We start from the raw sequence: 230686 nt of genomic DNA, 5'->3' as shown, positions 1-230686 counted from the left end.
CACGGCTTGCTGACTCATTGGCGTGTCCTCGGGACAGTTGATGACGGTGAGAGAGGTAGAGCAGCAAGCGTGCCAGCCTCGATAGCCCGGTTTTATTGAGGCTTCAGGTGATCGGGATGCATGACGGGAGGGTGATTTGTTGTGTGCGTGTTGGCTGGGCAACAGTTGAGCAGTCGGTGGCCGGGCCTTATGGGTCGCCGCAACACCCGGAAATGAGTAACATGACTACCCTCCCCGCAGCCCAGCTCTGCAACCTGCCGAATAAGCCGATTCCATGCCTTTCGAACTCAGCGTTGACCTCACTACCCTGGCCGTTCTGGCCCTTGTCGCTTTCATTGCCGGATTCATCGACGCCATCGCCGGCGGTGGCGGTCTGCTGACCACGCCTGCGTTGCTCACCGCCGGTCTGCCGCCGCACCTGGTACTGGGCACCAACAAGTTGAGTTCGACCTTCGGCTCGGCCACCGCCAGTTTCACCTTCTACCGGCGCAAGCTGTTTCACCCACGGCAGTGGATGCACGCCATCGTCGGCACGCTGGTCGGCGCACTGACCGGCGCCATCGTCGCCCACTATCTGCCAGCCGAGTGGCTGAACAAGATGTTGCCGGTGATCGTCTTCGCCTGTGGCCTGTACCTGTTGTTTGGCGGTACGCCGAAAGCGCCGCTGGACAGCGATGCACCGATCAAGAAAAAGTGGCAATCGACCCAGGGCTTCAGCCTCGGTTTCTACGACGGCGTGGCCGGCCCCGGCACTGGCGCCTTCTGGACCGTCAGCAGCCTGCTGCTGTACCCGATCGATCTGGTCAAGGCCAGCGGCGTGGCGCGCAGCATGAACTTCGTCAGCAACATTGCGGCGCTGTCGGTGTTCGTGTTTTCCGGGCAGGTGGACTGGATCATCGGCCTGAGCATGGGCCTGTCGGTGATGGTCGGCGCGTTCTTCGGGGCGCGCACCGCGATCAGCGGCGGCGCCAAGTTCATTCGTCCGGTGTTCATCACCGTGGTGCTGGGGTTGACCGTGCGTCTAGCCTGGCAGCACTGGTTCAGCGTGGCCTAAGCGCCGCGCCACGTAGACGTCGATCAGGTAACGGGCAATCGATTTTGACGCCGGCAACGGCGGCAGATCGTGCACGTTGAACCACTGGGCGTCTTCGATCTCGTCTTCCTGACAGACAATTTCGCCGCCGGCGTATTCGGCATGGAAACCCAGCATCATCGAGTGCGGGAACGGCCAGCACTGGCTGCCCAGGTACTGGATGTTCTTCACTTCGATGCTGACTTCTTCGCGCACTTCGCGAATCAGGCAATCCTCGGCTGACTCCCCAGGCTCCGCAAACCCCGCCAGCGTGCTGTAGACCCCGGTGACGAAACGCGGTGAGCGCGCCAGCAGCACTTCATCGCCACGAGTCACCAGCACGATCATGCTCGGCGAAATACGCGGATAACTGCGCAGATCGCACGGTTGGCAATACATCGCCCGCTCCCGTGGCACTTGAGTCATGGCCTGACCGCAATTGCCGCAGAAACGGTGTTCACGGGCCCACGTCCCGATCTGCGCCGCATAACCCAACACTTTGTAAATCGTGTGATCGCCGTCGAGCATGAACGCCCGCAAGCCTTTCCAGTTGCAGCCCGGCAACTCGCTGGTGCTGCGCAGTTCCAGCAGGTAGACCGGCTCGCCATCGAGATGGCCGATGCCATGCTCGGCGAGGATCGACAAGTCCTGGCGCTTGAGCCATTCCCGGGGGAACAGCACGCCGTTGTCATCGAACAGAAAACCCTCGGGGCTGCGCGCGACGGCCCAGCCGCCCGGTTGATCGGTGTCCAGTACTGCGGTGGTCCAGCGAGATGTCATGGTTTCTCAATCCAGAAATTCGGGTTTCTGTTTGCTCATGTGGGCGGCCATGGCCACGCGCAAGTCGGTGGATTGCAACATGGCGGCGTTCCAGGTGGCAACGTACTCCAGACCATCGTCGATACGGTGGTCGCGCATGTAGCTGATCATTTCCTTGGTGCCGGTGACCGCGATCGGCGACTTGCCGGCGATGTCCCGGGCAATGTCCATCACGCCTTCGATCAGGCTGTCCTTGTCGCTGTAGACGCGGTTGACCAGCCCGATGCTGCGCGCCTCTTCGGCGCCAAAGGTGCGACCGGTGTAAGCCAGCTCACGCAGCATGCCGTCACCGATGATCCGTGGCAACCGTTGCAAAGTGCCTACGTCAGCCGCCATGCCGATATCGATTTCTTTAATAGAGAATTGCGCATCTTCGGCGGCGTAGCGCATGTCACAGGCCGCGATCAGGTCGATGGCGCCGCCCAGGCAATAACCCTGAATCGCCGCGAGCACTGGTTTGCGGCAGTTGTCGACGGCATTGAACGAGGCTTGCAGGGTCAGGATCTTTTTGCGCAGCAGGCGCGCGTTGCGGCCGACGTCCTTGCCCAGCTCATTGGCCACGCCGGCCAGCATCATCAGGTCGATGCCCGAGGAAAAGTGTTTGCCGGCACCGCTGAGCACCACCACCCGCACTTCGTCGGTGTCGTCGATCCACTGGAACACCTCGACGATTTCGCTCCAGAACGCGGCGTTCATCGAGTTGATCTTTTCCGGACGGTTGATCTGCACATGGGCGATGTTGTCGGCCAGTTCGACGCTGAAGGCGGTGTATTGAGTCATGGCAGAAATCCTTTACCGGTCTGAAAATGAGGCCTGAACTATATCAAGGCCTCAGAACGGCGGTTCGGCCAAATGCAGGACTCTAGCCGCCCTTCACCGCCACGAACGCGGCAGTCTCGTAAGGCACGGTCATCACATCCCGGCCCCGCAGCTCGGGATCGGACGCGACCAACGCCCGCAGCTGCTCATCGATCCGGGCTCTCTCTGCATCCGGCAGCGCCGCGATGAAACTGGTGGAACGCACCCGGTTGAAAATCACATCCTCCGGCGAGCCGGTATGACCATGGTGAAAATGCTGGGCCTGCAACGGCCCGAACGCCGGGTGCGGAAACACCTTGCGCCAGGCGCCGGTGTAGTAGCGCGGCGTGTCACCTTCCTGAGCATTGACGATGGCATCGAGCTTCGGCGCCCAGCCGACCTTGGTGTCGCGCAGGTTCCATATCAGCCCGAGCTTGCCGCCGGGCTTGAGCACCCGGGCGATTTCGTCCAGTGCCTCGGTGCTGGCGAACCAGTGAAAGGCCTGGGCGCAGACCACGGCGTCCACCGAGGCATCGGGCAATGGCAAATCGGTCGCCATGGCGCTGACGGCCAGTACTTCCGGCCAGTTGGCAGACAGTTTTTCCAGCATCTGCGCCACCGGCTCCACGGCAATCACCTGGGCACCGGTCGCCACCAGCCGTCCGGTGAACTTGCCGGTGCCGGCGCCGAGGTCGATAACAGTCTTGTGGCCATCCAGGTCCAGTGTTGTCGTCAGCCATTCGGTGACCGCCGGCGGATAGTCCGGCCGGCCTTTGATGTACGTGTCGGCCGCGGTCTTGTAACCGGCGGCAGCCGAGTGGTGAACCTGATCTTTCATGGCGCGACTCCCAATGTGGAACGGCGGATCGACGACAGACGTCAGGAGCATAGCGCTCGGGTTTGCGCTTTCCTTGAATGGCACCTGACAAAGCAATGAATAAAACTTCACCTTGCGGTGTTCAACATCAGACATGACCCACTATGGAGCCTTGCCCATGACTTTCCGTTCCGTTATGTTCGCCGCCCCGTTACTGATGGCCACGATGTTGTCCAGCCCTTTGGCCCTGGCCCACGGTGATGAAGACGAGCCGGTGCAGAAACCCAACTGCCCGAAAGGCCAGGTGCTCGACAGCAAGACGCAGAAATGCGTCAGACAGACCAGCAGCCTGGTGCCGGACGCCGACCGCACCGACTACGCCTATCGTCTGGCCAAGGACGGTCGCTATGAAGAAGCCCTCGCCTTGCTCGACACCCTGAAACAGCCGAACACCGCCAAGGCGCTCAACTATCGCGGTTATGCCACGCGCAAGCTGGGCCGAACCGACGAAGGCATCGGTTATTACCTGCAATCGGTCAAGCTTGATCCGCAGTACGCGCAAGTCCGCGAATACCTGGGCGAGGCCTATGTCATCAAGGGGCGCGTCGATCTGGCGCAGGAACAGTTGCAGCATATCCAGAAGATTTGCGGCACAACCTGCGAGGAATACCGGGACCTGGCCGAAGCCATCAACGATTCATCGAAAACCTGACACGACACGCGGAGGCGAACATTTTCAGCGATCAGGCATTCAGAGCCGAACTCGGACAACACCTGGCGCGCCTGTGGCGCTACGGCTTGCTGCTGTCGCGCAATCGCCACGTGGCCGAGGATCTGGTGCAAGCCACTTGCGTGCGGGCGCTTGAACGTTCAGGCCAGTACGTGGCCGGCACGCGCATGGATCGCTGGCTGCTGAGCATTCTGCATTCGATCTGGCTCAATGAAGTGCGCGCCCGCCGGGTGCGCCAGGGCCAGGGTGTGGTGGACGCCGACAGCCAACTGACGTTCGACGGCGAATACGCTGCGCAGACTCACGTGATGGCGGCGCAGGTGATCCGCCGCGTCGATGCGCTGCCGGAAACCCAGCGCGAAACGGTGTATCTCACCTACGTCGAAGGCCTGTCCTATCGCGAAGTCGCCGAGATCCTGCAAGTGCCGATCGGCACGGTCATGAGTCGCCTCGCCACCGCACGCCTGAAACTGGCCGAATACCCGCCGCTGCAAGCGGTACCGAACACCCCCGCAGGAGACCGGCAATGAATACGCCTTCGGACGAGCAACTGGTGGCGTATCTGGACGATGAACTGGACCGCGAACAACGCAGCCAGCTCGACAACCTCATCGCCGATGATCCGCTGCTCAATCTTCGGGTGCAGTGGCTGAGCCGCAGCAACCTGCCCTATCTCGACGCCTACGACGAACTGGCCCGACAGGCACCGCTTGATCGCCTGCAAGCCCGGCTGGATGCCGCGCCCTCCCCGCAGCGACCCGGTTTCAGCCGGCGCTGGTTTATCGGCGCGGCGGCAGCGGGCATGGTGCTCGCGGGTGTCGCGGCCGACCGTCTGTTCCTTGGCTGGCAAGCGCAACAATCGCACAACTGGCGCGAGCTGGTGGGCGATTATATGGCGCTGTACGTACCGCAGACCCTTGAACATCTGGCCACCGACGAAGCCTCCGAGCTGGCGCAGTTGCGAACCGTCGATGCCCGGTTGGGCCTGAGCCTGTCGCCGGCGAAACTGAAACTGCCCGGTGCACAGTTCAAGCGCGCGCAACTGCTCGAATACGACGGGGTGCCGATTGCACAGATGACCTGGCTCGACGCCACCCATGGCCCGCTGGCGCTGTGCGTCACGCGCTCCAACAGCGGCAGCCAGCCGCTGGCCCATGAACGCCGGCACGGGATGAACGTGGTGTACTGGACCGAACGCGAACACGCGTGGATGCTGATCGGACATAACCCGGCCACCGAGCTGGAAGGTCTGGCAAAAATGTTTAAAGAGCGGCTGAGCACATGAGCCAGCCAGTCACTATGCTTGGCGAGTGATTATCCAGGGAGGAACCCTTACATGGCGATTTCACCGCGTACTGCATTGCTGGTCATCGACGTCCAGAACGACTTCACTCCCGGCGGCCAACTGGCCGTGCCCGAGGGTGACCAGATCGTCCTGCTGATCAACCGTCTCGCCGAGCAGTTCAAGCAAGTGGTCATTGCTCAGGACTGGCACCCGGCGGGTCATGCTTCATTTGCGTCAAGCCATCCCGGCCGTCAGCCCTACGACGTGATTCAACTGCCGTACGGCGAACAGACACTCTGGCCGGATCACTGCATTCAGGGCACACACGGTGCCGAGTTTCACTCGGGTCTCAACCTGCCTCACGCGCAACTGATCATCCGCAAGGGCTGCAACCCGGACATCGACAGTTATTCGGCGTTTCTGGAAGCGGACCGTGCCACCACCACAGGACTGGCGGGTTATCTCAAGGAGCGCGGTGTCGACACGGTGTACATGGTCGGGCTGGCGCTGGATTTCTGCGTGATGTTCTCCGCGCTGGATGCGCGGGCGGCGGGGTTCAATACGTTTGTGGTGCTGGACGCCTGTCGGGCGATCGATATGAATGGATCACTGGCGTCGGCGATCGAGCGGATGCAAGTGGCCGGGGTTGGATTGATCCAGTCCACTGAACTGCTCTGACTGCGGCTATATGATCGTTCCCACGCTCCGCGTGGGAATGCATACCGTGACGCTCCGCGTCACAGTGGACGCAGAGCGTCCATGGCGGCATTCCCACGCAGAGCGTGGGAACGATCATCAGCGATCATCCGGTCGGGGTTGGTAGCCAAAGCCTGAACCGCGCTCCGCCCAACGGCGAACCTTCCACCGTCAACGTTCCGCCCTGCGCTTCCAGCGCCCGACGGCTGATCGCCAGTCCCAGACCAAACCCGCCAGTGGCTCGATCCCGGCTGCGGTCCAATCGATAGAACGGCTCGAAAATCCGCTCCCGCTCGTCTTCCGGGATACCGATGCCATCGTCATCCACCCAGATCTCACAGCCTTTCGGGCAGACCTGCACGCCGATCTGAATGCGCTTTTCGCAGTAACGCATGGCGTTGCGCAGCAGGTTTTGAATTGCTCGAGCCGTCAGGCGCGGGTCGAGGGAGAAGCGTTCCAGTTGGTTGTGCAGTAGCACATCGATGACGATTTCCGGGGACTCCAGCTCCTCGTCGACGCTGCCCAGAATACTGTCGATGAACTCGTCCAGCGCCACCTCGACCTGTTCCGGCAGACGCGCCGGGTTTTGCAGGCGGCTGTAGGACAGCAACTCCAGCACCAGTTCATCGAGTTCACGAATGTGCGCGACCAGACCTTGCAGGCGTTCGCGGCTGGCTTGCGGCAAATCATCGGACAACGCCAGCGCCAGGCCAAAATCCAGACGGGTCAGCGGCGTACGCAATTCATGGGACACCGCATTGAGCAAGTCACGCTGCTGGTTGAGCAGGTTTTCGATGTCGCCAGCCATGGTGTCGAACACCGTGGCCAGGCTGCCGATGTTCGAACTTGAGCCGATTTGCGTACGTTCGCTCAAATGGCCTTTACCGAAACGTTCGGCAGTGCCCTTGAGGCGTTCGAGATCGCGCCAGTGCGGCCGCAGCCACAGCAACAGACACGCCAGCAGGCTCGCGCCGATCAGGACGTTGATGCTCCAGTACAGCAAGTTCACGTCCATCGGGTCCGGCGGCACCACCATTTGCACGGCCACCTGGTCGTTCAGCGGCGTCACCGCCAGCGTGCGCCAGCCCCAGTCGCCGATGCGCACCACGTTTTCGCCACGACGCAGGCGTTCCTGCTCGATCGGGGTGAAATCGGCGTTATCGATGCGGGCGAGGACGATGTGCAGCGGCTGGAAATCCTTGTCCATCGACGCCGCGACCGCTGGCCATTGATCCTGCGGCGCTGCGTGAAACTGCTTGGTGATCAGCGATTGCAGGCCACGGGAATAGTCGAGGTTGTAGGTGACGAACCGATCCCTGAACGCCATCACCACCAGATCCGGCACCAGATAGATCGCCGCGCTGTAGGAAACGATCGTCACCAGATAGAGGCGAAACAGGATTCTGAACATCGACTCAGCATTCCCACTCGGAACGGCTGAACAGATAACCCTTGCCCCACACGGTCTTGATCTTGCGCGCTTCGCCCGCGTGGTCGTCGAACTTGCGTCGCAGTTTGGAAATCGCCACATCCACCGAGCGGTCGGTGCCGTTGAACTCTATGCCGCGCAGGCGTTGCAGGATCTGGTCGCGGCTCAGCACTTCACCGGCGTGACGGGCCAGCACCACCAGCAGGTTGTATTCGCCGCTGGACAGCTCGACCGGTTGTTCGCGCCAGGTCACAGTGCGCTCCGACAGGTCGATGCACAGGTTGCCCATCAGGATGCGGTCGTTGGCGGTCATCGGTTCGCCGAGGCTGCTGCGGCGCAACAAGGTGCGTACCCGCGCCAGCAAAACCCTTGGCTCGCAGGGTTTGGTGACGTAATCGTCGGCGCCCATTTCCAGGCCCAGTACCTGATCGTGGCTGTCGTCGCGGGCCGTGAGCATCAGGATCGGCAGCGTTGCCGAGTCGGCGCGCAGCAATCGACAGACCTGCAAACCGTCGAGGCCCGGCAGCATCAGGTCGAGAATCACCAGGTCCGGCGGATTGAGCCGCGCCCGTTCGCGCACATGGTCGCCACGACCGATCACGCTGACGGAGTAACCGTTGCGTTCCAGGTAGCTGGAAATCAGTTCGGCGAGGGCGGTGTCGTCTTCGACCAGGAGGATGTTGGGCATTGAGGTGATCCAGAGCGAGCGATGGCGACGGTCATGTCGCAATAAATTTCAAGGCGTAAAGGATATACGCCCTCACTCGTCCCTGAGCAAAACCCTTACACAATTTCACACAGCACCTACAAAGCTTCACCGCTACCTTCGGTGCCTGCCCGTAGGATGCGCACATCAATATTGGGGGTTGTACATGTCGAAGAATCTGCTGGCCGGGCTCGGCCTGATCGCATTGGCGCTGACGCTGAGTGCCTGTGGTAAATCCTCAAGCACTGAGGAACAGGCGCCACCGGCCACCGTGCGGGTCGAAACCCTTGAGGCACGCCCCCTGTCGATCAGCAGCGAACTGAGCGGGCGCATTGCCGCGCCGCGCATTGCCGAAGTCCGCGCCCGGGTGGCCGGTGTCGTGCTGCAACGCACCTACCGCGAAGGCAGCGACGTGAAAAAGGGCGACGTGCTGTTCCGCATCGATCCGGCGCCATTCAAGGCTGACCTGGACAGCGCCGAAGCTGCCCTGCGCAAAGCCGAAGCCAATGCGTTCCAGGCAAAACTGCAGGAACAGCGCTACGCCCAGTTGATCGATGACAAGGCCATCAGCGCTCAGGACTACGACAACGCCCGCGCCAACGCCCGGCAGACCGCCGCCGACGTCGCCGCCAACAAGGCTGCCGTGGAACGAGCGAAGCTGAACCTCGGTTACGCCACCGTCACCGCGCCGATTTCCGGCCGCGTCGGCCGTGCGCTGGTGACCGAAGGCGCACTGGTCGGCCAGAACGAAACCACGCCCATGGCGCTGATCCAGCAACTGAATCCGATCCACGCCGACCTCACCCAGTCGACCCGTGAATTGAATGAGCTGCGCCGTGCCTTCCGTTCCGGCCAGTTGCAACAGGTCGGGCAGGATCAGGTCAAGGCCACGCTGATCCAGGACGACGGCAGCCTCTATCCGTTGCCGGGCAAGTTGCTGTTCAGCGATATCACGGTCGATCCGGGCACCGGTCAGATTATTTTGCGCAGCGAGTTTCCCAACCCGGATCTCGATCTGCTGCCCGGCAGCTACGTTCGTGTGCGTCTGGAGCAAGGCGTGATTCAACACGGCCTCACCGTTCCCCAGCGCGCAGTACAACGTGACAGCGCCGGTGTAGCGCAGGTCCTGACCGTCGACGATCAGATGCGCGTGGCCCAGCAGCCAGTGCAGCTCGGCGCGGTGCAGAACGACCGCTGGATCGTCACCGGTGGCCTCAAGCCTGGCGACCGCATTGTCATCGAAGGCCTGCAACACGCCCGTCCGGGCGAAGTGGTGCAGATCGACGACACCCCTCTTCCACTTGCCCAGACCTCTGGTCAGTAAGCAGGACGCTCTTCTATGCCGCAGTTCTTTATCGACCGCCCGGTGTTCGCCTGGGTCGTCGCGTTGTTCATCCTGTTGGCCGGTGCGCTGGCCATCCCGCAATTGCCGGTGGCGCAGTACCCCGACGTCGCGCCGCCGCAGATCGAAATCTATGCCGTGTACCCGGGTGCCTCGGCGCAGACCGTCGACGAGAGCGTGGTCAGCCTGATCGAGGAAGAGCTCAACGGCGCCGATCACCTGCTGTATTTCGAATCGCAGAGCAGCCTCGGCAGCGCCACGATCAAAGCCACGTTCCAGCCGGGCACCAACCCGGAACTGGCGCAGGTTGATGTGCAGAACCGCCTCAAGGTGGTCGAGTCGCGTCTGCCGCAAGCGGTCAACCAGCAAGGCTTGCAGGTGGAGAAAGTCTCCGCCGGTTTCCTGCTGCTGATCACCCTGACTTCCAGCGACGGCAAACTCGACGACGTAGCGCTCAGCGATTACCTGGCGCGCAACGTGATGAACGAGATCAAGCGCATCGACGGCGTCGGTAAAGCCCAGTTGTATGGCGCCGAACGGGCGATGCGGATCTGGGTTGATCCGCAGAAGCTGATCGGTTTCAACCTGACGCCGGCCGACGTCAACGCCGCCATCGTCGCGCAGAACGCTCAAGTATCGGCGGGCAGCATTGGCGATCTGCCAAACCCGAGCACCCAGGAAATCACCGCGACAATTCTGGTCAAGGGTCAATTGTCGACGCCGGAAGAATTTGCCGACATCGTGCTCAAGGCCAATCCGGACGGTTCCACCGTGCGCATCAAGGATGTGGCGCGGGTCGAGATCGGCAGCCAGGAATACCAGTTTGGCACCCGTCTGAACGGCAAGCCGTCCACCGCCGTCGGCGTGCAACTGGCGCCGGGCGCCAACGCCCTCAGCACCGCGACCTTGATCCGGGCGAAGATGGATGAACTGTCGCGCTACTTCCCGGCGGGCGTGGAATACAAGATTCCCTACGACACTTCGCCGTTCGTGAAGGTCTCGATCACCAAAGTGGTCTACACCCTCGGCGAAGCCATGCTGCTGGTGTTCGCGGTGATGTTCCTGTTCCTGCAGAACATCCGCTACACGCTGATCCCGACGCTGGTGGTGCCAGTGGCGCTGATGGGCACCTTCGCGACGATGCTGGCGCTGGGTTTCTCGATCAACGTGCTGACCATGTTCGGCATGGTGTTGGCCATTGGCATTCTGGTGGACGACGCCATCGTAGTGGTGGAGAACGTCGAACGGATCATGGCCACCGAAGGCCTGTCACCGAAAGAGGCGACGCGCAAGGCGATGACCCAGATCACCGGCGCGATCATCGGCATCACGCTGGTGCTGGTGGCGGTGTTCATTCCGATGGCGTTCATGCAGGGTTCGGTGGGCGTCATCTATCGCCAGTTCTCGCTGTCGATGGCCACCTCGATTCTGTTCTCGGCATTCCTCGCCCTGACCTTGACCCCGGCCTTGTGCGCAACCTTGCTCAAGCCGATTGCCAAGGGCGAACATCACGAGAAAACCGGGTTCTTCGGCTGGTTCAACCGCCGCTTCGAGCAACTGACCGATCGCTATCAGGGCTGGGTCGGTTACGCACTGAAACGCACCGGTCGTTATCTGCTGATTTACGTTGTGCTGCTGGTGGGTCTGGGCCTGTGCTTCGCGCGCCTGCCCTCCTCGTTCCTGCCGGTCGAGGATCAGGGTTACACCATCACCGACATTCAACTGCCACCCGGTGCGAGCAAGAACCGCACGGTGCAGGTGGTCGAGCAGATCGAAGCGCACAACGCCGGCGAACCGGGTGTCGGCGACAGCACCGTGATCCTCGGCTTCAGTTTCTCCGGCAGCGGGCAGAACGCTGCGCTGGCGTTCACCACGCTCAAGGACTGGTCGCAGCGTGGTCAAGACGACTCGGCGAGCTCGATTGCCGACCGCGCCAACATTGCCCTCAGCCAGATCAAGGACGCCGTGGCCTTCGCCGTGCTGCCGCCACCCGTGGATGGCCTTGGCACGTCCAGCGGCTTCGAGTTTCGCTTGCAGGATCGCGGTGGCCTTGGTCATGCGACCTTGATGGAGGCGCGCACCCAGCTGCTGGCCGCCGCCGAGAAAAGCCCGATCCTGATGAACGTGCGTGAAAGCGCGCTGGCCGAAGCACCGCAAGTGCAACTGGAAGTGGACCGCAAGCAGGCCAATGCCCTGGGAGTTTCGTTCGCTGACGTCGGCAACGTGCTGTCCACTGCCATCGGTTCCTCGTACGTCAACGACTTCCCCAATCAGGGGCGGATGCAACGCGTGGTCGTTCAGGCTGAAGGCGATCGCCGCAGTCAGGTCGATGACCTGCTGAGAATGCACGTGCGCAACGACGCCGGAAAAATGGTGCCGCTGTCGGCGTTCGTGAGAGCCACATGGACTCAAGGCCCCGCGCAGCTGACCCGCTACAACGGCTACCCGGCGATCTCGATTTCCGGCGAGCCGAAACCCGGCCACAGCACCGGCGAAGCCATGGCGGAAATCGAACGGCTCGTTGCCCAAGGCCCGAAAGGTCTGGGCCAGGAATGGACCGGTCTGTCGTTGCAGGAACGTTTGTCCGGCAGTCAGGCGCCGATTCTGCTGGGTCTGTCGCTGTTGATCGTGTTCCTGTGCCTGGCGGCGTTGTATGAGAGCTGGTCGATTCCGACTTCCGTGCTGCTCGTTGTGCCGCTCGGTGTACTCGGCGCGGTGCTGGCAGTGACCCTGCGCGGGATGCCCAACGATGTTTTCTTCAAGGTCGGCCTGATCACCATCATCGGCCTGTCGGCGAAAAACGCGATCCTGATCATCGAGTTTGCCAAGAGTCTGTATGACGAAGGTCACGATCTGATTGATGCCACGTTGCAAGCCGCTCGCCTGCGGTTGCGGCCGATTGTCATGACGTCGCTGGCGTTCATTCTGGGTGTGGTGCCGCTGGCGATTGCCACGGGCGCGAGTTCGGCAAGTCAGCAGGCGATTGGTACCGGGGTGATTGGCGGGATGATTACGGCCACTTTGGCGGTGATATTTGTGCCGGTGTTCTTCGTTGTCGTGATCAAGCTTGTGCGCAGGTTTGCCAAGCCTGATTGATTGTCCGCTCCCCGCGCGGTGGCCAGAGGTCGCCGCGCTGGGCTAAGGTGTCTGAACCACCCTGGCCCATCGAGTCCCCATGCGCTTCCTCGCCCGAACCCACCCTCGCCTCTCCGCCGCCGCCCTGTTCGGCCTTGCCGTCGGCCTGCTGGTACCCGCCGATTCCGTCATCAGTAAAATCCTCATCGGCTGGAATGCCGGGGTCTGGACTTATCTGGCGCTGATGCTCTGGCTTACTGCCCGATCCAAGGCGCCGGACGTCAAGCAGATCGCCGTCATCGAAGACGAAAACGCCGGGCTGGTGCTGTTCGTGGTGTGTATCGCGGCGCTGGCCAGCCTGGCGGCCATCACGATTGAACTGGCCGGCAGCAAGGACCTGGAAACCACCCGCAAACTGCTGCACTACGGCTTTACCGCACTGACGGTCATCGGCTCATGGCTGCTGATCGGGGTGATTTTCTGCGTGCACTACGCCCGGCTGTTTTACACCTGGGACGGCAAGGAGCCGGCGCTGCGCTTTGCCGAAGGCCTGACCACGCCCAACTATTGGGACTTTCTGTACTTCTCGTTCACCATCGGTGTGGCTGTGCAGACGGCGGATGTGGGCGTTGCGACCCGTGAGATCCGCAAGATCGTGTTGGCGCAGTCGTTGATCGGATTTGTGTTCAATACGGCGATTCTGGGGTTTTCGATCAATATTGCTGCCGGGTTGTTTGGCTAAAAGCTGTTTGTACCCATCGCAGGTCAACGGGCAACCCTCATTAAACAATCACATAAAAAGCGTGCTGTACACCTGTCAACTCTGACAGTTTACAGAGCCGTCTACTTGGCATCTGATGGGCTATCCCGCCTGCTGTTTCAAATGGCGAGATATCACTTGTCATGACAGCGGAGACTGTATCAATGAACGCATTAGCGAAAGTGGCACAACAATCTGTGATGGTGGGAACATGCACGGGAACAATCAACGGTACCGAGCCTTTTGATGCGGGCCTGGTGGTGCTTTCAAAAGCAACTTATCCCCTGCCGCACGGCGAAGCACACGTCATGCAGGCCACTCAGCGAGGGCCGGCACCGGATTTCAAGACAAAGGAACTGAAAGTTTCATTTTCCGTGGACAAACCGTGTAACTCTTATGGACTGTTCCCTGATGCCTACACTGTCCGAGTGATTTACGTGGATAGTTCGGATAGCGACAAACCGATTGCCTATACACAGCGCCAAGGTGTCGCGAAAGTTGCTTTCCACTCACAGCAATCGGTTTTTTGCGGCGAGGTCGCCGTCACACTTGAAAACCTGGATGAGGACACCCCAAAAACGGTCAATCTGAAATTCAAATTCAAGGCTATGCCTACGCCACCACAGAGACGAATTCATCGCCGTCCTTCGTCAGGTAAAACACCTCGTATTGAGCCTGGCTCTCAGTCTGGTTCTGAATCTTGCTCGTGCTCTTGCTGAACGATCAGCAGCCATCAGCTTGTTAAAACGAAAGGGAGGCCGAGGCCTCCCTTTCATATAGGCTGACACCTCTCAGCTGTCGTCAAAACGCGTATCGCAGGCCAAGTGTCAATCCAGCCGGTTGACGGAAGTTCTTGCCGTCACTGTATTCATAGTCCGCATGCATCTGCAGCTTGTCCGTCACAGAAGCGGCGACACCCGCCCCGAACATTCCGCGTGCCCCTGAGAGGTCATTCTTGAATACATTGTTGTTGACCTTCACTTCATTGTTCCTGGCGAACTCATATGCACCGCCAACCCGAACGTAAGGCTGAACCTCAAAGTCATTGTTCAGCTTGAAGTTGCGACCCGCAGTCACGCCTGCTTCTCCCAACAAAGATCGTGCACGTCCACCATCGGCCTGCAGGTCGTTGTCCAGTGAAAAGCTTTTGCCTTGAATCACCACCGCCGACCACTTTGTGAACGGTTCAATGAAGTAGCCGTCGTCAAATTTGATATGTCGACCGAACTCCACCGATCCGCCTACGCCCGTATTGTCGTAGTCGCCTTTGGCGCGGGAGCCATCGCTCAAACCAACCTTGGCATCGTTGTTGAAACGGTTCACTTTCAGGACCGCATCCACGTAGTAGCCACTTTTCGGCGCCATCCAGATCGCGTATGCGCCGCCGTAGACACTCTTGACGTTGCCAGAGGTGCCAGCATCCAGATTCAGATCCGAGTCACTTTGGCCGCCCATGATCCCGACGACCCAATCCTCTGCCAGTGCAGCATCGGTACCGAGGGTGAATCCACGTTGAGTTTGCTTATAGCCCACACCTGAACCGTCGGCAATTTGAAACTTGTTGCCATAGGCAATTCCCCACGCCCCTGACCGACCCGGGTTGTAACGCAATTCGCCCATCCGGGTTCGCAGTGATTTCAACTCGCCATACCAGGTTGGCAACGGAGTATTGAACAATGCCATGACTGACCGCGCTGCCGGGCTGACGGTGCGTGTACTTGGATCAAGAATCCAGTCATTGCCACTCTTGGCCAAGGCATAGGAGTAAGCCCCTTGGTCGGTCACATTTCCCGTCAACGAAAACTCGGCGGTTCCGCCATTTGTTTTGACAACGGTCACGGGCTGACCGGCAGCCGGCTCGGTGCCACTGCTGGAGATGAGCAATTGGTGAGAACCGCTGGCCGTCCCTGTGACGTTCAACACATCGGTCTGACCGGTCGCCAGATTGGTTGCCATAATGAGCCGGCCGTTGCCCGACAGATCGGTAACGTTCAACTGATAGAACGCATCATCTGCTCCAAACCTCACCGAACCGCCATTGAGCGCGAGCTTTCCGACCTGGCTGTTATCCACGAGCACCCACTGCGAGGTGTCATTGATCGTTGCGCTGGCAACGTTTTCGAGACGGCCGGTCAAGGTGGAGTTGTTCTGCAACGTCAGTCCGGTCGTGCTGCCGGCTTCTGTCACGATGTTGCCCTTCAACGTGCTGCTGTTGACGGTCATCGAGACATCCGCCCCACCCTTGACCTCGAGCAGCGTGTCATTGCTTGCGAGCAATCTCGAATTGTTCAGTGTCAAGGTGGCGGTCGATGTACCGGCGTTGTCGAAATCCACCACGATGGCGGAACCGTTTTTGCCCTGTACGGTGGTGTTGTCCAGATTCAAGGTTGCCGGTGCAACGCCGGTCAGATCCAGATCAATGAAGACACCGTTTTGACCGCCGGTAATCGTGCTGTTTTTAGCGACGCCGTTGGCGCTTTGCAGCCAGAGGCCATATCCCGTGGCGGCGGTGCCTTCCAGTGTCGAGTCGGTGATATTGACCAGACTGTGGGAGGTTGCGAAAGCACCGGCATCGACGCCCTTGATATCGCTGTTGTTCGTAACATTGACCGTCGAACCGTCTTGCGTGCCAAAGAAACGCAAGACCGACAAGCCGAAGGCATCTCCGCTGACCGTGCTGTTGTTGACGTTGCCCAGACTCGAAACAAGCTGCAACCCCGACTGCCCCGCCGTGCCTGTGACAGTGGCGCCGTTCAGGCTCACCGTCGAGTTGTTCGAGGCACTGATCCCCTGGGTGCTGCTTCCGGCATTGACATTCACTGCCGAGTTATCGGCACTGATCGTCAGTGTCTGGGCATTATTGACATTCAATGTAGCGTTCTGACTGAGAAACCAGCTTTCAATGGCATCCCCTGTGTTGACCGTCGCGGTTCCCCCCACCACAGGTGCAGCGCTGGCAAAAGGAGAAATCACCAACAAAGGCAAGCACAGATTTTTGATTGGAAATTGATGGAGTGAACGAAAGTGCATAAAGGCCACCTGCTTCGAGAAAGGATCGAGCACTACGAGACGTCGTCATCTCGTTTTTGAAGGGGCGCAAGACTATCGAGCAACTACGTTTTTTTATGTAGGACTTATCCTTTTTTCGAAGGCGATAAATCGCCCCGCATAAACGGCCAGATCTCGTTGAAATATCAAACGCTCAGGGGGCATGAAATCGAATTCATACCCCCCAAAAACGTTTGAACATTCGATCAAGGAAGCGGATTGGCGACTTCGCAATAGTCGCCATTGTTATCCTCCAGGAATACAAAGTGGACGGCAGAATCCGACTCTGGCACAACGCTTGAAATGGTATAGGTCAGTTTTCCATATCCATTCGATACGGGTTTCAGGTGGGTCATATAATCACCAATCAAGAATTCCATACCCGCCACGGGTGCAGGCGTTGGAACTACGAGAGGGACCGATACTTGGGTTCCTGTAATCGGGTCGTTCGCGCTTGAGTCAGTGAAGCCTCCCCATGTCAGCGTTACCGTGCGCCCACTTACCATTGAAGGACTGAAAGGCACTACGACTTTCAAATTCCGTCGATTGGTACCATCTCCTGGCGGTATGAAGTTCAGTGTCGGACAGGAGATACTGTCAAAGACAAGACCGTCGACCACGGCTTTAGGCAAGTCGACTTTGGTGATGTTGACATCTACATCTTCTTCCAATGAAGAAACCGGGTTGCGGCCCTGCACCTCGAAGAGTGTCCATTTTATCTTGATGGTCCCGTTCGGTTTCAACTCGATGAGATCCCATGGGACTTCGGCCATCTTGATATCCTTGCCTTCATCCCCCGGCGACAAGTAATAATCGGGAGTCAGCGCTACACCGTCATAAAAAACCCTGACAAATTGGCCGGATGCTGCTGGAGGTGTGGGTAACAACTCGACAAAGATATCCGCTTTCTTGCCGTGGTCGTTATCGTCAAGAATATTGTCAATACCTTGAGAGGACACCAGCCGCGGCTTTTTAAAATTCCGATTGACGGGGTCGGGTTCGCCGGGATTCGGGCCGCCGGGTTGGTAGATATTGACGTTGAAAGACGTACTGTGTGTTGCAATGGGCGTCAGGACCCCTTTTCGAAACATCTCATATCTAAACGTTGTTGGAACATCGACGTCCGTCACGCCGTATTCAGCCTTGATGTCTAGATACTTCACGTCAAAAACCAATAATGTGTTGGTGCCAACAAGTTGTTCAGGCCTTATCTCGGTATTCCCCCAATAAGCCCTGATGGAGTCAGTCGGTGTGCTGGGGAGTGGCACTGTAACTTCGCCAGTTACCCCGGTGACGCAGTCTGCAACGTCAATCAGGTCGTCCCCTCCTGTTCCATCTGCCAACGGCACAACAGGTTCCAGCGCCACAGGTGGGGCCAGACGTTCGACGGTACGCTGCTCGGGTTTGGAGCGAAGGCTGATGTTGCCTGCCAGGTCCTTGAATATGATGGTTATTGTATTCAATCCTTCTTTGAGGTCCTGAAGAATGCCAAGCGGGATATTGATGATGCCGGTCGCAGGTATCGCTACGTTTGACATGACTGGCGTGGCATACGCCGGATCAGACGGATTGCCAAAGTAGATGTCGCAAACGTCTGTCGGGTCATAGTTGGCAGCCAGGGTGATCGTGATGTCGATACCGTTTTGGTGTTGCCCCAGATAGGTATCGTCAATCTTCTGGGAAGGTGGCAGGTCCGTGGGGAAAGATATCGCCGGCGGCGACAGGTTGGATGCAGGGGTCTTGATTCGGTAGGGGGCTGTCCGGTCGATGCGGTATTCAGTGATGGCCTCCGGGTTTGGATTGGTCCCACGGGCAAAGAGGATATACACCAGTTTATATACCGTAGGTAGCTCTGGGGTCGGCAGCTCCTTGAGTTCCGCACGTGGAATGGTGAAGGGCATCGGCCATTGACGATTGACAATCGGGCCCAAATTCAAACCTGTGACGAGTGGTATTGGTGTCGGGTTGTTTTCTACACGCAGAAATATACTCAATTTATCATTTCGGTTTGGATCATTCGGGTCGTCATATTCGAAAGGTGGCTTGGGAATTGTAAAGGCCAAATCCGCATTAAGTTTCTCAACACGAATGCGCCCATCACCGGGAATCTGACCGTCAATCGTGGCGCCATCCAGTAAAACAGTGCCACCGCTTTGCAGCGAAACTTTTTTGGTCAATGCCGTATTTGTCACTTTGGTGTTCATGCCATGATCTCCATTTCTCATACATAAAAGCACCTCGTCCAGCTCGCCGCGAAAGTCGGTGCATAGGGGTGAAACTTCGTTCCAATACAATCAAGGGCCGCATGGTTGATTTGAACCTGCCGGGTATCGATCAATCTTGACCACGCCATCCAGCGAAGAGCCAATCAACTTCGAGCCACGATAAATTGAGTACCTGGCCATAGCCGATGCGTTTTTTTCCATGGGTTCTATGTGAGGCACATACGGTTCAACCGTGACAGAGAAACCCAGGGCGATTTCCTGATTGGTCAATATTGGTTTGTCGATTTTTTTATAGGTCCCCGGAATAACCGTTCCGCTGGCATTCGGACTTAAATAACCAAACCACTCGACGGTGCAAGTATCCCCAATCTTGCTAAACGTTGGCAGTGGGGGAACTTTAACTTCCACACCGAACCATATCGCTGGCTGGGTATAACAATTAAATTCCCCCCAAATATTTGCCTTGGGGAAACCTGGCCGCACGAGATCCACGGGAACCGGTGTGTGGTCAATGGTCAAGGGCCGAGGTAGAGACGGGTGTGGGTTATTCAAATAGTTAAGCGTATCGTATAAAAGGACTACATCACCGTCATTGACTAAATACTCAGACCCGATGTGAATAATGATCTCGGGCAAGGTAATCGGTGTTGTGTACTGAGTTGTAGATTTGAATTCTTCGATGCCATTTCGAGTAAGCCGGACGTTCAGCGTGTCCTTTTGACCGTTAGGCGACTGTTGTGGCCAGACTGGAATAACGACATTCATACCGTTCTTCAAAAGATCAGACGGGATCAAAACATCGTTATCGGACATTCCTTCTATTTTTGGAGCGTCGTAAACCAGAATATTGTTGTTGGACATGGTCATTTCCCATCGATTGCCAAGCCTGCGCTGGAATCAATTAGGCGCCAGTTCTCGGTATCGGCCTACTGTCAGATCTGACAGGTAAAACTACCGCCTGTCAGATTTTTCCGATCATTCACTGAATATCCCGGTTGACGTAGCGTGGCTGATGAGGTTTCCTGAAACCGGTTTCACGACGTATAAAAACAAGGTCCATCCACATGAACGACTTCTCCGCCGCCCAGCGCAGCCGCGTGACCATGCTCGACGTCGCCGAACACGCTGGCGTGTCCAAGGCCAGCGTCTCGCGCTTCATCGGCGATGACCGTGCCCTGCTCTCCGATGCCATTGCCCAGCGCATCGAGCTGTCCATTGCCGAACTTGGCTATCGCCCCAATCAGATGGCCCGTGGTTTGAAACGCGGCCGCACCCGCCTGATCGGCATGCTGGTGGCCGATATCCGCAACCCTTATTCGATTGCCGTGATGCACGGGGTGGAAACCGCTTGCCGGCGGCACGGCTACAGCCTGGTGGTGTGCAACACCGACCGCGATGACGAGCAGGAACGCCAGCACCTGGCGCTGCTGCGCTCGTACAACATCGAAGGGCTGATCGTGAACACTCTCGGTCATCACCGGGATGAACTGGATGAGTTGAAGCGGGAAATGCCGCTGGTGCTGGTGGATCGCAAGGTCGACGGGCTCGACAGCGACATGGTCGGGCTGAACAACCCGCGGGCCATCGAAATGGCGCTGGAGCATCTTCAGCAGCGTGGCTATCGCGATGTACTGCTGGTGACTGAACCCTATGACGGCACCAGTTCGCGGATCGAGCGGGTCAGCAGTTTTCAGCAACAGATCGGCCAGCGCCAACGCATGAACGGCGCGGTGCTGGAAACCGGTTCGAGCCTTGCGAACGATCTTCAAACCTTTTTGAACACACCTGATTCAGGCCCGAAATCCCTGTTCTGTGCCAATGGCGTGGCGGCGCTGGCCTGCACGTTGGCCTTGCGCGAGATTGGCTGCCGGTTGTTCGAGGATGTCGGGGTGATCGCGCTGGATGATCTGGATTGGTATCCGTTGGTGGGCAGCGGGATTACTGCCCTCGCCCAGCCTACAGAGGAGATTGGTGCGCGGGCGTTTGAGTGTTTGCTCAAGCGTTTGCGTGGGGATGATGAACTGGCGCGTGTGATGGATTTTTCGCCGGTGTTGATTGAGCGCGGTTCGACCCGTGGATTCTGTGGTGACTGACACGGCCTCTTCGACTTGCCCGCGAAGAGGCCCGAAAGAGCACCGCACAACTTGCTGATTTTTTTTGAACAAAAATGAAACCGGTTTCAGAGGTAGATAACAATGAATAAACCTGCCGTTTCCATCAGCCTGTCCAGCTACGGCGCCGACCTGGTTCGCCGTCGCGGCCAAGGCTCGTTCATCGAGGTGCTGGCCGCATCCGGCGCCAATCGCATCGAATGGCGCGAAGAGCTGCTGACCAACGAAGTCCCGGAACAACTCTCCACCGGTGCGCAAGTTCAAGGCCTGCAAAGCATCTATTCCTCGCCCACCGAACTGTGGCTGGCCGGCCAGTCACGCCCCAATCCCGAACTCATCACCGCGCTGCAAAACGCCGAAGCGTTCGGTTCGAAGTGGCTGAAAGTGTCGCTGGGCTTCTTCACCGACAACAACGATCTGCAGACGCTGGCGCAAATCCTTGCGCAAAGTCCGGTGCAACTACTGGTGGAGAACGATCAGACCTTGCATGGCGGTCGCATCGAACCGTTCCAGCGCTTCTTCGCCGCCGTCGAGCAACACAACCTGCCGATCAAAATGACCTTCGATATCGGCAACTGGCAGTGGCAAGACCAGTCCGCCAGCAGCGCCGCACGGTTGTTGGGCCGTCACGTCGGCTATGTGCATTGCAAAGCCGTGGCCCGCCGTGCCGACGGCAAACTGGTAGCGGTGCCTCCGGCCGCCACTGACCTGCATCTGTGGGAACAACTGCTGCGGCATATGGCCCAAGGGGTCATGCGCGCCGTCGAATACCCGTTGCAGGGCGATGACCTGGTGCAACTCACTACCGAACACGTCGCCGCCCTCGCCCGCCTCGGCCAGTCCCGCCTGGAGCCAGCTCATGCCTGAGATCGATATTCTGTCGTTCGGCGAAACCATGGCCATGTTTGTCGCCGAACAGAGCGGCGATCTGGCATTCGTCGACCAGTTCCACAGGCGGATTGCCGGGGCCGACAGCAATGTGGCCATCGGCTTGTCACGACTGGGTTTCAACGTTGCGTGGCTGAGTCGGGTCGGCGCCGATTCACTAGGCCGCTTCGTGGTCGAAACCCTGCACCGGGAAGGTCTGGATTGCAGCCACGTTGAAGTCGATCCAGCACACCCGACCGGTTTCCAGCTCAAGTCGCGCAACGATGACGGCAGCGATCCGACGGTCGAGTATTTCCGTCGAGGTTCGGCAGCCAGTCATCTGTCGCCGCAGTCGATCAGCCCGACGCTGTTAAGCGCCCGGCATCTGCACGCCACCGGCATTCCACCGGCGCTGTCCGCATCGGCACGGGAAATGTCCCATGAACTGATGACCCGCATGCGCAACGCCGGGCGCAGCGTGTCGTTCGACCCGAACCTGCGCCCGAGCCTGTGGGCCAATGAGCGGGAGATGATCAGCGAGATCAACCGTCTCGCCACCCTCGCCCACTGGGTGTTGCCGGGGTTGAGCGAAGGTCGCTTGCTGACCGGATTTGATGATCCGGCAGACATCGCCGCGTTTTATCTGGATCAGGGTGCCGAGGCCGTGGCGATCAAGCTCGGGCCGCAGGGTGCGTATTACCGCACGCATCTGGATCAGGGTTTTGTAGCCGGTGTGCCGGTTGAAACCGTGGTCGATACGGTCGGCGCCGGGGATGGATTTGCGGTGGGGATGATCAGTGCCCTGCTGGAGCACCTGAGTTTTCCCGAAGCCGTCAGACGCGCCAACTGGATTGGCAGCCGGGCGGTGCAGAGCCGTGGCGACATGGAGGGTTTGCCGACCCGATCCGAACTCACCGCTGATCGTTCCCACGCTCCTGCGTGGGAATGCAGCCCGTGACGCTCTGCGTCACATGGGACGCAGAGCGTCCCCGGAGGCGTTCCCACGCAGAGCGTGGGAACGAGCAAGCAATAAACCATTGAACCTGCTGCGACAAAAACAACAAGCTCAGGAGCAAGACCATGAAAACCGCAACCCTCGCCACCCGCCGCTGGTGGTACATCATGCCGATCGTGTTCATCACCTACAGCCTGGCGTACCTCGACCGCGCCAATTACGGTTTCGCCGCCGCGTCCGGAATGGCTGCCGACCTGATGATCACCCCGGGCCTGTCCTCGCTGCTCGGCGCGCTGTTCTTCCTCGGTTACTTTTTCTTCCAGGTGCCCGGCGCGATCTACGCGCAAAAGCACAGCGTGAAGAAACTGATCTTCGTCAGCCTGATCCTCTGGGGCGGGCTCGCCACGTTGACCGGCGTGGTCTCCAATGCCTATTGGCTGATCGTCATCCGCTTCATGCTCGGCGTGGTCGAAGCGGCGGTGATGCCGGCGATGCTGGTGTACCTGTGCCACTGGTTCACCCGCGCCGAACGCTCCCGGGCCAATACCTTCCTGATCCTCGGCAACCCGGTAACCATGCTGTGGATGTCGGTGGTTTCGGGGTACCTGGTGCAGCATTTCAGCTGGCGCTGGATGTTCATCATCGAAGGGTTGCCGGCGGTGCTTTGGGCATTCATCTGGTGGAAACTCGCCGATGATCGTCCGGCTCAGGCCAAGTGGCTGAGCGACCGGGAAAAGCACGATCTGGAAAGCGCTCTCGCCGCCGAACAGGTCGGGATCAAAGCGGTGAAGAACTACGCCGAAGCCTTCCGCTCGCCAAAGGTGATCATCCTGGCGCTGCAATTCTTCTGCTGGAGCATCGGCGTCTACGGCTTTGTGTTGTGGCTGCCGTCGATCCTCAAGGCCGGCGCGCAGATGGACATGATCGAGGCCGGCTGGCTGTCGGCATTGCCGTATCTGGCGGCAGTGATCGGCATGCTGCTGGTGTCGTGGGGCTCGGACAAGCTGCAAAAGCGCAAACGCTTTGTCTGGCCGCCGCTGCTGATTGCCTCGGTGGCGTTCTACGGCTCCTACGCTTTGGGCGCGGAGCATTTCTGGTGGTCATACACGCTGCTGGTGATTGCCGGCGCCTGCATGTACGCGCCCTACGGGCCGTTCTTCGCCATCGTGCCGGAGATCCTGCCAGCCAACGTTGCCGGTGGTGCCATGGCGCTGATCAACAGCATGGGCGCCCTCGGTTCGTTTGGCGGCTCGTATCTGGTCGGCTACCTGAACAGCTCCACCGGTTCGCCCGGCGCTTCGTACCTGTTGATGAGCGGCGCGCTGATGCTCTCGGTGGTACTGACGATTTTCCTCAAGCCCGGCGCCAGCGACCGGGTGACGGCCAAGCGAGTCGCACCGCGTCCGCTGCCGGCCCACTCCTGAATTGATAGAGAGATCACTGCGATGAAAAAGCAGGTTGTGTTGTACAAGAAACTTTCGCCTTCTCTGATGGCGCGTCTGCAAGAACAGGTTGATGTAACGCTGATCGACAGCCTCGACGCGGATGGTCTGATGAAACTGCGTGACGCCCTGCCCGCCGCCCACGGTCTGCTTGGCGCCAGCCTGAAACTGGACGCAGCGCTGCTCGATCTGGCGCCGCAGCTTGAAGCGATTTCCAGCGTCTCGGTGGGTGTCGACAACTACGACATCGACTACCTGAGCCGGCGCCGGATCCTGCTGACCAACACCCCGGACGTCCTCACCGAAACCACCGCCGACACCGGTTTCGCGCTGATCCTGGCCACCGCCCGGCGGGTGGTGGAACTGGCGAACATGGTGCGCGGCGGTCACTGGCATCGCAGCATCGGCCCGGCGCATTTCGGTACCGATGTGCACGGCAAGATGCTGGGCATCATCGGCATGGGTCGGATCGGCGAGGCGTTGGCGCAGCGTGGGCATTTCGGATTTGGCATGCCGGTGATCTATCACAGTCAGTCGCGCAAACCGGCGGTTGAAGCGCGGTTCGATGCGCAGTACCGCAGCCTGGAGGATCTGTTGCAGCAGGCGGACTTCATCTGCCTGACATTGCCGCTGACTGCGCAGACTGAAGGCTTGATCGGCGCCGAACAGTTCGCGTTGATGCGCCCGGAAAGCATCTTCATCAACATCTCCCGGGGCAAGGTGGTGGACGAAGCCGCGATGATCGAAGCGTTGCGGCATAACCGGATTCGCGCGGCGGGGCTGGATGTGTTTGAACGCGAGCCGCTGAATCACGATTCGCCGTTATTGCAGTTGAACAACGTCGTGGCAACGCCGCACATGGGGTCGGCGACCCACGAAACGCGCGAAGCCATGGCGCGGTGTGCGGTGGAGAATCTGTTGGCGGTGCTGGCGGGAGAAAGGCCCGCCAACCTGGTGAATCCCCTCCCTTGATTGATCGTTCCCACGCTCCGCGTGGGAATGCAGCCCGGGACGCTCCGCGTCCCTTCCAGAGCTGGAACGCAGAGCGTCCCTTGAGGCATTCCCACGCAGAGCGTGGGAACGATCAGGAGTAAACCTCAGGGAACGATCAGCGTAAGCGGTCAGGCGCTGCGCACTTGCAAAAGTTGCGCAGCGCACAAGGCAATCCTTGAACACGCATCCGCCAGTTTCACCCGATCCACCACCAGCCCGATGCGAATATGCCCCGCCGCACTCGGCCCGAACGCCTCACCGGCCAGCACAGAAACCCCATACCCCTCCAGTAATTGCTCGGCAAAGTCCTGCGCGCCGATCCCGGTCTGGCGCACATCGACCATCACGAACATCCCGCCATCCGGTTTGATCGGGTACAACCCCGGACAGCCGCGCAACCGTTCGCACACCAGATCCCGGCGCAAACGGTATTCCTCGCGCATCTGCGTCACTTCAGGCAGATCTTTCTCCAGCGCCACTTGCGCCGCTTTCTGCACAAAGTCCGGCAGACCGAACAGCATGCTCAGCGACAGATTCACCAGATGTTCGGCCAAGGGTTTCGGTCCGATCATCCAGCCTATGCGCCACCCGGTCATGGCGTGGGATTTGGACAGGCTGTTGATGGTCGCCGTGCGCTCGGCCATGCCCGGCAGGCTCGCCGGGCTGACGTGTTCACCTTCGTATAACAATTCGCTGTAGACCTCATCGCTGATCAGCCACAGGTCATGACGAATGCACAGCGCCGCCAGCTCCTGCCAGATCAACAGCGACAGACTGGCGCCGGAAGGGTTGTTGGGACTGTTGAGCAGCATGGCTCGGGTCCTGGGGGTGATCCGCGCCGAAACATCCGCCGGGTCGACTCGAAAGCCGTTTTCCGGACGAACCGGCACTGGCACCACGGTCGCGCCGCAAGCGCCAAACACGCCTTCGTAGGTGACATACATGGGTTCGGCGACGATGACTTCATCGCCCGGATCGAGCAGACACTGCGCCACCGAATACACCGCGCATTGCGCGCCGGGCAGCACGATCACATGGTCGGCATCGACATCCTGGCCGCTGCGTCGCCGATGGCGCTCGGCAATCCGCTTGCGCAGCTCCAGCCGGCCACGCACTTCGGAATAATGGGTATCGCCTGCCAACAGGCTGTCGATGGCGCCGTGGATGATCGGTAGCGGCGTATCGAAATCCGGATCACCCACAGACAGCAGCAAGACATCAATGCCCCCGGCGCGCAGCTCCAGCGCTCGGTCGTGAATCCGCCAGGCCGCTGCTCCCTCCCCGGCGATTCGTTGGGTCAAGGCTGAATAGCGCATGTACGTCTCCTGATTGCGCGGTCTCCAGCCTTCACCCTAGGTCAAATCACAAACCGCGCCACCATCGCATTCAAATCCACCGCCAGGCGCGACAGTTCGTGAGTCGCGGCGCTGGTCTGGTTGGCGCCGGCGGCCGATTGGGTGGCCAGGTCGCGGATGTTGACCAGGTTGCGGTCGACTTCACGGGACACCTGCGCCTGCTCTTCCGAGGCACTGGCGATCACCAGGTTGCGCTCGTTGATCTGGTTGATCGACTGGGTGATCTGCTCCAGCGCGACGCCGGCAGCGCGGGCCATTTCCAGGGTGGACTGGGTGCGTTGGTTGCTCTGTTGCATCGACTCGACCGCTTCGCCGGTGCCGTTCTGGATGCCGGCGACCATTTTTTCGATTTCCTGGGTCGATTGCGCGGTGCGATGAGCCAGTGCGCGAACTTCGTCCGCTACCACGGCGAAACCGCGTCCGGCTTCACCGGCACGGGCTGCTTCGATGGCGGCGTTGAGCGCCAGCAGGTTGGTCTGTTCGGCGATGGCGCGAATCACGTCCAGCACCTTGCCGATGTCGCGGCCCTGAGCCGCCAGGCCTTCGATCATTTGCGCGGTGTTCTGCACGTCGTGGGTCATGGTCTGGATCGCATCGACGGTTTTCACCACCTGATCGCGACCTTCGCGGGCGGCGTGGGTCGACTGGTTCGACGCTTCGGAGGTCGACACCGCGTTGCGTGCGACCTCTTCCACCGCTGCGGTCATTTCGTTGACGGCGGTGGCGGCCTGTTCGATTTCGTCGTTCTGCTGTTGCAGGCCACGGGACGCTTCTTCGGTCACGGCGCTGAGCTCTTCGGCAGCGGCGCCCAGTTGCGTGGCGGAACCGGCAATCTGTTCGATGGTTTTACGCAGGTTGGCCTGCATCGCGGCCAGGGCTTCGAGCAGACGCGCCGGTTCGTCCTTGCCGTCGATTTCGATGGTTTTGGTCAGGTTGCCGCCAGCAATGGTTTGCGCAGCAGCGACGGCGCGGTTCAACGGGGTGACGATGCTGCGGGTCAGCAACCAGGCCAACAGCACCGTGGCAAATGCTGCGAAGACCGCCACGATGACAATGCCGGTGATCGCGCTGTCGTAGTGTTCACCGGCCTGTATGGACGCGTCCTTGGCACCGGCGGCATTGATCGCAATCAGTTTGTTGAGCTGCTCGCCCATCTGGTCGGTGCCGTCCTTGATCTTCGTGTTGATCAGGGTGCGCATGTCCTCGACCTTGTCCTGACGCGACAAGTCCATCATCTGGTTCTGGGCTTGCAGGTAGTTGTCCAGGGTCGTCGCGAAAGCCTGGTATTGCGCGCGCTCTTCACTCTCGGCCGGCAATGCGGCGTAGGCGGCCTGAGCGCTGCGTACCTTGTCCACCAGCACGCCGATGCGAGTCTGTGCTTCTTGCAGGCCGGCAGCGTCACGGTTGACCAGAATGCGGAACGACAGGATCCGCAGGCGCAAGACGTTTTCCGTCACCACGCCAAGGTAAGCGACGCTGGGCAACTGATTGGTCTGCATTTCGACAGAGGCCTGGCGAATGACCGACATACGGTTGACGGCGAACACGCCGAGCACGATCACCAGCAGGGCAATAAAGGCAAAACCGAGGAAGGCACGGGGCGCGATATTCAGATTACGCAAGGACATAGGAAGGCTCTCGGAAAGTCGAAGCTAAGAGCATCCATGCCGTAATCACTGGCCCGCGAGGGCGGGCTTCAGTCCGGCGTCACTGTTTGTGGAAGTCTTGTGCGCGCCTGATCTTTATATCGGCCAGGCTTGAGGAATTTTGCAGGTAAAGAACAAATATTTTTCAAATTATTGCGAGTGTTTCGCTATTGAAACACCCGACGTTTTAGATGATGGGTGACAGGTCAGTCCGGAGTCGCCATGCGCCAGACGCGGGCAATGTCCGTAGCGCGCTCGCGCAGCAGACGCGGTGCTTCGGCGCAGGCTTGTTCGAGGGTCATCGGGCCGCTGGTGACGGCGAATGCGGCGTCGATGCCGTGACCGTAGAGTTCTTGATAGCCCTCGCCGAGGGTGCCGGCAATGACGATCACGGGGACGCCGTGTTGCTTGGCGATCCGCGCGACGCCAAACGGGGTTTTGCCGCGCAAGGTCTGCGCGTCGAAGCGCCCTTCCCCGGTGATCACCAGATCTGCGCCTTTCACTGCATCGGCCAGCCCGACCAATTCGGCGACCACTTCAACCCCGGCCTGGAACCGCGCGCCGAGAAACGCTTTGGCTGCAAAACCCAGTCCGCCCGCTGCACCGCTGCCCGGCTCATCACGAACGTCTTTATCCAACGCTTGCGCGCAGAGTTCGGCGAAGTGACCGAGGGCCTGATCCAGTTGCTGCACTTGCGCGGGTGATGCGCCTTTCTGCGGGCCGAAGATCGCCGAGGCGCCGTGGGGGCCGCATAGCGGATTGTTGACGTCGGCGGCGATGTCGAAACGGACTTGCGCCAGACGCGGGTCCAGTTCGTTGAGGTCCAGCTTGGCGAGTTGCGCCAGCGCGAGGCCGCCCGGCACCAGTGATTGCCCTTGAGCGTCCAGCAACTTCACGCCCAGCGCCTGCATTGCACCAGCGCCGCCGTCATTCGTGGCGCTGCCGCCGATGGCGAGGATCACCCGTTGTGCGCCTGCATCCAGCGCTGCGCGGATCAATTCGCCCGTGCCGAAGGTACTGCTGATGCACGCATCGCGTTGCCCCGGCGGCACCAGTTGCAGACCACTGGCCTCGGCCATTTCGATGATCGCGGTGTGGTTATGCGGCAACCAGCCCCACGCCGCTTCGACCGCCGCACCCAACGGACCACGCACGCGGGTGCGGCGCAGTTCACCTTCACACGCGGCGAGAATCGACTCCACCGTGCCTTCGCCACCGTCGGCCATCGGGCATTTGACCAGCGTCGCCTGCGGCCAGACCTGCGCCAGACCCAGCGCAATGGCTTCTGCAACGCCTTGGGCACTCAGGCTGTCCTTGAACGAATCGGGGGCGATGACGATTTTCATGCGAATTCTCCAGTTCCAATGCCCCTCATGCTGCCAGTCGCCTTGCGCGTTGACGCCTGTCCGCTGCACAAGTTGGATAGGCGTTTATTGTTCATTTCGACAAATCGTCAGTCTGCGGCAGCAATTGCACACCCAGATACAACGCCAGCATCCCGTCGAGCCTCAGCGGATCGACCCCGCTCAACTCGGCAATTCGCTCCATCCGATAGCGCAGGCTGTTGCGGTGAATCCCCAACGCATCCGCGCAAGCCTGGCTCTGCCCGTCGTGATCGCACCAACTGCGCAGGGTCGCGAGCAACTGGCCGTTGTTGTCCTTGGCGATGACCTTGCGCAACGGTTTGAGCAGTTCATCCAGCGCATCATCGTTGCGATGGCGCCAGAGCATGACCGGCAAGCGATAGCGATTGAGAGTCAGCAGCCGTGAACGTGGCAGCACTTCGCGGCCATAGGCGAGCAAGTCGCCGACCCGCCGATAGCAACGGCGTAACCCGGCCAGCCCATCGGCCTGCCCACCGACGGCGATGCGCAGGATGTTCCAGCCCAGGCCATCGAGTTTTTCCAGCAAACGATCATGCTCGACGTTCTGACTCGCTGGCCGGCACCACAGCAGTGACGACTTCGCGGAACTCACGCACCAGCTGTCCGGATAGCGCGTCATCAACCAGGCACTCAGCGCCTCGACGGTCTGCCCCGGCCCATGCTCCAGACCCAATTCAAACAGATAGGGCACCCGCGTCAGTTGCGGTTTCAGCCCGAGTTGCTGAGCTTCATCGACCAAACGCGGCGAGTCCCCTGCTTCGCTCAACAGCAACGCGAGCAAGTCATCGCAGCGTTGCCGCCGCCACTGCTGCTCGGATTGCTGATTGCGCTGGCCGACCAGCATTTCAGCCGTCATGCGCACCAGTTCGGCGTAAGTGCGCAATTGCTCCGGCTCACCGGTGATCCCGAGCACACCGATCAAACGCTGATCGAGCAGCAGCGGCAGATTGATCCCCGGCTGCACACCTTTCAAATGCACGGCGGTCTGCGCGTCGATCTCCACTACTCGCCCGTTGGCCAGCACCAGTTGCGCACCTTCGTGACGGGTGTTGATCCGCTCCGGCTCGCCACTGCCGAGGATCAGCCCCTGGCTGTCCATGACGTTGACGTTGTACGGCAAAATGGCCATGGCCCGGTCGACGATGTCCTGGGCGAGGTCGTGATCGAGTTCGAACATAAGGGCTGGGATCCTTGAAAACAGGCGCGGACGGTTGTTCACCCGCACAGGGTCTGGCGGCAAACCCTGTGCTCAGGCACAAAGACAATCCGGCCAAAGGTGGCCGAGACTCTCAGGGCGATCAACGTTACCCTTTGCATCGCAAAAAATCATAATAAAGAGAGAGCCGCCATGTCGCAGAGCGCCGCTGCCGCCCAGACCATCGATGACGATAAAAATGCCGTCTACAAACGCATCACCCTGCGTTTGATCCCCTTCATCTTCATCTGCTACCTGTTCAACTACCTCGACCGGGTCAACGTTGGATTCGCCAAACTGCAGATGCTTGACGCGCTGAAATTCAGCGAAACCGTGTACGGCCTTGGTGCCGGTATCTTCTTCATCGGCTACGTGCTGTGCGGCGTACCGAGCAACCTGGCCCTGACCAAATTCGGCCCACGGCGCTGGATTGCGCTGATGATGATCACCTGGGGCACGCTGTCGACCTGCCTGCTGTTCGTCACCACGCCGACCGAGTTTTACACCTTGCGCCTGTTCACTGGCGCCGCCGAAGCCGGGTTCTTCCCGGGCGTGGTGCTCTATCTCTCGCAGTGGTTCCCGACCTTTCGCCGTGGCCGGATCATGGCGCTGTTCATGTCGGCGATCCCGGTGTCGGGCCTGCTCGGCAGTCCGTTCTCCGGCTGGATCCTGAATCACTTCGCTGCGGGCCAGGGCGGTTTGGCTGGCTGGCAGTGGATGTTCCTGCTGCAAGGCATTCCGACCGTGATACTGGGCGCACTCGCCTACTTCCTGCTCAGCGATAACTTCGCCAACGCCAAATGGCTGACCCCTCACGAGCGTTCGGTGCTGGAAGCCGATCAGGCAGAAGACCTGGCGAACAAACCGAAAACCACTTCCGATTCGCTGATCGCCGTGTTCAAGAACCCGGCGATCTGGGCGTTTGGCCTGATCTACTTCTGCATCCAGAGCGGCGTGTACGCGATCAACTTCTGGCTGCCGTCGATCATCAAGAACCTCGGCTTCAGTGACAACCTGGTGATTGGCTGGTTGAGTGCGATTCCGTATCTGCTGGCGGCGGTGTTCATGCTGGTGGTCGGGCGTTCGGCGGACTTGCGCAAAGAACGTCGCTGGCACTTGGTGGTGCCGATGTTGATGGGCGCTGTCGGCCTGCTGATCGCGGTGAACTTCGCGGCGAATCCGACGATTGCGATCCTCGGTTTGACCATTGCGACCATGGGTGCGTTGACTGGGTTGCCGATGTTCTGGCCGGTGCCGACTGCCATGCTGAGCGCGGGTGCTGCGGCGGGTGGGTTGGCGTTGATCAACTCGATGGGGCAGATGGCCGGGTTCCTCAGCCCTTATCTGGTGGGTTGGGTCAAGGACAGCACCGGGTCGACGGATGCGGCGCTTTATCTGCTGGCGGGTGTGATTGTTGGCGGGAGTTTGCTGGCGTTGCGGATGACGCGGACGTTGCGGGCTTAAGCCTTGGCGGAATACAGAAACGGCCCTCTTCAGGGCCGTTTTCTATTCTGGGTGTATGATTTCTGTTTTGCGGTGTCGCTGCAAACGTCACCCCCTCACCCCAGCCCTCTCCCCCAGGGGGGCGAGGGGGAAAGGGAGCCGATTTGTGTGTTTTTCTAAGCCTGAGTTCGACTCGATGTTTCAGGTCTATGCATTTCGTAAGAACACCTCGGTCAGTCCCCTCTCCCTCCGGGAGAGGGTTAGGGTGAGGGCGCTTTTGATTTTCAGCTTTCTACTTCCAGATTATCCAGCGCCCGATTCACCGCCAGTTCACTCAGCATGATCAGTTGCGCAATCCCCAGCAGCACATGCCGATGCGAACCGTCCACCAGCCCGGCGAAGTCGGTGGCCATGGTCTTGGCCGAAGTCAGGGTTTCGCAGGCGTCGGCCAGCAGTTCTTCGCTGTCGATGCCGGGGGCGATGAGGTAGCGGGTGTTGGGCTTGAGCAGCGGTTTTCTGGGGAGCAGCGGATTGAGGTAGTGATCGAGCGCGCGTTCGGCGGCTTCGTGGAATTTCTTTGAATCGAGGGTTTCGTAGGGCGAGGTGGTGTCGACTTCGGGTGGGTTGGGTGTTGGTTTGATCATAAGTGAATCTCCAGATACAAGATTGGAGCCATCACCTTCGCTACCAAACGATTGGGTGGCGGCCATACGAAGGTTGGTAGACCGGTGATCTGGCAAACCGGCGCGCCCGAAGACGCCCTACGCATGGCCACCATAAAAACAGAAAAAACTCTGAATATAGGTGCGCTATGCGCCAGATTAAAACCGGGCTACCAAACCCGATCGCTGTTCTTTTCAGCGACGGGACAACGATAAAACCCGGCCCTTAAGCGCACAAGCCGGCGGATTCTGGCTTAGTCGTAGGCAACGGCGCAAGGTTGTGTAGCCTGGGGTGCGTGTCTGAACGTGTCCTTTAAACGCCACGATTAAACGCTCACAAGATCCCCGTTTTCGCATCCAGTTCCAGCACCAACCCGCCCGGCATCTGCACAAAAATCTGCCAGATCCCATCCTCCGGCACCTGCGCCACCTGATACGGCAACCCACTGCCTTGCACCCGCTTCAAAATCACCGCTGCATCTTCATCGGTACGAAACGCAATATGACTCAAAGCAGTCTCGCCCGGCGCAGGCTGCTCAATCACATGCACCAGCGCCTGCCCATCCTGATACAACCAGCGTCCGGGAAACGGAAACGGTGGCCGACGCCCCGGCGTCAATCCCAATAACCCGCCGAAAGCGTCCTGCAGCGTCTGCCCGTCAGCGGTGTTGAAGGCGAGATGATCGAATGTCCACGTCATGTCTGTCTCCTGCGGTTATTCAGGATTCCAGTATCTGCGCTTGCCAATCCCGGAAAAATCCCGCAAAACGCCAAGGATCTTTAAAGGATTTTTACCAATGAGCTCGATTCTGGATCTTGAGATCTTCGTCCGCACCGCCGACTCCGGCAGCATTTCCGCCGCCGCCCGGGCGCTTGAGCTGACGCCGGCCGCCGCCAGCATCGCCTTGAAACGCCTGGAAACCCGCCTCGGCATCCGCCTCTTCGCCCGCTCGACCCGCAGCATGCGCCTGACCGAAGAAGGCCGGCGCTATCTGGAAAGCGTGCGTCTGGCGCTTGCCACCCTGGCCGAGGGCGAGCAGGCGCTGAAGCAGCAGACCGAAGGCCTGAGCGGCGTGCTGCAACTGGCGGCGCCGTCGGACTTCGGGCGCAACGTGCTGCTGCCGTGGCTGGACGATTTCAAGCGCGAGCACCCGCACATTCAACTGCAATTGCTGCTCAACGACCGACATGCGGACCTGTTTCGCGAGACAGTGGATGTGGCGCTGCGCTTTGGCGTGCCGAGTGATTCGACGCTGGTGGCGTTACCGATTCTGCCTGAGCATCGTCGTGTCGCCTGCGCCAGTCCTGCCTATCTGAAGCGCCACGGTACACCGCAAAATCCTGCCGAATTGAGCGAGCACAGCGCCCTGCTCTACCTGCGCAACGGTCGTCCCTATAACACCTGGCGCTTCCATCGCGACGACGAAACGGTTGAGGTCGAAGTACGCGGCGACTACCTCAGCGACGACGGCGAAGTCGCCCGCCGCTGGGCGCTCGCCGGGCACGGCATCGCCTACAAGGCCTGGCTCGACGTCGCCGAAGACGTGCGTGCCGGGCGGCTGCTGACGCTGTTCGATGACTGGCTCGGCGAGAGCGTGCCGTTTAATCTGCTGTGCCCGCACCGGGTGCAGGTGTCGGAACGGGTCAAGGTGTTGCAGGCGTTTTTGCGCGAGCGTTGCGAGGCATTGCGCCGATAAATTCACTTTGCCGCGCCGGATGCTTCTGGTATTTGATGGAAGCTTTCCCACCGACAAAAGGATTTCGGCATGAGCTATCGCACACTGGGTCACTCGGGGTTGCAGGTGTCCACCCTCACCCTCGGCACGATGATGTTCGGCGAACAGACCAGCGCGGAAGAGTCGCTGCGCATCATCGACAAGGCGTGGGATCAAGGCATCAATTTCATCGACACCGCGGACGTCTACACCAACGGCCGCTCGGAAGAGATCGTCGGCGAAGCCATCGCCCGTCATCGGCATGAATGGGTGCTGGCGACCAAGGTCGGTTTCGGCCCGGTGGACGGTGTGCCGAACCGCAGCGGTTTGAGCCGCAAGCACATCTTCAATGGTCTGGAGGCCAGCCTGACCCGGCTCGGCACCGACTACCTCGACATCTATTACCTGCACCGCGAAGACCACAACACGCCACTGGAAGTGACGATCTCGGCGATTGGCGATCTGATTCGCCAGGGCAAGATCCGTTATTGGGGCCTGTCGAACTATCGCGGCTGGCGGATTGCCGAGGTGATTCGCGTGGCGGACAAACTGGGCGTCGATCGCCCGGTGATCAGCCAGCCGCTGTACAACATCGTCAACCGTCAGGCCGAAACCGAACAGATCACCGCCGCCCAGACTTATGGCCTCGGCGTCGTGCCTTACAGCCCGCTGGCCCGTGGCGTGCTCAGCGGCAAGTACGCACCGGACGTGACCCCGGACGCCAACAGCCGTGCCGGGCGCCAGGACAAACGGATTCTGGAAACCGAATGGCGGGTGGAATCGTTGCGCATTGCCCAGCAGATTCAGCAATACACCCAGGAGCGCGGGGTCGGGATTGTCGAGTTTGCGATTGCCTGGGTGCTGAACAACGGCGCGGTGACGTCGGCGATTGTCGGGCCGCGTACTGAAGAACAGTGGGACGCGTACACCAAGGCGCAGGCGGTGAAGATTACGGCGCAGGATGAGGCGTTTATCGACTCGCTGGTGACGCCGGGGCACGCGTCTACGCCGGGGTTCAATGATGTGAGCCATTTTGTGTCGGGCCGGAAACCGCGCCAGGCTTGAGATCGCTGCCCTCATCGGAACGCCGCCCGCCTAGCCCTCTCCCGGAGGGAGAGGGAACCGATTGGGGAACATTGAAGCTAAGCTTTTGCCTGAAGCTTTCGTGGTGAATCCATAATCGACTGGCCTTTTCAGGTCGACAGATTTCTTAAGACACCTCGGTCGGCTCCCTCTCCCTCCGGGAGAGGGCTGGGGTGAGGGAGCTTTTGATTGTTGGAAATATTGATCACTCGGCCAATATTCAGCACAAAAACCACGTATCCTGCGCGCCCCGTTTCACCATCACCCCCGCGAGGACAGTTTGTCTAAAGGCATTGCTCTATCGGTGACAGCATCGACGCTGTTTGCCGTCATGTATTACTACACCTCGTTGCTCACTCCGTTGAGCGGCGTGGAAATCTTCGGTTGGCGGATGCTGCTGACCGTGCCCTGCATGACCGTGTTCATGTTGTTGTCCGGCGAATGGCGGCGCGTGCTCGAGTTGCTGCGCCGGGTCCCAGCGCTGCCGAAGTTGATCGGTGGCCTGATCGTTTCGGCTGCGTTGCTGGGTGTGCAGTTGTGGTTGTTCATGTGGGCGCCGCTCAATGGCTACAGCCTCGATGTATCGCTGGGCTACTTCCTGCTGCCGTTGGCCATGGTGCTGACCGGGCGCATCGCTTATGGCGAAAGCCTGTCGTACCTGCAAAAAGTCGCGGTGTTTTTTGCCAGCCTCGGGGTGTTGAACGAGTTGTATCAGGTCGGCGGGTTTTCCTGGGCGACGCTGGTGGTGGTCGTCGGTTACCCGTTGTATTTCGTGCTGCGCAAATACCTCAAGACCGACAACCTCGGCGGCTTGTGGGTCGACATGACGCTGATGCTGCCGGTGGCGTACTGGTTTGTACGCGGCGGCGAACAGGGTTTTGGCGTGTTCGATCAGTATCCGGCGCTGGCGTGGCTGATTCCGCTGCTCGGTCTGATCAGTGCGTCGGCGCTGGTGGTGTACATCATCGCCAGCCGCTTGTTGCCGTTCAGCCTGTTTGGTTTGTTGAGTTACGTGGAGCCAGTGCTGCTGCTCGGTGTGGCACTGCTGCTCGGCGAGAGCATCAAACCCGGTGAATGGCTGACCTACATCCCGATCTGGCTGGCGGTGGTGGTGCTGGTGTTTGAAGGGTTCAAGCATCTGATGCGCCAGCGGCGCCCGTAAGACGCGCAATAAAAAGCCCGGCCTGCAACATTGCAGGCCGGGCTTTTTTACATCTGCAGATTACTCGGTGGCGAGTACGCCACGACGCACCTGGTCACGCTCGATCGATTCGAACAGTGCCTTGAAGTTGCCTTCGCCGAAGCCATCGTCGCCTTTGCGCTGGATGAATTCGAAGAACACCGGGCCCATCAGGGTTTCCGAGAAGATTTGCAGCAGCAGACGCTTGTCTTCCTTATCCGACGCACCATCCAGCAGGATGCCGCGCGATTGCAGCTGATCGACCGGCTCGCCGTGGTTCGGCAGGCGGCCTTCGAGCATTTCGTAGTAGGTGTCCGGCGGCGCGGTCATGAAGCGCATGCCGATCTTCTTCAACTGATCCCAGGTCTTGACCAGGTCGTCGGTGAGGAACGCCACGTGCTGGATGCCTTCGCCGTTGAACTGCATCAGGAACTCTTCGATCTGCCCGGCGCCCTTCGACGATTCTTCGTTGAGCGGGATGCGGATCATGCCGTCCGGCGCAGTCATCGCTTTCGAGGTCAGGCCGGTGTATTCGCCCTTGATGTCGAAGTAACGGATCTCGCGGAAGTTGAACAGTTTCTCGTAGAAGTTTGCCCAGTAGGCCATGCGACCGCGATACACGTTGTGGGTCAGGTGATCGATGATCTTCAGGCCGGCACCGACCGGGTTGCGGTCAACACCTTCGATGAACACGAAGTCGATGTCATAGATCGAGCTGCCTTCGCCGAAACGGTCGATCAGGTACAGCGGCGCACCGCCAATGCCTTTGATCGCCGGCAGGTTCAACTCCATCGGACCGGTTTCGATGTGGATCGGCTGAGCGCCGAGTTCCAGAGCGCGTTTGTAGGCTTTTTGCGAATCCTTGACCCGGAACGCCATGCCACACACGGACGGGCCGTGTTCAGCCGCGAAGTACGAAGCAACGCTGTGGGGTTCGTTGTTGAGGATCAGGTTGATCGCGCCCTGGCGATACAGGTGCACGTTCTTGGAACGGTGGGTCGCGACCTTGGTGAAGCCCATGATCTCGAAGATCGGCTCCAGGGTGCCAGGAGTCGGCGATGCGAACTCGATGAACTCGAAGCCCATCAGGCCCATTGGGTTTTCGTATAAATCTGCCATGGTTGGCGCCTCATCATTCTTATCAATTAACCAGAGTTATTTGTCAGTAATGCTGAGACCGGTGGGTGGCGCACAGGAGATGCCACGCACACTGCGGGCGAGGAAGTCACCGTAGATCAGTTGAAACCCGAATATCTTCATTGTCGACCCAAGGCTCTTGCGGGCGAGGCTTCTGCTGCCAGAAGACGATTATTATTGTATGCGTAACCCGATTCTACACAGCGTAAATAGGGTTGTCTGCCCTCTCTATAAAATCCGCTTTTTTCGGCCCGGTGCAAGGGGTTTGTTGCACAGCCAGATGCCCGCCAGAATCAGCACGCCGCCAAGGCACATCGGCATCGTCAGTTGCTCGCCCAGCAGGATTGCACCAGCCAGCACGGCGGTCAGCGGGTTGAGCGCAATGAATACGCCGGAGCGGGTCGCGCCAATTTTGCGGATGCCATCGTAATAGCCAATGTAGGCCAGCGCCGAGCCCAGCACCCCGAGATAGATCAGGCTCAGCCATTGCGTCATCCCCAGACTGGCCACCGCCGCCCCGCTCACTTCGCCGCGAACGGTAGCCAGCGTCCAGAGCATCAGCGTGCCGAGCAGAATCGAAAAGGTCACCGTCTGCAATGGGCCGATGCTCTGGTTGAGACGGCGGGAGAACAGCGAATAAACACCCCAACTCAACACGCAGCCAAGAATCAGCAGGTCGCCGATCCAGGCGTCTGGCGTTGCGGCCAGCAATTGCGGATTGCGGCTGACGATCACTACACCCGCACCAGCGATGCAAACCAGGATGCCAATGACTTTCAATCGACTCAGGCGCTCCTTGAACAGCAGCCATGACGCCAGGCCAATCACCGCCGGATTTAACGCAACAATCAGCGAAGCCCGCGATGCATTGATGTATTGCAAGCCGTAAAAGAAGCACAGGTTGTAAAAGAAAATTCCGAAGAACCCCAGCGATGCCAGTTGCAGCCATTGCCCCGCCGTCGGCCGTGCGAAGGGAATCCGCGCCAGCCACAAAAATCCAAGCAGCGCGACGCTGGCCAGCAAGAACCGAAGACTGGCAGCGAAGATCGGACTCAGACTGCCGGCCAGAAACCGCCCGGCCACCCAGGTCCCGCCCCAGATCATGCTGACCATGGCGAGGTTCAGATAGACCGACATGTCCGAGGCGACCGGACGAATGGATTCATGACTGTTCATAACACTCCCGACGATGAAACTGACGAATGACGTATCATTCGACTGATTCAACATCATCGTAAAATGAGTCTTTACTCATGACCCTGACCCAACTCGAGATCTTTTCGCTGGTGGCCGAGCTACGCGGCTTCACCCTCGCCGCTCATCGCCTGGGGATTTCACAGTCGGCGGTGTCCCACGCCTTGAAGTCGCTGGAGCAGGAACTGGGCGTCGAATTGCTGCGCCGGCATCAATCGCACGTGGAGCTCAGCGACATTGGCGAACAATTGCTGTTGCGCGCACGGGCCATGCTCGGGCTGGCCAACACATTACGTCAGGAAGCCGCCGATGCGCGGGGCATGAAACGCGGCACGTTGCGTATCGGTTCGTTCGGCCCGACGTCATCGATCAGGTTGCTGCCGAGCATTCTTCGGCATTACCGCGAGGCGCATCCGGGCATCGAGGTGCACATCGACGAAGGGCCGGATCGGCAAGTGGTCCAGTGGCTTGAGGAGCGGCGGATCGATATCGGTTTCGTGGTCCTGCCTGAAGATCGATTCGACACGTTTGCCCTGGTGGAAGATCAGATGGTCGCCCTGCTCCCTCTCGATCATCCGCTGGCGACTCGTGATGCGTTGACCCTGAAGGCGCTGTGCAACGACCCGTTCGTGCTGACCGAGGCAGGTTCCTCGGAGTTGGTGTCGCGGATGTTCAACGCAGCAAAGTTGAGCCCGAATATCCGCTACCGCTGCTCGCAGTTGCTGAGCACCCTCGACACCGTGGGCCGAGGTGATGCCATTACGGTCGTGGCCGAGGGTTCTCTGCCGGTTGAGGCGGATCCGCGCTACGTGAAGCGACCGCTGTCACCCACCGTGCAACGACAAGTCGGTCTGGCCGTGCTTGACCAACGTCAGGCTTCACCCGCCGCCCTGGCCTTTATCCAGCTGGCGACACGACTGGATTACCGATGAGCGGCACAAGCGCCATCGGCCATCTATCATGGGCACAGAGCAAACGCTTTCCGGAAGGTGCTCCGTTGCCCCGTCTGCAATCGAGAATCCCATTTCATCGCGACAGGATGCGCCCATGCCGCTGACCGCCCGGCCCCGCCGCAAACGCAGCACCCGAATCATCGTGACACTGCTTTGTGGCGCGCTTCCGATCATCATCGGCAGCGTCATTCTCCACATGCAGGCCGAACGCACACTCCAGCAGAGCTCCCGGGAAACCGCCAACGAAGCCCTGCGCCAATTCGAACTGATGCTCGACAACACCGCCCAGGCCGCGCGTGATTTGCTGCCGCTGGCAGGCCAGACGTGCGAGAACGTCAAACTGGCCTTGCGCGAACAGGTGACCCGCCGCCCGTTCGTTCGCTCGACCAACCTGGTGTGGGACAACAACCTCTACTGCAGTTCGCTGTTCGGCGACTTCAAAGAAGCGGTCAATCCCGGCGATTATGCCCAGGGCAAGTTGTGGCTCATGAGCGGCAACCCGGTCACGCCTGACACCGCGCTGCTGGTGTATCGGCTGAGCGACGGTCGTGGTGGCGCACTGACCACGCTGGACGGTTATCACTTGAGCAATATTCTGCGGCTGATCGGACGGCAGACATTGCTGTTGCTGCAAGTGGGCAACACCTGGCTTTCCGCCGACGGCAAAGTGCACCAAGGCCCCCTGCCCGAGTTGCCGGTTGCGCAAAGTACCTTGAACTCATCGCACTACGCTTTCACGGTGTCGGCCGGTTTCCCTGAAGGTGAAACCTGGCGGTACATGAGCAACGAATACCCGCCGTTGTTCAGCCTGCTGATGTTTTTTGGCGCGGTGTCCGGCGCGATCGGCTACAGCATGCAAAGACGCTCTACGTCGCCGAGTCACGAAATGCTTCGCGCACTGGAAGCGGGGGAATTCATTCCGTACTTTCAACCGGTAGTGCATGGCGACAGCAAACAATGGTCAGGCACTGAAGTGTTGATGCGCTGGAAACATCCCAAAGAAGGCCTGGTGCGTCCGGACCTGTTCATACCGTTTGCCGAACACTCCGGGCTGATCGTGCCGATGACCCGTTCATTGATGCAACAGACCGCCGTTGCACTCGGGCCGCTGTCGTCTTCCTTTGTGGCGCCTTTTCACATCGGCATCAACATTACGGCCAGTCACTGCCAGGATCTGGAGTTGCTGGAAGATTGCCGCGAGTTTCTGGCGGCCTTCGCCCCCGGCAGCATCAGTCTGGTGCTGGAGTTGACCGAGCGCGAGTTGATCGAGCCCACCGACATCACCCATCAACTGTTTGCACAACTGCGCGCCATGGGCGTGAAGATCGCCATCGACGACTTCGGCACCGGTCATTCGAGCCTGGGTTACTTGAGAACATTCAATGTCGACTTCCTGAAGATCGACCAGACATTTGTCGCCATGATTGATAAGGACGCCCTGTCCCGCCACATTCTGGACAGCATCATCGAACTGTCCGACAAACTGGACCTTGGCACGGTAGCCGAAGGCGTGGAAACACAGACCCAGGCAGATTACCTGACCGCGCACCACGTCAACTTTCTGCAAGGCTATCTGTTTGGCAAACCGATGCCGGCCGCAGACTTCATCGATGCATTAACTCACCATTAACTAAACGCGATAAAACCGGCGGGCTCAGAGCGATCGCACCAAATTGATACAAGACATCGCTGTTTTTACATAAAGAAAAAGTCATGATTTACTCTTGACGCATTAACTACTACAATTTTTCTTACCTGTTGCTAGATTGGCAGGTGAGCCACTATCACCGAGTCGCTTCAAGGCTCTTGGCTTATAGCTTTGTTTGCGGTTGGTATCAGCCAAACACACTATTGGAGTAAAGATATTGTCCAGACTCGCTGAATTTCGCGCAGCCGAAAAGGCCCTTCAAGAACAGCTCAAGCAGCTGGAGTCGCTGAAGAACGATGCCGGGCTCAAGAAAGAAATCGAATTCGAAGAAAAGCTCCAGGGGCTGATGAAAACCTACGGCAAGGGCCTGCGCGACATCATCGCCATCCTCGATCCGAATCCGGCAAAATCCGGCCTGCAACAGGCCGCGGCACCTAAAACCCGCCGCGCTCGCGTGGTCAAGGTCTATCAGAACCCGCACACCGGCGAGCTGATCGAGACCAAGGGCGGCAACCATCGCGGGCTGAAGGCCTGGAAGGAACAATACGGTGCAGCCACCGTTGATTCCTGGTTGCGCGGTTAATCCCTCGCAAACATAAAAGCCCTGCATTTGCAGGGCTTTTTTTTGGACGATATCTAACAAATGCAACAATTTCTTGTTGCGAAAGTTGAGAGCCAAACACCGTCTTGCACTGGAACTATGCTTCCGGATGTTGCGTCATTGCCGGGCAATCAACTTTGTATTTAATCACTTCAGGTATCTAACACCCCACGGACCACCGAACAGCTGACTAAAATTTCAAGCTGTTTCTCGCCGCCACTATTTCATCCGCACTGGCCTTGTAAACCTCGGCCTGCCCGGCATAGGAAAGTACATAGGCTTTGTCTGCCTCTACTGCGGCAACCAATGTTTGTGACAGCACATGACGGCCGTTTTCGGTGACGGTGCAAGTGGTCTCAAGGGCCGCCAATGAACCGAGCGTGCTTGCATGAACCTTGTTGCAAACGCTCTGATAGCCGCCCTGGAAAAAGTCTTTCTGTACCGACTTGCGCATCTCCAGCAACACGCCTTGCAAATTGACCTGATGACCCGTTTCCACACGCGTCATCGTCAACTCCATCACCATGACCTGATTGCCATCGGCATCAGTCTTCACCGCCCGCTGACGGGAAACCTCCGGTGTGGTTTCGGGCAGCGCTTCGACTTGCCAGCCGGCGGGCCAGGTAATGCTCGGCGCCTCAGCGCAGGCCGCAGCCGCGATGAGGGACAAGCCGAAGAAAACGAACAGCGATTTGAACGGTCGGATCATTACCAGAGGCACTCGCGGATTGAGCCGTAAAGTCTGAGGCCCGCCCGCCTGCAGGGCAAGCCCGCGCTTTCGGTTTGGCGATGCCGCAAGGCATGCGTATCATTGCGCCCATTCACTCGCCCCAATTTGTTACGGAGGGCTCATGAGCCTGCAAGAACTGAACACTTTCCCTGGCGTGACCGCCACCCCGGACAGCGCAACCCGCAATTTCGTCTTCAACCACACCATGCTGCGCGTGAAGGACATCACCAAGTCGCTGGATTTCTACACCCGCGTACTGGGCTTCTCGCTGGTGGAAAAACGTGACTTCCCGGAAGCGGAATTCAGCCTGTACTTCCTCGCGCTGGTCGACAAATCGCAGATCCCGGCCGACGCCGCTGCGCGCACCGAGTGGATGAAGTCGATTCCCGGCATCCTCGAGCTGACCCATAACCACGGCACTGAAAACGACGCGAACTTCGCCTACCACAATGGCAACACCGATCCGCGCGGTTTTGGCCACATCTGCATTTCGGTGCCGGACATCGTCGCCGCCTGCGCACGTTTCGAAGAACTGGGCTGCGACTTCCAGAAGCGCCTGACCGATGGCCGCATGAAAAGCCTGGCGTTCATCAAGGACCCGGATGGCTACTGGGTCGAGATCATTCAGCCGGCGCCGCTGTAAGCGCTGAAACCTCTTTCCTTGGGGAGAGGACGTTGAAGAAATAAAAAACCCCATCATCGCTGATGGGGTTTTTCTTTTTCAGGCCCGGGATTTACGCCGGCGCTGAAGTGCGGATCAGGTGATCGAAGGCGCTGAGGGAAGCCTTGGCGCCCTCGCCTACCGCAATCACGATCTGCTTGTACGGCACGGTGGTCACGTCACCGGCAGCGAAGATGCCGGGGATCGAGGTTTCACCACGGTTGTCGACGATGATCTCGCCACGCGGCGACAGCTCGATGGTGCCTTTGAGCCAATCGGTGTTAGGCAGCAGACCGATCTGCACGAAGATCCCTTCCAGCTCGACAGTGCGCAGCTCGTCACTGTTGCGATCCTTGTAACGCAGGCCGTTGACCTTCTGCCCGTCGCCGGTGACTTCAGTGGTCAACGCACTGGTGATCACGGTGACGTTCGGCAGGCTGTGCAGCTTGCGTTGCAAGACCGCGTCGGCACGCAGTTGTACGTCGAACTCAAGCAAGGTTACGTGGGACACGATACCGGCCAGGTCGATGGCCGCCTCGACGCCGGAGTTACCGCCGCCAATCACCGCCACACGCTTGCCTTTGAACAGCGGACCGTCGCAGTGCGGGCAGTACGCCACGCCTTTGTTGCGGTATTCCTGCTCGCCCGGCACGTTCATTTCTCGCCACCGCGCACCGGTCGCCAGAATCACGCTCTTGGCTTTGAGGGTTGCGCCGCTGGCAAAGCGAACCTCGTGCAACTCACCGTTCTTGCCCGGGATCAGCTTGTCGGCACGCTGCAGGTTCATGATGTCGACGTCGTACTGCTTGACGTGTTCTTCCAGCGCGGTCGCCAGTTTCGGGCCTTCGGTTTCCTGCACGGAAATGAAGTTCTCGATGGCCATGGTGTCCAGCACCTGACCGCCGAAACGCTCGGCCGCAACGCCGGTACGAATACCTTTACGTGCCGCATAGATTGCCGCCGAAGCACCGGCCGGGCCACCGCCGACGACCAACACATCAAAAGCCTGCTTGGCGCTGATTTTCTCGGCCTGACGCTCGATGGCGCCAGTGTCGAGTTTGGCGAGGATTTCTTCCAGGCCCATGCGGCCCTGGCCGAAGTTTTCGCCGTTCAGGTAAATGCTCGGCACAGCCATGATCTTGCGATCGTTGACTTCGTCCTGGAACAGCGCGCCGTCGATGGCGACGTGGCGGATGTTCGGGTTCAGCACGGCCATCAGGTTCAGCGCCTGAACCACGTCCGGGCAGTTCTGGCAGGACAGCGAGAAGTAAGTCTCGAAGTTGAACTCGCCCTTGAGCGAGCGGATCTGTTCGATCACTTCGACACTGGCCTTCGAAGGGTGGCCACCGACTTGCAGCAGGGCCAGCACCAGCGAAGTGAATTCATGGCCCATCGGGATGCCGGCGAAACGCAGGCTGATGTCGGCACCCGGGCGGTTGATCGAGAACGACGGTTTGCGTGCATCGTCGCCGCTGTCGATCAAAGTAATCTGGTGCGAAAGACTGGCAACGTCTTTCAGCAGGTCGAGCATTTCACGGGATTTCGCACCGTCATCGAGAGAAGCAACGATCTCGATCGGCTGGGTGACCCGTTCCAGGTACGATTTCAACTGGGCTTTAAGATTGGCGTCCAACATACGGGCGATCTCCTGACTTTATTTGAGGCGAAAAAAAGCCCGAGCGAATCTCGCCCGGGCTTTTCTATTGGGCGGTGCAGCTTACTTAGGTAGGTGCGGAGTTCCGCCCTGCGTTGCGTGTCACAGACTTAGATCTTGCCGACCAGGTCCAGGGACGGAGCCAGAGTGGCCTCGCCTTCTTTCCACTTGGCTGGGCAAACTTCGCCTGGGTGAGCAGCGACGTACTGAGCAGCCTTGATTTTGCGCAGCAGCTCGGAAGCGTCACGGCCAACGCCGCCATCGTTCAGTTCAACGATTTTGATCTGGCCTTCAGGGTTGATCACGAAGGTGCCACGGTCAGCCAGACCAGCTTCTTCGATCAGCACGTCGAAGTTGCGGGAGATGACGTGGGTCGGGTCGCCGATCATGGTGTATTCGATTTTGCCGATGGCTGGCGAAGTGTTGTGCCAGGCAGCGTGGGCAAAGTGGGTGTCGGTCGAAACGCTGTAGATTTCTACGCCCAGTTTCTGGAAGGCAGCGTAGTTGTCGGCCAGGTCTTCCAGCTCGGTTGGGCAAACGAAGGTGAAGTCGGCTGGGTAGAAGAACACTACGGACCATTTGCCTTTCAGGTCAGCGTCCGAGACTTGTACGAAGTCGCCGTTTTTGAACGCGGTAGCTTTGAACGGTTTTACTTGGCTGTTGATGATAGGCATTGATGACTCTCCGTCAGGGTTGTGAATTCGATGGGTGAATCCTACCCACTCACTCGACGGATGGCTCATTGGCAAACCTGATGCTGCTGATTTGTTTTCGCTATTAGCGGACTGTATTAATAGAAGAAAACGATATCTACGACGACAACGGCTTATCCGTAATCCGGGCCATCCCGTGAAAGGGGCTCGCTTCAACATAGCGCATGGCGGACTTCATATCCTTCCAGCCCACGTAACTCATCAACGACTTGAGATCCCAGCCGCTTTGATGGGCCCAGGTGGCAAAGCCACGGCGCAACGAGTGGCTGGTGTAGCGCTCGGCGGAGATCCCGGCGCGTTCCAGGGCCTGTCGCAGCAGCGGAATCACGCTGTTAGCGTGCAAGCCCTCCTCGCTCAGGTTGCCCCAGCGATCGACAGCGCGAAACACCGGGCCGCGTACGAGCGCCGCTTCGGTGATCCAGTCGATGTAAGCCTGCACCGGGCACAGCTTCAGCAACGCCGGGGCCTGATAGGTCTGACCGAGGTTTTCCCGGTCGCCCTTGCTGCGCGGCAGGTACAGGGTGATGCCGCTGCCGGCGTGGGCCTGCACATGCTCGATCTGCACCCGGCACAACTCGTCACTGCGAAAGCCCCGCCAGAACCCCAGAAGAATCAACGCGCGATCCCGACATGCTCTGAGTAGCAACGGCCGGTCCTGTTGTTCTCGGGCCTCTTTCATTTCCTGTTCAAGCCAGGCCACGGTCTGTTCAAGATCACGCAGTTGCAACGGCTCGGCCTGTTTTTCCTGCGCGGGATGCAGCGCACGGATGCCCTTGAAGACTTTGCGCACCACCGGCGTCTTGGTCGGATCGGCGAACCCCTGACTGTTGTGCCACTGCGCGAGCGCGGACAAGCGCAACTTCAGCGTGTTGACCGACAGCACGCCCGCATGAGCCACCAGATACCGCGCGACGCTGTCAGCCGTCGCGGGCAGGAACCCGCCCCATACCGTTTCGAAATGCTCGACGGCCGCACGATAACTGCGGCGGGTGTTGTCACGGGTGGCGGCTTGCAGATAGCGATCGATATCACTCATGGGCTTATTTCTCGCAGATGTACTGATTTGAAGATTGAAAAGCGGATTCTGGCGCTTCACACGGGGTAATACCAGTATATCCCGCCCGTTCATCTTGAAACATTTAACTTTATTTTCAGCATGGTACACTGCGTACTTTGGTGGCATGTACCACAGTACGTAATCGTAGGAGCACATATGGCCCGTGGCGGCGTTAACAAAGCAGTAGTCCAGATCGCGCGCTCAGCGATCCTCGCCCGTGGCGAACACCCAAGCATCGACGCAGTACGCATCGAGCTGGGCAACACCGGATCGAAAACCACTATTCATCGCTATCTGAAGGAGCTGGATGACGGCAGCGAACCGACTGACCCTTCGGCAGAACCCATCGATGACGAGCTGCTAGCGCTCGTCACGCGCCTGGCGCAACGTCTGAAAGAACAGGCGCAGGAGCCGATTGACCAGGCTCGCGAACAGTACGAGCAGCAACGCCAGGCATTGGAAGCAGAGCTGAATCAGCTCCGCCAGAACCATGCGCAACTGGAGCAAAAGCACGACATCCAGGGCGCTGCATTGGCCAGGGAATCCGAAGCGTTGAGCGACACTCGCTCGATGCTGCAAACCGAACAGACACGCAATGCCGGCCTGAATCAGGCGCTGGCAGATTTCGAATTACGCTTGCAGGACAAGGACGAGCAGATCCGCTCGCTGGAAGAAAAGCACCTGCACGCTCGCGACGCACTTGAGCACTACCGCAATGCCGTCAAGGAGCAGCGCGAACAGGAACAGAGCCGTCACGAAAGTCAGGTTCAGCAGTTGCAGATGGAGTTGCGTCAGGCGCAGCAAAGCGCACTGGTGCGCCAGGATGAAATCACTCAATTGCACCGCGACAACGAACGCTTGCTGACCGAAAACCGCGGCACACTGCGGGAACTGAGCCTGCTGCAGGATCAGCTCAAACACAGCAATCAGCGTCAAGATCAACTGCTGGAGCAAGCGACGCGTGTCGACAGCGAACGCACCCTCCTCCAGGAACGTTTGCGCGTGGCATTGCTGGACAGCCAGACACTCAAGCAGAGCGTCGACGAGCAGACCCAGCTCAACCAGTCACTGGAAAAGCAACTGACCCAGGCTCAGGACTGTTTGCGCCTGGCCACTACCGCTGCGGCAGCGCCAGACGCAAAAACTTCAAAGGACGATTAAGCGCCGACCGGCGTGCGCATGGTGACAAACTCTTCGGCCGCCGTCGGGTGCACCCCGATGGTGTCGTCGAAGTCACGCTTGGTTGCGCCAGCCTTCAGAGCAATCGCCAGGCCCTGCACGATCTCGCCGGCATCCGGCCCGACCATGTGACAGCCAAGCACCTTGTCGGTTTTGCCATCGACCACCAGCTTCATCAGCGTGCGCTCCTGGCATTCGGTCAGGGTCAGTTTCATCGGGCGGAAACGGCTTTCGTAGATCACCACGTCGTGCCCCGCCTTCCGCGCCTCTTCTTCAGTCAAGCCGACGGTGCCGATATTCGGCAGGCTGAACACCGCTGTCGGGATCATCTTGTAATCCACCGGGCGGTATTGCTCTGGCTTGAACAGACGTCGCGCCACCGCCATGCCTTCAGCCAGCGCCACCGGCGTCAGTTGTACGCGACCGATGACATCGCCCAGCGCAAGAATTGACGGCTCGGTGGTCTGGTATTGCTCATCGACCTTGATAAAGCCCTTCTCATCCAGCTGCACCTCGGTATTTTCCAGCCCGAGATTGTCCAGCATCGGACGCCGACCGGTGGCGTAGAACACGCAGTCCGCTTCCAGTACACGACCATCTTTGAGGGTCGCCTTCAGGCTGCCATCCGCTTGCTTGTCGACCCGCTCGATGTCGGCATTGAACTGCAGATTCATGCCGCGCTTGGTCAACTCTTCCTGCAGATGCTTGCGCACCGAGCCGTCGAAGCCGCGCAGGAACAGATCACCGCGATACAGCAACGTGGTCTCCGCACCCAGACCATGAAAGATTCCGGCAAATTCGACCGCAATGTAACCGCCGCCGACGACCAGGACACGCTTGGGCAGCTCTTTCAGGAAAAACGCCTGATTGGAGCTGATGGCATGCTCATGCCCCGGGATTTCCGGAATCTGGGGCCAGCCGCCCGTGGCGATCAGAATATTTTTCGCGGTGAAACGCTCACCATTGACCTCGACCTCATGCGGGCCAACGATCTTCGCGTGCGCTTCGTGCAGGGTCACACCACTGTTGACCAGCAGATTGCGATAAATGCCGTTCAGGCGATTGATCTCGCGATCCTTGTTGGCGATCAGGGTCGCCCAATTGAAATTCGCCTCGCCCAGGCTCCAGCCGAAACCGGACGACTGTTCAAAGTCTTCGGCGAAATGCGCGCCGTACACCAGCAGTTTTTTCGGCACACAGCCGACATTGACGCAGGTGCCACCCAGATAACGGCTCTCGGCCACCGCCACTTTTGCACCGAAACCGGCAGCAAAACGCGCAGCCCGCACACCGCCGGAACCGGCACCAATCACATAAAGGTCAAAATCGTAGGCCATTTCTATCTCCTCGGCAGGCGATCAGCATACCCGGCGGCGTCCGCTGGGCAAGCACTCCTGCCGATATAGGGGCGAAAAATGAAAAAGCCACCCGAAGGTGGCTTTTTCGTACAGACAGATCAGACGCTATCAGTAGGCCTTGCCAGTCTTGTAGAAGTTTTCGAAGCAGAAGTTGGTTGCCTCGATGTAACCCTCGGCACCACCGCAGTCGAAACGCTTGCCCTTGAACTTGTAGGCCATTACGCAGCCGTTCTGGGCTTGCTTCATCAGGGCGTCGGTGATCTGGATTTCACCACCCTTGCCTGGCTCGGTCTGTTCGATCAGGTCGAAGATGTCCGGGGTCAGGATGTAACGACCAATGATCGCCAGGTTGGACGGCGCATCTTCCGGCTTTGGCTTCTCGACCATGCTGTGTACGCGGTAGATGTCGTCGCGGATCATCTCGCCGGCAATGACGCCGTACTTGCTGGTTTCTGCCGGATCGACTTCCTGGATGGCGATGATCGAGCAGCGGAACTGCTTGTACAGCTTGACCATCTGGGTCAGTACGCCGTCGCCTTCGAGGTTGACGCACAGGTCGTCCGCCAGCACCACGGCAAACGGCTCATCGCCGATCAGCGGACGACCGGTCAGGATCGCATGACCCAAGCCTTTCATTTCAGTCTGACGGGTGTAGGAGAACGAGCACTCGTCCAACAGCTTGCGGATACCGACCAGGTATTTCTCTTTGTCGGTGCCCTTGATCTGGTTTTCCAGCTCATAGCTGATGTCGAAGTGGTCTTCCAGGGCACGCTTGCCACGGCCGGTCACGATGGAGATCTCAGTCAGACCAGCATCCAGAGCTTCTTCGACGCCGTACTGGATCAGTGGCTTGTTTACCACCGGCAGCATTTCTTTGGGCATGGCTTTAGTCGCTGGAAGGAAGCGAGTACCGTAACCGGCTGCTGGGAACAAGCATTTCTTGATCATATAAGTCCTTGAAAGGGCTGTGTGTACGAGTTTCGGCGCAGTCTAATCAGGCGGCGTGCACCTTACAATGCCCCGCACTGGCTAACCGATGTCAACATAGAGAAATATTCTGGCGGATAGTTCAATCCGCACGCAGAAGCTGCGCATTCAGCGTAGCCCAAAGATTCAGGAACACCGCATCGACCCGCGCCCGTTTGCCCGTTTCCCGTTATCATGACGCCTTTGAACCAGCCAACGAGGCCGCTAGATGTCCGCAGCAAAAATCATCAACGGGTACACCGTCGCCAAGGCAAAAGATGGCCAGTGGCATATCACCGCCGCCAACGGCGAAGATGTGTCCGGTCCATTGCCCACTGAAGCGATGGCGATTGAGGTAGCCGCGGTGCTTGATTACACGCCTCCTGCACCGAAGCGTCGCGGCAAGGATCAGGACTGATCAGCTGTAACGCATCCAGAGCCCTGCCATAGTGCGGGGCTTTTTTTGAACATGAAGATGTGGCCAATCGCTATAACCTTTTCATGCTGGCGCTGTCATAGCGTCTAGCCCTCTCCTTCCGAAGACGACATCGCCATGAACACCCGTACGCTGCACAGCATGCTGCCCCTGTTAGCACTTCTGGCCCTGGCCGGCTGCGCCAGCTCTCAACCCACTTATCTGGACAACGGCGAACAAGGGTTGAGTATCGATTGCTCCGGCGAGGCCAACTCCTGGGCAACCTGTTATGAAAAGGCTGACGCCTCCTGCGCCGGCACCGGCTATCGCATCGTCGGAACCGATGGCACACCGGCGTCCAAGGAAAGCGACAAAACGCTGGGTATCGATGTCGGCAACTACAAGAACCGTAGTGTCGTGGTGGTCTGCAAGTAAGTTCTACATGTGAATTTCGGCGAACTTGATCCCTAGCCCGCGAACGACCTCAATCAGGTCATCCAGACGGCCAAACGATTCGACTTCGTCGTTTTCATCCACCAGAAAATAACTGCGCCCGGCGCTCTTCTTGAAAAACACGATCCATTCACCCGAATTCGCCGGGTTCTGAATCACATGGGTGGCCGCGATCAGCCCCTCTTTATGGCGCTCGCGCACCTGTTCTCGCTTCATGCACATCTCCAGAAATGACAATGCCGCCCAGGCGTGACCTGGACGGCATCAATACCGATGACTGACAGTTTATCAGCCGGAAATGCACACCGTGGCGGCATTGCGCACATCCCTTGGACGTATCGGCACGTTGGACATGCGCTCGTGCAACTTGATGCTGCTGCCGCCGGAGCGGTCCTCAATGTCAAACACCGCTGCCGGGCCGGACGACAACTTCCCTGGCACGATCACCCGAACCCCGTCCTTGTGCGGCTCCATTTGCAGGGCCCCGCGGCTTTGCGCCAGCTTGTCGGCCAGACACTGTGCGTACTCGTGGGGTTTCTTGCCGGAAATGACGCTCATGGTCGGCAGTGTTTCATTGATTTCCGAAACACTTGCGCAACCACCCATCGCCAATGCCAACGGCACAAAGACCACACCCCACTTCATACAGAATCTCCTATAAAGACCCTCGGACAGCGTGAATGCCGTTTTTCTCCGAGGCTCATTGCATTTAACGCACATGAAATCGCGAATAACTGTTTTTAATTGTCAAAGCGGCGCCCGACGGCCGGATAATAACCTGTCCGGGCTGATAAACTGCGCCAATCGACCCTGCTATCGTTTTGATTTTGTAGAAAAAGCCCTTCTGGAGGCGCCCATGAAATTTATTCACCAGCGCGAGCACCTCAACGAAGACGACATCGTCGTCATCCAGTGCTCACAAACCTGCAACATCCGTCTGATGAACGACGCCAACTTCCGCAGCTTCAAGAACGGCGGCCGTCATACCTATCACGGCGGCGCGTTCGACACCTTTCCGGCCCGCATTACCGCGCCGAGCACCGGGTTCTGGAACATCACCATCGACACCGTCAACCGCCGTGCGATCAGCGTGACCCGCAAGCCGACCCTGACGCACTCGATCAAGATCATCCGTCGCTCCAGCTCGAAACTCAGCTGATCGGCTCCCTTAACGCAATCAGGTAAGCATGACCGTGGCCCAAACGACCAAATACGTCATCAAGTACAAACTGAACGGCGAACGCCGCTTCGAATTCGCCCAGCTGGAAAACGGCACGCCGGAAGAAGCCAAGGCTGCGCTGAATGCCCTGCACGGCCAAAGCGAAGACGTGATCAGCGACATCAGCGTCAGCAAGGCGTTGTAAGACGCGGGTGACAATTCGACCGCAAGCGCCGGAGTGTTCCGGCCTGGCGGGCTGCCTAGACTGATCACCTGGACGCAAGCCAAGGAATCAGTATGCCGATGTCACCCGACTCTCCCCTCGACGCGCTCGACTGGGTCGCACTGGAACAACAGCTGGATCAGGATGGTTGCGCCATCATCCGTTCGCTGTTGCGCCCGCAAACCTGTGATCGCCTGAGTGCGCTATACCCGCAAAACGAACCGTTCCGCTCACAGGTGATCATGGCCCGCCACGGTTTCGGTCGCGGCGAATACAAGTATCTGCGCTACCCGTTGCCTGCATTGGTGGAGCGCCTGCGCAATGCGCTTTATCCGCGCCTTGTTCCCCTGGCCAATCGCTGGCATGAACGAATGGGCTTGCCGCAACGCTTTCCACCCCTGCACAGCGAGTTTCTTGCACGCTGTCATGCCGCCGGTCAACTGCGGCCTACCCCGCTCTTGCTGCAATACGGCCCACAGGACTACAACTGTTTGCATCAGGACCTGTACGGCGAACATGTCTTCCCGCTGCAAGTCGCGATTCTTCTGTCAGAACCTGGCGAGGATTTCAGCGGCGGTGAGTTTGTCCTGACCGAACAACGCCCGAGAATGCAGTCTCGCCCACTGGTGATGGACCTGAAGAAAGGCGACGCGCTGATCTTTGCCGTCAACCAACGCCCGGTCAAAGGCGTGCGCGGCGACTATCGGGTCACCATGCGCCACGGTGTCAGCCGCCTGCACAGCGGAAAACGGCATACTCTGGGCATCATTTTTCACGACGCTACTTGACCATCATGCACACCCACTTCGATCTGTTCGCCGACACCGAATCCGAGCAGCCCCGACGCGCTGAGCAGATCGGCGAACAATCCTGGGTGCTGCGCGGCTTCGCCCTTCCCCGTATCGAACAATTATTGCCGGCTCTGAAATCGGTCATCGAACGCGCCCCGTTGCGGCACATGATGACGCCCGGCGGCTTCAGCATGTCAGTGGCCACCAGCAGTTGCGGAGCGCTTGGCTGGATCACCGACCGCAGCGGTTACCGTTACTCGGTCGATGACCCTCTCAGCCACCAGCCTTGGCCGGAGATGCCCGAAGTCTTTCGCGACCTGGCGCAGACAGCGGCGAAGCAAGTCGGATTTTCCGATTTCATACCGGACTCCTGCCTGATCAACCGCTATGTCCCCGGCGCGAAAATGTCTTTGCATCAGGACAAGGACGAACATTCCTACACCGCACCGATCGTTTCTCTGTCATTGGGTTTGCCCGCCATGTTCCTTTTCGGTGGTTTCGCCCGCAGCGACAGGAGCCAGCGCATTCCACTGCTGCACGGCGACATGGTGATCTGGGGTGGCGTTGATCGGCTGCGCTACCACGGCGTCCTGCCGATCAAGTACGGCCGGCATCCGCAGTTGGGCGAACAGCGTTTCAACCTGACGTTTCGCACCGCCGGATAACCGCGCAAAGTTTGACCGCAAGGGCCGGAGTGTTACGGTTGGCGGCACTGGTTAACCTGAAATTCAACAGGTCAACGGACTCTCCATCATGAAAACGCTTTCGACCCCGCTGAACATTGAAGACGATCCACGCTGGTCCGCCGTCGTCGCCCGCGACCCACGGGCGGACGGTCAATTTGTCTACGCAGTGAAAACCACTGGCATCTATTGCCGTCCTAGCAGCCTGGCGCGTTTGCCTAAGCCGCAGAATGTCGAATTCTTCGACACCGCCGAAGAGGCCGAAGCAGCGGGTTATCGCCCCAGCAAACGGGCGAGCAAGGATCAAAGCGACGTGGCCGCACAACATGCCGCAACGGTAGCCGCTGCGTGCCGACAGATCGAAACCGCGGAAACCCTGCCAGCGCTCAACGAACTGGCGGATGCCGCCGGCCTGAGCTCATTCCATTTCCATCGGGTATTCAAAGCCGCCACCGGCCTGACGCCCAAGGGTTACGCCGCGGCGCACCGCTCACGCAGAGTGCGGCAACGGTTGGCGGATGGCGACTCGGTGACCGACGCGTTGTACGACGCCGGCTTCAACTCCAACAGCCGTTTCTATGAAGCCGCTGACCAGTTGCTGGGCATGAAGCCCGGCGACTTCCGGGCCGCCGGGCAAAACAACGACATTCGTTTTGCGGTCGGCCAATGCTCGCTCGGCGCCATTCTGGTGGCACAGAGTGATCGAGGAATTTGCGCGATTCTGTTGGGGGACGATCCCCATCAACTGGTCTGCGACCTGCAGGATCAGTTTCGCCGGGCCAACCTGATCGGAGCCGACGCCGAGTTCGAACAACTGATCGCCCACGTCGTCGGCTTCATCGAAGCACCGGCCATCGGTCTCGATCTGCCACTGGATGTACGGGGCACCGCGTTTCAGGAACGGGTCTGGCAGGCGCTGCGCGAAATACCGGTTGGCAGCACCGCCAGTTATGCCGACATCGCCCAGCGCATCGGCTCGCCAAAAGCGGTTCGGGCCGTGGCTCAGGCCTGCGGTGCCAACAGCCTTGCGGTGGCGATCCCTTGCCATCGCGTGGTCCGCAGCGACGGCAACCTTTCGGGCTATCGCTGGGGCGTGGAGCGCAAGCGTGAGTTGTTGTCCCGGGAAACGCAGCCTTAGCGGATGCCGATGTAAATCGACACTGACTCGGGGCCGAAATAAGCCTCGAAGTCAGTGGCATAACGTCGCTGAATCTGCGGATTGGCTTCGAAGTGCTTCCAGATCCGGCCCCAAGTGGCAATGACCGCATCGGGCAATGCGCCATGTCCCTGGAACACCAGATACTCGCCGCTTTCGATCCGAATGGTTTCGAAATCCGTCTGCGGATTGACGACGGCAACACCCGCCGTCACATCGAATGCCCCCGAAGCATCCGATTCATAGGCCGAGTACACCCCGTAAATCGGCGACTCGGTCAGCTTGCCGGGAATGGCCTCCGCCAGGTTCTTGCCGAAGAATTGCCCCCACATCGGGCCGATTTTCGCGGTCTCGGCCTTGTGTTCTGCGGCGTTGGTGGTGCGAACGCGCAAGCCTGAAACCGTGAACGACTCAACGTGCTGTTGTTGTAGATCCATCGAAGTGCCACTCCCTTTTTTTGAAGTGCGGCCCGGCAGGTCCGCGATGGCGCTTAATGTGTCAGCGATTGACGTCCACGACAACCCGTCCGCGCAGCTGCCCGGCGAGCAACTTTGGGGCCGCTTCGATGGCTTCGCTGAGACCGATTTCGTGGCTGATCAGCGGCAACAGGGAAAAATCCAGATCCTTGGCCAGACGTTCCCACGCCTCGATTCGACGCGCTTTGGGCTGGGTCACGCTGTTGATTCCGGCCAGCGTCACACCACGCAAGATGAAAGGCGCCACCGACGCCGGGAAATCCATGCCCTGAGCCAGACCGCATGCCGCGACAGTACCTTCGGCGCGGGTGCTGGCGCAGGCGTTGGCCAATGTGTGGCTGCCGACCGAATCGATGACCGCTGCCCAACGTTCCTTCGCCAGTGGCTTGCCGGGCTCGGACAAGGTCGCACGATCAATGATTTCGCTGGCGCCCAATTGCTGCAGATATTCATGCTCCGACACCCGCCCGGTGGACGCCACCACGCGATAGCCAAGCTTGTGCAACAAGGCGATTGCAAAGCTGCCGACCCCACCATTGGCACCCGTGACCAATACTTCGCCCTGCTCCGGCGTCACGCCATTACGCTCCAGCGCCATGATGCACAGCATCGCCGTGTAGCCCGCCGTGCCAATGGCCATGGCTTGCGCGGCGGAAAACGCCTTGGGCAGTGGAATCAGCCAGTCGCCGTTAAGCCGCGCTTTCTGGGCCAGACCGCCCCAGTGATTTTCACCCACGCCCCAACCATTGAGCAGCACCTGATCGCCGACCTTATAGTCGGGATGCGAACTGACCTCGACCGTACCGGCCAGATCGATCCCCGGCACCATCGGAAATTTGCGCACCACCGGGCTGCTGCCGGTAATCGCCAGCCCGTCCTTGAAGTTGAGCGTGCTGTACGCGACTTGCACCGTCACATCGCCTTCAGGCAACTGCTGCTCGTCGATTTTCTGCAAGCTGGCGCGATAACCGCTGTCGTCTTTGTCGATCAGAATGCCGTTGAACATGATTGCCTCTCAGGAAATGAATTCAGGATCTCGTGGCATTCAAATAGCACACTGCAACATTTTGCCCCACTCGACCTTCCGCCAATCGCTGAAACCGCCGGATGATTCCGGATCGGCCGGCTATGCTCTTTCGACGGCTTCCACTTATCCCCGAGAAGCCCTTGTCGATGGAGCTGACAATGTCCCGCGCCCGCCCTTTTCTTGCCTGGCTGATGCTCTGTCTGTTGGCATTCAATACCGCTTGGGCGGCGCCTGCGGCCAAGACGGCAGACGCCACTGCCGTTGAGCCGACATGGCCGCAAGTCATCACCAGCGGCAAGTCAAAACTCACCGTGTATCAGCCGCAGCTCGACAGCTGGGACGGCTACACCTTGCAGGCCCGCGCCGCCGTAGAAGCAACCGATGCTGCCGGCAAGTCGACTTATGGCATCGTCCAGTTCAGCGCTCACACGCTGGTCGACAAGGCCACTCGCTGGGTCATGCTCGACCAATACAAAATCATCAAGGCTGATTTCCCTGCAGACGCCAGCCAGGCAGGGATGTGGATCACGACACTGCAAAACGATGCGGCCAAGCGCAAGAAAACCATTTCACTCGATCAATTGGAAGCTGCCGTTGGCGTACTGACCGCCGAACAGAAAGCCGACACCGCGCCCCTGGAAAACACGCCACCGACCATCCTCAGCTCGGACGTGCCGGCCTTGCTTGTCTATATCGACGGTGAGGCTGCGTATCGCCAGGTCGACGGCACCGGATTGCAACGGGTGATCAACACCCGCCCTCTGCTGCTCAAGGACGCCCAGGGCAAACATTATCTGCATGTGTTCGATGGCTGGATGGTTGCCGATCAATTGTCGGGGCCCTACGCCCTGCTCTCATCGCCTCCAGCGGATCTGGAGAAAGCCAAGAAAGCGGCGATCGAGAGCCGGCAGGTGGATCTGCTCACCGGGCAAAGCGATCCGAAGGACAAAGTACCGAGTCTGGCCAAACCGCCGCAGCCGAAGATCTTCGTGGCCACGACCCCGACCGAACTGATCGTCACCGACGGCGCGCCACAGTGGCAGCCGATCCAGGGAACGCAATTGCTGTATGTCAGCAACACCACCGGGCACATCTTCAAGGAAATCGGCGACCAGAACAGTTATGTGCTGATCTCCGGTCGCTGGTTCCGCGCCGGTGACATGAACGGCCCGTGGACATTTACCCCGGCGGACAAACTGCCAGCAGACTTCGCCAACATCCCCGACGACAGTCCGAAAGAAAACGTCAAAGCCTCGGTCGCGGGCACGTCTCAATCCAAGGAAGCAGCCATTGCCGCCACCATTCCGCAGACGTCGGCAATCAAGAAAAGCGCGGTAAAAATGACGGCGCCACAATTTGACGGTGAGCCTCAACTCAAAGCCATCAGCGGGACCCCGCTTCAATATGTGATCAACAGCGCCACGCCGATCATTCGGGTCGACAACGACAGTTGGTACGCCGTGGAGAACGGCATCTGGTTCATCGCCACGGCAGTGACCGGGCCATGGACCGTCGCCAGCTCAGTGCCAGCGGTGATTTATTCGATACCGCCGAACTCGCCGATGCACTACCTCACTTACGTCAAAGTCTATGAGTCCAGTGGTGACACGGTCGTCGTCGGCTATACCCCGGGCTACCAGGGATCGACGCTGGATCCGGCGACCGGTGTTGTGGTCTACGGCACCGGCTATCCGTACACGCCATGGGTTGGCAGCGTCTGGTACGGACCGCCGGTGACTTACGGCTTTGGCGTCGCCATTCGCTACACGCCGTGGACTGGCTGGACCTTCGGCTTCGGGTTCGGCTGGAGCTGGGGCGGCAGCACTGCCGCCATGGGTTGGGGATGGGGCGCCTATCCATGGTGGGGCAATTACGGATGGGGTTACGCGTGGGGGCCGCACCTGTATCCGGCGCCGCTGGCCTGGGGCGGCGCAGCCTACGGCTATCACGGCGGCGCCGTGGCCTGGGGCCCGGGCGGCTGGGCCGGTACTACCGGCAACATCTACCGGCAATGGGGTGATCGGGCGACCGTCAGCCGCTATGGCGCAGGCTACAACGCCTGGACCGGCAACCGCTGGGCTGGCCAGGTCGGTTCCTCCTACAACTCACGGACCGGGATTGCGACCGCCGGCCAGCGTGGGGCGGTACACAATGTCTACACCGGCAACTATGCAGCCGGCCGCAGCGGTGAAGTGGTCGGACCGAACGGAGGTGCAATCGCCGGGGGCCGGGTGACGGCAGGCAACGCTCGCAATGGCACTCAGGTAACGGCCAATCGTGGCGCCGTTTACAACCCGAACACCGGCAATACCACGCAATACGGCGGGATTCACGGACGCAACAGCGGCGCCGCGCGGGTTGGCGACAATGTTTACGCCGGGCATGACGGCAACGTCTACAAGAAAACCGATGATGGCTGGCAGTCGATGGTCAAGGGGGGCGCAACCCGCGCACCGGCCAACAACAATGCTCAGTTACAGAACCTCAATCGCGACTCCGCGGCGCGTAACGTTGGCAATCAGCGTCTGAACAACTTCCACAACTCTTCGCAGTTCATGAACCATTCATTCGGCGGAGGAGGCGGTGGTGGACTTCATCGACGCTGACCCGAATCCCGCGAGGCTACAAATCTCGGCTGGCCCTGCACCCGGTTTTGCTGGTAAAAAAACCGGCTTCAGCTTCCCTGCCCTGCTTTGTCCTTCGGAGTCTTTTCCATGAACCAATGGCCAGATACGCGCATTCTTGACCTGCTCGGTATCGAATTGCCGATCATCCAGGGCCCGATGGCCGGTGCCACCAACTCGTCGATGGTCATTGCCGTGTGCAACGCGGGCGGTTTGGGATCAATGCCGGCAGCGATGTTGAGCATCGAGCAATTGCGCGAAGAACTGAAGGCCATCCGCCAGGGCACTGACAAACCTTTCAACGTCAACTTCTTCTGCCACCAGCCACCGGCCGCCGATGAACAGCGGGCGCGGGACTGGAAGAATCTGCTGGAGCCCTACTACCGCGAACTGGGTGCCGACTTCGATGCGCCGACGCCGGTATCCAACCGAGCGCCGTTTGATGGGGCGGCTTGCGAAGTGCTGGAAGAGTTTCGCCCTGAGGTGGTGAGTTTCCACTTCGGCCTGCCGGAAAAGTCCCTGCTGAACCGGGTCAAGGCCACCGGTGCGAAAATCCTGTCTTCGGCAACCAACGTCGATGAAGCCATCTGGCTGGAACAGAACGGTTGCGATGCAATCATCGCCATGGGCTACGAAGCCGGAGGCCATCGGGGCATGTTCCTCAGCGATGACCTGAGCAGCCAGGTCGGAACCTTTGCCCTCGTTCCGCAAATCGTCGACGCGGTCAAAGTGCCGGTGATTGCTGCCGGTGCGATCGCCGATGCGCGAGGCGTTGCAGCGGCGTTCATGCTCGGAGCATCTGCTGCTCAGGTCGGAACGGCTTATCTGTTTACACCAGAGGCCAAAGTCAGTGCCTCTCATCACAAGGCGCTGCGCACGGCGAAAGACAGTGAGACCGCTATCACCAACCTGTTCACCGGACGTCCGGCACGGGGAATTCTGAATCGAGTGATGCGTGAAGTGGGGCCAATGTCGGACAAAGCGCCGGCGTTTCCCTTGGCCGGCGGTGCCCTGATGCCATTGCGCGCCAAGGATGAGGCTGACTTCAGCAATCTCTGGGCCGGTCAGGCGTTTACGTTGGGCAAGGAGTTGAGCAGTGCTGAATTGACTCGCCAACTCGCCGAAGGAGCGCTCGCGAAACTGGCTCGGTAAAAAAGCACGGCAGACTGAGGGATTTCATGCCCTCACCTGCCTGCCTGAAACCAGCACTTTCCGTTTAGAGGCATTTCGCTATATATTCAGCTATATAGCGATTCACCCCCTCGCATCGGCGCAGTCTACCCCTCCAACAATAACTGCCCACTGCACTTGCCAACAACGGAGCTGTTACATGACCATTCGTGCCTCACGTTTTGCCCCTGCCCTGCTCGCGGTATTCGCCATCGGCGCCGCTCAGGCTGACGAAGTGCAAGTCGCCGTCGCGGCCAACTTCACTGCACCGATCCAGGCGATCGCCGCCGATTTCGAAAAAGACACCGGGCACAAACTGGTCGCGGCCTATGGCGCCACCGGACAGTTCTACACCCAGATCAAGAACGGCGCGCCGTTCGAAGTGTTCCTCTCGGCTGACGACACCACCCCTGAGAAACTGGAAAAAGAAGGCGACACCGTCAAGGGCTCGCGCTTCACCTACGCCATCGGCACGCTGGCGCTATGGTCGGCCAAAGAAGGTTACGTCGACGCCAAAGGCGACGTTCTGAAGAAAAACGAATACCAACACCTTTCCATCGCCAACCCGAAAGCTGCGCCTTACGGCCTGGCTGCCACCCAGGTGCTGGAAAAGCTGAAATTGACTGATGCAAACAAAGCCAAAATCGTCGAAGGCCAGAACATCACTCAGGCTTATCAGTTCGTTTCCACCGGCAACGCTGAACTGGGCTTCGTTGCCCTCTCGCAGATCTACAAGGACGGCAAGGTCAGCAGCGGCTCGGCCTGGATCGTTCCGGCGAGCATGCACGACCCGATCAAACAGGACGCCGTCATCCTGAACAAAGGCAAAGACAACGCCGCCGCCAAGGCGCTGGTTGAATACCTCAAAGGCCCAAAAGCCGCTGCGGTGATCAAGTCCTACGGTTATCAGCTGTAAATGTCGCTGACGAGTGCCGATTTCGCGGCGATCTGGCTGACCCTGAAACTGGCGTCCCTGACCACCGCGATCCTGCTGGTCATCGGCACTCCGATTGCCCTGTGGCTGTCGCGCAGCCAATCCTGGTTGCGCGGCCCCATCGGGGCAATTGTCGCCCTGCCTCTGGTACTGCCGCCGACCGTCATCGGTTTTTATCTGTTGCTCGCGCTCGGGCCCAATGGCTTTCTTGGGCATTTCACCCAGTGGCTGGGGCTCGGCACACTGACGTTCAGTTTCACCGGACTGGTCATCGGCTCGGTGCTCTATTCCATGCCCTTTGTGGTGCAGCCGTTGCAAAACGCTTTTTCCGCCATCGGCACTCGCCCCCTGGAAGTGGCCGCCACCTTGCGCGCCAATCCATGGGACACTTTTTTCAGCGTCATCCTGCCGCTCGCACGTCCCGGTTTCATTACGGCGGCGATCCTGGGTTTCGCCCATACCGTCGGCGAATTCGGCGTTGTACTGATGATCGGCGGCAATATTCCCGACAAGACCCGGGTGGTCTCGGTACAAATCTACGACCACGTCGAAGCCATGGAATACTCACAAGCACATTGGCTCGCCGGTGCGATGCTGGTGTTTTCGTTTCTGGTGTTGCTGGCGCTCTATTCCAGCCGCAAGTCGCGCGCAGGCTGGAGTTGATCGATGATTGAAGCACGCTTGAAACTCGCTTACTCCGGCTTCGGCCTGGATGTTGACCTGCACCTGCCCGGTCGTGGCGTGACCGCATTGTTCGGACAATCAGGCTCAGGCAAGACCACCTGCCTGCGTTGCATTGCCGGACTGGAACGGGCTTCGCACGCCTTTGTGCAAATCAACGACGAAATCTGGCAGGACAGCGAGAAAGGCATTTTCGTCCCGCCGCACAAACGTGCGCTCGGCTATGTCTTTCAGGAAGCGAGCCTGTTTCCTCACCTCTCGGTACTGGCCAACCTGCAATTCGGCCTCAAACGGATTGCCAGGAATCAACGCCGGGTCGACATGGCACAGGCCACCGAACTGTTGGGAATCGGCCATTTACTGGAGCGTCATCCGCAGCATTTATCCGGTGGTGAACGTCAGCGCGTCGGCATCGCCCGGGCGCTCTTGACCAGTCCGAAACTGTTGCTGATGGACGAGCCGCTCGCGGCCCTCGACAGTCAGCGCAAAAGCGAAATCCTGCCTTACCTGCAACGGCTGCACGACGAACTCGATATCCCGGTTCTGTATGTCAGTCATGCCCAGGACGAAGTCGCGCGCCTGGCCGACCACCTGGTGCTGCTCGACAACGGCAAAGCGCTGGCCAGCGGTCCGATCGGCGAAACCCTCGCTCGCCTGGATCTGCCACTGGCAATGGGCGATGACGCCGGAGTGGTGATCGAGGGGCAGGTTATCTCCTACGATCACAACTACCAATTGCTCTGCCTGCAATTGCCCGACACGTTACTGAGCATTCGCGTGACCCACTCCCCCATGGAAGTCGGTCAGACGCTGCGCTGCAAAGTGCAGGCTCGCGATATCAGCCTGACCCTGCAAAACACTGAGCACAGCAGCATCCTCAATCGCCTGCCGGTCACGGTGGCCAGCGAAATGCCTGCCGACAATGCCGCTCATGTGCTGATCCGCCTTGATGCGGGCGGCACGCCTCTGCTGGCAAGAATCACCCGGTATTCGCGGGATCAGTTGGGCGTGCATGCGGGTCAACAATTGTGGGCGCAGATCAAGGCTGTCGCGGTTCTGGCTTGAATCGGTCGGCACGACTGCCATGGCATGCGGTCAATCGCTGTAACAGCCTGATTGCCGCCAAGGATTCCCGCCATGCCCGATACCGCGCTGACCGATGTGTTGCCTTCGGACCTGCATTACGTCGATGACACCCAGCCCGGGCTCACCCGCAAAAATCTGCGCGGCAAGTTCTGCTACTTCGACACAGCTGGTCAGCGCATCAGTGATCCTGACGAAATCAAACGCATCAACGCGCTGGCCGTGCCGCCGGCTTACACCGATGTCTGGATCTGCGCAGACCCTCGCGGCCACCTGCAAGCCACCGGTCGCGATGCTCGCGGGCGCAAACAGTACCGTTATCACCCGCGCTGGCGCGAGGTCCGTGATGCCGACAAATACTCGCGACTGCGCGAGTTCGGCATCGCGCTGCCGAAGTTGCGCAAACAACTGGAAACACTGTTGGCGGCGCCAGGGTTCAGTCGCGACAAAGTCATGGCCACGGTGATCACTTTGCTCGATGCCACGCTGATCCGCGTCGGCAATACCCAATACGCGCGGGACAACCGGTCGTACGGGCTGACCACCCTGCGCAGCCGGCATGTCGAGGTCAACGGCAGCGCGATCCTGTTCCAGTTTCGCGGCAAAAGCGGTGTCGAACATCAGATCACGGTAAAGGACCGACGCCTGGCGCGGATCATCAAGCGCTGCCTGGAAATCCCGGGGCAGAATCTGTTCCAGTATCTGGATGAACATGGCGAGCGGCACACCGTCAGCTCTTCAGACGTCAACACCTACCTGCAAACCCTGACCGGTGCGGACTTCACCGCCAAGGACTACCGGACCTGGGCCGGCAGCGCCCTCGCCCTGGCAGTGTTGCGGGAGTTGCAATGGGAGTCGGAAACCGAAGCCAGGCGGCATGTGGTGGAGATGGTCAAGGGTGTGGCGCGGCAACTGGGCAACACGCCGGCGGTGTGCCGTAAATGTTATATCCACCCGGCCGTGGTGGAGCATTTCATGCTGGGCGCGCTGGCCGAGCTGCCAAAACCTCGGGTGCGCAAGGGGCTGCGCGCCGAGGAAGTTGCACTGGCCATGTTCCTGGAACGGATGACCACCCTGACCTGAGCGTCTGCAACCGACGAACTGACCTGTCTATTTTTTGCACGATTTGTCAGGCCTTCTATAGTTGATCTGACACGAATCAACTGCGGTGACGCCATGGAAGACATTTTCGTCGTGAAGCGTTGCAACAAGATCATCATTCACGGTCGCCGCGCCGGAGAAAGTCTCCATGAACCTGCCGAAGCCACCGGTTGGTACCGCATCAGTGACACGCGTACCGGCGGCTTCATCGGGGATGGCTACGATCTGGAAGAGGACGCCCGGCGAGAATGCCTGCGGCTTAACGCCGCCAGCTCGCGGGTGACGGTCAGCGAGTCTTCGGGCTGATAGCTGTCATTTACGGGTCTATACTCAAACCAGCTGAAGGAGCAGCGCCCCAACGGCAGAGAGCTCGCGCTTCGCGGGCTTTTTGCTGCCACAGAGCGGTTTGTTGAACGGAGGTGTTCCATGTCCGAAAGAGAGTCCATCACCACTCTCCTCACCTTGCTCGATGCCCGGGAGGCACGCCTCGCCGCGGCCTGCAAAGAGATCGCCGACTGGGTCGATCATCAAGGCGGGCACCCGACCGCGCTGCGCATTCGCGATCGTTTGAACGACATCGAAAAGGATGCTCCGCTGATTCGCAGCACCCTGTCGTCGCTCAAACCTGTAGACCGGCCGCTGCCACGCTTCAGGTGATTCGCTGATTGGCGCAATGCTGCAAAAAAGAACGTCCTTGGTGGTGAGAGGTCAAACCCTCTACACGTCACCAAGGAGGCGTCTCATGGTCATTCACTTCAAAGTCGACGGGCATCTGGCCTGTGGTCACAAGGGCAACAACCTCAGTGCCAGCCCCGAGCTCAATCGCGTCAAATGCCGCAGCTGCCGCAACACAGATGCTTATAAAAACGCACGCAAAGACCAACGTAATGCTGCGCGCCGGCTCTCTCGCCATGCAAAAGCAACGCACCATGCATCCAGTTGGCGCTCGGAGTGGATCGAGCGACTGACCGCGATGGCTGGCCTTCAGCGCTTGCCGAGAGGATTTGCCGGGCAGGCGTTTGTCTGAGCACGAAAAAATGGGCCGGTTCAGTCGGCCCTTTTCAGTAAGTGACAACAAACTACCCCAGCAGTGAGAAACTAGAGAAGTCAGCGGGCTGAAGTGATTGCGCGGACTCAGTGAGATATGAGTCATATGGTCGCCGAGCGCGCGGAGCTGATATTTCATCCGGGCCTGGTACGGCAGTTCGGCATAAGTCCGCAACTGCTCGACTTCCCAGACCAAGCGCCCCCAAAAAAATCAGCCTTTGAAATCTTGGAAAAAGAAGAGGTCAAGGTCAGACTTACTCAGCTTTCGTGTCTTTATATACTTTCATCGCATATGCACCACCCGCCAGTGTTGCTCCCAAACCGACTAACGACCCACCTATCAGCTCGGCAATATTTAGTTCAACACTAATATCAACAGAATCTGCAAGCAACACTCTATAAATAGCAGAACACAAAAGCAGAAGAACAATAATAGCAGGCAATAAATACAAAAATGCCAAAAACCTATCCTCAGGAGTCAAACTCCACCAGCCTGCCCAATTTAATTTATATTTTCCGGAAGCCTTAGCAGTAGAATCCAAATCCAGCAGTTTTTTAAGACTTTCATCTATGCTATCAAGCCTACCCTCAACATTAGCCAACCTGTTCTCCTGCAATAATACTTTTTCTGAATCCCTTCGACACCCTTCAGCCACTTTCTCCTCGGCCACCCCGCCTTGAATGCGGACAACTTCCAACTTAAGCTTTTCTTTCAGGCAATCCACCACCAAAGAAAGCTCTTTATAGTTTTCATTGTATTTACTCTCCAGAAGGGTGTACCTGACATGGTCCCGCCCATCACGCTTAAGCAAGTCCACCTCAATCTTAAGGCGCGCCAACGACACTACTTTCTCATTTAGACTAACTTCTTCATCCATTTTCACACTCCAGTAATTGATCCAACTCAATGATTCTAGACCACGCCAGCGCCTCAACAGACATTTATAAGATAAATTCTTCTGCAAACGCCCACTGAAGTGCAGCCCTACCTTTCAAAATCAACCGCCGCATCGATAAAGACGAAGACATCTTAATAAATCATCCCCGATCTGCATTGTGCAACATTGTCTCCCCTGGGTAGACGTCCGCGCTCTGCCAATCCAGCCAAAACAAGCCATTCCAGACCAGCTAATCCGAACAACTGGATAAGGCCTTTAGCAAAATCAGTAATAACTCCTATAGCAACTATGTCCAGCACCGCTCTGCCGCCCAGTCTATAGATTCAATGCAAGTGTTATTTTTGCAAGCGAGATTTCTCAAGCCTGCCTGTCAACAGTTGCACATTTTTTGGGGGCTTTATCCTGGCCTTTAAATAATCTGACGCTGTGCCTCGAGAGTCGGGGAGTCAGAAAAGCGGTACAGACCTGTCCCAATCATCTTGATAAGGAAAGTCCTATGGCCCGTGCACCAAGATCCAAGTCGTCCATCCCGAAAAAAACACAGAACACGTCTAAACCGCTCTGCCAAAATCTACCCCGAACTGCGCGACAACTTTCCCCCTCCGTGACTGTAGACCCGCGCAGGAAAGCTGCCATTCTGGCGACATTCACCAAATGGGCTAACGGAACGGTTCTTCACTATTGTTTTTTTAACAAAGGATCTCGCTATGCGGTTCCGAAAGCTCAGGCGGATGCGATACGTGATGCATTCAAGACTTGGAAAGCGGTCGGCATAGGTCTTGAGTTCATGGAGGTTGGTCAACTGAGTGAAGCCGAAGTCCGAATTGGCTATTCGACCGCCGACGGGGTTTCTGCCTCTGCAGTCGGTCGCGACCTCCTGAATGTGCCGCTCACCGAGCCAACAACTGTGTATGGATGGGACCTCACAACACCCTACGGACGTGGAACCGCACTTCATGAGCTCGGGCATGTGCTCGGCATGGAACATGAACATCAAAACCCTTTTGCGGGAATCAAATGGCATGAGCAGGCGGTTTATGACTCATTAGGAGGCCCTCCAAACAATTGGGACCGTGCAACTACGTATCACAACATATTGGAAAAATTGACGCCGCAGCAAGTCAATGGTTCAACGTGGGACCCTGACTCAATCATGGAGTACGAGTTCGATTCAGGTCTAATCGACGAACCGCAACAATACGACATCAGCGGGCTTACTCCTCCGGGCGTGCTTTCGAATGGAGATAAGGAGTGGACTCGCAAGTGGTACCCACCATTGACGGGAAAACTGAAACAACTTGCCCATGCAGAGCCAGTAACCGTTGCGCTCGCCGCCGGAAAACAGATTGACTACACCATCGAACCTACAGAATCCAGAAGTTACCGTATCGAAACGAAGGGCGCCTCCGATTCGCTGCTTGTTTTGTTCGAAGAAATTAAAGGAGACCCACGATACTTAGCGGGAGACGATGATAGCGGCGAGGATCGAAACTCAACGATCACCTACAAACTCTTCAAAGGGCGAAAATACATTGTTAGAGTTCGCCTGTATTACCCTGGACTATCGGGAAAATTGACGCTGATGTATCTTTAAAGATATTCCATCGGGCCAAAAGTACCGTCCTTGATGCTTACAACGAACGGCGAACCAGATGCGGATAAGTGCAATAGATTCGCAGTCAAGCAGAGATCGAGGATGGTACTCATGATGCCGACTCTCCAAAACCATAGAAACTGTTGCGATTGCGGACATAACTGTCGAAGTGCGCTCTGGACTCTAGCCAGTAAGCCCTCATCGGCTCCAAGTTCCCACTTAAAGAAGCGACAGCCGCGGATACCGCCGCCGCGCCCTGCTGAAGCGCTGTCGTGATGCCACTTGAGGAAAGCGGGTCCACCGTCTGCAACGCATCACCGCAAGCTAACCAGTATGTCCCACCGGGGACGTCCAGCAGGGATGTGGACGCATTGGCCGCGCTTACGCCCGAGGCAAGCCACATGTCCTCATCTGACATCAGCGAGCGGATCTGGTAAGGAACTCGCTCCATGATTTTAGCCTCGGTCACCCGACCTGCAAGGCGGCCGTTGGTGTAGAAACACACATGTGCCTGGCCGGGTGAATCCGAGACAGCGAATACCCAACCATCCGCGACTGAAAACGTATGGACAACTCCCTCGGGCAAGCCATGAACCGGCCCCCTCACGCCGTAGGCGACAAGGTGGTCGAACGTCCGACGGCCGACACCTAATTTGCGCGCAAGCACTGCTGCTCGACCCGATGCATCGATCGCGAAACTGGCGTCAAGCACGAGCTCTTGCACTGGTCCGGTGAACTGAAGTTGCAGCCCCTGTCTCGTCGGGAGTACGCGATACAGTTCGTCGGCCTCGACGAAGGTAACCCCCTCTTCCGTCGCGCAAGCCCGCAACGCCCGCAACAGCTGCACCCTGCCCAGCATTATGTTTTTCGGAATACCGGGAGGGGGCGCACGACTCAGCATGGGAGACTCACCCCAGCGTGAGATGTACTCGCGAACTGGCGGTAGCTGGAGCTGACGGGCGTCGAGGCCGCAGTCGTGCAGTGCCCGCACGCCCTCCAGACTCAGGCACTCTGGCGCATCAAAGGCTCGTTCCCGGCCGGCTACAACAGTCACTGCAACGCCCAAATGGCGTGCCCGCAGTGCAGCCGAGAGTCCCGCAAAACCCGCCCCGACAATCAGTAGCATAGGACCATCAGTGCACGGCACCCATGCCGTGGGTGTGTATGTACAACCTCGGCCCCAGAGTCTTGAGCGGCGCAGCCACTTTGCCAAGAGCCCCTTCGTCAGGGATGGGACAGCCCGCAATCACCCACTCAATCACGATCTGTCGGCCGATGCGATTGTTAATGCGGGGGAAGCGGCGGTCGAGCGCCTTACCCATCGGCTTGTCGCCTCGAAGCATGTCCGCAACGAGTGGGCTAGCCGACGGGTCACCCGGGATGACCCACGTACCGACGAGCTTGCGCATCAGCTCCCGCATATCGTCGCCTTCGAAGAGTTTTGCGATGCTCGGACTACCATTCCCATCCGCGAGGTAGCGCGTATGTGCATGAACGCCTTCAGCGATCGACTTCATCTCGTATAGCAGGGCCTCCATCGCTTCGCCTTTTTCGAAGTAGCGTTTGGCGGTCCGTGTATCCCCTTCCCGCCCCAACCATTCAATCCAGTCGCGCCAGATTGCGAGATCTTCGACATTGAAAACCTGGTACATCGGCCCATTAAATGTGGTGAGGTGCTGCAGAAACTGGCTGGCGTCCGGCTGCCCCGCCACGAGCCATTTCGACTGAGCGAGCACGCTGCGAAACAGCTCCGGATCGTCGAAAAGGTCATTGATCCGGTATTGGCCGATACGATGCTGCATGTGGTTCTGTGAACCATAGGTCGCTTTGCGCATGATCATCTCGTCAAGTCGGGCAGCCGCGCTCCCCGTTCGGCGACGAGAGACGCCAAGGTCATCGCCGAACATGTCATTTCCGGCTACAGCAAATGCCACGTATCCGCGCCAGATGCGTTTCCATTGTGCCTGAACGGCCGCATCGCCGCCGTCGTGGCTAACATCGTCGAGGTAAAGCATGACTGCGTCCCGGGCCTTGGCACCGTGACCGTTGGAGGCATTGTCGATACCCACGTGCATCTGCCAGAAGTGACTGTCGATGCCCAGGTAGTCACGCCGCTTGATACTCGGTACTAAGCTAAGCACCTCCCACTCCAGAAACAGCGTCATACCCAGTAGCTCAGGCAGGAAGCGATCGGCATGCTGGGAGATGGCCAGTTGGAACACCGCCCCCGCGAACATGGATTCGTGGAACTGCGGGTCATTCGCATATTCGCGAGCAGCTAAGGGGTAGGTTTCGATACCGACGCTTCGCATTAGGCTCGTATAGAGATTGCCATGGTGCAAGGCGGGGTTGCCATTACCGATCTCGTCGCTCCAGACTTCGAACAGGAGTGCGCGAACCTTGTCCCCTGCCCCCGCAGCGGAAATATTGCGCAACCACACACCGTCGCTCTGATTGAACGGCCCCCTGTCCCGAAGTACCTGAAGTTCCGTATCGCGGTTTTGCGTGCGAGCCAGCCAGTAGATATCAGTGTTCTGTGCCCGAAACCGCATTATCTCGTATACCTCGTCCAGCTTCGCCTGGAACGTCTCCTTACTGTACTCAACGAATGTCTCCGGGTGGCTCTCGTCCAAGATACCCGTCTGATCGATAACAGATTGCGCGTAGTCGAGGAACTTGTTCGCCATGTCCAGCGCGCTGGAGACGAAATCCTGATGATTGTGGATGTTCATCAGCCAGTAAAAGCAGTCTCGCAAGCTCGCACCATGAAATTTATCGCGCCCCGTTTCTACGTGCACCACTAACGAGCTGCCATCACGCAAGACCTGGTGACGCTTTTCAACAAAGCCGAGGTCCTTCCACGCCGTCACCATTGCATTGTCGCCGTTGGTTCCAGTGTGGGTGAGATACATGGCATCAAATACCGCGTCCCTGAACTCCACCAGGGCATACTGCCAATATTCGAGACTGTCGCGAAGCACCTCGCCTCGTTGCCGCTTATCGACTTCATCTGTGGACCAGGGAAAGCTATTCAGTGTCTGCCTGAAGGACACGGCGGTCGCAGGGCTTGTGGTCGAGTCACCGCATTCACTGCGCACTGCACAAGCCTTGAAATAGTCCTGCAGGCTGCCCTGTGCATATTCGGAGTACGACTGCACAATCGCTTCCAGGCTCGCAGCGACTTTATTCTTTGTACTCTGCGCTGCGTCACTCCACACGGCGTGAAGGTCCGCAAGCGAATCGATTGCATAGGCGCGCACGAGTACAGGGTGATCCTTGCGGATATCCTTGATCGTCAGAACCGCCTCCGGCTGCGGTAGCCGAGGCAAAAAGCATCTACCTGCAAATCGGTCGCAGGCTTCCTGCAACAAGTACATTTGCCGCCACGGATTGACCCCATCTTCGAGGGTAGCACCGCTGAGAATCGCTTTCGCCCAGATCGTTGCGACCTTGTCCAAGTAACTAAAGCAGCTCTCGCCTTCCTTGGGTTCCGGAAGCATTTGTGAGAGTAGGAACGCACCGGGTGGCCGAGGTTGCGACGTGCCGACGCCACGATCCCACCGTTGGCGCTCACCAAGCATTCTCTCCAGCGCACTCGCAAGGTCGGCCGTATCAGCACGCGTAAACTCCTGGAATACTTTTTTGAAAGTATCCTCATGGATTACGTCGTCTGGTCGTTGCGCTGGCCACCAGTTTTGCTGACATTCAAAAAAATCCGCCTGCCATGGCAGCGCCATATATTTGCTGATGTCTCCCGCTTCGAGCACGCGGTCATCGAATCGGAAAGCCTCACAGTAGAGCCGGCTTTCGCGAACAATCGAGGTGATCTCGATACCGGGAAAGAAGGCGCCCCCGCAGCAGCCTTCGAGCACAGCCCTAGTCAGTAGCTCCGGTTCTGAATCATCGGGAAGACAGTTGCCCTCCTCGTCTTGCGATTCGTCCTTGCAGATGTAGACAGCTGCCGTACCTTCAGCTGTGGTGGTAGCGTGCCCGGCGGCCCATGCCTGCAGACGCCTCGTCTGCAAATAGGTCAGGGAAAGCCACGTTCCCGACTCACCATCGCTGCGCGTTCCTTCGTCGCCGGACAGGGGCGGCATATAGAGGCTGGTGGCCATACGGGCAGCAGCCTCCATCTCTTCGTCGCTGGGTATGTGGATGCCTGGACGACGATAAGAAGGCTTGCGCAACACCTTCATCACCGCTTCACCAATCATCGAGAGCCCTTTACCGGACGTTGCCTTCTCGAATTGCTCGAAGTCGTATGACTCACCGCGAAGGATGTCGCCAGGCCGGCCCTGACCGTGCCCCCTAAGCCCGAGCTTGCTTACCCACCGGTATCCCCCCATGCGGTCAAATATCGGCCATACATCCTTTCGAAGATCAGGCCGGTCCGGGTCCCGCAAGCGTGGGGTGGTCTTGTTGCACAGCCTGGGGTGGTCGTGTGCCACTTCCTCCATCACGTCGAACAACGTCACCAAGTCGCGAGTGTCTGGCGCGAAATCAGGCGGAGTGACAACTACCCAACTTGCGCCCTGAACCTCCACCGAATGGCGCGCCCCATCTTCTGCGCAAAGCACCACTTTGGCCCTGACAGGCCCGTCCGCGGTATCGTCGTGCCAGGAATCATTGTTCGCATAGTGAGTAATCCAGGCCTCGTAGGGATCGTCAAGAGCCCTGCCGTGTGCATCAACCGGTGCGGAAACACCGTGACCGCCCATTACAACGAGGCACCCCTGCTCATCTGTAGCAAGTTCTCCAAGATAAACATCGTGATTGTGGCGGAACTTGCCGATGAAACTCAGATTCTGCTTGTCGGGCTGATGTCGCCGGTTACTGCCACAAACAGAACGCTCCGGACTATGAATTTCGAACTCTTTGGCGTGCGCCATACTGGCCACCCACTTGCGCCCACAAGGTCCTCCCTCGACGAGCGCCATTAATCCCGACCCGGAGTCGTCGTCGCCATCAAGTTCGCAGTTGCGCAGCCTCAGCTTGCGACCCAAGTTATTCTCTGGCCATCCGACAGCCTCGAAGGCCGAAAGCGCACCGTGAGCTCCCGAGAAGTTGAACCACGCCGCCTTCTTGTTGGCGAGCTCGACGCTCCAGGTGATTTCCACACCTTCGCCGCACAGCTCCCCCAGCGACCGTCCCGCACTGTCGAAGGCATAGATATGAAACTTCGCGGCTTGCCGGCGTATGGCTCCAGACGCGTCCTTATAACTGAAAGGTGTACCTGAAGGCATACCAAAAATATGGGGCTCGCCACCAGGTTTCTCCGGAGCAATGAAAACGCCGTCGGCGGCCATGCTGTTGCCTACGCGCGCGATGCCCACAGGGGGATAGATCTTGCAGTACGCGATTTGATCGTGAAGGATTGGCATAAAACCTCCATCATGAACGAGATGACAGCAGCTACGGCAGAGCGTTGCTGGACGGATGATGTGGTGAGTTCGACACTGTAGGCATCGGGGTCAGTACAAACATCGACCAGACTATTCCGGTGCCTTTATCGGGATTCAATGGCGCCATGTCGGCACACAATCTGTTAAATGGCAGCTGGAACTCATCCCCAACGGCAGAGAATGCAAGGTGATCAATTAGGATACGAACTCCCTCAGGATCGTCGGGCGCCGCGCAAAAGTGACTGCGGATAGGCCAAGGCTGATGTCGCCTCTGCCGATAATCTGCATGTCGCTCCATTCGCGCGGCGTAGAAAAGCCGAACGGGTCGCGCTATCAGTCGACAGGACGCTCCAGATTGCCGACGCGGGGAGGCAAACTGCTGGGCTCCAAGCAAATTCAACAGAGAAACTGCGCACGCATTCGCCAGCGCCACCAAAGCGATAAAACGTGATGTCCTTTTCATGCCTCCACCTTTTATCGCACACCGTGTGATCTTCCTGATTGCAGGCTAGTTAGCTGTCTGTAGCGTAGTCTGTCATGAACCAATCCAACTGATATTTGATTCAGGCCCTGCATCCACGTAGAAGACAGTAGTACACCTGTAAACATTTTTCCTTTTCGAGATCAGACACTCGACTCCGCTGAGCAAAACTTTCCAGGCGTAGCAAGCAACCTTACGACCAGGAGCCACTCCATCACCTAATCTGCCATGAGTGTTCGTGATGCACGAGCGCGGTGTGCTCTGCGCTCGCACTATAGAAGATACCCCCTTGTTACAAGTGAGCCCTGACGTCAAAAGCAAGACCAACTGGCAGCAATGCACTTCCACCACTGCAATTGGCACGAACTCCAGACGCTTCTTCAGGTGGCCATTGAATGGCTTGCGAGCAACTCCCCATTCCACGTGGCGTGGCTAATTAGAGTTCCGCAGGGGAAGACGGAGGCCAAGCGAAATATCGAAGCCAGGGGCGAACTGGCAGCATCATGCAGAACAAGGATCAATTTAGGAATATTACTGCAGTAGTAACCGAGTCGTACGTTCGGAATCGCCGGAGTAAAGAGATCATGCCCACGAAGTGAATTGCGGACCAATGTCAAAATTGCGACCCAGAAACAAACAAGGGTTTGCATCAGCTTTCGCCCGCAAACCCTTGATTCAAGATGGTGCCCGAAGCCGGAATCGAACCGGCACGCCCTTACGAGCGGGGGATTTTAAGTCCCATGCGTCTACCAGTTTCGCCATTCGGGCGGTAGCGCGGTACTGCGTTGCCCTGATGCCGGTTCACAATCCTGACAGATTGCTGCCCGTACAGCAGAGGGGGAAATATATACATCACTTCCCCGTGAAGCAAGTTGGCAAAGGCCGTTTTAAAGACTAAATCTTTCAGCACGATGCAATAAAAAAAGCTCCGTAAATCATGGATCTACGGAGCTTATTTATAGTGGAGGCCGAGGTCGGAATCGAACCGGCGTAGGTGGATTTGCAATCCACTGCATAACCATTTTGCTACTCGGCCTCAAAAACATTTGCTGTCAGTAGCGCAACAACAAACGCTGTAAAACTTGGAGCGGGAAACGAGACTCGAACTCGCGACCCCGACCTTGGCAAGGTCGTGCTCTACCAACTGAGCTATTCCCGCTTGGTGTGGCGCATTCTATAGAAATCAGAAGCGCCGTCAACCCCTTGATTCAAAAAAGTTTTATTTCTTTTCAACATCGGTCTTCAGATGCGGCCAGGCAGCCCGAAGGTATTGAACCATCGACCACAAGGTCAGGCCTGCAGAAACCATCAGCAACGTGTAACCGATGAAAACCCAGAAGCTGAAAACCTTGGGGTTGGCCAGAAGGATCACCAGTGCAAGCATTTGCGCAGCGGTTTTCCATTTGCCCAGGTTCGATACAGCCACATGAGCCCGCGCACCAAGTTCGGCCATCCACTCACGCAACGCCGAAACGACGATCTCGCGACCGATGATGACGGCCGCCGGCAACGTGAGCCACAGGTTGCCGTGTTCCTGCACCAGCAACACCAGTGCAACAGCAACCATCAGTTTGTCAGCGACAGGATCCAGAAACGCTCCAAACGGAGTGCTTTGCTCCAGGCGTCGCGCCAGATAACCATCCAGCCAGTCCGTTGCCGCTGCGAAGGCAAAGACCGAACTTGAGGCCAGATAACTCCACTGGTAAGGCAGATAGAACAGCAAAATGAAGATCGGGATGAGCAGGACACGGAGAACGGTAATCAGATTAGGGATATTCATCGGCACAACTGGCTACGAGGTGAATGGGCATTCTACTCACTATGCAGGTTTGCATAAATCGACTCTGCTAGCTTTTTGCTGATCCCCGGCGCTTTGGCGATCTCTTCGATGCTTGCACGAGACAGCTCCTGCAATCCACCAAAATGTTTCAACAAGTCCCTGCGCCGAGTCGGCCCCACGCCTGCCACGCCTTCCAGCGTCGACGTACGACGGGTTTTGCCACGGCGCGCACGGTGTCCAGTGATCGCAAAGCGGTGAGCTTCGTCACGAATCTGCTGAATCAGGTGCAACGCCGGAGAGTCGCCACGCAACGTGAATTCGTGCGCGGCATCATTCAGATACAAAGTCTCGAACCCAGCCTTGCGCGTCGCACCTTTCGCTACACCCAGCAGGATCAGGTCCGGCACGGCCAGTTCGTTGAGCACATCGCGCGCCATCGACAACTGCCCTTTGCCGCCGTCCACCAACAGAATGTCCGGCAACTTGCCCTCACCGTCCTTCAGCTTGCTGAAGCGCCGGGTCAACGCCTGGTGCATGGCGGCATAATCATCACCCGCCGTCACGCCTTCGATGTTGTATCGGCGGTAATCCGATTTGATCGGCCCTTCTGGCCCGAATACCACACAGGACGCGACGGTTGCTTCGCCGCTGGAATGACTGATGTCGTAGCACTCCAGACGCTGTGGTGGCTCGTCCAGTTTCAGCACCTCGGCCAATGCTTCGAAACGGGCCGCAACGTGCTGACGATTGGCCAGCCTCGCACCCAGCGCCTGTTCGGCATTGGTCACGGCGAGCTGTTGCCAGCGCGCCCTCGTACCGCGAACCCGATGACTGATGGACAGTTCGCGCCCGCGCAGCTCCTGGATCGCTTCGATCAATGTGGGAAAGTCTTCATGAACGACGTTGACGATCAGTTCACTTGGCAGATCCCGCTCGGGGCTGCTGATGAAATACTGGCCAAGAAACGCAGCCATGACTTCGGCAACGTCTTCCTCGATCCCGACCTGCGGGAAAAAGTTCTTGCTGCCCAGAACCCGCCCTCCCCGCACGCTGATTAAATGCACGCAGGCGCCACCGGGGTTGACGAAGGCTGCGATCACATCGATATCGCCAGTCCCGCCTTCCATGCTCTGCTGATCCTGAACCCGACGCAGCAATGCAATCTGATCGCGCAGTTCGGCAGCGCGCTCGAACTCGAGGTTGATTGCAGCCTCTTCCATCGCAGTGGACAGTTCGTTGGTCAACGCATGGCTGCGCCCCTCGAGGAACATCACCGAGTGCCGCACGTCTTCGGCGTAAACCTCAGGCTCGACCAGCCCGACACAGGGAGCCTTGCAGCGTTTGATCTGGTACTGCAGGCACGGACGCGTCCGGTTCTTGTAGTAGCTGTCTTCGCACTGACGTACAAAGAATGTCTTCTGCAGAAGGCTGAGGCTTTCGCGAATTGCCCCTGCACTCGGATAAGGCCCGAAGTACTTGCCCTTGGCCTTCTTGGCACCGCGATGAATGCTCAGGCGAGGGAATTGTCCGTCAGACAGAAACACATACGGATAAGACTTGTCGTCGCGCAACAGGATGTTGTACGGCGGCCGCCACTCCTTGATCAGCGTTTGCTCAAGCAGCAGGGCTTCGGTTTCGTTAGCGGTAATGGTCGTTTCGACCTGGGCGATTCGCCCAACCAGCGCGGCGGTTTTAGGTGCCAGTCCGGTTTTTCGAAAGTAACTGGCCAGGCGCTTCTTCAGATTCTTGGCCTTGCCGACGTACAACAGACGCGCATCGCTGTCGAACATGCGGTAAACGCCGGGGCGCCCGCTGACAGTCGACAGGAAGGCGCCGGAATCGAATGTTTCAGTCATGGTCAGAGGCTGGCATCAACCATGCCGTGACGAACTGCCAGAAGCGTCAGCTCGACATCACTGCTGATCGAAAGCTTCTCGAAAATGCGATAACGGTAGGTGTTTACGGTTTTTGGCGACAGGCACAATTTGTCGGAAATGATCTGCACCTTCTGGCACCCGACAATCATCAAGGCAATCTGGATTTCTCGCTCCGACAAGGCATCGAACGGAGAATCGTTGGTTGGCTGGAAGGACTTGATCGCCAGTTGCTGGGCAATCTGCGGACTGATGTAGCGCTGACCGGCAAAGACCAGGCGGATGGCCTGTACCATTTCCGGCAATCCAGCACCCTTGGTCAGGTAACCCGCGGCTCCCGCCTGCAGCAATCGGGTAGGAAACGGATCTTCTTCGCACACGGTGACTGCAACCACCTTGATGTCCGGATGGCTGCGCAACAGTTTGCGCGTGGCTTCCAGGCCGCCGATGCCAGGCATCTTGACGTCCATCAGCACCACGTCTGGCTTCAGCTCACGGGCCTTGATAAGGGATTCTTCCCCGGACTCGGCCTGGCCAACCACTTGCAGGCCATCGATATCGGCCAGCATCCGTGTAATGCCCGTACGAACGAGATCATGGTCATCGACCACTAGCACCCTAATCAAGCAGACACCTCGCGATATGGTCTTATTGGGATGCCGGACACCTTAGCAAAAAGTGCCAGACAGACCTAGCGGCAAGCAGCATATAAAAAGTTTCAATTCATCATTCAGGGCTTGCCGGCCGTGCGTTTCAGAGCACACGTGTACTGAATTCGAGATGCATCCTCAGGAAACACTCGTCCTCGCCCTGCACAACCATTCCCTTTCTGCGATACAGGTTTTGCGCCGGATTGTTCTTGAACACTGTCAGACGCAATGCCGGGCGACGTTCAAGGTGCGCAATTGCAACAACCTGATCGATCGCCCAGGAACCTGCACCTTGTCCCTGAAATCCCCCGCAGACCTGTAACTCGCGAATGTACAACGCTCGGGCATCACGACTGAGGCTGAAATAACCTACTGGCCTGCCTTCGCATTCGATCATCCAGTTTTCGCGCCCGGCCCAGGCGATATCGAAAGCTTCGTCCTGCCACAGCAGATCGTAGCTGATGTAATAGCGGAGCATATTCTGGCAAGTGATTTCTCGCGTAAACGACAGGTCATCGGGCGTCGCCGGTCGCAAATGAAACCTTGTTTGCACATCCACCACCTTCATGCCTTGCACTCCCCTGATGCCAACCTCGACGCGACTCAACCTTGAACCGCTGAAAACGGCAGAGTGTGTCATAGCTTGCCGAAGGCTCAACCGATAGAGGACGTCTTGTACCTTCAATAGCATTTTCTGATTGCTGACGCGCATCAGGCTCTAGTAAGCTCGGCGCATTCATCGGAGACACATCATGTTCAACGCCCTTGCACAGCTTCTTGCCACCAGCGCCCAGCGCTCGGTTGCGGCTGCGCGCGTGAACAACATTTGCGCTCCAGCCAGCTTTTATTTTGGGTATTGGTTTAGCCACTGGCGCGCCTGATACTCACACGGCGCCCATATAGACGGGTCGCCTACCAGAGAATTCTCAACCCCCGGTCGGCCTCCCGACCGGGGGTTTTGTTTTTTCAGGCCCTGAACTTTCAGCGACACACCAGACATTTGAGGAATCACGACATGAACTACGCCACTTATTACCGCTACGACAGTTTTACCGCCTGGCGATTTAGCAGCCTCCGCTCGGGACAGCCTGCCGCCTCCGATCGGTCACCCACAGGTGGCAAGCCAACACATGTAGCCAATACGGCCAACTGTCGAACACCCCAATAGGGCCGAGTCGGCGGGAAAGACCCGCGACCAGCCCAGGAAGACCGAATATGAACTCGTCCGTTTCTGCTCTGCCACTGTCCACCCTGAACCCGGCCAACGAAGCATTGACCCTGCGTCTGCCCAGTTCGCTGCAACTCAAGCAGCAATTGCCCCTGAGCAATGCCTTGAACCAGCAGGTTGCCAATCACCGCCAGGCCATCCGCGCCATTCTCAACGGCGAAGACCACCGTTTGCTGGTCGTTGTCGGCCCTTGCTCCATTCACGATCCCGAATCAGCGCTCGAATACGCCGAAAAACTTGCCCGACTGGCCAACGACGTCAGTCAGGAAATGCTGCTCGTGATGCGTGCCTACGTCGAAAAACCCCGCACCACCGTCGGCTGGAAAGGTCTCGCTTACGATCCCCATCTGGACGGCAGCGACGACATGGCCGCCGGCCTGACGTTGTCACGCGAACTGATGCTGGAAATGATCCGCCTCGGCCTGCCTGTTGCCACCGAACTTCTGCAACCCATGGCTGCTGGCTACTTCGACGACCTGCTCAGTTGGGTTGCCATCGGTGCGCGAACAACCGAATCACAGATTCATCGCGAGATGGCCAGCGGACTCAGCATGCCAGTCGGCTTCAAGAACGGCACCGATGGCGGCGTATCCATTGCCGTCGACGCAATGCGCTCAGCGGCTCATCCACATCGTCATTTCGGCGTAGACAGCCAGGGCCATCCGGCAATCATTCCGACTTCGGGCAACCCGGACACGCACCTGGTCCTGCGCGGCGGCCATCACGGGCCGAACTACGACCGCGCCAGCGTTTCCCGAATCCATACCGAACTGAGCCGCCTGAAAATCCCGAGCCGGATCATGGTCGATTGCAGTCACGCCAACAGCGGCAAGGACCCTCTGCGTCAGCCGGAAGTATTCAACGATGTGCTGGAACAACGCCTGCAAGGCGATCGCTCACTGGTCGGCATGATGATCGAGTCGCACCTGTTCGAAGGATGCCAGCCTCTGAGCGAGTCGTTGCGTTACGGCGTTTCCGTGACCGATGGCTGCCTGGGCTTCAGCGCCACGGAACACCTGCTGCTCAATGCAGCCGACCGCCTTCGGACACAACCTCTGCCTTGATTGCAAAAGCAGCCTTCCGTAGCAGATACGCGCGGAAGGCTGTTTGATCATTCCTGTACGTGCAACAAGACACCCTCGGAAACCTGGCTGACATCGTCCAGTCGCTCGACGGAATAAGACACACGCACGACCGTATTGATGTGTTCACGCCAGAATCGATGGGGAACGATAAAGACGATTGGCTCAACTTCCATCCCGCTGCTGATTTCCCGATCATCACGATGAAAGAAGAACTCTCCATCGCACTTGAGATAAACCAGCTCTCCAACCTCCAGTTGCGCATTGCTGATCACCACACTGACACCGTCAATGGTGTCCTTTACGTCGAGTATCCTGCCTTCCGCCTCCAACACTTGTGGCGCGGTCAGTTCGCCCCGCACCAGCGGAGCAATGTTGACTCGCGTAACCCCTGACTCACGAATCGCACCACTTTTCTGTTCTATGCAGTACTGAACTACCACCTCTCCACCCAGGTGCGGGGCGATGAATTGTGGGTCGACACCGAATACCAGCGGCTCTCCAACAGCAAAGGATTCGACGATCAGACAGTCCCGAAAGGACGCGTGTTCTACGGGACCTTGCCAGATCAACGCCACCCGGTCTCCCGCTGCCATTCCGGCGTAAGGCTGCAGGGTGACCGTAGTTCCATCGATGACGCGCGCAGGCTCAAGATTCCCTCCGACAGCATCGTCAATGATGGCCGGCAGCAGACTGTAACGAACATCTCCGACATCCAGTCGTTCTCGAGCGGAGGTCACCGGCATCGGCCTTGAAGCGCTGGTCAATGTCCAGAAGACCTCCAGTGAACCGCCGTCCAATGCCGCGATGTGAGGGCTTCTGACGACAAATACAATTTCCTTTCCCAACTGGGCTACGCTGACGAATCGAACGCCTTCGTTTCGGTACGGCATGCCCTCGATATCAAGACCGTGCCAGCTCAATACCACCCTGTCGCCGCAAGCCATATCGGGATAAGGCGCAATCCGCACGACGACCTTGTTCCGCGAGGGATCAAGAACCGCATCCTCCACAGCGTCGAGGGTGACTGCGGGCAGTGAGTCAACCGGCTCATGACTGCAAGACTGCCCGGATGACTCGATCATTGTTGCGACCAAAGCGTTGCCTTGCGTTGCTTCCTGCGCGTTCTGCGTATTCATTCGTAGCTCCATTCCCTGGAAATACCCTGCAGCTGGCTTGCTGCGTCGAAGAGCCTCTATTCAAGCCGCTTCATCAACAATTTAATGTCGTCCGTTCGCTGTGCAGAACGCGGGCAAGTGCATCACATGAAGTAGGCAACGGCAGGAAAAACACATGGGGCAACGCAGGAGATGTCCAAACATTCCGATCTGGACTTCAAACATCAGGGAAGTTTCGTTCAGGTGCTGATCCAGTTTCCGGTGCTGAACCGGGACTCTTCATACATCGTGAGCTCCACGGCTGTTTTAGAGTGGCACCGTGTAAATATCGATGAAGTTCTGCGATCAAGGATGAAAAATGCAACGAAATACCACAACTCTTTATCCCATCCTGCTGGTGCACGGTCTGTTCGGATTCGAGCGGATCGGCCCTTTTGAGCTGTTCCACGACGTCAAACAGGCGCTGAAGGCCGTCGGCGTACAGGTGTTCGTGCCGCACCTCTCAGCCATTCATGACAATGAAGTACGAGGCAAACAACTGCTCGGGCAGATTGATTCTGTGCTCAGAGGCACAGGTGCGAGCAAAGTCAACCTGATCGGTCATAGTCAGGGCGCATTGGCGGCTCGCTATGCCGCAGCGGTTGCCCCGCAAAGAGTTGCTTCCGTGACTTCGGTCAGTGGACCGAACCACGGCTCGGAGCTCGCGGATTTCTTGCGCAAGGCACTGATTCCCGGAAGGTTGCCAGAGAGCGTCGCGCAGAATGTGGCCACGCTGTTTTCCGACCTTCTATGCCTGCTCGGTGGAACCACAGCCCTGCCGAAAAATGCGCTGGCCGCATTGAATGCACTGACGACCGTAGGGGTCGGGGATTTCAATGACAAATATCCGCAAGCCCTGCCAGAGAGCTGGGGCGCGCAGGGAGCCGAACGGGTCAATGGTGTCCGCTACTATTCCTGGAGCGGCGTCGTGCCGGAAATGAATCTGCAAACATTCGATCCTGTTCATGGCATTTGCCGGGCGCTGTCGCAGTACTTCATCACCGAGCCCGGCCAGAACGACGGGTTTGTTGGCCGCTACAGCTCTCATCTGGGCACCGTGATACGTTCCGACTACCCATTTGATCACTTGCGCAGCTTGCGTCGAGCCTCCGGTGAGCCAGCCGGCTCAGCCGATTCGATCCAGTTGTACGTCGAGCACGCCTTGCGCCTGCAGGCAGCTAATCTCTGAGAGCCGGCCTCAGACAGCCGAACGGAACTTTGCCGAGAAATCGGCCACTGAATCCGGTAGGCTCCACCCTTTACTGATTTGATTGGAGATTTTTCCCATGGCTAAAGCCACCGCCCGCCACATCCTGGTTTCCAGCGAAGACAAGTGCAACGAACTCAAGGCCCAGATCGAAGCCGGCGCCGATTTCGCTGAAGTCGCCAAAGCCAACTCCACCTGCCCGTCCAGCCGTCAGGGCGGTGATCTGGGCTCGTTCGGCCCGGGCCAGATGGTCAAGGAATTCGATACCGTGGTTTTCAGCGCCCCGATCAATGTCGTCCAGGGCCCGGTCAAGACCCAGTTCGGTTATCACCTGCTCGAAGTCACCAGCCGCCAGGACTGATCCTTCGTCCGCTGAGCTGTGTAACGGCCCGCCAGATGGCGGGCCGTTGTGTTTTGGTTACACCACGCGACTGGCGAACAGCGCTGCGCTCGCGTACAAATTGCGCTTATCGATTACCCGGCTCTAAGGCTGACAATGCGACTGGCTTTCTCCACTTTGATGTTCACTGCCGTGGCTCTGCTGATGAGCGCCGCCGGTGTGAGCGCTGCACCGCAGCATGCATTGACCGTTTACGGCGAACCGGCAAAGTATCCGGCCAATTTCAGTCACTTCGACTACACCAATCCGCAGGCCCCCAAGGGCGGAACGATGCGCCGCTCGGCGATCGAAATCGGTCACTTCGACCATGTCCTGCCCTACATCGACAAAGGCATCGGCGTCACCCAGATCGATGGCCTGCTGTATTCCCCGCTGGCCCAGCGCTCGATGGACGAGCCCTACACCGTCTACGGACTGGTGGCACAAAAGATGGAGCGTTCCGAGGACGGTCTGTCCCTGCGCTTCTTCATCAACCCCAAGGCTCGCTTCGCCGACGGCAAACCGATCACCGCCGAAGACGTGCGCTACACCTACGATTTGCTGATGACCCAGGGCAGCCTGCGCTATCGCACCCAGTTCGCCGACGTCAAAGGCGTCGAAGTCGAGGCGCCGCTCACCGTGCGCTTCGATTTCAAGAGTAATGAAAACCGCACCCTGCCGCTGGATATCGCAACCCTGCCGGTGTTTCCCGAGCACTGGTGGAAGACTCGGGATTTTGCTGGCGGTGGCGGCTATGAACCTCCGCTGGGCAGCGGCCCGTACCGAGTCGGAAAAGTCGACTCCGGACGCAGTATCACCTTCGAGCGCAATGGCGACTGGTGGGGCAAGGACTTGCCGGTCAGCCGCGGGCTCTACAATTTCGATCACTTCAGCATCGAGTACTTCGGCGACACCGATGTCGCCCGCCAGGTGTTGCGCGGCGGCGCCTACGACTACAACCGCGAATTTTCCGCTACCGGCTACTCGATCGGCTACGACAGCCCGGCCCTGAGCGACGGGCGCCTGCAGAAGGCTCACCTGGCAACCGAGGCGCCGCAATCAGCCCAGGGCTTCGTGTTCAACCTGCAAAAACCGATGTTCCAGGACCGCCGCGTACGTCAGGCCCTGGCCATGCTCTGGGACTTCGAATGGAGCAACCGGCAGATGATGCGCAACATGTACATCCGCCAGCAGAGTTACTTTTCCAACAGCGCCCTCGCTGCCAGTGAACTGCCGGACGCTGCCGAACTGAAGATCCTTGAACCACTGCGCGGACAAATCCCCGACGAGGTATTCACGAAGGTCTTCGAGGCGCCGAAAACCGACGGCAGCGGACTGATCCGTGACAAGCAGCTTCAGGCACTCGAACTGCTTGAACAGGCGGGCTGGAAACCCGACGGCGACCAATTGGTCAACGCGCAGGGCGAGCCGCTGAGCTTCACCTTCCTGGTCAGCCAGAACGGCATGGACCGACTGCTGCTGCCCTACAAGCGCACGTTGAAACAGATCGGCATCAATCTCGATATCCGCCGCATCGACTCCTCGCAATACGTCAACCGGCTGATGAGCCGCGATTACGACATGATTGTCACGGGCTACCCGGTCACCACCTCACCCGGTGGGGAACTGCTCAACTACTTCGGGTCCGCTTCGGCCAACGATCCTGGCGCCAACAACTACATGGTGCTGAAAAACCCGGCAGTCGACACCTTGATCAACGGCCTGATCCGCGCCTCGACCCAGTCGGACATGCTGCATTACGCCCATGCGCTGGACCGGGTGCTGCAATGGAACTACTACTGGATCCCCAATTATTACCCGCCCGGCACCTCGACCGTCTGGTGGAACCGCTTCGGCATCCCGACCGTGCAGGCGAGCAATGACGAAGCGATCGAGAGCTGGTGGGAAATCAGCAGCACGCCGCTGACCAACCAGCAGATGACGGCCGAGAAGATCAGCCGTGGCAGACCCGGAGGGCCGCACTGATGTGGGCTTACATACTGCGGCGTCTGCTGCTGATCATCCCGACCCTGGTGATCATTCTGCTGGTCAACTTCGTGATCATCCAGGCCGCCCCGGGCGGTCCGGTGGAACAGGCCATCGCTCATTTGCAAGGCATCGGTGGCGCCAATGTCGGCGGTGGTGCAAGCGAAACCATGAGCAGCACCTCCCGCGCCAGCCGGGGCCTTGATCCGCAGCTGATCAAGGACATCGAAAAACAGTACGGCTTCGACAAACCGGCCCATGAACGCCTGTGGCTGATGCTCAAGAACTATGCGCAGCTGGATTTCGGCAAGAGCTTCTTCCGGGGCGCCACGGTCACCGACCTGATCCTGCAGAAAATGCCGGTGACCATTTCCCTTGGGTTGTGGGCGACGCTGATCACCTATCTGGTGTCGATCCCGCTGGGCATTCGCAAAGCCGTGCACCACGGCAGTCATTTCGATATCTGGAGCAGTACGGCGATCATCATCGGTTACGCGATGCCGGCGTTTCTATTCGCGATGTTTCTGATCGTTGTGTTTGCCGGCGGTACGTCGCTGAACTGGTTTCCGGTGCGCGGGCTTGTTTCGGACAACTTCGAGTCGCTGTCGACGCTGGGCAAGGTTGCCGACTACTTCTGGCACCTTGTTCTGCCGGTCACTGCACTGGTGATTGGTGGCTTCGCGACCCTGACCATCCTCACCAAGAACTCGTTCCTCAATGAAATCACCCGTCAGTACGTGGTCACCGCTCGCGCCAAAGGCCTGAGCGAACGCCGGGTGCTGTATGGCCATGTGTTTCGCAACGCGATGTTGCTGGTGGTGTCGGGCATCCCCCAGGCGTTCATCAGTGTGTTCTTCGCCGGCTCGTTGCTGATCGAGGTGATTTTCTCCCTCGACGGCCTTGGGCGCATGAGCTACGAAGCGGCCGTATCCCGCGACTATCCGGTGGTGTTTGGTTCGCTGTTCATCTTCACCCTGTTCGGCCTCCTGATAAAACTGATCGGCGACCTGTGCTACACGCTGGTCGATCCGCGCATCGACTTCGCCGCGAGGAATGCCTGATGTTCAAGCTCTCGCCTCTGGGCCGTCGCCGTTTCGAACGCTTCAAGAAAAACCGTCGGGGCTGGTGGTCGCTGTGGTTGTTCATTGGTCTGTTCGTGATCAGCCTCGGTGGCGAACTGATCGCCAACGACAAACCGCTGGTCGTCAGCTATCAGGGCCAGTGGTATTTCCCGGTGTTCAAGCGCCACACCGAACAGGAATTTGGCGGCCAGTTGCCGTTCCAGGCCGATTACCGCAGCGACTACGTCCAGAATCTGATCCGCAAGGACGGTGGCTGGTTGCTGTTTCCGCCGATCCCGTTCAGTGATGACACACCGAACTACGACCTCAACAAACCGGCGCCGAGCCCACCGACTTCGGTCAACTGGCTGGGCACCGACGATCAGGCGCGGGACGTGCTGGCACGGGTGATTTTCGGCGCGCGAGTGTCGATCCTGTTCGCGCTGATGCTGACCTTTGTCAGCGCCCTGATCGGCATCGCGGCCGGCGCCCTGCAAGGCTATTACGGCGGCTGGATCGACTTGCTCGGTCAGCGCCTGCTCGAAGTCTGGTCGGGGCTGCCGGTGCTGTACCTGCTGATCATTCTGTCGGGGTTTGTCGAGCCGAACTTCTGGTGGCTGCTGGGGATCATGGCACTGTTTTCATGGCTGGCGCTGGTGGATGTGGTGCGGGCCGAATTCCTGCGCGGGCGCAACCTCGAATACGTCAAGGCTGCGCGGGCGCTGGGCCTGACCGACCGCAAGGTGATCTTCCGGCACATCCTGCCCAATGCGATGAATGCCACGTTGAGCTACCTGCCGTTCATTCTGACCGGGGCGATTTCCACCCTGACCGCGCTGGATTTCCTGGGTTTCGGCATGCCCGCCGGCAGTGCGTCGCTGGGCGAGTTGATCGGCCAGGGCAAACAGAACCTGCAAGCACCGTGGCTGGGATTGACGGCGTTTTTCACCCTCGCGTTGATTCTGTCCTTGCTGGTATTCATCGGCGAAGCGTTGCGCGATGCCTTTGACCCGCGCTCATGAACGGATCCTTGAAATGTCTGACAACCTGATCGAAATCCGTGACCTCAGCGTCGCCTTCAATGGCCAGACCGTGGTGCGCAATCTGTGCCTGGACATCCGCCCCGGCGAGTGTCTGGCACTGGTCGGCGAGTCAGGGTCGGGCAAATCGGTGACAGCCCACTCGATCCTGCAACTGCTCCCGGACAGCGAAGCCCAGACCACCGGCAGCATTCGCTATCGCGGCCAGGAGCTGGTGGGAGCTGATCCCAAGACCTTGCGTGACTTGCGGGGCAACCGCATCGCGATGATCTTCCAGGAGCCGATGACCTCGCTCAACCCGCTGCACACCATCGAAAAGCAGATTGGCGAAACCCTGCTGCTGCACCGAGGCCTGGGCGGCAAAGAGGCGCAGAAACGCATTCTCGAACTACTCGAACTGGTTGGCATCCAGAAACCGAAAGAACGGTTGAAGGCTTACCCCCACCAATTGTCCGGCGGCCAGCGACAACGCGTCATGATCGCCATGGCCCTGGCCTGCGAACCGGAACTGTTGATCGCCGACGAGCCGACCACGGCCCTCGACGTCACCGTGCAGCGCAAGATTCTGGTGCTGCTCAAATCCCTGCAACAACGGCTTGGGATGTCGCTGCTGCTGATCAGCCACGATCTCAATCTGGTGCGCAGCATCGCCCAGCGGGTGTGCGTGATGAAGGCCGGGGAAATCGTCGAGCAGGCACCGTGCGAAACCCTGTTTACAGAGCCGAAACACCCCTATAGCTGCGTGTTGCTCAATGCTGAACCTGAGGGTGAAGCGCTTCCCCGGGATGAACGGGAAAACGTGCTGGAAGTTGAAGATCTGCGGGTCGACTTCGCGGTCGGCGGCGGGCTGTTCCAGCGCAAGCAATACCTGCGTGCCGTTGACGGTATCAGCCTGAACATCCAGCGTGGCAAAACGTTGGGCATCGTCGGTGAATCCGGCTCGGGCAAGTCAACGCTGGGTCAGGCAATCCTGCGCTTACTCGATTCCGAAGGCAGCATCCGCTTTCAGGGCCAGTCCCTCGATGACCTGAACCAGAAGCAAATGCGCCCATGGCGCCGGCAGATGCAGGTAGTGTTTCAAGACCCCTTCGGCAGCCTCAGCCCGCGCATGTCGGTGGCACAGATCATCAGCGAAGGGCTGGAGGTACACTGCCAGTCCACCGCCGATGAGTGCGACGCCCAGGTGATTCGGGTGCTCAAGGAAGTCGGCCTCGACCCCGACAGCCGTCATCGCTACCCCCACGAATTTTCCGGTGGCCAGCGTCAGCGCATCGCCATTGCCCGGGCACTGGTGCTCAAACCGGCGCTGATCCTGCTCGACGAGCCGACTTCGGCGCTGGATCGCACCGTGCAGAAACAAGTGGTCGCCCTGCTCCGCCAGCTTCAGGAAAAACATGGCCTGACCTACCTGTTCATCAGCCACGACCTGGCGGTGGTACGCGCCCTGGCCCACGACATGATCGTGATCAAGGACGGAAAAGTGGTCGAACGCGGCGCCAGTCACGACGTGTTCGACTCGCCGCAGCATCCCTATACCAAAGAGCTGTTGGCGGCGGCGCATCCGGGATAGGCATAATCGCGCCACCTGACTTCCGCCAATGGACGCCGCCATGAACACCACTGAAAGCCTCAAGGATTACCAACGGGTTCGCACGCTGGCGATCCGTTCGTTGTTCGAGATCATCGAGCAATCCAGTGAAGGCACGGTGATTGTCGACCGCGACGCGAACATCGTCTGGATGAACGAGCGCTATGCCCGGCGCTTCGGGCTCGACTCAGCGGCCGGCGCCATCGGCAAGCCTTGTGAAAGCGTGATTCCGGGCAGTCTGCTGCGCGAAGTGGTGCGCACCGGGCGGCCGATTCTGCTGGACATGCAGGACACGCCGAAAGAACCGCTGGTGGTGATGCGCCTGCCGATCCATGACGACGCCGGATCGGTGATCGGCGCCATCGGCTTCGCCCTGTTCGATGAACTGCGCAGCCTGTCGCCGATGCTCAAGCGCTACCTGAGCATGCAGGAAGAACTGGCCTCGACCCGCTCGTTGCTGCGCGCCCGGCAGACCAAATACAACTTCGCCCACTTCATCGGCACCAGCGCGGCCAGCCTGGAGGTCAAGCGCCGTGCCCGCCGCAGCGCGAGTGCGGAGTCGCCGGTTCTGCTGCTGGGCGAGACCGGCAGCGGCAAGGAGTTGCTGGCCCAGGCGATCCACGGCGCTTCGCCCCGGGCGCATAAGGCCTTCGTCAGCATCAACAGTGCGGCGATTCCCGAAGCGCTGCTCGAAGCCGAGTTCTTCGGCACCGCGCCCGGCGCCTTCACCGGTGCCGATCGCAAGGGCCGCACCGGCAAGTTGCAGATTGCTCAGGGCGGGACGCTGTTTCTCGACGAAATCGGCGACATGCCGCTGCCACTGCAAAGCAAGTTGTTGCGGGTGCTTCAAGAAAAAGAATTCGAACCCGTAGGTTCCAACGACGTGATCCAGAGCGATGTGCGGGTGATTGCCGCGACGTCGACGGATCTGGAGGCGGCGATCAAGCGCGGCGAGTTCCGCGCCGACTTGTACTACCGGCTCAATGTGCTGCCGATTCAGGTGCCGCCACTGCGTGAACGGCTGGACGATTTGCCAGCCCTAAGTGAAGCGATTCTTGAAGAGCTGCGCAGCCAGCATGAACTCAATCGCGAAGCCCTGGAGCTGCTGGGGCAGCACGCCTGGCCGGGGAACATTCGCGAATTGCGCAACGTGCTGGAACGAGCAGCGTTGCTCAGTGATGACTTGATGCTGACGGCGAGCGACATTCGCGCGGCGATTGGTACGTTTACGCCGGTCGAGCGAGCATCGACGTCAGTGTCAGAGCCAACAGGCAACGAGACCTTCAGCCAGGCTCGGGAGCGTTTTGACCGGCAGTTGATTCAATCGACCCTCGCGCAATGCGGGGGCAAGGTGATTGAAGCGGCTGAGCGATTGGGGCTTGGGCGTTCGACGCTGTACAAGAAGATGATTGCGCTGGGGATTGCAGAGTCTCAATAAAGAGACACGAATCTCCATAAAGGGACAAGATCGAAAACTTCGCGAGCAGGCCCACTCCCAAAGGGAAAAACGTCCGACTGTGAGAGCAGGCTTGCCCGCGAAATCACCCGCCCAGACATAAAAGTCTCAAAACAGAGACAAAATATTCAAAATCGATAACTGAAATCAAATTAAATCCATATATTTCAACAGCTTAACCATCTGGCACAGTTCTCGCTAAAGCCCCTCCCCACACCCGTTTCACCCACAAAAATAACAATCGAAGGAGCACACCATGAGTGTGATCATCGCCTTGGCAGCCCTCGCGCTGCTGATGCTCGCGGCCTACCATGGCTACAGCGTTATCCTTTTTGCCCCGATCGCCGCCCTCGGCGCCGTCCTGCTCACCGACCCGTCCGCCGTCGCCCCAGCCTTCACCGGGGTGTTCATGGAGAAAATGGTCGGCTTCATCAAACTCTACTTTCCCGTCTTCCTGCTCGGCGCCGTGTTCGGCAAGCTGATCGAGCTGTCGGGTTTCTCCCGTTCGATTGTTGCGGCAGCCATTCGCTTGCTCGGCACCCGCCAGGCGATGCTGGTGATCGTGCTGGTCTGCGCCCTGCTCACCTACGGCGGCGTGTCGCTGTTCGTGGTGGTGTTTGCGGTCTATCCGTTCGCAGCGGAAATGTTCCGCCAGAGCAACATTCCCAAGCGCCTGATCCCGGCGACCATCGCCCTCGGCGCGTTCTCGTTCACCATGGACGCCCTGCCCGGCACACCGCAGATCCAGAACATCATTCCCAGCACCTTCTTCAACACCACCGCGTGGGCGGCGCCCTGGTTGGGCCTGATCGGCACGATTTTCGTGTTCTGCGCCGGCATGCTGTTCTTGCAGCGTCAACGCAACAAGGCTCAGCACGCCGGCGAAGGCTATGGCACCGAACTGCGCAATGAACCGGAAACTGCCGAAGATCTGAAACTGCCAAACCCCTGGCTGGCGCTGTCGCCACTGCTGGCGGTGGGCATCATGAACCTGCTGTTCACCCAGTGGATTCCGCAGTGGTACGGCAAGACCCACAGCCTCGCGCTGCCGGGCATGGCCGCGCCGGTGACCACCGAAATCGCCAAACTCACGGCGATCTGGGCAGTACAGGCAGCTTTGCTGGTGGGCATCCTGATGGTGTTGGCGTTCGGTTTTCAGGCGATTCGCAGCAAGCTTGCCGAAGGCAGCAAAAGCGCGGTCAGCGGTGCACTGCTGGCGGCGATGAACACCGCGTCGGAATACGGTTTCGGTGCGGTCATCGCCTCGTTGCCGGGTTTTCTGGTGCTGGCCGACTGGCTCAAAAGCATTCCCAATCCGCTGGTCAACGAAGCGATCACCGTGACCCTGCTGGCCGGTATCACCGGTTCCGCCTCGGGTGGCATGAGCATCGCCCTGGCAGCGATGTCCGAACAGTTCATCAGCGCCGCCCACGCCGCCAACATTCCGCTCGAAGTGCTGCACCGCGTGGCCGCCATGGCCAGCGGTGGCATGGACACCCTGCCGCACAATGGCGCGGTAATCACGTTGCTGGCGGTCACCGGCCTGACCCACCGTGAGGCCTACAAAGACATTTTCTGTATTACGCTGATCAAGACCCTGGCGGTTTTTGTGGTAATCGGCACTTTCTACGCCACTGGCATTGTGTGAGGTATTCATGACGACTCTTTCTGGCAAGACCGCACTGGTCACCGGCTCCACCAGCGGCATCGGACTGGGCATTGCGCTGACGCTGGCCAAGGCCGGCGCCAACCTGATCCTCAACGGCTTTGGCGATGCTTCGAAGGTGATTGCCGAAGTCGAGCAGTTCGGCGGCAAGGTCGGCCATCACCCGGCAGACGTCAGCAGCCCTGAACAGATCGCCGACATGATCGCCTACGCCGAGCGCGAGTTCGGTGGCGTGGACATTCTGGTCAACAACGCCGGCATCCAGCACGTCGCGGCGGTTGAAGAGTTTCCGGTAGAGCGTTGGGACTCGATCATCGCCATCAACCTGTCGTCGGTGTTTCACAGCACCCGCCTGAGCCTGCCGGGCATGCGCGACAAGGGCTGGGGACGGATCGTCAACATTGCCTCGGTACACGGTCTGGTGGGCTCCACCGGTAAGGCCGCGTATGTAGCGGCCAAGCATGGCGTGATCGGCCTGACCAAGGTGGTCGGCCTGGAAACCGCCGCCAGCAATGTCACTTGCAACGCCATCTGTCCGGGCTGGGTACTGACGCCTCTGGTGCAGAAACAGATCGATGATCGAGCGGCCAAAGGTGTCGACCCGCAGCAGGCGCAGCACGACCTGCTCGCCGAGAAACAGCCGTCGCTGGAGTTCGTCACCCCTGCGCATCTGGGTGAACTGGTGCTGTTTTTGTGCAGCGAGGCCGGCAGTCAGGTGCGTGGTGCGGCGTGGAATATCGATGGCGGGTGGCTCGCGCAGTAAACGTTCAACTGAACGCTCCCACATTGCAGTGGGAGCTTTCTGACAAACAATAAGAGGCAAACCATGTCCGACATCCTCTGGCAGCCCGATGCCAAACGCATTGCCCGGTCCCGCATGGACGGCTTCCGGCGCTTTATCAATCAGCGCCATCATCTGCACCTCGACGACTACCCTGCCTTGCACCAATGGTCCATCGACCAGCGCGAAGCCTTCTGGCAAGCAATCGTGGACTTCTTCGGTATCAGTTTTCACACCCAGCCCGATGCCGTTTTGCGTGAGGGCCTGCAGATGCCGGGCGCCGAATGGTTTCCCGGCGCCACCCTGAACTTCGCCGAACACCTGTTGAGCAGGCGCGACGATGCCATCGCCGTAATCGCTATCGGGGAAAACGGCCAGCGTGAACTGTTGACCTGGGCCGAACTGGCCCAGCAAGTCGCCGGGTTCCAGGCCAGCCTGCAAGCGGCCGGTGTCGTGCTCGGCGACCGGGTCGCGGCGTGCATGCCCAACACCTGGCAAACCCTGGTGGCGATGCTGGCGACCACCAGTCTCGGCGCGATCTGGTCATGTTCCTCACCGGACTTTGGCACCCACGGCGTAATCGACCGCTTTGGTCAGATCGAGCCGAAAGTGCTGATCACCTGCGCCGGCTACCGTTACGCCGGCAAAGAGATCGACCAGACCGTCAAGATCAACGAAATCCTCGAACAGCTGCCGACCTTGCAGCAGTTGATCATCGTGCCGTACGCACGCCCTCACGCCCATGCCACGGATTACCGGACGCCCGCCAACGTCACGTTGTGGGACGACTTCTATGAACCGGGCGATGAGCCGCAGTTCGTCCCGGTGCCATTCGCCCATCCGCTGTATGTGCTGTATTCCAGCGGCACTACCGGCGTGCCGAAGTGCATCGTCCACAGCACGGGCGGCGTACTGCTGCAACACGCCAAGGAGCACGGGTTGCATGTCGATCTGGGGCCCGGCGACCGTTTGTTCTACTACACCACCTGCGGCTGGATGATGTGGAACTGGCTGGTGTCCGCACTGGCGGTCGGCAGCGCAGTGGTGCTGTATGACGGCTCACCGTTTTATCCGGACAACCAGCGATTGCTGGAGCTGCTTGATGACGAACAAGTCAGCGTGTTCGGCACCAGCCCGAAATTCCTTGCGACCCTGGAAAGCAGTGGCATCAAGCCGCAAGAAAGCCATGACCTGAGTCACCTGAAAACCTTGCTCTGCACCGGTTCCGCGTTGTCGCCGCAGAGTTACGACTTCGTCTATCGCGACTTCAAACCCGACGTTTGCCTGTCCTCGATGTCCGGTGGTACGGACATCGTGTCCTGCTTCGTCAACGGCAACCCGGTGTCAGCGGTACGCCGGGGCGAGATCATGGGCAAGAGCCTGGCCATGGCGGTCGAAGTGTGGAACGACGCCGGGCAACCGGTGATCGGCGAAAAAGGCGAACTGGTGTGTACCCGGCCATTCCCCGCCATGCCGATCGGACTCTGGAACGATCCCGATGGCGAGAAACTGCGCAAATCCTATTTCAGCCAGTTCCCCGGCGTCTGGGCCCAGGGTGACTACGCCGAACAGTTGCCTCACGGCGGAATGCTGATCCACGGTCGCTCCGATGCCGTGCTCAACCCCGGCGGTGTGCGCATCGGCACAGCGGAAATCTACCGTCAGGTGGAAAAAATCCCCGAGGTGCTGGACAGCGTCGCCATCGGCCAACAGTGGCAGGACGACGTGCGAGTGGTGCTGTTCGTGCGTCTCAAGGAGGGCGTAACGCTGGATGAGGCGCTGCAACAGCAGATCCGCCAGGTGATTCGCGCCAACACCACACCGCGCCATGTACCGGCGAAGATCGTCGCGGTCACGGACATTCCACGCACCATCAGCGGCAAAGTGGTGGAACTGGCCGTGCGCAATGTGGTGCACGGTGAACCGGTGAAAAACACCGATGCGCTAGCCAATCCTGAAGCGCTTGAGCAGTTTCGGGATCGACCGGAACTGAAACACTGAAACAGCGCCCCCGTCTCAGGGGCGCTGTTGTGTAATGAGGCGGATTATTCAGGTCGGTTCAGGGTCAGCACCACCGGTTCGGTAATCGCACCGGTGCGACGGGTGGCGAGACACTGCTCAACGGTGTAAAGGTTGCGCTCGAATTCGAGTTTGTCGGTGTAATACTGATCGAGCAACGAGATGACCAAAGCCAGTGAGTCAGCGTTTTCAACGGCCTTCGTTGTCGGGTGGTATTGCGTCGAGGTGCCGCCCTCATCCATCGCAAGTTTGCCGCTGGCAAGATTGAGCAGCGACGCAACGTCCAACATCTGGTCAGTGCTGCGGCTCTTTGCGGTATCGCTGGCGTAGCTGACATCCTCAGTCTGCGCTGCGCCATGCAGCATCTCGTGAATCAGGTCATCCGCCACCACATCATGGTTGTAACCGTGGCCGATGAAATGAGCGTTCAGATTGCGCGTGTAGATTTCCATGAACATCACGTTAGCCCGCTCGCCTGGGACGGCGGTAACCCATTGCTGGTACAGCTGAGGATTGAAGGCCGCAAGATTACCGTTGTCCTTGTACGGATCAAGAATCAGATTGCTCAGGGAAAAGCCGGCGAAATCGGTACGAATCAGCTTCAGGTATTTCAACAACCGGTCTTTGACATCCGAGCTGTTGCTGCCCAAAAACGCTTTGAGTATGAAGTCGCAGTCTTTGGCAAAGCCGCGATCACTCAAAGCCTTGATTGCCTCTTCAATCTTGGCCTTGGCTTTCGGCAAGCTTTTTTCAATGACGGCACGGGTGTAACTGATCGGCAATGTTTTATGGAAAAGATTCACTCTGAACGGAGCATCGACAGTAAAACTGTTCAGCTTTGGTCCCCAGGCTTTGCCGCTACGATCAAGTGCATACCAGTAAAAGTCTTTGCGCGCAGCCACTACCGTCAACGTTTCTGCACCGGATGCTTTCGGGCGCCAGTTGCCTTGCCCGGCAATGAGCTGGGTGCCGGCATCGACAAACTCCCCAGACTTGTTGGCGCCTTTGATATGCCTCATCTGCGATTTGGCCAGTGCAATGATTTCCTGGGTCTGCCGACTTAAACGCATCCCGCCCTTATAGACCAGTCTGCCTGTGCCACGCACGATTGAAGGCAGGTCATCCAAAGGATTAAAGATGGAAATCCCGGTGGCAATTGCCAGTTTGGCAAGGTGTCCCAGCTTGATGGACAGAGTAGTAGCCTTTGACACGATCGACGCTGTTTTACTGGCAACACCCGCAACGGTGCCCACCAGTGCAATGGCATCCATGGCGCAACCATAGACGCCGTCGATAATTCGGTTGTGTTCCCCGGAAGTCAGATCCTGTATGCACTTTTTGAACGGTACGACGAGATCCACAATGTACGTTGCGACCGCCTCTCCTCTGGCTCGCTCTCGCTCAAGCTCCGTAGGTGAGGTGGCGCTTTTTTTCAGTTGTTCGAATGTCATCAAGGGGTGACGGAGTACGATGAGCGCCGAGATCTGTTCAATCCTGGGATCAGAGAAGTTCTGAAATTCACTGTGCTTCGGAGTCGTAGGTGTGGCCGGTGCGGGCAATGCAATCAACTTGTCGATAATCGCTTCGCTGCTGGTCACACGAAAATCGTTCACCACGCCTTCGATATAACACTTGCGGTTGATGGGCAGACGCTCCTTGGGTGTTACTGCCCCCTCGTATTTCAAGTCACCCTTGAAATCCGCTCGTGCCGGTAAGTTGAGTTTTCCGCTTTGAACGATGAATTTTCCCAGATCATCATTGCGATGAATTTCGCCGCTCAAGGTAAACAGCTCAAAGCACGTGAGTTTGCCGCGATGGGAGGCGCACATGATAATGCCGAAACGCCCAGTGACTGCATCTTTGTCCCCTTGAGTCTCCCAGTTCGCTCTAAAGACGTGCCCGTCCCCTAGCGGGACCGTACGGGTCTGCAACGCCGTGTCTCGTACGGTAAAAAACGTCAACTCTGCGCGCAGCACGTTTTGGAGATCGAAATAGGACATACGCGACAGCGCCAGTTTGAGCGTAGTAGCCAGTGCTGCATTCAACTCATTCAGATAGCTGCGCAATTGCCGATTGAATTCGAGGTTGTTATCAGTCAACCACAGCAAGTCCGGATAACGGTTATAAATACTCACGACCGATGGATCGTGAAGCGCAGGCTTTTTATTTCCAGAGATCTGGGACAGCAAATCGGGCGCATTGCTGTCCGGAAAAACGGCACGGAAATCCCATTCCCGTTTTGCGAGATCGCCGGACATATGCAAGTCGATCATCGACATGATAGTCGGCGAAGCCCCAAGTCCCGGTCGCTGATTGAGCAACGGTTTTTCCAGAAAGTCGCAGCTTGGGGCTGCACGCTCCAGCGCGGACCTGGCGATGGCTCTGCGATCAGGTAGTGGCGTGGAATAGGCGTGGCTGACCTGAGAGAAATTCGCTACATACTGCTGATAGGCCGCAGTAGCCCGTTGTGTCGTCGTTTTTTCGTCCTGTTTGAATTCGACTTCAGTGATGATCGCGTTGATCAACGCCCAGTCCACGATCGGGTCGATCAATGCCAGCGTATGCACATCGGCCAGCGCCTGGCTGACCGGTTCCAGCTGCGCGTACGCCATGACCTGCGCATAAGTCATCACCCGCGCGGCGCCTTGAACGACCGCTTCAACCAAAGCGACACCCCGACAGAAAGCCACCCACTCGAGCGACCCGATCGCGATCGATGTCGGAACCTGCCTGACAATGAATTCGGGGGCGATCTGTGCCAGGCACAAGTGAATCGCCAGAGGTGCTGCGTCGTGGCTGACCCATTGATTGGTCACCATATGATCGCGCAGCCCCTCCAGAACTACAGATGCAGGCCTGCCAAGATGGCGTGGCGAGTACATTTCATAGCTGCCTACAGACTTTCTGTTCTGCTGCTTGCCAATAAATGGATTGATATCCAGCAACATGGCAGTTGCCAACAGCTGGCCAAGTTGTGAATCAGAGATCGTCTCTCCTGCTTGCGATCCGAACCAGCCGAGGCGCTGCAAGCATGAAAGAGCCCAACTTTTCGAAGTCGCATGACCGATTAACTGCTTTAATAAGACAGCTGCGTTGTCATGTACTGCGATCCCTGACCGGGAACCAGCCATCAGATTGCTCAACAGTTTGGTGTCACGGGGCATTTGTTGTCCCGTGATATTTCTCATTGCCAGGCACTGCTCGGCGGACAAAGTAATGAGTGCCGAGTCATCCGCAACAAGCTGCCCCCAATAATTACCGAGACTGTCGATTTCGGGAAACTCAAACTCAAAATATTCAATCAGATTCTTCAGTTGCGCCACCGTATCTGGCACATCAAAACCATGAAATCCCAGCCATTGCTCTACTGTTATTTCATCGTCTGTCCATACGTACCCCCCCGCCTCTTTGGCGATATCAGTGATTAGCGACAACACACTGTGATCAAACCCCAGTCCCTTAATACTGCTGTGTTCCTTGAAATCTATCCAGCCATCCTCGGCGGACACTTCCACTTTCCCGGATTGCGTCACGCAAATCGACGGACTGTCGCTCCCCGTCAAACCCAGCATATAGCTACACATGGCAACCGTACGGGTCAGATTGATCAGGAGCATTTGTCCAGGTGCATGGATGTCATACAAGGACGAGTTCTTCTTCAACTCGATCTGATAGTCCCATCCCAGAATAATCTGTTTTTCAGGGTAGTTCGCAAGACACGATTTCAGTTCGGCCAATACCAGATTGCGCTCTAAAGCATCTGCATCCAGGCGCTGTTGCATGCTCGCACCAACTGCATACTTGAAGAACTTCCCTTTCATTTCAAAACTCATAACTTCCCCATCAGTAAATAAACGTGCCTGTTTGGCCGGCGCGATATTACTTTCACCGAACAAACTTTCCAGCCGTTATTTATGAGGCAAAATTTCAAGCCATATAAAGCACAGTCAAACTACGCCTTAGTCCACCAACCCCCATTCACCAGCACTTGAGCCGGATACATCTCCCGGGCGCGCAAGTTTCAGTTTCAGTTTCAAATTATTAATTGAGTCAGCATGCTTTAGTGCTTCCTGTGCACTCAGGACACCCTCAGCCACCAACTTGTAAAGTGCGTCATCAAAGGTTTGCATGCCCAGTTCCCCGGACTTTTCCATGATCACTTTCAACTCCCCCAGCTCATTGCGACGAATGAGGTCGGCAATGGTGGGCGTCCCCAACATGACTTCAACTGCCGCCCGTCGCTGGCCATCAAGCGTGCGCACCAGACGTTGGGAAACGAAGGCCTTCAAATGATTGCCTAGACTGTGGAGCAATTGCGGGCGGCGCTCTTCGGGGAAGAAATTGATGATCCGGTCCAGCGCCTGATTGGCGTTGTTGGCGTGCAATGTCGACAGCACCAGATGCCCGGTTTCGGCGAAGGCCAGCGCATGTTCCATAGTCTCCCGATCACGGATCTCACCGATCAGCACCACGTCCGGTGCCTGACGCAGGGTGTTTTTCAGCGCCGCGTGAAAACTGCGGGTATCGACCCCGACTTCTCGCTGGTTGATGATCGATTTCTTGTGGCGATGGATGTATTCCACCGGGTCTTCAATGGTGATGATGTGCCCGCTGCTGTGGCGATTGCGATGATCGATCAGCGCGGCGAGCGAAGTAGACTTCCCGGAGTCGGTAGCGCCGACAAACAGGATAAGCCCCTGCTTGAGCATCACCGTTTCGAGCAGTACCGGCGGCAGCTTCAGGTCTTCGAATCGGGGGATGTCGAGTTTGACGTTACGGATCACGATCGACACGTCATTGCGCTGTTTGAAGATGTTGACCCGGAAACGACCGATCCCGGTTCGGGAAATCGCCAGGTTCATTTCCAGATCCCGGTCGAACTCCCGGCGCTGCTCGGCGTCCATCAGGGAGGCGGCGACAGTCGCCACTTCGCCGGGCTTGAACGGCTGCTCGCTCAACGGTGTCAGCACGCCATCGAACCGCGCACTGGGTGGCGCCCCCGTGGACAGGAACAGATCTGAACCGTGGCGGCTGGCCAGTTGTTTGAGCAGTGCGTCGATTTCCATGGCAAAAAGCACCTGCGAAGCTTTCAATGAACTTAAGACCGTGCGTCGTGACGCGACGGGCCTTACAGCGTCTACCGCACTAGGATAGTAGACGCCGCCTCACCGACCGACGCTCAGGACCCTTTGATGAACGCTGTACCGCACACCGATGACGCCCAGGCATTGATTGCCCGCACCGACTGGAGCCGCAGCCCGCTCGGCAGCGCCGACAATTGGCCACAGAGCCTGCGCACCGCGGTGGACATCGTGATTCACTCGCCGATGCCGATGCTGCTCTTGTGGGGCCCGCAGCTTACCCAGATCTATAACAACGGCTTTGCGCTGCTGGCCGGCAGCAAGCATCCACACGCTTTCGGACAACCGGCGCACCAGATATGGCCGGAACTTCGAGACTTTACCGACCCGATTTACAGCGCCGTCCTACAAGGCCAGGTGCGAACCTACAGCGAACGGCGCTTTACCCTGCAACGGGACGGCCAGGATTCCGACTTCTGGCTGGACCTGACCTACAGCCCGATTCGTGACGAAAGCGCGCAAGTGGCCGGCATTCTGGTCACCGCCATCGAAACCAACGAACGCCGACGCATCGCCCTGGAACTGCAGCAACGTTCCGAAGACAGCCTCAAGGCCCAGCGCGAAAGCGAAGAGCGCCTGCAACTGGCGCTGGCAGCTACCGACGCGGTTGGCACCTGGGACTGGGACATTGGAGAAGATCGCTTCATCGCCGATGCCCATTTCGCCCAATTGCACGGTGTCGACCCGGTTCGGGCCAGTCAGTTGCCCATCAGTGAATACCTGCACGGCGTGCACCCGGAAGACCGCGCGCTGATCGCCCGCAGCATCAAGCACTGCATCACCCATGGCACCGAATACGCCGAGGAATATCGTCTGTTGCAGACCAATGGCGAGGTGCGCTGGGTATTTGCCCGCGGACGTTGCTACAAGGATCACCACGGACGGCCGATGCGTTTTCTCGGCGCGGCGCTGGACCTGACCGAGCGCAAACACACCGAACAGGCACTGCGGCAAAGCCAGACCGAGCTGCAACTGATCATCAACGCAATGCCGATCCTGATCAGCTACGTCGACCGCGAAGAACGCTTTCGCCTGAACAATGCTGCGTACCTGGACTGGTACGGGCTGACGCCGCAAGAGCTGTACGGACGCACAATCCGCGAAGTGATCGGCGAAGAATCCTACTTTCTGCGTGCCCCCTACATCGCCGAAGCACTGGCAGGCCGCCCTTGCTCGTTCAGCCTGTACACACCCCATCGCGATGGCAGCCAGCGCCACGCCTTGATGAACTACCTGCCACGCCACGGCCCGGATGGTGCGGTGAACGGTTTTTACATCTTCGTGATCGACGAGACAGAACGTAAAAAGACCGAAGAGGCCTTGCGCAACCTCAATGAAACCCTTGAGGAACGCGTGAGTGCGCGCACCGAGCAACTGGCCCAGGCCAACCAGCGTCTGCAGAACGAAATGTTCGAACGTGAACGCGCCGAAGACGCCCTGCGTCACGCACAGAAAATGGAAGCGGTCGGTCAGCTCACCGGCGGCATCGCCCATGACTTCAACAACATGCTGACCGGAATCATCGGCAGCCTCGACCTGATGCAGCGCTATATCGCCAGTGGCCGTACTGATGAAATCGGTCGATTCACCGATGCCGCAGTGTCCTCGGCCAATCGCGCCGCGGCGTTGACCCACCGCTTGCTGGCGTTCTCGCGGCGCCAGTCGCTGGATCGCAAGACCTTGAACGTCAACGAGCTGATCCACTCCCTGGAAGACCTGATCCGCCGCACCAAGGGCGATCCGATCGAACTGACCTTGCGCCTGGCCGACAGTGTCTGGCCCGTCAGCACCGATGTCAGCCAATTGGAAAACGCCCTGCTCAACCTGGTGATCAACGCCCGCGACGCCATGCCGGACGGCGGTGAACTGCTGATCGAGACCGCCAATGTTTATCTCGACGGTAACGACATCACCACGCTGGAACCGGTCAAGGCCGGTGATTACCTGATGCTTGCAGTGAGCGACAACGGCACCGGCATGACGCCGTCGGTGCGTTCGAAGGCGTTCGACCCATTCTTCACCACCAAACCGATCGGCCAGGGCACGGGGCTCGGGTTATCGATGATTTATGGTTTTGCCCAACAAACCGGCGGGCACGTCAGCCTCGACAGCCTGCCGGGCCAGGGCACCTGTGTGCGCCTGTACTTGCCGCGTTTGTATGCGCTGGAACCGGAGCGGCCGGTGATCGAAACGACGACCGAGGCCCCCGCCGCCGCCACCGGCGAAACCGTGGTGGTGGTCGAGGACGATCCGGCGGTGCGCATGCTGGTCATGGACCTGCTCAAGGAATTGGGTTACCGCGCCCATGAGGCCGAAGACGCCAAAAGTGCCTTGCCGCTGCTGGAAACCGACCTGCGTGTTGACCTGCTGGTGACCGACGTCGGGCTGCCGGGCATGAACGGCCGGCAACTGGCGGAGATCGCCCGCCAGCATCGTCCGGGGCTCAAAGTACTGTTCATGACCGGTTATGCGCAGAAAGCCGCCGAGCGTCAGGGTTTCCTGGAGGACGGCATGGACATGGTGGCCAAGCCGTTTTCCATTGAACTGCTGGCCGGCAAGATCCGCACGATGATCAGCCAAAACCCGTGACTTGAGGCATAATCCGCGCCCCGCCGTCACCCCGCTACAGGTATTGCACGATGAAAGCCCAAGCCCGCCACATTCTGGTGAAAACCGCCGAAGAGGCTGAAAAACTCAAACAACGCATCGCCAACGGTGAAGCGTTCGATGTACTGGCGAAGAAATTCTCGACCTGCCCGTCCGGCAAGCGCGGCGGCGATCTGGGTGAAGTGCGGCCGGGGCAGATGGTCGACGTGATCGACGCGGTGATCTTCAAGAAGCCGCTGCGCACGGTGCACGGGCCGATCAAGAGCAAGTTCGGCTATCACCTGGTGCAGGTGTTTTTCCGCGATTGATCCGGTGCCCTGAAGGCGCGGCTGTCGGCAGCGCCTTCAAAGATCGGATTCATTCTTTGGGGATCAGTGCGCCAGGCACCTGAATCACCCGACTGGCCAACCGGTGCCCAGCCTCCGCCGCCTGCGCAGGGCTTGCGCCCGACAAGCGACTGGCCAGATACGCCGCACTGAACGAATCCCCCGCCGCCGTGGTGTCCACTACCTTCTCGACCTTCTGCGCCGGCACTTCGAACGCTTCCCCGTCACAACGAATCAGGCACGCCTCGGCGCCACGCTTGAGCACTACCTCCGGCGTACCGATCTGCGCGTACGCTTCAAACACCGCATCACAGTCCTCGAAATGGAACAGCGCCTGCTCGTCGTCCACCGTCAGCAACGCCAGATCAACATGGGGCAGCACGCTGCGATACGCCGCCCGCGCCTCTTCTACCGAGGCCCACAGCCGTGGCCGGTAATTGTTGTCGAAGACGATCCGCGCATCGCGCTGGCGGGCTTCGATCAAGGTCTGAATCAGCTTTTCCCGCCCCTGTGCGCCAAGCACCGCCAGCGTGATACCGCTGAAATACAGCACGTCGTAGTCCGGCAACGCCGCGAGAATCGGCGCGGCGGCCGGGGTCGTGAAACAGTCGCGTACAGCGGCCTCGTTGCGCCAGTACAGAAAACGCCGTTCGCCGGCGGCATCAGTCTGGATGCAATACAGCCCCGGCAAACGACCGGGCAAGCGCTGGACCAGATCCAGACCAATGTTTTCAGCGGCCCAACTGCGGCACATGGCGTCACTGAATCTGTCGTCACCCAGCGCCGTAACGTAATCGACCTGCGCCTTGTCGCCCATGGCGCGGGACAGATACACCGCCGTGTTCAGCGTGTCGCCGCCGAAGCTCTGTTGCAGGCTGCCATCAGCACGTTGCTGAAGTTCGATCATGCATTCGCCGATCAGGGCGATGCGCGGGGTGTTCGGACCCAAGGGACTGAGCGTGTTCATCAGAAACAGGTTTCCATGGTTTCGATCACCGACAACTGCTCATCCACCAGCAGCCCTACGCGCCACTTGTCGAAGGTCAGGCACGGGTGCGAAGTGCCGAAGGAAATGATGTCGCCAACGCGCAGTTCCACCTCCGGCGCCACGGTCATGAAGGCGTGCTGGTCCATCACCGCCGTCACCTTGCAGGCACCGACATCGTCGCCTACAGCCGGCAGCACGCCAGCCTTGTAACGCAGCAACGGCACCGGCATCCCGGCATCGAACGCCACGTCACGCTTGCCCAGGGCAATCACCGCGAACCCCGGCTCCGGCATCGACTGCACGTGGGCCCAGACTTCCAGCGCCGGGCGCAGGCCTTCATGCAGGTCGCTGCGACGGTCGAGCACGCAGCACTGCGCCTCTTTATAAATGCCATGGTCGTGAGCCACGTAACTGCCGGGACGCAACACGCTGAGGAAACGCCCGCCTGCGCTCTGCGCTTCGAACGACTCGGCGATCAGGTCGTACCACGCCGAACCCGATGCGGTGATGATCGGCTTGGCGATGGCGAACGCGCCGCTGTCCTGCAACTGCACCGCCAGGCGCACCAGCGAGGCGGCGAACTCACGAATGCCGGTGACGGCGTGATCGCCGTGGATCACGCCCTCGTAACCCTCGATACCGGTCAGGGCCAGCGCCGGTTGCGCGCCGATGGCCTTGGCCAGTTCGATGACTTCCTGTTCGCTGCGGCAACCACAACGGCCGCCGACCACGCCGTACTCGATCATCACGTTCAGGCGCACGCCACGCGACGCGAAGTAAGCGCCCAGATCGGCGACGTTGTCCGGGTGATCGACCATGCAATAGAAGTCGAAGGTCGAATCGGCCGCCAACAGATCGGCGATCAACGCCATGTTCGGCGTACCGACCAGTTGGTTGGCCATCAACACCCGGCGCACGCCGTGGGCGTATGCGGCGCGGGTCTGGGTGGCGCTGGCCAGCGTAATGCCCCAGGCGCCGGCGTCGAGCTGACGGCGAAACAGCGCCGGGGTCATGCTGGTCTTGCCATGGGGCGCGAGTTCGGCGCCGCTGTCGCTGACGAATGTCTGCATCCAGCGGATGTTGTGTTCCAGCGCTTCACGGTGCAGCACCAGCGCCGGCAGGCTGATGTCACGCACCAGTTGCGCGCCGACGGCGGCATCGCCCTTTTCCACGGCAGCAGTGTTGTTGGCAGTCGTCATGGTCGATCTCCTCACAGTCGCGCCCGCAGGCAGGCGCGGTTATTCGTTGATTCGTCGGGCGAGGCTGTTGGCGCTCTCGATCAAGACCCGGCAATAGTCGTTGTAATTGGTCTTGGCATCGGCGCGCGGGGCGACGATGCACAGGGTGCAGATGGCCACGCCTTGAGGGTCTTTGACCGGGGCGGCGAAGCAGTGGGTAAAGGTGTCGGCGACACTGTCGAAGGAGAAGAAACCGTCGATGCCGGCCTGACGGATTTCCTTGAGAAATATCTCCATCGGCAGTCGTTCGCCACCCGGCAGGATAAAGTCGTCGGGGTCGATCAGGTCGCTGATCTGCTGGTCACTCAAGTGCGCCAGCAGCAAGCGTCCGGACGCCGTCCACGGGATTGGCGCGTTCTCGCCGATATCGGAGGAAATGCGGAAATGCCGCTCGCCCTCCTTCATCAGCGCCACCGTGTATTTGCGCCCGTTGAGCAGGCACATCTGCGCGGTTTCCCGGGTCTGGCTGACGATCTCCTGCAACGCGTGATCGGCTTCGCGACTGAGGTCGAAATGACGCAGATGCGCCTGGCCGAGGAAGTACAGCTGACGACCGAGATAGACATGACCGTCCTTGCCCACCGGTTCGAGAATCCGCCGTTCGAGCAACGAGGCCACCAGTTCGTAGACCGTGGATTTCGGGCTGCCGATGCCGTTGGCGATGTCGTTCGGGCGCAGTGGCTGGCCGATCTCCTTGAGGAAATCGAGGATATCGAACGCCCGGTCCAGACCGCGTGCCCGGCGCTTGATGGTGTCTTCGGTCATTTCTGTTGTTCCCATAAAAGATGCCGGGATGGTAACTGGCCCTTGGCGTTGTGTCAGTTGGATCGCAGCCCTCACCCCCCGCCCTCTCCCGGAGGGAGAGGGAGCCTGACCGTATCGATACATGACTAGCTGCCAAACGCCGGACTCTGCATCGATAGAGATCAGTCCCCTCTCCTGGGGGAGAGGGCTAGGGTGAGGGGGCTACGGCCTCAGCGACGCCACATCTCTCAAGCCTTCTTCTTGTACGCAATGCAGTCGATCTCGACCTTGCAGTCGACCATCATGCTTGCCTGCACACAGGCCCTGGCCGGTGCGTGTTCGGGCTTGAAATACTCGCCGAAGACCTTGTTGAAACTGGTGAAATCCCGCGGATCGTCCAGCCACACCCCGGCACGTACCACGTCTTCCAGGCCGTAACCGGCCTCTTCAAGAATCGCGATCAGGTTCTTCATGGTCTGGTGCGTCTGCTCGACGATGCCGCCCACAATGATCTCGCCATCTACCGCCGGCACCTGCCCGGAAACGTGCAGCCAGCCATCGGCCTCGACTGCGCGGGCGAATGGACGAGGCTGGCCGCCAGCGGCGGTGCTGCCGGTGCCGTAACGAGTAATGCTCATGGATGTGTCTCCTGATTGAAAAAGTGAAAAGTCAGAACCGCGTGCTTTTGAGAAATTCAGCCAGCCGCGGCGATTGCGGACGCTCGAACAGCTCCTTGGGAGGCCCCTGCTCTTCGATGCGCCCCTGATTCATGAACACGATCTTGTCCGAGACCTCGAACGCAAAACGCATTTCGTGGGTCACCAGCAACATGGTCATGCCGTCCTCGGCCAGGCCCTTGATCACGTTCAGCACTTCGCCGACCAGTTCCGGGTCGAGGGCCGAGGTGACTTCGTCGAACAGCATCAGGCTAGGGTTCATCGCAATCGCCCGGGCAATCGCCACGCGCTGTTGCTGACCGCCGGACAACTGGCCGGGAAAGTGATTGCGCCGCTCCAGCAGGCCGACCCGCTCCAGCCATTTCTCGGCCAGCACCACGGCTTCGTCCTTGTGCATCTTTTTGACTTTGAGCAAGCCGAGGGTGACGTTCTGCAGCGCAGTGAGGTGCGGGAACAGGTTGAACTGCTGGAACGCCATGCCGGTCATCGCCCGATGGCGCGCGATGACTTTTTCCGGGTGGCGCACGCGTTTGCCATTGAGTTCGTCATAACCGATGGATTCGCCGTCGAGCAGGATCTGCCCGCCCTGGAACTCCTCCAGCATGTTCACGCAACGCAGCAGCGTGGTCTTGCCCGAGCCGCTGGAGCCGATCAGCGTCACCACGTTGCCGCGCTGCATGCTCAGGTCGACACCCTTGAGCACTTCGACCGCGCCGTATTGTTTGTGCAGGCCACGGATATCCAGCAGGGGCTGGCCATTCTGGACGTTGGAAACTTGAGCTTGAGTCATGGCAAGGCCACCCGCTTTTCAATGTGCCGGCCGAGTAATTCGATGCCGTAGTTGATGACGAAGAACAGAAAACCGGCGAACAGGTAAAACTCCAGGGTCATGAACGTCCGGGCGATGATCTGCTGGGTGCTGAGCAACAGCTCCGCCACGCCGATCACCGACAGCAAGGTCGAGGCCTTGACGATTTCCGTGGACGAGTTGACCCAGGTCGGCAGGATCTGCCGCAGTGCCTGGGGCAACAGCACGTAGCCAAGGGACTGATAGAACGTCAGGCCGATGGCCTTGCCCGCTTCCATCTGCCCGCGTGGCAATGCCTGCAACGCACCGCGCACGATCTCGGCAACGTGGGAGCCGCAAAACAGCGTCAGACCCAAGGCACCCGCCTGAAACGCGCTGATCTGCCAACCGAGCGCCGGCGCCATGTAGAAGCAAGCCAGTACCAGCACAAACACCGGTGTGCCGCGAATCAGGTCGACATAAAAGCGGAACGGCGCGCGCATCCAGAACTTGCCGTAGGTCAGCACCAGCCCGGCGAATACGCCGATGACCGTGCCGAACAGAATCGCCAGCGCCGACACTTGCACACTGGTCAGAAAGCCTTGCCACAAGGCTTCGCGGGCAATCCACAACTCATGCAACCAACTGGGGGATTCGTACATCGCAGCCTCCTATCGGCGGATCGCCAGACGCTGCTCGAGGTAACGCAGCAGCATGGCAATGAGGTAACAGGCCGCGACATACAACGCCGTGGTCACCAGCCAGGTTTCGATCACCCGGTAGCTCTCGACGTTGATCTTGCGCGCGTAGTAGGTCAGCTCCGGCACCGCAATCGCGGCGGCCAGCGAGGTGTCCTTGAACAGCGAAATGAAGTTGTTCGACAGCGCCGGCAGCACGTTGCGCAACATCACCGGCACGGTGACATAGGCCTTCACCTGCCACTCGCCCAGGCCGATGGCCAGTCCCGCTTCGCGCTGACCCTTGGGGATGCTCAACAAGCCGCCCCGGAACACTTCGGTCAGGTACGCCCCGGCATATAACGACAGGGTGATGATGAACGACGGGATCTTGTCCAGCCGGATCCCCAGGCTCGGCAACGCAAAGTAGATCAACAGAATCAACACCAGAATCGGCGTGTTACGGATCACCGTGACATACACCGATGCCAGCACCCGCAAGGCGCGATGCTTCGACAGCAAGGCAAACGCCATCAGCAGGCCGATCACGCAGCCGATGGCGATCGACACCAGCGCCAGCTCAAGCCCCAGACCGAGCCCCGCCAGCAAGGTGTCGAAATCGCGCCACACGGCGGCAAAGTTCAACTGATAGTTCATGGTTGGCAGTACCTTGAGCGGGGCGCATCAGGGCGCCCCACTCTCACGGGATCATTTGAATTCGACAGGGAAACCGATAGCGGGCGATGGCAGATCAACGCCGAACCATTGCTTGAACGATGCCGCGTAGGTCGGGAATTCAACACCGGTCATGGCTTCATGCAAGGTGGTGTTGACGAAGTTCAGCCAGTCCTGATCGCCACGTTTGACGGCGCAGGCGTAGGTCTGCGGGCTCCAGGCGTATGTCGGGCTGCGATAGCGGCCAGGGTTCTGGACCATCAGGTATTTGACTGAAGACTGGTCGGTAGCAGCGGCATCGGCGCGACCGGAGTTCACGGCCTGATACATCAGATCGACGCTGTCGTACTGATCGACCTTGGCCTTGGGCAGCGCCTGGTGCACCAATTCCTCGGCGTACACGTTCTGCAGCACGGCCACAGTCACGCTGTCGCCAGCGGCTTGCAGGTCTTCGATTTCCTTGTACTTGCTGTTGTTCGGCAGCAGCAGGCCGACGCCTTCGCGGTAATACGGCAGGGTGAACGCCACTTGCTGCGCACGGCTGGCGGTGACGGTGATGAACTGGCAGCTCATGTCGACCTTGTCGGTCAGCAGGTTGGGAATCCGCGCATCGGACGACTGCACCACGAACTCGACCTTGCTCGGATCATTGAACAGACCCTTGGCCACCATCCGGGCGATGTCGATATCAAAGCCCTGCAACTTGCCGTCCGCGCCCTGGAAGTGCCACGGCGCGTTGGTGCTGCCGGTCCCCACGATCAGTTTTCCACGGGCCAGGACGCTGTCGAGCTTGCTGTCGGCCGCCTGGGCCATACCCATGACAGCGGACGAAGCCGCGAGAACAAAAACACACGCTTTGAACAAGGAAAGTCGGCGATGCATGGCAAGCACTCCAGAGGATTGTTTATTCCGCTATACCGGAACACGGTTTGTTACTACGGAATGAACAGCAGAAAGTGTGCCACAGGAATCGCCAGGAATCCGCAACGGATTGAAATGCGTTCTGAATCAAAGGGATGCGAAAAGTGTTCGGGACGGTGTTACGCGCAGTGACAGAAAGGCCGCGCTACTGTTGGCTACACACGACGGGTACTCGGGCCACATATCGGTGCGCGGCGCACAAAAAATTGCGCTCGGCACCTGTCAACTCTGACAGTTGCGACAGCGACCGCCGCTCCTTTAACGTCGTGACGTCTTGTGCATCGAATAAAGGAGGCTCCGATGACGACGCCGACTCGATATTCAGCGTTGCCCCCGACGTACCGGAAGGTCTTGAAAGCCAGGCGCCTTGTCGTCCTGTACTTCTTCAACGAGCACTGCGGTGCCTGCGTGTTCTCCGGCCCCGTTTTTCTCGAAGTCGCCAAGCCCTTCCGGCCCTGGATGGATATCTTCATGCTCAATACCGCACTGTCGTGCCGACATCCTGATGTCACGGGTACGCCGACGGTGTTGTTCTACAAGGAAGGCGTACTGCTCAAAAAACTGAAAGGCATCGGTACGGATGAATCACTCCTGCAAGACTTCACCCAGTTCCTCGGCAAAACCAGACACCCCGCCGCGCCGCGCAAATCGCCCCATGACCTGAGCTGGCTTCGCCACACCCTGCGTACCCTCTGCACCATCCCCCGCGCAAAACGATGGAACTTTTCCTGAAAGTGCCACCTAAGAGCCATCAGATATGGCACTTTCGTTCCAATTGATCTGTAACAACTAGCCTCAAGGCCGGATTGGACAAGCTCCCATCCGGCTGCTTTTCTTTATTTCTCAGAAAGAGATAGGTGCTGCTGGCTATCCGGCCACGGCCTTGCTTCGTCCCAGGAGGGGTCAATGTCCTTTAACGTCATGATGGTTTTCGGTACTCGCCCGGAGGCCATCAAAATGGCCCCGCTGGCTCGAGTTCTGCGTCAGTGGCCCGACATCAAACTCAACATCTGCTCGACCGGCCAGCATCGGGAGATGCTCAAACAGGTACTCGACGCGTTCGAACTGACGGTCGATGAAGACCTGCAAGTGATGACCCAGGGCCAGACGCTCAACGGTCTGTCGCAACATCTGCTTGCACAACTCGACCAGGCCTACGAACGGGTCAAACCGGACATCGTGCTGGTACACGGCGACACCACCACCAGCTTCATCGCCGCCCTCGCCGCGTTCAATCGCCAGCTGCCCATCGGCCACGTCGAGGCCGGTTTGCGCACCGGCAACCTGCGCGCGCCCTGGCCTGAAGAAGCCAACCGACGTCTGACCGGCGTGATCGCCGACCTGCACTTCCCGCCCACCGGCAAAGCCGAAGCGAATCTGCTGCGTGAAGGCGTGCCGCAGGACAACATCGAAATCACCGGCAATACCGTCATCGATGCGCTGCTGTGGATGCGCACGAAGCAGCAACAGAGCAACTGGCGCCCGGCTGCCGATTCACCTCTGGCGGTGCTCGACGACAGCCGTCGCATGGTGTTGATCACGGGCCATCGCCGGGAAAACCTTGGCGACGGTTTCCAGAACATCTGCCAGGCCCTGGCCGATCTCGCCCTGCGTTACCCGGACGTGCAATTCGTCTACCCGGTTCACCTCAATCCGCAGGTGCAGAGCGCGGTGTACGGCATGCTCGCCGACAAACCCAACATCTATCTGGTCGCCCCTCAGGATTACCCGAACTTCGTCTGGCTGATGGGCCGCGCGCACTTCATCCTGACCGACTCCGGCGGCGTCCAGGAGGAAGCGCCGGCCATCGGCAAGCCGCTGCTGGTATTGCGTGACGTCACCGAACGCCCCTCCGTGCTTGAGGGCGGCACCGTGCTGCTGGTGGGCACCGACACCGCAAAGATCGTCAAGGAAGCCAGCCAGTTGCTCGATGACGAAGCGACCTACAAACGCATGAGCCGCGTCCACAGCCCATACGGTGACGGTCACGCCAGCGAGCGTATCGCCAAACGCCTCCACGCCTGGCTGAGCGCACGCTCGACGGCGGGTAACGGGGTATGAGCCTGGGCTGGGTCGATTTTTTTGCGTATGTGCTGTTTGGTCTGAAGTATGTGGCGATCCTCCTCGCCCTGCTGATGTTCATCCTCGGACTCGATGACCTGTTCATCGATCTGGTGTATTGGAGCCGCAAGTTAATTCGGCGCTGGCGGATCTACGAGAAATTCAAGCGCGCTGACGAGGAACGCCTGTATTCGATTCCCGAGAAGCCGCTGGCGATCATGGTGCCGGCGTGGAACGAAGTCGGCGTGGTCGGCGAGATGGCGCGGCTGGCTGCCTCGACCATCGATTATGAGAACTATCAGATTTTCGTCGGCACCTACCCCAACGACGCCGAAACCCAGGCCGACGTCGATGCGGTCTGCCAGCACTACCCCAACGTGCACAAAGTGGTCTGCGCCCGCCCGGGTCCGACTAGCAAGGCCGACTGCCTGAACAACATCATCGATGCGATCCTGCGTTTCGAGAGCGAAGCGAAAATCCAGTTCGCCGGTTTCATCCTGCACGATGCCGAAGACGTGATTTCGCCGATGGAGTTGCGCCTCTACAACTACCTGCTGCCGAACAAGGACCTGATCCAGATTCCGGTCTACCCCTACGCACCGGAATGGAAAGGCTTCACCGCCGGGCACTACGTCGATGAGTTCGCCGAGAACCACGGCAAGGACGTCATCGTCCGCGAAGCCCTCACCGGCCAGGTGCCCAGCGCCGGCGTCGGCACCTGCTTCAGCCGTAAAGCCATCAGCGCGCTGCTGGAAGACGGCGACGGTATCGCCTTCGATGTGCAGAGTCTCACCGAAGACTACGACATCGGTTTCCGCCTCAAGCAGAAAGGCATGAAATGCATCTTCGCCCGCTATTCGGTCAGCGATCCGAAACTGGCGCTGGAGCAACCGTGGGTGTTCGGGATGAATCGTGAGTTCTCCCAAGTGATCTGCGTACGCGAGCACTTTCCCCGCGACTTGCAACACGCAATCCGGCAGAAGTCGCGGTGGATCGTCGGCATCGTATTTCAAGGCACCAAGAACCTCGGCTGGAGTCGCAAGGGTCTGCTCAATTACTTCCTGTGGCGTGACCGTCGCGGGTTGATCGCCTACCTGCTGAGCTTTCTGGTCAACCTGCTGTTCCTGGTGCTGCTGGCGATGTGGGCCATCACGGTGATTGCCCCAGAGTCATGGCGCTATCCCTCGATCCTCGCCGACAGCTCGTTGCTGTCGGTGCTGCTGTGGCTCAACGGTTTGATGCTGTTCAACCGCCTGTTCCAGCGTGGCTGGTTTGTCACTCGCTACTACGGGCTGGTCGAAGGTCTGTTGTCGGCGCCGCGCATGATGTGGAGCAACTTCGTCAACTTCTTCGCCAACCTGCGCGCCCTGCGCCAGGTGATGGAGATGGGCGACTCACGGCGTGTGGCCTGGGACAAGACCACCCACGAATTCCCGGCACTGACCAAGGCACAACGCACCCCACTCGGCCATCGATTGGTGGAAAAAGGCCTGCTGACCGAAGAACAACTGGAAGCGGCGATCACCAGTCCGGTACGTCGTCGACTGGGTCGCGAACTGCTGCTGCGTGAGTACATCGACAGCACTCAGCTGGTTCAAACACTTGCCGAACAGCTTGACCTGGAGTGGGCGCCACTCAACCCGTTCAAGCTCGACAAGCGCCTGATCGATGCCGTGCCACGCCGGGTCGCATCGCACTACGGCGTACTGCCGGTGGCCGAAGAAGGCGACACCCTGATTCTGGCCTCTGAAGGCCCGGTCAGCCAGGTCTCGCTCGGCGCGATCAGCCGTCAATTGAAACGCCCGGTGCGTAGCCGTCTGGCACCGCAGGGCCGCGTTACGCTGGGGATTCGTTACTGGTACGCCAGCCCCCGCCAGAATGAGGAAGTGCGTCATATGCTCGAAGTACTTGAGCGCCATCAGGACGATGAAGCCTTGCTGGAGCGGGTCAGCCGCCATCAGGTGCTGCTGGGCAATCTGCTGCAGGTTCGCGGTATGGTGCCGCCAACCTTGTTCAATCAGGCGTTGATCGATTTCGATGCCGAAAACATGTCACTCGGGGAGCATCTGATTTCCCGCGGCATGATCACCCAGGAAGTCCTGGAACAAGCCCTCGCCGATCAGGCCAGCGAACAGCAAGCCGCCTACCGCATTGTCCGGGAGGTCGCATGAAGCCTGTGCATCGTCACACCTTGCTGATGGGCAGCCTGCTGCTGGGCCTGAGCACTGCGTATCCGCTACAGGCTGCGCCGCTGAGCGATTTCGAACAGTTCCGCAGCTATCCCTACATGGACCGCAGTTACCGCGAAGCGAAAAAGGGCAACTGGAAAGAAGTCGAACGACTGATGCGCCACTTGCTGGAAAAGGTCCCGAAAAACGACGAGGCCCGGGCGCTGCTGGTTGAGTCGCTGGCCAAACAACGCCGCTACAAGGACGCCATGCAGGCGCTGCCGGACAACAGCGACGCCCTCCTCGACCTGCGCCTGACCTGGATCGAACAGGATCCACCCACCAGCACTCAGGTTGAAAGCTGGATGGCTACCAGCAGCCTGAATGATCGCGTGCGCCTGTGGCAGGCCTACAGTCTGAGTCTCGCCAAGTTCGGCGGCGCGGCCAAGGCCCACGACTGGCTCGCACAACTGTCGCCCAAGGGCGATGACAATATCCTGCGTCTGGCGCGGGCCAACTGGTCGGAGCAATTGCGCGACTGGAGCGGCACCATCGATCAGCTCGCACCGCTCGCTGCCCGCAAACAGCTGGACGCCGAAGGCTGGCAACGTCTGGCCAATGCTTATGTACAGCGCCTCGACGAAAAACCGCTGCAACAACTGCTGCAACAGGCACCGACTCCGGAGGCTGCACGCAAGATCCGTCTGGCAATGGTCGACCGCGCCATTGCCATGGGCCACGAGCAACAGGCACAACGCTGGATTCAGTCGTTGCCGGACTCCGATCTGGCCGATCCCACGCAACGTCAGCGCCTGTGGGAGCTGGCACGCAAGACCGAAGATGTGCCGACCGTGCAGCGTTTGAGCAACGATCTGCAACGGCCGTGCCTGGAGACCGCTGAATGGTTGTCACGCCAGGACCCGGAAGCAGCGCTCAAGCAATTTCGTGGTTGCACGCCTGACGACGACCCGCAAACCTGGCTGATACTCGCCCAACGCCTGCAAGCCACCGACCTGCTGCAGACCACCCGACTGCCGCAGCCGTGGGACAGTCGCCGTCAGGAGCAACTGCTGAATGTCTGGCAGGATCAGGGGCGCAGCGACAAGGTCGATGCCTGGCTGGCCGGCCAGACGCAAACACCTGAAATCGTCAAACGTCGCGCAGAACTGTCGCAACGCATGGGCCGCATGACCGAAGCGCAGACCTTGTGGGAGCTTCACTACCGGCAGACCGGCAGCCTGAATTCGCTGAATCAGGCCACCTATCTGGCGGTAAACAATGGCGATCGCGCACAGGCGCAACAGTTACTGGAAACCGCTTTCGACCGTCATCAAGGGCGCTTGCCGGCCACTGCACTGCAACGTCTGGCCGGGCTTTATGCAGCTTCGAAAACCACAACACCGGAACAACAACGGCGAATGGCTTCGTTGCTCACCCATGTGGATGGTGCCACCCGTGGTCAGTTACTCGCGCAACTGGCAGAAAACGGTCAGTGCGATGCCGTTCAGCATGCCATCGGCAACCACCCGCAGGTCGCCGGCGATTACCGGGCACTGGGGCGTTGCGCGATGCCGGATCGGCCGGGCGAGGCTGTCGTCTATTACCAGCAAGCGGAAAAACTCGGCGACCGCGGCAGTCGTCTGCCGTTGGCGTACGCCCTGGAAGCCGCCGGTGATTCGGCTGGCGCACTGGCCATCTGGCGCAGCCTCCCGGCAGCGGAACTGAGCGACAACGCGCGCCTCACCGCGAGCCGCAGCGCGCTGAATGCCGGTGACAGCCAGACAGCCGAACGCTACTGGCAGCAAAGCACCACCCGCGGCGCCAACGAATGGGCCCTCGGCGCGGCAATCGCCGACGCTCGTGGCGATCATGTCCAGGCACTTGAACGTCAGCGTAAAGCCTTGCAACAAGCACCGGACGCCGGGCATTTCTACGCGGCGTCGGTCACTGCGCAAAAGGCCGGCGACCTGCCACAAAGTACAGCATGGCTGGCCGAGGCAGTACGCCGCGACCCGAACAACCCACGTTATCGCGCCGACTACGGCATGCGTCTGGCCGGTGCCGAAACCCGCGAGGAACGCGCCACCGCAATCCCCTATCTGCAACAGGCCACCCGTGATTTCCCCGAGGATTATCGACTGGGTGAAACCCTGGCCTGGCGTTATGACGAAGCGGAAGACAGCGCCTCTGCCCGCAAGGAACTGCGTCGGGTGATTGATCTGGAACAGAACCCGGTGGCTGTCGACGACGAGGACGGCAGCATGGAAGCGCGCCGTTACCGTCAGCGCCGCGCCCATGAAACCCTCTCCCGCCGCGACAGCCGGACGATTGCCAGCACCTGGTCACCGGCCGGGGTATCGACGAATGACTTCGTGCGACCGGACGAGAGCAAAGGTTCGCGCCGCCGCGCCGACTCGCAAAACGTGCAACTGGCGATGTGGGACCACGCCCTCGGCGACGAACCGAGCCGCGCCGGCAGCACGCTGTCGGTGTACGGTCGGGTGCTGCTCGGTGGCCAGGGTCGCTCCAGTTACGCTGAATCCCTCGCTGCCGGTGTCGGCCTGCGCTACAAACCGTGGGGCACGCAGAACATCAACTTCTACGGTGAGATCTACAAACAGAGCCAGTTCAACGATGACGACAACCACAGCCTGAGCCTCGGCCAGATGCTGGTGCCGGAAAAGTTGCTGGATCAGGTCAACGATCACCGCCAGGACGGCCACACCACCACCGACTATCTGCTGCGCGCGACTGCCTCGTTCCTCGATCAGGGCAAGTACCGCAACGACTGGCGCGTCGATGAAAACGATTGGGATGAGCGTTTCCTCTACCTCGACGCCGCCTGGTGGACCAAGGCCGGCGATCATCAATGGCTGTCGCGGTTCCAGCAGGGGCATGCCTGGAAGCTGCCAAACAGTGGCGCCCAGACAATCATGCCTTACGGCTTCCTCGAATTTGCCAGCCAGGACCCGAGCAACGATTGGCGCCAGGATCTGCGCACCGGCGTGGGTCTGCGCTGGCAGTGGTGGTACGACGAAGATCGCTACAACGCCTACCGGTCGAAACTGACGGTACGCACCGAATATCAACAGTCCCTGGGCGGCAATCTGTATGAAGGCGGCAACGGTGTGCTGCTGGGCGTGGAGTGGAATTTCTGATGGCTCGATGGATGTTGTTTTTCTGCCTGCTGATGGGCGCCACGCTCGCACGGGCCGATGAGCGGGTGTTCTATCAGCCGCTGAATGTCGATGCCGGCCTGACCCAGGCGCAATGGCAGAAAGTCTGGCAGGACACCGCCAGACAAGGCACGCGAACGGTGATCGTGCAGTGGACCGCGTATGGCGACTCGGACTTCGGTGGTGCCAATGGCTGGCTCGCCAACAGCCTGAAACTTGCCGAACAACAAGGTCTGCAACTGGTGCTCGGGCTGTCGATGGACCCGGCGTATTACAAGCGCATCGACGAACTGGACAGCACCGGCCTCGGTGCCTACTGGCAGGCGCAACTGGGTCAATCGCTGGCGCAACAACAGAAGTTGCGCCAGGAATGGAAACTGCCGGTCAGCGGTTGGTATCTACCGCTGGAGCTGGATGACTTGCACTTTCTGGCGGCCGATCGACGGGCAACGCTCCAGCGTCAGCTGAAGGATTTCGCGGCAAAACTGGATGCACCGCTGCATGTCAGCGCCTTCAGTGCCGGCAAGCTTGCTCCGACAGTCAACGCCCAATGGCTGGGGGATCTTACAGCGGCCGGTGCGCACGTCTGGTGGCAGGACGGCGCTGGCACCGGGCGCCTGCCAGTGCTGGTGCGCAGCGGTTATGCCAGTGCACTGCCCTGCTCCGTCGGAATCGTGCGTGAAGCGTTCCGCCAGGTCAGTCGCGAAGGTGAGCCGTTCCGCGCGGAGCCGGCAACCCCTGATGCCACCTCGACCGGTTGCCATCAAAATGCAGTGTTTTCCCTGCGCTATCGACCGTGGGGACAGGTGATTCTCGACAACCAGCGCAAGCATCCGGGCAGCAATGTACAAAACCATTGAAGACGAAGTCCTGAAACGAACCGCGCCCGCCGAGCTGTGGGACGAGTTCATCCAGCATGAGTTCGAGCGGCTGCATTCGTTCTGCCTGCTGATCTATCTGGCCAGCATGGGCATCTGGCTGGCCTTCGACCTGATCGTCAGTTTCCTCGGCGATCAGGGCTTCACCTGGCGTTCGATGATCTTCATCGCCGCGTTTGCGGTGCTTGCCGTGGTGCTGATGTTCACGCGCAAGGCCCGCCACTTCGACTGGCTGAACCTGACCTTCGTGTTCGTCATCACCTTGGGCATACGTCTGGTGATCGACGGCCTGCCGCCGACGTTTCATGGCATCTGGCTGGTACTTGCCGCCGCCACCACGCTCTATAGCGCCTCCGTGCTGCCGCTGAGTCGCTGGTCGTTCTTCGGTGCGCAGGTCATCACCTGGCTGATACTCAACCCGTTCATGGGCACCGGTATCGGCCTGCTGGAACTCAAAGGGGTGATGACCATCTGCTACAGCGTGTTTCTCTGTGCGCTGACGATCTACACGTTCCTCAAACTGCGCGAGACCAAGCTCTACAACTACATCATGTCCAAGCTGTTGCTGGATCAGGCCTACAACGACACCCTGACTGAAATCCCCAACCGCCGCTCGTTCATGACCCGCGCCGAAAAGAGCCTGCAATCGGTGCCCCGCGAGCAGGACCATTACCTGGCGATGATCGACATCGACAACTTCAAGAAAGTGAATGATGTGCACGGCCACGACATCGGCGATGAAGTGCTCAAGCGGATCGCGGCAGACATCAAAGCGGTGATGGCACCGTTCGAGTACGCGCGACTGGGTGGCGAGGAGTTTGCGATTTATCTGGCCGGCGTACGCCGCGACGACGTCGAGGCATTGGCCGGTGAGTTGTGCCGGGTGGTGCGTGAGCAAACCACCCGGTACCCGGTGACCATCAGCATCGGCGTGGCCCGGGTCGAGGATGGTGACACCCTCAACCAGGCCCTGATCAAGGCTGATGAAGCGTTGTATGAGTCAAAGCACACCGGCAAAGACCGGTATACCTTTCATCAGTGAGGCCGTCAGGCCTCACGCACCAGCAACACCCGCGTCACCCGTCGCTCCTCGACCGCCATCACGGTCATGCCCCAACCGTCGTGTACCAGACGATCACCCTTCATCGGCAACCGATCCAGCAGACTCATCACCAACCCGGCGAGGGTCTGGTAATCCTCGGTTGGCTCGGCGGTGAAGCCGGTGCGCTGACGAATACGTGTCAGGTTCAAAGCGCCGTTCACCACAAACCCGCCCTGCTCCTCGACCACGTCCGGGCCAGCGATTTCGCTGGCGTCCGGCAACTCGCCAGCGATCGATTCGAGAATGTCGGTCATGGTCAGCACGCCGACAAAATCACCGAACTCGTTTACTACAAACGCAATATGGGTCGATGCTGCACGCATCTGCTCCAATGCATTGAGGATCGAATAGCTGTCGAGCAGGTTCAGCGTCTTGCGCGCCAGGTGTTCGAGGTTTGGCTCGTTGCCGGCCAGATACTCCTTCAGCAGTTCCTTCTTGTGAACGAAGCCCAAGGGTTCATCCACCGCGCCGTTGCGAATCAGCGGCAGGCGCGAGTAGGAGGAATGCATCAATCGCGTGCGAATTGCCCCTGCGTCATCCGCGAGGTCAATGTGATCGACATCGGCGCGCACGGTCATCAGGGTGCGGATCGGCCGTTCAGCCAGTTGCAGCACGCCGCTGATCATCACTCGCTCACGTCGGTCGAACAGCTCTGCACTTGGCGCCTCGCCATTGTCCAGCAAGTCGGAGATCTCCTCGCCCACCTCTTCCACCGCCAGTTTGCGACCGCCCAACAAACGCATCACCGCGTGGGCCGTACGCTCACGCATCGGGCGCAAACCCTGCATCGAGCGCTTGCGACGAGCACGGGCGATCTGGTTGAACACCTCGATCAGGATCGAGAAACCAATCGCGGCGTACAGATAACCTTTCGGGATGTGGAAGCCCAGGCCTTCGGCGGTCAGGGCGAAACCGATCATCATCAGGAAGCCCAGACAGAGCATGATCACCGTCGGGTGGGCGTTGACGAAGCGGGTCAACGGTTTGCTGGCAATGATCATGACACCAATGGACACGATCACCGCGATCATCATCACCGCCAGTTCGTCGACCATGCCCACGGCAGTAATCACCGCATCGAGGGAGAACACCGCATCGAGTACGACAATCTGCGCCACGATCGGCCAGAACAACGCATAAGCCGTGTTGGTCGAACGCTCGCCGATATGGCCTTCCAGCCGTTCGTGCAACTCCATGGTCGCCTTGAACAACAGGAACACACCACCGAACAGCATGATCAGGTCGCGGCCGGAGAAACTCTTGCCGAACACTTCGAACAATGGTGCCGTGAGGGTGACCAGCCAGGAAATACTCGCCAGCAGGCCAAGACGCATGATCAGCGCCAGGCTCAAACCGATGATTCGCGCACGGTCGCGCTGATGCGGCGGCAGTTTGTCCGCCAGAATCGCGATGAACACCAGGTTATCGATACCGAGTACCAGTTCCAGCACGATCAGTGTCAACAAGCCCAGCCATGCCGTGGGATCCGCTAACCATTCCATAATCTGTCTCTATCTCTCTTCAGTGAATTCAGGCTGCCGGACACGGCAAAGTGCGGCGCGAAAGCTCGAAGGCTGCGCCATCAACGATAGTCGGGAGTCGGAAGACTGGATGCTGCGAGTGCGTCAAGACCGCGCCATGGCGCGAAGGGAACGTGGTTCTTTGAATCGAACTGGGAGGCTCCGAGAGGGTGTTCATGCAAATCCTGAATGAAAAAAGGCCTTGAAGCGTACAGGCTCAGATGACTTTTCCTACAGCTGGAAATCATTTCAAAATCTGTACGCCTTCGCCGTCGCTTCAGGATTCCGGGTAGATCGAGGCCAGCACCCGTTCGGCATTTGCGCCGCAACTCATGCCTTCCGGCTTCGATTGAATGCTGTCGATCACCTCCAGCAGCCGCGCCTTGCTCTGGGCCAGATGCTGTTGCATGACTTCGATCTGCTCGACCTTGCGCGTCAGGCCTTCCACCAGTTCATCGTGCTTGAACTCTCCGGTTCCGGCAGCCGGCAGCAACTGCTTGAGTTCTTCAAGGGAAAACCCGGCCTGCTGGGCGCAGCGAATGATATTGAGGGTCTGCAGCACTTGCGGCGGGTAACGCCGATAACCATTGCCCAGCCTTTCCACTTTGGGAATCAGGCCCTGGGCTTCGTAGAAACGAATACTCGAAGCGCTCAGCCCGCTCTGTTGCGCCAATTCACCAATTTTCATTCCAACCTCGAATTGCCTGCTTGACATTAAAGTTAACTTTAAGCTTAGCCTCTCTCCATCACTGATGAGGAGTCAAGCAATGTCGCCCTTCCAGATTTTGAATCTGCCCAACGGCCAGACCGTCGGCAACCGTATCGCCAAAGCCGCCATGGAAGAAAATCTCGCGGATCGTGACCAGGCACCGTCCCGTGAATTGTTCCGCCTGTACCAGGCCTGGGCCGACGGCGGTGCCGGGCTGCTGCTGACCGGTAACGTGATGATCGACCGCCGTGCGATGACCGGCCCCGGCGGCGTGGTGCTGGAAGACGAACGGCATCTGGACCGTTTCCGCCAATGGGCCGAAATCGCCCGCAGTGGCGGCGCGCAGGTCTGGGTGCAGCTCAACCATCCCGGTCGCCAGACCTTCGCCAATATGGGCCAGCAAGCGCTGGCGCCGTCAGCGGTGGCCCTGGACATGGGTTCGTTCTCGAAACTGTTCGCCGAGCCCAAACCGATGACCGAGGACGACATCGAGGATGTGATTCAACGTTTTGCCAAGAGCGCAGCACTCGCCGAGAAAGCCGGATTCACCGGCATACAGATCCACGCCGCCCACGGTTATCTACTCAGCCAGTTTCTTTCGCCGCTGACCAATCGTCGTACCGATCGCTGGGGTGGTTCGCTGGAAAACCGTGCACGCCTGCTGCTGTCGGTGATCGAGGCTGTGCGTCAGGCGGTGTCGCCACAGTTTTGCGTGGCAGTGAAGCTCAATTCGGCGGACTTCCAGCGCGGCGGTTTCGACACAGACGACGCCCGTCAGGTGATCGAATGGCTCAACGAACAGCCGATCGACCTGCTGGAACTCTCCGGCGGCAGCTACGAAGCGCCGGCGATGCAAGGCGAAGCCCGCGACGGGCGCACTCTGGCCCGTGAGGCATTCTTTCTGGAGATGGCCAGCGAACTGGCCAGCGTGGCGCGCATGCCGGTGATGGTCACCGGTGGCATCCGCCGCCTGCCAGTCGTCGAACAAGTGCTCGACAGCGGCCTCGCCATGGCCGGCATCGCCACGGCGATGGCCATTGAGCCGAACCTGGTCAAACACTGGCGCGAAGGCCGCCACAGTCAGCCGCAACTGCCACCGATCCGCTGGAAACGCAAACCGCTGGCGGCGCTGGCGAACATGGCCGTGGTGCGCTTCCAGATGGTGCGCCTGAGCCGGGGTCGCAAGCCGCATCCGGAAGTGTCGGCACTCTGGGCGCTGATTCGCGACCGCTTGTACCTCAGTCGCCGCACCCGGCAGTACCGTCAGGCGACACACGCTTTGCGCTGATGAGTGAAAGGCGCGTCAGGGATCGATGCGCTCCTCAACCGACAAATGAATAGCGTTGGACAATGCTGATGTATTTTTTCAACTTGCGTCTGATGTCGGTTTTACTTTCTTCTTCCGGACCGTAGTACAGCGCCAGAATATCACTCAGACGGTCCAGCTCAGATCTATCTTCATCTTTAGCTCTTTGGGTTGCCATGCCCCTTAAACTCTCCATGGTGAAAGGAAGCCCATCGTCCTTGATTGACTGTAACTTGGAAAAGCTCAGTGGTGCTCCCATCGCAATCGCCAATAGCGTCAACAGTAGTTTGTAATCTCCTCGCCCCAGCACGTTGAGCTCAGTACTGTTGAAGCTGACCTTGATCAAACGGTAAACATTCAGGAAACGCAAGGCACGCCTCGGTGAAGTTCCAATGTAAGGCGCAAGTCTCTGCAAAGCATCGGTTTCGCCCCTCGAAATTTTCAGCGTTCTGGTTGCGGTATCTTGTACAAAAACCACCTCAACCCCTGGAGCAACCTTCCCTTTTCCGCCAGAAGCCCTTTTCGCGGTAGCACGTTTTATACGGTCAAGTTGACTGCGTAAAAACTGTTCACTCGTTGCACCGTCCATTGGACGCACCCAGTACGGAATCTGAAAAATCTTTTCCAGATAATCTGACACGGACGCCGTCTGCTGCTGCCCACGGCCTTCTGTCATCAAGCTCGGATAATGACTGAGCAAGGCCTTGCGCACCCAACGAACATCCACAGCTACCATGACAACGAACAATGGAAAAGTCAGCAGCAGGTGGACGGCCTGCAAGACGTCAACAACCTTTTCAGGCGGGCAACGATCCAGGTCATCAATGTACAACGCGATGCGTTTGAAAGATCGAACCTTGTCGGGTGAATGTTTGGAAGCTGCTCGTAACTTCGTCACATCTTCAGCTTCCAGCAAGCTCTGATTGGCAGCGAGAAAGGCATCCATTTTCAGTATGAACGCCTCTCGCTCCGCTTCGACCGACTCACGAAGACTGCCCGCCTCTGCGACATTGAAGGCCAACTCTTCAAAGTCTTTGCGCACAGTGGCGATCAGACTCAAATGTTGTGCGTAATCCCCGTCGGTCGCTCGAGCCCGCACAAACTTCTTCAATCGGCCGGCGCCTGTACCTTGAGAATAATCATGGGCCGCGAGTGCCAGGCGAGCGCTGGTCGTCTGAACCAACGCCTTCGCTTCATCGACACTCGCATTGACTTTGGCCAGTTCCTCTTGAGCGGCCTTGAAGGCATTTTCCTGTTGAGTAAGCTGCGTTTTGATTGCCTCGTCCAATGCGCCTTTGGCAGTTTGCAAATCGGTCAGCGCCGATCGGACCGTCTTCAAGATCCAACGCAATCGCGCGGTCACGGCGGTCACCGTCACACTCAACAGCACAAAATCCTTTTGCAGTTCCCCCAGGTCTGGAAGCTTGGCGGAGAGTAGATCCATCCCCTCTTTTGCGAGCCAGGGAAGCGCCAATACGAAAATGACAAACACTGAGACGTTGAACCAGCTCAGCAGTTGGAACTTGTACCCGCTCGCCAGCAGTTGTCCCCTCCTGACCTCGCTCTGCAACGCGCTGGAAACCTGTTGAAACTCCCTGGCACTCTTGGCCACCGCATCGATGCCAAGTACCTCGGCCGCAGCTTTAAAGTCAGACACGGTCTGGGTCGGCTTGTTGTCCTCCGTTTTTCCGAGAACCTTCGTCACCGCGTCAAAGTAAACAGAAGGAGAAGATGCGGTTCTTGCCTGCACCGCTTCCAACTCCTTCTGAGCCAGAAGAAGCTGCTCCGAGGCGACCCTCTGTTCGTGTCGACGACGAACCAGCTCTTGAGCCGCCTCCAGGGTCAACATCCGTGAAGTCGACAAATGCTCAAGCAAGGGATCAGAGGCTTGAGGATTGTGTTTGTCATACCACCGGTCCAGTTCTGTGAACAAATGGCTCACCAGACTGGCCCACAAGTTCGTCTCCACGTAATGCCAGGCATTGAAGCGAATTTGTACGACGTCGGTATGAAACGCCTCAGACCCGGATTCCGGCGCTTCAATACTGGGTTTTCCTCGACACAGACGCTCGATGTGTTGGTAGATCAAGCGCATGAAAAATGACTTGCCACTGCCCCAGTCACCGAACAGGCCTATCGCCAGAGGTGGAATGAAGTCCTTGGCCACTGCCAGTCGCGCAAAGGCTTTCGCTTCTTCATTGGCACCGAGGCGATCATCCAGGTCGGCTGCCCAAGGGTCATCGTTTTGTGTAATCGCAATGGACGTAAAAACCGAGCTGGCCGTTTTATTGTCCGGGCCCGGATCAAAGTACGGGACCGTTTCCTCCTTCGGCGGTTCTGACTTCGTTGAATCCGACGGGTAAGGCTCTGATGCAGCATCGGTCTGGCCATTACTGGCTTCTGGTGATTGGCGTGCCGATTGCTGCCGTTTATCCGGCGCCTGCGAGGTCTGAGAGGCTGAAATAGATTTCCGTTTGTCTGTGCCATCGTCTGCATTTTCCATCACGCGCTCCAGTTCATGAACCCGCTTGAAAAGACCTCGACCGCAAGGTTGCAACCGATGCGGCCTTATTCGTCAGCGCCCGGCAAACCGCAGACGAGACAGCTGGCGCAAATCCCCTTCGACGTAATAGTCGTTGGTCCAGCTGTCATCCGCCGCCAGCGGCTGCACCTGCTTCAGCGCCAGTTTTTTCGCGAAATAGCGGAAGCGGTAATGCTCGTAGAACCGCAACAGTTCCAGGCCATAACGGTCCGCCAATTCGGTGTCGCCGCGAATGATCAGGAAGTTCTCGTCGTTGCCGTTGCTGGCCGCTGCGCTGAGATTGTGGCTGCCGCTGATGATGGTCGGGTTGTCACTGGTGAAGTCGGTGACGATCGCTTTGGTGTGCACCAGCAGGTTGCCCTTCTGGCCTTTCATGTTCTCTTTCAACCAGCCTTCCAGCCCGGTGTTGAGCAGCGCAGTGGCAGCGAACTCGGCCGTACGGTCGGCGTGGAATCCGGTGATGCGACTCACGGTGTTCTGCAGGCCGTAACGCAGGATGTCGTCGTGGGGCTGTCCGAGCAGTGCGTTGAGAATCGCGTCTGGCAAGGTAAATGCCGTGACGAATAGCACGTCCTTCTTCGCCGCATTGATGATGTCGACGAACGCCCGCAGATCGGCACCGCCACTGCGCGGCGAGAACCCGGCAAACAGCGGTTGCGCCGGGTTCATGGGGTTGTGCTGGGTGATCCAGTCGCGGGTGGCACCGACATCCGCCGGCGTCGCCCAGACCTGCTCGAACGTCTGCAGATAGCTGGCTGCGATGGCCGTGTCGTCCAGCACATGCACCACGTTGGCCTGACGATACACGCCGTTGGCGGTGAAATTGGTGCTGCCGCACAGCACGGCCTGCGGCTGCCGCTCACCACCGGCGATGTGGCTGAGAACGATGAACTTGTCATGGAAAATATCGTGGGTTACCCGGCCGCGCTTGCTGGTGTCCGGTAATTTGGCGAGGCTGGCCTCGTTCATCGTGGTGTCTTCGTCACCGGGCTTGGCGTGATACAGCACCCGCACCTGCACACCGCGATCGAATGCGGCGTTCACCGTGTCGATGATGGCTTGCAGTTGATACTCGTAGATCGCGATGTCCAGTGCCCATTGCCCGTCGACGGCGCGCTCGATAAACCCTTGCAAGCGCCCGAGCAGGCCGTTTTCCAGCCATTGTCGAGCGGCGTCTGGCCAGGCTTCGATAGGCATGTCTTTGTTGGCGCTGATCTGTGCGTCGAGATCGGGAAACTTGCGCTGGAATGCCTGGCTGGCGGCCACGGCGCGGTTAAAGATCACGCTCTGGTTGGCCGGGTGACCGTCATCCGAGGTAATGCTCAGTTCCAGCGACTCCCCCAGCACCGGCGCGTCGGCAGTGCCATAGGCCAAGTGCACGCGGTAGTGCATGGTTGTGCCGGGATAGACCGCGTAATCGGCCCAGCGAAATTTCTGCAGGGGCGCGATGTCACTCGGTGTGGCGTGAAACTGCGGGAAGGTGTGAGCCTTGCCGGGAAAAGTCAGGCTGTTGAACAGGAACTGCCAGGGTTTGTCGCCCTGCTGCTTCTCGATGGCAAACCCCAGCAGGCCTTTGCGGCGGGGTTCGGCGAGGTCCATCGCCAGCAGCACGCCGTTGGTGCCGGCGTAAGCCTTTACGCGAAAATCGTCCTGAGAATTGGCAACCAGTACGCGCATGATTCACTCCTTGTGAGATGGGCTGGTTGCAGCATAGACCTCAGATCGACGATAGATCGTCAATATGACGGTAATCCGCTTCCAGTGCAGTCGCCAACTGCCTGGCCCGGCCCAACCGGATCGGCCCGCGTTCGATATCGATCAGCAGGCCCGGACAAGCCAGCACCGGCAACCCTGACCATTCTTTCAAGCGTCCATCGGTGAGCACCAACAGACGCTGTTGCTCGGCGGGGAATCGCTTGCGACGCACGGTCAGCCAGTGTTCAGCCTCAGTCAGCGCCGCCAGCAATGGCGTGCCACCGCCCGCGCCCAAATCCTCGAGCCACGCACGCAATCCGCTGGAAGCTTTCAAACCCTGCACCTGCCATTTCGGCGCTGCGCCGCTGGCGGTCAGCAAGGCGAGACGCGCCCGTTGTCGGTAGGCGTCATCGAACAATTGCGCGAGCACACCCTTGGCATCGCTCAACGCTTGATGACGACGGGTCGAGGCCGAGGCGTCGACGATCACCAGCCACAGTTCATGAGGCGTACGGGTGCGTAGTTGAAACAGCAGATCCGAGCGCACTTTCGGCCGGCCATTGAGCAATGTGCCCGGCCAGTTCACCGAGCCACTGCGAGCAGCATGACGTTTGCCTTGCCGGCCATTGTCCAGACGTCCGGCACGGGGTCTGGCATTCGCCCCCGCGTCGGATCGGGGGCGAATGCCTAAGGCTTTTTTGGCCAGACAGGTACTTCGCGACGCGTGCCGGTGGCAAGGGCCGGCGCCGGCATTTCACCCCACTGCCCCTGCCCTTCACTCGGCGCCGTCTGGGTGCCGGACGGCGATTGCGCTGGAGGCTGCGCATGGGATGAGGACTGTTCGCGGCGGCGATGACGCAGTGCAAATTCAGCCACGGCATCGATGTCCTGCTCGGCGATGCCTTCGGCGCCACGCCACGCCGCATGAGCCCGCGCCGCACGCAGCCAGACCAGATCGGCACGCAGGCCATCGACACCGGCCGCAAAGCAACGCTCGGTGATCCGCGCCAACGCTTCATCATCGAGGGGAATATTCGCCAAGGCATTGCGGGCGTTTTCACAGCGCTCACGCAGGGCTTGTTGCTCGGCTTCCCACTGCCCGCAGAAGGCCTGCGGATCGCTGTCGAAATCCAGTCGCCGGCGAATGATCTGTCCGCGCTCGGCCGGTGCCGTTTGACCGCTAAGGGCGACGTTGAGACCAAAGCGATCGAGCAGTTGCGGGCGCAACTCGCCCTCTTCCGGGTTCATCGTGCCAATCAATACAAACTTCGCCGAATGACGATGGGAAATGCCGTCGCGCTCGATCAGGTTGGTGCCGCTGGCGGCCACATCGAGCAGCAGGTCCACCAGATGATCCGGCAACAGGTTCACTTCATCGACATACAGTACGCCGCCGTCAGCCTTGGCCAACACACCGGGAGAAAACTGCGCGCGACCGTCGCTGAGTGCCGCATCCAGATCGAGGGTGCCGACCAGCCGTTCCTCAGTCGCACCCAATGGCAAGGTGACGAACTGACCGCTGGCCAGCAGATCCGCCAGACCCCGGGCCAGGGTCGACTTGGCCATGCCGCGTGGGCCTTCGATCAGCACGCCGCCGATCTTCGGGTCGATGGCGGTCAGGTACAGCGCCAGCTTCAGATCGTCGGCGCCGACCACCGCAGAGAGCGGAAAATGTGGGGTATCGGTCATGTTCAGCTCTCTTCTTCTATATCCAACAACAGGTTTTCCAGCGCTTCGCGGTACGCGCCCGGCTCCTGCCACATCCCGCGCTGCTGCGCTTCGAGCATGCGCTCGGTCATGTCGCGCAGCGCGTGGGGATTATGCTCGCGCACGAACTCGCGGGTCGCCGGGTCCAGCAGATAGGCGTCGGCCAGCAACGCGTACTGGTGATCGTCGATCAGTTGGGTGGTGGCATCGAAGGCAAACAGGTTGTCGATGGTTGCCGCCAGTTCGAACGCGCCTTTATAGCCGTGGCGTTTGACGCCGTCGATCCATTTCGGATTCGCCGCCCGGGAACGGATCACCCGGTTCAGCTCTTCTTTCAGGGTGCGGATCTTCGGCAAATCCGGCTGACTGTGATCGCCGTGATAACTGGCCGCCGCTTCGCCGCGCAGGGTTTCGACGGCCGCGAGCATGCCGCCCTGGAACTGGTAGTAGTCGTTGGAATCGAGCAAGTCATGCTCGCGGTTGTCCTGGTTTTGCAGCACGGCCTGCACCTGGCTCAGGCGCTGGACGAATTGCTCGCGGGCGGCGGTGCCTTCATCGGAACCGCCATAGGCGTAGGCGCCCCAGTTCAGGTAGACCTCGGCCAGATCTTCGCGGCTCTGCCACAGGCGACCGTCAATGGCGCCCTGCACGCCCGCGCCATAAGCGCCGGGTTTGGCACCGAAAATCCGCCAGCCGGCCTGACGCCGGGCAGCCTCTTCGTCCAGCCCTGACTGCCGCAAGGCCTCGCGTTCGGCACGCACTTTGGCGGCGAGCGGATTGAGGTCATCCGGTTCGTCCAGCTCCGCCACGGCTTGCACGGCAGCGTCGAACAAACGAATCAGATTGGCGAACGCGTCGCGGAAAAATCCAGAGACCCGCAGCGTGACATCGACCCGAGGCCGGTCGAGCAGGCTCAGCGGCAGAATCTCAAAGTCATCGACGCGCTGACTGCCCGTCGCCCACACAGGACGCACGCCCATCAGCGCCATGGCCTGGGCGATGTCGTCACCGCCGGTGCGCATGGTCGCCGTGCCCCAGACCGACAAACCGAGCTGGCGTAGATGGTCGCCGTGATCCTGCAAGTGCCGCTCAAGAATCAGGGTGGCCGACTGGAAGCCAATCCGCCAGGCAGTGGTGGTCGGCAGGTTGCGCACGTCCACCGAATAGAAATTGCGCCCGGTGGGCAATACATCGAGGCGACCGCGACTCGGTGCACCGCTTGGGCCTGCCGGGACAAAGCGACCGCTCAGAGCGTCGAGCAGACCGCGCATTTCGGCCGGGCCGCAGGCGTCCAGGCGTGGAGCGATCACTTCGCGCAGGGCACTGACGATCGCCTGCACATCTGACCAGCCAGAAGCGTCCAGTTGCGCCACATCACCCGCCAGTGACTGCTCGATCAATTGCGCCGCGAACAGCTCAAGGCGTTCACGGGTATCCCCCGCCGTACGCCAGATTTCATCGCTGACCGACATTAGTTCCTTTGGACGCGGGCCAGCCCAGGGCTCAGCAAGCACGCAATCCAGCGGATCGAAACCCAGTTGAAACGCCTTCGCCAATGCCCGCAACAGGCTCGACTGAGCACCTTTGCCATCGCCACGGGGAATCCGCAGCAGCGCCAGCAAGGTGTCGATGCGCAGCCGTCCGCTCGGCGACTCGCCAAAAATGTGCAGGCCATCGCGAATCTGCGATTCCTTCAGATCACACAGATAAGTGTCCAGACGCGGCAGCCAGATCGCCGCATCAGCGTCGCTGTCGAGGGCTTTGTCGAGTTGCAGTTCGCGATCGATCTGCGTGTCCCGCATCAGTTGCAGAATGTCACGCTGCAACTCCCGGGCGCGGCGTGGATCGAGCAATTGCGCTTCGTAATACTCGTCGGCCAGCAATTCGAGATTGCGCAACGGGCCGTAGGTTTCGGCGCGGGTCAGCGGCGGCATCAAATGGTCGATGATCACGGCCTGGGTGCGACGCTTGGCCTGGGCGCCCTCTCCCGGGTCGTTGACGATGAACGGATAGACATTCGGCAGTGGCCCGAGCAGCGCGTCCGGCCAGCAGTTCTCCGACAGACCCACGCCTTTGCCCGGCAGCCATTCGAGATTGCCGTGCTTGCCGACATGGATCACGCCGTGAGCGCCGTAGGTCTGGCGCAGCCAGAAATAGAACGCGAGGTACGCGTGCGGCGGCACCAGATCCGGATCGTGATACACCGCGCTCGGGTCGACCTGATATCCCCGCGCCGGCTGAATACCGACGAAGGTCAGGCCAAACCGCAAGCCGGCGATCATCATCCGCCCGTCACGGCACATCGGATCGTGTTGCGGCGAACCCCAACGTTCCAGCACAGCCGCGCGATTGGCTTCGGGCAGTGCATTGAACATCGTCAGGTAATCGTTCATCGCCAGGCTTTGCTGGCACGGGCGCTGATCCAGAGTATCGAGGTCGTTGCTGACGCCACCGAGCAATTGCCGGATCAGTTCGGTTCCGCTGTCCGGCAATTCGGCCGGCAGCGGATAACCTTCTGCTTGCAATGCCCGCAGGATATTCAGCGCAGCGGCCGGCGTGTCGAGGCCGACGCCGTTGCCGATGCGCCCGTCACGGGTCGGGTAGTTGGCGAGGATTAGCGCGATACGTTTTTCAGCGTTCGGCACCCGCGCCAGATCGACCCAGCGCCGCGCCAGTTCGGCCACAAAATCCATGCGCTCGGGTTGGGCCCGATAACACACGACATCGGACTGACTGCGCTCGCTGCGCCACGCCAGATCCTTGAAGCTGATCGGTCGGCTGATAATCCTACCGTCCAGCTCCGGCAATGCGATGTGCATCGCCAGATCCCGAGGGCCGAGGCCCTGCTCGCTCTCGCGCCAACCGGGCTCGTTGTCCTGGGCGCAGATCGCCTGGATCACCGGAATGTTGCGACGGAACGGCCGCAGATGTGGCGCTTCCGGGCTGGACTGGGCGAAACCGGTGGTGTTCAAAATCACCCCAGCCTCGACCTCATCCAGCCAGTCCTCGACCACCGACAGGCAACCGGGCTCTTTCAAACTGGCAACGGCGATCGGCAGCGGATTGAGTCCGGCAGCCTGCAACCGTTGGCAGAACACGTCGATAAACGCCGTGTTGGCCGCTTGCAAATGCGAGCGATAAAACAACACCGCCGCGACCGGTTGACCGGGCAGCCAATCGGTTTGCCAGTCGCTCAGTGCGGCGGTGTTTTTGTTTGGGTGGTAAATCGCCGTGCGCGGCAGCGTTTGCGGCTTGCCCCACACGTAATCCCGCGCCAGCCAGCGATTGGCCAGACAGCGGAAGAAGTCCAGCGCATTGCCCATGCCGCCCTGACGCAGGAACTGCCAGAGCCGGTCACGATCCTCGGCGCCCACGGTGCTCAAGTCGCTGAGCTCCGGGTCGGGACGGTCATCGCCCGGCACCAGAATCACCTGCACGCCACGCTCGGACAACTCGACCAGCCGCTCGACGCCATAACGCCAATAAGCGATGCCGCCATGCAGCGAAATCAGAATGACCTTGGCGTGGCGCAGCACTTCGTCAACGTAGAGGTCGACCGACGCATGGTTCTGCACCTGCATCGGGTTGGCCAGCCGCACGCTCGGGTAATCTTCGGGCAGCTGCTGCGCGGCTTCGGCGAGCAGCGCAAGGCTGGAGTCGCCGCTGCACAGGATCACCAGCTCGGCGGGGGTTTGTCCTAGATCGGCAATGTTGTCATCCGACACGAAACCGCCGGGCTGGGTCCTGAGCAGGTGCATGGCTTAAACGCTGAGCGCGGCGCGCAATTGCGCTTCGAGCTTGGCCGCGTCCAGTTCCTGGCCGATCAACACCAGACGCGTCACACGTGCCTCATCGGCGCCCCATTGACGGTCGAAATGCTTGTCGAAACGCGTGCCCACGCCCTGGATCAGCAAGCGCATCGGCTTGTTCGGGATCGCCGCGAAGCCTTTGACCCGCAGGATGCCGTGCTGAACCACCAGTTGCGTCAGCGCATCGAGCAACAGGCTTTCGTCGGCTTGCGGCAGTTCGATGGAGATCGAATCGAAAGCATCGTGATCGTGGTCGTCATGATCGTCATCGCCTTCACCGTGGTGGTGATCGTGATGGCTGTGGCGGCTGTCGATGTGCTCTTCGGACCCGGCACCCAGACCAATCAGCACGTCCAGCGGCAGACGACCGTTGCTGGCTTCGATGATTTTCACCGCTGGCGGCAGCTCTTCGGCGACTTCCAGGCGTACGCGAGCGAGGTCTTCAGGGCTGGTCTGGTCGGCCTTGTTGAGGATTACCAGGTCGGCGCTGGCCAGTTGGTCGGCGAACAGTTCGTGCAGTGGTGATTCGTGGTCCAGGTTCGGGTCGAGTTTGCGCTGGGCATCGACCTGATCCGGGAACGCGGCGAAGGTGCCGGCGGCCACGGCCGGGCTGTCGACCACGGTGATCACCGCGTCAACGGTGCAGGCGCTGCGGATTTCCGGCCACTGGAAGGCTTGCACCAGCGGTTTTGGCAGAGCCAGGCCCGAAGTTTCGATGAGGATGTGGTCGAGGTCACCGCGACGGGCCACCAGTTCGCGCATCACCGGGAAGAACTCTTCCTGAACCGTGCAGCACAGGCAGCCGTTGGCCAGTTCGTAGACGCGGCCGGTGGCTTCTTCTTCGGTGCAGCCGATGGTGCACTGCTTGAGGATTTCACCGTCGATGCCCAGCTCGCCAAACTCGTTGACGATCACCGCGATACGGCGGCCCTGAGCGTTGTCGAGCATGTGCCGCAGCAAGGTGGTTTTGCCCGAGCCGAGGAAGCCGGTGACGATGGTGACGGGGAGTTTGGCCAGTGTTTTCATCGGATGCCCTTTGGCAAGGTGGCGGGCATACGGGACGAGACCGGCAACACGGGTGCGTGCCTGGAGAGTTCGCCACCGGATCACCCCGCCCGGTTGAAAGTGAGAATCTGTGACGAGGCAGGTCTCCTGGCTGACGGTGTTCAGGCTTTGGGCCCGGTATTCGCTGCGCCTTCCCGCTGGCGCTTTGCAAAGCGTTGGCAGTGGCGTGGCAGCGAACAGCACCGTTCACAGTTGCGGGGGCAGCCGCGGCTTGGACCGCGTTCCCTTCTTAGCTTCGGCGTGGGCCGAAGAACCTCGAAAGCGCAAGGCTACGCAGGGTGTGGGGATGGGTCAATGGTTCGTGGAGTTTGGGAACGAGAGCATATCCGTTGCTTCGGGTGCTGCCGCTGGCGGTTTCGCTCTTACAGCGACTCACTTTTCCAAACGCCGAAAAGTAAGCAAAAGGCTTTTGCCCCGGCGTACGGCACTTCGCTGAGGCTCAGTGTTCCCTCGCTACGGTGTCCATCAGGGGGCATCGCCTACGGTTTGCTTCGCTGCACCTCCTCTCGATGTATGCGGCTTCGCCGCACGGCGCTGCGCGCCTACCCCCTGATGAACACCTCCGCTCGGCCTGCCGAAGGGGCAAAAAATCAAAAGCCAAAGCCAGAGCAAAGCCCGATCAAGAGCCCCCTCACCACTCACCACTCACCACGATGAGCGTTAGCTCGAGTAAAGCTTTTGATCTCAAGGCCCGTCGGCAGGCTGAGTGGAGGGATTGATCCGGGGGTGGGAGCGCAGCGACCGTGCGGCGCAGCCGCATGCATCGAGAGGAGGTGCAGCGAAGCAAACCGTAGGCGATGCCCCCGGATCAATCCCGGAGCGAAGGAACCCGAGCCACAGCGAGGGCCGAACGTCAGGGCATAGACCTTTTGGTTACTTTTGGGGCGTTTGCCAAAAGTGACCCGCCGTAAGGGCGGAACCCTAAGTGGCCATAACCGCAGCAACGGATATGCCCACAAAAACGGATATGCCCACAAAATTGACTAAATTCCCCAACCCATGGTCTCCTACACAACTTGTTACGGGTGCCCTGCAAAGGGTGAAACGGGAAACCGGTGAATCATGTGCTTTACTCTAAAGCCATGTCAGTCCGGTGCTGCCCCCGCAACGGTAAGCGAGCGAAGCGTCAGATCCACTGTGCCCAAGGGCATGGGAAGGTGACGCTTGCAGGTCGGCAGACAGCCACCCCTCGTGAGCCCGGAGACCGGCCCGCAACACACAGTACGCATCTTGCGTCACTGAACATAACAAACCCGCGGTGGGCGGGCGCTGTTCGAACCTCTGCGTGCCCGACTCGCAGGGGTTTTCATGCGCACCGTTCACCCGCTGACACTCCAGAGGGAAGCGCCATGTCGATCATCAGCAGCACCGGCAGCAACACGGACAAAATCTCCAGCACCACCACCCTGAGCCAACGCCTGACCGCTGCGATCTTCGCGTCGATCCTGGGTGCCAGCCTGGTCTATTTCGCCGGTTTCTCGCACATCGAAGCGGTTCACAACGCCGCTCACGATACCCGCCACAGCGCCGCGTTCCCGTGCCACTGAGACCTGACGACATGATCAAGCGTATTGCGCAGACCGCAGGTTTCACCGGCCTTCTGGCCGCCCTGCTCCTGACGTTGCTGCAAAGCTTCTGGGTGTCGCCGCTGATTCTTCAGGCAGAGACCTTCGAGAAAGCCGAGCCGGTTGCCGCCGTTCACGAACACGCTGCCGGCACCGCCGCCCACACCCACGATGCCGAAGCCTGGGAGCCGGAAGACGGCTGGCAGCGCGTGCTTTCCACTACCGGCGGCAATCTGGTCGTGGCTGTGGGTTTTGCCCTGATGCTGGCCGGTCTGTACACCCTGCGTGCGCCGACCAAAACCTCGCAAGGCTTACTCTGGGGTTTGGCCGGTTATGCGACTTTCGTGCTCGCTCCAACCCTTGGCCTGCCACCTGAGCTGCCAGGCACCGCTGCCGCAGACCTGGCGTCGCGCCAGATGTGGTGGATCGGCACCGCCGCGTCGACCGCTGTCGGCCTGGCATTGATCGCGTTCGGTGGCAACTGGTTGCTGAAGATCCTCGGCGTGGCGATTCTCGCTGTGCCACACGTGATCGGCGCCCCGCAACCGGAAGTGCACTCGATGCTCGCGCCGGAAGCACTGGAAGCTCAGTTCAAAATCGCTTCGCAGCTGACCAATGTGGCGTTCTGGCTGGCCCTGGGCCTGATCAGCGCCTGGTTGTTCCGCCGCAAAAGCGATGGTCAATACCACGCATGACCGATGACAGCGCAGCGCCGACTCTGGTGGTCGGCCTGGGCTGCCAGCGCGGCTGCCCGGCCAGTACGCTGCGCGCCTTGCTCGACCAGGCCCTGCAGGCGCATCGCATCGAACTCGAGGCGGTCAAGGCCCTGGCCAGCATCGACCTGAAACGCGACGAACCCGGCCTGCAGGAACTGGCGGCACAACTGGCGCTGCCGTTGCTGTACTTCAGCAGCGAAGAACTGGCCAGTTATCAGCAACGCCTGAGTCACCATTCGCAGATCGCTTTCGAACGCACCGGTTGCTACGGCGTGGCGGAAAGCGCCGCACTGGCGCTTGCCGAACAACTGATCCAGGCCCCGGCAAAACTGCTGATTTCCAGACAAAAATACGCCCAGGCAACCCTGGCATTGGCCGGCGCGGCGTAAATTCCCGATAATCCCCGCTTTCGATCATGAGCATTCTTCATCTGAACTGCTCTTGAAGCCTCGACCTGCCCTACTTTCACAGGATCCAACGATGACCGTTTACTTCATCGGCGCCGGCCCCGGCGACCCGGAATTGATCACTGTCAAAGGTCAGCGACTGATTCGCAGCTGCCCGGTGATCATCTATGCAGGTTCGCTGGTGCCGGCGGCGGTGCTGGACGGTCATTCGGCTGAAACCGTGGTCAACAGCGCCGAACTGCATCTGGAACAGATCATCGATCTGATCAAGACCGCCCACGCCAAGGGCCAGGACGTGGCGCGGGTGCATTCGGGCGATCCGAGCCTGTATGGCGCCATCGGCGAGCAGATCCGTTATCTGCGCGAGCTGGACATCCCGTTCGAGATTGTCCCCGGCGTAACCGCCACTGCTGCCTGTGCGGCGTTGTTGGGCGCCGAACTCACTCTGCCGGACATCTCGCAAAGCGTGATCCTGACCCGTTACGCGGACAAGACCGCAATGCCCGCCGGGGAAGAACTGGGTAACCTCGCGCAGCACGGGGCGACCATGGCGATTCATTTGGGGGTCAATCATCTGGAGAAAATCCTCGCCGAACTGCTGCCGCACTATGGTGCGGACTGCCCGATCGCAGTGATCCACCGGGCGACGTGGCCGGATCAGGACTGGGTGGTCGGGACGCTGGAGGATATTGCCGCGAAGGTGGCCGCCAAGGGGTTTCGGCGTACGGCACTGATTCTGGTCGGGCGGGTGTTGGGCAGCGATCATTTCAGTGAATCGTCGCTGTATCGCGCGGGGCATGCGCATTTGTATCGACCATAAAAAAAACGGCGCTCACGGGGCGCCGTCTTTTATGCCGCAGCGAACGCCTTAGTAGTAGGCGTTTTCTTTCTGCGTGTGGTCGGTCACGTCGCGAACGCCCTTGAGCTCCGGAATGCGCTCGAGCAAGGTGCGCTCGATGCCTTCCTTCAGGGTGACGTCCGCCTGGCCGCAGCCCTGGCAACCGCCGCCGAACTGCAGCACGGCAATGCCGTCTTCAACCACATCGATCAGGCTGACCTGACCGCCGTGGCTGGCCAGCCCCGGGTTGATTTCGGTTTGCAGGTAATAGTTGATGCGCTCGTTGACCGGGCTGTCGGCGTTGACCATCGGTACTTTGGCGTTCGGTGCCTTGATGGTCAGCTGGCCGCCCATGCGGTCGGTGGCGTAGTCGACGACAGCATCGTCGAGGAACGCTTCGCTGAACGAGTCGATGTAGGCGGTGAAGCTTTTCAGCCCCAGCGCTGTGTCTTCAGGTTTCTCTTCGCCCGGCTTGCAATAGGCAATGCAGGTTTCGGCGTACTGGGTGCCAGGCTGGGTGATGAAGACGCGGATGCCGATACCCGGGGTGTTCTGCTTGGAAAGCAGATCGGCCAGGTAATCATGGGCGGCGTCGGTAATGGTAATAGCGGTCATGGAAACTCCTCGCAGGCTTGAGGCGGAGTTTACGCCAATCGGCGCGCGGCACAAAGTCCTAGTATTTACGTAGGAATAGTTCGCAAATCGGCCAAGCGCCAGGTTCGCCGTCAATCCGCGCTTTAAGCCACGGATAGCTGCGTTTTTCTACCCATTCGCAGCTCAGCCATGAAGCGTCTCCGATGAGCAGCGCACAGACAAATAACATCAAATACGGGTTGACCCCATAGCGTCGGGCCAGATAAGCGCCTGCCCGACAGTACCAGCACGTACATCAGATACACCGACTCGAAGAAAATCTGCAACATCGATGGCGCTCCCGATCCCGTGCTACACAGGATTGGGACAGCTGCCATCGTTCAAACGATCAAAGATTCTCGTACCGATTCATGTCCAGCACGCCCTCTTCCACCGGGTCGGTTTCGTGGATGTACTGGCTCAGGTCATGGAAATAGAACCAGAACTGTGGATGGCTGCGGCGAATACCCCAACCTTCGACGATCTTCTCGAACTGCGGCGCATCCTTCGCGCTTTCCATGGCATCGACAAACGCCGGCACCTGATCCGCCGGGATGTTGAACATGAAGTTCGGGTAGCTGCTGAGCACGCCCGGATAAATGGTCAGGGTGTCGAGGCCCGGTTGATAGCGCAGTGACTCACCGAGCAGGAACGCCACGTTGCTGTGGGCGCGGTTGCGCAGCAGGCTGTAGACCTCGCGTTTGCCGCTGGCAGTTTCGATGCGCAGCATGGTCGCTTCCGGCAACTGATCGATCACTTTCAGCCCCGCCGCAGGACGCGCCGTCAGACGGCTCAGCGCCTGTTCGGCGTTTTGCAGCGCCGGGTCGATGTTCGGCCGCGAGCAGTAGGCATCCACGCAACGATTGATCGGATCGGGCCGTGCGTTGAGGTCGCCGTAACGGGCGAGCAACTGCATGGCGAAGTCATGCTTCGGGTCTTTTCCGTCGAGTTTCAGTGCCGTTGGCTTGTCGTCGTCGATGGACTCATAGTCCAGCCACATCTTGAACTGGCCGCTGCTCTGATACCAATCGTCGAGGTAATCCTCGCGGGAATCGGCCGGCATCAGACGCAGGAAATTCTGTTCGGCGCCGTTGCGGATCAGGTCGAAGTACAGTCGGGTCTGCGCCTGATGGGAGACGTTGCCGAATACATCGAAGTTGACCGCCAACTGGTAATAGGTGCGCTCCAGCAGCGGATAGTCGAACAGCCACATGGTCTGCGGCACTTCGCCGATCAGGCCTTTGGTCACCGACGCGCTGTCGAAGTGGCGGAAGATGCTCAACAGCGCATTGTCGTTGCCCGCCCACAGGGTCGACCAGCTCGGCGCCGGTTGGTCGGCGTAGCTGTCACGGCGCAGGGCTTCGTACTTGTTTCGCTTGTTGCGATAGTCGTGCCACAGGCTCAGGACGCTGCCGACATCGTCGTTCTGCCCCGGCATGGCCAGCAACGGCGTGGCCTGCCCGCGATAGTTCGGATCGGTGATGTACAGGTCATGTTCCGGCGCCTGGAACAGCGCCCAGAAATTATCGCGGATCACGTCAGTTGCGATCTGGCCACGGCATACCGGGCCGCGAATGAACGTGCGCACGAAGTATTCGGCGTTATCGAGCATGAACTGATAACGCGCCTGCGCCGGAATCGCCTCGAAGGTCGCAAACGGGTTGGCCCGGCTCTGCGGCCCGTAACCCGGCAGTGCATGCACCTGCCAGTTGCCGTTGTAGAACAGGCTTTTGACCCGCGCCATCTTCGCCGCACTCAGCGGATAAGTGATGTGGGTCTTGTGCACGATCACACCCTGCACCGGCCACAGGCGGTAATACACCTGGGTACCCGGATCATCGTTCGGGCGACGGGTGGCAATCAGGTCGATCGGCTGGCCGGTCGGCGTGCGCGAACGCACCCACTGGAAGAAATGCCCCGGCTCGCCGTCCTTGAAGTAGATGTGCGCCAGGAACCAGTGCTCATACAGCCAGCGCCCGACCAGACTCTCCCGCGCGCCAGGTTGATTGAGCAGGTTTTCCCACTGCACGATCTGCAGCGCTTCCTTGGCGCTCGGCGCCAGGCCCTGCTCATCGATCGGCGCGCCGGACGCCAGCCAGCGCTGCAACGTCTGATATTGCTGGTTGGTCAGGCCGGTGACCGCCAGCGGCATGCCCTCTTTCGGGTGGGCGCCGGCATAGCCGTCGAACTCGGCCGGCATCGCGCACATGTTTTCCCGTTGCAGGCCGAGGACGATGTCTTCCGGCAGTTTGGCGTTGGGTGTCAGTGGCGTTTTGTGCCCCAACTCCAGCATTCGCGCCATCAGCGCCGCCTGACTGCCCTGGGCGTCGAGTACCGAATAGAAGTCTTTCTGCTGCCAGGCACGTTTGCCAAAAGCGTCGTAGAACAGCCGCGTGGTCGGCGCTGCCTGAGTGCGTTCACCATCGTAGACCGGCATCTTGCTCGCGCCACGGGCCGCGCCTTCACCGCTGCCCAGGTTCAACTGGCAAGCGGAGTCGTAGCACGCATGGCAGGCCACGCACTTCTCGGTGAAGATCGGCTGGATGTCGCGGGTGTAAGAAATCGAAGGCGAGATCGCAGGACTTTGCGCCGCCGCGCCAAAGCTCAAAAACAGCAACACCATGCTGACGACGCGGTACGACATATCCTTGATCCTGATCCTGAATAAAAACGCCGCGATTCTACCGTTATGACGCCCGTGCCAACATGAGCGATATTCATGCAAAAGTGCCGCATGCTCTAAATCCGCACAGGTTTGTTATGATCCCGCTCCTTCGTCATGGTCTTTTTCGAGTAGTCCCAATGTCCGATCGCAGCGTCCGCCTTCAAGCTCTCAAGCAAGCCCTCAAAGAGCGCATCCTGATACTCGATGGCGGTATGGGCACGATGATCCAGAGCTACAAGCTCGAAGAGCAGGATTATCGCGGCAAGCGTTTCGCCGACTGGCCGAGCGACGTCAAGGGCAACAACGACCTGCTGGTCATTACCCGTCCCGACGTGATCGGCGGCATCGAGAAAGCCTACCTGGATGCCGGCGCCGACATCCTGGAAACCAACACCTTCAACGCCACCCGCATTTCCATGGCTGATTACGGCATGGAAGAGCTGGCCTACGAACTCAACGTAGAAGGCGCACGACTGGCGCGCAAGGTCGCCGACGCCAAGACCGCCGAGAACCCGGACAAGCCGCGCTTCGTCGCCGGCGTGCTCGGCCCGACCAGCCGCACCTGCTCGCTGTCGCCGGACGTCAACAACCCGGGCTATCGCAACGTCACCTTCGATGAGCTGGTGGAAAACTACACCGAAGCCACCAAAGGCCTGATCGAGGGTGGCGCCGACCTGATCCTGATCGAAACCATCTTCGACACCCTCAACGCCAAGGCTGCGATCTTCGCCGTGCAAGGCGTGTTCGAAGAGTTGCACATCGAACTGCCGATCATGATTTCCGGCACCATCACCGACGCCTCCGGCCGCACCCTGTCGGGCCAGACCACCGAAGCATTCTGGAACTCCGTGGCCCACGCCAAGCCGATTTCGGTCGGTCTGAACTGCGCACTCGGCGCCCGTGAACTGCGTCCGTACCTGGAGGAGCTGTCGGACAAGGCCAGCACCCACGTTTCGGCGCACCCGAACGCCGGCCTGCCGAACGAATTCGGCGAGTACGACGAGTTGCCGGTGGACACCGCCAAAGTCATCGAAGAGTTCGCCCAGAGCGGTTTCCTCAACATCGTCGGCGGTTGCTGCGGCACCACCCCGGGCCACATCGAAGCCATCGCCAAAGCCGTTGCCGGTTACGCGCCACGGCAGATTCCGGACATTCCCAAGGCTTGCCGCCTGTCGGGTCTGGAGCCGTTCACCATCGATCGCAGCTCGCTGTTCGTCAACGTCGGCGAGCGGACCAACATCACCGGTTCCGCAAAATTCGCCCGTCTGATCCGTGAAGACAACTACACCGAAGCCCTGGAAGTCGCCCTGCAGCAGGTCGAGGCCGGCGCCCAAGTGATCGACATCAACATGGACGAAGGGATGCTCGATTCGAAGAAGGCCATGGTGACCTTCCTCAATCTGATTGCCGGCGAGCCGGACATCTCCCGCGTACCGATCATGATCGACTCCTCGAAATGGGACGTGATCGAAGCGGGCCTGAAGTGCATTCAGGGCAAGGGCATCGTCAACTCGATCAGCATGAAAGAAGGCGTCGAGCAGTTCATCCACCACGCCAAACTGTGCAAACGCTACGGCGCCGCCGTGGTGGTGATGGCGTTCGACGAAGCCGGCCAGGCCGACACCGAAGCGCGCAAGAAAGAAATCTGCAAACGCTCCTACGACATTCTGGTCAACGAAGTCGGCTTCCCGCCGGAAGACATCATCTTCGACCCGAACATCTTCGCCGTGGCCACCGGTATCGAAGAACACAACAACTACGCTGTGGACTTCATCAACGCCTGTGCCTACATCCGTGACGAACTGCCGTATGCGCTAACCTCCGGCGGTGTGTCCAACGTGTCGTTCTCGTTCCGTGGCAACAACCCGGTGCGCGAGGCGATCCACTCGGTGTTCCTGCTGTACGCGATCCGCGCCGGCCTGACCATGGGTATCGTCAACGCCGGTCAGCTGGAAATCTACGACCAGATCCCGCAGGAACTGCGCGACGCCGTTGAAGACGTGATCCTCAACCGCACACCGGAAGGCACCGACGCCCTCCTCGCCATCGCCGACAAGTACAAGGGCGACGGCAGCGTCAAGGAAGCCGAGACCGAAGAGTGGCGCAGCTGGGACGTCAACAAGCGTCTGGAACATGCACTGGTCAAGGGCATCACCACTCACATCGTCGAAGACACCGAAGAGTCCCGTCAGTCCTTCGCCCGTCCGATCGAAGTGATCGAAGGCCCGCTGATGTCCGGCATGAACATCGTCGGCGACCTGTTCGGCGCCGGCAAAATGTTCCTGCCGCAGGTGGTGAAGTCCGCCCGCGTGATGAAACAGGCCGTGGCCCACCTGATTCCGTTCATCGAACTGGAAAAAGGCGACAAGCCGGAAGCCAAGGGCAAGATCCTCATGGCCACCGTTAAAGGTGACGTGCATGACATCGGCAAGAACATTGTCGGCGTGGTACTGGGTTGCAACGGCTACGACATCGTCGACCTCGGCGTGATGGTACCAGCCGAGAAGATCCTGCAAGTGGCCAAGGAACAGAAGTGCGACATCATCGGCCTGTCCGGCCTGATCACCCCGTCGCTGGATGAAATGGTCCACGTGGCCCGCGAGATGCAGCGCCAGGACTTCCACCTGCCGCTGATGATCGGCGGCGCGACCACCTCCAAGGCACATACGGCGGTGAAGATCGAGCCGAAGTACAGCAACGACGCGGTGGTCTACGTCACCGACGCCTCCCGCGCCGTGGGCGTGGCGACGCAGTTGTTGTCCAAGGAGCTGAAGGCCGGTTTCGTCGAGAAGACCCGCGAAGAGTACGTCGAAGTCCGCGAGCGCACCGCCAACCGCAGCGCCCGTACCGAACGCCTGAGCTACGCCGCATCGATCGCGAAAAAACCGCAGTTCGACTGGGCCACTTACACCCCGGTCAAACCGACGTTCACCGGCAGCCGCGTGCTGGACAACATCGACCTCAACGTCCTGGCCGAGTACATCGACTGGACGCCGTTCTTCATCTCCTGGGACCTGGCCGGCAAGTTCCCGCGCATCCTCGAAGACGAAGTGGTCGGTGAGGCCGCGACCTCGCTGTACAAGGACGCCCGCGAAATGCTGACCAAGCTGATCGACGAGAAGCTGATCAGCGCCCGTGCGGTGTTCGGCTTCTGGCCGGCCAATCAGGTGCATGACGACGATATCGAGCTGTACGGCGATGACGGCAAGCCGATGGCGCGCCTGCATCACCTGCGCCAGCAGATCATCAAGACCGACGGCAAGCCGAACTTCTCGCTCGCCGACTTCGTCGCGCCGAAGGACAGCGAAGTGACTGACTACGTCGGTGGTTTCATCACCACCGCCGGGATCGGCGCCGAAGAAGTGGCCAAGGCCTATCAGGACGCTGGCGACGACTACAACTCGATCATGGTCAAGGCGTTGGCCGACCGTCTGGCCGAAGCCTGTGCCGAATGGCTGCACCAGCAGGTGCGTAAAGAGCACTGGGGTTACGCCAAGGATGAAGTTCTCGACAACGAGGCTTTGATCAAAGAGCAGTATTCCGGCATCCGCCCTGCCCCGGGCTACCCGGCGTGCCCGGATCACACCGAGAAGGCCACGCTGTTCGCCCTGCTCGACCCTGAGGCCCAGGAAATGCGCGCCGGTCGCAGCGGTGTGTTCCTCACCGAGCACTACGCGATGTTCCCGGCGGCAGCGGTCAGCGGTTGGTACTTCGCGCATCCGCAGGCGCAGTACTTTGCCGTGGGCAAGGTCGACAAGGATCAGGTGCAGAGCTACACCTCGCGCAAAGGTCAGGAACTGAGCCTGACCGAGCGCTGGCTGGCGCCGAACCTGGGTTACGACAACTGATCCAGCTTCACGCGACACGCGACACCCTGTGGGAGCCTATTGGCTCCCACAGGTATTTCTGCACCCCGGAAAGGGTTGGCTATGCTTGTCTGACACACACGGCAGACGAGGGATTTATGGACGATCCAGTCGACAACAAGCCACCGACCTTCTGGCAGATGCTGCAAAGCGTCATGGCGGCGGCGTTCGGGGTGCAGAGCGGCAAGAACCGGGCAAGGGACTTCACCCATGGAAAGCCCAGCCACTTCATCTTCCTGGGCATTGCGTTCACGGCGGTGTTCGCCCTGACGCTGTTTGGCATCGTGCAACTGGTGGTGCATCTGGCAGGCGCGTGACCGGCGTCAGTGCATCAGGGTTTGCAGGTTGAACGGATAGCGATACGAAACCGGACGGCCCTTCGCCGAGAGCTTGCGAAAATGCACGCCGTAGTCCGGCGAAGTGCCCATGGCCAGCATTCGGCGGGCATGATCTCTGTCGATCAGTTGCAACAATGGAATCTGCCGGTCACGACCGCCGTACCGATTCAGATCGACGCCTTGCGCGTGATCATGCAGTTCGACAAGCGCCCAGCCACCGAGAGTGAAATGCCCGCCGAGCAACGCACTCAGGCGACCGTCAACCATGGCTTGCAAAGCTTCGGGCGAGGTATTGACCGCGCTGAACAACACGTCCTTGCCCGGTACTTTGCCGGCCTCTGAAACGGCGCGCATCGCACCGAAGGCCATTTCATCGTTGGCCGCCCACACCAATGACACTTTTGGATATCGGACCAACAATTGCTTCGCCTGCTCGTAGGCACGTTGTTGCGTCCAGCCGCCGTAGACCAGTTGCCGCAAACGTACCTGAGGATGCTCGGCCAGCGCCCGCTGCATGCCCTTTTCGCGCAGTTGCGCCGAAGGTGTGATCTTCAGGCCGGAAAACGCCAGCAGATCGATGTTTTCACCGGGGGCCACGGGTGGATGCAGGCGAATCAGCTCCTTCATCATCAGGTAACCACCCTCCTCATCGTTGGGCACCAGGCTACCGATACGATCCGCGCGCTCTGCCACCAGCGCCTGCTGGTTGGGTGTCAGTGCCGAATTGACGATAAAGAGCTTCACGCCACTGTCATTGGCCATGCGCAAAATCTGCGGCGCGACGTACTGTTCATTGACGAACACCAGATAATCCGGGCGATCAGGCCCCTGCAACGCCAGTCGCGCCTGCGCCAGGGTCAGTTCGGGCTGGCGCTGGGCATAGAGGATGTGCAGGTCGATTCCAAGATCCCGAGCGGCGGCCTGCATGAATTGCGAGTAACTGACCCAGAACGCTTCCTGGGTCGAGCCCGGATTCAGGAACAGCACGGACTCCGCCCGCGCACTGGTCCCGAAGGCCATGCCCAGCAAAAGCAGACTGATGTGGAGAAACTTGAACATGAAGCATCCGGGCCCGGGGAAAAATGGCCGCGCATTATAGCCATTCAATCGCCGGCCATTAGCGCCTGATCCCGCTTTTTGTCCGACAATCGTCGGAAGCGGGCCCGGAGGGGTCGTTTTACTGATGACTGACCCAGAACACCGCTGTTCCAACGACCAGAATGATCAGGAACAGAATGGCCCACGCATCGACACTGCTATCGCTTTTCCTTGCCTTGGTTGGGTTGCTCATTGCATCGCCTCTTGTCGGTTTTATCGGTGATTGCAGAAAGACTCGACCACAGTTAAGACGATGATTGTCCGCACGACAAATGTGGGTTAGTTAACAGTGATTCTCGTTAGTCGTTTTGGTTCTTTCCATATACTCAAACATCACTTTTGCGCATAACTGCAAACGGGTATATTGCCCCGGCTCCATTAGGGAGTGCGCGGCCGTGCGCGCGTAATTGCAGAGGCACCATCGGACTCCAGCAAGCGAAAACGCAGCGTTTTCCGAGTAGCCCAAAGCCTGAGAACAGGACTTATATGTACGTATACGACGAGTACGATCAGCGGATCATCGAGGACCGCGTCAAGCAGTTCCGTGATCAGACCCGACGCTATCTGGCAGGTGAGCTGAGCGAAGAAGAATTCCGCCCCCTGCGCCTGCAGAATGGCCTGTACATCCAGCGTTTCGCGCCGATGTTGCGGGTGGCGGTGCCTTACGGCCAACTGACCTCGCGTCAGATGCGCATGATGGCGAAGATTGCCCGTGACTACGACAAGGGCTACGCCCACATCAGTACCCGCCAGAACGTACAGTTCAACTGGCCGGCACTCGAAGACATCCCGGACATCCTCGCGGAACTGGCCACCGTGCAGATGCACGCGATCCAGACCAGCGGCAACTGCCTGCGCAACGTCACCACCGACCAGTTCGCCGGTGTTGCGTTCGACGAGTTGATCGATCCGCGTCCGTGGTGCGAAATCGTTCGTCAGTGGACCACGTTCCACCCGGAATTCGCCTACCTGCCACGCAAATTCAAGATCGCCGTCAACGGTTCGACCTCCGACCGCGCGGCCATCGAAGTCCACGACATCGGCCTTGAGCCGGTCCACAACGCCGCTGGCGAACTCGGTTTCCGCGTGCTGGTCGGCGGCGGTCTGGGTCGTACTCCGGTGGTGGGTGCCTTCATCAACGAGTTCCTGCCGTGGCAGGACCTGTTGAGCTACCTCGACGCGATCCTGCGGGTCTACAACCGCTACGGCCGTCGTGACAACAAATACAAGGCGCGGATCAAGATCCTCGTCAAAGCGCTGACTCCAGAAGTCTTCGCCCAGAAAGTCGATGCCGAGATGGAACACCTGCGCGGCGGCCAGACAACGCTGACCGAAGCCGAACTGCATCGCGTCGCCAAACACTTCGTCGACCCGGATTACAAGGCGCTGAGCAATCAAGACGCCGAACTGGCCGTCCTCGACAAGGAACACCCGGGTTTCGCCCGCTGGCGCACCCGCAACACCCTGGCGCACAAGAAGCCAGGCTATGTGGCGGTGACCCTGTCCCTGAAGCCGACCGGTGTCGCACCGGGCGACATCACCGACAAGCAGCTCGACGCCGTCGCCGACCTGGCCGACCGCTACAGCTTCGGTCAACTGCGCACCTCCCACGAGCAGAACATCATTCTGGCCGATGTCGAGCAGAGCCAGTTGTTCACCCTGTGGGGCGAGTTGCGCGAACAAGGTTTCGCCACCCCGAACATTGGCCTGCTGACCGACATCATCTGCTGCCCTGGCGGTGATTTCTGCTCCCTGGCCAACGCCAAGTCGATCCCGATCGCCGAATCGATCCAGCGCCGTTTCGACGACCTGGACTACCTGTTCGACATCGGTGAGCTGGACCTGAACATCTCCGGCTGCATGAACGCCTGCGGTCACCACCACGTCGGCCACATCGGCATCCTCGGGGTGGACAAGAAAGGTGAGGAGTTCTACCAGGTCTCCCTCGGCGGCAGCGCCAGCCGTGACGCCAGCCTGGGCAAGATCCTCGGCCCGTCCTTCGCCCAGGACGACATGCCGGATGTGATCTCCAAGCTGATCGACGTGTACGTGGAACAACGTACCGAAGACGAGCGCTTCATCGACACCTACCAGCGTATTGGCATCGACCTCTTCAAGGAACGCGTCTATGCAGCGAATCATTAAGAACAACGAGGTCGTCGACGAAACCTGGCACCTGCTGCCCAAGGATTTCAACATTGACGAGATCAGCAACTGCGACGACCTGATCGTCCCGCTGCAACTGTGGCGTGAACACAGCCGCATGCTCAAGGCCCGCGATGGCGGTCTGGGTGTGTGGCTGGACGCCGACGAAGAAGCCGAGGAAATCGGTGACGACGTGAATGAGTTCCAGGTAATTGCCTTGAACTTCCCGGCGTTCACCGATGGCCGCAACTACTCCAACGCCCGCCTGCTGCGTGACCGTTACGGTTTCAAAGGCGAACTGCGGGCGATTGGCGACGTGCTGCGCGACCAGTTGTTCTACATGCGCCGTTGCGGTTTCGACGCCTTCGCCCTGCGCGCGGACAAAGATCCGTACGATGCACTGGAAAGCCTCAAGGACTTCTCGGTGACCTATCAGGCCGCCACTGACGAACCGCTGCCGTTGTTCCGTCGCCGCTGACCGTGTACCCCGAGCCCGCCTGCGCGGGCTCGGGGGCTCTGCTTATCCCTCTCTCGTTCCTAACCTGCCGGGCCCCGGCGTGACCGGCAAAGTCAGCCCCGGATGCCTCGCCAGTGCCGCGCTGGTCAGTTGTTTTCGCAGTTCCAGGCTTTCATTTCTGAAGTTGTCGAAGATCGTCGTCATTTGCTGACTGGCGGCCTCGCGGGACAACCCGGCCTGTGCTTCCAATCGCGAAAACGCTTGTGCACTGCGATCGAGAACGCTGGTAAATGCATCCTGACGTGTCGTCAGCAAATACTCGGACCAGAACTCCTGCCTGCTGACCGACTCAGTCAGTTGCGCCGTCTGCTCGGCCCTGACGACCTCCAGATACGCGTGATCGATCTGCGCGTCAGTCACCTCGGTATCCAGCGGCATATTCAGCTCTGTGGGTTGTGCTGGCAACGCCAGGCGCTGTGCCAGTCTCACCCGGTAAATCAGGCTGACATCCAGCGCCTGACGTTGAGTGAAGGTCCCTGAGCGGGAACGTCGCGCAATATCGAGCAACGCTTGCTTTTCCACCTGCTGCAAACGAAACAACCCGCGCAACAGACGGACCAGGTCGCCTTCCAGTGTCTGTGTACCGGTGCGGGCCGCTGCCGCTGCCCGATAACACAGCACCCTGACCTCCAGATCGCTGAACAGCCCCGCAACATTGGGGGCACTGACCCAACCTGACCGGGCCATGCGAAACAGCGCTCGACGCAACGAATCATCCTCGCAGGCCGCCTCCAGCACATTCCACACCCGCTGCCCGAGCTGTTCGCGGGTTCGGAAGTAATCGGCCGTTTCACGCAGTTGCATGAGCACTTCAAAAAAATCCCGGGAGTCCGGGGCAGCCGACAGCGATGACAGCACCTGCTTCGCCCGGCCGATCTCCACCGCCGGCAGACCGTTGACCCACCCGGCCCCCTCACGATCACCCGCCAATCGTACGGTGTGGGTGTACTCGGTGATGAGCACGCCGAGGCTTATACCTTGTGACTGTTGGTACGCAGCGATGTCTTTGAGGCTTGCCGCCGACAGCGGGTTGCCATCGATCGTGGTGCCCCGGTTCAGTACCGCGCGGGAGGTGAACACGGACGACGGGATATCGACGATCTTGTTGTTGCGCAAATCGAGAGACTCCAGATGCGCAAGCACATCGGTGTTCCCGGGCCATTCGCTGATGCCGGTGTCACGCAGGTTCAGATGGCGCAAACTGCGCATCGCACTGACATCAGGCGTCCGCCCCAAACTCGAGTTGAACCCAAGGTCCAGCGTGCGCAAATGCTGCTTGCCGCCCAGTTCCTGCATCGATCGCTCGGTCAGGCGAATGCTGTTATTGCTCAGATCCAGCCCGGTCAGCGCCGGCATATCGCCGATCGCAAGAGGAATGCGCGTCAACCCGTTCCCTGACAGATCCAGCACCCGCAACCCGGAAAAGTTACGCAAAAATGTGTTCAGCCCCGCACTGGCGCCAACGCCACTCATCTCCAAAGCGGTGATGTGGGCAAAATCACCAACGAGGGTCGGCATTTCCCCCAGCGGCGCTGCATCGAATGTCAGACTGTAGGTCGGATGACCCGAGTGCACGGAATGGCGCGTTTCCTTGCGCCAGGCGCGCAAAATGGCTTGCATTGCCCGAGCCTTGCTATGGGTAGGCACCTTGATTCTCGGTCCCTCCTCTTCCTGATAATACGTATCGCGGTGAGTCCAGCGCTCCAGGGTTTCGACCATCGTCCTGTATTGCTCGCGCAGCCGCTCCAGCGATCTGATGACCAAGACTTCGTCGGTGCCCAGCGAGGCCACGAAACGTTTGAGCTGCGCGGGGGATTGGGCCGGATACAGCTCCTGCGCCCGGCGTATGAGCATGGGAGATGTTCCCGATGCAGAACTCGAAGGAGCCGACTGCTGGACGAAGGCTTGCTCGATCCGACGATCCGCCAGGCCCATGGGTGAACGGTAATCGGCGCTCACCGGTTCAATTCCCAACACCTTGGCGAATGCCTCGCGCCGCTGCAGTGCCGATACAGTGATTTTCTGCCGCAAGCCAGTGCCGTCGATGTCCTTGTCGACCCCGATGGCCTTGCGACTGTGGGCCGGCAAGCTTTCCCACAATGTCTGGAAAAAATTCGCCCGGGTGCGCGTTGGCTGACTGGAGATGACCGTGTGACGCGTGTCCTGGCCCTGATAGCGCTCGGCGTAGGCTTCGATCAGCACTTTGTGCGCGGCGTCACTCGGGCCGATGGTTGCCCGCTGATCGGCATACACACCCCAATCCAGAATTTCGACAAACACATCGCCAGGCCAGCCAGGCAAATGGGTCAACGTGTCGAGTATCAGCATGTCGGGATCGCGCCCGCAGGCCGCGTCCAGGTACAACCCCTCATAGGCCCGGTTCAGACGCTGTATCGGCTGATAGCGCCGCGCCTCTTCGGCCAGGCGCAACGGTACAGTGTCGGATTCCAGCTGCTCCCACTCGCGCGCATCGGCGTGTTGCACCAGTTCGTCGACAACACTGGCTGAAAGTCCCGGAAATGCCTTGACGATCGGCTCGTTTCTGGAAAGTTCGCAAATGTCGGCTCGCCGGAACAGCCGATCCATCATCGCCATGCGCATGCGCGGTGCCAGCGCGGCAATGTGACCGACCAGCAGCGCCGTCTGGTTTTTCCGCTCCACGGTAGCCGAACTCAGCAAACGCGAACGTTCACTGTCATTGAGCGCTGCCAACAATGGCGTATGGAACTGTCCCTTGCTCAGCAAGTCCTCACTGATTTTCACCTGACGGGCCGCATTATCTGCACCGTAGCGCGTCACTTCGTCGCCGGTGATGTCCTCCACAACAATCGCCATGTCTCGAGGCCAGCGCCCTTCCCCCGTCAGCAAATACAACTGCAGATCGGCGTCTGCCATGGGGGCAGACGCCGGTAAGGCCATCTGCTCCATGAACAACCCGACGTCGGTATCTGCGCGAAAACGCCTTACAGAATCCGACAGCGCCGCCATCGGTTTGCCGCGCTCGACAAACAGCTGCCGCATAACCGCCTCATCGATGCCACTGGCCGCAATGATTTGCAGCGCACGAGTATCTGAAACCTTCTCTTCCCGGAACCCCAAACGACGGAACAGGGTCAAGGAGCTCCATTCGTGAGGCAACTCGGAATCGTGACGCCAGGCGCCCGCACCGTTGGTCTCAAGTAAAGGTGAATAGCGTTCGGGCAACTGCGGGTCATGCACCTCCCACAAGCCGGTGCCGGTTACCGGACGCACCGCGTACGCATCGGGGCCCAGCGGCAAATAGCGCTTGTCTGCGCGCCAGACCAACCCTTGTGCGTCGGCAGCAAGGTTGCTCGGCAAGGATTCACGATGACGGTAAGCCGTCATGTCCGGATTCCAAAGTCGATGCGACATCGCGCCAACCGGGACGCGCCGCAACCTCTGCATGAAACTCGACGAGCGCACGAGTCTATAGGCCTCGCCGGTGGCCACACCGCCAGCGGCGAAGCTCGCCATGAGAATCAGGTTCTCAAGGGTGTCAAACAGACAATCGGCGGCATGCTCCTGATCGCCGTGAGCCCAGCTGTCGATGCCCTCGTAAATCTCGCCGAGCAATTGCAGCCCGGCAACGGCGCACAGGACTTCACCGAGCACCGGCACAAAGGAGACAAAAAACAACAGCGTATTCAGTCCGATGGCTTTGTAGGTGTCGAGCCTGGCCAGACGGGTTTTCTCATCCTCATCGTCGGTGGGCACCACCAACAGACGAGTGTCGGCCCGCACCTGCGCCGCGCGGTGCTGGAAGATGGCCAGAAACAGATCCCGTTTTGCGTCACCTTCAAGATCGATGCCTGTCAGCGACAGATAGGTCGAAGTAATGGGAAACTGGCTCGGCCTGGCATTCAACAACCGCACACTCAGTCCGGTCAGGAAAAGCGAGCGATCTTGCATAGGAAGAAATCGCATGAAAAAACGTCGGAACTCGGAATTGCGTAAACGCCCGCTCAGCTCAAGCTCGAATTTCTGGAACGACGCATACTCTTTCAATGGATGATCAGGATCGCCCGGCATATAGATCACACAACGGTAATCGTCTTCCTCTGGCTCGCTGATCAGGCCGATGAACATGGCGCCTCGAAGTTGCACACCGAGCATTTCAAGACTTTGATAGCCGAACGTGTTTTTGCCCAGTTTGATCGAGGACTCCGAGTTCTTGACCGACTTGAGCATCTGATAAACATCGGCGCTGATGTGACCGCGCATGTAGGCGATATGCCGATCAACATCGAATTGATCCCTGGAATAAGCGACAGATGTTTCCTGCAAACTGGCGATTTGAGTGTCGCTGCCAAAAAAACCTTCCACATGTTTCTGGTATTGCTTGCCAAGATCCAGGTATCGGCAAAGTCTGGCGAACTCATGGGGCTGTATCGGCAAAACCCGGTTGGAGCGCCCCGTTACTTTCTGCGGAACGTAGAGCAAAGAGCTCTCGTGATAGCTGCTGGCCAGGGTTTCAGACAACTCGAAATTTTCACAGGCGGCCGTCAACAGATCGCGATCGATCGGCAACACCAGTTTCTTGCGCAGCCCCAACAGACTTGACGTTGAGCGTACATGCTGAAAAATCGCCCCATCGACTTCGAAGGGCTCGCCCATTTTCTCAGCCATGGCCTTGGCCAGAAGGGGTGTGCAAAAGCTCTGTGGGGATTTTAGCGCCCGCAGTTTTTCCAGCGCGGCATGACGTGATTTGAAACTGGCCTTGAAACTTTCATAGAGATCATTGCGCGCGGCCTCTGAAGACCCAAGCAGCCAGGTGGGTATTTGTTTTTTATATAACTCAAAGAAGACGCCTTGTTGAGCTGGCGTCATGACGGGCAAACTTGATTTATTCTTTTCAACATCCATGTTTAACAACTTTATCTTGAAGTGGACATTCAGAATAAAGTTGAAACACCGTTCAATACAGTGCGATTAGTTGATGCATTACCCACCAAAACAACAACATTATGCGACGATAAGATATCTATATACCGCACTGTCTTACGATAAAAGCGCTCCACGCTCGCGAGGCTGAAACCTCACGAGCGTACGCAACACTTACCAGAAACGTTGCTGGGTCAGCCGGCTCCACCAGCTCAGCAACACGCGATCCACCGAGCCGCTGGCCGCCATGCCGATACGCTCCTGCAGGCTTTTGCGTTCGGCATAGTGCAGGTGATAGACCTCGGATTGTTTAGCGCGCTCAGCCAGGTACTCGTCGCTGGTCTTGAGTTCGTCTACCAGTTGTTTTTCCAGGGCTGCGATGCCGAGCCAGACTTCACCGGTGGCCACTTCGTCGATCGCCAGCTGTGGGCGATAACGCGCGACGAAGTTCTTGAACAGTTTATGGGTGATGTCCAGGTCTTCCTGGAATTTCTCCCGGCCCTTCTCGGTGTTTTCGCCAAACACGGTGAGGGTGCGCTTGTATTCGCCAGCGGTCAGCACTTCGAAATCGATGTCATGCTTTTTCAGCAGGCGATTGACGTTCGGCAGCTGCGCCACCACACCGATCGAGCCGAGAATGGCAAACGGCGCGCTGATGATCTTCTCGCCGATACAGGCCATCATGTAGCCGCCGCTCGCCGCGACCTTGTCGATGCACACGGTCAACGGCACGCCGGCTTCACGGATGCGCGCCAGTTGCGACGAGGCCAGGCCATAGCTGTGAACCATGCCGCCGCCACTCTCCAGACGCAGGACCACTTCATCCTTCGGTGTAGCCAGGGTCAGCAGCGCGGTGATTTCGTGGCGCAGGCTTTCGGTAGCCGACGCCTTGATGTCGCCATCGAAATCCAGCACGAATACCCGCGGTTTGGCGTCCGGGTTCTTCTTCTGTTTCTTCTCGGCCTTGGCCTCGCCCTTGCGCAAGGTCTTGAGCTGATCCTTGTCGAGCAAGGTCTGTTCCAGGCGCTCACGCAGGCCCTTATAGAAATCATTGAGCTTGTTGACCTGCAACTGGCCCGCAGACTTGCGTCGGCCCTTGCTGCGTAATGCAGCAAAACTGGCCAGCACCACCAGAATCGCGATGACCAGTGTCACGGTCTTGGCCAGGAAACTGGCGTATTCAGTCAAAAACTCCACAGTGACTCCTTCAAACGATGCGCAATTGCTTAACACGCGCGGGATACCCCCAGCATACCCATGCACTGCTTCGTCGGCCAGCCGTGAAACCTCTGGAAACAGGCCTGTAACGGGCATTTCAAACAAGCGTATGTTTTTTCATTGACAGCTCTCCGCCATCCCCATAACCTCGCCACAACCTTCAACGTACCGGGATGACGCGGACGTGGGCAGCATCTACTTGATTCGACATGGCCAGGCCTCCTTCGGTGCAGACGACTATGACGTCCTGTCGCCGACCGGTGTACGCCAGGCAGAGATCCTCGGCCGCCACCTCGCCGAGCTCGGCGTCAGCTTCGATCGCTGCCTGTCAGGCGATCTACGCCGTCAGCAACACACGGCCAACAGCGCGCTGGAACAGTTCGCCGCCGTGGGCCTGCCGGTCCCCGCTCTGGAAATCGATTCGGCCTTCAACGAATTCGACGCCGACGCCGTGATCCGCGCCCTGCTCCCGGCCATGCTGCCCGAAGAACCCGAAGCGCTGGAGATCCTGCGCAACGCCGCACAGAACCGTGGCGAGTTCCAGCGCATCTTCGCCCTGATCATCGAACGCTGGCTGGCCGGCACCTACGACACGCCGGGGCTGGAAAGCTGGCTGGGCTTCGTCGAACGGGTCCAGGCCGGGCTGAACCGCCTACTCGATCAGGCCGACAACACCCAGAAAATCGCAGTGTTCACCTCGGGTGGCACCATCACCGCCCTGCTCCACCTGATTACGCAAATGCCTGCACGGCAGGCCTTTGAACTGAACTGGCAAATCGTCAACACCTCGCTCAACCAGCTGAAGTTTCGCGGTCGCGAGGTGGCTCTGGCTTCCTTCAACAGTCATGCACACCTGCAACTGCTGAAGGCCCCGGAACTCATCACTTTTCGCTGAGTCCGGATTACTGTGACCCTGCTGCAATCAACCAAAAAGGATCGAACCATGACCTCCGTAGCTGATGCCGTAAAAGCAATGCAAGCCAAGTTCAACCCAGCCGCTGCTGCCGGTCTGGATCTGATCTTCGGTTTCAACATCACTGACGAAGACAAGCACTACGCCCTGATCGTCAAAGACGGCACTTGCGACATCCAGGAAGGCGAAAACGCCGACGCCAACTGCACGCTCGTGCTGGACAGCGAAACCCTGAAAGGCATCGTCAGCGGCGAAACCGACGGCATGCAAGCCTTCATGGGCGGCAAGCTGCGCGTTGAAGGCGACATGATGCTGTCGATGAAACTGTCCGAGCTGTTCCCGGCATAAGTCGGCAGCCAGACTGCAAACAAATCCCGCCCCTGTGGCGGGATTTGTCACTTCAGGCGCTCGAACCGGCAAACGACGCCGCCAGCAACTCCCGCGTATACGGGTGTTTTGCCGAGCCGAACAACTCGCCCGTTTCCCCTCGCTCCACCACCTCGCCATCCTTCATCACGATCAGGTCGTGGGCCAGTGCCCGCACTACCGCCAGGTCATGACTGATGAACAGATACGTCAGACCGTGTTCCTCCTGTAACCGGCGCAACAGCGCGACGATCTGTTTCTGCACCGTGCGATCCAGCGCCGACGTCGGCTCGTCGAGCAGGATCAGATCCGGCTTGAGCACCAACGCCCGGGCAATGGCGATGCGTTGCCGCTGCCCGCCGGAAAACTCGTGGGGATAGCGATGACGTGTCGCCGGATCGAGGCCCACCTCCCGCAAGACATCAATCACGGCCTGTTCACGTTCCCGCGCATTCATGTCGCTGTGCACCTGCAGACCCTCGGCGATGATCTGCTCCACGCACAAGCGCGGACTGAGGCTGCCGAACGGATCCTGAAACACCACTTGCAGGCGTTTGCGTAGCGGCCGTAGCTGCTTTCCGCTCAGGCCTTCCAGCGCCTTGCCTTCGAAACGGATGCTGCCGTCAGCCTCGATCAGTCGCAGGATCGCCTGGCCGAGGGTGGACTTGCCGGAGCCCGACTCACCGACAATCCCCAAGGTCCGCCCCCGTTGCAGGCTCAGATCGATACCGTTGACCGCGTGCAGATACGACTTTGGGCGCAGCCAGCCGCCACCGAGTCGAAAGCGCACGTTGAGATCGCGCACTTGCAACAGTTCCTCCGACTTGTCCCGACACAGCGCCATGCCCCCGGGTTCGGCGTTAAGCAATTCAATACTGTAGGGATGCTGCGGCGCCCGGAACAGTTGCTCGCAAGTCGCCTGTTCGACGATCTCGCCGCCGCGCATCACCGCGACTCGCTGGGCGATGGTGCGTACCAGATTCAAGTCGTGACTGATGATCAGCAGCGCCATGCCCAGGCGTTGTTGCAGCTCTTGGAGCAACAGAAGAATCTTGCGCTGCACGGTAACATCGAGGGCGGTGGTCGGCTCATCGGCAATCAGCAATTGCGGCTCGCATGCCAGTGCCATCGCGATCATCACTCGCTGCCGTTGCCCGCCTGAGAGCTGATGCGGGTAAGCCTTCAGACGCTCGCTCGGGCGTTGAATGCCCACCAGCTCCAACAGCTCCAGAATCCGTTTGCGTGCCGCCGCGCCCGCCAGACCTTTGTGCAGCGCCAGGCTTTCGCCAAGTTGCCGCTCGATGCTGTGCAACGGGTTCAGCGAACTCATCGGCTCCTGAAAAATCATCGCAATGCGGTTGCCGCGCAATTGCCGCAGATAGCGCTCGTGCACACCCAGCAACTCTTCGCCGCCATAACGAATGCTGCCGTCGATCTTCGTGATGTTCGGGTCCAGCAGTTGCAGAATGCTGTGGGCCGTCACCGACTTGCCTGAACCGGACTCCCCCACCAGCGCCAGGCATTCACCCGGACGGATGTCGAGGTCGATGCCGTGGACCACTTCCTGGCCTTTGAAGGCAACCCGCAGGTCGCGTATTTCGATCAAATGTTCACGCATATCAAGTCCTGGGGTCGAAGGCATCACGGCACGCTTCGCCGATGAATACGAGCAATGAAAGAATCAGCGCGAGAGCAAAAAACGCTGTCAGGCCCAGCCACGGCGCTTGCAGATTGGTCTTGCCCTGACCGATCAATTCACCCAGCGACGCACTGCCCGCCGGCATGCCGAAACCCAGGAAATCCAGCGCAGACAACGTCGCGATGGCTCCGGTGAGAATGAACGGCAGGTACGTCAGCGTCGCGCTCATGGCATTGGGCAAGATGTGCCGCACGATCACCTGCGCATCGCCGACGCCCAGTGCCCGCGCCGCTTTCACGTACTCGAGCCCACGGCTGCGCAGAAACTCGGCGCGCACCACATCCACCAGGCTCAGCCAGGAAAACAGCGCCATGATGCCCAGCAGCCACCAGAAATTCGGCTCGACGAAGCCCGACAGAATGATCAGCAGATACAACACCGGCAGCCCCGACCAGACCTCCAGCAAACGCTGTCCGATCAAGTCGACCCAACCGCCGTAGTAGCCCTGCAACGCACCGGCGGCGATGCCGATCAACGCACTGGTCGCGGTCAGTGCCAAGGCAAACAGCAGTGACACCCGCGTACCGAAAATCACCCGCGCCAGCACATCCCGCGCCTGATCATCAGTGCCCAGCCAGTTCTCACCGGTGGGCGGGCTCGGTGCCGGTTCCGTGAGGTCGTAATTGACCGTGTCGAAACCGAAGGGGATCGGCGCAAACCACATCCGCCCGCCCTGCCCCTCGATCAGCTCGCGCACCTGGGCGCTGCGATAGTCGGGCTGAAACGGCAACTCGCCGCCGAAATCCTGTTCGGTGTAACGCTTGAACGCCGGAAAATACCAACCGCCCTGGTAGCTCACCAACAGCGGTTTATCGTTGGCGACCAGTTCACCGCCAAGGCTCAAACCGAAGAGTGCGAGAAACAGCCACAACGACCACCAGCCGCGCCGATGAGCCTTGAACCGCGCCCAACGGCGCTGTCCGATGGGAGATAACGTCAGCATCGGGCGGTCCTCGCAGAGAAGTCGATACGCGGGTCGACCAGCGTGTAGCACAGGTCGCCGAGCAGTTTTATCAAGAGTCCGAACAGGGTGAAGATGAACAGCGAACCGAACACCACTGGGTAATCCCTCGACACCGCCGCCTCGTAACTCAGGCGCCCGAGACCATCGAGGGAAAAAATCACCTCGATCAGCAGCGAGCCGCCGAAGAACACGGTCACCAGCGCCTGAGGCAACCCAGCGACCACCAACAGCATCGCATTGCGAAACACGTGCCCGTACAACACCTGTCGCTCACTCAACCCCTTGGCCCGGGCCGTGACCACGTACAGCCGCGAGATCTCGTTGAGGAAGCTGTTCTTGGTCAGGATCGTCAGGGTCGCGAAACCACCGACCACCAGCGCGCTGACCGGCAACACCAGATGCCAGAAGTAGTCCGCCACCTTGCCCCACGGCGTCAGCTCGGCGAAGTTGTCCGAGACCAGCCCGCGCACCGGAAACCAGTCCAGCGCCGTGCCGCCGGCAAACACCACGATCAACAACAGGGCGAACAAAAAGCCCGGCATCGCGTAACCGATGATGATCGCCGCGCTGCTCCAGACATCGAACGCCGAACCGTTGTGCACGGCCTTGCGAATGCCCAGCGGGATCGACACCAGATAGGTGATCAACGTCGCCCACAGACCCAGCGACAAGGTCACCGGCAATTTCTGCCAGATCAATTCCGTCACCGTCGCGCCCCGGAAGAAACTCTTGCCGAAGTCCAGTTGCGCGTAGCTTTTGAGCATCAGCCACAAGCGCTCGCTGGCGGGTTTGTCGAACCCGTACTGACGCTCGATATCGGCCACCAGTTTCGGGTCCAGGCCACGGGTCGCGCGGGACTCGCCGCCAATGGTTTCGACATGACTTGCACCCACCGCCCCGCCGACACCGATCCCCTGCAAACGGGCGATGGCCTGCTCGACCGGGCCACCGGGCGCAGCCTGCACGATCACGAAGTTCACCAACAGAATCGCCAACAAGGTCGGCACGATCAGCAGCAGACGCCGCAGGCTATAACCCCACATGGGCCAACTCCTTTTGCTGTTTTTGCGCCTGAGTGGCGGTCAACGCCGTCGGACTGATTTCCCACCAGGTATCCAGGCCGGCGTCGTACAGCGGCGCAATCGCCGGCCGGCCGAAACGGTTCCACCACACCGTGGAAATACCCGGTGGGTAATAGTTGGGAATCCAGTAGTAGCCCCACTGCAACACCCGGTCCAGCGCACGGGCATGGCGCAACAGACTCGCGCGGCTGTCGGCCTGCACCACGCCTTCGAGCAGCGCATCCACCGCCGGATCACGCAGCACCATGTAGTTGTTGGAACCCGGATCATCGGCGCCGTCGGAGCCGAAGTAATTGAACATTTCGCGCCCTGGTGCCTGACTCACCGGATAACCGACGACGATCATGTCGTAGTCGCGATTGCGCACGCGGTTGGTGTATTGCGCGGTGTCGACCTGACGAATATCGAAGCCGATGCCGATCTGCGCCAGGTTGCGTTTGAACGGCAGCAACAAGCGCTCGAAACCTTTCTGGCCGTTGAGAAAGGTGAATTGCAGCGGCTCGCCGGCGGCATTCACCAGTTGATCGCCACGGGGTTTCCAACCAGCGGCCTCCAGCAGTTTCAGCGCCTGCAACTGTTGCACCCGGATGTTGCCGCTGCCGTCGGTGCGCGGCGCCTCGAACACCTGACTGAACACCTCATCGGGGATCTTGCCGCGCCAGGGCTCGAGGATTTTCAGTTCTCCGGCGTCCGGCAATTCAGTCGCCGACAGCGCGCTGTGGGAGAAGTAACTGCGCTGGCGCAGGTACATGCTGCGCATCATTTGCCGATTGCTCCATTCGAAATCCCAGAGCATGGCGATCGCTTGGCGCACCCGGCGATCCTGAAACATCGGTTTCTGCAGGTTGAACACGAAACCCTGAGCGCCTTGAGCGGCACCGGGAGCGAGGTGTTCGCGCAACAGTTTGCCCTGCTCCAGCGCTGCGCCGGCATAACCAATGGTGTAACTGGTGGCGGAGAACTCGCGGTTGTAATCGAAGCCGCCGGCCTTGAGCACTTGCCGCGATACGTCGGTGTCGGCGAAGAACTCCACACTCAACTGATCGAAGTTGTAGAACCCGCGACTGATTGGCAGATCCTTGCCCCACCAGTCCTGAACCCGCTGGAATTTCACACTGCGACCGGCATCCACCGCACTGACCCGATAGGGGCCGCTGCCGGGCGGAATCTCGAAACCAGCACCTTCGGCAAAGTCCCGCGTGCGCCACCAGTGCTCGGGCAGCACGGGCAGCACCGCCAGATCCAGCGGCAAGGTGCGGCTGTCGTTGTTCTTGAACACGAAGCGCACCTGGGTTGGCGACTCGACCTGCACTTCGGCGACATCCCGAAACTGCTGCCGATACTTCAGGCTGCCCTGGGTGGTGAACAGCTCGAAGGTGTAGCGCACGTCCTCGGCGGTGATCGGCGTGCCGTCATCGAAACGCGCCGCTGGATTGAGATAGAAGCGCACCCAGCGCCGATCCGCGTCCAGTTCCATGCGTTGCGCCACCAGGCCGTAGACGCTGTAGGGCTCATCCTTGCTGCGATAAGCCAGTGGCGCGTAGAGCCAGCCATCGATCTCTGCGACGCCGGTGCCTTTTTCGACGTAGGGAATCAGGTGATCGAACGGACCGCTTTCCAGCGAAGAACGCCGCAGGCTGCCGCCCTTGGGTGCGTCGGGGTTGGCGTAGGCCAGGTGCTGAAAGTCCGGGGCGTACTTCGGGGCCTCGCCGTAGACCGTGAGGGCATGTTGAGGCTGCGCAAATATCGCCGGGCTCAGCACAAGACATACGCCCAGCAAAGTGAGTCTGGAAAACATGGGCAGATCCTTTAACCGCGTACCTGCCTACCTTTGATGTGCAGCGGGCAGGCATTTTTTATAGGGCCGGTTTTAGAACGATCGGTTACTAAAACCGGCACCGACTGGTCACTCTCAGAACTTGTAGTTGACCCGCGTGAACAGCGTCCGCCCGAACGGATCGCCGTATTTCGGGTCGTAGCCGCTCTGGAACGTGTAGGTCTGGTTGCTGAATGGCGGCTCGCGGTCGAACAGGTTCTTCACCCCCAGCGTCACGGCCAGGGTCTTGCGCCAGGTGTAGGTGCCGGCCACGTCCCAGACGTTGTAGGAGCCAACGTAGTCGTGGGTCTCACGATCCGAGTCGTGATAACCGCTGGTGTAGCGGTTGGTCAGGCTCGCGCCGAACGGGCCGTAGTTCCAGCTGCCGGTCAGGCTGTGACGCCAGCGGGCCACGGCACCGGCCGAAGCAAAGTCGCCGCCGCGAAAATCGCCGAGTTTGTCGATGTAGTCGCCCTTGAGTTGCTGCTGATACTCGTAACGACTGACATAGGTCCCTTGCAGACCAATCCCGAAATCGCCGTAAGCCGTGCTTGGCAAGCGGTAGTCGAAACTCACGTCGACACCGTTGGTCTTGATCTTGCCCAGGTTGGCCAGTCCCGTGACGATGTGATCGATGGAGCCATCAGGCTTGCGGATTAAACGATCCGGGTACAGTTCCGGGTTTTCGAACACCGCCGACTCAGGGAATTCGGCGATCTGGTTGGCGATATTGATCCACCAGAAATCCAGCCCGGTGGTCAGGCGATCGAACGGCTGATACACGAAGCCGAGGGTGACGTTGCGCGCGGTTTCCGGGCTCAGGTCCCTGTTGCCGCCGGTCCGACTGTTGAACTGCTGAGCGCAGTCGCGGTTGGCGATCCCGCCGTTGCTCGGGTTGCCACCGGCACACAGCCGCGGGTCGTTGTAATTGGCCACGGTGAACGTGGTGAAGTTCGGGTTATAGAGCTCATACAGCGACGGCGCGCGGAAACCTTCACTATAGGCGCCGCGAACCACCAGCTCCTTGAACGGCTGGAAGCGGAACGAGTATTTCGGGTTGGTGGTGCTGCCGAAATCGCTGTATTTGTCGTGGCGCACGGCGGCGGACAGTTCCAGGCTGTCGAGCACCGGCACGTTGACCTCGGCGTACTGCGCCGAGACGCTGCGGTCCCCGGTGACGCTGGCATTGGGGTCAACGCCCAGGCTCTGCACATCAGCCGCGAACTGGGCGAAATCCTGATGGAAGTCTTCCTTGCGGTACTCGCCACCCAGTGCCAGCGCCGAAGGGCCTGCGCCAAACCAGTCACCAATCTCGCGGCTGACACGGCCATCAATCGCCTTCACCCGACCGACAGCTGTTCCGTAATCGCCGTCCACCGCGTTGGCTGCCAGCAACGCGGAACCTGCAGCCGTCTGCGGGCCGAACGGGTTGATCACGCCATTGACAATGCCCTGGCTGACAGCCCGGTCGTTCACATAACCGCTACGGATGGTATTGACCACTTTGTTCTGGTTGTACGAGGCACCGACGTTGTAGTCCCAACCGACGAGCGTGCCGTCGAAACTCAGCAGCAGGCGCTGACCCGTGTTGTCGTCCTCATGCTGGCGAGCACCGACAGCGGTTTCGCGCCAGTTCACGTCTACCGGTTGCGTTGGATCAAGGGCAAAACCGCTCGGCCCCGGGGTGATGCCGTTGCCCGGATAAAACGCAGTACCAGGATTGACCTGATTGCCCATCAACGTACCGGGGCCGATCTGGGTGCGGTTTTCGTTGCGCGCCCAGAAGTATTCGAGGCTGACGTTGTGATCGTCCGACAGCTTGCCGGTGGCTTTGGCGAAGGCCGACGTCTTTTCGGTTTCCGGCACCAGATCGAGGTAATTCCACAGGCTCTGGCGGCAGATGCCGTTGCGCGACAGCAGGCCCGGTGCATTGCAACCGGAACCGGCCAACGGGTTGGTGGCGTTGCTGCCCTGACTCCAGTTGGCGGGTGACGCGGTACCGGAGGTGTAATCAAGTCCTCGCCCCGGCTGGTAGTTGTAGGTGTAGGCGCGATCTTCGGCGGCCAGCCGTTGCTGCTTGTCGTAACTCACAACGCCGAACACGTTGAAGCGATCGTCCTGCAAATCTCCAAAACCCCAACTACCGCTGAAGTTGCGGCTTTCACCGCCACCGGAATGGGTCGGCGTGTCGTAGTTGGTGCTGATCTGACCTTCGGTGAGGCTGGTCTTGGTGATGAAGTTGATCACCCCGCCGATGGCATCGGTGCCGTACAACGCCGAAGCACCGTCGCGCAGCACTTCAACCCGGTCGATGGCGGCGAACGGGATGGTATTGAGGTCCACGCCGGAGCCGTTGATGGCGTTGGTCGCGTTATTGCTCAAGCGGCGACCGTTAAGCAGCACCAGCGTCTTGTTCGGGCCAATGCCTCGCAGGTCAGCGTAAGACGCCCCGCCGCTGCTCGAACCCACCGAACGTCCGGAGCCCACGGAAGACTGGTTGGCAGAAATGCGATTGACCAGTTCTTCAGTGGTGGTCACGCCTTGCTTCTGCAATTCTTCGACCCGGAGGATGGTGACCGGCACCGCTGTTTCGGCATCGACTCGGCGGATCGCGGTGCCGGTGACTTCGACCCGCTGCAGTTGAGTGGTCGGCTCTGTAGCACTGCTGTCGGCGGCAATCGCCGGCAATGTGTTGATCGCCAGCAGCAAGGCCAGGCTCAACGGGGATTTAACGGGTGAAAATCGAATCATGAACAGCCATCCCTGCGTTTTGGTTTATGCAGGGATGTGCGATGGCAGATGGCGATTTATAGGGCGCGATTTAGACCGTTGGGTGCTGAGGTTATGCAAAAAAAGGCATGTGGATTGCTCAGGCCAGTTCTGCATCCCTCAGCAATCGTGTATCCAGCCCGAACCGCTCTTGCGAGACCATCCTGAATTGCCCTTCCGCCAAATCGCAGCTCACCAGCAAGTTCCACGAATGCCGGGTGGCTGCCGAGGGGATCAGTACGAACGGATGCTCGGCGAGCAATGCATCGGCAAAATCCTGCTGGTTAGGCGAAGACTGTGCCGGGCTCATCCAGTAAGGGTTGGGCAGCTCCTCGGGTTGCACGATTTTCACAAGTGCCTCACTGATCACCTCAAAGCACGTCAGCACATAGGGACTTTTATCCAGTGCGTTAAAACTCCCATGAGCTGCCACCTCCAGAATGGCGGTAGAGGGATCGATCGAGGCATAAACGACACGCCGGCCGGGCCGGTTCCATCGGCCACCCTGCAGTTCCGAACCAATACCGCTGTCCCAGGTGCATCGATAAACCTCAGGGTCCAGCCGCCACGCGTACCAACGGTCGTCCCAAGGCAACGGGTTCATTGATAAACCCCGTATTTGATTCGGTGCAGATAAGCATCGACCGATTGATACCCCAAAGAGCTCTCAATCAATGCGACGGGTCTGTAACCGTTTAACCATTTGGTTGCCTTGTTCAACCATTCCTCGGCGCTCGACTGATCGTGGAACACCTCGATGGCGGACTCCAGAGCGTGCGCATACTGGAAGGCGATCATGCTCTGCTGGCGGCTCAGGCGCGTAGGCTCGTCGCTGTTAAGCAAGCGCCGTACGGTTCTGACGGACCTTCCGGTGATGAGCTGCACAAGTTCGCTTTCCCGGTACAGCTCAGACGTTGAAATCATGTTGACGACGTCACGCAGATCAAAGCCTTCCAGCGCATAACGGATGATGTACATGGTGTCCCTGTCCCATATCCGGCCATGCAGCAACAACTCCACGGGTTTGCCCTCGACTCTCTTCAGCCCGGTGAGCCGGGGTGCTTTTGTCTGGGGCATGGGAGCACCCTCCGTAGGGCACCTGGCGTGATCGGCACGCCAGAAATCACGAGGGGAATAAGTAGAGTTTTCGTGCTCGAGATGTGCGGTTCGCATAATCCATCCAATGTCAGGGGCCCGAGCGTTCAGGCCGGTCAGTGACTTCATGTCACGACCGATGCTATAGACCCCACTTCCGACGGCCAACCTTAAAAAGTCGTCGGAAATATCCCTGCTTTCACTCAAAATCCGGCAACTTCCGTAGGACGCTGCCGAGCAGCGTTCCTCGCTCAACTCCCGAAGTGATAACTCACATCCAGCCACCACTGACGGCCGTAAGGGTCGTAGTTGCCGGTCGGGTAATACGGCCAGCCTGCCGAGTCGTCATGCTTGACCTGATTGAGCACGTTGTTCACGGTCAGCCCGACGCTTGCCCGGTCGTTCAAGCGATAGCGCGCACTGGCGTTGAACACCGTCCACGGCGACAGACGCCCGTCACCCGCGCCGTTGGTGACCGAGCCATACCGAATGCCCATCAGCGTCGCTGTGGCCTTCTGATAGTCCCAGGTCAGGCTGGCGTTGACCTTGCTGCGCCAGTCGTAGTTGGTGCGCGAAGTGCGCCAATCCTGGGTCGGGGCTTCGTCCGATTCCTTGTAGAAGTGCGACAACACCAGGGTGTAGCCCAGCGCCGAACTGAACGCGCCGTACTGGCCCGCGCCCCAGCGAATGTTGCTCTTGAAATCGAGACCGCTGACCCGCTCGCTCGCCGCGTTGATCGCATTCACCCGCACTCGCTGCAACTGGTTGGGATCAATGGCGGCATTGCCGGGATTGCGGTCAACACGCGCGAGGGTCGACTGGCAGTTGGCCGAGTTGATGTCCTGGGTACCGTTGCGGCATTCGTTCTCCTGCTGCAACAGGCGGTTTTCGTCGACGGTGGTCAGCAGGTCATCGATTTCCACGCGCCAGAAGTCGGTGGAAAAATCGAAGTTGCGCGACGGCGACCAGACAAAACCGTAGGTCCACGACTTGCCGCGTTCGGATTCCAGATCCGCCGTGCCGCTTTGTGTGTAGTCGACCCGCCCACGATCACACGCGCCCGCCACGCCCTGGCTGCAACCGTAATAATCGATCTGCGCCGGGTAGTAACCGTTGCTGTCGGACTGGTAGATGTAGTTCAAGTCCGGAGCCCGGAAACTGGTGCCGTAGCTGCCGCGCAACAACAGGCTGGTGACCGGTCGCCATTCGATACCGAGGTTGTAGGTTTTCTGCTGTTCGCTGCGCCCGCTGAATTTGTATTGGTCCCAGCGCCCCGCCGCCGTCGCCAGCACTGTGTCGGTCACCGGAATGCTGAACTCACCACCCGCCGCGTATCGCTTGCGCGAACCGCCGGAGCTTTGCGCCGGCGTCACGCCATAGAAACTGCCGTCGTTGAGGCTGTCGTCCGGGTCGATGCGGTATTCCTGTTTGCCTGCTTCCAGTACGCCGGCAAATCCGACCGGGCCGGCCGGCAGGTCAAACAGATCGCCATTGACCGAGGCGTTGTAGCTGGTGGACACCGACTTGCTGCTCTGGGTCAGGTTGCCGCGAAACTGCTCCCACTCTTGAGGCGTCAATGGCCGGTCGAGGCGCGCGGCGTCCGGGGAAAATACCGGGTAGCCGCCGCGCGTGCCGAGCTGCGGGCCGAGATAGAAATCCTGGATCGACGACAGCGGCGTGTAGCGTGTGGTGCGCACGCTTTTATATTCCGAGCGATTGGCCGCCAGATCATAGTGCCAGCCGGTGTCGGCGATTTTGTCCGACAGCCCCAGCGTGCCGGTCCACGAGGTGTCGCGCCACTTGCTGTTGTTACTGGTGCGCCCGCCGATTTCTTCTTCACCGAAACGGCGATACCAACGTTCCAGATTGCCGCTGTTCTGGTTGATGAAGTCCGGCGAGGTGAAGGTCGGGCCACGGGTGTTGTTCTGAATGTGGTCGAGGCCATACATCAGATCAGCGAACACCTGGCCGCTATCGCTGAAATGCCAGGTGCCGCGGGTGTAGCCGTCGTAGTTTTCCTTTTGCGTCTGGATCGTCCAGTAATCGTTGTACATCTGGTCGGTGCGGCAGCGCCCGCCGCTGTTGAACAGTTTGTTGTCGAACGTGCCTTGATAAGCGCCGCAGCCCGGCCCCAGATAACGGTTGTTGCTCAAGTCGCGGCGGTAACCGACATCCGCCAACGGCCCGCTCTGCATGAAACCTCGGTCATCGGCCCAGATCGGATCACGATTGGTCAGCTCAAGCCCGAACAAACCATCGAAGTCGCCCCAGCTGCCGCCGCCGCTGATCTGCAACCGCTGATTGTCACCGCCGCCGCGCTCGCTGGTGCCGCCCTTGAGGTTGACGTCGACGCCATTCATTTTGTCCTTGAGGATGATGTTCACCACCCCGGCAATCGCATCCGAACCGTAGATCGCCGAGGCGCCGCTGCTGAGGATTTCGATGCGGTCGATGATCGCCGACGGAATGTTCGCAAGATTGGTGAAGTTGACCTTGCCGTCGTACGGCGTCGGGTAATCGGCAACCCGCCGGCCATTGATCAGCACCAGCGTGTGGTTGGGCCCCAGGCCGCGCAGGTTGAGGGCGCTGGCGGCCGGTTGCCAGGTGTTGCCGTAATCTTCGCCCTGGGTCATGCCGGTGTTTTGCGTCTGCGTGGCGAGCGCGTCGTAGACGTTCTTGTAGCCCCGCGCTTCCATTTCTTCGTGGGTGATGACGTTGACCGGCGTCGCGCCATCGGACTGCGCCCGGGCGATCCGCGAACCGGTGACGGTGACTTTTTCCATGCGGTAATCGGCGTTGCTGGCAGGTGCCACGACGGCAGCCTTGACCGGTGCGGCGCTCGTTACCTCGGCCTGGCGAATGCTCAAACCCTGAGTGCCCTGCTCGACTTGCAGACCGCTGCCGAGCAACGCCTTCTCCACCGCCTGCCGGCCGCCCAACGCACCGCGCACGGCACTGCTGCGCTTGCCCTGCACCAGATTCTGACTGAAGGAAATCGGCACGCCGGTCTGGCGCGAGATATCCAGCAGCACCTCGTCGAGGGCTCCTGCGGCGATGTCGAAGGTAAAGACCTGAGTGGCGGCGTCTTGCGCCAATACGGCCGAAGGAACGATGCCCATCGCCAGCGCGGCGGCCAGCGTCAGGCGGGGTAATTGTTGTTTGAATGAGAACATCGAGGGGCTTCCCTGTTGAAGGCGTCTGCAGGGAATGAGCAGCGGGCCGGCGCTTTTTATAGGGTCGCGGATAGACCAGGAAGTTATGGTTTTATAACCGTGCTTCGATGCTCACCCAGTACGGGTTGTGCCAGGTGACGCGGATCGGCAGCGAACGTTCGAGCAATTGCAAGGTGCGGTCGCTGTCGTCCAACGGATAGAGGCCGCTGAGGCGCAGACCGGCGACGTCGGGGCTCAGGTGCAGAATGCCGCGACGGTAGCTGCGCAGGCTGTCGATGACTTCGCTCAAGGGACGATCACGCACTTCGAGTCGCCCTTGCACCCAGGCGCTTTCCTGCCCTTTGCTGCGTTCCAGCGCGAGGATTTCCTGCCCGTTGAACAGCAGACTCTCGCCCGCCTCCACCACTTGCCGCGCGCCGCCAGCAGTAACCACTTCGACCTGCGAATGCAGCATCACCAGCCGCGTCGAATCCTCAGCACGCTGCACCAGGAATTTCGTACCGAGTGCACGCATCCGCCCGTGCTCGGTTTCGACCACAAACGGTCGAGCCAGATTTTTCGCCACATCGACCAGCAGTTCACCGCTGCGCAATCCCAGCAGGCGCTCGACGTTATCGAATCGCGGCACCACACGGCTGCGGGCATTCAGCGTCAGGGCGCTGCCATCCTCCAGCGTGAATTGACGGCGCTCCCCGGTCCCGGTCGACAACTCACCGGCCTCCGGCAGCCAGCCATAACGTCGACCGAGCAAACCGGCCAGCACCGCAATGCCGAGCACACTCAGGCTGCCGCTGATGAATCGGCGGCGACTGCTGGAGGGCGCATTCAGGCTGTGCAGCACACTCTCACGCGGCAACCCGCGCAGGTTCGATTGACGCAGCAGATTCAGCCCGCCGCCCATTTGCTCGATGATCTGTTGATGCCGTGGATCCGCCGCACGCCAGGCGTCGAACGCTGCGCGCTCCTGCAGGCTGACATCCCCTGATTGCAACAACGCCATCCACTGCGCCGCTTCGTCGATCAGCGTTTCGTCCGGCCTCATGCCTGCATCGCCTGATAGCAACGTTTGAACGCCTCGACCATGTATTGCTGCACACGGCTGGTGGACACGCCGAGGCGCTCGCCGATTTCGCTGTAGGTCAGGCCGTCGAGCTGATGGTAGAGAAACGCAGCCTTGGCCTTGGCCGACAGACCGTTGAGCAAGCGATCCACCGCCAGCAGTGCTTCGATCACCAACGCCCGTTCTTCGGGTGACGGATGCACCGGCTCTGGCGCCAGGGCCAGGCTTTGCAGGTAGGCACGTTCAAGATCCTGTCGGCGCCAGCCTTCATACACCAGCCGCCGGGCGATCGTGGTCAACAGTGCGCGGGGTTCGCGTATGGCCAGTGGATCGGGCAATGCCAACACCCGAAGAAAGGTTTCCGAAGCAATGTCCTGTGCGCTGTGCGGGCAACCGAGGGTACGGCTGACTGCGGCGCACAACCATCGGTAGTCCTTTTGGAACATTTGCCCGATGACCTGGTAATGCGGGTTGTGACTCCCCATGCCTTACTCCCTGAAAACGGGCTCCACCCGCTGCGAAAATCCATGGATACGCCGGGATCGTCCGGCGTTGATCAGGGGAGCGACTGTGCAATAGCGTCGAAGACATTTGAAGTAATAAAAAATCAGGATCAGCAAACCTTTGAGAATAAGGCACGTCGTCGCCACGGCAACATTGGCTGACACAACGTTGATCTCGATCAGTGGTGCCGGCCACGCCAGTCTCTAACCTTGCGCCTCCATCGATAGCCACGGACGGCTCACCGGGAGCCTGCGGCTGACCCTTCAAGGAAGAGCAATCATGCGATCACTCAACATCATTCTTTTGTCTTCGGCGTTCAACGGCCTGACCCAGCGTGCCTGGCTGGACCTGCGTCAGGCGGGCCATTCGCCCAGCGTGGTGCTGTTCACCGACGAAGTCGCCGTGTGCGAGCAGATCGAACACAGCGGCGCCGACCTGGTGATCTGCCCGTTCCTCAAGGACCGCGTTCCCCATGCGCTGTGGAGCAACCCGCAACGTCCGGTGGTGATCATCCACCCCGGCATCGTCGGCGATCGCGGTGCCAGCGCACTGGACTGGGCGATCATGCGCGAACTGCCATCCTGGGGCGTGACCGCCCTGCAAGCGGTGGAAGAAATGGACGCCGGCCCGGTCTGGGCTACCTGCGAATTCAACTTGCCGACAGGCTTGCGCAAATCCGAGCTGTACAACGGCCGGGTCAGTGACGCAGCGATCCGTTGCATCCGTGAAGTGGTCGAGAAGTTCATCGACGGTTTTGTCCCGATGGACCTGGATTACGCCGATCCCAAGGTTCTGGGACGCCTGCAACCGAACATGAAGCAGGACGACCGCACCTTCGGTTGGCACGACTGCTCGCGCTTCATCAAACGCTGCATCGACGCGGCGGACGGTCAGCCCGGCGTGCTCGCGAGCCTCGCTGGCGGGCAGTATTACGTGTACGACGCGCACCTTGATCAGCGCACCGGGATACCCGGCGAGATCCTCGCGGTGCACGACGATGCGGTGCTGGTGGCGACCGGTGATCACAGCCTGTGGATCGGCTCGCTGCGGCGCAAACCGCAACCGGGCGAAGAAACCTTCAAGCGACCGGCACGGCATGTGCTGGCCGGGCAATTGGCGCACGTGCCGGTGCTGGACTGGTCGATTGCCAATGCGCCGTTCAGCGACGAGGCGTATCAGCCGATCCGTTATCGCGAATCCGGGCAGGTCGGCGAGCTGACACTGGAGTTCTACAACGGCGCCATGAGCACCGAGCAGTGCCAGCGCATGGTCGAGGCCCTGCGCTGGGCCAAATCCCGAGACACTCAGGTGCTGTTGATCAAGGGTGGACGCGGCAGTTTTTCCAACGGTGTGCACCTGAACGTGATCCAGGCCGCCCAAGATCCGGGCGCCGAAGCCTGGGCCAATATCCAGGCGATCGACGATGTGTGCGAGGAATTGCTCAGCGCGCGGCAACTGGTGGTCAGCGGCGTCACCGGCAATGCCGGCGCGGGCGGTGTGATGCTCGCCCTGGCGGCTGACATCGTGTTCGCTCGCGCCGACATCGTGCTCAACCCGCATTACAAAAGCATGGGCCTGTACGGCTCGGAATACTGGACCTACAGCCTGCCCCGCGCCGTCGGCCCGGCCATGGCCGAACAACTGACCCAGGCCTGTCTGCCGGTCAGCGCTGCGCAGGCGCTGCAACTGGGCATGGTCCAGGAAATCGGCCCGCGTTGCCCGGACGAGTTTGGTTTGTGGCTGCTGCAACGGGCCAATTCGGTACTGAGCGATCCGACGTATGCGCCAGTGCGTGAACGCAAGCTGCGGGTCGATCATGAGCTGATCCGCCAATGCCGCGAAACCGAGTTGCAAGAGATGCAGGAGGACATGCTGTACAACCGCAATCAGTTCGCCGAGAAGTGCCGGAATTTTGTGTACAAACGCAAGACTTGCTGCACGCCGGCGCGGTTGGTGGAGGATTGGGCTCGGGTGGTTGAGACCGAGCTGGTCAGTTGATCGGCGGGTAAGAGGATCTAAAACCGTCCACCATGTCTCCGAACATGTGTTCACCATGTCTCCGGTACATACAGGGAGAGGGCTAGGCGGGCGGCGTTCCGATGAGGGGCTTTTGACTTACAATGCGGGCACCTCAGACACCGGCCCGCCCATGGACATCGACCTCGCTCGCACCTTTCTGGAAATCGTCCGCCACGGCAGTCTCGCTGCGGCGGCCGAGAAGCTGTTCGTCACCCAGACCGCCATCACCGCCCGTGTGCAGAAACTCGAAAGCCAGTTGGGCAGCACACTGTTCGTGCGTAACCGCGCCGGTGCGCGCCTGACTGCCAACGGCGAGGCTTTCGTGGTCTACGCCAATCAACTGGTGCAGACCTGGGAAGCCGCCCGCCGTGACCTGCCGTTGCCCGAAGGCTATGACAACGTGCTGCACATTGGCGGCGAGGTCAGTCTGTGCAACCCGTTGATGCTCAGTTGGGCTGCCGAACTGCGCGAGAAGATTCCCAGCCATGCCCTGCGCATGGACATCCGCGACGGCGAGAACCTGCTGCGCCAGCTTGAACTCGGCGTGCTCGACGCAGCGCTGGTCTACCAACCGGAATACTGGCCGGGATTGCAGGTCGAGCAAGTGCTGGAAGAGAAACTGATTCTGGTCAGAACCCCCAACCGCCCTGCTCCCTACGTGTACATCGATTGGGGCGAGGACTTCCGCCGTCAACACGACGCCGCACTGCCGGAAAAAGCCAAGGCGGCCCTGAGCTTCAACCTCGGCCCGCTGGCCTTGCAATACATTCTGGAGAACGGCGGCAGCGGCTATTTCCGCACGCGGGTGGTGCGCACTTATCTGGACAGCGGCGCACTGGAAACCGTCACCAAAGCCCCGGAATTCGGCTACCCGACCTACCTCGTCTACTCCCGTGACCGCGATTCGGCGACGCTGCAACAGGCGTTCGATCTGCTGCGCGAAGTGATCAAGGCCGATGACGACTGGTCGCAACGCTGGAACCCGTTGAGCTGACGACCGCTACACACCGGAGCATGGCAGTTGTGACCTCAAGGTAGACCCTGCACAAACGGCGGGATCGGCTAATCTGCCGGGTATAACGACAATATCCGCAGGTGACCGCAGTGAGGCAGACCACCGAGGCATTTCGCAGCCGCTATCGTGCGGCGATTCATCCGCTGTACAACCCGTGGCTGCACGGCGCCTTCGTGCTGCTGTTCGGCGTGCTGGCCATCGGCGCCTTCTGGGGCAGCGCACATCAGGTGCGTCCGCTGGAATGGCTGGCCGTGCCGCTGACCTTGCTGTTCTTCAATTTCGGTGTGTACGTGGTGCACCGCCACCTCGGGCATCACAAGAAAACCTTCGCCAAGATGTTCTATGCCCGTCATGCCGGCGACCATCACAGCTTCTTCACCCCCGGCCACATGACCTGGGACAGCGCCCGCGACTGGCGGGTGATCCTGTTTCCGGCGTGGTTGATCGTGGTGCACACGCTGGTGATCACCCTGCCCCTGTGGTGGCTGTTCGCGCAGGTCAACGCCAACGTCGCCGGACTGTTCGGCGGCAGCATGGTGCTGGGCTACCTGACCTACGAGGTGTTTCACGCCTGCGAGCACTTGCCGGCGCAACACCCGCTGAGCCGCCTGCCGTGGATCCGCCAGATGCGCCGTCTGCACGAGTTGCATCACCGGCGCGAGCGCATGCAGGAGCGCAACTTCAACATCGTCCTGCCCCTGATGGATTACCTGTTCGGCACCCTCTATTGGGAGCCGGAGCCCGTCCCTTTGACCGATTCGAGAACGCCCATGACCCGCATGCAGCATCCGATCGACATCGCCGGCGACCCGATTGCCGTACTCACCTACGCCGCTACCGTCAGCCGCTGGCCAGAATGGCACCCTTCCTCGCTGAAAATCGATGGCCCCGCCGGGCCGCTGCATGCCGGCGCGCGTTTCGAGGAAGACATTCATGCCGGTGGCCGCGAAGGCCATTTGAGCTGGGAAGTCACCGAATACCTGCCGGGACGACGCTGGTGTGCCCGGGCCCAGGGCGATCATGGATTGTCATTGCATCTGACCTACGAATGCTCGGCCGCAGGCGAAGGTACGGCTTTCGTGCGTACTCTGGATTATCGCTTCGAGAGCCTGGGCATGCGCATCGCCAACCAGTTGCTGCTCAAACGCCGCATCGAACGTGAATCGGCGGCCTCGATGCTGGCCCTGCGCGACAGGGCGACCCGGCATCTGGCACTCGCGGGAGCTCACGTGTGAAGCTGCGCCATCTGATCTTGCTGCTGATTGCCCTCATCCTGGCCTTTCTGCTGCTGATGCCGACCAAGGTTGAACCGGTGGCATGGACGCCACAACCGGCACCGTCGCTGACCGAAGGGATATACGCCGAAAATCAGCGCCTCAAAAGCGCAGCGCAGGTCGGCCCCAGCGACATCGAAGGCCCGGAAGCCCTGCTGCTGGAAAACGATGCGCTGATCACCGGATTGCACGATGGACGCCTGATCCGCACCAGCCTCGACGGCCAGCAGCGCAAAGTGCTGGCCGATACCGGCGGCCGGCCTCTGGGTCTGGCGCGGCACCCCAACGGCTTGCTGGTGATCGCCGACGGGGTCAAGGGTTTGCTGTCACTCGATGCCCAGGGCCGACTGATTGCGCTGACCACTGAAGCCAATGGCCTGAAGTTCGGTTTCACCGATGACGTGGCCATCGACAAATCCGGGCATTACGCCTACTTCAGCGATGCCTCCAGTCGCTGGGGTTACGGCCATGACGGCGAAGCGATCATCGAGCACGGCGGTGACGGGCGTCTGCTGCGCTATGACTTCCAGACCGGCAAGACCAGCGTCCTGCTCGATAAACTGGAATTCGCCAACGGCGTGACCCTCGGCCCGGAAGACGCCTATGTGCTGGTCAACGAAACCGGCGCCTACCGCATCAGCCGCTATTGGCTGACCGGGCCCAAGGCCGGCACCCATGACCTGTTCATCGACAACCTGCCGGGGCTGCCGGACAACCTTGCGTTCAATGGGCGGGATCGTTTCTGGGTGGCGCTGTACACGCCGCGCAATCCGTTGCTGGATCGCACCGCCGGGCATCCGTTCGTGCGCAAGATGCTGGTGCGGGCGATGACCGTCCTGCCCAAACCGCTGGAAAAACGCGGGTTCGTGTTGGGGCTGGATCTGGACGGCAAGGTGATCGCCAATCTGCAGGATGGCAGCGCCGGCAATTACTCGCCGATCACCACGGCGCGCGAGTATGGCGACTGGTTGTATTTCGGCTCGCTGAAGGCCACGCACATGGCGCGGATGCCGCTGGATGCGGCCTTGAAATGAAGGCCTGAAATTCGTGTTGAACCGGCGGGCGCCATCGCTGCGATGCGGCGGGCCGACGAGCCAGCGATGGCGGACGGTCAGTTGTTGGACCGATCGAATTTTTCCGGGTCTTCATCTTCCGGCAGATCCGCGATCTTCCGTTCCTCCTCAGGATGGCGGACGGTATGCGCCGGGCTGTTGGGCTCGGGATGCGTGGGAACCGGGTCGAATGCGCCCTGCTCTTCACTGGGGAACTTGTAATTGGGGAGCTTGGGTTTGTTCATGAGGCACCTCGCAGAGAGTCGCCAAGTGAAGACTCTGTACATTCGAGGTGCCGTCGTGGCTGTCGTTCCAGTCGTGCACCACCGAAGATCAATGGCGCGACTGACGGTCAGGTTCGCGCCTGCAACTGCTGAACGATCTTGTCTTTGACCTGCAAGCGTTTCTCTTTGAGTTTCTTCAGCGTGTCGTCGCTCGGCGCATCCGAGGTCGCCGTCTCGGCCTTGACGACTTCGGCGTCCGCCTGGGAGTACTTGTTGATCAGTGCATCCAGATGTGGATCCGCGGTGCGTTTTTGCTGGATCTCTTCCTTCGTAAGCTTCAAGTCCTGTAACAGATCATGGGTCACCGGCATGGAACACCTCCGTCAGTTGATCGGCAGCCAACGCGACCGATTGCGCTGGCCAGTTATCAGAATGGCCTCGGTTGACCGGTTCTGTCGACCACCTGTCAGACCAGCGGTGCCCGTTCGTCGCCCTTCGTTGATCCGCGACAGTCAGGTACTCAGCACCGCACGGATCATCTGCAACAACGCCTCAGGTCCGTAAGGTTTGCCGAGCAAATGGGTGTCGGGGCTGAGCTGATGATTGCGCGAGATGATGTCCCGGGTATGTCCCGACGTGAACAGCACGGCCACCGGCGGCATCTGCACCTTGGCCCACGCCGCCAGGTCGGAGCTCTTGATCAGCCCGGGCATGACCACATCGGTAAAGATCAGGTTGACCCGGGCGCCCTCCAGCAACATCTGCATCGCCGTGTCGCCATTGCCGGCGACCAGCACGCGGTAGCCTTCTTCACGCAGCAATTCGACCGCCGAAGTACGCACCGCTTCGTTGTCCTCGACCACCAGAATGGTTTCGTTGCCGCCCGCCTGCTGACGACGCACACCGGGCGCCTCATCGATCAGCGGCCGCAGGCTGCGCGGGAAATACAACTGCACCCGCGTGCCCTCGCCGACCTGGCTGTCGATCTCGACATGCCCGCCGCTCTGTTTGACGAACCCGAACACCATGCTCAATCCGAGGCCCGTGCCCTGGCCATCGGCCTTGGTGGTGAAGAACGGTTCGAAGACCTGCTCCAGCATGTGCGGCGCAATGCCCACGCCGCTGTCGCTGACCGAGACTCGCACAAAATCCCCCGGCACGATGCCCTTGCCGACGCAGAACGCCCGGTCGAGCGAGGTGTTGGCGGCGCCGAGCACGATGGTGCCCTCGCCTTTCATGGCGTCCCGGGCATTGATCGCCAGATTGAGAATGGCGTTTTCCAGTTGGTTGCGGTCGACGTTGATGTGCCACGGTTCCTCGGGCAACTGCACATCGATCTGGATGGTTTCGCCCAACGCCCGTTGCAGCAGCTCCCCGACGCCTTCGAATATCTGCCGCGGATCACACACCGCAGGCGACAGCGGCTGGCGGCGGGCAAACGCGAGCAGTTGCGAGGACAGCTTGGCGCCGCGCTCCACCGCTGCCAACGAGGCGCTGACCCGGCGTTGCACGTTGGCATTGTTCGGTTCGTGGCGCGCCAGCAGATGCAGATTGCCGGCGATCACTTGCAGCAGGTTGTTGAAGTCATGGGCCACGCCACCGGTCAGGCCGCCGATGGCTTCGAGCTTCTGCGACTGGCGCAATTGCTCTTCGGCGCTCAGGCGCGCCTCAACCTCATCGGCCACACGCTGTTCGAGGTTGCGAGTGAATTTGAGCAGGGATTCTTCAGCGGTCTTGCGTTCATGAATGTCGATCAACACACCGGGGAATCGAAATGCCTGACCCTGCTCATCGAATTCGCAACCGCCGCTGGCCAGCACCCACAGATGAGTGCCATCGGCGCGCAATACGCGGTATTCGGCGTTGTACGGTTCACCGGTACGCACCGAGTTCTCGACACATTCCTGCACCCAACTGCGGTCATCGGGATGAATGTGCGCTTCGGCAATGTGCTGCGGCAGGTTGGTCAGGTCCTGGTCCGGCGGAAAGGAAAAGGTGCGGGCGAATCGCTCGTCGGCGGACAGCACGTTGTTACGCACGTCCCAGACAAACGAGCCGAGCAGTGCCCCGGCGTTCAGCGCCAGTCGAACCCGTTCGTTGTCGGCGCGATAAGCGTCTTCGGCGGCCTGGCGCAGACGCTCGGACAGCACCAGCTCAGTGGTTTCCACCACCATCGCCATCACGCCCGAAGGCACCCCGGCATCATTGGCCACCGGGCTGTAATAAAGGTCGAGCCAGACATCCTCGGGCACGCCGTCGCGCAACAGCACCAGCACTTTGTTGCGGTATTCGAGGGTGCCGCCCGCCAGACAGGTGTCGACCACATGCCGGTTGAAATCGGCGACTTCCGGCCAGCCCAGTTCCACCGGCACACCCAACAGATAAGGGTGCCGTCCGCCGGCGAACCGCGAGTAGGCGTCGTTGTAGATCATGTAGCCGGCATGGCCCCAGAGCATGACCATCGGCAACGGCGAGGCAAGCATCAACTGCACCGTGCTGCACAGGCTGGCCGGCCAGGTTTCAAGGGGGCCCAGGTCGGTCCCGCTCCAGTCAAAGGCGCGGATGCGTCCGGCCATCTCGCCCTGCCAGCCGTCACACCCGTGGCTATCGGATAAAAACTGCATCGACTGCTTCAACGCCTTGTGGTTGGTTCGCTCGATCGCTACGCCCGATGACGTGGCGCCCGTCTGTTTCGAGCGCATCGGGCAGCGATGGTTTCATAGAGGTATAGCCGATTTCACTGGCGGCCGGCGCTCAGACTTCGATCAGGTGTTTGAGCGGGTGGTAGCCGGTCTTGAGCTTCGCAGCGACGTCGAGAATCGCCTTCTGTATACCGTCCAGATGCATGCAGGTCAGCTCGATCGCCGCGCTCTGATTGCCGGCCTCGATGTACTCGATCAGGCGCAGATGCTCGTCGTCGCGGCAGGCTTCGTGGCTGTCGTCATCCAGCGCGGCGGCATACAGCGAGGCGCGGGAAATCAGCTTCTGGAACCAGTCGAGCAACACCGGGTTGTTCAGGCTGCGGGCCAGTTTGATGTGGAACTCGCCAAGCAGGTGAATCAGCCGTTCGTGGTCGCCGGCCGCGTGTGCTTCATCTTCCAGCAGCAAATGTTCGCGCAGGTCCTGCATCGCGGCAGAGTCCTTGCGTCGGCACAGCTCGGTGACGATGCCGATCTCGATCAGGCGCCGGGTTTCGAACAGCGAACGGATCTCTTCATCGCTGGGCAGCGACACCGACGCACCTTTATTGGGCTCGGTGGTGACCAGGCCGTCGGCCTCCAATTGCTTGAGCGCCGCCCGAACCGACGTGCGGCTGACATTGAACAATTCCGCCAGCGACGCTTCGCCCAGTTTCATTCCCGGACGCAGCGAACGCTTGCTGATCGCCTCGTAAACCCCTTGGTAGACGCGGTCGACCGTGGTTTCCAGTTTCTTCTCGGTCATTTGAAAACTCCTTCAGTGCGGGCAACGGTTCCCGGCGCGATCCCTACAAGAGCGTCAGCCAGGGAAAAAGGGGGTTGCACCCGCAGATTAATCCGGGTATTTCTAAATTGCATTCAGATATTGCATACAATAATTAGAGGATTGCACCATTATGGGTCAACCAATAGCAATTGAAGTGCGTAATGTCTCCAAACGGTACTCTGATGATCCTGGCCTCGCGCCGGCCCTCGACAACGTGTCGGTGAACATCGCCGATAACGAGTTCTTCACCCTGCTCGGCCCCTCGGGCTGCGGCAAGACCACCCTGCTGCGCACCATCGCCGGTTTCGAACACGTCAGCGACGGCGAGATCCGTCTGGCGGGCGAAACGGTGAACCACCTGCCGCCGTTCAAGCGTCGGGTCAACACGGTGTTCCAGAGTTACGCGCTGTTTCCGCACATGAGTGTCGCGCAGAATATCGCCTTCGGCCTCGAGATGCAGGGTCTTGATCGCAAGACGATCCCCGGACGGGTCGACGAGATGCTCGCGCTGGTGCAGATGGAGCACCTGGCCGGACGTAAACCGGCGGAATTGTCCGGCGGCCAGCAGCAGCGCGTGGCGCTGGCCCGGGCCCTGGCGCCGAAACCGAAAGTGCTGTTGCTCGACGAGCCGCTGTCGGCGCTGGACTTGAAGCTGCGCAAAGAAATGCAGGTCGAACTCAAGCGCGTGCAGCAGGAAGCCGGGATCACCTTCATCTTCGTCACCCACGATCAGGAAGAAGCCCTGACCCTGTCCGACCGGATTGCGGTGATGTCCGCCGGCAAGATCCTGCAGATCGGCACCCCGACCGACATCTATGAACGCCCGCAGCACCGTTTCGTCGCCCAGTTCATTGGCGACATCAATTTCCTCCCCGGCCAACTCAAACGCGGCGAGCACAACGAAAACATCTTCGTGCCCAACGGCATGCCGGTGGAAATCCCCTGCCCGCCGCAAGGCGTCAATGGCAGCAGCGTGCAACTGGCGTTTCGTCCCGAGCGTTCGCAACTGGTCACGGCGGACCAGCCGCATCATCTGCGCGGCGTGATCGAGGCCGTGCTGTATGTCGGCACCGCGACCCTGTACCAGTGCCGTTTGAACAACGAGATCAAAGTCATGCTGCGGGAAAACAACGAAGGCCTGAACCGTGGTCGGGCGGTCGGCGAGCGCGTGGCAGTGCACCTGCCGCCCCAGGCCTGCCTGTTGATGGAGGCCTGAGATGAGCGTCAGCAGCACTTCCCCCTCCCTCAACCGCGCGCTGTTGCTCAGCCCGGTGGTGTTGACCCTGCTCGCCCTGATCGCCATTCCGCTGGGGATCATGGGTTACATCAGCCTGCTGCCGCGCAACACCTACGGCGGCGTCGACTGGCAGGCCCAATGGCAACTGCAGAGTTACGTGCAGCTGTTTTTCCAGGAAGGTTTCGACGGCGAACTGGAGCTGAACTGGGTCTACGCCCAGGCGCTGTTGCGCTCGGTGTTCCAGGCCGGCGGCACCACGGTGCTGTGCTTTTTGTTCGGGTTTCCGGTGGCGTTATGGATGTCTAGCCTGACCCCGCGCCGGCGCAACCTGATGGTGTTGCTCATCACCATTCCGTTCTGGACCAACCTGCTGATCCGCAACTACGCGTGGCTGATCATCCTGCGTGAACAGGGCTGGGTCGCCCAGAGTCTCAACGCGCTGTTCCCGAGTGCCGGCGGCATCACCCTGCTCTACAACGACTTCGCGGTCAGCATCGGTCTGGTCTACAGCTTCCTGCCGTTCATGATTCTGCCGATCTACTCGACCCTGGAAAAACTCGACTGGCGTCTGGTGGAGGCCGCCTATGACCTGGGCGCCAATCGCTGGCATGCGCTGCGCCGGATCATCCTGCCGCTGTCGATGCCCGGCGTGATTGCCGGTGCGTTGCTGGTGTTCGTGCCGAGCCTCGGCGCCTTCATCACCCCGGCGATCCTCGGCGGCGGCAAGACTTTGATGATCGGCAACCTGATCCAGCAGCAATTCGGCACCGCGCGCAACTGGCCGCTGGGCAGTTCGCTGTCGTTCCTGTTGCTGGGGATTCTGCTGTTGTCACTGGTGCTCTACGCCCTCTACAGCCGCAGCGCGGCGAAAACCCTGAACCGGGGAGCGAAAGCATGATTTCTCTGCACCTGAAAAAACTCCCCGCGACCCGGGAAATCAGCCTGCTGATCCTCGCCTACCTGTACGTGCCGATCCTGGTGTTGATCGCCTACAGCTTCAACGCCAACCGCTCGGCGACGGTGTGGACCGAGTTCTCGTTTGCCTGGTACGGGCGGATCCTGGCCAACCCGTCGATCCAGACCGCGGCGCTGAACTCGATCATCGTCGCGACCATCGCCACCGTGTGCGCCACGGCGATTGCGCTGCTGGCGGCGCTGGCGACTTACCGGCCGTTCTACGGACAGAAAATGGTCGAGGGCGGAATCAACCTGCCGCTGATCCTGCCGGAGATCGTCACAGCCGTGGCGACCCTGCTGCTGTTCATGGCGCTGGGGATCAAGCTCGGGCTGATGACGGTGATTGTCGCGCACATCGGCTTCTGCATTCCGTTTGCCTACCTGCCGATCCGCGCACGGCTCAACGATCTGGACAAGAGCCTGCTCGAGGCCGCCAACGACCTGTACGCCAACCCGTGGCAAGTGTTCCGCCGCGTGACCTTGCCGCTGCTGTGGCCGGCGGTGTTGTCCGGTTCGGTGCTGGCGTTCGTGGTCAGCCTCGACGATTTCATCATGACCTTCTTCGTCGCCGGCCCCGGTTCGACCACGTTGCCGGTGTACATCTTCTCGGCGATCAAGGCTGGCGTAACGCCCGAGATCAACGCGATTTCGACCCTGATGCTGGTGATTTCCATCGTGCTCGTGGTGCTGGCCTTCTGGCTCGGCCAACGCGGCAAACAACAATAAACCTGGAGCGCTCTCATGAAATTGAAAAACATGCGTCTGGCAGTATCCGGTCTGGCCCTGAGTTGTTTCACCGCGTTCGGCGCCCACGCCGCCGAGCCCAAGGAATTGTTCTTCTACAACTGGACCGATTACTACCCGGTGGACCTGCTGGCCAAGTTCGAAAAGGAGACCGGGATCAAGGTCACCATGGACGGCTACGACAGCAACGAAACCCTGCTCGCCAAATTGCAGGCCGGCGGCGCCGCGTATGACGTGATCGTGCCGTCGCAGTCGATCATGCAGACGCTGATCAAGCAGGATCTGCTGCTGGAAATCGACACCCCGACCTTGAGTAACTTCCAGTACGTCAAAGGCCCGTTCCGCGATCCGAGCTTCGACCCGGGGCGCAAGTTTTCGGCGCCGTACCTGTGGGGCACCACCGGTTTTTCCTATGACAGCGCCCGCGTACCCGGCGGCAAACTCGACGATTCGTGGAAAGAGTTCTTCGAACCGCGCAAGGAACTGCAAGGCCAGCTCGCCGCCCTCGACACCTCCAGCAGCGTGATCAACGCCGCCAGCCATTACCTGAATGTCGACGAATGCACGGAAAACCCGCAGGACGCCAAACGCATCCTCGAACTGCTGCAAAAGCAGAAACCGTTTTTGAAGATGTACAGCTCCGACAACACCGTCGACCGCATGGCCTCGGGCGAAGTGATCATGATGCAGAACTGGAATGGCTCAACGGCCCGGGCCACGTTGCAGAAGAGCACGATCAAATACGTGTACCCGAAAGAAGGCCTGGCGATGTTCCAGGACAACTTCGCCGTACCGAAAAGCGCCCCGCATCCGGGCAACGCGAAGATCTTTATCGACTGGATGATGAAACCTGAGAACGCCGCTGCTGTGTCCAACGCCATCGCCTACGCCAACGGGATTCAGAGCGATCAGTTGCTGGATGCGAAATGGAAAGTCATGGACGCGATCAACATGCCCGAGGAATACGCCTCGCGCCTGCGGCCGGAGAAGGAATGCAGCAACAAGGCGCGGGAGCTGCAGGATCGGATTTGGTCGAAGCTCAAGGGTTGATCCTGGATCGCTGGTTTATCTGAACGCCGACCACCCAGACCGATCTGGAGAGCCCCCTCACCCTAGCCCTCTCCCCGAGGGAGAGGGGACTGACCGAGTCGTCTTGCGCTGTCCGCCGATCTGAAAGACCTGGTCGATTATGGATTCAGAGATCGAGTCGATTATGGATTCAGAGCAGTTCGTTCAGGTCGGCGTAACTCTTCAATATCCCCCATTCGGTCCCCTCTCCCTCCGGGAGAGGGCTAGGGTGAGGGAAAAAATCTCAAAGAACACCGAGGTTCCCATGTCCCACCCCCGCTGGCTCAGAAACATCCGCCCCTACGGCGCCCCCGCCGAAGACTTGCTGATCGAAAACGGCCGGTTCACCCAACGCCGCCCGGCCTCCAATGCTCCATTGGCCGCCACCGACATCGACGGCCAGAACCAGTTGCTCACCGCCCCACTGGTGGAAAGCCACGTCCACCTCGACAAGACCCTGTACGGCCAGCCCTGGCGCCCGAACAGCGCCGGCCCGACGCTCAAGGACTACATCAGCAACGAGCGCCGCGTCCTGCGCGAAGTGAAAGCGCCGATTGCCGAACGCGCCGGCGCCCTGCTGGAAAACTGCATCGCCCGGGGTTCGCTGACGATGCGTTGCCACGTCGACATCGACCCGGAATTCGGCCTGCGTCACGTCGAAGCCATGCAACAACTGCGCGAAACCTACAGCGACCTGATCGACCTGCAACTGGTGGTGTTCCCGCAAACCGGCCTGATCAGCCGCCCCGGCACCGCCGAGCTGATGCGCGAAGCCATGGCCCTGGGCGTGGAAAACGTCGGCGGGCTCGACCCGTGCGGCATCGACAACGACCCGATCGCGCAACTGGATTTCGTGTTCAAACTGGCCAGTGAATTCCAGCGTGGCGTCGACATTCACCTGCACGACAAAGGAGAACTGGGCCTGTGGCAGATCGCCCGGATCGCCGATTACACCGAGCGTTTCAACTTGCAGAACCGGGTGATGATCAGCCACGCCTATTGCCTCGGCATGTTGCCGTGGAGCCAGGTCAAACCGGTCGCCGAACGCCTTGCGGCACTGGGGATTTCGCTGATGAGTTCGGCGCCGGCCGATTGCGCGGTGCCGCCGTTTCTGGCGCTGCGCGAGACCGGCGTCAACGTGTGCCTGGGCTCCGATGGCATTCGCGATGCGTGGTCGCCGATGGGCAATGGCGACATGCTGGAACGGGCGATGTTGCTGGCGTTTCGTTTCGACCTGGGCAAGGACGATGAATTGGCGGCGGCGTTCGAAGCGGCGACAGTCAACGGTGCGCGCGCATTGGGGATCGAGGATTACGGCTTCGACATCGGCAAGCAGGCAGACTTTCTGTTGATGCCGGTCGAAACCCTCGGTGAAGCCGTGGTTTCGCGCCCTGTGCGTCAGGTGTATCGCGGCGGCGAATTGATCGCCAGCGGCGGTCGCTTGCTGGGCAGCCGTCTGTGAAACGGATCGGCCTGAAGGCCAGTTGCGTGGTCGGTTTCGACGGCACGCAGCATGTGCTGTGGCGCGACGGCGAAGTGGTATTCAGCGGATCGCGCATCGAGTTTGTCGGGCGTGGTTATCAAGGGCCGGTGGATCAGTGGATCGACTACGGTAACGCGCTGATCGGCCCCGGCTTCATCGATCTCGACGCCCTCGGCGACCTCGATTCCACCGTACTGACTCTGGACAACGGCGATGAACGCAGCATGGGCCGCATGTGGTCTGCGGAATATCTGGCGACCGGCCCGCGTGAGTCGTTCAGCCCGGAAGAAGAGGTCTTCAAATACCGCTACGCCTTCACCCAGTTGATCCGCAACGGCATCACCACGGCGATGCCGATCACCTCGATGTACTACCGCGAATGGGCGGAAACCTACGACGAGTTCGCGGCTGTCGCCGACGTGGCGGGCGAGCTGGGGCTGCGCACGTACCTTGGCCCCTGCTACATGAGCGGTATGAGTTACTGGCGCGCCGACGGCACCCTCGCCCATCACTGGGATGAGGCGCGGGGACTGGCTGGGCTGGACGCGGCCGAACGGTTTTTCAAGGATTTTGATGGCGCACACGCCGGGCTGATTCGCGGTGCGCTGCTGCCGGATCGCATCCAGACCTGCACCCCGGCGCTGCTTCAGCGCACCTCCGCCCTGAGCCGCGAACTGAACGCACCGATGCGTCTGCATTGCTGTCAGGCGCCCGGCGAAGTGGCGATGGTCGAACAGCTGCGCGGCACCACGCCGCTGGGCTGGTTGCAGCAACTCGACCTGCTCACCCCGCGCAGCCTGTTGCCCCACGGCATCTACACCTCGGGCGATGACGATTTGCAGCGGGTCATCGACGGCGGCGCGAGTCTGGTGCACTGCCCACTGGTGTTCGCCCGCGACGGCGAGGCACTGAATTCGTTCGGCCGCTATCGCGCCAAGGGCATCAACTTCGCCCTCGGCACCGACACCTGGCCGGCGGACTTGCTGGCAAACATGCGCCACGGTTTGAACATCGCACGGTTGATGGAGGGCGGCCCGGCGCTGACCAGCAGCCTCGATCTGTACAACGCCGCGACCCTCGGCGGCGCCAAAGCCTTGGGCCGTGACGACCTCGGGCGTCTGGCGCCGGGGGCCAAAGCCGACATCACCGTATTCAGCCTGCGCGGCCTGCATCTGGGCCCGTTGTTCGACCCACTGAAAAACCTGCTGCTGGCCGGGCGCGGCGACGACTGCATTGCCAGCTACATCGACGGTCGTTGCGTGATGCACGACGGTCAGGTCAACGGCGTCGATTACCCCACTCTGCAACGCCAGGCCCAACGCCAATACGAAAAACTGATGCGCAGCCACAGCGACCGGGCCTTTGGCCGACCGGACTGGAAAACCCTGTTCCAGCCGGCCATTCCGTTCGCCGATGACTACAGCGCCGAAGCGCCCTTGAGCGCCATCGATCCACTTCTTTAGAGATAACTGCCATGCACAGCTTCGATTTCAGCCAACTGAGCCCACGGGAAAAGTACAAGATTCTGATCGGCAGCGTGGTGCCGCGCCCGATTGCCCTGGTCACCACCATCGACGGCGAAGGCCGGGTCAATGCCGCGCCGTTCAGCTTCTTCAATGCGCTGTCGGCGGACCCGCCCATTCTCGCGCTCGGCGTGGAGAACTACGGCGACCAGAGCCCCAAGGACACCACCCGCAACATCCAGATGAACCAGGAATTCACCGTCAACATCGTCAACGATGCGCTGGTGGAAGCCATGAACGTCTGCGCCGTACCGTTCGCGCCGGGCTTCGATGAGTTGACCGCTGCGGGCCTGACGGCGATCCCCGGCACCTCGGTCAAATGCCCGCGAATCGGCGAAGCACCGGTGGCGCTGGAGTGTCGGCGGATGATGGCGCTGAACATCGGTCAGTCGCGGGAGATCATTTTTGGCGAGGTGTTGATGGCGCATGTGCGCGACGAGTTGATCGACCCGAAAACCCTGTACATCGATCAACTGGGGCTGGATGCGATCGGGCGCATGGGCGGCCATGGTTATGCACGGACCCGGGATTACTTCGATTTGCCGACCCGCTCGTTGCAAGCGTGGACGGAGGCACCGGGGGGTGGCGAGCGGTTCTGGCCACAGCGCTGAAGGCTATTGCTCGTTCCCACGCTCCGCGTGCTGATCGTGCTGATCGTTCCCACGCTCCGCGTGGGAACGATCCCGAGCAGCCGCTCTGCGTGGGAACGATCAGTGCGAAACAGGTCGATCAGTCAGTGCCGTACTTCGGCGACCGTGGCCCGTACAGCAGGCCTGCCGGATGACCGGCCGACAGCAGACGATTGCTGGCCACACCGGCAATCGGGTAGCCGGCATCGGTGGAGCTGTTGACGATCTGTTTCACCGCGGCGGTGATCAGTGCGCCGATCAGGCCGCCGCCACTGTTGTTGCCGCCCTCTTCGCTCGACGCCCGGGCCGAACCGGTCCACAGGGTGGTGCCGGTTTTCAGGTCGACCAGTTTGGCGCTGGCGGTCACGGCGGTTTCGCTGCTGATCACCATGTAGCGTGTGCCGTACTCACTGACGGTGATGTACAGCGCCGCGTCGGCGCCGAAGATTTCGTGCAGTTTGTTGGCCGGCGCCTGATGGATGTCATCCGGCGTGGTCAGGCCGTTCTGGCGAAACGTCTCGTCGACCAGCGTGATCGGCAATACGTAGTAACCGGCTTCGGCCAGCGGGAACGTCACTTGCGACAACAGGCTGTAGGACGCCTTGACGTCCGGCGAGGTGTTCAGCGGTGGCAGCACCAGAATGGATTTCGGCCGCGCTTGCTTGTACGCCGAATAATCCACAGCCTTCGGGGCAACGCAGCCACCCAGAACGGTCAGCGCCAGGCCTGCGGCCAGCAGTTTCAGGGCGCGCGCGATCATTTGGCGTCCCCGGTCTTGGCGTTTTTAAGCAGAAAATCCATGTACGTGCCGGACTCGGGGAACAGGGTCTTCTCGGTGCGCAGTTGCTGCACCATCTGATCGTCCTTGCCCATGCTCAGGTACAGCAGACCGAGGTGTGCGTGGTAACCCGGCGGGACGGGCTTGCCACTGGCGCGGATCTTTTGCAGATCGGCTTCCAGCGCTTCGGCCTGGGCCTCTTTCGGCGTTTCGCTTTTGAAGTATTCGTAGACTTGTGGCTGGTAGCCTTCCCACTGGTACAGGGTTTGCGGGCTGCTGCAACCGGCCAGCAAGGCGCTGGCGGCCAGCATCAGGGCCATCAGCGACCGAGACAGGGACAGATTCATGGTGTGTTGCTCCTTGCGATGGGCGTCTATCAGTTGCCCGGTTTCCAGGCACCGGCGTTCATGCCATCGACCAGGCGATTGATCGCCTCGCGCATGGCCAGATCGAGGACTTTGCCGTTGAGGGTGGAGTCGTAGGCAGCAGTGCCGCCGAAGCCGATGATTTCGCGGTTGGACAAGGCGTATTCGCCGGCGCCCTGGGTCGAATACACCACTTCGGACGTGCTGATGTTGACGATGTTCAGGTTGACCTTGGCGTAGGCGACCTGGGTCTTGCCACGGCCGAGAATGCCGAACAGTTGATGATCGCCGGTCTCTTTGCGGCCGAACTCGGTGACGTCACCGGTGACCACGTAATCGGCGCCTTTCAGACGCTGGGCCTGACCCTTGATCGCCGCTTCCTGCTGGATTTCGCCCATGTTGTCGCGATCGAGTACGGAGAAACGGTTGGTCTGCTGCAAGTGAGTGATCAGGATGGTCTTGGCCTGACCGCCGAGACGGTCGACGCCATCGGAGAAGATCCCGCGCATGTAGCTCGAACGGTTGTCGAACTTGCCCACGGCCATCGGGATACGGACACCGGACCAGGCCTGAGAGGCGCTTTCCACCTTGGCCACCGGCAGTGCGCGGGAGCTTTCGGTGGCGCAACCGGAAAGCGAGCCGGCCAGGGTGCCGAGGACGGCAATCGCAACGCCCGAGACCAACATCCGGGAGATCATTCTCACTGTGCATTCCTTCTGAAAAATGATGTGTCCCGGCACCGCAAAGTCGTGGGGGATCGGGAAAGGGGCGGCATTATGCCAAAGTGCCACCATTGAGGACAGGTTTTTTTGACGCCAGCAAATTGGCTTTCGTATCGGCCAGCAGCCGTCAGTTGCCGATCGTTCCCACGCTCCGCGTGGGAATGCATCCCGTGACGCTCTGCGTCACAGTGGACGCGGAGCGTCCATGGCGGCGTTCCCACGCAGAGCGTGGGAACGATCACTAACGATCAACACAGGTTCAGAGGTTGTCAGTGGAAATCGCGGCTCTGCACCCGAATGCCGTTGAGCAACGAACTGAGGTCACTCAAGCGTCCGGCAATCAGATGCCGGACTTCGCCTTCACGCTCCCAGCGGCCATCGACCTTGAGCAGTTGCGAGCCCACCAGCACCTGACGCTGGCGCTCGGCCAGATCGCGCCAGACCACCACGTTGACGTTGCCGAATTCGTCCTCCAGCGTCACGAAGGTCACGCCGCTGGCGGTGGCCGGTCGTTGGCGGCCGGTCACCAGCCCCGCCACGCTGACCGGTCGCCCGTGCTCGACCTCCAGCAACTCCCGGGAACTGCGACAGCGTCGTGCCCGCAACTCATCGCGCAACAACGTCAGCGGGTGCGGCCCCAGCGTGGTGCCCAGCGTGGCGTAGTCGGTGAACAGGTCTTCGTTGACACTCGGCGTGGGCAGCGCCACATCGGGCTCTTCCTGACTCGGCAACCCGGCAAACAGTCCAAGCTGTTTCTGCACCCCGGCCACTTCCCAGCGCGCCCGATGGCGGTGACCGGCCAGGTCACGCAAGGCCCCGGCATCCGCCAGCAATGCCTGGGCTCGACTGTCGAGTCCGGCCCGTTCGCCCAGATCGGCGACATCGGCAAACGCGCCCCTCGCCCGAGCGTTTTCAATGTTCCGCGCATCTTCCTCGCGAAAACCCTTGATCATGCGCAGGCCCATGCGGATTGCCGGTTGCTCGCCGGTGATCGGCTCCAGACTGCAATCCCAGTCACTGGCGCGCACGTCCACCGGACGGATCTGCAAATGATGCCGGCGCGCGTCCTGAAGAATCTGATCCGGGCTGTAGAAACCCATCGGCCAGCTGTTGATCAGCGCACAGGCGAACGCCGCCGGTTCATGGCACTTGAGCCAGCAACTGGCATAGGTCAGCAAGGCAAAACTGGCGGCATGGGACTCGGGGAAACCGTAACTGCCAAAGCCTTTGATCTGTTCGAAGATCTGCGCGGCGAATTCCGGGGTGTAGCCGTTTTTCTTCATGCCGGCAGCCAGCCGCTCCTTGTGCGGTTCCAGCCCGCCATGGCGCTTCCACGCGGCCATGGAGCGGCGCAACTGATCGGCCTCGCCGGGGCTGTAGTCAGCGGCGACAATGGCGATCTGCATCACCTGCTCCTGAAACAGCGGCACGCCGAGGGTGCGTTTGAGCACCACTTCCAGCTCCGGCGACGGATAGGTTGTCTTTTCCTCCTTGTTCCGGCGGCGCAGGTACGGATGCACCATCCCGCCCTGGATCGGCCCCGGCCGGACGATGGCCACCTCGATCACCAGGTCGTAGAAGTTCTGTGGGCGCAGGCGCGGCAGCATCGACATCTGCGCCCGGGACTCGATCTGGAACACGCCGATGGTGTCGGCGCGGCTGATCATGTCGTAAGTCGGGCGATCGTCAGGCGGGATGGTGGCCAGACTCAGATCCTGATGGCGATGGCGACGCAGCAGGTCGAAACAACGGCGGATCGCACTGAGCATGCCGAGGGCGAGGATATCTACCTTGAGCAGCCCGACCGCATCGAGGTCGTCCTTGTCCCACTGGATGATCGTGCGGTCGGCCATGGCGGCGTTTTCCACCGGCACCAGCGTGTCCAGCGGTTGCTCGGAAATCACGAAACCGCCGGGGTGCTGCGACAGGTGCCGGGGGAAGCCGATCAGTTGCCCGGTCAGGCTCAGCACCCGGTGCAGGATCGGGCTGTCCGAGTCGAAGCCGTTTTCGCGCAGGCGCTCCACGGGCGGCGTTTCATCGCTCCAGTGGCCGCAGCAGTCGGCCAGCGCATTGATCTGGTCCGGCGGCAGGCCCAGCGCCTTGGCCACATCGCGCACCGCGCCGGCGGCGTGATAGGTGCTGACCACCGCCGTCAGCGCCGCACGACGGCGGCCATAACGACGGAACACGTATTGCAGGACTTCTTCCCGGCGCTCGTGTTCGAAATCCACGTCGATGTCCGGCGGTTCGTTGCGCTCCCTCGACATGAAGCGCTCGAACAGCAGCGTGGTGCGATCCGGGTCGATCTCGGTGATGCCCAAGGCAAAACACACCGCCGAGTTGGCTGCCGAACCTCGGCCCTGGCAGAGGATTTTCTGCTCCCGGGCGTAACGCACCACGTCGTGCACGGTGAGGAAGTAGCTTTCGTAACCGAGTTCGGCGATCAGCTCCAGCTCATCGTCGATCTGTTTGAGCACCTTGGGTTGCGCGCCTTGTGGCCAGCGCCAGGCGATGCCTTCTTCGGTCAAATGACGCAGCCAGGAACTGGCGTCGTGTTCCTCGGGCACCAGCTCTTTGGGGTATTGATAGCGCAACTGGCCGAGGTCGAACGTGCAGCGCCGGGCCAGCTTCACCGATTCGTCCAGCAAGGTCTGCGGATACAACTCGCTCAATGCGTCGAGACTGCGCAAATGCCGCTCGCCATTGGGATGCAGGCGCAACCCGGCTTCGGCCACCGGGACGTGATGACGGATCGCAGTCATGGTGTCCTGCAAGGCCCGCCGGCCACGGGCATGCATGTGCACATCACCGCTGGCCACCGCTGGAATCTGCAGTTCATTCGCCAGATTCAGCAGCGCGGCCAGCCGCTGTTGATCGTTCTGCCCGCGATGCAACTGCACCGCCAGCCACAAACGTTCGCCGAAGGTCTGTTTCAGCCAGCGGCCCTCTTCCACGTCGTCGACCGCCTCCGGCACCCACAACACCAGCAACCCCGGCAACGGTTCGTTGAAGTCCTCGCGCAGCACTTGATACTGGCCTTTCTGCGTACGTCGTCGAGCCTGGGTGATCAAGCCGCACAGCACCTGATAACCCTCGAGGTTCTCGACCAGCAACACCAGTTTCGGGCCGTTCTCGATACGGATTTCGCTGCCGATGATCAGTGGCAGCTCCACGGACTTGGCCGCCTGCCAGGCACGGACAATCCCGGCCAGAGTGCATTCATCGGTAATCGCCAGCGCCTGATAGCCGTGCTTTTTCGCGCGCTGGAACAGCTCCAGCGCACTGGAGGCACCGCGCTGGAAACTGAAGTTCGACAGGCAGTGCAGCTCGGCATAACCCTGGTTCACGCGAACCAGCCCTGCAGCCACAACGGGCCGCCCTCACCCACCGCCCGGTACGCCCAGCCTTGCTGGCCGGCGCGGTTCTGGATCAGGTAATAGTCGCGGCGCACGTCATCACCGTCCCACCAGCCGGATTCGATCCGTTCCGGCCCCATGAGGATGCGCGCCGAACCTTCGGGCACAGTCTGCGGCTCGCCCAACAACCAGCCCGGACGCTGCACATCCGGCAACGCAGGGCAACGCTGCTTGTCATCGGCATTCTGCCACGCGCACTCCGGTCGATGATCAGCCTGGAAGCGCAGGCCCTGCACCGCTTCATCCCCCAGCCGCGCACGCAGGCGTTCGCGCAGTTGCTCCCAGGGCAAGGTCTGCTGCGGGCGGTCGTCGAACAGTTCCTGAAACTGCGGCACGAAACTCGGCAGATCCTCGGCGCGCAGACGAAAACCGCGTACCGGGGCTTCGACCTGCACCTGCTCCAATCGGCCACGGGCCAGCTCGAAGAGCATCGCCGGATCGCGCTCGGCGCTGAGCAGGCCGACCTTGATCAGAGTGTCCGGCAACCCGGCGTGCTCCAGGTGCAGATCGAAGCGCTGCACGCCGCTGTCGCGCCCGCACAGAAACGCCGACAGATCGCCCGTCAGGCGGCGCAACGGGAACAGCAGCGCCTGATGAGACTGCACGTCGAAATTGAGTTCGATGCGCACATCGAAGCGATCCGGTGGCAGGTAGAACGCCAGCGCAAGCGGCCGTGCGCCGAACAGCGTATCCAGATGCTTGAGCATCGGCGCCTCGAAACGCCGGGCCAATGCCTGACGCGGCAGGCTCTGCACCTGATGGAGATTGCGAAGGCCCATGCGCGACAACGCCGTAGCCACGCTCGGCTCAAGCCCGACACGGTCAACCGGTAGTTGCCCGAGGTGATGGCGCAGGGCTTCACCGTCGGGCACCACCAATCCGTCATAGGCGTTGGCCAACACCCGCGCCGCCACTGGGTTGGGCGCGGCAACGATGCGGTGACGAAAGCCCAGCTCCGTCAGCTCAGTACGTAATCGCGCCTCGAACTGCGTCCAGGAACCGAACAGCCCGAGGCTCGATTCGATCTCGAACACCACGGTACGCGGGTAATGCACGCTGACCTGGGCGCTGAAACGATAGGCCCAAGCCGCGAGAAACTGCTGCCAGTGCTCGACCTCGGCCGCGTCGTAATCGACGGTGGCGAAACCTTTGCTCATGGCCTGCGCGGCGGTCATCGACTGCCCCGGACGCAAGCCCAGCGCCCGCGCCGCCGGATTGACCGCTTGCAGCACCCGGCGCTGGGCCGGGCCGCTGAGCAGCGCCAACGGTTGGTCGGGATCGGGGCGCTGACGCAGCACGGCGTCGAGGGCCAATTGCGGGAACAGAATGCAAACCCAGCGCATGGCGACCTCAATGCCCCACGGCAAAGGCAATCGGTGCGCTGCGCGCCAGTCCGCCCCGGCATTTGAGTACGCGCAATTGCGCCGGGCGGGCATCGATGGCAATGCGCAATGCGGCCGGCGACGGATTGACCGCTTCGCTCAATGGCCGCCACGCGAACGCCAGGGTCTGGCCGGTTTCCGCCGCCACCTGCAAACGGCGCAAGGCGCGGTCATCAGCCTTGTGCGGCCAGCACAGCACTGCACCGCAACTGCCCGAACGCAGGCATTGTTCCGCCGCCCACAACGCATCGCGCTCGCTGGCCTGGATCACCGACAACTGCCGCAGATCGACCCCGGCATTGGCCCAGGCCTGCGGATACGGCACGAACGGCGGCGCCACCAGCACGATGCGCTCGCCCGCTGCCGACAGCCGCGCCAGAGTCGGCCACACCAGTTGCAGTTCGCCGACACCGGGCCCGGCCAGAAGGATTTCGCTCAGCGCCGCTTCCGGCCAGCCGCCACTGGGCAAGGCGGCATCCAGCGCCGCGTGCCCGGTGGGTTGCGGGCTGGCGGCCGGTGGCGCAGGCCGGCCCTTCCAGACCTGGCCGCCATTGAACAGTGTATCCAGCGCGACGACGGCACCCATCAGCCTTGCCTCACCAGACCGCAGAACACCCCTTCGATGGCCAGGTCCTGATCGGCCCGCACGACAATCGGCTGGTACGCCGGGTTGCGCGGCAACAGGCGAACCTCATCGCCGACCCGCTCGAAACGTTTGATGGTGACCTCGCCATCGAGCCGCGCCACCACGATCTGGCCGTTGAGCGCCTCGGGGTTGCGGCGTACGCCGACCAGATCGCCGTCGAGAATCCCGTCCTCGATCATCGAATCGCCCTGCACCCGCAGCATGTAGTCGGGCGTGCGGGAGAACAGCGCGGGATCGAGCATCAACCGATTGTGGATGTCGGCATCGGCGCCGATGGGCGCACCGGCGGCCACCCGGCCGAGTACCGGGACTTCGAGCAGCTCCGGTCGCGCCGGTTGCCCGAGCAAGCGAATGCCCCGGGCCTGATGCGGATTGACCTCGATAAACCCGGCCTCGGTCAGCGCCAGCACATGCTTGCGCGCCACGCTGCGGGAGGCAAAACCAAAAGCCTCGCTGATTTCAGCGAGGCTTGGGGGCTGACCGTGTTCGGCGATGCGTTCGCGGATAAAGGTCAGGATGGCGGTACGGCGGGGAGTCAGAGTCGTCATGGAGTACATTTGTACTCCTGTGGGAATTTCCTGACAAGCACCGCCAGTCAGCTCAAACCGCGCTCCGCCAGAAACTCTGCGATGTAATCGATAAACGCCACAACCTTGGCCGTCGCCCGCCGATGACTCGGGTACACCGCCAGAATGTGCGGGCCAAAACTGTCCGGGTCGATCTCGTAATCAGCCATGACCCGCACCAGTCGCCCGTCAGCGATGTACGGCGCGGCGCTCCACAGCGGTGTGTGCAGCAAACCGCGCCCAGCCAAAGCGCTGGCCAGCAGCAGGTCGTAATTGTCGCTGCGCAACAGCGGCGCCGCCGGTTGCGCCAGACTCAGGCGCTGGCCGTCGCGTTCGGCCCACCAGAATTCGCGGCTGAGCAACGGATGCCGGTACAACAGCCATTCATGTTGATCAAGAGTTTGCGGCGTCACCGGCAAGCCCTTGCGCGTCAGGTATTCGGGGCTGCCGCACAGCGCCAGACGATTGCTGCCGACCACCCGCGCAATCAGCCCCGGCAAATCGTCATGACCTTCGCGCAGCGCCAGGTCATAGCCGCTTTCCAGCAGATTGACGAATTCGTCGCACAAGTCCACCTGCAGGCTGATCTGCGGGTATTGCTGCAAAAAGCCGTCACACACCTGATCGAGAAACGCCCGCCCGTAAGCCAGCGGCGCGGTGATTTTCAGGCTGCCGCGCAGGCCGTGCTGCAACTGCTCGATTTCCTCGCTGGCCTCATCGAGGCGCTGCAACACCTGTCGTGCGGTTTCCAGATAGAGCCGGCCGATTTCGGTCAGCAGAATCCGACGCGTGCTGCGCTCGAAGAGCCGCGCACCAAGTTCGGACTCCAGATGATTGACCGCTTTGGTCAGGGCCGACGGGGTTTTGCCCAGTTGCTCGGCAGCGCGGCTGAAACTGCCGAGCTGCGCGGTGACCACGAACATTTTCAGTGCACCCAGCTTGTCCATGCTTTTTCCATTCAGGCAAAAACGTTTTTCGTGAGGGAGGCGTTCTGTCGGGCGTTGGCAGCCACTAATCTGGCCATCAGACGCAATAACAAGGAAATGTTCAATGAAAAGATTCATCCCGCGTTTCACCAAAAATGTCTTGATCGCCGCTATGAGTTTTGCCTCGATGGAAGCCATGGCCGCCACCGATCTGGTGCTGCTCAATGGCAAGATTTTCACCGCCGACCGCGCTCAACCGCAGGTTCAAGCACTGGCCGTGGAGAACGGCAAGGTGCTTAAAGTCGGCACCGATGCGCAGATCAAAGCCTTGATCGAGCCCGGCACCCAAGTGATCGACCTCAAAGGCCAGACGCTGATGCCCGGCCTGATCGACAGCCATTCCCACGCGATTTTCGGCGGGCTGGAAATGGTCTCAGCGAACATGGAAGACGACGTGGTCGGTCTTGATGAACTGGAAAAACGCCTGCGCGGCTGGCGCGATGACGGCAAGGCCCGGCATGGCGATGTGTTGAGCGTGGCCGGCATGAGTTCGGCGTACTGGGCCAAAGCTGAGGCCCTGGGCAAAATCTTCAACCACGGCGAATGGGCTGAAGTACCCGTGGTGTTCACCGGCAGCGATCACCACACGGCGTGGGCCAACAACGTCATGCTCAAGCGCGCGGGCATCGACGCCGCACTGCTGAAAAACTTGCCGGACGCGGAAAAAGACACCATTGGCAAACTGGCCAGCGGTGAGCCGAACGGCTTTGTGGTCGACGCCGGTTGGGATCGCGTCGCCTCGAAAATGCCGGTGCCGAGCCCTGCCGATATGCTCAAGGCCGCGCAATCGGCGGTGCGCTTCAACAACAGCCTCGGCATCACCGCGTGGATGGACCCCGCCGCCAACGCCGCGCCGGGCGAGCCGGTGTTCGCCCTCAAACCCACCGAGAAAACCGTTGGCGTGCTGCCGGCCTACAAGGCCCTGTCGGAAAGCGGTGGCATGACCGCCCACGTCGCCGCGCTGCTGGTGGCCAACCCGAAAAGCGTCCCGGCCGATCTCGACACTCTAGACAAAGTACGCCAGCAATTTCAGGGCATCCCCAACCTGACGCTGCCGGGGATCAAGATCTTCGCTGACGGCGTGATCGAATACCCGGCCCAGAGCGCGGCGATGATCGATCCCTACAGCAACTCGCACAAACAGGGTGAGTTGCTGATCGACCCGCAGCACTTCGGCGAACTGGTCAGCGCCATCGACCAGCGCGGCTGGCTGGTGCACATCCACGCCATCGGTGACCGCGCGGTACGCGAATCCCTCAACGGTATCGCCCAGGCGCGCAAGGATCGACAAAGCGGCGTGACGCACTCGATCACCCACCTGCAAATGGTCAATCCGAAAGAGTTTGCGCGCTTCAAGCCATTGAACGTGATTGCCTCGATGCAATTGCTCTGGGCCAGCGCCGACGACTACACCACCGACATGATCAAGCCTTACGTCAGCGCCCTCGCCTTCCGCTATCAATACCCGGCGCACTCGCTGCTCAAGCAAGGCGCGACGATTGCCGGCGCCAGCGACTGGCCGGTGTCCTCACCGAACCCGTGGAACGCCATGGCCCAGGCCATCACCCGCACCGGGCCGCTGGGCGTGCTCAACGCCGACGAACGCCTGGACCGCGAAACCATGTTCTACGCCTACACCGTCAACGCCGCGCGGACCATCGGCCTGGAGCAACAGATCGGTTCCCTGAGCCCCGGCAAACAGGCCGATTTCATCGTGCTCGATCGCGACGTGTTCAGCGTCGACGACAAGGCCCTGCATGACACCCGGGTTCTGCAAACCTGGTTCGCCGGCCGCCAGGTCTACGCACCGACCCTCTAATAACAATCGCCGTACCCCCTGCCCGACCCCGCGCCAACCGCCGGGGTCCGGCGCAGCCTTGCCTGCTTCCTGCCCATAACAATCACAACATCGGGACTTCACATGAAAGCCATGCCCCTGCTCGCCCTCACTTCCTTGAGCCTGCTGCCCTTGAGCAGCCACGCGATCCCCTTGAACGATGATTTCGCGGTGCTGGTCGACCTGAACCTGGCCAGCGACTACCGCACTCGCGGCATCTCCCAGACCCAGAACGACCCGGCCGTGCAGGCCGGTCTGACCCTGGCCCACAGCAGCGGCCTGTACCTCGGCGCGTGGAGTTCGAACGTCGATTTCGGCGGCGGCCTGAAAACCCGTCAGGAGGTCGATTACTACGCCGGCTGGCTGTGGCAGGCCACCGAGCAGGTGAGCCTGGACCTCGGCACCATTCGCTACGCCTACCCCAGGGAAAGCCAGTTCAATCAGACCGAGGTCTACGGGATTTTCGGCGTCTACGGCGTGAAGCTGGCGGCGTACTACTCCAGTGATGCGCCAGGCATCGACAGCAAACAGAGTTCGCTCTACAGCTACATCGGCTATGAAACCGAATTGCCGTTCGACTCCGGGCTGAAGCTGCGCTACGGCAACATGGACTTCAAGGACCCGCACCTGTATTCGGCGTCCGGTCATGGCGAAGAGTCCTACCGGGAGTGGGAAGTCAAACTGACCCACAACCTGGCCGGCGTGGTGCTGGGCCTGAGTTACATCGACACTGACCTGTCGCAGAACCAGTGCCTGAGCAACTGGGGCTTCAAAGATGTGTGCACGGCGACGGTGGTGGCCAGCGTCAGCAAATCCTTCTGAGCCCCGGTTGACTGCGGTGAGCCTAGGGTTTGAGCTGCGCCAGGTATTGCCACGGGTAGATCCCGCGCTGATGACCATCGCTGAATACCAGTTGCAGGCCGTAACCCTGGGGGTTGAGTTCGATCACACGCACTCGATCATCCACCAGCGGAATCGAACCTCGCAGGCGAAACGCCCGGCACTGCGAACACGGGCACTGGCGGCGCAGTTCGGCATGGTCGAGCAACTGCTCGCGGCCATCCGGCCAGCTCAGCCGCAACCGGTGTTCACTTTGGGAATTGCCGATCGCCAGCGGATTCATTGCAGCTGACTCAAGGCAATCCGCACGGCCTTGCGCACTTCCGGGTCGCCATCGTCCTGCGCGGCCTGCAACGCGGCCACGGCCCCGCGATCATTCAGTTCGCCGAGGGCCAGCGCGGCTTCCTTGCGCAGGTTGCTGATGCGATGACCGAGGGTGTCGATCAGGGCGTCGAGGGCCGGCACGTAGCGCAAACGGCCGAGGCTGCGGGTCGCGCGCAGGCGAACCTGCCAGTAATCGTCGGCCAAGGCTTCGATCAGCGCCGGGCCTGCGTCGGTGTGGCCGACCTTGCCGAGGGTGGTCGCGGCTTCTTCGCGTACTTGCCAGGCCTGATCCAGCAGGGCCTGACGCAATGCGGGCAGCACCTCCGCGTCACTTGCCAAGCCCAGGGCGCCGGTGGCGGCGCGACGTACTTCGGTGTCCGGATCATTGCTGGCCAAACGTGCCAGCGCCGGCAAGGCATCCAGCTGTTTGAGCCAACCGAGCACGCCGACGGCTTCGCGACGGACACTGGCGTCGGCATCGCTCAACGCTTGAATCGCGGCGGGTGCGGCGCCGGGGAAGCGCAACTCGCGCAACGCCCGGAACGCGGCAATCCGCACGCCGGTTTCGGCATGGGCGGTCCACGGCAGAATCACCCTGCCCGCCGCTTCGGTTTTGAGCAGGCTCAGGCTCTGCGCCGCAGCGGCTTGCACCGCTGGCGACGGATCCGTCAGCGCCTGGCACAGCGCTTCTACCACCGGTTCGTCTTCCCAGGCTTCCAATAGACGTGCCGCTTCGGCACGCACTTCTTCGGCCGGGTCTTCGGCCAGACGCTCGACCAACCAGAGCAGACCGTCCGGCTCTTCGAGGTCGGCCAGGTCGATCAGGGCAATCCGGCGCACTCCGGCGTCATCAGCAGTCAGGCGCGGTTGCAGGGCAAGAATGTCGTCGTTATCGGTCACAGCAAAAAATGAGGTCACAGGGCAAATCTCGGCAAGGCGTTTTCAGGAGGCAAACCGAGCGGATTGAGGCGCGGCAGCGGTCGGTCGTTGTCGTGGCGCAGCAGGTCGAGGCAGTGGCGCTTGAGGCGCGAGAACTCGCTGCTGGTGACCAGTTCGGTGGTGCGTGGCCGTGGGAAATCCAGGCGCAGGTCTTCGATGATCCGCCCCGGCCGTGCGCTCATCACCAGCAAACGGTCGGCGAGGAACAGCGCTTCGTCGATGTCATGGGTGACGAACACCACCGTGGTGCGAATCCGCGTCCAGATGTCCAGCAGCAGTTCCTGCATGCTCAGTCGGGTCAGCGCATCCAGCGCGCCAAAGGGTTCATCCATCAGCAACAGCCGTGGCCGGTTGACCAGCACCCGGGCGATTTCCACCCGTTGCTGCATGCCGCCGGAGAGTTGATCCGGCCAGCGTTCGGCGAAGCCTTCGAGGCCGACCAGTTTGAGGATTTCATCGGCGGCGCGATGGCGCTCGGTTTTACCGATGCCACGCATCTTCAGGCCGAACGCAACGTTGTCGCGCACCGTGCGCCACGGGAACAACGTGTGATGCTGGAACACCATGCCGCGCTGCGGTGACGGGCCAGACACCTCGGCACCATCGACTTTCAACTGCCCGCCATGGGGTTGCAGATGCCCGGCCAGCGCGCCGAGCAAGGTCGATTTGCCGCAACCGGACGGGCCAAGAATGCACACGAACTGGCCGGGGTCGATCTGGCAATCCAGCCCCTGCACCGCTTCAAACGCTTGCCGGCCCTCGCCGAGGACGATGGATAACTGGCGGATGTCGATCCGCCCTTCCGGGGTTTGCATCACGCTCATCAGGCTTTTCCTCGCGGTCGGTGCCAGGGCGTGAACAGCCCGCCCAGGCGTTTGATCAGCAGGCTGCTGCCCATGCCCAACACGCCGATCAGCAACATGCCGACCACGATGTCCGCATAGTTCTGAATGGTGTAGGACTCCCAGGTGTAGTAACCGATGCCGAACTGGCCGGAGATCATTTCGGCGGTCACCAGACAGAACCATGAGGTGCCCATGCCGATCGCCAACCCGGTGATGATGCTCGGCGCGGCGCCCGGCAGGATCACTTCCAGCAGGATCGCCCGACGCCCGGCCCCGAGGCTTCTGGCCGAGGCGATCAGGCGCGGGTCGACACCTTCGACGCCGTGCACGGTGTTGAGCAGGATCGGGAACAGCGCGCCGGTGAAGGTGATGAACACCATCGACAGCTCCGACGACGGGAACATCAGGATGGCCAGCGGAATCCATGCGACGGCGGGGATTGGGCGCAGCACTTCCAGTGGAGGCAGCAGCAGGTCTTCGGCCCATTTCGAGCGGCCGATGGCCAGGCCCAGGGCGATGCCGATCACCAGTGCGGCGAGGTAGCCGGCGAAGACTCGGCCGAGGCTGGCGCTCAGGTGCTGGATGAGCTTGCCGGAGTCGCCCAGGCCGAGGGCGGCTTCGATGACAGCCAACGGGGTTGGGACGTTGGCGAAGGTGACGAGGCCGAGGTTCCAGTGGTGGCTCGCGGCTAGTTGCCAGAAGAGCAGGCAGAGCAGCAGTGAGGCGGCTCGGGGGATCCAGCGTGAAAACATATATCACCTCTGATCGTTCCCACGCTCTGCGTGGGAACGATCTGTAAATCAGCGGGTGGCAACGGCCTGCGCGGTGGCGTCGGTGAAGTCGAGGACTTTTCCGCCCTGCGCCGACGCGTATTGCTGCGCCTGCCCTTTGAGCAAAAACGCACTCAACCGCCCCTTCCCATCACTGGCAAACCACGCCTGCTCCGCCAGCAACTTGATCCCGCTGTCACTCGCCTGCGCATACACCGCGCGGATGTTCTTGCCTTCCGATTTCAGACCGGCCAGTGCGGTAAACGCCTCTTCAGCCGAGGCATAACGCCGGACCTTGTCCTCACCGCGCACCCAGATTTCCGCAACATGGCTGAAATCAGAAATAGCTTTCCCAGTCACCGCATCGACAGACTTCAACGACGTCTGCGCGTAGTTGGCCAGTTGCGCCGTGTAATCCAGATTCGAGGCCTTGAACGCCGCGCGGATGTACTGGTCATCGATAAAGGTGTTCAGGTCGAGCCCGCGATCCGCCTTCTTCAGCAGCTTCAGCGTGTCGATGGCCGTGCCCACGGCCTGGCGATATTCCGGTTTCCAGCTCAGGTCGCGGGTCTGCACGCCGAGCGGGCCGTGGAACAGGTAATTGACCTCGGCATCGACGCCGGTGACTTTGGCGATCAACTCGCTGTATTTCTCGGGTTCGGCGGCCAGCAACTGATTGGCTTCGATGCTTGCGCGCAGGTAGGCGACGACGATTTCCGGGTACTTCTTGGCATAGGCCTGATCGACCAGCGCACCGTGGAAGGTCGGCGCATTGGCCTGGGCGCCGTCGTAGATCTTGCGGGCGAAACCACGACTCGGAAACAGTTCGGCGAACGGTACAAAATCAGCGTGGGCGTCGATCTTGCCGGCCTGCAACGCCGAGCCTGCGACCTCTGGCGGCTGGGCGATGATGTTCACATCCTTCAGCGGATCCCAGCCCTGTTCCGCCACGGCGCGCAATAACATGCCATGAGCTGTGGAGGCGAACGGTACGGAAATGGTCTTGCCCTTGAGTTCGCTCAACGACTGCACGCCGGACGCGCTCGGCACCACGATGCCGTTGCCGCTGCCCTTGATGCTGCCCGACAACACGCTGATGAACAGGCTGTGTTTGCCAGCGGTTTCGAACGCCACACCATTGAACGCACCCGGGAAATCGGCCATGGCGCCAAAGTCGAGTTTGCCGGCGACCATCTCGTTGGTCAGTGGCGCGCCGCTGGTGAAATTCTTCCACTGCACGTCGTATTTGGCGTCCTTGTAGGCGCCGTCGTGAGGCAGGTATTTGTCGAGCAGGCCCAACTCGCGAATCAACAGGCCGCCGGCGGCGCAGTTGATGGTGGTGTCCTGAGTGCCGATGGCAATGCGGATGGTTTCGGCCGAGGCCGACAAGGTGAACGAAGCCAGTACCAGACCGGCGATTGCTGCACGCAACATGGTTGAATCCCCTCGAATCATTTATAGGATGTTCGTCTCCGCCGCGATCAGGGCGCGGTGGGAAACGAGGGGTGTCTTGAATCAGGCGTCCGGTGTTGCCGGATAGCGTTTTAGCGGAGCAGGTACGGGATTTCGACTTTCACCGCACCGGTCGGGCAGTCCTTTTCGCACGGCATGCAGTACCAGCATTCGTCGAAAGCCATATAGGCCTTTTGCGTGGCCGGGTTGATCGCCAGCAGGTCCATCGGGCAGACGTCGACGCACACGGTGCAGCCCTTTTCGGCGATGCATTTATCCTCGTCCACGGTGACGGGGGCGTTGGAGCGGAAGAAGATTTCCTGGGCTTGGTAGGCCATGGTTCGGACTCTCTCTAGTGATGCCTCAAGCGGCGAAAGCGCCAACCCGCAAACGGTCGTAGGCCTGCATTTCCTCGGCATCGAGCGGGATGATGTAAGGCTCGACGGCTTTCTTGAAACTGGTCATGCGCCCGTCTTCGCCCTTCTTCAGGTGGCAATGGCAGAACCATTCGCGGTCGTCCCGTTGCGGGTGATCGACCCGGTAGTGGTACAGGCCCCAGCGGCTTTCAGCGCGGAACAGCGAGGCGCGGGCAGCCATTTCGGCGCAGTCGCGAATCACGCTGGTTTCCATGGCGCGCATCAGTTCGTGGGCGTTGTTGGCCTTCATCTCGTTGAGATCGCGTTCGATGTCACTGAAACGCTGCAGGCCGATTTCCATTTTCTTGGTCACTTTCGGCGGTTGCAGGTAGTCGTTGACGAAGCGCCGCAGCTTGTACTCGACCTGAGCCGGCGGCAGACCGTGCTCGCGATCCAGCGGTGCGTAGACCCGGGCCTTTTCCTTCTCGATCTGCTCGGCATCCAGTTCGGAAAACTCACGCCCGGCAACAAACTCCGCCGCGTTGCTACCCGCGAACCAGCCATAGGTGAACGCGCCGAGCATGTAGTTGTGCGGCACGGCGGCCATGTCACCCGCCGAATACAAACCTTTCACCGAGGTCTCGGCGCGCTCGTTGACCCACACGCCGGACGCCGAGTGGCCACTGCAAAAACCGATTTCCGAGATGTGCATCTCGACCATCTGCGTGCGGTAGTCGGTGCCGCGATTGGCGTGAAACTGGCCACGGCTAGGGCGTTCGTTGCTGTGCAGGATTTCCTCGATGTTCTGGATGGTTTCCTCGGCCAGGTGATCGAGTTTGAGGAATACAGGGCCGTTGCCGCTTTCCAGTTCCTGGTGGAACTCCCACATCATCTGCCCGCTCCAGTAATCGCACTCGATGAAGCGTTCGCCCTTGTTGTTGGCGGTGTAACCACCGAGCGGGCCGGTGACGTAAGCGCAGGCCGGGCCGTTGTAATCCTTGATCAACGGGTTGATCTGGAAGCACTCGAGGTTCGCCAGTTCCGCCCCGGCGTGATACGCCATCGCATAGCCGTCGCCAGCATTGGTCGGGTTTTCATAGGTGCCCATCAGGTAACCCGAGGACGGCAAACCAAGTCTCCCGGCGGCGCCGCAGGCGAGGATCACTGCCTTGGCTTTGATCACATGGAAGTCGGCGGTGCGGCAGTCGAACCCCATCACACCGTTGACGGCGCCCTCCTCGTCGGTCAGCAAACGGGTGCAGACGAGACGATTGGTAATGCTCACCCGTGCGCGTTTCAACTGGCGATACAGGACTTTCTTGATGTCGTGCCCTTCCGGCATCGGCAGCACGTAGGCGCCCATGTGGTGGACTTTTTTCACCGCGTAATCGCCGGTTTCGTCCTTCTCGAACTTCACGCCCCAGCGGTCGAGCTGCTCGATGGTTTCAAAGCTGTGGGTCGCGTAGGCGTACACCGCTGCCTGATTAACGATGCCGTCGTTGGCGATGGTGATTTCCTTGGTGTACTGCTCCGGCGTCGAGTGGCCGGGGATGATCGCGTTGTTCAGGCCGTCCATGCCCATGCTGATCGCGCCGCTGCGCTTGACGTTGGCCTTGTCGACCAGCAACACGCGCAGCTCCTTGTTTTTTTCCTTGGCCTTGATCGCCGCCATCGGGCCAGCGGTGCCACCGCCGATCACAACGATGTCGTATTCCTGCTCTAAGGTATTGCGGGTCATGTCACGCCCCTTTTTGCCGGTCGATCCGCAGGCGGTACTGGAACGCATCGCCACGGTAGTAAAGGTGTTCGAAGTCCAGCGGCTGGCCGTTGGCGTCGTGAGTCAGACGCTCGATGCGCATGATCGGCGAGCCGGCCTCGACGTTCAGCGCCTGGGTCAGGTCGCTGTCGGCCAGCACCGCGTCGATGGCCAGATCCGCGTGGCCGAGGGCGATGCCGCAGTCGTTTTCGAGGATCAGGAAGATGTCGCGGGTGACCAGATCGGCCTTCTCCAGCCGTTCGCCGACGGCTTTGGGCAGGTAGGTAATTTCCAGCGAAATCGGCTCGCGGTTGATCAGCCGTACGCGTTTGATCTGCGCGACGATTTCGCCTTCGGCGACCTGCAAACGCTCGGCCACCAGTTTGTCGGCGGCGATGAATTTGAAGCTGCGCAGGCGGTTGATCACCTCGTAGCCACGGCCGGTCATGGACTCGGCGAGGCCTTGCAGGGTGCTGACGTTTTGAAAGGTCTTGGGTTTGGCGACGAAGGTGCCTTTGCCGTGGATCTTGAAGATCAGCCCTTCTTTCTGCAGATCGCCCAGGGCCTGGCGCACGGTGATGCGGCTGACCTTGAACAGCGTGCCGAGCTCGCTTTCGGACGGCATCTGGCTGTCTTGCGGGTATTCGCCGTCGAGAATCCGGGCGCGCAGCACGTCGCGCAGTTGGGTGTGCAGCGGGACGCTGCCCAGGGAGAGAACGTTATCGGTCATCACGGGATCACTTGTCATAACGAGTTATGACGTGATCTTAGAGACGTTATGACAAGCTTGAGAAATATTGTTTGGGTATAACCTTAGATGCGCCTTCAGTGGCGCTTGAGGATCTGGTCCATGACCCAATCGGTCTTCAGTGCTTCGGCGGCGACTGCCGGGTGCCGGGACTCACCGCGAATCTGCGCGTTCATGCCGAGTACGTGATGCCACTGGATGTGTTCGTGATGGTCGATGATGAGGCTGAGCGACTCATCGGCATGCAACTCGACCGGATGCTCATCGAACACCGAAAAACCGATTCGCCCTTGGCTGCCGATGATCTCGACCCGATCCTCACGGCGATCTGCAACAAAGCTCCAGCACCCCATGCCTAACGCGCCCGAGGCGAATCGCCAACTGGCGCTGACCGCATCCTCCGCCGCGTACAACCCGGCCTGACGCGCCGTGAATCCGGCGACTTCAACGATATCGCCGAGCAGGTACTGGAACAGGTCAAAACCATGGCTGGCCAGATCCGCGAAGTACCCGCCCCCCGCCACCGCCGGATCGGTGCGCCAGTTGGTGCTGCCGTCCAGATCCTTCGGTGATGGCGCCTTGGTCAGCGTCCAGCTCAAGTGCCGCACTTCGCCAATGCGGCCCTGCTCCAACCACTGCCGAACCTGCTGGAAACGCGGCAACGAACGGCGGTAATAGGAGACGAACAGGTGCAGACCGGCATCGGCAAACACCTGCCGCATTTCGCGGCTTTGCCCGGCGTTGAGTGCCATGGGTTTTTCCACGCAGCAATGCTTGCCGGCGGCGGCGACTTTCAGGCTGTAGGCGTGGTGACTGTCGGGTGGCGTGGCGATGTACACCGCGTCCACTTCGGGGTCGTTGATCAGAGCATCGACATCGGTGTAAGTCCGGGCGATGCCGTGGCGCGTGGCGTAATCGGCCACGGCTTCGAGGCGTCGCCCCATCACCGCCACCAACGCCGAACCGGGGGCCTTGTAGAAGGCCGGCCCGCTCTTGCGTTCAGCGACACTGCCGCAACCGATCATGCCCCAGCGCACCACGTTCATTGCTCTTCCTTGTGTCTTAGCCGATGCGCAAGGCGCGCAGGTCGAGGTGGCCGTCCTTGAGCGGCGGGCACCAGTAGTAACCGCCGGTGATCGGCCGGCTGATGCGGTACAGACCGTCGGTGATGCCGTCTTCCAGACCGCTCATGCGGCGCAGTTGCGCTTCGAACGCATCGAGGGAGAAACCGAACGCCAGGAACATCAGGCCGGCGCGGTCGCCTTCGATCCACGGCATCGAACGGCGCACAACGAAGGCTTCCGGAGCGAAGCTTTCCTGGGCGGTGCGCTTGACGTGGGCGGACACCGGGGCGTCGTCGAGCTCTTCGTTGTCGCTCAGGCGACGGCCCATGATGTTGTCTTTGTCTTCGGCGGACAGTGCATGGAAACCCTTGAGGTCGTGCTGCCATTGCTGGATCGCGGCAAAGCTGCCACCCACCAGACCTTCGGCGCCTTCACTTTGCAGTGCGGCGGCGATGGCGGCTTCGTCGTGAGGGTTTTCGGTGCCGTCTTCATAACCGGTGAGGTCATGACCGTCCTTGTGACGGAAGGCTTCCTGCATCTGAACCAGACGCAGCGCCGGGGCCAGTGCGGCCTCAAGTGCGGTGCTGCGGTTGAGCAGCTCGCCACGGTCGACGCCGTGCAGCCAGACCCACAGGGCGTGCTGGGTCGACGGGTTTTCCACGCCGACACCGGTCAGCGCCGGGAAGCTGCGCAGGCCGTCGATGTTCACATTCAGGGCCTTGGCCAGGGATTCACCGAAACCGACCACCGCCGACTTGCTGTCCACCAGGTTCAGCAGGTTGTCGATCGCCTGCGGCAGTGCTTCCACCGATTCGAGGGCGAAAAACAGGTGACGTGCTTGCGGCGGAACAGGGGTGGCGAGGATGCCCGGCTGGTAGTAACTCATGTGAACTCCTTGGGAAAGAGCGCGGAGTTTAACTGTAGCCGGAGGGTTTGTGTGGGATCAGATGACGCACTCGTTGCGCCACGCACTCGGGCTCTTCCCCGTCCAGCGCTTGAATGCCCGGCGAAAACTGCGCACGTCGCTGTAGCCGACTTCTTCGGTGATGCGTTCGATGGGCATGTCGGGATTGGCCAGCAGACTCATGGTGCGCGCCTGGCGCACTTGCTCCAGCAGCGCTTCGAAGGTCAGCGAGTGCTCGGTCAGCCGCCGACGCAAGGTGCGGCTGCTCATGTTCAGGTCGCCAGCGATCTTTTCGATGTGGCTGCCCCGACTCAGGTCCCGGGCAATGGCGCGCTCCACGGCCTGGATCAGATCAAGTTTCTGGTGGACTTGCGCCGCTTCCAGCTCCAGCAGTGTGACCGCCTGACGCAGCGCCAGCGAATGATGATTGGGCAGGTTCACATCCAGCCACTGCACATCGATCAGCATGCGATTGTGCAGACAACCGAAGCGTACGTCCGGCCCCAAAAGCCGCCGGTATTCATCAACGTAATCCGGCGCCGCGTGCATGAACTCCACGGCAATCGGCTTGAACGTCTCGCCCACCAGCGCCCGGCCGTAGACCAAGAGGCTGGCGAAAAACTCTTCGACCGCAAACACCTGCACCTCGGCGAACGGCAAGCGGCATTCCACGTCCAGGTACACCTGCTCGCCCACGACATCGACACTGGAAACGACAATCCCGCCAGACGTGTGCTGATGACGAATTCCCAGTTCGAACGCATCGCGCAGGTTCTTGCACAGCGACAGCACATGCCCGAGCAGACCAAGGGTGCCGAGCACGTTCTGCGCACCAACCCACAAGCCGAGCCCCTGATTGGGCAAAGCCTTCAGCGCCCGCTGAATCATGGCCACGGCCTGGCGGTAGGAGATCCGCTGCGAAGGATCCTGCAGGTCTTCGAAAGTGAAACCGAGGCCACGGCACAGGCTTTCGGCCTCAATACCCTTGTTGGCAGCGACTTCGGCCAGGGTCTGCAGCAGAAACGGCGACACCAGCGCCAGTTCGAAGGTGGGGTCTTGGACTTTTACATTCATGGGGGCTGACATTCCGGATCACGCTGAATTGTTATTTTTGTAACCGGTTATGTCGAAGGAAGTTAGCACAGGGTTGGCGGACTGTCCGCAGAAGTCCCCTTCCGTGTCCGCCAATACCCTGCCCCGCTGTGCGCCAAGGGCTTATTTCTATAGTGGCCGGGCGTCCTGCGCGCCGGCGGTGCGCCCAAACACAATAATAATGAGGACGGACATGACCCCGAACCGCGCGACATTCCCTGTGCGACTGGCGCTGAGCCTGCTCGGCTGCGCCGTGACCCTGCCGGCGCTGGCCACCGAAGCCGGTGTCGACAACATCGGTACCGGCACCGACGGCTTCTTCATGCTGCCGCTGGAAGTCGACAGCCTTCCCGAGAACATGGTTGCCTTCAACCTCTACTACAACCACTACAAGGCGACCAAGCTCAACATCAGCTCGTTCGGCGGCAAAGTGCCGAATGTCGAAATCGAATCCACCGCCGTCATCCCGCGTATCGACTACCTGAGCCCGGTACGGGTGTTCGGCGGACGCCTCGCCGGTTACATCGCCCAGCCGTGGCTGAAGCAGGAAGTCTCGGTGTTCGGCCTGAGCGACACCCGCGAAGGCATGGGCGATACCACCATCGCGCCGATCATCCTGTGGGACATGGGCAAGAACCTGACCCTCGGCGCCGCTCTGGAAATCACCGTGCCCACCGGCGAATACAGCGTCGATCGCCTGGCTAACACCAGCAACAATTTCTACACCTACAAACCGCTGTTCTCCTTCACCTGGCTGCCGACGGACAAGACCGAAGTCTCGATGAAGACCACCTACAGCTTCAACGAGAAGAACAAGGACACCGACTACAAGTCCGGGCAGATCTTCCATTTCGATTACTCGGCCAGCTACAAGATCACCGACGACCTGATGCTCGGCGTCAACGGCTACTACCTCAAGCAGACCACCGACGACAAACAGTTCGGCCACACCGTGCAGTTCGCCGGTCAGGACGTTGATGACGGCGTACGCGGCCAAGTCTTCGCCATCGGCCCGGCGCTGCACTTCACCTTCCTCAAGTACGCCAGCGCGGAGATTCGCTGGGCCAAGGAATTCGACGTGGAGAACCGGCCGGAGGGGGAAATGTTGTGGGCGAAAGTGAGTATTCCGTATGCGTTCTGAGTGCATTTGTAGGAAGGCGCGCGCAGATTTGTAGGCTGGAAACCTGAAAAACAAAGAGGAGGAATAGGCCTACAGCGGCGGTCGAGATTGCCGGACAACGGAGAGAAACGTCCGGCAGATTTCAAAGGGGGTGTTTGCAGATACTGGATCCCGCAGCTTCATGGTTCTTCAAGGGCTCATGGAGTGCATCGTCTGCCAGTGACGACAATGGGCCAATCCCCCCTTAGACTGCTGAAATTGATCACGGAGATCACTATGAGCATATTGCATTCCCCGTTTTACTCTGACTTCGAATCCGAAGAAGAGGCAGAGAGCTACGATCGCTGGTTTCGTGCAGAGGTACAGGATGCACTGGATGATCCTAGTCCTGGTATTCCTCATGATGAAGTTATGGCAATGCTCGACCAGATGCTGGAAGAGATACGCAGGAAGCGCCGCGCTGCAGCTTGAATGGAGCAGCAAGTCCTCGCGTCAACTGGCTGACATCTTCAAATACATCGAGCAACACAATACCAATGCTTCAATTTCGCTAAGACACAAGGTGGGTGCAGCAGCACAGCGACTTTCATCAATACCTTATGGCTACCGACCTGGCCGAGTACCTGGCACTCGCGAAATGGTGATTCATCCGAACTATCTGCTGGTCTATCGAGTGAATGGCCACATCAAAATACTGAGGGTGCTTCACGCCCGACAAAAATACCCTTCAACTTCAGCAACATAAAAAAAGGGCGGCCAAATGGCCGCCCGAAGCGTACTACACGAGAGTCCTTTTACAACGTCAGTTGCCCCCGCTCCTCCTCGGTCAACTGCTGTTTCGCCTGTTCATCCAGCGCCCCGGCGCCCAGCACCTGCACCGGGCTGTTGGGGTTGTAGCCCGGTGCAGGTGCACGGCTGGCGCCATCGCGGGTCGGGGCCAGTTGTTCGTTGCCGAAGCTGAGTACCTGCACGGTGAACACCGAAGCCTGGTTCTGGCGCGAGGCGGCTTGCTGCTGACGGGCGACGTCTTCCGCCGCCTGGGTCGCCGACGACGCAGCCGAGCTGGCCGAGGTGATCGCCCCGGTGTTGACCGCCGAGACCACCGGCACACCGGTTGCCTTGCCCTGCACCGCAATGTTGGCGGCATTGACCACCGTCAGCGCGGCGATGTTGACGTTGCCCGAGACGCGAATCCCCGCCTCGCCCGCATCGATGGTGCCCAGCGGCGCGATCAGGTCGATGTCCCCGGGCGCCACTTCGGCAATCGGATTGAGCGTGGCGATACCGGCACCGGTGCTCGGCACTGATGGCGACAGGGTCACGTTGCCCCAGGTGTCGTACACGCGTTTCGGCGGTGTGTAGACCACGGTGGTTTTCGAGCCGCGACCGGCGTTGATGTCGCCCTCGGCGGACCAGCCGAGGATCGAGCCGCCAAACGTGGTCATGATCCGGCTCTGCCCCAGCAGAATGCTGCCCTGGGAGTAGAGCTGAATGTTGCCCGAGCCCTGAGTGATGATGCCCGCCGTGGACGGCGGCGCCGCGCCCTCGATGCCGAACACCTGACCACCGCCCGGCGTAAGCATCTGGATGTCGCCACCGAACAGCGTCTTGACCCCGGCGCCGCCATAAAGCGTGATATCACCGTCATAACGGATCGGGTTGCCGGACACATCGGTGGTCGGGAACAACGAGGCAATGGCATTGCGACCGCGCAGATAACTGCCTTTGCGTGGGCCATCGGCGTCGTTGTATTCCAGGCCGCCGGCACGCAGTTCGGCGAAGTACACCTGACGGGCGAAGATCGCCTGCTCGGTGCTCGGCAGGGCGGCGAAGAAGGCTTGCGCCTGTTCTGCGTTGCCGCTGAAGCCGTAGCCGAGGGTCAGCCAGCTCTGCAGTTCGTCGAGGTAGGTTTTGACCACCTTGCCCGGTTGACCACTGAGGGGCACATCAGGATTGGCAAGGTTCTGCGAGTTCAGGTAATGCGCAATGAACCGCGAATAATCCACGCCCTGCGCGCCCGCACCCGCCTGCATGACCACACTGGCGCCAGGCCGGTTATCCCCGGCCACTAGCGGCCCGATGCTGCTGATGCCGGCACGATCCTCCATCAGGATGTTGCGCCCGGCACTCATATCCAGCAGACCAGGACCGGCGATGTCGAAGCTGCTGTAGAGGATGTCGCGGCCGGCGGAAACCCGTGACACGTCATGCGCACTGTTGTGAATGAACAGGTTGCCCGAAGAACTGATGGCTTCGTTATTCCCCATTTCCTTCGGCGCCCTTGTCGGCTGGCCCAGATTGGCACCCGACGCCACGATATCGCGCCCCGCCAGCATCCATACCGGTGCTGCCGCTTCGTACCAGGTGCGCAGTGTGGTTGCAAAAGACAGGGTTTCGCCGCTGCGCACACCCACCAGATCACCGGACAATGCATAAAAACGAGCCGGTGCCTGTACGCCGCTCAATCCCGAGTAGGTGTCGGCACCAAAAGCGAACAATGGATAACGCGAGTTCAGACGCGGTGCTATGCCATCGTTGCTGTAGTTACTCGTTGTCGGCCTGCTGTCGGTGTATTGCGCATACCCCGTGAACGCAGGGGCAAACGGCGTTGCAATGGCCAACAGGCTGGCGCCGGACTGATTGATCGCGTAGCCACCGGCGTAGATCGAGTCACCGGCCAGCATTTCCAGTTGCCCCGCCCTTGAAGGCGCCAGCAAGAGTGAATAGTTCGTTGCGGCAGGCGTCCCGTTTTCACTGAACGTGGCCGAAGCACCGGCATAGATGGAACCTTGCCCTGCCACGGCACGCAAAATCGACGGATACACGAAGCGTCCGTCAGTGGGGGACGTGTTGAGATTCGGGACAGTCCCCTGCGAGTCGGTTTCGGCCAATTGGGTACTTGGCGTCAGGTTGCCCCCCGCCGAAAACAAGTCGATAGCCGTGTGATCGGTCCACAACGAGAAAGCCGACAAGCCGCCTCCTGCGTGAACAACACCGTTTGCATCCGTGAACGGCGTGGAGTTCTGCAGTTGGACCCGCCCAGGGTCGGCTGCGCCACCGAGGACCAGATCACCACGGGTGCTCAAGCGCATGCCCGAGTCGCCGGGTATCAGCACCAGCCCACCGGAAGCACTGCCCAGAGTCGAGGTAAACGGATCGAAAGCCCGGGTTTCGCGCGGGTCCTGATAGGTTGCGTAAGCACCATACTGCAGCTTGATCGCACCCGATGCGCCAGCCGACATTTGTGCCGCTCCGCGCAGGTTGATCAACGCACCCTGCAAATCGTGGCGTGGCGTGGCAGTACCGGTTTGCCCGGCACGTGCCTGCAATGACGGGTTCAGCATGCCGCCAATGCGAATGTCCATGTCGCCGCCACCGGTCAATTGCAGGCTGCCATCACTGCCCACTCGCCCGGTACTGCCCACTGCAACGATCAGACCCTGACTGCGTGGGTTGGTCACGCTGTCGCCCAGCGGCTTGAGCATACCGGCATCGCCTCCGGCTCGCAGGCTGACGTTGCCGCCGCCGAGTGCGCCGAAACCGGTAAAGCCCACCAGGTAAGGGGCGGTATCACTGCCCGCACCAGGCAGCGGCTGGGTAGCATAGCTGCCGAAGTTGATCCACCACGCCGTCGGCACATTGCTGTTGCCCGTGCCCTGACGCCAGAGCCAGTTGCCCACCGATGCGCTGGCCACCTGCTCTCGATAGACCGCCGTGTTGCTCGGCCCACGACGTCCGACCGCATCACCGGACACCGAGCCGCCGGCATTGATCGTCAGGTTGCCACCCAATGTCGGGTACCAGGCCTGATAAAGACTTTCGGTACCGCCATTGACCCATTTTTCGTAGTCCGCCCCTTTACTGCCCAACACCGAGTTGTCGTCGGTCAAACGTCCACGTGGCTGGTTATATCGCTGATCGATGTCGCTGGACTGAGTGCCGGCCGTGTACACACCGTAAGGTGAATCCATGCTCAGGTTGCCGGCCGCCAACAGATCGAGATCGCCGGTACCGGTGCGCAGCACGCTGAACATTTGCGAGTGAGTGGTGACAGCGATGCCACCCTTGTTCGGCATGCAGCCACCCGGATCGATGTCGCACCAGTACAGATCCTCTTCACTGATCGGTGTACCCGGCTCCTTGCCCAACCAGTTGCCTTCGGCCCACAGGAACTTGGCGGGAGCGACACAGTCCGCCGGATTTTCATCGCAGAAATGCAGATCGGCATCGGTCACGACCGAACCGGCCGGGCGGTTCTTGGAGTTGCCTTCAGCCCATTTGGTGTCGAGCTTTTTCTCGGTCACTTTCAACCCGTAATGGGTATCCGCCAGACGCAGATTGCCGTCAGCCGTCAGCGGCTTCAACGCACGGCTGTCGGCGGACTCAAGATCGGCGCCGGCCACTACGCGCATCGACCACGACGTGCTGCCCGGTGCCAGCATGCTCGCGATGGCCCAGTTGCTGCCCTGCTGCGTTGTGCTTGAGTAACCGCGCAGCTCAATGAATGCAGTGCCATCGGCAAGCACGACGTCGGTCATGGACGGAATCAGCGAGCCGCGCAACAACGCCAGCGGGCCGCGCAATTTAACGCCCACAGCGTTGTTATCCGCCCCGATCGCACGAGGCAGCGGCACATCTTTTGGCCAGAGCATGGCAAGCAGGCTGGTGGCATCGTTCAATCGAGTGCCAGCCCCCAGCCGACTGCCTGCCGGCAATGTCACGCGGTCATTGAGCAAGGTGCCGGCGGCGTACAACAGGTTGCCCGATGCATCATGCACGGCGCCTGACAATACCGTGCCGGCGCTGATCGTATAGGCGTTGACCAGAACGCCTTCGGTCGGCAGCAACGTACCGCCCGCCAGCGTGGCCGCTTGAATCGGCAAGTCGTAATTGAGCGTGGTGCCCGCCGGAAACAGAGTGCCTTCGGCCAGAGTCACGCCGCTGCCCGGTACAATCAGGTCGCCGCCAAACGGCTGGACACCCGGCAGCAGTTTCCAGCCGGCATCATCGACGGTTTCCAGGGGCTTGGCGAAACCGTCGTTGATGCTGCCGTAGATATCCAGATTGCCGCCGGCACGAATCACCAGGCTGCCGGACTCACCAGAGCCATAGACCGGCGTCTTCTGCGAGTTCGGGTTGAGGCTGGCGTAGCGGTAATGCGACAGGTCGATATCACCTTCTACCACCAGATCGCCATCGGCCGTCTTGCTGACGATCTCGACACCGGGTCGCAGATGGAACGCATCGGCGTAGGACGCATTGTTGAGCCCGGCGAGCTTGCGTTGCAGCAGATCATTGTTGGCCAGCGCCGCATCGATGAACGTGGTGTTGTCACCGTCGATACGAACGAACATGGCCTGATCGATCACCTGATACGGCCGGCCGCTGGCGGCCGGATCGACACCATCGCGGGCATCCGCGTAACGTCGCACGCCATTGAGGCCGATGGAGCGCGCCCCTTCAATGGTCAGCGTACCGCTGGCATCAATGGCGATATCACCGACGCCAAGCCGTGGCGCGTTCAACTCCAGCGTACCGCGCGGCATCCCGTCGTTTTGCCCTGGCAGCTTGCCATTGACTGCATCGGTGCCATGACGCAGATCGATCCGTGCACCGGAGGCCAGTGTGAGCAAGCCATCACCGGAATTGAGTTCGACCATGGCGCGGTTCGGCGCGTCGATGATCTTGCCGTAGCTGTCGACCCGCAACACACGACCATGGGCATCGAGCACGGCATTACCGGAGAGGGTCAGGCCGTTTTTGCCGGACAGGCGAATGCTGCCGACCCGCTCACCACTGGCATCGACACGACCGCCAATGGTGAGGCTGCCATTGTCCACCGCCACATTGACTTCGCCGGCCTTGAGCCCGTCGCCGATCAGCAGGTCACCCTGTTTGAACTGGAAGCTGCGACTGCCGAACACCTGCCCGGAGTTCAAGCGCTGATTGAGTGCGGCGAACTGTTCATTCAAATCGCCACCCAGCCGTTGCGCACGGATGTCCACACCGGCGGCCTTGTACGGCACCAGCGTACCGCCGGCATCGTAATAGCCGCTGCTGGCACCGAGGATTTCACCTTGCAGATCGACCTCCCCCGCATTCACCGCCAGTGCCACAGCACTGAGATTGCCGGCCTGATTGTTCTGCGCCGACAAGTCGATACGTGAGCCCGCCGCCTGGCGAATGTTGCCGTTGTGGCTATAGAGCGACACGTCTCCGCCCCAGCTGTATTTCTTCACGTCATTGAACGGCAAGGTGCGCCCGGCCAGATCCAGTTGCGCGTTGCCGGTCAGGCTCAGGTCGCCTTCTGCCTTGACCTGCAGCTTGCCGCTGGCCAGCACGATACGGCCGTCGAGTACGACGTTGCGCGCGTCAAGACTCAGCTCTGCGCCCAGCGCATCGGCCAATGCAGCGCCACCGGTACCGGTGAGCGTCAAATTGTTGCCCGCCTTCAATGCGTTGACCGATGCTGCTTCGCCCGTCAGCAACGGCGTCAGCAGCGTAAGGTTGCCGCCACTGTAGGTGTAGCCCTTGACCGGGTCATACGCGCCCTGTTCCTGGTACACCGACAGGCTGCCTTTGTGGTTGGCGGTAATGCGCTCACTGGCCGTGAGATTGACGTTGGCGAAACCCAACGCCAGGCGATCGTTCTGATCCAGTCCACTCGGTTGCGGACTTGGCCCATAGCACAATTCGATCCGCTGCGCCTGGATGTCGAGGGTCCCGTGACCGCTGCCGGCCCCGCCCTTGACCACTGCACCCGGCTCTTGCGGGGCACCATTCCAGATCAGGTTGGCGGTACGGATGGTTGCGACATCCCGGGCATCACCCTGTCCGTAGATCGCCGGTGTGGTCAGGATCAGGTTTTGCAAATTGCTGCGACCGGTTTGCGGGTCCAGCGTATCGAGCGAGACACTGCCAAAAAAGTTGAAGGCGTCACGGGCTGTCAGGCTCAAGGACTCCAGCGCCGGAGCACCGAATTGCGTATCGCCCCGCAGCAGACGATCAAGCACGTTCTGGCTCAGCGTGAGGCCGACTGGCACGCGCCCTTCTGCACCCGTCAGCGCCTGCGCATTACCGACATTGATCGCACCCACCGCAAGCCCCAGGTGGCGTGTGCCGAAACGCACCGCGTCGCTCAGCTCAAACTGATTGTCGGTCGCCGCGGTGATGCTGCCGTTGGAGTAAAGTATCGCCGGGTTGCTGCACGGCTCAAGCGAACAGCTGCCGATACGGATACTGCCCGCTCCATTGATACCCACGGCCTTCGCCGGTGCCAGCACGCTGTTCCAGCCATTGGAAACCAGCAGCAGGCTGGCATTGCCGGGGTCGTAGACAAACCCGTCGGTTGAATCGAACGGGGCGTCACCACGTCCCAGCGTGTTGATACCCGCGCCGGCCTCAAGGGTGATGGTGCCGTCGATCTTGCGAGTCCGCAGAACCACTTCCGGCGCAGAAAGCACGGCACCTTCGCGCACCGTGATGTTGTCGGAGCCGATGTTGTTGGCGAAGGTGACAATATTGCCCCCACTGCCGTAGTCCACCGTTGGCAAGGCGCCAATCGCCAGCCTCCCGGCATTCATTTGATTCAGGCTGTCGGCGTACAGAGAAATACCCGTGAAACCCTGTGTACGCTGTCGACCCGCACCCAACACCTCGATGGTGCCATCGACTGAACGCACAACGGCGGTACCCGCCACACCGCCCTCGGTCGGCTTGAACAGCACCTGTCCGTTGAAGTCCAGGGCAATGTCACGGTCCCCGCCACTGTTGAAACGCAGCTCCAGCAACTTGCCATCCATCGGCGCCAGCGCCCGTGACACGCCCAGGCGCGCCGCATCGTTTTTGATGAACTGGGTGAAGCCGGTTTCGTTGTATTGCGAATAACGCCGCAGTACATCGGCCGAGGTCAGAATCAGCGCGCTGGAGAGACTGTCGCGTACACCGCTGTTGGCGATCGACATCTGCCCGTTGCTGGTCCATGAACCGTTGCGCATCTGCAACGCAGCACCGGTCTGCCCGCCCATGACCTGACCGTTGACCTCGACGCGAAATGCACCGGGCAACAAGGCGAATGTCGACGGCAGCAAGGTATAAGTGCCGGCCGCCAGCCCCGGCACACCGGCGGCGATGGTAATTTGCTGGCCGATACGCGGATCGACCGCCCCCGCCTCGGCGAGCACCGGCGCATAAACACTCTGATTACCCGGCACGATGGCATAAACCGGATTGCTCGCCAGCCCCGGCAGGCTGAAGGTGCCGTCATTGGCATTGCGTACCAACGGGTTGAAACGCGCATCGGTCGAACCGCCACGGCCGGAGACAAAGCCTGCGCCACGCAAGTCGCCGCCACCCGAAAGATCAATCACGGCACCTGGCGCGACGTCGATGTATTGCGACAGCAGGGTCACTCCCGTCGAAGCGCCGACAATCCCTTTGAGCGCTACAGGGCTGCCGTTGTAGCGATAGTCGATGCCATCGGTTGTACCGCCGTAAGGCATGACCAACCCGGCAGCGCTGACGGACGTGAGACTGCCGGGCAATAGCTGGACTTCACGGGTCAGCACTGACTTGGTGTTCTCGCCCAGCATGATCGAACCGAGCGGCACCCGTAGCACACCACCTTGCTCGATGCGGCTGGCAGCGAGCGTCAGATTGCCGAACACCGAGTAAGGCAGCGCAGTCGGCGCCGCGCCGTTGGAGAGAATGCGCAGAGTACCTTCAGAGGGTGACGTCTCCTGCTGAAAACCGGCACGCACCCTGGCACTCGCCCCAGTCACCGGGTAGATCTGAGCCGCGCTGAGGCTCAAGTCACCCGCCGCCCAGAGTTCGGACTGTGTTCCAGTGGTGGAGGCAAGAAACCGCATGTCACCCGAACTGGCGAGAGAAACCTGGGCGAAGCCACGGCGACCAACCTGCCGGGCCGGGCCATTGAGTTGCGCAATCGAACCCGACGTACCGAATGACAGACTGTTGCCGATGTCCAGCAGGTTCGACGTGGCGACGAACTGCGCCGCCGACAGGTTCGGTGTCGGCGCATTCATGGCCCTTGGGCGGATGACGGCGTTGGAGCTGTAATAGACGCCCGTGCCCAGCATTCGCAGGTAAGGCGCAGACAGATTGATTCGCGCGGTGCCTTTCGAGTTTTCGGCCAGCGACACGGCGCCGGCATACAGGCTCAAGCTCTGATTCAGATGCAGGTCGACATCGCCGTCGAAGGAAATCAAGCCGTTGCTCAACAGGCCAAGATGATCGAAACCGCCTGTCATCAATGCATCGGCACTCAGCCGCGTGCGACCGTAGACCAACTGCCGGTCTGCCTCACCGGGCTCAAGATCCGCCGGCAACAACGGCTCGCCCTTACCCTGGCCGATGATCAGTTCCCTTGGCAGGCGTACCTCGTTGGTGGCCAGGTTGGGATTGTAGATCGGCGTTTCCAGTGCGATGTCCAGTCGACCACCGGCAGCACCTGCACCGCCCGCCGCCGCCCGCAGATCGCCGTCGATAAACAGGCCGTTGTAGGAACTCAGGGAAATCTTGCCGCCATCCGTGGCAACCGTGGTCGGCCCCTGACCGGCGATGTCCAGCACCGCCTGAGTGCCAGAAGCGTCAAGACGTGCACCGTTGCGCACGATGACATAAGCGTCGGCCGACGTGGCGGTGGCCTTCTTCGCATCGATTTCACCGCCGATGATGATGCTGCCACCCTTGCCGACCTGGCCGTAGACGCGTCCCAGTGCATCGACTGCCGTGGTCGCGCGACCGGCCACATCCAGCACGGCGCGTTCGCCAATCCAGATCGAACGGTTATGGGCTTGATTGGCGGCTTCCAGGGCATTCTCGGCCGGATCGCTCAAGCCGAACTGCTGCTGGCGAATATCAAGGGTGCCGCCCCACGCGTTCAGTTCGCCATTCACCGTGATCTGCCCCGGCCCGCGCAGACCGATCCGTTGCCCGGGATCGACGCTGATGCGTGAACCCGCGCCAAGCGTCAACGCGGACTTGAGCGGATCGATCAGGCCGGCCTCGCTCGATCCAGCCTGCAACGACAGGCTGGCGCCACCTCGTTGAGTCAACACAGCCTTGGTCGGGTTTTCCTGGAACAGCGTCGGCGTCCACAACTCCAGTGCCGTCTGCGGATCGACGCCGCTGACCTGTTTCGACGCCGCTTCAGCGAAACGATAGACCGGCATCGTGACGTCGAGCACGCTGTTGTCGGCGACCTCCAGGCCGTTCAAACCAATAATGCTGTACGCCGAGAAGCCCTTGCCGAACAGGTTCGGTGCCAGTTGCAAGGTGCGTTCGGCCAGCGTCTGGTCGGTCTGCCCGATCATGACCTTGTTGGCCTGTACCAGCAGCGTGCCGCCCCCGGTGACACCGTATCCGCGCACATCACCATCAAGGATGAGCTGTGTGTTACCTGGCGCGGCGTTGGCGCTGGACTCCAGCGTCACACTGCCACCCTTCCCGCCGCGAGTCTTGCCGTTCGCCAGCACAGCGGCGCCAGACGAAACATCCAGCAAGCTCCCGGCCTGGACGTCGATATCGCCACTGCTGCGGATCGAAATCAGGCCACCGTTCAAATACGCAAGGTGGCTGCCGTCATCCGGGTTGGTGCCCAGATTGCTCCACAGACCGCGCGTATCCAGCTGCACACCGTCAGCCACAGTGACGCGGGTTGCGTGCCCTGTCGCGGCAGAAATCTTCGTGTCAGCGACCTTGTTGAGCTGCAGCTGATTGAGCACGTTACCCAAACGCACACTGCCACCGCGGGCCGTGAGATCGGCATCGATCTGCACATCCGGCGCATATAGCGTGATGTCGCCGCCGGCATCGACCTTGAGCGCATCGTTAACGTCGATCAGGTCTTTGGCAGACACTTTCAGAGCGCCCAGCCTGAAACCGTTGAGTTGATCGGCATCGAGAAACAGTTTGCCTTTGCGCGCCTCGGACACTGAAGCGAGCAGATTCTGGTCATTGCCATCGGCCGGTTTCTCACCGCCAATACGTACCTGGTCGAACGTTGGATTGAGGCCGTACAACAGGCCGCCAGCGGAGGCGACATAGGCCGGGTCATAACTGCCGACGATCAGTTGCGCACGCCGCGCCACGGCTGTCTGAGACTGTTCATAACCGTCCAGTACAGCACGCGGTGTCTGGGTCTGGCGCTCACCTTGATACACCTCGCCGAGCATTTGCCCGTTGAGCACGGCGCTGCTGGTCGCAATCACCAGTTGCCCGGCATCGCGGCCCACGGTGTAGCCCGACTCGACACGTTTGGTCGGCGCGATCAGTGGGCTGTAGTAATAATTCGTCTGGCCCCAGCGCTTGCTGCTGTCCTCGTAGCCTTTGTACAAACCGCTGTAAAGAATATCTCCCGGCGCTCGAGAGATTTCATACAGACGCCCGTCGGCACCGCGCAGCCAGCTCTGGCGAATCTCGCCGCTCTGTACATCCAGCGTACCGCCGGACAGGTTGATCAACGAACCTTGCTCGGTGACCACATCATTGCCGGCGAAACTGACCCGGCCGCCTTGCGCCATCCACTCACCGATGCTGTGGTTCTGCGTGCCCAGATAGCCGCCGACTTCGAGCAAGCCGCCGGCGGTGTACCAGCGGTCCGTGGCATAGCCGTTGGTGCCGGCGGGGACATACACCAGTTCGCGCACATCGACCCACACGTCATTGCTGTTCAGCGCACCGTTCTCGCGGTTGACCGACGCATCACGCTGCTCGTTGCCCTGTACGTTGATTTTGATGTTGTTGGATTCCATCGCGACTTTTACGCCGATGGCGCCGGACACATCGATCATCGCGCCGTCACGCACCAGGCTGCGACGCCCTGCCGTCACGGCGACCTGACCGCCTGTGGCAAGCGTGATCGAGCCGTTCTGGAACTCGACGCTGCCGCCGCTCTGCACCTCGATACGCGACTGGTCGCCGCGCACCTTGTTGTTGGCGTTGACACCGGTCAGCGCGGCTTTGTGCTGACTGTCGAGTGCCGTCAGATCGCTGCTGTCGAGCATGATCGCCGTGGCGCTGCCCTGCCCCAGGGTGACGCTGCCGTTGGTGTCGGTGGCCGGGTTCAGCAAGTGGATGGTGCCGCGCGTTGCCACCGAAGTGCTGGCCAGCAGCACACCGTTTTGCTGCACCTCATGGCCGGTCAGGGTGATGTCGCCCGTGGCGGCCTGAATCAAACCGCTGTTGCTGACCTTGCCGGCACTGCTGCCAGCCTTGAAGCCCGGAACGACTTCACTGCCGAACGTCGTGGAGAAGCCGTTGCCTTCGGTGCCCGAGCCTTTGCGGATATAGAAACGATCGCCGGCGCCGAGCACGGTCTGGCCTTTGGCGGTGTTGATGCTGCCGTCGTTCTGCACCTCGTTGCCCAGCAGCAAGGCATAGCCGCCGGCATCGGTGGACGTCGCGGGCGCGTGGGTTGCAATCGCTGCGCCGCGCTCTACCAGTACCTTGCCGGCAGCGTCGGTAAAGGTCGGCTGACTGGCGTTGCTGTCGAAGTACAAGCCGCGGTCACGGAACTGGATGTCGGTGATATTGGCGGCAGCGGCCACCAGGTTACGCACGTTGACCTGGCTGCTGCCGCTGAACACGATGCCGTTGCGGTTGATCAGCATCACCGTGCCGTCGCCCTTTATCTGCCCCTGAATCTGACTGGCGCGGGCGCTCGGATCATTGACCCGGTTGAGCACTGCCCAATTCGATTGCTGGGCAAACTCGACTGTGGTGTTGCGGCCGACGTTGAAGGTTTCCCAGTTGAGAATCGCCTTGTCGGCGGTCTGTTCGATCTTCACCGTAGTCTTGCCATCGGCCTGGGACTGCTGCGGGCCTTTGGCATTCTGCCAACCCTGGGCAAGGCTGTTATCGACCTTCAACCCGCCCTCGCCCAGACCATCCGGCACAAACTGCACCGTACCCAACGCCGCCGAGCGCCCGGCAGCCTGAGCCGCTTGCTGCGCGGCAATCGCGGCCACGGTGTTGTTCAACGTCTGAATCGAACGTTGCAATTGCTGATTGGCTTTCTGTTGCTGCGCCAATGGCGGCGTCATTCCCGGTAACCCACCGGTGCCGGGCCTTGCAGCGGCGGCTTGCTGGGCGGCGCCCTTGGCGGCAAACCAGCCCGAGCTGAACGCCGTTTGCGCGTGCGCACTGCCTGCCACCAGACACAACGCCACCGCCTGAGCCAGCGGCTTGAGCAGCCACAATGCCGGGTCCATGGCATCACGCTTGAAAGACTGGACGTGGGTACGACGACGGGATGGGCGAGCGAGCATCACTACGAGATCCTTTTAAGAGCTGCAGGTCGGCAACCACCTGCTGTTAGGACATAGGCGGTTGGCAAGGGGCACGACCGAACGGATGTCACACAAACTTCATGTTGGGGGAGTAATTGCGCGCGGTTCCGGCAAAAAAAATGGCAGCCCCAAAAGGGGCTGCCATTCAAACCGCTGACTTGAAGTGAAACCTTACAGAGGACGGCCAACAGTGTTGCAGACGCTGGCGTTGTTGATGTCCAGGTTGTTGCCGGTGGAGTTGGTGATGAAGTTGGCGGTCACAGCGTTTTTCCAGTTGGTCGGAACCACGCTGAAGCCGTGAGCCACGGTCGCAACGGTGTTGCCTGGAACGCTGTAGTGAGTGGTCAGGAAGGCCTTCACGTCAGCAGCCACGGATGCATCCTTGTAGCACTGGCCGAAGATGAAGTTGGTGTAGGCAGCAATTGGGTAACCGGTGGCTGGGTTGGCAACAACCGGAGCCCACTGAGCTGGATCAGCCGGGTTGACTGGCAGTGTGGCCGAAGACAATGCGGTAGTGACGTTTGCGGTGGTCGGCTGAACACCGTTGACGCGCGAAACGACGGCATTGCTGTTGGCATTCACGCCATCCGGACCCACGTAGCCGATGGAACCGTCAACAGCGTTCACGGCAGCAGCGACGTCAGAGGTGTTAACCACGCCTACGAAAGTGGTTGGCAGTGGAGTGCCGGCTGGCTTCAGGGTGTTGGCGAACGTGGTGGTGACGGCGAACTTGGTTGGGCAAACCGCGTTCAGGTGGCGAGTGAGGATTTCCGAAGTGCCGCTGGAAGTGGAGCGATACACAACGCGAATCGGGGTGGCGTCAGAGTTGTTCAGCAGGTCGCCCCACTTGGTGGCAGTGCCCGAGAACACGTCGCACAGCTGAGCGCTGGTCAGGTTCAGAGCGGTCTGGCCGGTCTTTTTGTAAGGAATGGCAACCGAAGTGGCGACCGAAGGCAGTTGGATCAGCGGGCCGTAAGTGGTGCTGTAAGCGGTGTTGTAGTTACCGATTTCGGTAGCGCTGAGCACCGAGTCGCTGCCAGCGAAGTGAACCGTACCGGTGGTTTTGAACTGCGTCGAATCGTTGGTCAGGAACGCCACTTTACCCACGCCGCTGCCTGTGCCCAGGTAGCTGAAGTTGGCTGGCAGGATGCTGTTGGCAGAACCTTTGTACAGAGCGGCAGGCAGAGTCGCGCCACCACCGGTTACGTTGGCGGCCATGGCCTGGGCGGAAGCCAGGGCAGCGACGGTCAGGGAAGCTGCGATCAGAGTGCGCTTGAACATGAAGAATCTCCTTTTCAACGTTGGTTGTGAACACAGGTTTTCAGGGGACTTGCATGACACTGGGAGGACTCACCGCTGACCTTCGCAAGCGGGGTCCGTGGTTAAGTCGCACTGAGAAATTCGCAGTTTCCGGTGACAGATAAAGGAAAAAACCTCGGGAGGTGCAGGCTGATTTTCGAGGGATTTTCTCGGGTGTTCTGCTGGTTATCCGGAGTGTCTAAGACACGCTTTTCGAGGGAATCGGCCACAGCCCTTGAAGGGCCGTTGCAGATGACAGAAAGGAGAACCCGAGGATGCTGTTTTTGGCGCTCGGGTGAGATCCGGCGCCGGTAAAAAAAGTTGAGAAAACTACTGCACGAGTTGGTTGATCTCGATGATCGGCAGCAACACCGCCATCACAATCACCAAAACCACACCGCCCATCACCACGATCATCAACGGCTCCAGCAACGCGGTCATGCCCATCGCCCGGCGCTCGATATCACGAGACAGGGTTTGTGCCGCACGCTCAAGCATCGGTGGCAGCGCTCCGGTTTTCTCGCCGCTGGCGATCAGGTGAATCAGCACCGGCGGGAACACGTTCTCCACTTTCAGCGCTGCCGCCAGGTTGACGCCCTCGCGCACCTTGGCGGTGGCCTCATTGACGCTCAGGCTCAGACGATCATTCGACAGCGTCTGCCGCGCCGCTTCCAACGCGCGCAACAACGGCACCCCGGCGCCGCCGAGAATCGCCAGCGTGGACGCGAACCGTGCAGTGTTCAGCCCCAGCACAAACCGCCCGATCAGCGGCAACTTCAGCACACGATGATGCCAACTCAAGCGCGCCGCCGGATTGCGCAGATACAGGCGCCAGCTCCAGAACGCGCCGGCCATGACGCCGGCGCACAGCCAGCCCCACCCACGGATGAAATCACTGGCATTGAGCATCGCCAGCGTCAGCCCCGGCAGATCCTGCCGCGCCTGGGAAAACGCGCTGACCACCTGTGGCACCACGTAGCTGAGCAGGAAAATCACGATACCGATTGATACCAGCCCAACCACGCCCGGATAGATGAACGCGGTGAGAATCTTGCCGCGCAGGTTGTTGCGTTCCTCGATGTAATCCGCCAGCCGCTCCATCACCTGGGCCAGATCACCGGACTCCTCGCCCGCCGCAATCAGCGCCCGGTAAATCTCCGGAAAATCCCGTGGCCGCGCCGCCAGTGCTTCGGCCAGGCGCATGCCGCTGCGCACGTCGGCACGTACGGCACTGAGGGTGTGGGCGATGTGTTTTTTCTCGGCCTGTTCGACCGTGGCGCTCAGTGCAGCCTCCAGCGGCAGACTGGCACCGAGCAAGCTCGACAGTTGTCGGGTGGCCCACGCCAGATCGTTATCCGACAGCCTGGCGCTGAACAATCCACCGCCGCCATGCTGGGAGACGTTGCTTTCCTTCTCCACCGACAACGCCGTCAAGCCACGACCACGCAGCACACCAAACGCCGCGCCCTGACTGTCCGCCTCCAGATGCCCGGATTCGATCTTGCCGCTGGCATCGGCGGCCTCAAAACGATAGCGATTCATCAGGCGTCCCGTGTCACACGAAGGATTTCTTCAGGGGCCGTGGCACCGCTGTGAATCCAGCGTTCGCCGTCCTCACGCAGGCTGAACATCCCGGCCTTGCTCGCCGCAGCACGCAAGGCCTGCTCCCCTGCCCCTTGGTGAATCAGGGTGCGGATGTCGTCATCGATGCAGAACAATTCGTGAATGCCGGTTCGGCCGCTGTAACCGGTGTGATTGCACGCCGCACAACCGACCGGGCGCCAAGTACCGGGCGTGGCCGGATCTTCCTGTTTGCACTGACTGCACAGCCGTCGTACCAACCGCTGGGCCAGAACTCCGAGCATCGACGAGGCCAGCAGAAACGGCTCAACGCCCATGTCGACCAAGCGGTTGACCGCCGACACGGCATCGTTGGTGTGCAACGTCGCAAGCACCAGGTGACCGGTCAGCGAAGCCTGCACCGCGATCTGCGCGGTTTCGAGGTCGCGGATCTCGCCGATCATGATGATGTCCGGGTCCTGCCGCAAAATGGCACGTAGCGCGAGGGCAAATGTCATGTCGATCTTGGCGTTGACCTGAATCTGGCTGATGCCCGGCAAGTCGTATTCCACCGGGTCTTCCACGGTGAGGATGTTGCTGGTGCTCGCATCCAGTCGCGCCAGCGCCGCATACAAACTCGTCGTTTTGCCGCTACCAGTCGGGCCGGTGACCAGCACAATGCCGTGGGGCTGGCGGATCAGGTGATCGAGCTTGGCCAGCACCTGCGCGTCCATGCCCAGGGTTTCCAGATGCAAACGCCCGGCCTGCTTGTCCAGCAAACGCATCACCACCCGCTCGCCATGGCCGGTCGGCACGGTGGAAACACGAATGTCGATCGGCCGCCCCGCTACCCGCAACGCAATACGACCGTCCTGCGGCAAGCGTTTTTCAGCGATATCGAGCTGCGCCATGATCTTGATCCGCGACACCAGCGCACCGTGCAACGCCTTGCGCGGCGAGACCACGTCGCGCAGCGTACCGTCGACCCGGTAGCGCACCACCGAATGGGTTTCAAACGGTTCGATATGAATGTCGCTGGCCTCGTCCCGCGCCGCCTGGGTGAGCAAGGCGTTGATCATGCGGATCACCGGCGCGCCGTCCTGGGTGTCGAGCAGGTCGGTGATTTCCGGTATGTCCTGCATCAGGCGGTCGAGGTCGACTTCGTTTTCCGCCGCGCCAACCACCGCCGCCGCGCTGCCAGTGTCGGCGTAGGCTGTGGCGAGCAAGCCGTCGAGTTCGTCATCGCGCACCCGCTCAAGCTTCGCCGCGCCGAACTGCCGCCGCACCTCGCTGATCGACCAGCCCGGCGTCGACGGGCACACCGTCAGCACGCCGTCGCGCAGCAGAATCCGCTGCGCCTTGGCCCAGGCGTAAGGCAATGCGCTCATTGCAGCGGCACCGCTTTGATGGTCGCGCGCGGGCCCGTCCCCGGCAGCGACGCCGGCACGCCCTGCGCTGCGGTCGGCAATTGCGGCGCCTGCATGTCCGGCATCGCCCAGCTGCGCTCCGGTTGCAGACCGCCCTGAGCACGGCGCATGAAGTCGTAGCGGTTCAGCGTGATGCTGCGCCCCGCCGCGCTGTCGCGAATGATGTACGGGCGCAGGAACACCATCAGGTTGGTCTTGGTGATCGAGCGGCGTTCGTTGCGAAACAGCGCGCCAATCCCCGGAATCGTCGACAACCAAGGCACTGCGTCGTTGCTCTGGCTGTAGCCGTCCTGCAGCAGACCGCCGAGCACCATGATTTGGCCGTCATCGAGCAGGATGCTGGTATCGATCGCGCGTTTGCTGGTGACGATCCCCGCCGAGGTCGACGCTGCCGAAGCGCGCTCGTCGATGCTGCTGACTTCCTGATAGATGTCGAGCTTCACCGTGCCGCCCTCGGAAATCTGCGGCCGAACGTTGAGCTTCAAACCGACTTCTTCGCGGGTCACGGTCTGGAACGGGTTGTTGCTGGTGCCCCCGCCGCCGGTGACGTAGCTGCCGCTGACAAACGGGATGGTCTGGCCGACAAAAATGCTCGCCGCTTCGTTGTCCAGGGTCAGCAGGTTCGGCGTCGACAGCACGTTGGTGCCGCCCTTGCTCTTCAGGGCACGGGCCAGCACTTTCAGGTCGAGAATCTTGCCGATGCCGGGGATGTCAACGGTGCCGTTGACGTAGCCGAGGTTGAGCCCTTTGGGCAACACGTCGACACTGGTCTTGCCATTGACGTTGATCCCCGATCCGCCAAGGTTGGCGCCGCCGATCACGCCATTGCCGGCCAGATTGCCGGTCTGCCATTGCACGCCGAATTCGCTGGCATCGTCCTCGCCGACTTCGACGATCAGGCTCTCAATCACAACCTGGGCGCGGCGCTGGTCGAGCAGGTCGATGACTTCGCGCAGGTTGCGGTACAGCGGTTCCGGCGCGGAAATCAGCAAGGTGTTGGTGGTCGCGTCCGCCTGAATGGTCACACCGCCGGCGCTGAAGGCCACGTTCTGTTCACTGCTTTGCGCATTGCTGCTGCCACTGGTGGCGCTGCTGCCCTGGGCGTAACTGCCGCCGGTGCTGCCGTTGTTGGTGGTCGAGGTGCTGCCGTTGGTTTGCGTGCCGCTCTGGCCGTTCTGTCCACCGCTCGAGTTGGTGGAACTGCCCATGGCGCTGAGTACCGAACGCGCACTGTCGCTGGTGCCGCTGTCGCTTTCGCCAGTCAACAATCCGCGCAGCGCCTGAGCCAGTTTGCCGGCCTGGGCGTTGCGCAGATAAACCACGTGCAGGTTGCTCGGGTTGCTCTGGGCGTTGTCGAGTTTGTAGATCAGGTTGCGCGCCAGCTCCGTGCGCTCGGGGCTGCCGGCGCGGATGATGATGGTGTTGGAGCGTGGGTCGCCGATCACTGCGATTTTCTGCGTTGGATCATTGCCCGGCGCGTCGAGCAGATCGGCCACCATCGGCGCGATGTCGGCGGCGATGCCGTTCTGGATCTGCACCACGTCGGTGTCGATGGCGGTCGGGGTGTCGATGGTCTGGATCAACTGGGCGACCCGCGTCAGGTTCTCGGCGTAATCGGTGACGACGATAGTGTTGTTGCCCGGATAGGCGTTGATCGGGTTGTTCGGCGAGACGATCGGGCGCAGCACCGGGATCAGGTTCACCGCGTTCTCGTATTGCAGGCGGAACGTGCGGGTGAGCATGCCGTTGCCGGCCGGTTTGTCGGCGCTGTAGATCGGCCCGCCGAGCAACTTGGCGTCGGCCTCCGGCACCACCTGCGCCACGCCGCCGACGTCCACCACGCTGAAACCTTGCATGCGCAGCGCCGCCAGCAGCATGTCGTAGGCCTGATGCGCCGGCACCTGGCCTTCGGAGACCAGCGTCAAATTGCCCTTGACCCGAGGATCGACCAGAAACTGCTGGCCGGTGGAGCGCGACAACGCCCGCACCACCGCTTGAATATCCGCGTCGACAAAATTCAGCGTCACCGGTTGATCGCCCAACGGATTGGCCGGCAACGTCGTGCCCCGTGCCGACCCACCGCTGCGGGCGCGTTCGGTGATGTTGTGCAATTGCTTCGGCGCAGGTCTTGCCTGAGCCTGCGCGCGCTCGCGGTCGAGCACCGCGTCGCCACTGCGCTGGGTGTTGGCCAGCGGCCGGCCGAGTTCGCTGTCCACCAGCAGCGGCGGTTGATTCGGTGGCGTGGTGTTGCTGCACGCGCTCAATGCCATCAACAGCATCGGCAACGCCATGCGTTTGGACCCTGACCCCTTCATGAAGCTTCCTTAGCGCCCAGCGCCTGATCCATGCGTACGGTGCCCGACAGAGTGCCGGCCGTGTCATCGGTCGCGGCGTCGTCTGCGCGTTGCAGACGGGCCTCGACCACTTGCAGTGAAAAATTCCGGGGTTGGCTCAGCAGCCAGTCGAGCACGGCGTCGGCCGGTGCCGCATCGAAGGTCAACTGCCAACCGGCGGACGCGGCGGCCAATTGGTAGTGGCCGCCCAGTCCGCTGGTTTGCAAGGTCTGTTGCAGCGATTGCTCCAGGTTCTGCCCGTCGGGGCGCACGCTGACGTCGCGCAACAGCACTTCCAGCGCTTCAGCCTGGGCGCGCAGTTTTGGCGTTTCGACTTGCGAGGCGGCGATCTTCTTCAGCGGCGGCTGAATCAACGCCACCCACACGAACAGCCCCAGCAACAGCGCCGCCATGCCGCCGACCATGCGTTTTTCCCGCAAGGCCAGCGGCTGCCAACGGGCCTGCAACTGAGCATTGAAGCGCTGCCAACCGGCGCGGTATTTCGCAAGCGATGGGCTATTCATCTTCGGCTCCGCTGCTGTCGTCGTTGTCGGTGGCGGCGGTCGCTTCGCCGGCCGGGCGCAGGACCCAGCCGTCGTCGTTCGGGCTGATGCTGATGCCGGCCTGGGCCAGCGTGCCTTGCCAGTCCTTGTCGTTGCCCGAACGCCGGGCCTCGGGCAGCAGGCTCAATTGCAACGCGCCGTCGACAAACTCCAGACGCTGTACCGTGCCGGCCATGGACGGCATGCCGCTGCCGGCCTGCAACACCAGTCGCGTGAAATCCTGACCCGGCGCATCCACCACGCCTTGCTGGCGAGCGGCGATTTGCTGACGGGCCTGTTGCAGCGGATTGAGGATCACCGGCAACTCGGGGAACGCCTGCTTCACCCGCTGCGCCATCTGCGCCTTGAGCTGCTGGCCCTGCGCGGCCTCGCGGGCGGCGTACAGGTTCAAACCGATCACCCACACCGCCAGTGCCAGCGCGCAACAACCGAGCGCCCTGCCCCAACCACGATGTTCGGTGCCCGGTTGCTGGAGGCCGCCGTGCAGGCCCCAGTTCGGCAACGGGCCGGCGTTGCGCTGCGTGTCGGCCAATGTCGATTGCACCGCCTCAGGCGCGCCGTCACCGATCCAATGCGCCGGCAGACCGGTTTCCAGCAGCCACGCTTCGTCGATCATCGGCTGCACCTGCGCCGCATTCGGGCCGTGGCGCAGCAACAGATGATCGTCGTGCAGGCAGCCGACCCCGCCCG

General features: G+C 60.3%; 185 protein-coding genes, 3 tRNA genes, 1 pseudogene and 2 riboswitches (2 of these 191 running past the window's edge). Of the genes and pseudogenes, 87 read left to right on the top strand and 102 right to left on the bottom strand.

Annotated elements, in window-relative coordinates; genetic code table 11:
* Positions 1–18, bottom strand: partial view of a dimethylsulfone monooxygenase SfnG gene (gene sfnG / locus AC1RR7_RS04600; RefSeq protein WP_493156323.1) — the beginning only. Its footprint begins 1077 nt before the window's first position; 18 of the gene's 1095 nt are visible here — the first part of the coding sequence; the start codon lies at positions 16–18; its stop codon lies off the left edge, out of view.
* Between the two features lie 256 nt (positions 19–274).
* Between sfnG and AC1RR7_RS04595 the strand changes: the two genes are divergently transcribed.
* Positions 275–1054, top strand: coding sequence for a TSUP family transporter (locus AC1RR7_RS04595; RefSeq protein WP_027611974.1), 780 nt, complete (start codon positions 275–277; stop codon positions 1052–1054).
* Here the strand turns inward: AC1RR7_RS04595 and nudC are convergent.
* From nudC to AC1RR7_RS04580, 3 genes are all read right to left on the bottom strand, one after another.
* Complete coding sequence (gene nudC, locus AC1RR7_RS04590; protein ID WP_493156321.1) at positions 1022–1852, bottom strand: NAD(+) diphosphatase; 831 nt, start codon at positions 1850–1852, stop codon at positions 1022–1024. The genes AC1RR7_RS04595 and nudC overlap by 33 nt on opposite strands.
* A gap of 6 nt (positions 1853–1858) precedes the next feature.
* A complete protein-coding gene (locus AC1RR7_RS04585; RefSeq protein WP_085709995.1) occupies positions 1859–2671 on the bottom strand; it encodes a crotonase/enoyl-CoA hydratase family protein in 813 nt (270 codons plus the stop codon).
* Between the two features lie 82 nt (positions 2672–2753).
* Positions 2754–3527 carry a class I SAM-dependent methyltransferase gene (locus tag AC1RR7_RS04580; RefSeq protein ID WP_493156319.1) on the bottom strand — a complete coding sequence of 258 codons (774 nt, stop codon included), beginning with the start codon at positions 3525–3527 and terminating at the stop codon, positions 2754–2756.
* A 157-nt stretch (positions 3528–3684) separates the two neighbouring features.
* On the opposite strand from AC1RR7_RS04580, the gene AC1RR7_RS04575 reads away from it, so the two are divergent.
* The 4 genes from AC1RR7_RS04575 (at position 3685) to pncA (ending at position 6199) form a co-directional block, all read left to right on the top strand.
* On the top strand, positions 3685–4218 hold the full coding sequence (locus AC1RR7_RS04575) for a tetratricopeptide repeat protein (RefSeq protein ID WP_192558079.1): 534 nt from the start codon (positions 3685–3687) through the stop codon (positions 4216–4218).
* A 62-nt stretch (positions 4219–4280) separates the two neighbouring features.
* Positions 4281–4766, top strand: a complete 486-nt coding sequence (locus tag AC1RR7_RS04570; protein WP_493156967.1) for an RNA polymerase sigma factor — start codon at positions 4281–4283, stop codon at positions 4764–4766.
* Entirely contained in the window at positions 4763–5521 is a 759-nt protein-coding gene (locus tag AC1RR7_RS04565; protein ID WP_493156316.1) for an anti-sigma factor family protein, read from the top strand. The genes AC1RR7_RS04570 and AC1RR7_RS04565 overlap by 4 nt, the downstream gene beginning before the upstream one ends.
* A 51-nt stretch (positions 5522–5572) precedes the next feature.
* Positions 5573–6199: a bifunctional nicotinamidase/pyrazinamidase gene (gene pncA / locus AC1RR7_RS04560; RefSeq protein ID WP_096821496.1), complete on the top strand. Its 627-nt coding sequence runs from the start codon at positions 5573–5575 to the stop codon at positions 6197–6199.
* Between the two features lie 124 nt (positions 6200–6323).
* Here the strand turns inward: pncA and AC1RR7_RS04555 are convergent, their stop codons facing one another.
* Together AC1RR7_RS04555 and AC1RR7_RS04550 are read right to left on the bottom strand one after the other, a co-directional pair.
* On the bottom strand, positions 6324–7628 hold the full coding sequence (locus AC1RR7_RS04555) for an ATP-binding protein (protein WP_493156314.1): 1305 nt from the start codon (positions 7626–7628) through the stop codon (positions 6324–6326).
* Positions 7629–7632: 4 nt separating this feature from the next.
* Entirely contained in the window at positions 7633–8334 is a 702-nt protein-coding gene (locus tag AC1RR7_RS04550; protein ID WP_007960391.1) for a response regulator, read from the bottom strand.
* A 184-nt stretch (positions 8335–8518) separates the two neighbouring features.
* Here AC1RR7_RS04550 and AC1RR7_RS04545 point away from each other — a divergent pair, with 184 nt between their 5' ends.
* From AC1RR7_RS04545 to AC1RR7_RS04530, 4 genes are all read left to right on the top strand, one after another.
* Positions 8519–9676, top strand: coding sequence for an efflux RND transporter periplasmic adaptor subunit (locus AC1RR7_RS04545; RefSeq protein WP_096821498.1), 1158 nt, complete (start codon positions 8519–8521; stop codon positions 9674–9676).
* Positions 9677–9691: 15 nt separating this feature from the next.
* Positions 9692–12790 carry a multidrug efflux RND transporter permease subunit gene (locus AC1RR7_RS04540; protein WP_493156312.1) on the top strand — a complete coding sequence of 1033 codons (3099 nt, stop codon included), beginning with the start codon at positions 9692–9694 and terminating at the stop codon, positions 12788–12790.
* 79 nt (positions 12791–12869) lie between these two features.
* On the top strand, positions 12870–13511 hold the full coding sequence (locus AC1RR7_RS04535) for a DUF1345 domain-containing protein (RefSeq protein WP_192558085.1): 642 nt from the start codon (positions 12870–12872) through the stop codon (positions 13509–13511).
* A gap of 182 nt (positions 13512–13693) precedes the next feature.
* A complete protein-coding gene (locus AC1RR7_RS04530) occupies positions 13694–14248 on the top strand; it encodes a hypothetical protein (RefSeq protein ID WP_146013109.1) in 555 nt (184 codons plus the stop codon).
* An 82-nt stretch (positions 14249–14330) separates the two neighbouring features.
* Here the strand turns inward: AC1RR7_RS04530 and AC1RR7_RS04525 are convergent, their stop codons facing one another.
* The 3 genes from AC1RR7_RS04525 to AC1RR7_RS04515 all read right to left on the bottom strand — a co-directional run bounded on the left by AC1RR7_RS04525 (position 14331) and on the right by AC1RR7_RS04515 (position 19663).
* Positions 14331–16592, bottom strand: coding sequence for an autotransporter outer membrane beta-barrel domain-containing protein (locus AC1RR7_RS04525; RefSeq protein ID WP_493156310.1), 2262 nt, complete (start codon positions 16590–16592; stop codon positions 14331–14333).
* A gap of 191 nt (positions 16593–16783) precedes the next feature.
* Complete coding sequence (locus AC1RR7_RS04520; protein ID WP_493156308.1) at positions 16784–18781, bottom strand: hypothetical protein; 1998 nt, start codon at positions 18779–18781, stop codon at positions 16784–16786.
* A gap of 90 nt (positions 18782–18871) precedes the next feature.
* Positions 18872–19663 carry a hypothetical protein gene (locus tag AC1RR7_RS04515; RefSeq protein WP_146013108.1) on the bottom strand — a complete coding sequence of 264 codons (792 nt, stop codon included), beginning with the start codon at positions 19661–19663 and terminating at the stop codon, positions 18872–18874.
* Between the two features lie 203 nt (positions 19664–19866).
* Between AC1RR7_RS04515 and AC1RR7_RS04510 the strand changes: the two genes are divergently transcribed.
* From AC1RR7_RS04510 to AC1RR7_RS04490, 5 genes are all read left to right on the top strand, one after another.
* Positions 19867–20895, top strand: coding sequence for a LacI family DNA-binding transcriptional regulator (locus AC1RR7_RS04510; RefSeq protein WP_493156306.1), 1029 nt, complete (start codon positions 19867–19869; stop codon positions 20893–20895).
* 102 nt (positions 20896–20997) lie between these two features.
* A complete protein-coding gene (locus AC1RR7_RS04505) occupies positions 20998–21780 on the top strand; it encodes a sugar phosphate isomerase/epimerase family protein (RefSeq protein WP_493156304.1) in 783 nt (260 codons plus the stop codon).
* Positions 21773–22738, top strand: coding sequence for a sugar kinase (locus AC1RR7_RS04500; protein WP_493156302.1), 966 nt, complete (start codon positions 21773–21775; stop codon positions 22736–22738). The genes AC1RR7_RS04505 and AC1RR7_RS04500 overlap by 8 nt, the downstream gene beginning before the upstream one ends.
* A gap of 122 nt (positions 22739–22860) precedes the next feature.
* Positions 22861–24159, top strand: a complete 1299-nt coding sequence (locus tag AC1RR7_RS04495; RefSeq protein WP_102622667.1) for an MFS transporter — start codon at positions 22861–22863, stop codon at positions 24157–24159.
* Positions 24160–24180: 21 nt separating this feature from the next.
* Positions 24181–25149 (top strand): 2-hydroxyacid dehydrogenase, encoded by a 969-nt coding sequence (locus tag AC1RR7_RS04490; RefSeq protein ID WP_493156300.1) that lies wholly within the window; start codon positions 24181–24183, stop codon positions 25147–25149.
* A gap of 149 nt (positions 25150–25298) precedes the next feature.
* On the opposite strand, the gene AC1RR7_RS04485 is transcribed toward AC1RR7_RS04490, so the two are convergent.
* From AC1RR7_RS04485 to AC1RR7_RS04470, 4 genes are all read right to left on the bottom strand, one after another.
* Complete coding sequence (locus AC1RR7_RS04485; protein WP_102622669.1) at positions 25299–26486, bottom strand: pyridoxal phosphate-dependent aminotransferase; 1188 nt, start codon at positions 26484–26486, stop codon at positions 25299–25301.
* Positions 26487–26527: 41 nt separating this feature from the next.
* Positions 26528–28153, bottom strand: coding sequence for a methyl-accepting chemotaxis protein (locus AC1RR7_RS04480; protein ID WP_493156298.1), 1626 nt, complete (start codon positions 28151–28153; stop codon positions 26528–26530).
* 224 nt (positions 28154–28377) lie between these two features.
* Complete coding sequence (locus tag AC1RR7_RS04475) at positions 28378–29517, bottom strand: glycerate kinase (protein WP_192558094.1); 1140 nt, start codon at positions 29515–29517, stop codon at positions 28378–28380.
* A 91-nt stretch (positions 29518–29608) separates the two neighbouring features.
* The gene (locus tag AC1RR7_RS04470; protein ID WP_096821508.1) at positions 29609–30733 is read right to left on the bottom strand and encodes a sugar diacid recognition domain-containing protein; all 1125 of its coding nucleotides are present in this window, start codon (positions 30731–30733) and stop codon (positions 29609–29611) included.
* Between the two features lie 171 nt (positions 30734–30904).
* On the opposite strand from AC1RR7_RS04470, the gene AC1RR7_RS04465 reads away from it, so the two are divergent.
* Entirely contained in the window at positions 30905–32215 is a 1311-nt protein-coding gene (locus AC1RR7_RS04465) for an MFS transporter (RefSeq protein WP_493156295.1), read from the top strand.
* A 263-nt stretch (positions 32216–32478) separates the two neighbouring features.
* Here the strand turns inward: AC1RR7_RS04465 and AC1RR7_RS04460 are convergent, their stop codons facing one another.
* Both AC1RR7_RS04460 and AC1RR7_RS04455 read right to left on the bottom strand, forming a co-directional pair.
* The gene (locus tag AC1RR7_RS04460; protein ID WP_493156293.1) at positions 32479–32838 is read right to left on the bottom strand and encodes a DUF6124 family protein; all 360 of its coding nucleotides are present in this window, start codon (positions 32836–32838) and stop codon (positions 32479–32481) included.
* A 352-nt stretch (positions 32839–33190) separates the two neighbouring features.
* Complete coding sequence (locus tag AC1RR7_RS04455) at positions 33191–33556, bottom strand: VOC family protein (protein WP_102622225.1); 366 nt, start codon at positions 33554–33556, stop codon at positions 33191–33193.
* Between the two features lie 97 nt (positions 33557–33653).
* Here AC1RR7_RS04455 and AC1RR7_RS04450 point away from each other — a divergent pair, with 97 nt between their 5' ends.
* From AC1RR7_RS04450 to rarD, 3 genes are all read left to right on the top strand, one after another.
* Positions 33654–34553 carry a LysR family transcriptional regulator gene (locus AC1RR7_RS04450; RefSeq protein ID WP_493156291.1) on the top strand — a complete coding sequence of 300 codons (900 nt, stop codon included), beginning with the start codon at positions 33654–33656 and terminating at the stop codon, positions 34551–34553.
* A gap of 69 nt (positions 34554–34622) precedes the next feature.
* The gene (locus tag AC1RR7_RS04445; RefSeq protein ID WP_493156289.1) at positions 34623–35636 is read left to right on the top strand and encodes an aldo/keto reductase; all 1014 of its coding nucleotides are present in this window, start codon (positions 34623–34625) and stop codon (positions 35634–35636) included.
* Positions 35637–35934: 298 nt separating this feature from the next.
* Positions 35935–36816 (top strand): EamA family transporter RarD, encoded by an 882-nt coding sequence (gene rarD, locus AC1RR7_RS04440; protein ID WP_192558100.1) that lies wholly within the window; start codon positions 35935–35937, stop codon positions 36814–36816.
* Between the two features lie 60 nt (positions 36817–36876).
* Here rarD and hppD read toward each other — a convergent pair whose 3' ends face one another.
* Both hppD and AC1RR7_RS04430 read right to left on the bottom strand, forming a co-directional pair.
* A complete protein-coding gene (gene hppD / locus AC1RR7_RS04435; RefSeq protein WP_096821515.1) occupies positions 36877–37953 on the bottom strand; it encodes a 4-hydroxyphenylpyruvate dioxygenase in 1077 nt (358 codons plus the stop codon).
* Positions 37954–38199: 246 nt separating this feature from the next.
* Positions 38200–39147: a DMT family transporter gene (locus AC1RR7_RS04430; RefSeq protein ID WP_493156286.1), complete on the bottom strand. Its 948-nt coding sequence runs from the start codon at positions 39145–39147 to the stop codon at positions 38200–38202.
* A 77-nt stretch (positions 39148–39224) separates the two neighbouring features.
* Between AC1RR7_RS04430 and AC1RR7_RS04425 the strand changes: the two genes are divergently transcribed.
* From AC1RR7_RS04425 to AC1RR7_RS04415, 3 genes are all read left to right on the top strand, one after another.
* Positions 39225–40097 carry a LysR family transcriptional regulator gene (locus AC1RR7_RS04425; protein WP_102622229.1) on the top strand — a complete coding sequence of 291 codons (873 nt, stop codon included), beginning with the start codon at positions 39225–39227 and terminating at the stop codon, positions 40095–40097.
* Between the two features lie 115 nt (positions 40098–40212).
* Complete coding sequence (locus AC1RR7_RS04420; RefSeq protein ID WP_493156284.1) at positions 40213–41748, top strand: EAL domain-containing protein; 1536 nt, start codon at positions 40213–40215, stop codon at positions 41746–41748.
* A 235-nt stretch (positions 41749–41983) separates the two neighbouring features.
* Positions 41984–42349, top strand: a complete 366-nt coding sequence (locus AC1RR7_RS04415) for a histone-like nucleoid-structuring protein, MvaT/MvaU family (RefSeq protein WP_096821522.1) — start codon at positions 41984–41986, stop codon at positions 42347–42349.
* Positions 42350–42557: 208 nt separating this feature from the next.
* On the opposite strand, the gene AC1RR7_RS04410 is transcribed toward AC1RR7_RS04415, so the two are convergent.
* A complete protein-coding gene (locus AC1RR7_RS04410) occupies positions 42558–43076 on the bottom strand; it encodes a DUF4946 domain-containing protein (protein ID WP_493156282.1) in 519 nt (172 codons plus the stop codon).
* A 142-nt stretch (positions 43077–43218) separates the two neighbouring features.
* Here AC1RR7_RS04410 and gloA point away from each other — a divergent pair, with 142 nt between their 5' ends.
* A complete protein-coding gene (gene gloA / locus AC1RR7_RS04405) occupies positions 43219–43740 on the top strand; it encodes a lactoylglutathione lyase (RefSeq protein ID WP_102622232.1) in 522 nt (173 codons plus the stop codon).
* 91 nt (positions 43741–43831) lie between these two features.
* On the opposite strand, the gene ahpF is transcribed toward gloA, so the two are convergent.
* From ahpF to AC1RR7_RS04390, 3 genes are all read right to left on the bottom strand, one after another.
* Entirely contained in the window at positions 43832–45394 is a 1563-nt protein-coding gene (ahpF, locus tag AC1RR7_RS04400) for an alkyl hydroperoxide reductase subunit F (RefSeq protein ID WP_096821525.1), read from the bottom strand.
* A gap of 128 nt (positions 45395–45522) precedes the next feature.
* Positions 45523–46086, bottom strand: coding sequence for an alkyl hydroperoxide reductase subunit C (gene ahpC / locus AC1RR7_RS04395; protein WP_003224621.1), 564 nt, complete (start codon positions 46084–46086; stop codon positions 45523–45525).
* A 136-nt stretch (positions 46087–46222) separates the two neighbouring features.
* On the bottom strand, positions 46223–47161 hold the full coding sequence (locus AC1RR7_RS04390; protein WP_192558106.1) for a site-specific integrase: 939 nt from the start codon (positions 47159–47161) through the stop codon (positions 46223–46225).
* 177 nt (positions 47162–47338) lie between these two features.
* Here AC1RR7_RS04390 and AC1RR7_RS04385 point away from each other — a divergent pair, with 177 nt between their 5' ends.
* Positions 47339–48343 carry a DNA-binding protein gene (locus AC1RR7_RS04385; RefSeq protein WP_493156280.1) on the top strand — a complete coding sequence of 335 codons (1005 nt, stop codon included), beginning with the start codon at positions 47339–47341 and terminating at the stop codon, positions 48341–48343.
* Here AC1RR7_RS04385 and gorA read toward each other — a convergent pair.
* Both gorA and galU read right to left on the bottom strand, forming a co-directional pair.
* Positions 48340–49698 carry a glutathione-disulfide reductase gene (gorA, locus tag AC1RR7_RS04380; protein ID WP_493156278.1) on the bottom strand — a complete coding sequence of 453 codons (1359 nt, stop codon included), beginning with the start codon at positions 49696–49698 and terminating at the stop codon, positions 48340–48342. The two genes, AC1RR7_RS04385 and gorA, sit on opposite strands and share 4 nt — an antisense overlap.
* A gap of 129 nt (positions 49699–49827) precedes the next feature.
* Positions 49828–50667 carry a UTP--glucose-1-phosphate uridylyltransferase GalU gene (gene galU, locus AC1RR7_RS04375; protein WP_085710029.1) on the bottom strand — a complete coding sequence of 280 codons (840 nt, stop codon included), beginning with the start codon at positions 50665–50667 and terminating at the stop codon, positions 49828–49830.
* A gap of 247 nt (positions 50668–50914) precedes the next feature.
* Between galU and AC1RR7_RS04370 the strand changes: the two genes are divergently transcribed.
* Both AC1RR7_RS04370 and AC1RR7_RS04365 read left to right on the top strand, forming a co-directional pair.
* Complete coding sequence (locus tag AC1RR7_RS04370; RefSeq protein ID WP_096821531.1) at positions 50915–51103, top strand: hypothetical protein; 189 nt, start codon at positions 50915–50917, stop codon at positions 51101–51103.
* Between the two features lie 150 nt (positions 51104–51253).
* The gene (locus AC1RR7_RS04365; RefSeq protein ID WP_173861313.1) at positions 51254–51535 is read left to right on the top strand and encodes a hypothetical protein; all 282 of its coding nucleotides are present in this window, start codon (positions 51254–51256) and stop codon (positions 51533–51535) included.
* 3 nt (positions 51536–51538) lie between these two features.
* On the opposite strand, the gene AC1RR7_RS04360 is transcribed toward AC1RR7_RS04365, so the two are convergent.
* A complete protein-coding gene (locus AC1RR7_RS04360) occupies positions 51539–51769 on the bottom strand; it encodes a hypothetical protein (RefSeq protein WP_096821535.1) in 231 nt (76 codons plus the stop codon).
* A 72-nt stretch (positions 51770–51841) separates the two neighbouring features.
* Positions 51842–52198 (bottom strand): hypothetical protein, encoded by a 357-nt coding sequence (locus tag AC1RR7_RS04355; protein WP_096821537.1) that lies wholly within the window; start codon positions 52196–52198, stop codon positions 51842–51844.
* 211 nt (positions 52199–52409) lie between these two features.
* Between AC1RR7_RS04355 and AC1RR7_RS04350 the strand changes: the two genes are divergently transcribed.
* The 5 genes from AC1RR7_RS04350 to ada all read left to right on the top strand — a co-directional run bounded on the left by AC1RR7_RS04350 (position 52410) and on the right by ada (position 55547).
* Positions 52410–52712, top strand: a complete 303-nt coding sequence (locus AC1RR7_RS04350) for a DUF1883 domain-containing protein (RefSeq protein WP_007958929.1) — start codon at positions 52410–52412, stop codon at positions 52710–52712.
* Between the two features lie 28 nt (positions 52713–52740).
* Positions 52741–52917: a hypothetical protein gene (locus AC1RR7_RS04345; RefSeq protein WP_493156276.1), complete on the top strand. Its 177-nt coding sequence runs from the start codon at positions 52741–52743 to the stop codon at positions 52915–52917.
* A 92-nt stretch (positions 52918–53009) separates the two neighbouring features.
* Positions 53010–53723 (top strand): 2OG-Fe(II) oxygenase, encoded by a 714-nt coding sequence (locus AC1RR7_RS04340; protein WP_493156274.1) that lies wholly within the window; start codon positions 53010–53012, stop codon positions 53721–53723.
* 5 nt (positions 53724–53728) lie between these two features.
* Positions 53729–54391, top strand: coding sequence for a DNA oxidative demethylase AlkB (alkB, locus tag AC1RR7_RS04335; protein WP_102622238.1), 663 nt, complete (start codon positions 53729–53731; stop codon positions 54389–54391).
* 88 nt (positions 54392–54479) lie between these two features.
* Positions 54480–55547 (top strand): bifunctional DNA-binding transcriptional regulator/O6-methylguanine-DNA methyltransferase Ada, encoded by a 1068-nt coding sequence (gene ada, locus AC1RR7_RS04330; protein ID WP_096821541.1) that lies wholly within the window; start codon positions 54480–54482, stop codon positions 55545–55547.
* On the opposite strand, the gene AC1RR7_RS04325 is transcribed toward ada, so the two are convergent.
* Together AC1RR7_RS04325 and acuI are read right to left on the bottom strand one after the other, a co-directional pair.
* Positions 55544–56002 carry a GyrI-like domain-containing protein gene (locus AC1RR7_RS04325; protein WP_102622239.1) on the bottom strand — a complete coding sequence of 153 codons (459 nt, stop codon included), beginning with the start codon at positions 56000–56002 and terminating at the stop codon, positions 55544–55546. The genes ada and AC1RR7_RS04325 overlap by 4 nt on opposite strands.
* A gap of 61 nt (positions 56003–56063) precedes the next feature.
* Positions 56064–57047 (bottom strand): acrylyl-CoA reductase (NADPH), encoded by a 984-nt coding sequence (gene acuI, locus AC1RR7_RS04320; RefSeq protein ID WP_493156272.1) that lies wholly within the window; start codon positions 57045–57047, stop codon positions 56064–56066.
* 179 nt (positions 57048–57226) lie between these two features.
* Here acuI and AC1RR7_RS04315 point away from each other — a divergent pair, with 179 nt between their 5' ends.
* The 9 genes from AC1RR7_RS04315 to AC1RR7_RS04275 all read left to right on the top strand — a co-directional run bounded on the left by AC1RR7_RS04315 (position 57227) and on the right by AC1RR7_RS04275 (position 65688).
* A complete protein-coding gene (locus tag AC1RR7_RS04315; protein WP_493156270.1) occupies positions 57227–59674 on the top strand; it encodes an autotransporter in 2448 nt (815 codons plus the stop codon).
* Between the two features lie 108 nt (positions 59675–59782).
* Entirely contained in the window at positions 59783–60844 is a 1062-nt protein-coding gene (locus AC1RR7_RS04310; RefSeq protein ID WP_096821547.1) for an NAD(P)H-dependent flavin oxidoreductase, read from the top strand.
* Between the two features lie 178 nt (positions 60845–61022).
* Positions 61023–61778 carry a molybdate ABC transporter substrate-binding protein gene (gene modA, locus AC1RR7_RS04305; protein WP_273537059.1) on the top strand — a complete coding sequence of 252 codons (756 nt, stop codon included), beginning with the start codon at positions 61023–61025 and terminating at the stop codon, positions 61776–61778.
* Entirely contained in the window at positions 61779–62459 is a 681-nt protein-coding gene (gene modB / locus AC1RR7_RS04300; protein WP_096821551.1) for a molybdate ABC transporter permease subunit, read from the top strand. It begins immediately after the preceding gene.
* Positions 62460–62462: 3 nt separating this feature from the next.
* Positions 62463–63542: a molybdenum ABC transporter ATP-binding protein gene (gene modC, locus AC1RR7_RS04295; RefSeq protein WP_493064905.1), complete on the top strand. Its 1080-nt coding sequence runs from the start codon at positions 62463–62465 to the stop codon at positions 63540–63542.
* A gap of 72 nt (positions 63543–63614) precedes the next feature.
* Positions 63615–64643, top strand: coding sequence for a DNA topoisomerase IB (locus AC1RR7_RS04290; protein ID WP_273537064.1), 1029 nt, complete (start codon positions 63615–63617; stop codon positions 64641–64643).
* Between the two features lie 93 nt (positions 64644–64736).
* Positions 64737–64967 (top strand): hypothetical protein, encoded by a 231-nt coding sequence (locus AC1RR7_RS04285; protein WP_096821557.1) that lies wholly within the window; start codon positions 64737–64739, stop codon positions 64965–64967.
* A 120-nt stretch (positions 64968–65087) separates the two neighbouring features.
* Positions 65088–65318 carry a hypothetical protein gene (locus AC1RR7_RS04280; RefSeq protein WP_085730787.1) on the top strand — a complete coding sequence of 77 codons (231 nt, stop codon included), beginning with the start codon at positions 65088–65090 and terminating at the stop codon, positions 65316–65318.
* Positions 65319–65403: 85 nt separating this feature from the next.
* On the top strand, positions 65404–65688 hold the full coding sequence (locus tag AC1RR7_RS04275) for a hypothetical protein (RefSeq protein WP_102622246.1): 285 nt from the start codon (positions 65404–65406) through the stop codon (positions 65686–65688).
* A gap of 274 nt (positions 65689–65962) precedes the next feature.
* On the opposite strand, the gene AC1RR7_RS04270 is transcribed toward AC1RR7_RS04275, so the two are convergent.
* The gene (locus AC1RR7_RS04270) at positions 65963–66586 is read right to left on the bottom strand and encodes a hypothetical protein (protein WP_273537067.1); all 624 of its coding nucleotides are present in this window, start codon (positions 66584–66586) and stop codon (positions 65963–65965) included.
* A gap of 517 nt (positions 66587–67103) precedes the next feature.
* Between AC1RR7_RS04270 and AC1RR7_RS04265 the strand changes: the two genes are divergently transcribed.
* Positions 67104–68201, top strand: a complete 1098-nt coding sequence (locus tag AC1RR7_RS04265) for a zinc metalloprotease (RefSeq protein ID WP_273537069.1) — start codon at positions 67104–67106, stop codon at positions 68199–68201.
* A 109-nt stretch (positions 68202–68310) separates the two neighbouring features.
* On the opposite strand, the gene AC1RR7_RS04260 is transcribed toward AC1RR7_RS04265, so the two are convergent.
* The 9 genes from AC1RR7_RS04260 to AC1RR7_RS04220 all read right to left on the bottom strand — a co-directional run bounded on the left by AC1RR7_RS04260 (position 68311) and on the right by AC1RR7_RS04220 (position 78956).
* Positions 68311–69327 (bottom strand): NAD(P)/FAD-dependent oxidoreductase, encoded by a 1017-nt coding sequence (locus AC1RR7_RS04260; RefSeq protein ID WP_102622248.1) that lies wholly within the window; start codon positions 69325–69327, stop codon positions 68311–68313.
* Positions 69328–69334: 7 nt separating this feature from the next.
* On the bottom strand, positions 69335–73582 hold the full coding sequence (locus AC1RR7_RS04255) for a LodA/GoxA family CTQ-dependent oxidase (RefSeq protein WP_493156267.1): 4248 nt from the start codon (positions 73580–73582) through the stop codon (positions 69335–69337).
* A gap of 1183 nt (positions 73583–74765) precedes the next feature.
* Positions 74766–74852: transfer RNA gene (locus AC1RR7_RS04250), tRNA-Leu, on the bottom strand.
* A gap of 194 nt (positions 74853–75046) precedes the next feature.
* Positions 75047–75120 (bottom strand) — tRNA-Cys (locus AC1RR7_RS04245).
* 47 nt (positions 75121–75167) lie between these two features.
* Positions 75168–75243, bottom strand: a tRNA-Gly gene (locus AC1RR7_RS04240).
* Between the two features lie 60 nt (positions 75244–75303).
* A complete protein-coding gene (gene pgsA / locus AC1RR7_RS04235) occupies positions 75304–75864 on the bottom strand; it encodes a CDP-diacylglycerol--glycerol-3-phosphate 3-phosphatidyltransferase (RefSeq protein WP_085730785.1) in 561 nt (186 codons plus the stop codon).
* A 32-nt stretch (positions 75865–75896) separates the two neighbouring features.
* Entirely contained in the window at positions 75897–77720 is a 1824-nt protein-coding gene (gene uvrC / locus AC1RR7_RS04230) for an excinuclease ABC subunit UvrC (protein WP_192558124.1), read from the bottom strand.
* A gap of 2 nt (positions 77721–77722) precedes the next feature.
* The gene (gene gacA, locus AC1RR7_RS04225; protein WP_032829778.1) at positions 77723–78364 is read right to left on the bottom strand and encodes a response regulator transcription factor GacA; all 642 of its coding nucleotides are present in this window, start codon (positions 78362–78364) and stop codon (positions 77723–77725) included.
* A 127-nt stretch (positions 78365–78491) separates the two neighbouring features.
* Positions 78492–78956, bottom strand: a complete 465-nt coding sequence (locus AC1RR7_RS04220; protein WP_273536729.1) for a GNAT family N-acetyltransferase — start codon at positions 78954–78956, stop codon at positions 78492–78494.
* A gap of 184 nt (positions 78957–79140) precedes the next feature.
* On the opposite strand from AC1RR7_RS04220, the gene AC1RR7_RS04215 reads away from it, so the two are divergent.
* The gene (locus AC1RR7_RS04215) at positions 79141–79269 is read left to right on the top strand and encodes a hypothetical protein (RefSeq protein WP_255261935.1); all 129 of its coding nucleotides are present in this window, start codon (positions 79141–79143) and stop codon (positions 79267–79269) included.
* A gap of 334 nt (positions 79270–79603) precedes the next feature.
* Positions 79604–80680, top strand: coding sequence for a 3-deoxy-7-phosphoheptulonate synthase (locus tag AC1RR7_RS04210; RefSeq protein WP_102622251.1), 1077 nt, complete (start codon positions 79604–79606; stop codon positions 80678–80680).
* 47 nt (positions 80681–80727) lie between these two features.
* Here the strand turns inward: AC1RR7_RS04210 and AC1RR7_RS04205 are convergent, their stop codons facing one another.
* Complete coding sequence (locus tag AC1RR7_RS04205; RefSeq protein ID WP_493156264.1) at positions 80728–81837, bottom strand: hypothetical protein; 1110 nt, start codon at positions 81835–81837, stop codon at positions 80728–80730.
* 337 nt (positions 81838–82174) lie between these two features.
* Between AC1RR7_RS04205 and AC1RR7_RS04200 the strand changes: the two genes are divergently transcribed.
* The 10 genes from AC1RR7_RS04200 to AC1RR7_RS04155 all read left to right on the top strand — a co-directional run bounded on the left by AC1RR7_RS04200 (position 82175) and on the right by AC1RR7_RS04155 (position 95020).
* Positions 82175–83044, top strand: a complete 870-nt coding sequence (locus AC1RR7_RS04200) for an esterase/lipase family protein (protein ID WP_493156262.1) — start codon at positions 82175–82177, stop codon at positions 83042–83044.
* 97 nt (positions 83045–83141) lie between these two features.
* Positions 83142–83423, top strand: coding sequence for a peptidylprolyl isomerase (locus tag AC1RR7_RS04195; RefSeq protein WP_041478733.1), 282 nt, complete (start codon positions 83142–83144; stop codon positions 83421–83423).
* A 135-nt stretch (positions 83424–83558) separates the two neighbouring features.
* Complete coding sequence (locus AC1RR7_RS04190; RefSeq protein WP_493156260.1) at positions 83559–85427, top strand: extracellular solute-binding protein; 1869 nt, start codon at positions 83559–83561, stop codon at positions 85425–85427.
* On the top strand, positions 85427–86488 hold the full coding sequence (locus AC1RR7_RS04185; protein ID WP_096821570.1) for a microcin C ABC transporter permease YejB: 1062 nt from the start codon (positions 85427–85429) through the stop codon (positions 86486–86488). Before AC1RR7_RS04190 ends, AC1RR7_RS04185 begins: the two co-directional genes overlap by 1 nt.
* Positions 86488–87510: an ABC transporter permease gene (locus tag AC1RR7_RS04180; protein WP_102622254.1), complete on the top strand. Its 1023-nt coding sequence runs from the start codon at positions 86488–86490 to the stop codon at positions 87508–87510. Before AC1RR7_RS04185 ends, AC1RR7_RS04180 begins: the two co-directional genes overlap by 1 nt.
* Before the next feature lie 13 nt (positions 87511–87523).
* On the top strand, positions 87524–89098 hold the full coding sequence (locus AC1RR7_RS04175) for an ABC transporter ATP-binding protein (protein ID WP_493156258.1): 1575 nt from the start codon (positions 87524–87526) through the stop codon (positions 89096–89098).
* Positions 89099–89138: 40 nt separating this feature from the next.
* On the top strand, positions 89139–90554 hold the full coding sequence (locus tag AC1RR7_RS04170) for a sigma-54 interaction domain-containing protein (RefSeq protein ID WP_192558128.1): 1416 nt from the start codon (positions 89139–89141) through the stop codon (positions 90552–90554).
* A gap of 274 nt (positions 90555–90828) precedes the next feature.
* Complete coding sequence (locus tag AC1RR7_RS04165; RefSeq protein WP_493156256.1) at positions 90829–92220, top strand: GntP family permease; 1392 nt, start codon at positions 90829–90831, stop codon at positions 92218–92220.
* A gap of 7 nt (positions 92221–92227) precedes the next feature.
* Positions 92228–93001 (top strand): 3-hydroxybutyrate dehydrogenase, encoded by a 774-nt coding sequence (hbdH, locus tag AC1RR7_RS04160; RefSeq protein ID WP_493071118.1) that lies wholly within the window; start codon positions 92228–92230, stop codon positions 92999–93001.
* 63 nt (positions 93002–93064) lie between these two features.
* Positions 93065–95020: an acetoacetate--CoA ligase gene (locus tag AC1RR7_RS04155; RefSeq protein ID WP_493156254.1), complete on the top strand. Its 1956-nt coding sequence runs from the start codon at positions 93065–93067 to the stop codon at positions 95018–95020.
* A gap of 44 nt (positions 95021–95064) precedes the next feature.
* Here AC1RR7_RS04155 and AC1RR7_RS04150 read toward each other — a convergent pair whose 3' ends face one another.
* On the bottom strand, positions 95065–98934 hold the full coding sequence (locus AC1RR7_RS04150) for a hypothetical protein (RefSeq protein WP_493156252.1): 3870 nt from the start codon (positions 98932–98934) through the stop codon (positions 95065–95067).
* 63 nt (positions 98935–98997) lie between these two features.
* Positions 98998–100104 carry a PilT/PilU family type 4a pilus ATPase gene (locus AC1RR7_RS04145; protein ID WP_102622261.1) on the bottom strand — a complete coding sequence of 369 codons (1107 nt, stop codon included), beginning with the start codon at positions 100102–100104 and terminating at the stop codon, positions 98998–99000.
* A 126-nt stretch (positions 100105–100230) separates the two neighbouring features.
* Here AC1RR7_RS04145 and AC1RR7_RS04140 point away from each other — a divergent pair, with 126 nt between their 5' ends.
* Both AC1RR7_RS04140 and AC1RR7_RS04135 read left to right on the top strand, forming a co-directional pair.
* The gene (locus AC1RR7_RS04140; RefSeq protein ID WP_493156250.1) at positions 100231–102768 is read left to right on the top strand and encodes a PAS domain-containing hybrid sensor histidine kinase/response regulator; all 2538 of its coding nucleotides are present in this window, start codon (positions 100231–100233) and stop codon (positions 102766–102768) included.
* Between the two features lie 50 nt (positions 102769–102818).
* Positions 102819–103094: a peptidylprolyl isomerase gene (locus AC1RR7_RS04135; protein ID WP_493156248.1), complete on the top strand. Its 276-nt coding sequence runs from the start codon at positions 102819–102821 to the stop codon at positions 103092–103094.
* Between the two features lie 49 nt (positions 103095–103143).
* On the opposite strand, the gene AC1RR7_RS04130 is transcribed toward AC1RR7_RS04135, so the two are convergent.
* The 8 genes from AC1RR7_RS04130 to AC1RR7_RS04095 form a co-directional block, all read right to left on the bottom strand.
* Positions 103144–104079 (bottom strand): sugar kinase, encoded by a 936-nt coding sequence (locus AC1RR7_RS04130; protein WP_493156246.1) that lies wholly within the window; start codon positions 104077–104079, stop codon positions 103144–103146.
* The gene (locus AC1RR7_RS04125) at positions 104079–105299 is read right to left on the bottom strand and encodes an amino acid deaminase (RefSeq protein ID WP_493156244.1); all 1221 of its coding nucleotides are present in this window, start codon (positions 105297–105299) and stop codon (positions 104079–104081) included. Before AC1RR7_RS04125 ends, AC1RR7_RS04130 begins: the two co-directional genes overlap by 1 nt.
* Before the next feature lie 39 nt (positions 105300–105338).
* The gene (locus AC1RR7_RS04120; protein ID WP_493156242.1) at positions 105339–106103 is read right to left on the bottom strand and encodes an IclR family transcriptional regulator; all 765 of its coding nucleotides are present in this window, start codon (positions 106101–106103) and stop codon (positions 105339–105341) included.
* Positions 106104–106330: 227 nt separating this feature from the next.
* Entirely contained in the window at positions 106331–106720 is a 390-nt protein-coding gene (locus AC1RR7_RS04115) for a RidA family protein (protein ID WP_039768794.1), read from the bottom strand.
* A 31-nt stretch (positions 106721–106751) separates the two neighbouring features.
* Positions 106752–107549: an amino acid ABC transporter ATP-binding protein gene (locus AC1RR7_RS04110; RefSeq protein WP_007960239.1), complete on the bottom strand. Its 798-nt coding sequence runs from the start codon at positions 107547–107549 to the stop codon at positions 106752–106754.
* A complete protein-coding gene (locus AC1RR7_RS04105) occupies positions 107546–108208 on the bottom strand; it encodes an amino acid ABC transporter permease (RefSeq protein ID WP_007960241.1) in 663 nt (220 codons plus the stop codon). Before AC1RR7_RS04105 ends, AC1RR7_RS04110 begins: the two co-directional genes overlap by 4 nt.
* A 9-nt stretch (positions 108209–108217) precedes the next feature.
* Complete coding sequence (locus AC1RR7_RS04100) at positions 108218–108880, bottom strand: amino acid ABC transporter permease (RefSeq protein ID WP_059405928.1); 663 nt, start codon at positions 108878–108880, stop codon at positions 108218–108220.
* A gap of 51 nt (positions 108881–108931) precedes the next feature.
* Positions 108932–109780 (bottom strand): transporter substrate-binding protein, encoded by an 849-nt coding sequence (locus AC1RR7_RS04095; protein ID WP_102622731.1) that lies wholly within the window; start codon positions 109778–109780, stop codon positions 108932–108934.
* Positions 109781–110119: 339 nt separating this feature from the next.
* Here AC1RR7_RS04095 and AC1RR7_RS04090 point away from each other — a divergent pair, with 339 nt between their 5' ends.
* From AC1RR7_RS04090 to AC1RR7_RS04065, 6 genes are all read left to right on the top strand, one after another.
* Positions 110120–110551, top strand: a complete 432-nt coding sequence (locus AC1RR7_RS04090) for a thioredoxin family protein (RefSeq protein ID WP_493156240.1) — start codon at positions 110120–110122, stop codon at positions 110549–110551.
* Positions 110552–110725: 174 nt separating this feature from the next.
* Positions 110726–111880 carry a non-hydrolyzing UDP-N-acetylglucosamine 2-epimerase gene (gene wecB, locus AC1RR7_RS04085; RefSeq protein ID WP_493156238.1) on the top strand — a complete coding sequence of 385 codons (1155 nt, stop codon included), beginning with the start codon at positions 110726–110728 and terminating at the stop codon, positions 111878–111880.
* Positions 111877–114051, top strand: coding sequence for a cyclic di-3',5'-guanylate-activated glycosyltransferase NfrB (gene nfrB, locus AC1RR7_RS04080; protein WP_096821593.1), 2175 nt, complete (start codon positions 111877–111879; stop codon positions 114049–114051). Before wecB ends, nfrB begins: the two co-directional genes overlap by 4 nt.
* Complete coding sequence (locus AC1RR7_RS04075) at positions 114048–117206, top strand: NfrA family protein (protein ID WP_493156236.1); 3159 nt, start codon at positions 114048–114050, stop codon at positions 117204–117206. Before nfrB ends, AC1RR7_RS04075 begins: the two co-directional genes overlap by 4 nt.
* On the top strand, positions 117206–118084 hold the full coding sequence (locus AC1RR7_RS04070; RefSeq protein WP_493156234.1) for a DUF4434 family protein: 879 nt from the start codon (positions 117206–117208) through the stop codon (positions 118082–118084). Before AC1RR7_RS04075 ends, AC1RR7_RS04070 begins: the two co-directional genes overlap by 1 nt.
* Positions 118068–119144: a GGDEF domain-containing protein gene (locus tag AC1RR7_RS04065; protein WP_493156232.1), complete on the top strand. Its 1077-nt coding sequence runs from the start codon at positions 118068–118070 to the stop codon at positions 119142–119144. The genes AC1RR7_RS04070 and AC1RR7_RS04065 overlap by 17 nt, the downstream gene beginning before the upstream one ends.
* Before the next feature lie 5 nt (positions 119145–119149).
* Here AC1RR7_RS04065 and AC1RR7_RS04060 read toward each other — a convergent pair whose 3' ends face one another.
* Both AC1RR7_RS04060 and AC1RR7_RS04055 read right to left on the bottom strand, forming a co-directional pair.
* Positions 119150–120706: a TerC family protein gene (locus tag AC1RR7_RS04060; RefSeq protein ID WP_102622724.1), complete on the bottom strand. Its 1557-nt coding sequence runs from the start codon at positions 120704–120706 to the stop codon at positions 119150–119152.
* A gap of 295 nt (positions 120707–121001) precedes the next feature.
* On the bottom strand, positions 121002–121412 hold the full coding sequence (locus tag AC1RR7_RS04055) for a MerR family transcriptional regulator (RefSeq protein WP_096821598.1): 411 nt from the start codon (positions 121410–121412) through the stop codon (positions 121002–121004).
* Positions 121413–121491: 79 nt separating this feature from the next.
* Between AC1RR7_RS04055 and AC1RR7_RS04050 the strand changes: the two genes are divergently transcribed.
* Positions 121492–122721, top strand: a complete 1230-nt coding sequence (locus AC1RR7_RS04050) for an NADH:flavin oxidoreductase/NADH oxidase family protein (protein WP_493156229.1) — start codon at positions 121492–121494, stop codon at positions 122719–122721.
* 34 nt (positions 122722–122755) lie between these two features.
* Here AC1RR7_RS04050 and AC1RR7_RS04045 read toward each other — a convergent pair whose 3' ends face one another.
* From AC1RR7_RS04045 to cobW, 6 genes are all read right to left on the bottom strand, one after another.
* A complete protein-coding gene (locus tag AC1RR7_RS04045; RefSeq protein WP_493156227.1) occupies positions 122756–125242 on the bottom strand; it encodes a P-loop NTPase fold protein in 2487 nt (828 codons plus the stop codon).
* A 72-nt stretch (positions 125243–125314) separates the two neighbouring features.
* Positions 125315–126958: a phospholipase D-like domain-containing protein gene (locus AC1RR7_RS04040; RefSeq protein WP_493156225.1), complete on the bottom strand. Its 1644-nt coding sequence runs from the start codon at positions 126956–126958 to the stop codon at positions 125315–125317.
* Between the two features lie 40 nt (positions 126959–126998).
* A complete protein-coding gene (locus AC1RR7_RS04035; RefSeq protein ID WP_493156965.1) occupies positions 126999–127682 on the bottom strand; it encodes a vWA domain-containing protein in 684 nt (227 codons plus the stop codon).
* Positions 127664–128665, bottom strand: a complete 1002-nt coding sequence (locus AC1RR7_RS04030) for a magnesium chelatase ATPase subunit I (RefSeq protein WP_493156223.1) — start codon at positions 128663–128665, stop codon at positions 127664–127666. The genes AC1RR7_RS04035 and AC1RR7_RS04030 overlap by 19 nt, the downstream gene beginning before the upstream one ends.
* A 2-nt stretch (positions 128666–128667) precedes the next feature.
* Positions 128668–132441, bottom strand: coding sequence for a cobaltochelatase subunit CobN (gene cobN / locus AC1RR7_RS04025; protein WP_493156221.1), 3774 nt, complete (start codon positions 132439–132441; stop codon positions 128668–128670).
* 3 nt (positions 132442–132444) lie between these two features.
* Entirely contained in the window at positions 132445–133518 is a 1074-nt protein-coding gene (gene cobW / locus AC1RR7_RS04020; RefSeq protein WP_096821605.1) for a cobalamin biosynthesis protein CobW, read from the bottom strand.
* 99 nt (positions 133519–133617) lie between these two features.
* A riboswitch (cobalamin riboswitch) is annotated at positions 133618–133830 on the bottom strand.
* Positions 133831–134563: 733 nt separating this feature from the next.
* Positions 134564–134784, top strand: a riboswitch (cobalamin riboswitch).
* Positions 134785–134906: 122 nt separating this feature from the next.
* On the opposite strand from cobW, the gene AC1RR7_RS04015 reads away from it, so the two are divergent.
* From AC1RR7_RS04015 to cobM, 4 genes are all read left to right on the top strand, one after another.
* Positions 134907–135104 (top strand): CbtB domain-containing protein, encoded by a 198-nt coding sequence (locus AC1RR7_RS04015; protein ID WP_016983301.1) that lies wholly within the window; start codon positions 134907–134909, stop codon positions 135102–135104.
* A gap of 11 nt (positions 135105–135115) precedes the next feature.
* Positions 135116–135817 carry a CbtA family protein gene (locus tag AC1RR7_RS04010; protein WP_102621760.1) on the top strand — a complete coding sequence of 234 codons (702 nt, stop codon included), beginning with the start codon at positions 135116–135118 and terminating at the stop codon, positions 135815–135817.
* Positions 135814–136227, top strand: coding sequence for a cobalamin biosynthesis protein (locus AC1RR7_RS04005; protein ID WP_085730754.1), 414 nt, complete (start codon positions 135814–135816; stop codon positions 136225–136227). Before AC1RR7_RS04010 ends, AC1RR7_RS04005 begins: the two co-directional genes overlap by 4 nt.
* 91 nt (positions 136228–136318) lie before the next feature.
* Positions 136319–137065: a precorrin-4 C(11)-methyltransferase gene (gene cobM, locus AC1RR7_RS04000; RefSeq protein WP_493064926.1), complete on the top strand. Its 747-nt coding sequence runs from the start codon at positions 136319–136321 to the stop codon at positions 137063–137065.
* 48 nt (positions 137066–137113) lie between these two features.
* Here cobM and nfuA read toward each other — a convergent pair whose 3' ends face one another.
* The 3 genes and pseudogenes from nfuA to AC1RR7_RS03985 all read right to left on the bottom strand — a co-directional run bounded on the left by nfuA (position 137114) and on the right by AC1RR7_RS03985 (position 140360).
* On the bottom strand, positions 137114–137698 hold the full coding sequence (gene nfuA, locus AC1RR7_RS03995) for a Fe-S biogenesis protein NfuA (protein WP_003225494.1): 585 nt from the start codon (positions 137696–137698) through the stop codon (positions 137114–137116).
* A gap of 58 nt (positions 137699–137756) precedes the next feature.
* A pseudogene (locus AC1RR7_RS03990) lies at positions 137757–137985 on the bottom strand (acyltransferase family protein); the annotation flags it as partial.
* A gap of 80 nt (positions 137986–138065) precedes the next feature.
* Positions 138066–140360, bottom strand: a complete 2295-nt coding sequence (locus AC1RR7_RS03985) for a fatty acid cis/trans isomerase (RefSeq protein WP_493156219.1) — start codon at positions 140358–140360, stop codon at positions 138066–138068.
* A gap of 158 nt (positions 140361–140518) precedes the next feature.
* On the opposite strand from AC1RR7_RS03985, the gene metH reads away from it, so the two are divergent.
* On the top strand, positions 140519–144229 hold the full coding sequence (gene metH, locus AC1RR7_RS03980) for a methionine synthase (RefSeq protein ID WP_096819960.1): 3711 nt from the start codon (positions 140519–140521) through the stop codon (positions 144227–144229).
* Between the two features lie 116 nt (positions 144230–144345).
* A complete protein-coding gene (locus AC1RR7_RS03975) occupies positions 144346–144564 on the top strand; it encodes a DUF2970 domain-containing protein (protein ID WP_096819961.1) in 219 nt (72 codons plus the stop codon).
* Positions 144565–144570: 6 nt separating this feature from the next.
* Here AC1RR7_RS03975 and AC1RR7_RS03970 read toward each other — a convergent pair whose 3' ends face one another.
* Positions 144571–145644: an ABC transporter substrate-binding protein gene (locus AC1RR7_RS03970; protein WP_273540899.1), complete on the bottom strand. Its 1074-nt coding sequence runs from the start codon at positions 145642–145644 to the stop codon at positions 144571–144573.
* A 525-nt stretch (positions 145645–146169) separates the two neighbouring features.
* Between AC1RR7_RS03970 and AC1RR7_RS03965 the strand changes: the two genes are divergently transcribed.
* The gene (locus AC1RR7_RS03965; protein ID WP_102621765.1) at positions 146170–147828 is read left to right on the top strand and encodes a nitrite/sulfite reductase; all 1659 of its coding nucleotides are present in this window, start codon (positions 146170–146172) and stop codon (positions 147826–147828) included.
* Positions 147812–148306, top strand: a complete 495-nt coding sequence (locus AC1RR7_RS03960; protein WP_096819964.1) for a DUF934 domain-containing protein — start codon at positions 147812–147814, stop codon at positions 148304–148306. The genes AC1RR7_RS03965 and AC1RR7_RS03960 overlap by 17 nt, the downstream gene beginning before the upstream one ends.
* Before the next feature lie 42 nt (positions 148307–148348).
* Here the strand turns inward: AC1RR7_RS03960 and AC1RR7_RS03955 are convergent, their stop codons facing one another.
* Positions 148349–153229 (bottom strand): dermonecrotic toxin domain-containing protein, encoded by a 4881-nt coding sequence (locus tag AC1RR7_RS03955; RefSeq protein WP_493156216.1) that lies wholly within the window; start codon positions 153227–153229, stop codon positions 148349–148351.
* A 192-nt stretch (positions 153230–153421) separates the two neighbouring features.
* Entirely contained in the window at positions 153422–154444 is a 1023-nt protein-coding gene (sohB, locus tag AC1RR7_RS03950; RefSeq protein ID WP_102621767.1) for a protease SohB, read from the bottom strand.
* A 205-nt stretch (positions 154445–154649) separates the two neighbouring features.
* On the opposite strand from sohB, the gene AC1RR7_RS03945 reads away from it, so the two are divergent.
* Positions 154650–155360, top strand: coding sequence for a histidine phosphatase family protein (locus AC1RR7_RS03945; protein ID WP_102621768.1), 711 nt, complete (start codon positions 154650–154652; stop codon positions 155358–155360).
* A gap of 48 nt (positions 155361–155408) precedes the next feature.
* Positions 155409–155726 (top strand): SCP2 sterol-binding domain-containing protein, encoded by a 318-nt coding sequence (locus AC1RR7_RS03940; protein WP_085730743.1) that lies wholly within the window; start codon positions 155409–155411, stop codon positions 155724–155726.
* A gap of 52 nt (positions 155727–155778) precedes the next feature.
* On the opposite strand, the gene AC1RR7_RS03935 is transcribed toward AC1RR7_RS03940, so the two are convergent.
* The 10 genes from AC1RR7_RS03935 to AC1RR7_RS03890 form a co-directional block, all read right to left on the bottom strand.
* Complete coding sequence (locus AC1RR7_RS03935; RefSeq protein WP_493156214.1) at positions 155779–157362, bottom strand: ABC transporter ATP-binding protein; 1584 nt, start codon at positions 157360–157362, stop codon at positions 155779–155781.
* 1 nt (position 157363) lies between these two features.
* Positions 157364–158386 carry an ABC transporter permease gene (locus tag AC1RR7_RS03930; protein WP_102621770.1) on the bottom strand — a complete coding sequence of 341 codons (1023 nt, stop codon included), beginning with the start codon at positions 158384–158386 and terminating at the stop codon, positions 157364–157366.
* Positions 158380–159450 (bottom strand): microcin C ABC transporter permease YejB, encoded by a 1071-nt coding sequence (locus AC1RR7_RS03925; protein WP_493156212.1) that lies wholly within the window; start codon positions 159448–159450, stop codon positions 158380–158382. Before AC1RR7_RS03925 ends, AC1RR7_RS03930 begins: the two co-directional genes overlap by 7 nt.
* Entirely contained in the window at positions 159437–161287 is a 1851-nt protein-coding gene (locus tag AC1RR7_RS03920) for an extracellular solute-binding protein (protein ID WP_493156210.1), read from the bottom strand. The genes AC1RR7_RS03925 and AC1RR7_RS03920 overlap by 14 nt, the downstream gene beginning before the upstream one ends.
* Positions 161288–161401: 114 nt before the next feature.
* Entirely contained in the window at positions 161402–164056 is a 2655-nt protein-coding gene (locus AC1RR7_RS03915) for a TonB-dependent receptor (protein ID WP_493156208.1), read from the bottom strand.
* A gap of 118 nt (positions 164057–164174) precedes the next feature.
* Entirely contained in the window at positions 164175–164678 is a 504-nt protein-coding gene (locus AC1RR7_RS03910) for an RES family NAD+ phosphorylase (RefSeq protein ID WP_192558160.1), read from the bottom strand.
* Positions 164675–165151, bottom strand: a complete 477-nt coding sequence (locus tag AC1RR7_RS03905; protein ID WP_096819974.1) for an antitoxin Xre/MbcA/ParS toxin-binding domain-containing protein — start codon at positions 165149–165151, stop codon at positions 164675–164677. The genes AC1RR7_RS03910 and AC1RR7_RS03905 overlap by 4 nt, the downstream gene beginning before the upstream one ends.
* Before the next feature lie 269 nt (positions 165152–165420).
* Positions 165421–168342 (bottom strand): TonB-dependent receptor domain-containing protein, encoded by a 2922-nt coding sequence (locus AC1RR7_RS03900; RefSeq protein WP_493156205.1) that lies wholly within the window; start codon positions 168340–168342, stop codon positions 165421–165423.
* A gap of 91 nt (positions 168343–168433) precedes the next feature.
* The gene (locus AC1RR7_RS03895) at positions 168434–169384 is read right to left on the bottom strand and encodes a FecR domain-containing protein (RefSeq protein ID WP_096819976.1); all 951 of its coding nucleotides are present in this window, start codon (positions 169382–169384) and stop codon (positions 168434–168436) included.
* Complete coding sequence (locus AC1RR7_RS03890) at positions 169381–169887, bottom strand: sigma-70 family RNA polymerase sigma factor (protein WP_096819977.1); 507 nt, start codon at positions 169885–169887, stop codon at positions 169381–169383. Before AC1RR7_RS03890 ends, AC1RR7_RS03895 begins: the two co-directional genes overlap by 4 nt.
* A 298-nt stretch (positions 169888–170185) precedes the next feature.
* On the opposite strand from AC1RR7_RS03890, the gene AC1RR7_RS03885 reads away from it, so the two are divergent.
* The 4 genes from AC1RR7_RS03885 (at position 170186) to AC1RR7_RS03870 (ending at position 175248) form a co-directional block, all read left to right on the top strand.
* Positions 170186–171904, top strand: a complete 1719-nt coding sequence (locus tag AC1RR7_RS03885; protein ID WP_493156203.1) for a hydrogenase maturation protein — start codon at positions 170186–170188, stop codon at positions 171902–171904.
* A 151-nt stretch (positions 171905–172055) separates the two neighbouring features.
* Complete coding sequence (locus AC1RR7_RS03880; protein ID WP_102621816.1) at positions 172056–172919, top strand: LysR family transcriptional regulator; 864 nt, start codon at positions 172056–172058, stop codon at positions 172917–172919.
* A gap of 110 nt (positions 172920–173029) precedes the next feature.
* Positions 173030–174175, top strand: a complete 1146-nt coding sequence (locus AC1RR7_RS03875) for a sterol desaturase/SRPBCC family protein (protein ID WP_493156201.1) — start codon at positions 173030–173032, stop codon at positions 174173–174175.
* Between the two features lie 56 nt (positions 174176–174231).
* Positions 174232–175248, top strand: a complete 1017-nt coding sequence (locus AC1RR7_RS03870; protein WP_493156963.1) for an SMP-30/gluconolactonase/LRE family protein — start codon at positions 174232–174234, stop codon at positions 175246–175248.
* Between the two features lie 77 nt (positions 175249–175325).
* Here AC1RR7_RS03870 and AC1RR7_RS03865 read toward each other — a convergent pair whose 3' ends face one another.
* From AC1RR7_RS03865 to AC1RR7_RS03850, 4 genes are all read right to left on the bottom strand, one after another.
* Positions 175326–175511, bottom strand: coding sequence for a hypothetical protein (locus AC1RR7_RS03865; protein ID WP_102621779.1), 186 nt, complete (start codon positions 175509–175511; stop codon positions 175326–175328).
* Between the two features lie 107 nt (positions 175512–175618).
* A complete protein-coding gene (locus tag AC1RR7_RS03860; RefSeq protein WP_096819982.1) occupies positions 175619–175861 on the bottom strand; it encodes an HP1242/YdcH family protein in 243 nt (80 codons plus the stop codon).
* 141 nt (positions 175862–176002) lie between these two features.
* The gene (locus AC1RR7_RS03855; RefSeq protein ID WP_493156199.1) at positions 176003–178114 is read right to left on the bottom strand and encodes an ATP-binding protein; all 2112 of its coding nucleotides are present in this window, start codon (positions 178112–178114) and stop codon (positions 176003–176005) included.
* Between the two features lie 130 nt (positions 178115–178244).
* Positions 178245–178934: a GntR family transcriptional regulator gene (locus AC1RR7_RS03850; RefSeq protein WP_096819983.1), complete on the bottom strand. Its 690-nt coding sequence runs from the start codon at positions 178932–178934 to the stop codon at positions 178245–178247.
* Between the two features lie 151 nt (positions 178935–179085).
* Between AC1RR7_RS03850 and AC1RR7_RS03845 the strand changes: the two genes are divergently transcribed.
* The 7 genes from AC1RR7_RS03845 (at position 179086) to AC1RR7_RS03815 (ending at position 186578) form a co-directional block, all read left to right on the top strand.
* Entirely contained in the window at positions 179086–180171 is a 1086-nt protein-coding gene (locus AC1RR7_RS03845; protein ID WP_273537000.1) for an ABC transporter ATP-binding protein, read from the top strand.
* 1 nt (position 180172) lies between these two features.
* Entirely contained in the window at positions 180173–181090 is a 918-nt protein-coding gene (locus AC1RR7_RS03840) for an ABC transporter permease (protein WP_273537002.1), read from the top strand.
* Positions 181087–181875 (top strand): ABC transporter permease, encoded by a 789-nt coding sequence (locus AC1RR7_RS03835; RefSeq protein WP_064597101.1) that lies wholly within the window; start codon positions 181087–181089, stop codon positions 181873–181875. The genes AC1RR7_RS03840 and AC1RR7_RS03835 overlap by 4 nt, the downstream gene beginning before the upstream one ends.
* A 15-nt stretch (positions 181876–181890) precedes the next feature.
* Positions 181891–182943 (top strand): extracellular solute-binding protein, encoded by a 1053-nt coding sequence (locus AC1RR7_RS03830; RefSeq protein ID WP_096819986.1) that lies wholly within the window; start codon positions 181891–181893, stop codon positions 182941–182943.
* A gap of 283 nt (positions 182944–183226) precedes the next feature.
* Positions 183227–184423: an amidohydrolase family protein gene (locus tag AC1RR7_RS03825; RefSeq protein WP_493156196.1), complete on the top strand. Its 1197-nt coding sequence runs from the start codon at positions 183227–183229 to the stop codon at positions 184421–184423.
* Positions 184420–185907, top strand: coding sequence for an amidohydrolase family protein (locus AC1RR7_RS03820; RefSeq protein WP_493156194.1), 1488 nt, complete (start codon positions 184420–184422; stop codon positions 185905–185907). Before AC1RR7_RS03825 ends, AC1RR7_RS03820 begins: the two co-directional genes overlap by 4 nt.
* A gap of 11 nt (positions 185908–185918) precedes the next feature.
* On the top strand, positions 185919–186578 hold the full coding sequence (locus AC1RR7_RS03815) for a flavin reductase family protein (RefSeq protein WP_493064942.1): 660 nt from the start codon (positions 185919–185921) through the stop codon (positions 186576–186578).
* A gap of 118 nt (positions 186579–186696) precedes the next feature.
* Here the strand turns inward: AC1RR7_RS03815 and AC1RR7_RS03810 are convergent, their stop codons facing one another.
* The 8 genes from AC1RR7_RS03810 to AC1RR7_RS03775 all read right to left on the bottom strand — a co-directional run bounded on the left by AC1RR7_RS03810 (position 186697) and on the right by AC1RR7_RS03775 (position 195418).
* A complete protein-coding gene (locus tag AC1RR7_RS03810) occupies positions 186697–187356 on the bottom strand; it encodes a DUF799 domain-containing protein (RefSeq protein ID WP_102621786.1) in 660 nt (219 codons plus the stop codon).
* Positions 187353–187721 carry a DUF4810 domain-containing protein gene (locus AC1RR7_RS03805; RefSeq protein WP_493156192.1) on the bottom strand — a complete coding sequence of 123 codons (369 nt, stop codon included), beginning with the start codon at positions 187719–187721 and terminating at the stop codon, positions 187353–187355. Before AC1RR7_RS03805 ends, AC1RR7_RS03810 begins: the two co-directional genes overlap by 4 nt.
* A gap of 29 nt (positions 187722–187750) precedes the next feature.
* Positions 187751–188437 carry a CsgG/HfaB family protein gene (locus tag AC1RR7_RS03800; protein ID WP_162130490.1) on the bottom strand — a complete coding sequence of 229 codons (687 nt, stop codon included), beginning with the start codon at positions 188435–188437 and terminating at the stop codon, positions 187751–187753.
* Between the two features lie 293 nt (positions 188438–188730).
* Positions 188731–191829 (bottom strand): error-prone DNA polymerase, encoded by a 3099-nt coding sequence (locus tag AC1RR7_RS03795; protein WP_493156190.1) that lies wholly within the window; start codon positions 191827–191829, stop codon positions 188731–188733.
* Entirely contained in the window at positions 191805–193220 is a 1416-nt protein-coding gene (locus AC1RR7_RS03790) for a Y-family DNA polymerase (RefSeq protein ID WP_493156188.1), read from the bottom strand. The genes AC1RR7_RS03795 and AC1RR7_RS03790 overlap by 25 nt, the downstream gene beginning before the upstream one ends.
* Before the next feature lie 7 nt (positions 193221–193227).
* Positions 193228–193845 carry a translesion DNA synthesis-associated protein ImuA gene (imuA, locus tag AC1RR7_RS03785; protein ID WP_007959433.1) on the bottom strand — a complete coding sequence of 206 codons (618 nt, stop codon included), beginning with the start codon at positions 193843–193845 and terminating at the stop codon, positions 193228–193230.
* Complete coding sequence (gene lexA / locus AC1RR7_RS03780) at positions 193845–194462, bottom strand: transcriptional repressor LexA (RefSeq protein WP_096819992.1); 618 nt, start codon at positions 194460–194462, stop codon at positions 193845–193847. The genes imuA and lexA overlap by 1 nt, the downstream gene beginning before the upstream one ends.
* Before the next feature lie 38 nt (positions 194463–194500).
* Positions 194501–195418, bottom strand: coding sequence for a LysR family transcriptional regulator (locus AC1RR7_RS03775; RefSeq protein ID WP_493156186.1), 918 nt, complete (start codon positions 195416–195418; stop codon positions 194501–194503).
* 103 nt (positions 195419–195521) lie between these two features.
* Here AC1RR7_RS03775 and AC1RR7_RS03770 point away from each other — a divergent pair, with 103 nt between their 5' ends.
* Positions 195522–197276: an amidohydrolase gene (locus AC1RR7_RS03770; RefSeq protein ID WP_493156184.1), complete on the top strand. Its 1755-nt coding sequence runs from the start codon at positions 195522–195524 to the stop codon at positions 197274–197276.
* A 102-nt stretch (positions 197277–197378) separates the two neighbouring features.
* The gene (locus AC1RR7_RS03765) at positions 197379–198116 is read left to right on the top strand and encodes a TorF family putative porin (protein WP_493156182.1); all 738 of its coding nucleotides are present in this window, start codon (positions 197379–197381) and stop codon (positions 198114–198116) included.
* Between the two features lie 22 nt (positions 198117–198138).
* Here AC1RR7_RS03765 and AC1RR7_RS03760 read toward each other — a convergent pair whose 3' ends face one another.
* The 11 genes from AC1RR7_RS03760 to AC1RR7_RS03710 all read right to left on the bottom strand — a co-directional run bounded on the left by AC1RR7_RS03760 (position 198139) and on the right by AC1RR7_RS03710 (position 208366).
* Positions 198139–198417 (bottom strand): DUF971 domain-containing protein, encoded by a 279-nt coding sequence (locus tag AC1RR7_RS03760; protein WP_273539267.1) that lies wholly within the window; start codon positions 198415–198417, stop codon positions 198139–198141.
* A complete protein-coding gene (locus tag AC1RR7_RS03755; protein WP_493156180.1) occupies positions 198414–199376 on the bottom strand; it encodes a HEAT repeat domain-containing protein in 963 nt (320 codons plus the stop codon). Before AC1RR7_RS03755 ends, AC1RR7_RS03760 begins: the two co-directional genes overlap by 4 nt.
* Positions 199373–200221: an ABC transporter ATP-binding protein gene (locus tag AC1RR7_RS03750; RefSeq protein ID WP_493156178.1), complete on the bottom strand. Its 849-nt coding sequence runs from the start codon at positions 200219–200221 to the stop codon at positions 199373–199375. Before AC1RR7_RS03750 ends, AC1RR7_RS03755 begins: the two co-directional genes overlap by 4 nt.
* Complete coding sequence (locus AC1RR7_RS03745; protein WP_273539264.1) at positions 200221–200994, bottom strand: ABC transporter permease; 774 nt, start codon at positions 200992–200994, stop codon at positions 200221–200223. Before AC1RR7_RS03745 ends, AC1RR7_RS03750 begins: the two co-directional genes overlap by 1 nt.
* Before the next feature lie 48 nt (positions 200995–201042).
* A complete protein-coding gene (locus AC1RR7_RS03740) occupies positions 201043–202446 on the bottom strand; it encodes an ABC transporter substrate-binding protein (protein ID WP_493156176.1) in 1404 nt (467 codons plus the stop codon).
* A 110-nt stretch (positions 202447–202556) separates the two neighbouring features.
* Positions 202557–202802, bottom strand: coding sequence for a 4Fe-4S dicluster domain-containing protein (locus tag AC1RR7_RS03735; RefSeq protein ID WP_007959413.1), 246 nt, complete (start codon positions 202800–202802; stop codon positions 202557–202559).
* 25 nt (positions 202803–202827) lie between these two features.
* Positions 202828–204558 (bottom strand): fumarate reductase/succinate dehydrogenase flavoprotein subunit, encoded by a 1731-nt coding sequence (locus tag AC1RR7_RS03730; RefSeq protein ID WP_493156174.1) that lies wholly within the window; start codon positions 204556–204558, stop codon positions 202828–202830.
* Between the two features lies 1 nt (position 204559).
* Positions 204560–205306, bottom strand: a complete 747-nt coding sequence (locus AC1RR7_RS03725) for a GntR family transcriptional regulator (RefSeq protein ID WP_085603142.1) — start codon at positions 205304–205306, stop codon at positions 204560–204562.
* 95 nt (positions 205307–205401) lie between these two features.
* A complete protein-coding gene (locus AC1RR7_RS03720) occupies positions 205402–206370 on the bottom strand; it encodes a Gfo/Idh/MocA family protein (RefSeq protein WP_493156172.1) in 969 nt (322 codons plus the stop codon).
* Positions 206371–206386: 16 nt separating this feature from the next.
* On the bottom strand, positions 206387–207274 hold the full coding sequence (locus AC1RR7_RS03715; RefSeq protein ID WP_192558184.1) for a Dyp-type peroxidase: 888 nt from the start codon (positions 207272–207274) through the stop codon (positions 206387–206389).
* A 57-nt stretch (positions 207275–207331) separates the two neighbouring features.
* The gene (locus AC1RR7_RS03710) at positions 207332–208366 is read right to left on the bottom strand and encodes an AraC family transcriptional regulator (protein WP_192558185.1); all 1035 of its coding nucleotides are present in this window, start codon (positions 208364–208366) and stop codon (positions 207332–207334) included.
* Between the two features lie 211 nt (positions 208367–208577).
* Here AC1RR7_RS03710 and AC1RR7_RS03705 point away from each other — a divergent pair, with 211 nt between their 5' ends.
* The 3 genes from AC1RR7_RS03705 (at position 208578) to AC1RR7_RS03695 (ending at position 210249) form a co-directional block, all read left to right on the top strand.
* Complete coding sequence (locus tag AC1RR7_RS03705; RefSeq protein ID WP_493156169.1) at positions 208578–209525, top strand: SphA family protein; 948 nt, start codon at positions 208578–208580, stop codon at positions 209523–209525.
* Positions 209526–209780: 255 nt separating this feature from the next.
* A complete protein-coding gene (gene relB, locus AC1RR7_RS03700; protein ID WP_096820227.1) occupies positions 209781–209975 on the top strand; it encodes a type II toxin-antitoxin system RelB family antitoxin in 195 nt (64 codons plus the stop codon).
* The gene (locus AC1RR7_RS03695; RefSeq protein ID WP_096820007.1) at positions 209908–210249 is read left to right on the top strand and encodes a type II toxin-antitoxin system RelE/ParE family toxin; all 342 of its coding nucleotides are present in this window, start codon (positions 209908–209910) and stop codon (positions 210247–210249) included. The genes relB and AC1RR7_RS03695 overlap by 68 nt, the downstream gene beginning before the upstream one ends.
* A gap of 49 nt (positions 210250–210298) precedes the next feature.
* Here AC1RR7_RS03695 and AC1RR7_RS03690 read toward each other — a convergent pair whose 3' ends face one another.
* The 7 genes from AC1RR7_RS03690 to gspL all read right to left on the bottom strand — a co-directional run.
* Positions 210299–222793, bottom strand: coding sequence for a filamentous hemagglutinin family protein (locus AC1RR7_RS03690; RefSeq protein ID WP_493156167.1), 12495 nt, complete (start codon positions 222791–222793; stop codon positions 210299–210301).
* Between the two features lie 192 nt (positions 222794–222985).
* Complete coding sequence (locus AC1RR7_RS03685; RefSeq protein WP_102621803.1) at positions 222986–224095, bottom strand: substrate-binding domain-containing protein; 1110 nt, start codon at positions 224093–224095, stop codon at positions 222986–222988.
* A gap of 348 nt (positions 224096–224443) precedes the next feature.
* Entirely contained in the window at positions 224444–225655 is a 1212-nt protein-coding gene (gene gspF / locus AC1RR7_RS03680) for a type II secretion system inner membrane protein GspF (protein WP_493156165.1), read from the bottom strand.
* Entirely contained in the window at positions 225655–227061 is a 1407-nt protein-coding gene (gene gspE, locus AC1RR7_RS03675) for a type II secretion system ATPase GspE (protein WP_493156163.1), read from the bottom strand. The genes gspF and gspE overlap by 1 nt, the downstream gene beginning before the upstream one ends.
* Complete coding sequence (gspD, locus tag AC1RR7_RS03670; RefSeq protein ID WP_493156161.1) at positions 227058–229415, bottom strand: type II secretion system secretin GspD; 2358 nt, start codon at positions 229413–229415, stop codon at positions 227058–227060. The genes gspE and gspD overlap by 4 nt, the downstream gene beginning before the upstream one ends.
* Positions 229412–229957: a type II secretion system protein M gene (locus AC1RR7_RS03665; RefSeq protein ID WP_493156159.1), complete on the bottom strand. Its 546-nt coding sequence runs from the start codon at positions 229955–229957 to the stop codon at positions 229412–229414. Before AC1RR7_RS03665 ends, gspD begins: the two co-directional genes overlap by 4 nt.
* Positions 229950–230686, bottom strand: partial view of a type II secretion system protein GspL gene (gene gspL, locus AC1RR7_RS03660; protein ID WP_493156157.1) — the 3' portion only. It continues 409 nt past the right edge of the window; only the last 737 of its 1146 coding nucleotides appear in the window; its start codon lies off the right edge, out of view; the stop codon is at positions 229950–229952. The genes AC1RR7_RS03665 and gspL overlap by 8 nt, the downstream gene beginning before the upstream one ends.

The organism is Pseudomonas sp. GW821-FHT11G12 (assembly GCF_058808055.1).
Note: the sequence above shows the minus strand (reverse complement) of the source record. Positions and strands in the feature narration are given on the sequence as shown.

Bases quoted from the DNA above. Each gene is read 5' to 3' on its own strand.
- AC1RR7_RS04595 (WP_027611974.1), top strand. From the start codon at position 275: ATGCCTTTCGAACTCAGCGTTGACCTCACTACCCTGGCCGTTCTGGCC.
- nudC (WP_493156321.1), bottom strand. From the start codon at position 1,852: ATGACATCTCGCTGGACCACCGCAGTACTGGACACCGATCAACCGGGC.
- AC1RR7_RS04585 (WP_085709995.1), bottom strand. From the start codon at position 2,671: ATGACTCAATACACCGCCTTCAGCGTCGAACTGGCCGACAACATCGCC.
- AC1RR7_RS04580 (WP_493156319.1), bottom strand. From the start codon at position 3,527: ATGAAAGATCAGGTTCACCACTCGGCTGCCGCCGGTTACAAGACCGCG.
- AC1RR7_RS04575 (WP_192558079.1), top strand. From the start codon at position 3,685: ATGACTTTCCGTTCCGTTATGTTCGCCGCCCCGTTACTGATGGCCACG.
- AC1RR7_RS04565 (WP_493156316.1), top strand. From the start codon at position 4,763: ATGAATACGCCTTCGGACGAGCAACTGGTGGCGTATCTGGACGATGAA.
- pncA (WP_096821496.1), top strand. From the start codon at position 5,573: ATGGCGATTTCACCGCGTACTGCATTGCTGGTCATCGACGTCCAGAAC.
- AC1RR7_RS04555 (WP_493156314.1), bottom strand. From the start codon at position 7,628: ATGTTCAGAATCCTGTTTCGCCTCTATCTGGTGACGATCGTTTCCTAC.
- AC1RR7_RS04550 (WP_007960391.1), bottom strand. From the start codon at position 8,334: ATGCCCAACATCCTCCTGGTCGAAGACGACACCGCCCTCGCCGAACTG.
- AC1RR7_RS04545 (WP_096821498.1), top strand. From the start codon at position 8,519: ATGTCGAAGAATCTGCTGGCCGGGCTCGGCCTGATCGCATTGGCGCTG.
- AC1RR7_RS04540 (WP_493156312.1), top strand. From the start codon at position 9,692: ATGCCGCAGTTCTTTATCGACCGCCCGGTGTTCGCCTGGGTCGTCGCG.
- AC1RR7_RS04535 (WP_192558085.1), top strand. From the start codon at position 12,870: ATGCGCTTCCTCGCCCGAACCCACCCTCGCCTCTCCGCCGCCGCCCTG.
- AC1RR7_RS04530 (WP_146013109.1), top strand. From the start codon at position 13,694: ATGAACGCATTAGCGAAAGTGGCACAACAATCTGTGATGGTGGGAACA.
- AC1RR7_RS04520 (WP_493156308.1), bottom strand. From the start codon at position 18,781: ATGAACACCAAAGTGACAAATACGGCATTGACCAAAAAAGTTTCGCTG.
- AC1RR7_RS04515 (WP_146013108.1), bottom strand. From the start codon at position 19,663: ATGTCCAACAACAATATTCTGGTTTACGACGCTCCAAAAATAGAAGGA.
- AC1RR7_RS04510 (WP_493156306.1), top strand. From the start codon at position 19,867: ATGAACGACTTCTCCGCCGCCCAGCGCAGCCGCGTGACCATGCTCGAC.
- AC1RR7_RS04505 (WP_493156304.1), top strand. From the start codon at position 20,998: ATGAATAAACCTGCCGTTTCCATCAGCCTGTCCAGCTACGGCGCCGAC.
- AC1RR7_RS04500 (WP_493156302.1), top strand. From the start codon at position 21,773: ATGCCTGAGATCGATATTCTGTCGTTCGGCGAAACCATGGCCATGTTT.
- AC1RR7_RS04495 (WP_102622667.1), top strand. From the start codon at position 22,861: ATGAAAACCGCAACCCTCGCCACCCGCCGCTGGTGGTACATCATGCCG.
- AC1RR7_RS04490 (WP_493156300.1), top strand. From the start codon at position 24,181: ATGAAAAAGCAGGTTGTGTTGTACAAGAAACTTTCGCCTTCTCTGATG.
- AC1RR7_RS04485 (WP_102622669.1), bottom strand. From the start codon at position 26,486: ATGCGCTATTCAGCCTTGACCCAACGAATCGCCGGGGAGGGAGCAGCG.
- AC1RR7_RS04480 (WP_493156298.1), bottom strand. From the start codon at position 28,153: ATGTCCTTGCGTAATCTGAATATCGCGCCCCGTGCCTTCCTCGGTTTT.
- AC1RR7_RS04475 (WP_192558094.1), bottom strand. From the start codon at position 29,517: ATGAAAATCGTCATCGCCCCCGATTCGTTCAAGGACAGCCTGAGTGCC.
- AC1RR7_RS04470 (WP_096821508.1), bottom strand. From the start codon at position 30,733: ATGTTCGAACTCGATCACGACCTCGCCCAGGACATCGTCGACCGGGCC.
- AC1RR7_RS04465 (WP_493156295.1), top strand. From the start codon at position 30,905: ATGTCGCAGAGCGCCGCTGCCGCCCAGACCATCGATGACGATAAAAAT.
- AC1RR7_RS04460 (WP_493156293.1), bottom strand. From the start codon at position 32,838: ATGATCAAACCAACACCCAACCCACCCGAAGTCGACACCACCTCGCCC.
- AC1RR7_RS04455 (WP_102622225.1), bottom strand. From the start codon at position 33,556: ATGACGTGGACATTCGATCATCTCGCCTTCAACACCGCTGACGGGCAG.
- AC1RR7_RS04450 (WP_493156291.1), top strand. From the start codon at position 33,654: ATGAGCTCGATTCTGGATCTTGAGATCTTCGTCCGCACCGCCGACTCC.
- AC1RR7_RS04445 (WP_493156289.1), top strand. From the start codon at position 34,623: ATGAGCTATCGCACACTGGGTCACTCGGGGTTGCAGGTGTCCACCCTC.
- hppD (WP_096821515.1), bottom strand. From the start codon at position 37,953: ATGGCAGATTTATACGAAAACCCAATGGGCCTGATGGGCTTCGAGTTC.
- AC1RR7_RS04430 (WP_493156286.1), bottom strand. From the start codon at position 39,147: ATGAACAGTCATGAATCCATTCGTCCGGTCGCCTCGGACATGTCGGTC.
- AC1RR7_RS04425 (WP_102622229.1), top strand. From the start codon at position 39,225: ATGACCCTGACCCAACTCGAGATCTTTTCGCTGGTGGCCGAGCTACGC.
- AC1RR7_RS04420 (WP_493156284.1), top strand. From the start codon at position 40,213: ATGCCGCTGACCGCCCGGCCCCGCCGCAAACGCAGCACCCGAATCATC.
- AC1RR7_RS04410 (WP_493156282.1), bottom strand. From the start codon at position 43,076: ATGATCCGACCGTTCAAATCGCTGTTCGTTTTCTTCGGCTTGTCCCTC.
- gloA (WP_102622232.1), top strand. From the start codon at position 43,219: ATGAGCCTGCAAGAACTGAACACTTTCCCTGGCGTGACCGCCACCCCG.
- ahpF (WP_096821525.1), bottom strand. From the start codon at position 45,394: ATGTTGGACGCCAATCTTAAAGCCCAGTTGAAATCGTACCTGGAACGG.
- ahpC (WP_003224621.1), bottom strand. From the start codon at position 46,086: ATGCCTATCATCAACAGCCAAGTAAAACCGTTCAAAGCTACCGCGTTC.
- AC1RR7_RS04390 (WP_192558106.1), bottom strand. From the start codon at position 47,161: ATGAGTGATATCGATCGCTATCTGCAAGCCGCCACCCGTGACAACACC.
- AC1RR7_RS04385 (WP_493156280.1), top strand. From the start codon at position 47,339: ATGGCCCGTGGCGGCGTTAACAAAGCAGTAGTCCAGATCGCGCGCTCA.
- gorA (WP_493156278.1), bottom strand. From the start codon at position 49,698: ATGGCCTACGATTTTGACCTTTATGTGATTGGTGCCGGTTCCGGCGGT.
- galU (WP_085710029.1), bottom strand. From the start codon at position 50,667: ATGATCAAGAAATGCTTGTTCCCAGCAGCCGGTTACGGTACTCGCTTC.
- AC1RR7_RS04370 (WP_096821531.1), top strand. From the start codon at position 50,915: ATGTCCGCAGCAAAAATCATCAACGGGTACACCGTCGCCAAGGCAAAA.
- AC1RR7_RS04360 (WP_096821535.1), bottom strand. From the start codon at position 51,769: ATGAAGCGAGAACAGGTGCGCGAGCGCCATAAAGAGGGGCTGATCGCG.
- AC1RR7_RS04355 (WP_096821537.1), bottom strand. From the start codon at position 52,198: ATGAAGTGGGGTGTGGTCTTTGTGCCGTTGGCATTGGCGATGGGTGGT.
- AC1RR7_RS04350 (WP_007958929.1), top strand. From the start codon at position 52,410: ATGAAATTTATTCACCAGCGCGAGCACCTCAACGAAGACGACATCGTC.
- AC1RR7_RS04345 (WP_493156276.1), top strand. From the start codon at position 52,741: ATGACCGTGGCCCAAACGACCAAATACGTCATCAAGTACAAACTGAAC.
- AC1RR7_RS04340 (WP_493156274.1), top strand. From the start codon at position 53,010: ATGCCGATGTCACCCGACTCTCCCCTCGACGCGCTCGACTGGGTCGCA.
- alkB (WP_102622238.1), top strand. From the start codon at position 53,729: ATGCACACCCACTTCGATCTGTTCGCCGACACCGAATCCGAGCAGCCC.
- ada (WP_096821541.1), top strand. From the start codon at position 54,480: ATGAAAACGCTTTCGACCCCGCTGAACATTGAAGACGATCCACGCTGG.
- AC1RR7_RS04325 (WP_102622239.1), bottom strand. From the start codon at position 56,002: ATGGATCTACAACAACAGCACGTTGAGTCGTTCACGGTTTCAGGCTTG.
- acuI (WP_493156272.1), bottom strand. From the start codon at position 57,047: ATGTTCAACGGCATTCTGATCGACAAAGACGACAGCGGTTATCGCGCC.
- AC1RR7_RS04315 (WP_493156270.1), top strand. From the start codon at position 57,227: ATGTCCCGCGCCCGCCCTTTTCTTGCCTGGCTGATGCTCTGTCTGTTG.
- AC1RR7_RS04310 (WP_096821547.1), top strand. From the start codon at position 59,783: ATGAACCAATGGCCAGATACGCGCATTCTTGACCTGCTCGGTATCGAA.
- modA (WP_273537059.1), top strand. From the start codon at position 61,023: ATGACCATTCGTGCCTCACGTTTTGCCCCTGCCCTGCTCGCGGTATTC.
- modB (WP_096821551.1), top strand. From the start codon at position 61,779: ATGTCGCTGACGAGTGCCGATTTCGCGGCGATCTGGCTGACCCTGAAA.
- modC (WP_493064905.1), top strand. From the start codon at position 62,463: ATGATTGAAGCACGCTTGAAACTCGCTTACTCCGGCTTCGGCCTGGAT.
- AC1RR7_RS04290 (WP_273537064.1), top strand. From the start codon at position 63,615: ATGCCCGATACCGCGCTGACCGATGTGTTGCCTTCGGACCTGCATTAC.
- AC1RR7_RS04285 (WP_096821557.1), top strand. From the start codon at position 64,737: ATGGAAGACATTTTCGTCGTGAAGCGTTGCAACAAGATCATCATTCAC.
- AC1RR7_RS04280 (WP_085730787.1), top strand. From the start codon at position 65,088: ATGTCCGAAAGAGAGTCCATCACCACTCTCCTCACCTTGCTCGATGCC.
- AC1RR7_RS04275 (WP_102622246.1), top strand. From the start codon at position 65,404: ATGGTCATTCACTTCAAAGTCGACGGGCATCTGGCCTGTGGTCACAAG.
- AC1RR7_RS04270 (WP_273537067.1), bottom strand. From the start codon at position 66,586: ATGGATGAAGAAGTTAGTCTAAATGAGAAAGTAGTGTCGTTGGCGCGC.
- AC1RR7_RS04265 (WP_273537069.1), top strand. From the start codon at position 67,104: ATGGCCCGTGCACCAAGATCCAAGTCGTCCATCCCGAAAAAAACACAG.
- AC1RR7_RS04260 (WP_102622248.1), bottom strand. From the start codon at position 69,327: ATGCTACTGATTGTCGGGGCGGGTTTTGCGGGACTCTCGGCTGCACTG.
- AC1RR7_RS04255 (WP_493156267.1), bottom strand. From the start codon at position 73,582: ATGCCAATCCTTCACGATCAAATCGCGTACTGCAAGATCTATCCCCCT.
- pgsA (WP_085730785.1), bottom strand. From the start codon at position 75,864: ATGAATATCCCTAATCTGATTACCGTTCTCCGTGTCCTGCTCATCCCG.
- uvrC (WP_192558124.1), bottom strand. From the start codon at position 77,720: ATGACTGAAACATTCGATTCCGGCGCCTTCCTGTCGACTGTCAGCGGG.
- AC1RR7_RS04220 (WP_273536729.1), bottom strand. From the start codon at position 78,956: ATGAAGGTGGTGGATGTGCAAACAAGGTTTCATTTGCGACCGGCGACG.
- AC1RR7_RS04215 (WP_255261935.1), top strand. From the start codon at position 79,141: ATGTTCAACGCCCTTGCACAGCTTCTTGCCACCAGCGCCCAGCGCTCG.
- AC1RR7_RS04210 (WP_102622251.1), top strand. From the start codon at position 79,604: ATGAACTCGTCCGTTTCTGCTCTGCCACTGTCCACCCTGAACCCGGCC.
- AC1RR7_RS04205 (WP_493156264.1), bottom strand. From the start codon at position 81,837: ATGAATACGCAGAACGCGCAGGAAGCAACGCAAGGCAACGCTTTGGTC.
- AC1RR7_RS04200 (WP_493156262.1), top strand. From the start codon at position 82,175: ATGCAACGAAATACCACAACTCTTTATCCCATCCTGCTGGTGCACGGT.
- AC1RR7_RS04195 (WP_041478733.1), top strand. From the start codon at position 83,142: ATGGCTAAAGCCACCGCCCGCCACATCCTGGTTTCCAGCGAAGACAAG.
- AC1RR7_RS04190 (WP_493156260.1), top strand. From the start codon at position 83,559: ATGCGACTGGCTTTCTCCACTTTGATGTTCACTGCCGTGGCTCTGCTG.
- AC1RR7_RS04185 (WP_096821570.1), top strand. From the start codon at position 85,427: ATGTGGGCTTACATACTGCGGCGTCTGCTGCTGATCATCCCGACCCTG.
- AC1RR7_RS04180 (WP_102622254.1), top strand. From the start codon at position 86,488: ATGTTCAAGCTCTCGCCTCTGGGCCGTCGCCGTTTCGAACGCTTCAAG.
- AC1RR7_RS04175 (WP_493156258.1), top strand. From the start codon at position 87,524: ATGTCTGACAACCTGATCGAAATCCGTGACCTCAGCGTCGCCTTCAAT.
- AC1RR7_RS04170 (WP_192558128.1), top strand. From the start codon at position 89,139: ATGAACACCACTGAAAGCCTCAAGGATTACCAACGGGTTCGCACGCTG.
- AC1RR7_RS04165 (WP_493156256.1), top strand. From the start codon at position 90,829: ATGAGTGTGATCATCGCCTTGGCAGCCCTCGCGCTGCTGATGCTCGCG.
- hbdH (WP_493071118.1), top strand. From the start codon at position 92,228: ATGACGACTCTTTCTGGCAAGACCGCACTGGTCACCGGCTCCACCAGC.
- AC1RR7_RS04155 (WP_493156254.1), top strand. From the start codon at position 93,065: ATGTCCGACATCCTCTGGCAGCCCGATGCCAAACGCATTGCCCGGTCC.
- AC1RR7_RS04145 (WP_102622261.1), bottom strand. From the start codon at position 100,104: ATGGAAATCGACGCACTGCTCAAACAACTGGCCAGCCGCCACGGTTCA.
- AC1RR7_RS04140 (WP_493156250.1), top strand. From the start codon at position 100,231: ATGAACGCTGTACCGCACACCGATGACGCCCAGGCATTGATTGCCCGC.
- AC1RR7_RS04135 (WP_493156248.1), top strand. From the start codon at position 102,819: ATGAAAGCCCAAGCCCGCCACATTCTGGTGAAAACCGCCGAAGAGGCT.
- AC1RR7_RS04130 (WP_493156246.1), bottom strand. From the start codon at position 104,079: ATGAACACGCTCAGTCCCTTGGGTCCGAACACCCCGCGCATCGCCCTG.
- AC1RR7_RS04125 (WP_493156244.1), bottom strand. From the start codon at position 105,299: ATGACGACTGCCAACAACACTGCTGCCGTGGAAAAGGGCGATGCCGCC.
- AC1RR7_RS04120 (WP_493156242.1), bottom strand. From the start codon at position 106,103: ATGACCGAAGACACCATCAAGCGCCGGGCACGCGGTCTGGACCGGGCG.
- AC1RR7_RS04115 (WP_039768794.1), bottom strand. From the start codon at position 106,720: ATGAGCATTACTCGTTACGGCACCGGCAGCACCGCCGCTGGCGGCCAG.
- AC1RR7_RS04110 (WP_007960239.1), bottom strand. From the start codon at position 107,549: ATGACTCAAGCTCAAGTTTCCAACGTCCAGAATGGCCAGCCCCTGCTG.
- AC1RR7_RS04105 (WP_007960241.1), bottom strand. From the start codon at position 108,208: ATGTACGAATCCCCCAGTTGGTTGCATGAGTTGTGGATTGCCCGCGAA.
- AC1RR7_RS04100 (WP_059405928.1), bottom strand. From the start codon at position 108,880: ATGAACTATCAGTTGAACTTTGCCGCCGTGTGGCGCGATTTCGACACC.
- AC1RR7_RS04095 (WP_102622731.1), bottom strand. From the start codon at position 109,780: ATGCATCGCCGACTTTCCTTGTTCAAAGCGTGTGTTTTTGTTCTCGCG.
- AC1RR7_RS04090 (WP_493156240.1), top strand. From the start codon at position 110,120: ATGACGACGCCGACTCGATATTCAGCGTTGCCCCCGACGTACCGGAAG.
- wecB (WP_493156238.1), top strand. From the start codon at position 110,726: ATGTCCTTTAACGTCATGATGGTTTTCGGTACTCGCCCGGAGGCCATC.
- nfrB (WP_096821593.1), top strand. From the start codon at position 111,877: ATGAGCCTGGGCTGGGTCGATTTTTTTGCGTATGTGCTGTTTGGTCTG.
- AC1RR7_RS04075 (WP_493156236.1), top strand. From the start codon at position 114,048: ATGAAGCCTGTGCATCGTCACACCTTGCTGATGGGCAGCCTGCTGCTG.
- AC1RR7_RS04070 (WP_493156234.1), top strand. From the start codon at position 117,206: ATGGCTCGATGGATGTTGTTTTTCTGCCTGCTGATGGGCGCCACGCTC.
- AC1RR7_RS04065 (WP_493156232.1), top strand. From the start codon at position 118,068: ATGTACAAAACCATTGAAGACGAAGTCCTGAAACGAACCGCGCCCGCC.
- AC1RR7_RS04060 (WP_102622724.1), bottom strand. From the start codon at position 120,706: ATGGAATGGTTAGCGGATCCCACGGCATGGCTGGGCTTGTTGACACTG.
- AC1RR7_RS04055 (WP_096821598.1), bottom strand. From the start codon at position 121,412: ATGAAAATTGGTGAATTGGCGCAACAGAGCGGGCTGAGCGCTTCGAGT.
- AC1RR7_RS04050 (WP_493156229.1), top strand. From the start codon at position 121,492: ATGTCGCCCTTCCAGATTTTGAATCTGCCCAACGGCCAGACCGTCGGC.
- AC1RR7_RS04045 (WP_493156227.1), bottom strand. From the start codon at position 125,242: ATGGAAAATGCAGACGATGGCACAGACAAACGGAAATCTATTTCAGCC.
- AC1RR7_RS04040 (WP_493156225.1), bottom strand. From the start codon at position 126,958: ATGCGCGTACTGGTTGCCAATTCTCAGGACGATTTTCGCGTAAAGGCT.
- AC1RR7_RS04030 (WP_493156223.1), bottom strand. From the start codon at position 128,665: ATGACCGATACCCCACATTTTCCGCTCTCTGCGGTGGTCGGCGCCGAC.
- cobN (WP_493156221.1), bottom strand. From the start codon at position 132,441: ATGCACCTGCTCAGGACCCAGCCCGGCGGTTTCGTGTCGGATGACAAC.
- cobW (WP_096821605.1), bottom strand. From the start codon at position 133,518: ATGAAAACACTGGCCAAACTCCCCGTCACCATCGTCACCGGCTTCCTC.
- AC1RR7_RS04015 (WP_016983301.1), top strand. From the start codon at position 134,907: ATGTCGATCATCAGCAGCACCGGCAGCAACACGGACAAAATCTCCAGC.
- AC1RR7_RS04010 (WP_102621760.1), top strand. From the start codon at position 135,116: ATGATCAAGCGTATTGCGCAGACCGCAGGTTTCACCGGCCTTCTGGCC.
- AC1RR7_RS04005 (WP_085730754.1), top strand. From the start codon at position 135,814: ATGACCGATGACAGCGCAGCGCCGACTCTGGTGGTCGGCCTGGGCTGC.
- cobM (WP_493064926.1), top strand. From the start codon at position 136,319: ATGACCGTTTACTTCATCGGCGCCGGCCCCGGCGACCCGGAATTGATC.
- nfuA (WP_003225494.1), bottom strand. From the start codon at position 137,698: ATGACCGCTATTACCATTACCGACGCCGCCCATGATTACCTGGCCGAT.
- AC1RR7_RS03985 (WP_493156219.1), bottom strand. From the start codon at position 140,360: ATGTCGTACCGCGTCGTCAGCATGGTGTTGCTGTTTTTGAGCTTTGGC.
- metH (WP_096819960.1), top strand. From the start codon at position 140,519: ATGTCCGATCGCAGCGTCCGCCTTCAAGCTCTCAAGCAAGCCCTCAAA.
- AC1RR7_RS03975 (WP_096819961.1), top strand. From the start codon at position 144,346: ATGGACGATCCAGTCGACAACAAGCCACCGACCTTCTGGCAGATGCTG.
- AC1RR7_RS03970 (WP_273540899.1), bottom strand. From the start codon at position 145,644: ATGTTCAAGTTTCTCCACATCAGTCTGCTTTTGCTGGGCATGGCCTTC.
- AC1RR7_RS03965 (WP_102621765.1), top strand. From the start codon at position 146,170: ATGTACGTATACGACGAGTACGATCAGCGGATCATCGAGGACCGCGTC.
- AC1RR7_RS03960 (WP_096819964.1), top strand. From the start codon at position 147,812: ATGCAGCGAATCATTAAGAACAACGAGGTCGTCGACGAAACCTGGCAC.
- AC1RR7_RS03955 (WP_493156216.1), bottom strand. From the start codon at position 153,229: ATGGATGTTGAAAAGAATAAATCAAGTTTGCCCGTCATGACGCCAGCT.
- AC1RR7_RS03940 (WP_085730743.1), top strand. From the start codon at position 155,409: ATGACCTCCGTAGCTGATGCCGTAAAAGCAATGCAAGCCAAGTTCAAC.
- AC1RR7_RS03935 (WP_493156214.1), bottom strand. From the start codon at position 157,362: ATGCGTGAACATTTGATCGAAATACGCGACCTGCGGGTTGCCTTCAAA.
- AC1RR7_RS03930 (WP_102621770.1), bottom strand. From the start codon at position 158,386: ATGCTGACGTTATCTCCCATCGGACAGCGCCGTTGGGCGCGGTTCAAG.
- AC1RR7_RS03925 (WP_493156212.1), bottom strand. From the start codon at position 159,450: ATGTGGGGTTATAGCCTGCGGCGTCTGCTGCTGATCGTGCCGACCTTG.
- AC1RR7_RS03920 (WP_493156210.1), bottom strand. From the start codon at position 161,287: ATGTTTTCCAGACTCACTTTGCTGGGCGTATGTCTTGTGCTGAGCCCG.
- AC1RR7_RS03915 (WP_493156208.1), bottom strand. From the start codon at position 164,056: ATGATTCGATTTTCACCCGTTAAATCCCCGTTGAGCCTGGCCTTGCTG.
- AC1RR7_RS03910 (WP_192558160.1), bottom strand. From the start codon at position 164,678: ATGAACCCGTTGCCTTGGGACGACCGTTGGTACGCGTGGCGGCTGGAC.
- AC1RR7_RS03905 (WP_096819974.1), bottom strand. From the start codon at position 165,151: ATGCCCCAGACAAAAGCACCCCGGCTCACCGGGCTGAAGAGAGTCGAG.
- AC1RR7_RS03900 (WP_493156205.1), bottom strand. From the start codon at position 168,342: ATGTTCTCATTCAAACAACAATTACCCCGCCTGACGCTGGCCGCCGCG.
- AC1RR7_RS03895 (WP_096819976.1), bottom strand. From the start codon at position 169,384: ATGAGGCCGGACGAAACGCTGATCGACGAAGCGGCGCAGTGGATGGCG.
- AC1RR7_RS03890 (WP_096819977.1), bottom strand. From the start codon at position 169,887: ATGGGGAGTCACAACCCGCATTACCAGGTCATCGGGCAAATGTTCCAA.
- AC1RR7_RS03885 (WP_493156203.1), top strand. From the start codon at position 170,186: ATGCGATCACTCAACATCATTCTTTTGTCTTCGGCGTTCAACGGCCTG.
- AC1RR7_RS03880 (WP_102621816.1), top strand. From the start codon at position 172,056: ATGGACATCGACCTCGCTCGCACCTTTCTGGAAATCGTCCGCCACGGC.
- AC1RR7_RS03870 (WP_493156963.1), top strand. From the start codon at position 174,232: ATGCCGACCAAGGTTGAACCGGTGGCATGGACGCCACAACCGGCACCG.
- AC1RR7_RS03865 (WP_102621779.1), bottom strand. From the start codon at position 175,511: ATGAACAAACCCAAGCTCCCCAATTACAAGTTCCCCAGTGAAGAGCAG.
- AC1RR7_RS03860 (WP_096819982.1), bottom strand. From the start codon at position 175,861: ATGCCGGTGACCCATGATCTGTTACAGGACTTGAAGCTTACGAAGGAA.
- AC1RR7_RS03855 (WP_493156199.1), bottom strand. From the start codon at position 178,114: ATGCAGTTTTTATCCGATAGCCACGGGTGTGACGGCTGGCAGGGCGAG.
- AC1RR7_RS03850 (WP_096819983.1), bottom strand. From the start codon at position 178,934: ATGACCGAGAAGAAACTGGAAACCACGGTCGACCGCGTCTACCAAGGG.
- AC1RR7_RS03845 (WP_273537000.1), top strand. From the start codon at position 179,086: ATGGGTCAACCAATAGCAATTGAAGTGCGTAATGTCTCCAAACGGTAC.
- AC1RR7_RS03840 (WP_273537002.1), top strand. From the start codon at position 180,173: ATGAGCGTCAGCAGCACTTCCCCCTCCCTCAACCGCGCGCTGTTGCTC.
- AC1RR7_RS03835 (WP_064597101.1), top strand. From the start codon at position 181,087: ATGATTTCTCTGCACCTGAAAAAACTCCCCGCGACCCGGGAAATCAGC.
- AC1RR7_RS03830 (WP_096819986.1), top strand. From the start codon at position 181,891: ATGAAATTGAAAAACATGCGTCTGGCAGTATCCGGTCTGGCCCTGAGT.
- AC1RR7_RS03825 (WP_493156196.1), top strand. From the start codon at position 183,227: ATGTCCCACCCCCGCTGGCTCAGAAACATCCGCCCCTACGGCGCCCCC.
- AC1RR7_RS03815 (WP_493064942.1), top strand. From the start codon at position 185,919: ATGCACAGCTTCGATTTCAGCCAACTGAGCCCACGGGAAAAGTACAAG.
- AC1RR7_RS03810 (WP_102621786.1), bottom strand. From the start codon at position 187,356: ATGATCGCGCGCGCCCTGAAACTGCTGGCCGCAGGCCTGGCGCTGACC.
- AC1RR7_RS03805 (WP_493156192.1), bottom strand. From the start codon at position 187,721: ATGAATCTGTCCCTGTCTCGGTCGCTGATGGCCCTGATGCTGGCCGCC.
- AC1RR7_RS03800 (WP_162130490.1), bottom strand. From the start codon at position 188,437: ATGATCTCCCGGATGTTGGTCTCGGGCGTTGCGATTGCCGTCCTCGGC.
- AC1RR7_RS03790 (WP_493156188.1), bottom strand. From the start codon at position 193,220: ATGCGCTGGGTTTGCATTCTGTTCCCGCAATTGGCCCTCGACGCCGTG.
- imuA (WP_007959433.1), bottom strand. From the start codon at position 193,845: ATGGGTGCCGTCGTCGCGCTGGATACACTGTTCAATGGCGGCCAGGTC.
- lexA (WP_096819992.1), bottom strand. From the start codon at position 194,462: ATGTACTCCATGACGACTCTGACTCCCCGCCGTACCGCCATCCTGACC.
- AC1RR7_RS03775 (WP_493156186.1), bottom strand. From the start codon at position 195,418: ATGGACAAGCTGGGTGCACTGAAAATGTTCGTGGTCACCGCGCAGCTC.
- AC1RR7_RS03770 (WP_493156184.1), top strand. From the start codon at position 195,522: ATGAAAAGATTCATCCCGCGTTTCACCAAAAATGTCTTGATCGCCGCT.
- AC1RR7_RS03765 (WP_493156182.1), top strand. From the start codon at position 197,379: ATGAAAGCCATGCCCCTGCTCGCCCTCACTTCCTTGAGCCTGCTGCCC.
- AC1RR7_RS03760 (WP_273539267.1), bottom strand. From the start codon at position 198,417: ATGAATCCGCTGGCGATCGGCAATTCCCAAAGTGAACACCGGTTGCGG.
- AC1RR7_RS03750 (WP_493156178.1), bottom strand. From the start codon at position 200,221: ATGAGCGTGATGCAAACCCCGGAAGGGCGGATCGACATCCGCCAGTTA.
- AC1RR7_RS03745 (WP_273539264.1), bottom strand. From the start codon at position 200,994: ATGTTTTCACGCTGGATCCCCCGAGCCGCCTCACTGCTGCTCTGCCTG.
- AC1RR7_RS03740 (WP_493156176.1), bottom strand. From the start codon at position 202,446: ATGTTGCGTGCAGCAATCGCCGGTCTGGTACTGGCTTCGTTCACCTTG.
- AC1RR7_RS03735 (WP_007959413.1), bottom strand. From the start codon at position 202,802: ATGGCCTACCAAGCCCAGGAAATCTTCTTCCGCTCCAACGCCCCCGTC.
- AC1RR7_RS03730 (WP_493156174.1), bottom strand. From the start codon at position 204,558: ATGACCCGCAATACCTTAGAGCAGGAATACGACATCGTTGTGATCGGC.
- AC1RR7_RS03725 (WP_085603142.1), bottom strand. From the start codon at position 205,306: ATGACCGATAACGTTCTCTCCCTGGGCAGCGTCCCGCTGCACACCCAA.
- AC1RR7_RS03720 (WP_493156172.1), bottom strand. From the start codon at position 206,370: ATGAACGTGGTGCGCTGGGGCATGATCGGTTGCGGCAGTGTCGCTGAA.
- AC1RR7_RS03715 (WP_192558184.1), bottom strand. From the start codon at position 207,274: ATGAGTTACTACCAGCCGGGCATCCTCGCCACCCCTGTTCCGCCGCAA.
- AC1RR7_RS03710 (WP_192558185.1), bottom strand. From the start codon at position 208,366: ATGAATGTAAAAGTCCAAGACCCCACCTTCGAACTGGCGCTGGTGTCG.
- AC1RR7_RS03705 (WP_493156169.1), top strand. From the start codon at position 208,578: ATGACCCCGAACCGCGCGACATTCCCTGTGCGACTGGCGCTGAGCCTG.
- relB (WP_096820227.1), top strand. From the start codon at position 209,781: ATGAGCATATTGCATTCCCCGTTTTACTCTGACTTCGAATCCGAAGAA.
- AC1RR7_RS03695 (WP_096820007.1), top strand. From the start codon at position 209,908: ATGAAGTTATGGCAATGCTCGACCAGATGCTGGAAGAGATACGCAGGA.
- AC1RR7_RS03690 (WP_493156167.1), bottom strand. From the start codon at position 222,793: ATGCTCGCTCGCCCATCCCGTCGTCGTACCCACGTCCAGTCTTTCAAG.
- AC1RR7_RS03685 (WP_102621803.1), bottom strand. From the start codon at position 224,095: ATGTTCAAGCGCACTCTGATCGCAGCTTCCCTGACCGTCGCTGCCCTG.
- gspF (WP_493156165.1), bottom strand. From the start codon at position 225,655: ATGAATCGCTATCGTTTTGAGGCCGCCGATGCCAGCGGCAAGATCGAA.
- gspE (WP_493156163.1), bottom strand. From the start codon at position 227,061: ATGAGCGCATTGCCTTACGCCTGGGCCAAGGCGCAGCGGATTCTGCTG.
- gspD (WP_493156161.1), bottom strand. From the start codon at position 229,415: ATGAAGGGGTCAGGGTCCAAACGCATGGCGTTGCCGATGCTGTTGATG.
- AC1RR7_RS03665 (WP_493156159.1), bottom strand. From the start codon at position 229,957: ATGAATAGCCCATCGCTTGCGAAATACCGCGCCGGTTGGCAGCGCTTC.